Annotated in this window: 236 protein-coding genes, 1 tRNA gene and 3 pseudogenes (2 of these 240 cut by a window edge); 91 read left to right on the forward strand and 149 right to left on the reverse strand. The window is 63.9% G+C overall.

Annotated features, from left to right (window positions below; genetic code table 11):
• The 3 genes from RHO23_RS12115 to RHO23_RS12125 all read left to right on the forward strand — a co-directional run.
• A protein-coding gene (locus tag RHO23_RS12115) for a cytochrome P450 (RefSeq protein WP_423489129.1) crosses the window boundary here: on the forward strand, positions 1–435 show its 3' portion. It extends 750 nt beyond the left edge of the window; 435 of the gene's 1,185 nt are visible here — the last part of the coding sequence; its start codon lies off the left edge, out of view; the stop codon is at positions 433–435.
• A 109-nt stretch (positions 436–544) separates the two neighbouring features.
• Positions 545–1,510 carry an ArsR/SmtB family transcription factor gene (locus RHO23_RS12120; RefSeq protein ID WP_064409226.1) on the forward strand — a complete coding sequence of 322 codons (966 nt, stop codon included), beginning with the start codon at positions 545–547 and terminating at the stop codon, positions 1,508–1,510.
• A 129-nt stretch (positions 1,511–1,639) separates the two neighbouring features.
• On the forward strand, positions 1,640–2,686 hold the full coding sequence (locus RHO23_RS12125; RefSeq protein ID WP_046254262.1) for an oxygenase MpaB family protein: 1,047 nt from the start codon (positions 1,640–1,642) through the stop codon (positions 2,684–2,686).
• A 4-nt stretch (positions 2,687–2,690) separates the two neighbouring features.
• Here RHO23_RS12125 and RHO23_RS12130 read toward each other — a convergent pair whose 3' ends face one another.
• The 5 genes from RHO23_RS12130 to RHO23_RS12150 all read right to left on the reverse strand — a co-directional run bounded on the left by RHO23_RS12130 (position 2,691) and on the right by RHO23_RS12150 (position 8,624).
• The gene (locus RHO23_RS12130) at positions 2,691–3,122 is read right to left on the reverse strand and encodes a DUF2752 domain-containing protein (RefSeq protein WP_064409227.1); all 432 of its coding nucleotides are present in this window, start codon (positions 3,120–3,122) and stop codon (positions 2,691–2,693) included.
• A 1,230-nt stretch (positions 3,123–4,352) separates the two neighbouring features.
• On the reverse strand, positions 4,353–5,045 hold the full coding sequence (locus RHO23_RS12135) for a hypothetical protein (protein WP_064409228.1): 693 nt from the start codon (positions 5,043–5,045) through the stop codon (positions 4,353–4,355).
• A 180-nt stretch (positions 5,046–5,225) separates the two neighbouring features.
• Complete coding sequence (gene ilvC, locus RHO23_RS12140) at positions 5,226–6,227, reverse strand: ketol-acid reductoisomerase (RefSeq protein WP_030094117.1); 1,002 nt, start codon at positions 6,225–6,227, stop codon at positions 5,226–5,228.
• Between the two features lie 46 nt (positions 6,228–6,273).
• Complete coding sequence (gene ilvN / locus RHO23_RS12145) at positions 6,274–6,777, reverse strand: acetolactate synthase small subunit (protein ID WP_030094118.1); 504 nt, start codon at positions 6,775–6,777, stop codon at positions 6,274–6,276.
• Positions 6,774–8,624, reverse strand: coding sequence for an acetolactate synthase large subunit (locus RHO23_RS12150; RefSeq protein WP_030094119.1), 1,851 nt, complete (start codon positions 8,622–8,624; stop codon positions 6,774–6,776). The genes ilvN and RHO23_RS12150 overlap by 4 nt, the downstream gene beginning before the upstream one ends.
• A 297-nt stretch (positions 8,625–8,921) precedes the next feature.
• Between RHO23_RS12150 and RHO23_RS12155 the strand changes: the two genes are divergently transcribed.
• Positions 8,922–9,311 carry a PH domain-containing protein gene (locus RHO23_RS12155; protein WP_030094120.1) on the forward strand — a complete coding sequence of 130 codons (390 nt, stop codon included), beginning with the start codon at positions 8,922–8,924 and terminating at the stop codon, positions 9,309–9,311.
• Here the strand turns inward: RHO23_RS12155 and RHO23_RS12160 are convergent.
• The 3 genes from RHO23_RS12160 to RHO23_RS12170 are packed head-to-tail and all read right to left on the reverse strand — an operon-like array spanning position 9,308 to position 12,425.
• Positions 9,308–10,534 carry a saccharopine dehydrogenase family protein gene (locus tag RHO23_RS12160; RefSeq protein ID WP_423489130.1) on the reverse strand — a complete coding sequence of 409 codons (1,227 nt, stop codon included), beginning with the start codon at positions 10,532–10,534 and terminating at the stop codon, positions 9,308–9,310. The genes RHO23_RS12155 and RHO23_RS12160 overlap by 4 nt on opposite strands.
• Before the next feature lie 2 nt (positions 10,535–10,536).
• Positions 10,537–11,922, reverse strand: coding sequence for an aspartate aminotransferase family protein (locus RHO23_RS12165; RefSeq protein ID WP_030094122.1), 1,386 nt, complete (start codon positions 11,920–11,922; stop codon positions 10,537–10,539).
• Complete coding sequence (locus RHO23_RS12170) at positions 11,919–12,425, reverse strand: Lrp/AsnC family transcriptional regulator (protein ID WP_030094123.1); 507 nt, start codon at positions 12,423–12,425, stop codon at positions 11,919–11,921. The genes RHO23_RS12165 and RHO23_RS12170 overlap by 4 nt, the downstream gene beginning before the upstream one ends.
• A 122-nt stretch (positions 12,426–12,547) precedes the next feature.
• On the opposite strand from RHO23_RS12170, the gene RHO23_RS12175 reads away from it, so the two are divergent.
• The gene (locus tag RHO23_RS12175) at positions 12,548–14,023 is read left to right on the forward strand and encodes a gamma-aminobutyraldehyde dehydrogenase (protein WP_423489131.1); all 1,476 of its coding nucleotides are present in this window, start codon (positions 12,548–12,550) and stop codon (positions 14,021–14,023) included.
• On the opposite strand, the gene RHO23_RS12180 is transcribed toward RHO23_RS12175, so the two are convergent.
• On the reverse strand, positions 14,020–14,490 hold the full coding sequence (locus RHO23_RS12180) for a MarR family winged helix-turn-helix transcriptional regulator (RefSeq protein ID WP_064393521.1): 471 nt from the start codon (positions 14,488–14,490) through the stop codon (positions 14,020–14,022). The genes RHO23_RS12175 and RHO23_RS12180 overlap by 4 nt on opposite strands.
• A gap of 76 nt (positions 14,491–14,566) precedes the next feature.
• On the opposite strand from RHO23_RS12180, the gene RHO23_RS12185 reads away from it, so the two are divergent.
• A complete protein-coding gene (locus tag RHO23_RS12185) occupies positions 14,567–15,739 on the forward strand; it encodes an FAD-dependent monooxygenase (RefSeq protein WP_423489132.1) in 1,173 nt (390 codons plus the stop codon).
• On the opposite strand, the gene RHO23_RS12190 is transcribed toward RHO23_RS12185, so the two are convergent.
• Both RHO23_RS12190 and RHO23_RS12195 read right to left on the reverse strand, forming a co-directional pair.
• A complete protein-coding gene (locus RHO23_RS12190) occupies positions 15,736–17,430 on the reverse strand; it encodes an APC family permease (protein ID WP_070920205.1) in 1,695 nt (564 codons plus the stop codon). The genes RHO23_RS12185 and RHO23_RS12190 overlap by 4 nt on opposite strands.
• Positions 17,431–17,645: 215 nt before the next feature.
• Positions 17,646–18,452: a DoxX family protein gene (locus RHO23_RS12195; protein WP_030094128.1), complete on the reverse strand. Its 807-nt coding sequence runs from the start codon at positions 18,450–18,452 to the stop codon at positions 17,646–17,648.
• Between the two features lie 70 nt (positions 18,453–18,522).
• Between RHO23_RS12195 and RHO23_RS12200 the strand changes: the two genes are divergently transcribed.
• The gene (locus RHO23_RS12200) at positions 18,523–19,716 is read left to right on the forward strand and encodes a PQQ-dependent sugar dehydrogenase (protein ID WP_075908782.1); all 1,194 of its coding nucleotides are present in this window, start codon (positions 18,523–18,525) and stop codon (positions 19,714–19,716) included.
• 73 nt (positions 19,717–19,789) lie between these two features.
• Here the strand turns inward: RHO23_RS12200 and gatB are convergent, their stop codons facing one another.
• The 7 genes from gatB to gatC all read right to left on the reverse strand — a co-directional run bounded on the left by gatB (position 19,790) and on the right by gatC (position 26,407).
• Entirely contained in the window at positions 19,790–21,289 is a 1,500-nt protein-coding gene (gatB, locus tag RHO23_RS12205; RefSeq protein ID WP_423489133.1) for an Asp-tRNA(Asn)/Glu-tRNA(Gln) amidotransferase subunit GatB, read from the reverse strand.
• A 141-nt stretch (positions 21,290–21,430) separates the two neighbouring features.
• Complete coding sequence (locus tag RHO23_RS12210; protein ID WP_030094131.1) at positions 21,431–22,462, reverse strand: ATP-dependent 6-phosphofructokinase; 1,032 nt, start codon at positions 22,460–22,462, stop codon at positions 21,431–21,433.
• A gap of 38 nt (positions 22,463–22,500) precedes the next feature.
• Positions 22,501–23,997, reverse strand: coding sequence for a carboxylesterase/lipase family protein (locus RHO23_RS12215; RefSeq protein WP_423489134.1), 1,497 nt, complete (start codon positions 23,995–23,997; stop codon positions 22,501–22,503).
• A gap of 30 nt (positions 23,998–24,027) precedes the next feature.
• Entirely contained in the window at positions 24,028–24,291 is a 264-nt protein-coding gene (locus RHO23_RS12220) for a hypothetical protein (RefSeq protein ID WP_131822829.1), read from the reverse strand.
• A 5-nt stretch (positions 24,292–24,296) separates the two neighbouring features.
• Positions 24,297–24,524, reverse strand: a complete 228-nt coding sequence (locus tag RHO23_RS12225; protein WP_225421945.1) for a hypothetical protein — start codon at positions 24,522–24,524, stop codon at positions 24,297–24,299.
• A 96-nt stretch (positions 24,525–24,620) separates the two neighbouring features.
• The gene (gene gatA, locus RHO23_RS12230; RefSeq protein ID WP_057966959.1) at positions 24,621–26,102 is read right to left on the reverse strand and encodes an Asp-tRNA(Asn)/Glu-tRNA(Gln) amidotransferase subunit GatA; all 1,482 of its coding nucleotides are present in this window, start codon (positions 26,100–26,102) and stop codon (positions 24,621–24,623) included.
• On the reverse strand, positions 26,099–26,407 hold the full coding sequence (gene gatC / locus RHO23_RS12235; protein WP_030094135.1) for an Asp-tRNA(Asn)/Glu-tRNA(Gln) amidotransferase subunit GatC: 309 nt from the start codon (positions 26,405–26,407) through the stop codon (positions 26,099–26,101). Before gatC ends, gatA begins: the two co-directional genes overlap by 4 nt.
• A gap of 43 nt (positions 26,408–26,450) precedes the next feature.
• Between gatC and RHO23_RS12240 the strand changes: the two genes are divergently transcribed.
• Together RHO23_RS12240 and RHO23_RS12245 are read left to right on the forward strand one after the other, a co-directional pair.
• Positions 26,451–27,116 carry an amino acid-binding protein gene (locus RHO23_RS12240; RefSeq protein WP_030094136.1) on the forward strand — a complete coding sequence of 222 codons (666 nt, stop codon included), beginning with the start codon at positions 26,451–26,453 and terminating at the stop codon, positions 27,114–27,116.
• A gap of 80 nt (positions 27,117–27,196) precedes the next feature.
• Positions 27,197–29,074: an ArnT family glycosyltransferase gene (locus tag RHO23_RS12245; protein WP_423489223.1), complete on the forward strand. Its 1,878-nt coding sequence runs from the start codon at positions 27,197–27,199 to the stop codon at positions 29,072–29,074.
• Positions 29,075–29,082: 8 nt separating this feature from the next.
• Here RHO23_RS12245 and ligA read toward each other — a convergent pair whose 3' ends face one another.
• Positions 29,083–31,137 (reverse strand): NAD-dependent DNA ligase LigA, encoded by a 2,055-nt coding sequence (ligA, locus tag RHO23_RS12250; protein WP_046254273.1) that lies wholly within the window; start codon positions 31,135–31,137, stop codon positions 29,083–29,085.
• Between the two features lie 52 nt (positions 31,138–31,189).
• Here ligA and RHO23_RS12255 point away from each other — a divergent pair, with 52 nt between their 5' ends.
• From RHO23_RS12255 to RHO23_RS12275, 5 genes are all read left to right on the forward strand, one after another.
• The gene (locus RHO23_RS12255) at positions 31,190–31,615 is read left to right on the forward strand and encodes an MmcQ/YjbR family DNA-binding protein (protein ID WP_046254274.1); all 426 of its coding nucleotides are present in this window, start codon (positions 31,190–31,192) and stop codon (positions 31,613–31,615) included.
• Positions 31,616–31,788: 173 nt separating this feature from the next.
• A complete protein-coding gene (locus RHO23_RS12260) occupies positions 31,789–32,577 on the forward strand; it encodes a hypothetical protein (RefSeq protein ID WP_423489135.1) in 789 nt (262 codons plus the stop codon).
• 381 nt (positions 32,578–32,958) lie between these two features.
• Positions 32,959–33,816, forward strand: a complete 858-nt coding sequence (locus RHO23_RS12265; protein WP_064409241.1) for a hypothetical protein — start codon at positions 32,959–32,961, stop codon at positions 33,814–33,816.
• A 5-nt stretch (positions 33,817–33,821) separates the two neighbouring features.
• Positions 33,822–34,502, forward strand: coding sequence for a hypothetical protein (locus RHO23_RS12270; protein WP_057966953.1), 681 nt, complete (start codon positions 33,822–33,824; stop codon positions 34,500–34,502).
• Between the two features lie 18 nt (positions 34,503–34,520).
• A complete protein-coding gene (locus RHO23_RS12275; RefSeq protein WP_064409242.1) occupies positions 34,521–35,342 on the forward strand; it encodes a crotonase/enoyl-CoA hydratase family protein in 822 nt (273 codons plus the stop codon).
• Here the strand turns inward: RHO23_RS12275 and bluB are convergent.
• From bluB to RHO23_RS12290, 3 genes are read right to left on the reverse strand one after another with little or no spacing between them, the layout of a single operon-like run.
• Complete coding sequence (gene bluB / locus RHO23_RS12280) at positions 35,339–35,962, reverse strand: 5,6-dimethylbenzimidazole synthase (protein ID WP_046254279.1); 624 nt, start codon at positions 35,960–35,962, stop codon at positions 35,339–35,341. The genes RHO23_RS12275 and bluB overlap by 4 nt on opposite strands.
• Positions 35,962–36,966: a methionine synthase gene (locus RHO23_RS12285; RefSeq protein ID WP_423489224.1), complete on the reverse strand. Its 1,005-nt coding sequence runs from the start codon at positions 36,964–36,966 to the stop codon at positions 35,962–35,964. Before RHO23_RS12285 ends, bluB begins: the two co-directional genes overlap by 1 nt.
• A 16-nt stretch (positions 36,967–36,982) precedes the next feature.
• On the reverse strand, positions 36,983–38,431 hold the full coding sequence (locus tag RHO23_RS12290; protein WP_064409244.1) for an NCS2 family permease: 1,449 nt from the start codon (positions 38,429–38,431) through the stop codon (positions 36,983–36,985).
• Between the two features lie 234 nt (positions 38,432–38,665).
• Here RHO23_RS12290 and RHO23_RS12295 point away from each other — a divergent pair, with 234 nt between their 5' ends.
• Positions 38,666–39,652, forward strand: a complete 987-nt coding sequence (locus tag RHO23_RS12295; protein WP_423489136.1) for an acyl-ACP desaturase — start codon at positions 38,666–38,668, stop codon at positions 39,650–39,652.
• Between the two features lie 92 nt (positions 39,653–39,744).
• Positions 39,745–40,605 (forward strand): SGNH/GDSL hydrolase family protein, encoded by an 861-nt coding sequence (locus tag RHO23_RS12300; protein ID WP_064409245.1) that lies wholly within the window; start codon positions 39,745–39,747, stop codon positions 40,603–40,605.
• Here the strand turns inward: RHO23_RS12300 and mnmA are convergent.
• The 6 genes from mnmA to RHO23_RS12330 all read right to left on the reverse strand — a co-directional run bounded on the left by mnmA (position 40,602) and on the right by RHO23_RS12330 (position 45,942).
• The gene (gene mnmA, locus RHO23_RS12305) at positions 40,602–41,672 is read right to left on the reverse strand and encodes a tRNA 2-thiouridine(34) synthase MnmA (RefSeq protein WP_064409246.1); all 1,071 of its coding nucleotides are present in this window, start codon (positions 41,670–41,672) and stop codon (positions 40,602–40,604) included. The two genes, RHO23_RS12300 and mnmA, sit on opposite strands and share 4 nt — an antisense overlap.
• On the reverse strand, positions 41,669–42,880 hold the full coding sequence (locus tag RHO23_RS12310; protein WP_064409247.1) for a cysteine desulfurase family protein: 1,212 nt from the start codon (positions 42,878–42,880) through the stop codon (positions 41,669–41,671). Before RHO23_RS12310 ends, mnmA begins: the two co-directional genes overlap by 4 nt.
• A gap of 46 nt (positions 42,881–42,926) precedes the next feature.
• Entirely contained in the window at positions 42,927–43,781 is an 855-nt protein-coding gene (locus RHO23_RS12315; protein ID WP_030094151.1) for a lysophospholipid acyltransferase family protein, read from the reverse strand.
• A gap of 2 nt (positions 43,782–43,783) precedes the next feature.
• Positions 43,784–44,656 (reverse strand): GNAT family N-acetyltransferase, encoded by an 873-nt coding sequence (locus RHO23_RS12320; protein WP_046254288.1) that lies wholly within the window; start codon positions 44,654–44,656, stop codon positions 43,784–43,786.
• Between the two features lie 144 nt (positions 44,657–44,800).
• A complete protein-coding gene (locus RHO23_RS12325; RefSeq protein ID WP_227457774.1) occupies positions 44,801–45,181 on the reverse strand; it encodes a cupin domain-containing protein in 381 nt (126 codons plus the stop codon).
• A 17-nt stretch (positions 45,182–45,198) separates the two neighbouring features.
• Complete coding sequence (locus RHO23_RS12330; RefSeq protein ID WP_064409249.1) at positions 45,199–45,942, reverse strand: SDR family oxidoreductase; 744 nt, start codon at positions 45,940–45,942, stop codon at positions 45,199–45,201.
• A gap of 44 nt (positions 45,943–45,986) precedes the next feature.
• On the opposite strand from RHO23_RS12330, the gene RHO23_RS12335 reads away from it, so the two are divergent.
• Positions 45,987–48,866 carry an ATP-binding protein gene (locus RHO23_RS12335; RefSeq protein WP_423489137.1) on the forward strand — a complete coding sequence of 960 codons (2,880 nt, stop codon included), beginning with the start codon at positions 45,987–45,989 and terminating at the stop codon, positions 48,864–48,866.
• On the opposite strand, the gene RHO23_RS12340 is transcribed toward RHO23_RS12335, so the two are convergent.
• Genes RHO23_RS12340 through RHO23_RS12350 form a run of 3 tightly spaced genes read right to left on the reverse strand, consistent with a single transcriptional unit; the run spans position 48,863 to position 51,424 of the window.
• Positions 48,863–49,633: a hypothetical protein gene (locus RHO23_RS12340; RefSeq protein ID WP_155524976.1), complete on the reverse strand. Its 771-nt coding sequence runs from the start codon at positions 49,631–49,633 to the stop codon at positions 48,863–48,865. The genes RHO23_RS12335 and RHO23_RS12340 overlap by 4 nt on opposite strands.
• An 8-nt stretch (positions 49,634–49,641) precedes the next feature.
• Entirely contained in the window at positions 49,642–50,598 is a 957-nt protein-coding gene (locus RHO23_RS12345; RefSeq protein ID WP_057968170.1) for an electron transfer flavoprotein subunit alpha/FixB family protein, read from the reverse strand.
• A 34-nt stretch (positions 50,599–50,632) separates the two neighbouring features.
• A complete protein-coding gene (locus RHO23_RS12350) occupies positions 50,633–51,424 on the reverse strand; it encodes an electron transfer flavoprotein subunit beta/FixA family protein (RefSeq protein ID WP_005056735.1) in 792 nt (263 codons plus the stop codon).
• Between the two features lie 252 nt (positions 51,425–51,676).
• On the opposite strand from RHO23_RS12350, the gene RHO23_RS12355 reads away from it, so the two are divergent.
• The 4 genes from RHO23_RS12355 to car are packed head-to-tail and all read left to right on the forward strand — an operon-like array spanning position 51,677 to position 58,851.
• Positions 51,677–52,495 (forward strand): class I SAM-dependent methyltransferase, encoded by an 819-nt coding sequence (locus RHO23_RS12355; protein ID WP_046254291.1) that lies wholly within the window; start codon positions 51,677–51,679, stop codon positions 52,493–52,495.
• Positions 52,492–54,045, forward strand: coding sequence for a glycoside hydrolase family 57 protein (locus RHO23_RS12360; protein WP_057968168.1), 1,554 nt, complete (start codon positions 52,492–52,494; stop codon positions 54,043–54,045). Before RHO23_RS12355 ends, RHO23_RS12360 begins: the two co-directional genes overlap by 4 nt.
• 28 nt (positions 54,046–54,073) lie before the next feature.
• Complete coding sequence (locus RHO23_RS12365; protein ID WP_030094161.1) at positions 54,074–55,318, forward strand: glycosyltransferase family 4 protein; 1,245 nt, start codon at positions 54,074–54,076, stop codon at positions 55,316–55,318.
• Positions 55,319–55,329: 11 nt separating this feature from the next.
• A complete protein-coding gene (gene car, locus RHO23_RS12370) occupies positions 55,330–58,851 on the forward strand; it encodes a carboxylic acid reductase (protein WP_423487825.1) in 3,522 nt (1,173 codons plus the stop codon).
• A gap of 88 nt (positions 58,852–58,939) precedes the next feature.
• On the opposite strand, the gene RHO23_RS12375 is transcribed toward car, so the two are convergent.
• The gene (locus tag RHO23_RS12375) at positions 58,940–59,380 is read right to left on the reverse strand and encodes an Lrp/AsnC family transcriptional regulator (RefSeq protein WP_057969324.1); all 441 of its coding nucleotides are present in this window, start codon (positions 59,378–59,380) and stop codon (positions 58,940–58,942) included.
• Between the two features lie 79 nt (positions 59,381–59,459).
• Between RHO23_RS12375 and RHO23_RS12380 the strand changes: the two genes are divergently transcribed.
• Complete coding sequence (locus RHO23_RS12380) at positions 59,460–60,188, forward strand: AzlC family ABC transporter permease (protein ID WP_064409255.1); 729 nt, start codon at positions 59,460–59,462, stop codon at positions 60,186–60,188.
• A complete protein-coding gene (locus RHO23_RS12385; RefSeq protein ID WP_057965753.1) occupies positions 60,181–60,504 on the forward strand; it encodes a branched-chain amino acid transporter permease in 324 nt (107 codons plus the stop codon). Before RHO23_RS12380 ends, RHO23_RS12385 begins: the two co-directional genes overlap by 8 nt.
• 4 nt (positions 60,505–60,508) lie before the next feature.
• On the opposite strand, the gene RHO23_RS12390 is transcribed toward RHO23_RS12385, so the two are convergent.
• The 4 genes from RHO23_RS12390 to RHO23_RS12405 form a co-directional block, all read right to left on the reverse strand.
• On the reverse strand, positions 60,509–61,150 hold the full coding sequence (locus tag RHO23_RS12390) for a TetR/AcrR family transcriptional regulator (RefSeq protein ID WP_064409256.1): 642 nt from the start codon (positions 61,148–61,150) through the stop codon (positions 60,509–60,511).
• Positions 61,151–61,199: 49 nt separating this feature from the next.
• Positions 61,200–62,591: an NAD(P)/FAD-dependent oxidoreductase gene (locus tag RHO23_RS12395; protein ID WP_064409257.1), complete on the reverse strand. Its 1,392-nt coding sequence runs from the start codon at positions 62,589–62,591 to the stop codon at positions 61,200–61,202.
• Between the two features lie 84 nt (positions 62,592–62,675).
• The gene (locus RHO23_RS12400; protein WP_078353450.1) at positions 62,676–63,656 is read right to left on the reverse strand and encodes an esterase family protein; all 981 of its coding nucleotides are present in this window, start codon (positions 63,654–63,656) and stop codon (positions 62,676–62,678) included.
• A gap of 136 nt (positions 63,657–63,792) precedes the next feature.
• Positions 63,793–64,269 (reverse strand): hypothetical protein, encoded by a 477-nt coding sequence (locus RHO23_RS12405; RefSeq protein ID WP_423487826.1) that lies wholly within the window; start codon positions 64,267–64,269, stop codon positions 63,793–63,795.
• A gap of 89 nt (positions 64,270–64,358) precedes the next feature.
• Here RHO23_RS12405 and RHO23_RS12410 point away from each other — a divergent pair, with 89 nt between their 5' ends.
• Positions 64,359–64,970, forward strand: a complete 612-nt coding sequence (locus RHO23_RS12410; protein WP_070941193.1) for a TetR/AcrR family transcriptional regulator — start codon at positions 64,359–64,361, stop codon at positions 64,968–64,970.
• 3 nt (positions 64,971–64,973) lie between these two features.
• On the opposite strand, the gene RHO23_RS12415 is transcribed toward RHO23_RS12410, so the two are convergent.
• Together RHO23_RS12415 and RHO23_RS12420 are read right to left on the reverse strand one after the other, a co-directional pair.
• Positions 64,974–65,810 carry a metal-dependent hydrolase gene (locus RHO23_RS12415; RefSeq protein WP_070942037.1) on the reverse strand — a complete coding sequence of 279 codons (837 nt, stop codon included), beginning with the start codon at positions 65,808–65,810 and terminating at the stop codon, positions 64,974–64,976.
• A gap of 11 nt (positions 65,811–65,821) precedes the next feature.
• On the reverse strand, positions 65,822–66,658 hold the full coding sequence (locus tag RHO23_RS12420; RefSeq protein ID WP_030097129.1) for a metal-dependent hydrolase: 837 nt from the start codon (positions 66,656–66,658) through the stop codon (positions 65,822–65,824).
• Positions 66,659–66,788: 130 nt separating this feature from the next.
• Here RHO23_RS12420 and RHO23_RS12425 point away from each other — a divergent pair, with 130 nt between their 5' ends.
• The 3 genes from RHO23_RS12425 to RHO23_RS12435 are packed head-to-tail and all read left to right on the forward strand — an operon-like array spanning position 66,789 to position 68,090.
• Positions 66,789–67,124 (forward strand): ArsR/SmtB family transcription factor, encoded by a 336-nt coding sequence (locus RHO23_RS12425; protein WP_423487827.1) that lies wholly within the window; start codon positions 66,789–66,791, stop codon positions 67,122–67,124.
• On the forward strand, positions 67,121–67,615 hold the full coding sequence (locus tag RHO23_RS12430; RefSeq protein WP_070917918.1) for an SRPBCC family protein: 495 nt from the start codon (positions 67,121–67,123) through the stop codon (positions 67,613–67,615). Before RHO23_RS12425 ends, RHO23_RS12430 begins: the two co-directional genes overlap by 4 nt.
• 28 nt (positions 67,616–67,643) lie before the next feature.
• Positions 67,644–68,090, forward strand: coding sequence for a nitroreductase family deazaflavin-dependent oxidoreductase (locus RHO23_RS12435; RefSeq protein WP_423487828.1), 447 nt, complete (start codon positions 67,644–67,646; stop codon positions 68,088–68,090).
• Here the strand turns inward: RHO23_RS12435 and RHO23_RS12440 are convergent.
• Positions 68,074–68,823, reverse strand: a complete 750-nt coding sequence (locus RHO23_RS12440; protein ID WP_046254308.1) for an acyltransferase — start codon at positions 68,821–68,823, stop codon at positions 68,074–68,076. The two genes, RHO23_RS12435 and RHO23_RS12440, sit on opposite strands and share 17 nt — an antisense overlap.
• A gap of 85 nt (positions 68,824–68,908) precedes the next feature.
• Between RHO23_RS12440 and RHO23_RS12445 the strand changes: the two genes are divergently transcribed.
• Positions 68,909–70,201, forward strand: a complete 1,293-nt coding sequence (locus tag RHO23_RS12445) for a PQQ-binding-like beta-propeller repeat protein (protein WP_423487829.1) — start codon at positions 68,909–68,911, stop codon at positions 70,199–70,201.
• On the opposite strand, the gene RHO23_RS12450 is transcribed toward RHO23_RS12445, so the two are convergent.
• From RHO23_RS12450 to RHO23_RS12470, 5 genes are read right to left on the reverse strand one after another with little or no spacing between them, the layout of a single operon-like run.
• A complete protein-coding gene (locus RHO23_RS12450; RefSeq protein ID WP_064409263.1) occupies positions 70,155–71,348 on the reverse strand; it encodes a THUMP-like domain-containing protein in 1,194 nt (397 codons plus the stop codon). The genes RHO23_RS12445 and RHO23_RS12450 overlap by 47 nt on opposite strands.
• An 18-nt stretch (positions 71,349–71,366) precedes the next feature.
• On the reverse strand, positions 71,367–72,332 hold the full coding sequence (locus RHO23_RS12455; protein WP_030097122.1) for a class I SAM-dependent methyltransferase: 966 nt from the start codon (positions 72,330–72,332) through the stop codon (positions 71,367–71,369).
• Positions 72,333–72,353: 21 nt separating this feature from the next.
• Positions 72,354–73,148 carry an enoyl-CoA hydratase gene (locus RHO23_RS12460; RefSeq protein ID WP_078353455.1) on the reverse strand — a complete coding sequence of 265 codons (795 nt, stop codon included), beginning with the start codon at positions 73,146–73,148 and terminating at the stop codon, positions 72,354–72,356.
• Positions 73,145–73,978, reverse strand: coding sequence for an NUDIX hydrolase (locus tag RHO23_RS12465; protein ID WP_046254313.1), 834 nt, complete (start codon positions 73,976–73,978; stop codon positions 73,145–73,147). The genes RHO23_RS12460 and RHO23_RS12465 overlap by 4 nt, the downstream gene beginning before the upstream one ends.
• Positions 73,978–74,823 (reverse strand): ABC transporter ATP-binding protein, encoded by an 846-nt coding sequence (locus RHO23_RS12470; protein ID WP_044105339.1) that lies wholly within the window; start codon positions 74,821–74,823, stop codon positions 73,978–73,980. Before RHO23_RS12470 ends, RHO23_RS12465 begins: the two co-directional genes overlap by 1 nt.
• Positions 74,824–74,943: 120 nt before the next feature.
• Between RHO23_RS12470 and RHO23_RS12475 the strand changes: the two genes are divergently transcribed.
• On the forward strand, positions 74,944–75,690 hold the full coding sequence (locus RHO23_RS12475; protein WP_070941197.1) for a helix-turn-helix transcriptional regulator: 747 nt from the start codon (positions 74,944–74,946) through the stop codon (positions 75,688–75,690).
• Here RHO23_RS12475 and RHO23_RS12480 read toward each other — a convergent pair.
• The gene (locus RHO23_RS12480; RefSeq protein WP_217339315.1) at positions 75,672–76,361 is read right to left on the reverse strand and encodes a YczE/YyaS/YitT family protein; all 690 of its coding nucleotides are present in this window, start codon (positions 76,359–76,361) and stop codon (positions 75,672–75,674) included. The genes RHO23_RS12475 and RHO23_RS12480 overlap by 19 nt on opposite strands.
• A gap of 62 nt (positions 76,362–76,423) precedes the next feature.
• Here RHO23_RS12480 and RHO23_RS12485 point away from each other — a divergent pair, with 62 nt between their 5' ends.
• Positions 76,424–77,872 (forward strand): PLP-dependent aminotransferase family protein, encoded by a 1,449-nt coding sequence (locus RHO23_RS12485; RefSeq protein WP_046254316.1) that lies wholly within the window; start codon positions 76,424–76,426, stop codon positions 77,870–77,872.
• Positions 77,873–77,890: 18 nt separating this feature from the next.
• On the opposite strand, the gene serB is transcribed toward RHO23_RS12485, so the two are convergent.
• Together serB and ctaD are read right to left on the reverse strand one after the other, a co-directional pair.
• Positions 77,891–79,126: a phosphoserine phosphatase SerB gene (gene serB / locus RHO23_RS12490; RefSeq protein WP_030097115.1), complete on the reverse strand. Its 1,236-nt coding sequence runs from the start codon at positions 79,124–79,126 to the stop codon at positions 77,891–77,893.
• Positions 79,127–79,144: 18 nt separating this feature from the next.
• Positions 79,145–80,842: a cytochrome c oxidase subunit I gene (gene ctaD / locus RHO23_RS12495; protein WP_030097114.1), complete on the reverse strand. Its 1,698-nt coding sequence runs from the start codon at positions 80,840–80,842 to the stop codon at positions 79,145–79,147.
• A 170-nt stretch (positions 80,843–81,012) separates the two neighbouring features.
• On the opposite strand from ctaD, the gene RHO23_RS12500 reads away from it, so the two are divergent.
• The 4 genes from RHO23_RS12500 (at position 81,013) to RHO23_RS12515 (ending at position 83,550) form a co-directional block, all read left to right on the forward strand.
• Positions 81,013–82,086: an ABC transporter substrate-binding protein gene (locus RHO23_RS12500; protein ID WP_423487830.1), complete on the forward strand. Its 1,074-nt coding sequence runs from the start codon at positions 81,013–81,015 to the stop codon at positions 82,084–82,086.
• A 67-nt stretch (positions 82,087–82,153) separates the two neighbouring features.
• Positions 82,154–82,432, forward strand: coding sequence for a YciI family protein (locus tag RHO23_RS12505; protein ID WP_030097112.1), 279 nt, complete (start codon positions 82,154–82,156; stop codon positions 82,430–82,432).
• A complete protein-coding gene (locus tag RHO23_RS12510; protein WP_030097111.1) occupies positions 82,429–82,941 on the forward strand; it encodes a nitroreductase/quinone reductase family protein in 513 nt (170 codons plus the stop codon). Before RHO23_RS12505 ends, RHO23_RS12510 begins: the two co-directional genes overlap by 4 nt.
• Positions 82,942–83,076: 135 nt before the next feature.
• Positions 83,077–83,550 carry an SRPBCC family protein gene (locus RHO23_RS12515; RefSeq protein ID WP_046254318.1) on the forward strand — a complete coding sequence of 158 codons (474 nt, stop codon included), beginning with the start codon at positions 83,077–83,079 and terminating at the stop codon, positions 83,548–83,550.
• 6 nt (positions 83,551–83,556) lie between these two features.
• Here the strand turns inward: RHO23_RS12515 and RHO23_RS12520 are convergent, their stop codons facing one another.
• On the reverse strand, positions 83,557–83,973 hold the full coding sequence (locus RHO23_RS12520; protein WP_070917917.1) for a hypothetical protein: 417 nt from the start codon (positions 83,971–83,973) through the stop codon (positions 83,557–83,559).
• A 36-nt stretch (positions 83,974–84,009) separates the two neighbouring features.
• Between RHO23_RS12520 and RHO23_RS12525 the strand changes: the two genes are divergently transcribed.
• The 8 genes from RHO23_RS12525 to RHO23_RS12560 all read left to right on the forward strand — a co-directional run bounded on the left by RHO23_RS12525 (position 84,010) and on the right by RHO23_RS12560 (position 91,693).
• The gene (locus RHO23_RS12525; RefSeq protein ID WP_046254320.1) at positions 84,010–84,582 is read left to right on the forward strand and encodes a TetR/AcrR family transcriptional regulator; all 573 of its coding nucleotides are present in this window, start codon (positions 84,010–84,012) and stop codon (positions 84,580–84,582) included.
• A 38-nt stretch (positions 84,583–84,620) separates the two neighbouring features.
• Positions 84,621–85,448, forward strand: a complete 828-nt coding sequence (locus tag RHO23_RS12530) for an EamA family transporter (RefSeq protein WP_423489225.1) — start codon at positions 84,621–84,623, stop codon at positions 85,446–85,448.
• 26 nt (positions 85,449–85,474) lie between these two features.
• On the forward strand, positions 85,475–86,065 hold the full coding sequence (locus RHO23_RS12535) for a TetR/AcrR family transcriptional regulator (RefSeq protein ID WP_264921920.1): 591 nt from the start codon (positions 85,475–85,477) through the stop codon (positions 86,063–86,065).
• Positions 86,066–86,100: 35 nt separating this feature from the next.
• Positions 86,101–86,577 (forward strand): nitroreductase family deazaflavin-dependent oxidoreductase, encoded by a 477-nt coding sequence (locus RHO23_RS12540; protein ID WP_064409271.1) that lies wholly within the window; start codon positions 86,101–86,103, stop codon positions 86,575–86,577.
• 94 nt (positions 86,578–86,671) lie between these two features.
• Positions 86,672–88,567 (forward strand): ABC transporter ATP-binding protein/permease, encoded by a 1,896-nt coding sequence (locus RHO23_RS12545; protein ID WP_070917915.1) that lies wholly within the window; start codon positions 86,672–86,674, stop codon positions 88,565–88,567.
• Positions 88,568–88,612: 45 nt separating this feature from the next.
• A complete protein-coding gene (locus tag RHO23_RS12550) occupies positions 88,613–89,653 on the forward strand; it encodes an NAD(P)-dependent alcohol dehydrogenase (RefSeq protein ID WP_030097103.1) in 1,041 nt (346 codons plus the stop codon).
• 56 nt (positions 89,654–89,709) lie between these two features.
• Positions 89,710–91,161 (forward strand): LLM class flavin-dependent oxidoreductase, encoded by a 1,452-nt coding sequence (locus tag RHO23_RS12555; RefSeq protein ID WP_030097102.1) that lies wholly within the window; start codon positions 89,710–89,712, stop codon positions 91,159–91,161.
• 10 nt (positions 91,162–91,171) lie between these two features.
• A complete protein-coding gene (locus tag RHO23_RS12560) occupies positions 91,172–91,693 on the forward strand; it encodes a hypothetical protein (protein WP_264921922.1) in 522 nt (173 codons plus the stop codon).
• On the opposite strand, the gene RHO23_RS12565 is transcribed toward RHO23_RS12560, so the two are convergent.
• Both RHO23_RS12565 and nrdF read right to left on the reverse strand, forming a co-directional pair.
• On the reverse strand, positions 91,694–92,023 hold the full coding sequence (locus RHO23_RS12565; protein WP_264921923.1) for a DUF3349 domain-containing protein: 330 nt from the start codon (positions 92,021–92,023) through the stop codon (positions 91,694–91,696).
• A gap of 121 nt (positions 92,024–92,144) precedes the next feature.
• Entirely contained in the window at positions 92,145–93,107 is a 963-nt protein-coding gene (nrdF, locus tag RHO23_RS12570) for a class 1b ribonucleoside-diphosphate reductase subunit beta (RefSeq protein ID WP_064410391.1), read from the reverse strand.
• A gap of 186 nt (positions 93,108–93,293) precedes the next feature.
• Here nrdF and RHO23_RS12575 point away from each other — a divergent pair, with 186 nt between their 5' ends.
• Genes RHO23_RS12575 through RHO23_RS12585 form a run of 3 tightly spaced genes read left to right on the forward strand, consistent with a single transcriptional unit; the run spans position 93,294 to position 96,040 of the window.
• A complete protein-coding gene (locus RHO23_RS12575; RefSeq protein WP_423487831.1) occupies positions 93,294–94,148 on the forward strand; it encodes an SDR family oxidoreductase in 855 nt (284 codons plus the stop codon).
• Between the two features lie 29 nt (positions 94,149–94,177).
• Positions 94,178–95,371, forward strand: coding sequence for a geranylgeranyl reductase family protein (locus RHO23_RS12580; protein ID WP_064409275.1), 1,194 nt, complete (start codon positions 94,178–94,180; stop codon positions 95,369–95,371).
• 30 nt (positions 95,372–95,401) lie between these two features.
• Positions 95,402–96,040, forward strand: coding sequence for a YoaK family protein (locus tag RHO23_RS12585; protein ID WP_217339350.1), 639 nt, complete (start codon positions 95,402–95,404; stop codon positions 96,038–96,040).
• On the opposite strand, the gene RHO23_RS12590 is transcribed toward RHO23_RS12585, so the two are convergent.
• Positions 96,026–96,763, reverse strand: a complete 738-nt coding sequence (locus RHO23_RS12590) for a maleylpyruvate isomerase family mycothiol-dependent enzyme (protein WP_423487832.1) — start codon at positions 96,761–96,763, stop codon at positions 96,026–96,028. The two genes, RHO23_RS12585 and RHO23_RS12590, sit on opposite strands and share 15 nt — an antisense overlap.
• 220 nt (positions 96,764–96,983) lie before the next feature.
• Here RHO23_RS12590 and RHO23_RS12595 point away from each other — a divergent pair, with 220 nt between their 5' ends.
• A complete protein-coding gene (locus tag RHO23_RS12595; RefSeq protein WP_423487833.1) occupies positions 96,984–97,709 on the forward strand; it encodes an alpha/beta fold hydrolase in 726 nt (241 codons plus the stop codon).
• Between the two features lie 25 nt (positions 97,710–97,734).
• On the opposite strand, the gene RHO23_RS12600 is transcribed toward RHO23_RS12595, so the two are convergent.
• A complete protein-coding gene (locus RHO23_RS12600; protein ID WP_423487834.1) occupies positions 97,735–98,448 on the reverse strand; it encodes a LysR family transcriptional regulator substrate-binding protein in 714 nt (237 codons plus the stop codon).
• Between the two features lie 28 nt (positions 98,449–98,476).
• Between RHO23_RS12600 and RHO23_RS12605 the strand changes: the two genes are divergently transcribed.
• Positions 98,477–98,857 carry a DUF5997 family protein gene (locus tag RHO23_RS12605; protein WP_030097092.1) on the forward strand — a complete coding sequence of 127 codons (381 nt, stop codon included), beginning with the start codon at positions 98,477–98,479 and terminating at the stop codon, positions 98,855–98,857.
• A 26-nt stretch (positions 98,858–98,883) separates the two neighbouring features.
• Here RHO23_RS12605 and RHO23_RS12610 read toward each other — a convergent pair whose 3' ends face one another.
• From RHO23_RS12610 to RHO23_RS12635, 6 genes are read right to left on the reverse strand one after another with little or no spacing between them, the layout of a single operon-like run.
• Positions 98,884–99,591 (reverse strand): anti-sigma factor, encoded by a 708-nt coding sequence (locus tag RHO23_RS12610; protein WP_070917909.1) that lies wholly within the window; start codon positions 99,589–99,591, stop codon positions 98,884–98,886.
• Positions 99,588–100,169: a sigma-70 family RNA polymerase sigma factor gene (locus RHO23_RS12615; RefSeq protein WP_064409280.1), complete on the reverse strand. Its 582-nt coding sequence runs from the start codon at positions 100,167–100,169 to the stop codon at positions 99,588–99,590. The genes RHO23_RS12610 and RHO23_RS12615 overlap by 4 nt, the downstream gene beginning before the upstream one ends.
• On the reverse strand, positions 100,166–100,951 hold the full coding sequence (locus RHO23_RS12620; RefSeq protein WP_423487835.1) for a DUF1295 domain-containing protein: 786 nt from the start codon (positions 100,949–100,951) through the stop codon (positions 100,166–100,168). Before RHO23_RS12620 ends, RHO23_RS12615 begins: the two co-directional genes overlap by 4 nt.
• Entirely contained in the window at positions 100,948–102,222 is a 1,275-nt protein-coding gene (locus RHO23_RS12625) for a class I SAM-dependent methyltransferase (protein ID WP_423487836.1), read from the reverse strand. The genes RHO23_RS12620 and RHO23_RS12625 overlap by 4 nt, the downstream gene beginning before the upstream one ends.
• Entirely contained in the window at positions 102,219–102,956 is a 738-nt protein-coding gene (locus tag RHO23_RS12630) for a DUF1365 domain-containing protein (RefSeq protein WP_070917906.1), read from the reverse strand. The genes RHO23_RS12625 and RHO23_RS12630 overlap by 4 nt, the downstream gene beginning before the upstream one ends.
• Entirely contained in the window at positions 102,953–104,275 is a 1,323-nt protein-coding gene (locus RHO23_RS12635) for an NAD(P)/FAD-dependent oxidoreductase (RefSeq protein WP_070917905.1), read from the reverse strand. The genes RHO23_RS12630 and RHO23_RS12635 overlap by 4 nt, the downstream gene beginning before the upstream one ends.
• Before the next feature lie 224 nt (positions 104,276–104,499).
• Here RHO23_RS12635 and RHO23_RS12640 point away from each other — a divergent pair, with 224 nt between their 5' ends.
• Genes RHO23_RS12640 through RHO23_RS12655 form a run of 4 tightly spaced genes read left to right on the forward strand, consistent with a single transcriptional unit; the run spans position 104,500 to position 108,837 of the window.
• Positions 104,500–105,393, forward strand: a complete 894-nt coding sequence (locus tag RHO23_RS12640) for a cyclopropane mycolic acid synthase family methyltransferase (protein WP_070917904.1) — start codon at positions 104,500–104,502, stop codon at positions 105,391–105,393.
• A gap of 23 nt (positions 105,394–105,416) precedes the next feature.
• The gene (locus tag RHO23_RS12645) at positions 105,417–106,064 is read left to right on the forward strand and encodes an SOUL family heme-binding protein (RefSeq protein ID WP_423487837.1); all 648 of its coding nucleotides are present in this window, start codon (positions 105,417–105,419) and stop codon (positions 106,062–106,064) included.
• Positions 106,065–106,114: 50 nt separating this feature from the next.
• Positions 106,115–107,473: a TIGR01777 family oxidoreductase gene (locus RHO23_RS12650; RefSeq protein WP_423487838.1), complete on the forward strand. Its 1,359-nt coding sequence runs from the start codon at positions 106,115–106,117 to the stop codon at positions 107,471–107,473.
• The gene (locus RHO23_RS12655) at positions 107,470–108,837 is read left to right on the forward strand and encodes a cryptochrome/photolyase family protein (RefSeq protein ID WP_423487839.1); all 1,368 of its coding nucleotides are present in this window, start codon (positions 107,470–107,472) and stop codon (positions 108,835–108,837) included. Before RHO23_RS12650 ends, RHO23_RS12655 begins: the two co-directional genes overlap by 4 nt.
• On the opposite strand, the gene RHO23_RS12660 is transcribed toward RHO23_RS12655, so the two are convergent.
• The 6 genes from RHO23_RS12660 to RHO23_RS12685 form a co-directional block, all read right to left on the reverse strand.
• Positions 108,834–109,328 carry a TspO/MBR family protein gene (locus RHO23_RS12660; RefSeq protein WP_057968769.1) on the reverse strand — a complete coding sequence of 165 codons (495 nt, stop codon included), beginning with the start codon at positions 109,326–109,328 and terminating at the stop codon, positions 108,834–108,836. The genes RHO23_RS12655 and RHO23_RS12660 overlap by 4 nt on opposite strands.
• Positions 109,329–109,722: 394 nt before the next feature.
• Positions 109,723–110,163, reverse strand: coding sequence for a hypothetical protein (locus RHO23_RS12665; protein WP_057969865.1), 441 nt, complete (start codon positions 110,161–110,163; stop codon positions 109,723–109,725).
• A complete protein-coding gene (locus tag RHO23_RS12670; protein WP_423487840.1) occupies positions 110,163–113,072 on the reverse strand; it encodes a hypothetical protein in 2,910 nt (969 codons plus the stop codon). The genes RHO23_RS12665 and RHO23_RS12670 overlap by 1 nt, the downstream gene beginning before the upstream one ends.
• A gap of 458 nt (positions 113,073–113,530) precedes the next feature.
• Positions 113,531–115,612 carry a class 1b ribonucleoside-diphosphate reductase subunit alpha gene (gene nrdE / locus RHO23_RS12675; RefSeq protein ID WP_423489226.1) on the reverse strand — a complete coding sequence of 694 codons (2,082 nt, stop codon included), beginning with the start codon at positions 115,610–115,612 and terminating at the stop codon, positions 113,531–113,533.
• 53 nt (positions 115,613–115,665) lie between these two features.
• Positions 115,666–116,106 (reverse strand): class Ib ribonucleoside-diphosphate reductase assembly flavoprotein NrdI, encoded by a 441-nt coding sequence (nrdI, locus tag RHO23_RS12680; protein ID WP_030097076.1) that lies wholly within the window; start codon positions 116,104–116,106, stop codon positions 115,666–115,668.
• A gap of 28 nt (positions 116,107–116,134) precedes the next feature.
• The gene (locus RHO23_RS12685) at positions 116,135–116,377 is read right to left on the reverse strand and encodes a redoxin NrdH (RefSeq protein ID WP_005056596.1); all 243 of its coding nucleotides are present in this window, start codon (positions 116,375–116,377) and stop codon (positions 116,135–116,137) included.
• 605 nt (positions 116,378–116,982) lie between these two features.
• Here RHO23_RS12685 and RHO23_RS12690 point away from each other — a divergent pair.
• On the forward strand, positions 116,983–118,254 hold the full coding sequence (locus RHO23_RS12690) for an MFS transporter (protein WP_064409293.1): 1,272 nt from the start codon (positions 116,983–116,985) through the stop codon (positions 118,252–118,254).
• Between the two features lie 77 nt (positions 118,255–118,331).
• Here RHO23_RS12690 and RHO23_RS12695 read toward each other — a convergent pair whose 3' ends face one another.
• Positions 118,332–118,859 (reverse strand): NADPH-dependent FMN reductase, encoded by a 528-nt coding sequence (locus tag RHO23_RS12695; protein ID WP_423489227.1) that lies wholly within the window; start codon positions 118,857–118,859, stop codon positions 118,332–118,334.
• Positions 118,860–118,990: 131 nt separating this feature from the next.
• Between RHO23_RS12695 and RHO23_RS12700 the strand changes: the two genes are divergently transcribed.
• Positions 118,991–119,605, forward strand: coding sequence for a TetR/AcrR family transcriptional regulator (locus RHO23_RS12700; protein ID WP_030097073.1), 615 nt, complete (start codon positions 118,991–118,993; stop codon positions 119,603–119,605).
• A gap of 22 nt (positions 119,606–119,627) precedes the next feature.
• A complete protein-coding gene (gene nadE, locus RHO23_RS12705) occupies positions 119,628–120,449 on the forward strand; it encodes an ammonia-dependent NAD(+) synthetase (protein WP_030097072.1) in 822 nt (273 codons plus the stop codon).
• Here nadE and RHO23_RS12710 read toward each other — a convergent pair.
• Positions 120,446–121,330: an SDR family oxidoreductase gene (locus RHO23_RS12710; RefSeq protein ID WP_064410394.1), complete on the reverse strand. Its 885-nt coding sequence runs from the start codon at positions 121,328–121,330 to the stop codon at positions 120,446–120,448. The genes nadE and RHO23_RS12710 overlap by 4 nt on opposite strands.
• A gap of 137 nt (positions 121,331–121,467) precedes the next feature.
• On the opposite strand from RHO23_RS12710, the gene RHO23_RS12715 reads away from it, so the two are divergent.
• Positions 121,468–122,343, forward strand: a complete 876-nt coding sequence (locus RHO23_RS12715; RefSeq protein ID WP_423487841.1) for a DUF4349 domain-containing protein — start codon at positions 121,468–121,470, stop codon at positions 122,341–122,343.
• Here the strand turns inward: RHO23_RS12715 and RHO23_RS12720 are convergent.
• The gene (locus RHO23_RS12720; protein ID WP_030097069.1) at positions 122,314–122,937 is read right to left on the reverse strand and encodes a TetR/AcrR family transcriptional regulator; all 624 of its coding nucleotides are present in this window, start codon (positions 122,935–122,937) and stop codon (positions 122,314–122,316) included. The two genes, RHO23_RS12715 and RHO23_RS12720, sit on opposite strands and share 30 nt — an antisense overlap.
• A gap of 116 nt (positions 122,938–123,053) precedes the next feature.
• Between RHO23_RS12720 and RHO23_RS12725 the strand changes: the two genes are divergently transcribed.
• On the forward strand, positions 123,054–124,532 hold the full coding sequence (locus RHO23_RS12725) for a cytochrome P450 (protein WP_423487842.1): 1,479 nt from the start codon (positions 123,054–123,056) through the stop codon (positions 124,530–124,532).
• Positions 124,533–124,544: 12 nt separating this feature from the next.
• On the opposite strand, the gene RHO23_RS12730 is transcribed toward RHO23_RS12725, so the two are convergent.
• The 3 genes from RHO23_RS12730 to RHO23_RS12740 all read right to left on the reverse strand — a co-directional run bounded on the left by RHO23_RS12730 (position 124,545) and on the right by RHO23_RS12740 (position 126,963).
• Entirely contained in the window at positions 124,545–125,003 is a 459-nt protein-coding gene (locus tag RHO23_RS12730) for a hypothetical protein (RefSeq protein WP_423487843.1), read from the reverse strand.
• Positions 125,004–125,158: 155 nt separating this feature from the next.
• Positions 125,159–126,160 carry a CobW family GTP-binding protein gene (locus RHO23_RS12735; protein WP_423487844.1) on the reverse strand — a complete coding sequence of 334 codons (1,002 nt, stop codon included), beginning with the start codon at positions 126,158–126,160 and terminating at the stop codon, positions 125,159–125,161.
• Positions 126,161–126,213: 53 nt separating this feature from the next.
• Positions 126,214–126,963 carry an SDR family oxidoreductase gene (locus RHO23_RS12740; RefSeq protein WP_423487845.1) on the reverse strand — a complete coding sequence of 250 codons (750 nt, stop codon included), beginning with the start codon at positions 126,961–126,963 and terminating at the stop codon, positions 126,214–126,216.
• Positions 126,964–127,205: 242 nt separating this feature from the next.
• On the opposite strand from RHO23_RS12740, the gene RHO23_RS12745 reads away from it, so the two are divergent.
• Positions 127,206–127,868: an NAD(P)H-binding protein gene (locus tag RHO23_RS12745; protein WP_423487846.1), complete on the forward strand. Its 663-nt coding sequence runs from the start codon at positions 127,206–127,208 to the stop codon at positions 127,866–127,868.
• Here the strand turns inward: RHO23_RS12745 and RHO23_RS12750 are convergent.
• Positions 127,865–128,881, reverse strand: a complete 1,017-nt coding sequence (locus RHO23_RS12750; RefSeq protein ID WP_423487847.1) for an LLM class flavin-dependent oxidoreductase — start codon at positions 128,879–128,881, stop codon at positions 127,865–127,867. The two genes, RHO23_RS12745 and RHO23_RS12750, sit on opposite strands and share 4 nt — an antisense overlap.
• A 74-nt stretch (positions 128,882–128,955) precedes the next feature.
• Here RHO23_RS12750 and RHO23_RS12755 point away from each other — a divergent pair, with 74 nt between their 5' ends.
• Positions 128,956–129,405, forward strand: a complete 450-nt coding sequence (locus RHO23_RS12755; RefSeq protein WP_423487848.1) for an SRPBCC family protein — start codon at positions 128,956–128,958, stop codon at positions 129,403–129,405.
• On the opposite strand, the gene sigC is transcribed toward RHO23_RS12755, so the two are convergent.
• Positions 129,402–129,953, reverse strand: coding sequence for an RNA polymerase sigma factor SigC (gene sigC, locus RHO23_RS12760; protein ID WP_030097060.1), 552 nt, complete (start codon positions 129,951–129,953; stop codon positions 129,402–129,404). The genes RHO23_RS12755 and sigC overlap by 4 nt on opposite strands.
• A gap of 76 nt (positions 129,954–130,029) precedes the next feature.
• On the opposite strand from sigC, the gene RHO23_RS12765 reads away from it, so the two are divergent.
• The gene (locus RHO23_RS12765; protein ID WP_070920713.1) at positions 130,030–131,430 is read left to right on the forward strand and encodes a PepSY-associated TM helix domain-containing protein; all 1,401 of its coding nucleotides are present in this window, start codon (positions 130,030–130,032) and stop codon (positions 131,428–131,430) included.
• Here the strand turns inward: RHO23_RS12765 and RHO23_RS12770 are convergent.
• The 5 genes from RHO23_RS12770 to RHO23_RS12790 all read right to left on the reverse strand — a co-directional run bounded on the left by RHO23_RS12770 (position 131,419) and on the right by RHO23_RS12790 (position 135,578).
• Positions 131,419–132,138, reverse strand: coding sequence for a DUF2275 domain-containing protein (locus RHO23_RS12770; protein WP_030097058.1), 720 nt, complete (start codon positions 132,136–132,138; stop codon positions 131,419–131,421). The two genes, RHO23_RS12765 and RHO23_RS12770, sit on opposite strands and share 12 nt — an antisense overlap.
• Positions 132,139–132,197: 59 nt before the next feature.
• Complete coding sequence (locus tag RHO23_RS12775) at positions 132,198–132,875, reverse strand: cysteine hydrolase family protein (protein ID WP_057967718.1); 678 nt, start codon at positions 132,873–132,875, stop codon at positions 132,198–132,200.
• Entirely contained in the window at positions 132,872–134,197 is a 1,326-nt protein-coding gene (locus RHO23_RS12780; RefSeq protein WP_070914975.1) for a cytosine permease, read from the reverse strand. Before RHO23_RS12780 ends, RHO23_RS12775 begins: the two co-directional genes overlap by 4 nt.
• A 90-nt stretch (positions 134,198–134,287) precedes the next feature.
• Positions 134,288–135,418, reverse strand: coding sequence for a YeiH family protein (locus RHO23_RS12785; protein ID WP_070914978.1), 1,131 nt, complete (start codon positions 135,416–135,418; stop codon positions 134,288–134,290).
• Positions 135,419–135,422: 4 nt separating this feature from the next.
• On the reverse strand, positions 135,423–135,578 hold the full coding sequence (locus RHO23_RS12790; protein ID WP_044105233.1) for a hypothetical protein: 156 nt from the start codon (positions 135,576–135,578) through the stop codon (positions 135,423–135,425).
• Between the two features lie 143 nt (positions 135,579–135,721).
• Between RHO23_RS12790 and RHO23_RS12795 the strand changes: the two genes are divergently transcribed.
• From RHO23_RS12795 to RHO23_RS12810, 4 genes are all read left to right on the forward strand, one after another.
• Complete coding sequence (locus tag RHO23_RS12795) at positions 135,722–137,260, forward strand: acyl-CoA synthetase (RefSeq protein ID WP_423487849.1); 1,539 nt, start codon at positions 135,722–135,724, stop codon at positions 137,258–137,260.
• Positions 137,261–137,379: 119 nt separating this feature from the next.
• On the forward strand, positions 137,380–137,571 hold the full coding sequence (locus RHO23_RS12800) for a PASTA domain-containing protein (protein ID WP_064410396.1): 192 nt from the start codon (positions 137,380–137,382) through the stop codon (positions 137,569–137,571).
• A gap of 236 nt (positions 137,572–137,807) precedes the next feature.
• Positions 137,808–138,695, forward strand: coding sequence for an SDR family NAD(P)-dependent oxidoreductase (locus tag RHO23_RS12805; RefSeq protein ID WP_423487850.1), 888 nt, complete (start codon positions 137,808–137,810; stop codon positions 138,693–138,695).
• A gap of 48 nt (positions 138,696–138,743) precedes the next feature.
• Positions 138,744–139,193 (forward strand): pyrimidine dimer DNA glycosylase/endonuclease V, encoded by a 450-nt coding sequence (locus RHO23_RS12810; protein ID WP_423487851.1) that lies wholly within the window; start codon positions 138,744–138,746, stop codon positions 139,191–139,193.
• Positions 139,194–139,200: 7 nt separating this feature from the next.
• Here RHO23_RS12810 and RHO23_RS12815 read toward each other — a convergent pair whose 3' ends face one another.
• Positions 139,201–140,130 carry an SDR family NAD(P)-dependent oxidoreductase gene (locus tag RHO23_RS12815; protein ID WP_423489228.1) on the reverse strand — a complete coding sequence of 310 codons (930 nt, stop codon included), beginning with the start codon at positions 140,128–140,130 and terminating at the stop codon, positions 139,201–139,203.
• A 245-nt stretch (positions 140,131–140,375) separates the two neighbouring features.
• Positions 140,376–141,125 (reverse strand): SIR2 family NAD-dependent protein deacylase, encoded by a 750-nt coding sequence (locus tag RHO23_RS12820; protein ID WP_264921968.1) that lies wholly within the window; start codon positions 141,123–141,125, stop codon positions 140,376–140,378.
• A gap of 208 nt (positions 141,126–141,333) precedes the next feature.
• On the opposite strand from RHO23_RS12820, the gene RHO23_RS12825 reads away from it, so the two are divergent.
• Together RHO23_RS12825 and RHO23_RS12830 are read left to right on the forward strand one after the other, a co-directional pair.
• Complete coding sequence (locus RHO23_RS12825) at positions 141,334–142,377, forward strand: acyltransferase family protein (RefSeq protein ID WP_070915015.1); 1,044 nt, start codon at positions 141,334–141,336, stop codon at positions 142,375–142,377.
• 31 nt (positions 142,378–142,408) lie between these two features.
• On the forward strand, positions 142,409–142,777 hold the full coding sequence (locus RHO23_RS12830) for an STAS/SEC14 domain-containing protein (RefSeq protein ID WP_423487852.1): 369 nt from the start codon (positions 142,409–142,411) through the stop codon (positions 142,775–142,777).
• A 95-nt stretch (positions 142,778–142,872) separates the two neighbouring features.
• Here RHO23_RS12830 and RHO23_RS12835 read toward each other — a convergent pair.
• Positions 142,873–143,346: pseudogene (locus RHO23_RS12835) on the reverse strand (phosphotransferase); the annotation flags it as partial.
• Between the two features lie 4,278 nt (positions 143,347–147,624).
• On the opposite strand from RHO23_RS12835, the pseudogene RHO23_RS12840 reads away from it, so the two are divergent.
• The 7 genes and pseudogenes from RHO23_RS12840 to RHO23_RS12870 all read left to right on the forward strand — a co-directional run.
• Positions 147,625–148,239: pseudogene (locus RHO23_RS12840) on the forward strand (DUF4132 domain-containing protein); the annotation flags it as partial.
• Positions 148,240–148,308: 69 nt separating this feature from the next.
• Positions 148,309–148,524 (forward strand): annotated as a pseudogene (locus RHO23_RS12845) (hypothetical protein); the annotation flags it as partial.
• A complete protein-coding gene (locus RHO23_RS12850; protein WP_423487853.1) occupies positions 148,521–151,709 on the forward strand; it encodes a DUF4132 domain-containing protein in 3,189 nt (1,062 codons plus the stop codon). The pseudogene RHO23_RS12845 and the gene RHO23_RS12850, both read left to right, overlap by 4 nt.
• Before the next feature lie 19 nt (positions 151,710–151,728).
• Positions 151,729–152,817 carry an ATP-binding protein gene (locus RHO23_RS12855; protein WP_423487854.1) on the forward strand — a complete coding sequence of 363 codons (1,089 nt, stop codon included), beginning with the start codon at positions 151,729–151,731 and terminating at the stop codon, positions 152,815–152,817.
• A complete protein-coding gene (locus RHO23_RS12860; protein ID WP_423487855.1) occupies positions 152,814–155,090 on the forward strand; it encodes a DUF5682 family protein in 2,277 nt (758 codons plus the stop codon). The genes RHO23_RS12855 and RHO23_RS12860 overlap by 4 nt, the downstream gene beginning before the upstream one ends.
• A gap of 26 nt (positions 155,091–155,116) precedes the next feature.
• On the forward strand, positions 155,117–156,235 hold the full coding sequence (locus RHO23_RS12865) for a VWA domain-containing protein (protein WP_423489229.1): 1,119 nt from the start codon (positions 155,117–155,119) through the stop codon (positions 156,233–156,235).
• A complete protein-coding gene (locus tag RHO23_RS12870) occupies positions 156,228–158,177 on the forward strand; it encodes a hypothetical protein (RefSeq protein WP_423487856.1) in 1,950 nt (649 codons plus the stop codon). The genes RHO23_RS12865 and RHO23_RS12870 overlap by 8 nt, the downstream gene beginning before the upstream one ends.
• A 398-nt stretch (positions 158,178–158,575) precedes the next feature.
• On the opposite strand, the gene RHO23_RS12875 is transcribed toward RHO23_RS12870, so the two are convergent.
• Positions 158,576–159,388 (reverse strand): N-acetylmuramoyl-L-alanine amidase-like domain-containing protein, encoded by an 813-nt coding sequence (locus RHO23_RS12875; RefSeq protein WP_423487857.1) that lies wholly within the window; start codon positions 159,386–159,388, stop codon positions 158,576–158,578.
• A 283-nt stretch (positions 159,389–159,671) separates the two neighbouring features.
• On the opposite strand from RHO23_RS12875, the gene RHO23_RS12880 reads away from it, so the two are divergent.
• Both RHO23_RS12880 and RHO23_RS12885 read left to right on the forward strand, forming a co-directional pair.
• Positions 159,672–159,974: a WhiB family transcriptional regulator gene (locus RHO23_RS12880; protein WP_064409326.1), complete on the forward strand. Its 303-nt coding sequence runs from the start codon at positions 159,672–159,674 to the stop codon at positions 159,972–159,974.
• A gap of 150 nt (positions 159,975–160,124) precedes the next feature.
• A complete protein-coding gene (locus tag RHO23_RS12885) occupies positions 160,125–160,475 on the forward strand; it encodes a hypothetical protein (protein WP_064409327.1) in 351 nt (116 codons plus the stop codon).
• Positions 160,476–160,548: 73 nt separating this feature from the next.
• Here RHO23_RS12885 and RHO23_RS12890 read toward each other — a convergent pair whose 3' ends face one another.
• On the reverse strand, positions 160,549–161,268 hold the full coding sequence (locus RHO23_RS12890; protein ID WP_423487858.1) for an alpha/beta hydrolase family protein: 720 nt from the start codon (positions 161,266–161,268) through the stop codon (positions 160,549–160,551).
• Between the two features lie 688 nt (positions 161,269–161,956).
• Here RHO23_RS12890 and treA point away from each other — a divergent pair.
• Positions 161,957–163,597 carry an alpha,alpha-trehalase TreA gene (gene treA / locus RHO23_RS12895; protein ID WP_423489230.1) on the forward strand — a complete coding sequence of 547 codons (1,641 nt, stop codon included), beginning with the start codon at positions 161,957–161,959 and terminating at the stop codon, positions 163,595–163,597.
• A gap of 274 nt (positions 163,598–163,871) precedes the next feature.
• Here the strand turns inward: treA and RHO23_RS12900 are convergent.
• The 6 genes from RHO23_RS12900 to RHO23_RS12925 all read right to left on the reverse strand — a co-directional run bounded on the left by RHO23_RS12900 (position 163,872) and on the right by RHO23_RS12925 (position 170,366).
• A tRNA-Ala gene (locus RHO23_RS12900) sits at positions 163,872–163,947 on the reverse strand.
• Positions 163,948–164,002: 55 nt separating this feature from the next.
• Positions 164,003–165,187: an MFS transporter gene (locus RHO23_RS12905; RefSeq protein WP_423487859.1), complete on the reverse strand. Its 1,185-nt coding sequence runs from the start codon at positions 165,185–165,187 to the stop codon at positions 164,003–164,005.
• Positions 165,188–165,264: 77 nt separating this feature from the next.
• Positions 165,265–166,896, reverse strand: coding sequence for a phosphoglucomutase (alpha-D-glucose-1,6-bisphosphate-dependent) (gene pgm / locus RHO23_RS12910; RefSeq protein WP_423487860.1), 1,632 nt, complete (start codon positions 166,894–166,896; stop codon positions 165,265–165,267).
• A gap of 49 nt (positions 166,897–166,945) precedes the next feature.
• Positions 166,946–167,269, reverse strand: coding sequence for a YbjQ family protein (locus RHO23_RS12915; protein ID WP_030097012.1), 324 nt, complete (start codon positions 167,267–167,269; stop codon positions 166,946–166,948).
• A 26-nt stretch (positions 167,270–167,295) separates the two neighbouring features.
• Positions 167,296–168,801, reverse strand: coding sequence for a carboxylesterase/lipase family protein (locus tag RHO23_RS12920; RefSeq protein WP_217339262.1), 1,506 nt, complete (start codon positions 168,799–168,801; stop codon positions 167,296–167,298).
• Between the two features lie 44 nt (positions 168,802–168,845).
• Entirely contained in the window at positions 168,846–170,366 is a 1,521-nt protein-coding gene (locus tag RHO23_RS12925) for a carboxylesterase/lipase family protein (RefSeq protein ID WP_057968151.1), read from the reverse strand.
• A gap of 272 nt (positions 170,367–170,638) precedes the next feature.
• Between RHO23_RS12925 and RHO23_RS12930 the strand changes: the two genes are divergently transcribed.
• Complete coding sequence (locus RHO23_RS12930; RefSeq protein WP_423487861.1) at positions 170,639–172,105, forward strand: DUF4185 domain-containing protein; 1,467 nt, start codon at positions 170,639–170,641, stop codon at positions 172,103–172,105.
• Between the two features lie 16 nt (positions 172,106–172,121).
• Here the strand turns inward: RHO23_RS12930 and RHO23_RS12935 are convergent, their stop codons facing one another.
• Positions 172,122–173,315 (reverse strand): thiolase family protein, encoded by a 1,194-nt coding sequence (locus RHO23_RS12935; RefSeq protein ID WP_423487862.1) that lies wholly within the window; start codon positions 173,313–173,315, stop codon positions 172,122–172,124.
• Positions 173,316–173,432: 117 nt separating this feature from the next.
• Between RHO23_RS12935 and RHO23_RS12940 the strand changes: the two genes are divergently transcribed.
• Positions 173,433–173,858, forward strand: a complete 426-nt coding sequence (locus RHO23_RS12940) for a winged helix-turn-helix transcriptional regulator (RefSeq protein WP_030097007.1) — start codon at positions 173,433–173,435, stop codon at positions 173,856–173,858.
• Positions 173,855–174,370, forward strand: a complete 516-nt coding sequence (locus RHO23_RS12945) for a DUF1990 family protein (RefSeq protein ID WP_423487863.1) — start codon at positions 173,855–173,857, stop codon at positions 174,368–174,370. The genes RHO23_RS12940 and RHO23_RS12945 overlap by 4 nt, the downstream gene beginning before the upstream one ends.
• Here the strand turns inward: RHO23_RS12945 and RHO23_RS12950 are convergent.
• Positions 174,367–175,275 carry a LysR family transcriptional regulator gene (locus RHO23_RS12950; protein ID WP_030097005.1) on the reverse strand — a complete coding sequence of 303 codons (909 nt, stop codon included), beginning with the start codon at positions 175,273–175,275 and terminating at the stop codon, positions 174,367–174,369. The genes RHO23_RS12945 and RHO23_RS12950 overlap by 4 nt on opposite strands.
• Positions 175,276–175,339: 64 nt before the next feature.
• Between RHO23_RS12950 and RHO23_RS12955 the strand changes: the two genes are divergently transcribed.
• Positions 175,340–175,813: a nucleoside deaminase gene (locus tag RHO23_RS12955; RefSeq protein WP_423487864.1), complete on the forward strand. Its 474-nt coding sequence runs from the start codon at positions 175,340–175,342 to the stop codon at positions 175,811–175,813.
• A gap of 5 nt (positions 175,814–175,818) precedes the next feature.
• Here the strand turns inward: RHO23_RS12955 and RHO23_RS12960 are convergent, their stop codons facing one another.
• The 3 genes from RHO23_RS12960 to RHO23_RS12970 all read right to left on the reverse strand — a co-directional run bounded on the left by RHO23_RS12960 (position 175,819) and on the right by RHO23_RS12970 (position 178,604).
• On the reverse strand, positions 175,819–177,399 hold the full coding sequence (locus RHO23_RS12960) for an LCP family protein (RefSeq protein WP_423487865.1): 1,581 nt from the start codon (positions 177,397–177,399) through the stop codon (positions 175,819–175,821).
• Between the two features lie 121 nt (positions 177,400–177,520).
• Entirely contained in the window at positions 177,521–177,949 is a 429-nt protein-coding gene (locus tag RHO23_RS12965; protein WP_057968159.1) for a nitroreductase/quinone reductase family protein, read from the reverse strand.
• A gap of 28 nt (positions 177,950–177,977) precedes the next feature.
• Positions 177,978–178,604, reverse strand: a complete 627-nt coding sequence (locus RHO23_RS12970; protein ID WP_109421096.1) for a TetR/AcrR family transcriptional regulator — start codon at positions 178,602–178,604, stop codon at positions 177,978–177,980.
• A 48-nt stretch (positions 178,605–178,652) separates the two neighbouring features.
• On the opposite strand from RHO23_RS12970, the gene RHO23_RS12975 reads away from it, so the two are divergent.
• The 6 genes from RHO23_RS12975 (at position 178,653) to RHO23_RS13000 (ending at position 183,084) form a co-directional block, all read left to right on the forward strand.
• Positions 178,653–179,294, forward strand: a complete 642-nt coding sequence (locus RHO23_RS12975) for an O-methyltransferase (RefSeq protein WP_423487866.1) — start codon at positions 178,653–178,655, stop codon at positions 179,292–179,294.
• 91 nt (positions 179,295–179,385) lie between these two features.
• Complete coding sequence (locus RHO23_RS12980) at positions 179,386–179,742, forward strand: hypothetical protein (protein WP_044105227.1); 357 nt, start codon at positions 179,386–179,388, stop codon at positions 179,740–179,742.
• A 114-nt stretch (positions 179,743–179,856) separates the two neighbouring features.
• Entirely contained in the window at positions 179,857–180,366 is a 510-nt protein-coding gene (locus RHO23_RS12985; protein WP_423487867.1) for a GNAT family N-acetyltransferase, read from the forward strand.
• A gap of 285 nt (positions 180,367–180,651) precedes the next feature.
• Positions 180,652–182,031 (forward strand): hypothetical protein, encoded by a 1,380-nt coding sequence (locus RHO23_RS12990; RefSeq protein WP_423489231.1) that lies wholly within the window; start codon positions 180,652–180,654, stop codon positions 182,029–182,031.
• A gap of 109 nt (positions 182,032–182,140) precedes the next feature.
• Entirely contained in the window at positions 182,141–182,545 is a 405-nt protein-coding gene (locus RHO23_RS12995; protein WP_233146392.1) for a nuclear transport factor 2 family protein, read from the forward strand.
• The gene (locus tag RHO23_RS13000) at positions 182,542–183,084 is read left to right on the forward strand and encodes a hypothetical protein (RefSeq protein WP_423487868.1); all 543 of its coding nucleotides are present in this window, start codon (positions 182,542–182,544) and stop codon (positions 183,082–183,084) included. Before RHO23_RS12995 ends, RHO23_RS13000 begins: the two co-directional genes overlap by 4 nt.
• Before the next feature lie 439 nt (positions 183,085–183,523).
• Here RHO23_RS13000 and RHO23_RS13005 read toward each other — a convergent pair whose 3' ends face one another.
• Positions 183,524–184,297, reverse strand: coding sequence for a hypothetical protein (locus tag RHO23_RS13005; RefSeq protein ID WP_423487869.1), 774 nt, complete (start codon positions 184,295–184,297; stop codon positions 183,524–183,526).
• A 1-nt stretch (position 184,298) separates the two neighbouring features.
• A complete protein-coding gene (locus RHO23_RS13010) occupies positions 184,299–184,838 on the reverse strand; it encodes a hypothetical protein (protein ID WP_423487870.1) in 540 nt (179 codons plus the stop codon).
• Between the two features lie 410 nt (positions 184,839–185,248).
• On the opposite strand from RHO23_RS13010, the gene RHO23_RS13015 reads away from it, so the two are divergent.
• Positions 185,249–185,509: a hypothetical protein gene (locus RHO23_RS13015; protein ID WP_423487871.1), complete on the forward strand. Its 261-nt coding sequence runs from the start codon at positions 185,249–185,251 to the stop codon at positions 185,507–185,509.
• Positions 185,510–185,516: 7 nt separating this feature from the next.
• Here RHO23_RS13015 and RHO23_RS13020 read toward each other — a convergent pair whose 3' ends face one another.
• From RHO23_RS13020 to RHO23_RS13030, 3 genes are all read right to left on the reverse strand, one after another.
• Complete coding sequence (locus RHO23_RS13020) at positions 185,517–185,714, reverse strand: hypothetical protein (RefSeq protein ID WP_423487872.1); 198 nt, start codon at positions 185,712–185,714, stop codon at positions 185,517–185,519.
• 122 nt (positions 185,715–185,836) lie between these two features.
• The gene (locus RHO23_RS13025; RefSeq protein WP_423487873.1) at positions 185,837–186,499 is read right to left on the reverse strand and encodes a sensor domain-containing protein; all 663 of its coding nucleotides are present in this window, start codon (positions 186,497–186,499) and stop codon (positions 185,837–185,839) included.
• 42 nt (positions 186,500–186,541) lie between these two features.
• On the reverse strand, positions 186,542–188,653 hold the full coding sequence (locus tag RHO23_RS13030) for a hypothetical protein (RefSeq protein ID WP_423487874.1): 2,112 nt from the start codon (positions 188,651–188,653) through the stop codon (positions 186,542–186,544).
• 409 nt (positions 188,654–189,062) lie between these two features.
• Here RHO23_RS13030 and RHO23_RS13035 point away from each other — a divergent pair, with 409 nt between their 5' ends.
• Positions 189,063–189,314, forward strand: a complete 252-nt coding sequence (locus RHO23_RS13035; protein ID WP_423487875.1) for a helix-turn-helix domain-containing protein — start codon at positions 189,063–189,065, stop codon at positions 189,312–189,314.
• A 78-nt stretch (positions 189,315–189,392) separates the two neighbouring features.
• A complete protein-coding gene (locus tag RHO23_RS13040; protein ID WP_423487876.1) occupies positions 189,393–189,791 on the forward strand; it encodes a hypothetical protein in 399 nt (132 codons plus the stop codon).
• Positions 189,792–189,795: 4 nt separating this feature from the next.
• Here RHO23_RS13040 and RHO23_RS13045 read toward each other — a convergent pair whose 3' ends face one another.
• The 16 genes from RHO23_RS13045 to RHO23_RS13120 form a co-directional block, all read right to left on the reverse strand.
• A complete protein-coding gene (locus RHO23_RS13045) occupies positions 189,796–190,047 on the reverse strand; it encodes a hypothetical protein (RefSeq protein ID WP_423487877.1) in 252 nt (83 codons plus the stop codon).
• The gene (locus RHO23_RS13050; protein ID WP_423487878.1) at positions 190,044–190,271 is read right to left on the reverse strand and encodes a hypothetical protein; all 228 of its coding nucleotides are present in this window, start codon (positions 190,269–190,271) and stop codon (positions 190,044–190,046) included. The genes RHO23_RS13045 and RHO23_RS13050 overlap by 4 nt, the downstream gene beginning before the upstream one ends.
• Positions 190,272–190,299: 28 nt before the next feature.
• Positions 190,300–191,475 carry a hypothetical protein gene (locus tag RHO23_RS13055; RefSeq protein WP_423487879.1) on the reverse strand — a complete coding sequence of 392 codons (1,176 nt, stop codon included), beginning with the start codon at positions 191,473–191,475 and terminating at the stop codon, positions 190,300–190,302.
• On the reverse strand, positions 191,472–192,128 hold the full coding sequence (locus tag RHO23_RS13060; RefSeq protein WP_372927889.1) for a M15 family metallopeptidase: 657 nt from the start codon (positions 192,126–192,128) through the stop codon (positions 191,472–191,474). The genes RHO23_RS13055 and RHO23_RS13060 overlap by 4 nt, the downstream gene beginning before the upstream one ends.
• Complete coding sequence (locus RHO23_RS13065) at positions 192,125–192,271, reverse strand: hypothetical protein (protein ID WP_372927890.1); 147 nt, start codon at positions 192,269–192,271, stop codon at positions 192,125–192,127. Before RHO23_RS13065 ends, RHO23_RS13060 begins: the two co-directional genes overlap by 4 nt.
• A complete protein-coding gene (locus RHO23_RS13070) occupies positions 192,268–192,651 on the reverse strand; it encodes a phage tail fiber protein (protein WP_423487880.1) in 384 nt (127 codons plus the stop codon). The genes RHO23_RS13065 and RHO23_RS13070 overlap by 4 nt, the downstream gene beginning before the upstream one ends.
• Before the next feature lie 14 nt (positions 192,652–192,665).
• The gene (locus RHO23_RS13075; RefSeq protein WP_423487881.1) at positions 192,666–193,820 is read right to left on the reverse strand and encodes a hypothetical protein; all 1,155 of its coding nucleotides are present in this window, start codon (positions 193,818–193,820) and stop codon (positions 192,666–192,668) included.
• A gap of 1 nt (position 193,821) precedes the next feature.
• Positions 193,822–193,980: a hypothetical protein gene (locus tag RHO23_RS13080; RefSeq protein WP_423487882.1), complete on the reverse strand. Its 159-nt coding sequence runs from the start codon at positions 193,978–193,980 to the stop codon at positions 193,822–193,824.
• Between the two features lie 22 nt (positions 193,981–194,002).
• The gene (locus RHO23_RS13085; protein ID WP_423487883.1) at positions 194,003–196,357 is read right to left on the reverse strand and encodes a hypothetical protein; all 2,355 of its coding nucleotides are present in this window, start codon (positions 196,355–196,357) and stop codon (positions 194,003–194,005) included.
• Positions 196,341–196,622: a hypothetical protein gene (locus RHO23_RS13090; protein ID WP_423487884.1), complete on the reverse strand. Its 282-nt coding sequence runs from the start codon at positions 196,620–196,622 to the stop codon at positions 196,341–196,343. The genes RHO23_RS13085 and RHO23_RS13090 overlap by 17 nt, the downstream gene beginning before the upstream one ends.
• Positions 196,622–197,674 carry a phage tail protein gene (locus RHO23_RS13095; protein ID WP_423487885.1) on the reverse strand — a complete coding sequence of 351 codons (1,053 nt, stop codon included), beginning with the start codon at positions 197,672–197,674 and terminating at the stop codon, positions 196,622–196,624. The genes RHO23_RS13090 and RHO23_RS13095 overlap by 1 nt, the downstream gene beginning before the upstream one ends.
• Positions 197,671–198,060: a phage gene 29 protein family protein gene (locus tag RHO23_RS13100; RefSeq protein WP_423487886.1), complete on the reverse strand. Its 390-nt coding sequence runs from the start codon at positions 198,058–198,060 to the stop codon at positions 197,671–197,673. Before RHO23_RS13100 ends, RHO23_RS13095 begins: the two co-directional genes overlap by 4 nt.
• A gap of 66 nt (positions 198,061–198,126) precedes the next feature.
• Entirely contained in the window at positions 198,127–199,857 is a 1,731-nt protein-coding gene (locus RHO23_RS13105) for a hypothetical protein (RefSeq protein WP_423487887.1), read from the reverse strand.
• On the reverse strand, positions 199,857–200,948 hold the full coding sequence (locus tag RHO23_RS13110; protein ID WP_423487888.1) for a hypothetical protein: 1,092 nt from the start codon (positions 200,946–200,948) through the stop codon (positions 199,857–199,859). The genes RHO23_RS13105 and RHO23_RS13110 overlap by 1 nt, the downstream gene beginning before the upstream one ends.
• Entirely contained in the window at positions 200,945–204,067 is a 3,123-nt protein-coding gene (locus tag RHO23_RS13115) for a tape measure protein (protein WP_423487889.1), read from the reverse strand. Before RHO23_RS13115 ends, RHO23_RS13110 begins: the two co-directional genes overlap by 4 nt.
• Before the next feature lie 3 nt (positions 204,068–204,070).
• A complete protein-coding gene (locus RHO23_RS13120; RefSeq protein WP_423487890.1) occupies positions 204,071–204,298 on the reverse strand; it encodes a hypothetical protein in 228 nt (75 codons plus the stop codon).
• Positions 204,299–204,313: 15 nt separating this feature from the next.
• Between RHO23_RS13120 and RHO23_RS13125 the strand changes: the two genes are divergently transcribed.
• Positions 204,314–204,451, forward strand: coding sequence for a hypothetical protein (locus RHO23_RS13125; protein WP_423487891.1), 138 nt, complete (start codon positions 204,314–204,316; stop codon positions 204,449–204,451).
• Here the strand turns inward: RHO23_RS13125 and RHO23_RS13130 are convergent.
• From RHO23_RS13130 to RHO23_RS13195, 14 genes are all read right to left on the reverse strand, one after another.
• On the reverse strand, positions 204,448–204,936 hold the full coding sequence (locus RHO23_RS13130) for a hypothetical protein (RefSeq protein ID WP_423487892.1): 489 nt from the start codon (positions 204,934–204,936) through the stop codon (positions 204,448–204,450). The genes RHO23_RS13125 and RHO23_RS13130 overlap by 4 nt on opposite strands.
• Before the next feature lie 72 nt (positions 204,937–205,008).
• Positions 205,009–205,860: a hypothetical protein gene (locus RHO23_RS13135; protein WP_423487893.1), complete on the reverse strand. Its 852-nt coding sequence runs from the start codon at positions 205,858–205,860 to the stop codon at positions 205,009–205,011.
• 85 nt (positions 205,861–205,945) lie between these two features.
• Positions 205,946–206,374 (reverse strand): hypothetical protein, encoded by a 429-nt coding sequence (locus RHO23_RS13140; RefSeq protein WP_423487894.1) that lies wholly within the window; start codon positions 206,372–206,374, stop codon positions 205,946–205,948.
• On the reverse strand, positions 206,364–206,597 hold the full coding sequence (locus RHO23_RS13145) for a hypothetical protein (protein WP_423487895.1): 234 nt from the start codon (positions 206,595–206,597) through the stop codon (positions 206,364–206,366). Before RHO23_RS13145 ends, RHO23_RS13140 begins: the two co-directional genes overlap by 11 nt.
• A gap of 46 nt (positions 206,598–206,643) precedes the next feature.
• Positions 206,644–207,000: a hypothetical protein gene (locus RHO23_RS13150; protein ID WP_423487896.1), complete on the reverse strand. Its 357-nt coding sequence runs from the start codon at positions 206,998–207,000 to the stop codon at positions 206,644–206,646.
• Positions 206,994–207,383, reverse strand: coding sequence for a hypothetical protein (locus RHO23_RS13155; RefSeq protein WP_423487897.1), 390 nt, complete (start codon positions 207,381–207,383; stop codon positions 206,994–206,996). The genes RHO23_RS13150 and RHO23_RS13155 overlap by 7 nt, the downstream gene beginning before the upstream one ends.
• Positions 207,328–207,606, reverse strand: a complete 279-nt coding sequence (locus RHO23_RS13160; protein ID WP_423487898.1) for a hypothetical protein — start codon at positions 207,604–207,606, stop codon at positions 207,328–207,330. Before RHO23_RS13160 ends, RHO23_RS13155 begins: the two co-directional genes overlap by 56 nt.
• A 27-nt stretch (positions 207,607–207,633) precedes the next feature.
• Positions 207,634–208,656: a major capsid protein gene (locus tag RHO23_RS13165; protein WP_423487899.1), complete on the reverse strand. Its 1,023-nt coding sequence runs from the start codon at positions 208,654–208,656 to the stop codon at positions 207,634–207,636.
• Positions 208,657–208,658: 2 nt separating this feature from the next.
• The gene (locus RHO23_RS13170) at positions 208,659–209,033 is read right to left on the reverse strand and encodes a potassium transporter (RefSeq protein ID WP_423487900.1); all 375 of its coding nucleotides are present in this window, start codon (positions 209,031–209,033) and stop codon (positions 208,659–208,661) included.
• Positions 209,034–209,081: 48 nt separating this feature from the next.
• A complete protein-coding gene (locus RHO23_RS13175) occupies positions 209,082–209,666 on the reverse strand; it encodes a hypothetical protein (RefSeq protein WP_423487901.1) in 585 nt (194 codons plus the stop codon).
• Positions 209,667–209,724: 58 nt separating this feature from the next.
• Entirely contained in the window at positions 209,725–210,600 is an 876-nt protein-coding gene (locus tag RHO23_RS13180; RefSeq protein WP_423487902.1) for a hypothetical protein, read from the reverse strand.
• Positions 210,601–212,040: a phage portal protein gene (locus tag RHO23_RS13185; RefSeq protein ID WP_423487903.1), complete on the reverse strand. Its 1,440-nt coding sequence runs from the start codon at positions 212,038–212,040 to the stop codon at positions 210,601–210,603.
• A complete protein-coding gene (locus tag RHO23_RS13190) occupies positions 212,037–213,488 on the reverse strand; it encodes a terminase large subunit domain-containing protein (RefSeq protein WP_423487904.1) in 1,452 nt (483 codons plus the stop codon). Before RHO23_RS13190 ends, RHO23_RS13185 begins: the two co-directional genes overlap by 4 nt.
• The gene (locus tag RHO23_RS13195) at positions 213,457–213,744 is read right to left on the reverse strand and encodes a hypothetical protein (RefSeq protein WP_423487905.1); all 288 of its coding nucleotides are present in this window, start codon (positions 213,742–213,744) and stop codon (positions 213,457–213,459) included. The genes RHO23_RS13190 and RHO23_RS13195 overlap by 32 nt, the downstream gene beginning before the upstream one ends.
• Before the next feature lie 287 nt (positions 213,745–214,031).
• Here RHO23_RS13195 and RHO23_RS13200 point away from each other — a divergent pair, with 287 nt between their 5' ends.
• Entirely contained in the window at positions 214,032–214,253 is a 222-nt protein-coding gene (locus tag RHO23_RS13200) for a hypothetical protein (RefSeq protein WP_423487906.1), read from the forward strand.
• Here RHO23_RS13200 and RHO23_RS13205 read toward each other — a convergent pair whose 3' ends face one another.
• The 8 genes from RHO23_RS13205 to RHO23_RS13240 form a co-directional block, all read right to left on the reverse strand.
• Positions 214,254–214,559, reverse strand: a complete 306-nt coding sequence (locus RHO23_RS13205) for an HNH endonuclease (RefSeq protein ID WP_423487907.1) — start codon at positions 214,557–214,559, stop codon at positions 214,254–214,256. It lies immediately after the preceding gene.
• 29 nt (positions 214,560–214,588) lie between these two features.
• Positions 214,589–215,203: a hypothetical protein gene (locus tag RHO23_RS13210; RefSeq protein ID WP_423487908.1), complete on the reverse strand. Its 615-nt coding sequence runs from the start codon at positions 215,201–215,203 to the stop codon at positions 214,589–214,591.
• 175 nt (positions 215,204–215,378) lie between these two features.
• A complete protein-coding gene (locus RHO23_RS13215) occupies positions 215,379–215,798 on the reverse strand; it encodes a hypothetical protein (RefSeq protein WP_423487909.1) in 420 nt (139 codons plus the stop codon).
• Between the two features lie 9 nt (positions 215,799–215,807).
• The gene (locus RHO23_RS13220; RefSeq protein ID WP_423487910.1) at positions 215,808–216,839 is read right to left on the reverse strand and encodes a hypothetical protein; all 1,032 of its coding nucleotides are present in this window, start codon (positions 216,837–216,839) and stop codon (positions 215,808–215,810) included.
• Between the two features lie 91 nt (positions 216,840–216,930).
• Positions 216,931–218,139, reverse strand: a complete 1,209-nt coding sequence (locus RHO23_RS13225; protein WP_423487911.1) for a hypothetical protein — start codon at positions 218,137–218,139, stop codon at positions 216,931–216,933.
• A gap of 88 nt (positions 218,140–218,227) precedes the next feature.
• Positions 218,228–218,482, reverse strand: a complete 255-nt coding sequence (locus tag RHO23_RS13230) for a WhiB family transcriptional regulator (protein WP_423487912.1) — start codon at positions 218,480–218,482, stop codon at positions 218,228–218,230.
• On the reverse strand, positions 218,479–218,859 hold the full coding sequence (locus RHO23_RS13235; protein ID WP_423487913.1) for a hypothetical protein: 381 nt from the start codon (positions 218,857–218,859) through the stop codon (positions 218,479–218,481). The genes RHO23_RS13230 and RHO23_RS13235 overlap by 4 nt, the downstream gene beginning before the upstream one ends.
• On the reverse strand, positions 218,856–219,839 hold the full coding sequence (locus RHO23_RS13240; RefSeq protein WP_423487914.1) for a hypothetical protein: 984 nt from the start codon (positions 219,837–219,839) through the stop codon (positions 218,856–218,858). The genes RHO23_RS13235 and RHO23_RS13240 overlap by 4 nt, the downstream gene beginning before the upstream one ends.
• 176 nt (positions 219,840–220,015) lie before the next feature.
• Between RHO23_RS13240 and RHO23_RS13245 the strand changes: the two genes are divergently transcribed.
• The gene (locus tag RHO23_RS13245) at positions 220,016–220,444 is read left to right on the forward strand and encodes an HNH endonuclease (RefSeq protein WP_423487915.1); all 429 of its coding nucleotides are present in this window, start codon (positions 220,016–220,018) and stop codon (positions 220,442–220,444) included.
• Between the two features lie 127 nt (positions 220,445–220,571).
• Here the strand turns inward: RHO23_RS13245 and RHO23_RS13250 are convergent, their stop codons facing one another.
• From RHO23_RS13250 to RHO23_RS13310, 13 genes are all read right to left on the reverse strand, one after another.
• Positions 220,572–220,976, reverse strand: a complete 405-nt coding sequence (locus RHO23_RS13250) for a hypothetical protein (protein ID WP_423487916.1) — start codon at positions 220,974–220,976, stop codon at positions 220,572–220,574.
• A complete protein-coding gene (locus RHO23_RS13255) occupies positions 220,973–221,275 on the reverse strand; it encodes a hypothetical protein (RefSeq protein WP_423487917.1) in 303 nt (100 codons plus the stop codon). The genes RHO23_RS13250 and RHO23_RS13255 overlap by 4 nt, the downstream gene beginning before the upstream one ends.
• Before the next feature lie 410 nt (positions 221,276–221,685).
• On the reverse strand, positions 221,686–222,036 hold the full coding sequence (locus RHO23_RS13260; protein WP_423487918.1) for a hypothetical protein: 351 nt from the start codon (positions 222,034–222,036) through the stop codon (positions 221,686–221,688).
• Complete coding sequence (locus RHO23_RS13265) at positions 222,033–222,902, reverse strand: hypothetical protein (RefSeq protein WP_423487919.1); 870 nt, start codon at positions 222,900–222,902, stop codon at positions 222,033–222,035. Before RHO23_RS13265 ends, RHO23_RS13260 begins: the two co-directional genes overlap by 4 nt.
• Positions 222,899–224,425 (reverse strand): DNA cytosine methyltransferase, encoded by a 1,527-nt coding sequence (locus RHO23_RS13270; protein ID WP_423487920.1) that lies wholly within the window; start codon positions 224,423–224,425, stop codon positions 222,899–222,901. The genes RHO23_RS13265 and RHO23_RS13270 overlap by 4 nt, the downstream gene beginning before the upstream one ends.
• Complete coding sequence (locus RHO23_RS13275; protein ID WP_423487921.1) at positions 224,422–225,321, reverse strand: ATP-binding protein; 900 nt, start codon at positions 225,319–225,321, stop codon at positions 224,422–224,424. Before RHO23_RS13275 ends, RHO23_RS13270 begins: the two co-directional genes overlap by 4 nt.
• The gene (locus RHO23_RS13280) at positions 225,318–225,827 is read right to left on the reverse strand and encodes a hypothetical protein (protein ID WP_423487922.1); all 510 of its coding nucleotides are present in this window, start codon (positions 225,825–225,827) and stop codon (positions 225,318–225,320) included. Before RHO23_RS13280 ends, RHO23_RS13275 begins: the two co-directional genes overlap by 4 nt.
• The gene (locus RHO23_RS13285) at positions 225,824–225,979 is read right to left on the reverse strand and encodes a hypothetical protein (RefSeq protein ID WP_423487923.1); all 156 of its coding nucleotides are present in this window, start codon (positions 225,977–225,979) and stop codon (positions 225,824–225,826) included. Before RHO23_RS13285 ends, RHO23_RS13280 begins: the two co-directional genes overlap by 4 nt.
• The gene (locus RHO23_RS13290) at positions 225,976–226,203 is read right to left on the reverse strand and encodes a hypothetical protein (protein WP_423487924.1); all 228 of its coding nucleotides are present in this window, start codon (positions 226,201–226,203) and stop codon (positions 225,976–225,978) included. Before RHO23_RS13290 ends, RHO23_RS13285 begins: the two co-directional genes overlap by 4 nt.
• Entirely contained in the window at positions 226,200–226,373 is a 174-nt protein-coding gene (locus RHO23_RS13295; RefSeq protein ID WP_423487925.1) for a hypothetical protein, read from the reverse strand. The genes RHO23_RS13290 and RHO23_RS13295 overlap by 4 nt, the downstream gene beginning before the upstream one ends.
• Positions 226,370–226,783 carry a hypothetical protein gene (locus tag RHO23_RS13300; RefSeq protein WP_423487926.1) on the reverse strand — a complete coding sequence of 138 codons (414 nt, stop codon included), beginning with the start codon at positions 226,781–226,783 and terminating at the stop codon, positions 226,370–226,372. Before RHO23_RS13300 ends, RHO23_RS13295 begins: the two co-directional genes overlap by 4 nt.
• Complete coding sequence (locus tag RHO23_RS13305) at positions 226,783–227,103, reverse strand: hypothetical protein (protein WP_423487927.1); 321 nt, start codon at positions 227,101–227,103, stop codon at positions 226,783–226,785. Before RHO23_RS13305 ends, RHO23_RS13300 begins: the two co-directional genes overlap by 1 nt.
• On the reverse strand, positions 227,100–227,351 hold the 3' portion of the coding sequence (locus RHO23_RS13310; RefSeq protein ID WP_423487928.1) for a DUF732 domain-containing protein. It continues 135 nt past the right edge of the window; the window shows 252 of its 387 coding nt (coding positions 136–387); its start codon lies beyond the right edge, outside the window; it ends in the stop codon at positions 227,100–227,102. The genes RHO23_RS13305 and RHO23_RS13310 overlap by 4 nt, the downstream gene beginning before the upstream one ends.

Raw genomic sequence — 227,351 nt, forward strand, 5'->3', positions numbered from 1 at the left:
CTGCTTGCCCCACGCCCCCATGGCCTTCGGCTGGCCGACGAGATCGACCCCGACGACCCGGCGGTCGTTACCGAACTGCTCCGGCTCGACGGTCCGGTACAGGGCACCGCGCGCGTTGCGACCGAGGACCACAATCTGGCCGGGCACATGATCCGGGAGGGCCAGACGGTGCTTATCGCGATTGCCGCGGCAAACCGCGATCCGCAGGTGTTCGTCGATCCCGCGGAGTTCCGGCTGGGCCGCAAGAGCACCCCGCCGCTGGCCTTCGGATATGGCGCACACCATTGCCTGGGCTCGGCGTTGGCCAAGCTGGAGACCACGGTGGCCATCGGTGAAATCCTGGCGCGCGGACCCGAGGTGATTGGCCCCGTCAGCTGGAGGGATGCCCCCGCCATCCGGGGACCGCGCAGCATCCCCATGCGGTTTCACAGGTAGTTTGCGTTCCCGACAGTTCCACGCAGACATTTCATGGGTGTGCGGGCAGGTATGGGCATATTGTGTGGAAATGCTCGTCAAAGCGGTCCGCAGCGGGTTGTAGGCCAGCGTGTTGCGACTCATCTTCACGGCGAATGACCTTGCTTTGACGAGGTTTCTGCCCATGCCTGCGCCCTTGTTGGAGATGAAGTTCGCGACACGAGCACTACGGCAAGGTATTCGCACACCGTGGGGCGAGCGGTGGCGTTGTCGCGCACTGGCAGCATTTCCCATCGCGGCAGCACCGGGACGTACAGTGGTGAGCCACTTTTCGTGGTCACTGTCGCCCACCGTGCTGGGCGACAGCTTCGATGAGGGTATGCGGTCCATCGAAAAGCTGAATCGCCAGCAGGCGCTGGCAGAGTTGGCCGTCTTCGGGCGCGGCCCCACCGAAGGTGCCGGGGCACCACCGTATCTCCGGCATGCCATCGCCGGTGATCGCGAAGCCACTGTGGCATTGGGGCGCATGACGAAAGGCGCCTACAAAGCGGTGCTGGAACCGTACTGGCCCGACATCCAGGCGAACCATCAGATTGAACTCGTCCGGCAGGGACGCGTGATGGCGCGCCACGGTGTGCGGGCCGCCCTCGGCAAGATTGTCCCCGGCGCACGATGGAATGGCGACTGCCTTGAGATCGACAGTCCCCAACGCACCACCATCGCGCTGCGTGGCCGCGGCATCGTGTTGACGCCCAGCGTTTTCTGGGCGGGACCACCCCTGGTCGGTGAGCTCGGCGAGCAGCCGGTCGTCCTGGCGTACCCCGCCGCCATCGATTTGACCCTCAGTGTCGGCGCTGAATCCGACCCACTCGCGGCAATACTCGGATCGACCCGAGCCGCGGTACTGCGCGTGCTGACCGCGGAGCACACCACCGGTGATATCGCCCGCAACCTCGGGATCAGCCCCGCATCAGCATCCGAACACACCTCGGCGCTGCGGCAAGCACGCTTGGTACGCAGCCGCCGTGACGGTAAAGCGGTCATCCACGATGCCACCGCCCTGGGCCTTGACCTGATCGATGCAAACCGCCTGTAGCTGGCGTTTCATCGGCGGAGATCACAACACGAGAGCCACTCCGATAACAGATGCGCGCGCCACTGTTGACAACTGGCGTTGTTAACGTCTCCAATGAGGGGGAAGCGAATCGCTCCCTGGGAGGCAACGATGCCAAGCACAGCTGCACACGCCGCAACATCACGCTCGGCGGGCATGCCGCCACGCGGTGATGCCAAAGCCCGAATCTGGCGCCGCGGAGACGGTGCCACTCCCGCCGGTCAACGTACCGGCCCCGACGGACACCCGGATTACGGCTACTTCGGCCCCGGCTCGGTGACCTGGAAGGTGTTTCTGCATCCCTCGGTGGCACCGATGATCGTGCTGGTGACCGCTCTCCTGGAGGGCAGCCATGAGGGGCTGCAGGCTGTAGAGATCAACCACGATCCGGTGTTCACCAAGAGCAAGCGCAATCAGGTCGACTTCGACGACACCGTCAAGCGCATTCAGCGCACCGCTGGCGTCCCGATACCGATCATCTTCGGCGACACCGCAAGTGCCGATGCGCTCGCCGCGCACCTGCGTCACTATCACCGCAACATGAAGGGTGTCATTCCCGGCACCGACCGGCCCTACGACGCGCAGGGCCCGGCCCTGGTGCTCTTCGCGCATGTGACGATCATGCATGCGGCACTACGGATCTACGAGAACACTCCCGCGCCGGGGCGTCTTATCCCCCGGCGTCTCCCCAAAGCCGAACGCGACCAATTCTTCTTGGAAGTCAAGACATTCGCCGAACTCATGGGAGCCGACCCGGACACGGTGCCGGTGACCTCCGAGGAGGTGGAGGCCTATTACGACTCGATCGAATCCGAATACCGGATGGTGAAGGGTTTTGTGCCGGGTGGCATGCGATTCGCTCTATCGGTGATCAGAAACGCACGGGGCTTCGGTGGACTGACGGCGGCTGCGGTCGCCGCGATCACCCTCGTCACCGCCGTGCCGTCTGTTGCGGTGGTGCCCCCAAAGGTGCGGCGTCATTTGGGGATTCCCCGCATCGCCGACCCGGTGCTGGCCCTGCTGCTACGGGTGGCGCAGCCTGCCTTTGTGCCGTTCACACTCGAGCCGATGGCGCGCGAGATCTCGAGACTGTTCATCGGCGATGACGGTATTACGTTGGGAGAGAACGCCCGCGAACTTATGGAGCAGTCCGCCTAGACCCTCACACTCGGAGCGCGGTGAACGGCGCGATCGGAATCAGCCTGATGACGAACCAGGCCACGAACACCACCAGAATGATGGACGCCACCCATCCGCGCAGCCATGGCGGACTCCAATCAGTGGCTCCCCGCCAGCGGCTGCGCGTCCACGCGACGAAACAGACCGCGAGGAAACCTAATGCCACCAAGGCAACCGCGTTGTAGCGCAGTGCCGCCAGCACGTCACCGTGCATCAATGAGTAGACCATCCGCAGGCCACCGCACGCGGGACAGTCAAGGCCGGTGAGCGCCTTGAACGGACACACCGGAAGCACTCCCCCGGGCGTTGTCGGGTCTCCGAGCCAGATCGCCGCACAACCCGCGACCGCCGCCGCACCCACAGCGACGGGGGCGGCAAGTCGGGAGGCGACGGTGGACGGACGGGAGATGGTCATCGCGTTCCAGTATCCACCGTTCCGGGTATGGCCATAGTCGAGTATGCAATGAAGGAACCGGAACCCACGAACACCTTTGACGCTGAACCAGATTCGCAAACCGATCCCAGTCTGTGAACGCGAAGGATGCGAGTCACCACGTGCACGCGGAGAAGGCAGGCGCTACTGCGCCCAGCTGTGCAGGTGGTGGGTGGGGAACTGGCACGCGCACAGCGTGTGTGCCAGGTAGCCGGGAGCACCTGACCTGTGGGCCTCCGCAGTGGCCGCGTCAGACGCACTTACCGAGTACAGAGCCCTAGAGCAGGGCACGCCGCAGCGGCAGGCACCCACCGGGGACACCCCTGCCCCCGGGACGCTAGATCGGTGGTGAATGCGCCCGAGAGGTCGTGTACGGGTTTCCAAGTCGATAGAGGCCACAAGACGCGTTCAAAAATTGGTTTGCTGGGCCCCGTTCACACCACAGTATCGTCACCGACATGCAGATCGTGCATCTTCCTTTTGGCAACTCAACATTCTGACCTGCATCTTCCATCAATGTGATGGAGATCACTTTTCCTAAACGATCGACCTCGATTCCGCATAATCCCAGTAGCAAACACCGAATATGCAGGTAGAACGAGGTGTCCATGGTTGTCAGCGTCAGTTGTCAGAGTAATTCCCATGAACGCGTCGACCCTCATATGGCTACTCGCATCTGTCGCGGTGGTCGTCGCTGGAGTATTCGCGATCTGCGCCACACCGAAGCTATTCGGTCTGGAGAGCGTGGAGCTATCGGCGAGGGTTCTGTGGCTCGTGCGACTAAACCTGAACTTGCGGCGCGCTGTCGGCTCCCTCAAGGAAGTGCCCGTCAAGCGGAGTGTTACAGCGCGGAAATCCACGACGCGTGGGCGCCGAACGGGGAGTGATCCGTAACTGAAGGGGGTGGGCCAGCCGTACCTGGCCCACGCTGGCCCTCTAAAGGTCCAGCTCGATGACAATCCGCACTATTCGTGCAACCAGGTTGCAGAATTGAAGTACCAGTGTGGTTATACGGTATTTGTTACTCATCGATTTCGATCTCCTGACAATATTTAATTGTGGCCCTTGCCTTTTGGTAGGTGCCGAGACTCCGGGATTCCTAAACTTCCCTTCGCTCGATTGAGCACATTACCCACTCCCGTCTTACCAAGGTTAGGGATTGACCATGGCGGTACAACGAGACAACCGGACGGCGTCAGGACCGCCCGCTGGTCACCGCCGGAGGAATAGTGGATTTGGTGTGGCACCCCACTTGACCACGTAGATGCATGGCACCAATCCGCCTCGCATCCAGGAGCTTAGGAACCCAAACACGTCGTTATTGTTGGCGCTGATCCACTCCGGCGCTTGTGAATCGGCCAAGATGCCAGCGATGTTCCCGTGGTCGACACGGTCAAGAAGGGAGTATTGGCAGATCGGGTAAACGCGCTGAGCGTTGTCTAATTCCAAGTAGTTGCAGTCGGTTTCGATACCCATCGCGTCAGCCAAAGACTGGCCCGGCGCGGGGAGTATCAGGGAAATCACCGCCTTGGTACCGATCTCGGGCGCTGGAATCCAGTCCACATCCTTGCCCTTGCCGGTGTGGCTGTCAGTGATCTTGATGTGATCAACCTCTGGAATCCTCGGGACTGCGATGTTCGTTCCCGACACCCAGGTCTGGCCGGGTTCCGGTTGCGGGCGATACCACCTCTTGAGCCGCCGGTTGCCCGGCTGCAACTCCAACCCGGAATCAGAGGTTGCAGCCACCGTCCATACCCCGGACTCATGCAAACTCACCTTGAAGAAATGAGCCGTCGTTCGGTCACCGAGATAGACGTCATTTCGGTTGTTCCAGATTCGGTACGTAGGAGACAGCTGATTGCCAACCTCACCGACCGCTAGGCGGATCACCTTCTTGCAGGACATGACGCAGGGCTATCAGAGTCCCCGACCAACGCGCACGTCTTTGTCCCGTTTGGCCAGGATGTAATTCTTGCTAATGGAGTATTCGATTGACGCCATTCCCATTGAACGTCGACCGCGGAAAACGCAAAAGCCCCCGACACTCCGAAGAGTGCGGGGGCCTTGCGTTCAGATAAACAGAGACTAGGCGGTCTCGGTGATGGGCCGGTCAACCCAGCTCATCAGGTCGCGCAGCTTCTTGCCGGTGACCTCGATCGGGTGCTCGGCGTTCTCCTTGCGCAGACCCTCAAGCTCCTTGTTGCCGCCCTCGACGTTGGCGACGAGGCGCTTGACGAAGGTGCCGTCCTGGATGTCCGTGAGGATGTCCTTCATCCGCTGCTTGGTGCCGGCGTCGATGACGCGCGGGCCCGACAGGTACCCACCGAACTCCGCGGTGTCGGACACCGAGTAGTTCATGCGGGCGATGCCGCCCTCGTACATCAGGTCGACGATCAGCTTGAGCTCGTGCAGCACCTCGAAGTACGCCATCTCGGGGGCGTATCCGGCCTCGACCATGACGTCGAATCCGGTCTTGACCAGTTCTTCGGTGCCACCGCAGAGCACGGCCTGCTCACCGAACAGGTCGGTCTCGGTCTCTTCCTTGAAGTCGGTCTTGATGACGCCGGCGCGGGTGCCACCAATGCCCTTGGCGTAGGACAGCGCGAGGGCCTGGCCCTCACCCTTGGGGTCCTGGTGCACGGCGATGAGCGCAGGCACACCCTTGCCATCGACGAACTGACGACGCACCAGGTGGCCGGGGCCCTTGGGGGCGACCATGGCAACGGTGACGTTGGCCGGGGGCTTGATCAGACCGAAGTGAATGTTCAGGCCGTGACCGAAGAACAGCGCGTCGCCGTCCTTGAGGTGCGGCTCGATCTCCTTGGAGAAAATCTCGGCCTGCGCGGTGTCGGGCGCCAGGATCATGATGACGTCGGCCCACTTGGCGACCTCTTCGGGAGTGTCGACCTCAAGACCCTGCTCGGTGACCTTGTCGCGCGACTTCGAACCCTCGCGCAGACCGACCTTCACCTGAACGCCGGAGTCGCGCAGGCTCAGCGAGTGCGCGTGTCCCTGGCTGCCGTACCCGATAACGCCGACCTTGCGGCCCTGAATCAGGGTGAGGTCCGCATCATCGTCATAGAACATCTCAACTGCCACAGTGCTTTTCCCTTCTTACCTTCTCTTTTAAGTATTACTTGGCGGCGGCGATGGACCGCGGGCCGCGCGACAGCGCGACCACGCCGGACTGCACGATCTCCCGAATACCGTACGGGTCGAGCATCCGCAGCAGTGCATCCAGCTTGGACTGGGTGCCCGTCGCCTCGATGGTCACCGACTCCGGCGATACATCCACGACCTTGGCACGGAACAGGTTCACCACCTCGATGACCTGCGCCCGCACCGTCGCATCGGCGCGCACCTTGACGAGCATCAGCTCGCGGGCCACCGAATTCTCCTCGTCCTGTTCGACGATCTTGATCACGTTGATGAGCTTGTTGAGCTGCTTGGTGACCTGTTCGAGCGGAAAATCGTCGACGGTGACGACGATCGTCATGCGCGAAATACCTTTGAGCTCCGTCGGGCCCACCGCCAACGATGCGATGTTGAAGCCACGACGGGAAAACAGTGCGGCGACACGGGCGAGCACACCGGGACGGTCCTCGACCAGAACGCTCAGAGTGTGGGTGCTGGTCATCGTGACCCTTCCTGCTCCGCAGTTTCATCATCGTCGAACAGCGGCCGGATGCCCCGCGCCGCCTGGATCTCGTCATTGCTGGTGCCCGCCGCGACCATCGGCCACACCTGGGCGTCGGCGCCGACGATGAAGTCGATGACCACCGGACGATCGTTGATGGCCCGTGCCTCTTCGATCACCTTGGCGACGTCCTCTTCACGCTCGCAACGCAATCCGACGCAGCCAAGCGCCTCGGCCAGCTTCACGAAATCGGGGATGCGCCGCGAGTGTGTGGCCAAATCGGTCTGCGAGTAGCGCTGCTCGTAGAACAGCGTCTGCCACTGACGCACCATGCCCAGGTTGCCGTTGTTGATGAGTGCCACCTTGATGGGCACGCCCTCGATGGCGCAGGTGGCCAGCTCCTGGTTGGTCATCTGGAAGCAGCCGTCACCGTCGATGGCCCACACCTCGGCCTCGGGGCGCGCCATCTTGGCACCCATGGCCGCGGGAACCGCGAAGCCCATGGTGCCCAGGCCACCGGAGTTGAGCCAGGTACGCGGGTTCTCGTACTTGACGAACTGTGCCGCCCACATCTGGTGCTGCCCAACGCCCGCCACGTAGACCGCGTCGGGTCCGGCGATCTTGCCCAACGTCTCGATGACGAACTCCGGGCCCAGGCTGCCGTCGTGCTGTGCGTCGTATCCCAGCGGGTAGGTCGCGCGGATACCGGACAGGTACTCCCACCACTCGGACAGATCGGTGGTCGCACCGGTCGCGCGGTCGTTCCGGATGGCTTCGGTCAGCTCGGAGATGACGTTCTTCACGTCGCCGACGATCGGCACATCCGCGTGGCGGTTCTTACCGATCTCGGCGGGGTCGATATCGGCGTGAATCACCTTGGCGTCCGGCGCGAACGAGTCCAGCTGCCCGGTGACGCGGTCGTCGAAACGCGCGCCCAGGGTGATCAGCAGATCGCTGCGCTGCAGTGCTGCCACCGCGCCGACGGTGCCGTGCATCCCGGGCATACCCATGTGCAGCTCGTGGCTGTCGGGGAATGCACCGCGCGCCATAAGGGTGGTGACGACGGGGATGCCGGTCAGTTCGGCCAATTCCTTGAGTTCCGGGGATGCGTCCGCGCGGATGACACCGCCACCGACATACAGCACCGGGCGCTTGGCGGCGGCGATGAGCCGAACCGCCTCACGGACCTGCTTGCCGTGCGGCTTGGTGACGGGCTTGTAGCCGGGCAGATAGATCTGCGGCGGCCAGCTGAACGTGGTCTGCGCCTGCAGCACGTCCTTGGGGATATCGACGAGCACCGCGCCGGGACGGCCGCTCTGGGCGATGTAGAAAGCCTCGGCGATGACCCGAGGGATTTCCTCGGCGTTGTTCACCAGGAAGTTGTGCTTGGTGATCGGCATGGTGATGCCGGAGATGTCGGCTTCCTGGAAGGCGTCGGTGCCGATGAGGCCCCGCCCCACCTGCCCGGTGATCGCGACCACCGGGATGGAGTCCATCTGCGCGTCGGCCAACGGGGTGACCAGGTTGGTGGCACCCGGGCCGGAGGTGGCCATCATGACGCCGACCTTGCCGCTGGCATGGGCGTACCCGCTGGCGGCGTGCCCGCCACCCTGCTCGTGCCGCACCAGGACATGCCGGACCTTCACCGAGTCGTACAGCGGGTCGTACACGGGCAGCACCGCACCGCCGGGAATACCGAAGATGACCTCGACACCGAGCTCCTCAAGCGAGCGCACTACCGACTGCGCGCCGGTGACGCGCTGGGGTGCGACGGTGTTCGCTTCCGGAGCTGCTGCTGGGGCCGGCCCAGAAGCAGAAGCCGGCTTGGGCTTTGCAGGTGCACTCATGGTGGTCTGTCCTCTTGTTGTGTCCGTACTGAAAACCTATGGCAACAAAAAACCCCCGCCAGCGGTCTGCTGTACGAGGGTTGCGCGTCGAGTGTGCGCGAGTTGCCTTGGACTCGGGCTACGCGTCGACGCGCATACCGATTACTACGAGCAAGGCGGGGTTGTTCACACCGCGTACGGTAGTCGTTTCTGGAGGTCCGAGTCAAATCCCTGCTAGGGGCGGCTTCGCCGAGCGTGAAGCCACTGAGTTCCGGGCCGAATTCTCGCCCTCGCCTCACCGTCGGGGACAATGGATGGATGACCGAGGAGAAGCGCACAGTCATCAGGACGTCGCCGATGGCGCATTTCATGTCCGGGTTCCTGGCGCTCGGCATCCTGACGTTCGTCCTGTACCTCCCGGTCCTCGCGCCGCTGCTGCTGATCCCCGCCGCCATGTCCTATGCCATCTTCCGGTATCGGACCGCAGTCGACACCGAATCAGTGCAGGTACGAACGCTGGCAAGCACCCGGACGCTGCCGTGGACAGAGGTCAAGGGCCTCGGATTCGACAGGCACGCCTGGGCACGCGCCGAACTCGTCGACGGCACCTCGCTGCGTCTCCCGGCAGTCACCTTCTCGACGCTGCCGATCCTGTCGGCGGCCAGCAATGGCCGGGTGCCGAATCCGTACCAAGGGGTTCAGCGCTAGGCGGCCAAACGGTCCTGCATGCCCCACGGTGCACCAAAGGTATTGAGCCGGTCCAGGAACGGGAGGCTGTCGAAGGCCTCCGGCCCCAGCACACCAGTGCCGCTCCACGCACCCTCGGCGAGCAGTTCCAGGGCCACCACCGGGTTCACGGCGGTCTGCCACACGACACATTGCGCACCGTCGCGTGCCATCGTCCACTCGTTGTCGACGACGTGATGCAGGTAGACCTCGCGGGGCTTGCCGTCCTTACCGGTCCCAGTCACCCACAGACCCGCACAGGTGGCCCCGCGCATCAGATGCCCCAGCCCGGCCGGGTCCGGTAGGCACGCCGCCACCACATCACGAGGACTGACCGCGGCGGCGCGGCCGTCGGCGTGCACGCTGACCGGGTCGGTGCTGTCCAGCCCGACCAGACGCAGGGTGCGCAGCACGTTGATGAATTCGGCGCCGAGGCCGTATTTGAATGTCACCCGCCGGGCGTTCACCCAGCGCGGCATGAGCACCACTTCCTCGTGCTCGACGTTGACGCATTCGACGGGGCCGATGCCTCCGGGGAAGTCGAAAACCTCCGGTTCGCTGAACGGTTCGGTGGTGAAGAACCCCTTGTTACGTTCCCAGATCAGGGGCGGATTCAGGCATTCCTCGATGGTCGTCCAGATCGAGAAGGACGGCGCGAATCGGTATCCCTGCACTTCGAGATTGGATCCGTCGCGAGTGCCCAGCTCATCGATCTCGGAGAACAGATGGTCGGCGGCGTACCGCGCGAACACGTCGCTCAGGCCCGGCTCGACCCCGATACCTACCAGGGCCAACAGCCCTGCGGCTTCCCATTTTTCGGCCGCGGCGAACTGCTCATCGCCCAGCATCACCCCGGGCAGTTCGTACGGTCTTTCCGGATGGCGATGCGACAAACTCATCGCCATGTCGAGGTAGGTCACGCCCGTTGCGAAGCACCCGTCGAACACACTCATCACGAATCGAGGGTCGACCGCGTTGAGCGCGTGGGTGATTCGATGCTCCCGGCACAGCGCCGCGACATCGTCAGCCGAGGAGGCGTCGATGCGGGCCGCCGTGAACCGGGGATCACCGAGCCGATCCACCACCGCCTGCGCCCGGGCCATGTCATAGTCCGCGATCACCAGCGCCTCGAAGAACTCGCGACGGGCCGCGATGAACGCGGCCGCGCTGCCCACTCCCCCGGCACCCACGATGAGAATTCGCATGTCTATAACCGCGCCCACGCCTCGGTGAGCACCCCGCGCAGGATCTGCTCGATCGCATCGAACTCCTGCTTCCCCGAAATCAGCGGCGGTGCAAGCTGAATCACCGGGTCGCCGCGGTCGTCGGCGCGACAGTACAGACCCGCATCCCAGAGCGCAGCAGACAGGAAGCCGCGCAGCAGCCGCTCGCTCTCCTCGCCGCTGAACGTCTCCTTGGTCGTCTTGTCCTTGACCAATTCGATTCCGTAGAAGTACCCCTCACCGCGCACGTCACCGACGATCGGCAGGTCGTGGAGTTTCTCCAGGGTGGCCCGGAACACCGGGGCGTTCTCATGCACCCGATCGTTGAGGCCCTCCCGTTCGAAGATATCGAGGTTGGCAAGAGCCACCGCCGCCGAAACAGGATGTCCGCCAAAGGTATATCCGTGCGGGAAAGTGGTTTTACCGTCGTTGAACGGCTCGAACAGACGGTCCGTGGCGATCATCGCCCCGATCGGCGAGTAGCCAGAGGTCATGCCCTTGGCGCAGGTGATGATGTCCGGCTGGTACCCGAAATCCTCGCAGGCGAACATCGATCCGATACGGCCGAAGGCACAGATCACCTCGTCGGACACCAGCAGCACGTCGTACTCGTCGCAGATTTCCCGTACCCGCTCGAAGTAGCCCGGCGGGGGCGGGAAGCAACCGCCCGCGTTCTGCACAGGTTCGAGGAAGACCGCCGCGACCGTGTCGGGTCCCTCGAATTCGATCGCCTCGGCGATCCGGTCGGCACAGTAACGCCCGAACGCCTTGGGATCGTGGGCGTATGCCTCCGGGGCCCGATAGAAGTTGGTGTTCGGTGCGCGGAACCCGCCCGGGGTCAGCGGTTCGAAGGGTGCCTTGAACGCCGGCAGACCGGTGATGGCCAGAGCGCCCTGCGGGGTTCCGTGATACGCGATGGCGCGCGAAATCACCTTGTGCTTACCAGGTTTACCGGTCAGCTTGAAGAACTGTTTGGCCAGCTTCCACGCGCTTTCCACCGCTTCTCCCCCGCCCGTGGTGAAGAAGACGCGGTTCAGGTCGCCCGGGGCGTACCCGGCGATGCGATCGGCCAGCTCGATCGCGGTCGGGGTGGCGTAGGACCACAGCGGGAAGAACGCGAGCTTCTCGGCTTGCCGGGCGGCGGCCTCCGCCAGTTCGGTGCGGCCGTGCCCGGCCTGCACGACGAACAATCCCGAAAGACCGTCGAGATAACTCTTACCGCGGTCATCCCAGATCCGCACGCCCTCACCGCGCGTGATGATGGGCGGCGATATGCCCTCACCGTGGCGGGCGAAGTGGCCCCACAGATGGCGGGACGCCTTTTCCTGCAGGTCGCCGGAGATCTCGTGTGCTACATCGACGGTTGTCACCGTGTACCCCAATTGTATTGTTGTTTCACTAGTTTCAGATAAACCAGGGTTTCCGTGGAGGTCACCCCGGGCACGGCACGAATCTGCTTGTTCAGCAGAACCAACAGGTCGTCGTCGTCCTCGCAGACCACCTCGACGATCGCGTCGAAGGTTCCGGCAGTGAGCACCACGTAGTCGACCGCCTCCAGCTCCGCGAGCCGGTCGGCCACCTCGGTGGTGTCACCGGAGCATTTGATGCCGATCATGGCCTGGCGCGCGAACCCCAGCTGCATGGGATCGGTGACCGCCACGATCTGCATGACGCCGGCGTCGATCATGCGTTGGACCCGTTGACGCACCGCCGCCTCCGAGAGGCCCACCGACTTACCGATGGTCGCGTATGGGCGCCGCCCATCCTGCTGAAGCTCCTCGACAATCGCTTTGGAAGCCTCATCGAGCTGGAATGCTGCCGAGCCGTTACCCGGATCGGCGACCCGCAACAGACGTCGTTTCGTGTTGGTCACGAGCTCGATTGTGCACGGATTCCGTCATCTATTGCAACGTTTTACGACGAATTACCGTTAAGAGCGGACTATTGACGATGGAATCCGTGGCTTAAAGCACCGATCTTCGATACCGTGGCCAGGTGAGCGCACCAAGCAGCTGGATCAATGGCCGCCTCGTCACAACCCGCGGCGATACGCATCGCGTGATCAACCCCGCGACCGGGACAACCGTCGCCGAACTAAGCCTGGCGACCCCCGACGACGCCGATGCGGCAGTGGCGGCAGCCAGGGCCGCGGGGCCCGGCTGGGCCTGCTCAACCCCCGCCGACCGTGCCGCTGTCCTGGCCAAACTGGCCGCCGCCATGGCGGCCAACGCCGACACGCTGGTGTCCGAGGAGGTCTCCCAGACGGGTAAACCGGTGCGCCTGGCATCGGAGTTCGATGTGCCCGGCAGCATCGACAATGTCGAGTTTTTCGCGGGTGCCGCAAGACATCTGGACGGTAAGGCCACGGCCGAATACTCCCCCGACCACACCTCCAGCATCCGGCGCGAGGCCGCCGGGGTGGTCGCCACCATCACCCCGTGGAACTACCCGCTGCAGATGGCGGTGTGGAAGGTGCTGCCCGCACTGGCGGCAGGGTGCACGGTGGTGATCAAGCCCAGCGAGCTGACACCGCTGACCACACTCACGCTGGCACGCCTGGCCACCGAGGCCGGGCTGCCCGATGGCGTGCTCAACGTCGTCACCGGACGCGGCGATGACGTGGGCAGCACCCTCGCGGGCCACCCCGATGTGGATTTGGTGACCTTCACCGGATCCACCACTGTGGGCCGGAAGGTAATGGCCGCGGCCGCCGTTCATGGGCATCGAACACAGCTGGAGCTCGGCGGTAAGGCACCCTTCGTGGTGTTCGACGACGCCGACCTGGACGCCGCCATTCAGGGCGCGGTCGCCGGCGCGATCATCAACTCCGGCCAGGACTGCACGGCCGCGACCCGGGCGATCGTCGCCCGCGATCTGTACGACGACTTCGTCGCCGGAGTCGGCGAGGTGATGAACAAGATCGTCGTCGGCGATCCCTTGGATCCGAACACCGATATCGGACCGCTGATTTCGGCCCCCCATCGCGCCAGGGTGGCGAGCATCGTGGACCGCGCCCCTGCCCAGGGCGGCCGAATCGTCAGCGGTGCAAGCTCACCCGATCTGCCGGGATTCTTCTACCGGCCCACCCTGATCGCCGACGTCGCGGAGACATCCGAGGCCTACCGCGACGAGATCTTCGGTCCGGTACTCACCGTGCGCGCGTTCTCCGATGACGACGACGCACTGCGGCAGGCGAACGACACCGCCTATGGCCTTGCCGCCTCGGCGTGGACGCGCGATGTCTACCGCGCGCAGCGGGCCTCGCGGCAGATCAAGGCGGGTTGCGTATGGATCAACGACCACATCCCCATCGTCAGCGAGATGCCGCACGGCGGATTCGGCGCGTCCGGCTTCGGCAAGGACATGTCCGACTACTCCCTTGAGGAGTATCTGACCATCAAGCATGTGATGAGCGATATCACCGGTACCGCCGAAAAGGACTGGCACCGAACTATTTTCGCGAAACGTTAGGGCCGCGCGTCCAAGTTGTCGTTGATGAGCGCCGCGAGCCGGGTAAGGCTCGTGGTCATCGCACGGCGGTCGGCACCCGCCAATTCGGCGAAGACCGCGTGCTGCCGTGCCCGAAAGGCCACCTGCGCGTTGACCACCCTCGTACGCCCGGCGGTGGTCAAGCCCACCAGGACCAACCGGTCATCCGATGCCGAGCGGGTGCGTTCGACCACACCCCGTTCTTCTAACTGCTTGAGCGCGCGCGTGGCCGTCGGCACCGCCACTCCCGCCGTCCCGGCCAGCTGACTCACCGACATCGATTCCCGGTCCAGCAGCGGTGCCAGCAGCTCGAGCTGCGAGCGACTCATACCCGCCTGCGTCCCCGCGGGCGACGTTCGCCCCCGGCGCATCGCGAAGTACAGCGCGTCCGTGGCCGCCACCAGCTCTTCGATCTCACGGGCACTGTTTCCGCTCGGTTGTCCTGGCACCCCGACAGTCTAAGGGTTAGCATAACAATAGTTAGCATGCTAACGTTATTGTCGAAGCCAACGAAAGGACACGAACATGCGTGTAGCGATCATCGGCGCCGGAATCGGTGGGCTCACCGCAGCAGCGGCATTGCGCGCCAACGGTATCGACGTCATCGTCTACGAGAAGGCGCACGAACTGCGCGAGGTGGGCGCGGGCGTCGTCGTCGCGAACAACGGCCAGCACGCACTCGATGCCGTGGGCCTTGGCGATCGGGTACGGGAGGTCGGCACCCATATCGAACGCACCGTGTGGAGCACCTGGCACGGAGAAGATGTCCCGGTGCCGCCTGCGTGGCCGTCGGTCACCCCGGGACGCCCGGTGACCTCCCTGCCCGTACACCGCGGCGAACTACAGCAGGCGCTGCTGGGCGCACTACCCGCCGGGACCGTCCACCTCGGGCGCCCCTGCCAGGACGTGATCGAAACCGCCGACGGGGCCCGCATCGTCTTCGCCGACGGCTCCGAGGAGCACGCCGACATCGTCGTCGGTGCCGATGGCATCCACTCGGCGGTGCAGCAGGTGGTCGCAGGCCCCGTTGAGCTGTCCAGCGAGGGCATCATGGCCTACCGCGGTTTGATTCCCGTCGAACGCCTCGACGACTCCGTCGACCTCCAGCGGATGCAGATGTGGCTCGGCCCTGGACGCAGTTTCCTCATCTATCCGGTCTCCCGAGGACGGTTGCTGAACATCGTGGCCTTCACGGCCACCGATCTCGATGCCGAGGAATCGTGGACGGCACCGGGTGATGTGCGGGCCCTCGCGGCGGAATTCGCGGATTGGGCACACCCCGTTCCGGCCATTATCGACGCACTTCCAGAAACCTTCCGGTGGGGACTTTACGATCGAAAGTCGTTGGGCCGATGGTCAACTGACCGCATCACCCTTCTCGGCGACGCCGCGCACCCGGTGACCCCGCATCTGGGCCAGGGTGCGAACATGGCGATCGAGGACGCGGTCGTACTCGCCACCGTTCTCGCGGGCGCTTCGGTAGCCGATGTCCCCCAGCGGCTGGCCTTGTACGAGTCCCTGCGGCGCGACCGCACAAGCCGTATTCAGCAGAACGCACGCCAAGCGGGCGCGATCTACCGCGCCACCGATCTCAGCGCCCAGGAGCAAGCCGCCGGACTCACCGCGATCCTGGCCGGTGATTGGATACCCGACTACGACGCCGCCGCGGCAGCCGAGGCGGCATTGGCCTCGCTCTAATCCTTGGTGAACTCCTCACCCGTCTGCGGATTCACCGCGACCTCACCCTCGGGGAGGTTGGACAGATCGCCGGCGATGACGGTCTGTTGCGCCTCGACCGCATCGGGCACTCCGAAGTGGGCGGTGGCCCCGGCCGGAGCCAGCACCAGATCGGCGCTGCGCCGCGGCAACGTCTCCCCCAGGAAGAACGGCGGCGCGGCCACCCGCCACAGCAGCATCACAACAACGCCGAGCACCAGCGCGCCGATACCGACCACCGCCACAGCTCCGTATCCGAAGACGGTGACGTTGTTACCGGCGTCATCGATGAGCCAGTCGGGCTTGGCGTACTGAATCAGTCCGTAAGCGAAGATGACCGTCAGCGCGATTCCACCGAGCAACGGGATCGCACCTCGCATCATGAAATTGCGAGCACTCTGTGTGAGTGTCCGACGGTAAAACCACACACACGCGAAGCCGGTGAGCCCGTAGTAGAAAGCAATCATCAGGCCGACCGATCCGATCAGCGCGGTCAGCAGGTTGGTGCTGATGATCGTAAAGAGCACGTAGCACGCGATCGAGACCGCACCCATCGCCACGGTGGAGGTGGTCGGCGTCAGGTACGTGCGGTGGATCGAGGCGAACGATTCCGGTAGGGCCTTGTAGACACCCATCGACAGGGTCGTGCGGGCCGTCGGCAGGATCGTGGTCTGGGTGCAGGCCGAGGCCGACGTCAGGATGGAGGCGGAGAGCAAGAGCATCCCCACATGTCCAAGGAAGCTGTCACCGAACAGTTCGGGACCGATAGCCGCGAACACATCCGCCGCATTCTCCTGATTACCCAGGCCTATCCCCTCCGTGCCGACTCCCGCGAAGGCCACCGCGGCCACACTGACCAGCGCGTAGGTGGCCAGCAACAGGAAGGTGGACAGCACCGCGGCGCGCCCGGGCGTACGTCCGGGGTCATCGGACTCCTCATTGCAGGCCACCGCGGTATCCCAGCCCCAGTAGATGAAGATCGTCGTCAGTACTGCCGGTGCGATCACGGTGCCGAAGTCCAAGCCCCCGGGCCAGAACCAGGACAAGGACGGCAGCAGCGAGTAGGCCTCGGCGTTATGGGTGTAGACCTTGATCAACGCGATGATCGAGACGACGACCAGAACAACCATCTCGACCAGCAAGAGTCCGTACTGCAAGCGCACCGAGACTTCGATACCGCGGTAGCAGATATATGTCATGATCACGATCCACAGAACGCCCGCCACTGTGGACCACAGGGTGCTGTCAGCCAGACTGGCTGCCGCCGACCAGCCCAGGTCGCCGACGAAGGTGAACGAATAGGCGCCCGCGATCTGGGCCAGGTTGGCCATCACGATGACGTCCGCGGCGATGATCCCCCAGCCACCCAGCCATCCGACGATCGGCCCGAAGGTGCGCGACGCCCAGGTGAACGTGGTCCCGCAGTCCGGTTCGGCCTTGTTCAGTTCCTGATAGGCCACCGCGATCAGATAAATCGGGATGAACGAGATCAGCACAATGGCGGGCGCCTTGACTCCGGCGAGCAGGGCGCCGCCGCTGGCGACGATCAGCCCCAGGGTGGCGGCCAGGCTGTAGGCCGGTGCCGTGGACGCCAGCCCGACGACAACGCTGGACAGCAGCCCCATCGCGCCGCCCTTGAGCCCCTTGCTCTCGACGGGGTTATCTGAGCTCATACGCGTCTCCTCGCTTGGCGGACTGCGAGCAGAATACGTTTTCCGTTGACATTTCGCCCATCAAGAGCGGAATTCGTCATGAAATATCGGTTTTGCACCGGATTCGGCAACAATGCCGTCGCCGCATCGGCGCACCAAACCGCCGCCGAAACCAGGGTTTACGCCGCACTTCTGTCGCCGACACCAAATATCACGTGTCGGCGAGAGTGGGTGATCTAAGCGAGCGGGTTCGTTCCGTTGAGGAACACCCAGATGGCAGCCGCGGCACCCAGGCCCAGCAGCAGCGCGGCGAAGGAGCCCACAAACGGCCTGCGGGCCCAGCCCCTTCCGGCGTCAAACCCGTACCGACCAGGGCCTACGAGGATGACCGCGATGAGCGCGACGATCATCAACAGCTCGAACTCGTGCCCGTCGGGCCAAAAGATCGCGTACCGGTTCGCCTTGTCGGACACCATGTCGGACAGCAGCACATTGACCATGAAGGCCAGCCCGGCCGCCCCCGCCAGCGGCGTCAGCAGACCGAGAATCAGCAGTACCCCGGCGCCGAGCTCTGCGGTGACACCGACATAAGTAAGGATGTCGGCGTACTTGAAGCCGCGATCAGTCAGCGTCGATTCGAAACCATTGAGGCCGGTGCCGCCCCACCAGCCGAAAACCTTGCGCAATCCGTGCGCGATGAGCACCGCGCCCACGCCGACACGCAGCAACAACAGTCCAAGATCTTGGGTGCCGCGACGGTCGCCCGTCGGGTCTTGGGTGCCCCACGGCGCGGCATGTCGCGCCTGCACCGCCTCGGAAGATATCTGGGTGGTGGCAGGTTCGGCATAGGGCAGCGGCGCTGGATCGTACAACGGTCCAACCTCTTTCACGTCGTGGGAGCTCGTCAGCTTTTCCCCCTGGTAATGCGGGATTGCCGTGGTCTCGAAATCGCCGCCATAGGTGGCCGACGGCACATCGTCTTCAGGGTCGACCAGTTCGGGCGGCTTACGCCACACCTGCGGATCGTCCGAATGACCGGTCACGGCCCAAGAGTAAGTCCATTGGAGGCCTGAATGTGGCGAGCAACGCCGTAAGGTCCGTAATCTTGCGGGCATGCTCATTCGCTGCCGGAGCCGCAGGGCCGGCGACATCCGGCCAAATCCCACGACGGGACCGACCAATGAGCCATCGGGGAGAAGACTGTTTGTCGGTTCGGTGGCGGCGTTGGCCGGGACGGTGACCCTGCTCTCGGGTTGCGTGCGGTTCGATCCCACCCAGGATCAGCCGTTCACCGAGGTCCCCAGCCGCGGGATTGCCCAGACCACGACCACCCCGCCGCCACCGTTGCCGGGTAAACCGTTTCCCAAGCAGTGCGCCGCCGACGGCGTGATGCAGGGATGCCTGGAAGCCACCAGCGGCCTCATCATGGGCAGCGATGGCAAGACCGCTTTGGTCGCCGAGCGGGCGACGGGTGCCGTCAAAGAGATCGCGACGAGCGCCGAGCCGAAGGTGAAGACAACCATCCCCGTCGACCCCTCCGGGGACGGTGGACTGTCCGATATCGTGCTCTCGCCCTCATACCAGCAGGACCGGCTGATGTACGCCTACATCAGTACCCCCACCGACAACCGGGTGATCCGCATCGCCGACGGCGATGTGCCCAAGGACATTCTCACTGGAATTCCGAAGGGCCCCAACGGTAATGCCGGATCGCTGGCGTTCATCAGCCCCACCACGCTGGTGGTCCAGACCGGCACCGGCGGTAATCCGGCCGCAGCCAATGATCCGAACTCGCTGGCCGGCAAGGTGATCCGCATCGAACAGCCGACCACCATCGACCAGGCCGCACCGACCACCGCCATCAGCGGCCTCGGCGACGGCGGAGCGATGTGCGTGGACGCCGCCAACGGCGCGCTGTACGTCACCGACCGCTCCCCCGTCGGCGACCGGCTACAAAAGCTGACCAAGGACGGCAAGATCACGACAGTCTGGACCTGGCCCGACAAACCCGGGGTCGCAGGATGCGCCGCGTTGGACAGCTCGGTGATGGTCAACCTGGTCTTCAACCAGACCACCGTCGTAGTGCGCCAGAACCCGGAGACCGGCGCGGTCACCGGCGATCCCGAAGTGCTCCGCCAGAAAGAGCAGCACGGTCACGTGCGCGCGCTCAAGCTCTCGGCCGACGGGAACGTCTGGGGCGGTTCCATCAACAAGGACTTCGGTACCGCCACCCCCACCGAGGACGTGGTGTTCCCACTGTTCCCGAAGGGCGGCGGATTCCCCCGCGCCAACGACGACCTGGACTAATTCCTCGCCGACTGTCGACTTTTCGCAGTGCTCACTCGCACTTTGTCGCGAGAAGTCGACAGTCAGCGTGTGATTACGCCTGGCCGCAGGCCTTCAGCACCAGATCCTTGACCAGCGCGGCATCCGCTTGTCCCCGGGTGGCCTTCATCACCGCGCCGACGATGGCGCCCGCGGCTGCCACCTTGCCGTCGCGGATCTTCTGCGCGACATCGGGGTTGGCCGCCAGTGCCTCATCGACGGCGGCCTGGATCACCGAATCGTCGCGCACCACGGTCAACCCGCGGGCGGTCATCACCTGCTCGGGCTCGCCCTCTCCGGCCAGCACACCGTCGACCACCTGGCGCGCCAACTTGTTGGACAGCTTGCCGTCGTTGATCAACGCGGCCACAGCGGCCACCTGCTTTGGCGTGATGGGAAGCTCAGCCAGCTCGACCTCGCGCGAATTGGCTTGCTGCACGAGGTAGTTGCCCCACCACGAACGCGCCTCCTCGCTGCTGGCCCCCTCGACGACGGTGGCCTGTACGAGTTCGACGGCGCCGTTGTTCACCAGGTCGCGCATCACCTCATCGGAGACGCCCCATTCCTGCTGGATGCGCCCCAACCGCAGCCAGGGCAGCTCCGGCAGGGTGCCGCGTAGCCGCTCGATCAGCTCACTGCTGGGCGCGACGGGTTCCAGATCGGGCTCCGGGAAGTAGCGGTAGTCCTCGGCCGTCTCCTTGCGGCGCCCCGCACTGGTCGAGCCGTCCTGCTCCAGGAAGTGCCGGGTTTCCTGAATGACGTCCTCACCCGCATCCAGAACAGCTGCCTGACGGCGCATCTCGTAGCGCACCGCTACTTCGACGCTCTTGAGTGAGTTGACGTTCTTGGTCTCGGTGCGGGTGCCGAACTCGTCGGCGCCGGTGGGCATCAGCGACACATTCGCATCGCAGCGCATGGACCCGTGATCCATGCGCACATCGGAAACGTCCAACGCGCGCAACAGGTCCCGCAGCGCCGTGACGTAGGCGCGGGCGATCTCCGGAGCACGTTCCCCGGTGCCCTCGATGGGCTTGGTGACGATCTCGACAAGCGGCACGCCCGCCCGGTTGTAGTCGAGCAGGGATTCGGTGGCCCCGGAGATGCGGCCGGTCTCGCTGCCGATATGCGTCAGCTTGCCGGTGTCTTCCTCCATGTGGGCGCGCTCGATCTGCACCCGCCAGGTGGTCCCGTCTTCGAGCGGGACGTCCAGGTACCCGTTGAACGCGATCGGCTCGTCGTACTGAGAGATCTGGTAGTTCTTCGGCTGGTCCGGGTAGAAGTAGTTCTTGCGGGCGAACCGGCCCCACGGGGCGATCTCACAATTCAGCGCCAGCCCGATACGGATGGCCGATTCGACGGCCTTCTCGTTGACCACCGGCAACGAGCCCGGCAGCCCCAGACAGACGGGGCAGATCTGGGTGTTCGGCTCCGCGCCGAATGTGGTGGGGCAGCCGCAGAACATCTTGGTGGCCGTGGACAGTTCGACGTGGACCTCCATGCCGAGCACCGGCTCGTATCGGGTCAGCACATCGTCGTAGTCCAGCAGTTCTGTCATGCTGCGATCCTAATAGGTCGGCTTTGCCGCCCGAGGGCTGAGCTGGCCCTACCCAACAGGCCCCTCCGTCGAGCGCATACCGCACGGAGGTGAATCGCGTGAATCATCCACACCAGGTATGCGCTCGGCGAACCTGCCCGATCAGCCGAAGAAAGCCGCAGCGTCCTCGTAGCGGTTTTTGGGGACCAGCTTGAGATGACGGGTGGCCTCGGACAGGGGCACCCGTCCGATGTCCTGGCCCCGCAACGACACCATCACCCCGTACTCACCGGCATGGGCGGCATCCGCGGCGTTCACTCCGAATCGGGTGGCGAGCACCCTGTCGAACGGTGTCGGGGTGCCGCCGCGCTGCACATGGCCCAGCACGGTGGTGCGCACCTCCTTGTTGATGCGCTTCTCGATTTCCACACCCAGCTGCTGCGCCACTCCGGTAAACCGCTGATGCCCGAACTCGTCAATTCCGCCGTCGCGTAACTCCATTGAGCCCTCGGCCGGCTTGGCGCCCTCTGCCACCACACAGATGAAATGCGAATCCCCACGCTGGAAGCGGCCTTTGATGAGTCGACACACCTCTTCCACGTCGTACGGCACTTCGGGAATCAATGTCATGTGCGCGCCGGAAGCCAGTCCGGAGTGCAGGGCGATCCAGCCCGCGTGCCTGCCCATCACTTCCACCAGCATGACGCGCTGATGCGATTCGGCCGTGCTGTGCAACCGATCGATGGCGTCGGTGGCGATGGTCAGCGCGGTATCGAACCCGAAAGTGACATCGGTGCAATCGATGTCGTTATCGATCGTCTTGGGCACCCCGACCACGGGGACATTCTCGTCGGCGAGCCAGCTCGCGGCGGTGAGCGTGCCCTCCCCACCGATCGGGATCAGCACATCGATCCCGTTGTCGTCGAGGGTCTGCTTGATCTGGTCCAGCCCGGCACGCAGCTTGTCAGGATTGGTGCGGGCGGTGCCCAGCACCGTGCCGCCCTTGGTCAGCAGCCGGTCGTTGCGGTCGTCGTTGGCCAGCTGGATGCGCCTGTTCTCCAACAGACCCCGCCAGCCGTCCTGAAATCCCACGACCTGCGAGTCGTAGCGGTTGGCACAGGTCCGTACGACCGCCCTGATGACGGCGTTCAGCCCGGGACAGTCGCCGCCACCGGTAAGCACTCCGATACGCATAGGCCCCATCATGCCCGTGACATGGCCGGGCGGCAGCGCTACGACGCCTTCGGTGGACGCTGCGGGGCGCTCAGCGTGAACCCCGCCCACACATCACGGCGATCGACGCCGAGGTTCTTCTCGACGCATGTCACACGGTCGAAGACCATCACCGGCCAGTCCGGTCCTCGGTATGTCGGCCAGTCCTCGCTCGGAACACCGTTGCGCGCGAACGCCACCCAGCGCTCTTGCACATCGTCGACCACCCGCGAGGCATCACGATGAGTAAAGCTCCCCGCCAAGAGCGGTCCGGCCGGACCACGGTAATTGCCGAAGACCGCGAGCAGCTCGGTGGCATGCGAGCCGTTCAGGCCGGCGGCCCGCACGGGCCAGGGCGCGTAGTCGAACTGGTACACGTAAACCGGTGCGAATTGCTGATGCGCCCGGGCGATCCGCCACACCGAAGAGGTAAAGAACATGTCTCCAGCCAGCCGCAACCGGGCTTCCTTCGATGGATATCCCGGGTAGGCGTCAACAATCCGCTCGAGATACCCAGGGCCTCCGCGCGCAAGAATCTCCAGCTGTTCGGCTTCGGATAACGGCATCACCTTGATGGCCTTGGTGAAAAGCCTGGCTTCATCGGCGTTACTTCCGATGATCAGCGGAACTCGTTGCGCATCACCGCGTTCGACGGCATCGACGGGAGCGCTCGGCAAGTAGTCGCCATCGACCGAAGGCCCGAAGGGAAATCCACCCTCGGCGATCAACTTGCGCTGTGCACGCAGGAGCTGCCGGGGCGAGGCGTTCATGACCGTCTCGGCAGCGTTATCAGGGCCAGCCCCAAGCAGTTCGGCGAATCGCCGGGCCTCATGCGCGATCGTATCGGCGCCGGCGGCCAGGCCACTGGCGGTGCTTTGGATGATCGCGCGGTGGAACAACCCCGCAGCGGCGGGGGTGGCCATCAGCGTCTCGACGGCGCTGGCGCCGGCACTCTCGCCGAAGATGGTCACATTGTCCGGATCTCCGCCGAAGGCCCGGACATTGTCGCGAACCCACCGCAGGGCCAGCACGAGATCACGCAGGTACACGTTGCTTTCGATGACGTGCTCGGCGTCGGACAGCGAGGACAGGTCGAAGGCGCCCAGCGCCCCCACGCGATAGTTGGCCGATACATAGACGCATCCGCGACGCGCCAGTATCGATCCCTCGTAGGGAGGCGAGGCACTGGCACCGAGGAAATACCCACCGCCGTAGATGTAGAACATCACCGGTAACGGACCGTCGGGTAGTTCCTCCGGCGTCACCACGTTGAGTGTCAGACAGTTCTCGCTGCGACGTTTCTGCGGGGTGAACACCTTGGGCTGGTAGGGCACCGCACCGAATCTCGTGCAGCGCCGGACGCCCTCCCAGGGCTGCACGGGACGCGGCGCCTTAAGCCGCAGCGGCCCTACCGGCGGCTCGGCATAGGGGATTCCCCGGAAACGGCGCATTCCACGCCGCACAAAGCCTTCAACAATGCCGCTGTTGACTTGCACTCGCTTCGGCGCCGCTGCCACGGATGCCAACCTAGCTCCCGCCGCGGGTGGTCACCGCCCCGGGCGCACTGCCGTGGGGCCTGGCCTGGTTGTCACGATGGTGGCCTGCGGTGGCGCGTTCCCCGGATCAGGCGCCGATGACAAGTGATTGTCGCCGGGAGCGAGACAGTCGGGCTCCGTCGATCCGCTGCACGCGGCCGGTTTCACCTGCACTACCGCCTGCGGGGCCTCGATGCGGCTCGTCACCACCACTCCAGCCAGAACGGCCGCGCATGCACCGGCCGCGGCCATCCGACGTATCGACATCCTCGTCATGCCGGTCACGCTCGCGGCAAGACTGTGCTGGGGCGTGTCTTTGTCTGCGGGATGGTCGCCCGCGGCACCATGTTGCCGGGGTTCGGTCGCGCCGTCAGATGAGGATCGCCGGAGTGATCGCAGGTGGTATCGGTCTGCACTGAGCACTGGATCTTCGTCTGCGGCGTCGCGGGAACAGATTGCGAAATCACCAACGCCGCCGGCACCGCTGCCACCACGCTGACGGCGATCACTGCACCACTGCACCAGGCCATCATATGCATATATGCAAATATGACAGCTCTTGCTGCCCCGGAAGGGCCGGATCCCTACTAATTGCCTGTGAATCTCTACAGTGCGGACGGCAGCGGCCCCCGCGCCGTCTCATACGCCGCCCCGACCCGATACAGCCGGTCGTCGGCGAGGGCGGGCGCCATGATCTGCAGACCCACCGGCAGCCCGTCGTCGGCCGATAGTCCCGAGGGCACCGACATTCCGCAATGCCCGGCCAGATTCAGCGGCAGCGTGCACAGGTCGAACTGGTACATGGCCAGCGGGTCGTCGACCTTCTCCCCCAACCGGAACGCGGTCGTGGGCGTCGCCGGGGTGACCAGCACATCAACCTGTTCGTAGGCCTGCTCCAGGTCGCGTTTGATCAGGGTGCGCACCTTCTGTGCCCGGCCGTAATAGGCGTCGTAGTACCCAGCCGATAGCGCATAGGTGCCGATCATGATGCGCCGCTTGACCTCTGGGCCAAAGCCCGCGGCCCGGGTGAGCGCCATGACTTCCTCGGCGCTGTGCGTTCCGTCGTCGCCGACGCGCATCCCGTACCGCATGGCATCGAACCGAGCCAGGTTGGAGGACACCTCCGACGGCAGGATCAGGTAGTACGCCGGAAGTGCGTATTCGAAGTGCGGACAGGACACCTCCACCACGTCGGCACCCAACGCGGTGAGCTGCTCGACGGCCGCATCGAAAGACGCCATCACACCCGGCTGGTACCCGTCACCACGCAACTGTGAGACCACACCGACGCGTACGCCCTTGAGGTCGCCGGCAGCCCCGGCACGAGCAGCGGCCACCACATCGGGGACCGGTTCGTCGACCGAGGTGGAGTCGCGCGGGTCATGTCCGGCGATTACCTGGTGCAGCAGTGCGGTATCCAAAACCGTACGTGCACAAGGTCCACCCTGATCCAGCGATGACGCGCAGGCGACCAGGCCGTACCGCGACACGGTGCCATAGGTGGGCTTGACCCCGACGGTGGCGGTGAGAGCCGCGGGCTGACGGATGGAGCCGCCGGTGTCGGTACCGATGGCCAGCGGTGCCTGGAAGGCGGCCAGCGCGGCCGCGCTACCGCCGCCCGAGCCACCCGGCACGCGCTCGGTGTCCCACGGATTGCGGGTGGGGCCGTACGCGGAGTTCTCCGTGGAGGAGCCCATCGCGAACTCGTCCATGTTCGTCTTGCCCAGGATCGGGATCCCGGCCTCACGCAGCCGAGCGGTCACCGTCGCGTCGTAGGGCGGAACCCAGTTCTCCAGAATCTTCGACCCACACGTGGTCGGCATGTCCCGGGTGGTGAAGACGTCCTTGAGCGCCAGGGGAACACCGGCCAGGGCCGATGCGGGCTGATCGCCACGTGCGATGGCGTCGTCGGCATCCTTGGCGGCGGCAAGGGCCTGCTCCCCCGCCACGTGCAGGAATGCGCGGTAGGTCTCGTCGGTACTGGCGATCTGATCCAGATGCGCACGCGTCACCTCAACGGATGACACTTCGCCGGAATGAATCAGCGTCGCCAGCGATGCAGCATCCTGCCTGATCAGGTCGGTCACTCTTCTTCTCCCAGGATCTGCGGAACCGCGAAACGCCCCTCGGCCACCCGAGGAGCCTGCGCCAGCGCCTCATCAGGGGTCAGGCAGTCGGCGATCACATCCGGGCGTGTGACATTTACCGCATCAAGCGGAGAACTCGTCGCATCGACCTCGTCGAGCTCATCGGTGGACACGGCACTGATCTGGCTGACGTGGCCGAGGATCGCGTCGAGTTGCCCCGCGTATCCATCCAGCTCAGCGTCGGTCAGCGCAAGCCGGGCCAATCTGGCCAGGTGCGCGACCTCGTCACGGGATATGGCGCTCACGGCTAGATAGCCTAGAGGGCGGCCGTACCTGACCTGTGCCACAGTGTTGGACGTGCCGTCCTATCTGCTGCGCTTACAACTTGCCGACCGACCCGGAAGTCTGGGATCGGTCGCCGTCGCGCTCGGCACGGTAGGTGCGGACATCCTGTCCCTCGACGTCGTCGAGCGCGGTCCCGGGTATGCCATCGATGACCTGGTCATCGACCTGCCACCCGGTTCCATGCCCGACTCGTTGATCACCGCCGCCGAGGCCTTGAACGGGGTGCATGTGCATTCCATCCGCCCGCACACCGGGCTGCTGGAGGCACACCGCGAGCTGGAACTGATCGACAGAGTGGCCGCCGCCGCGTCATCCGCCCGCCTGGAAGTGCTCGCCCAGGAGGCCCCACACGTGCTGCGCGCGAACTGGTGCACGGTGGTGCGGCAGGAAGGCAGTGGCTTCATTCGGGTGGCGGGCAGCGCCGGTGCCCCGGAAACCCAGGCCACCGCCGCCCCGTGGCTACCGCTGAGCCGGGCCCAAGTCCTGGAAACCGCTGCCGAATGGGTGCCGCAGCTGTGGAAGGACATGGACACCACGCTTGCCGCCGCGCCACTGGGGTCCAGCGACACCGCCGTGGTCCTCGGCCGTCCCGGCGGCCCGGAGTTTCGGCCCTCGGAGGTGGCCCGCCTCGGCTATCTGGCGGGGATCGTCGCCACCTTGGTGCGATAGCGGCCCGTTCACAGGAACGGCACAGCCAATTCCCTGAGTCGCCCTGCACACTCACTGGCGTGACTGACATCGACGCGTCCATGAGCCAGACTCGTGAACGGCTCATCTTCGCTGCCATTCTGTTGACGATCACCGTGGTGTACCTCTGGGACATCAGCCACAACGGGTGGTCCAACACCTTCTATGCGGCGGCCGTGCAATCAGGCAGTGAAAGCTGGAAGGCTTGGTTCTTCGGGAGCTTCGATCCGCAGAACTACGTGACGGTCGACAAGCCCGCCGGTGGTTTGTGGTTGATGGGATTGTCCGCCAGGATCTTTGGTTTTTCCAGCGCCAGCATGCTGATCCCGCAGGCCATCCTCGCGATCGTCAGCGCCGCACTGATTCGCGCAACGGTACGGCGGCAGGCCGGACCGAGTGCCGGCCTGCTCGCGGCGGCCCTGTTCGCTCTCATCCCGGTGGTCTCGGTGATGTTCCGGCATTCCAATCCCGACGCGCCCATGGTGTTTGGCATGGTGGTGGCCGCATACTTCACCACGCGTGCAATCGATTCCGAGCGCTCACGCAGTGCTGCCGGCTGGCTGGCGCTCGCCGGAGTCGGTATCGGGTTCGCGTTCCTGTGCAAGACACTCGAAGGTCTACTCGTGGCTCCGGCCCTGCTCCTGGCCTATCTGGTGTCCGCGAAATGGCCTTGGAAGACAACGCTTATGCATCTTCTGGGTGCGGCCGGCGCCCTCTTGGCCGCATCGGGTTGGTGGATGGCCGCCGTCGCGCTGACCCCGGCAGCCAGTCGCCCCTACGTCGACAACTCCACCGACAACAGTGAATGGACGCTGGCGGTTGGTTACAACGGCCTGGACCGCCTGCTCGGTGACAACTCGAACGGGATGGGCGGCGGCCGGGGAAGTGGTCCTTCGTTCTCGGGCACCCCGGGCATCTTCCGACTGTTCCAGGACACCCAGGCCGATCACATCGCATGGCTGCTTCCCACTGCGTTCACCGCGCTGATCCTCGGACTTGTCATCGTCAGCAGGACGCCGCAGACCGCGGGCTGGTTGGGCCGCCTGCGCACCATCACCACCCATCCCGCGGGAGCAGGCCTGGTTTTGTGGGGCACCTGGATGGTGTCCAACTACGTGATCCTCAGTTACATGGCCAAACAATTCCACCCCTACTACACCTCGGCCATGGCCCCTGCCATCGCCGGTTCGCTGGCCATCGGCACGGTGCTGTTGTGGCGGCATCGGTCCGAGCGCATCGGCAAGTTCGGGCTGAGCGCGCTCACGCTCAGTGCCACCGTCATGGCCTTCGTACTACTGCGGCGCATACCGACCTGGCTGCCCTGGCTGCGCTGGCTTCTGCTGATCGGCGGGATCGTCGCGGCCGTTGCCCTCGCCCTGGGCGCACTCGAACGTAACGCGCGCCTGCGCTATGCCATTGCCGCACTGGCCCTTGCAGTTTCATTGGGAGGCTCGCTCGCGTTCACCATCGCCAATGTGACCACCCCGAAGGTCGGGGGGCTCTCGACGTCCGGCCCGGCGATCGCCAACGAGGAGAAGTTCGGCGGCCAGGCACCCACGCCGCTGGATCCGGCTCTGGCCGCGTTGATCAAGGATTCGGGCGCCAGATGGCCGGTGGCGACGACCAACACCCGCACCGCCGCTCCGATTCAGTTGGAGACCAACGCACCCGTGATGGCGATCGGCGGATTCTCCGGCCGCGACAACCCCATCACGCTGCAGCAGTTCATCGATTACACGCAGGATGGCACCGTCCAGTTCTATGCCGAATCCGTCAAGGATAAGGACAAAGACAAGGAGCAGGACAAACCGCAACCACAGAAGGACGGCGACACCAAGCGGGTGGCCGATGATGTCCAGAAGTGGGTCGAAACCCACTTCTCCTCAAAGGATTACGGCGACCTACGAGTATTCGATCTGTCGGTTCCGCCGAAACCCTAGGGGCAGTTTCACGCCGAGTCGGCGGGAGGCCCGTCGGCCAGCAATGCCCGGAAGCCGTCCTCGTCGAGGATGGTCACGCCCAGCTCAACGGCCTTGTCGTACTTGGATCCCGGCGCATCACCGACGACGACGAACGCCGTCTTCTTGGACACCGAACTCGCGGACTTGCCGCCCCGGGCGATGATGGCCTCCTTCGCCTCATCACGCGAAAACCCTGGGAGTGAACCGGTTACGACGATCGACAAGCCTTCGAGATTGCGCGGTATCGACTCATCACGTTCATCGGCCATCCGAACACCCGCGGCGCGCCACTTGTCGACGATGGCGCGATGCCAGTCGACGGTGAACCAATCCACCACCGCCGCGGCGATCGTGGCACCCACACCCTCGACGGCGGCCAGCTGTTCGACAGAGGCTCCCTCGATGGCTTCCAATTCGCCGAACTCGGTGGCCAGCGCGCGCGCCGCCGTCGGACCGACGTGGCGGATCGACAGCGCCACCAACACACGCCACAGCTGTTGCTGTTTCGCCTTGTCCAGGTTCTCCAGCAGCCGACTTCCGTTGGCGGACAATGACCCATTCTTGGTCTTGAACAGGTCGGTGCGCAGCAGGTCCTCGGCGGTGAGGCTGAACAGATCTCCCTCATCCTCGATGACCCCTGCCGAAAGCAGGGCAATCGCCGCCTCATAACCGAGTGCCTCGATATCGAAGGCACCACGCCCCGCCACGTGGAATACCCGCTCACGCAGCTGGGCCGGGCAGCTTCGCGAATTCGGGCAACGAATATCGGCGTCACCCTCCTTCTCATGAGCCAGTACGGTGCCGCATTCGGGACAGGTTGTGGGCATGACGAATTCACGTTCGGACCCGTTCCGCAGATCGGCGACCGGACCCAGAACTTCCGGGATGACGTCCCCGGCCTTACGGATCACCACCGTGTCGCCGATCAACACGCCCTTGCGTTTGACCTCGGATGCGTTGTGCAGGGTCGCCAACGACACCGTGGATCCGGCCACCTTGACGGGGGTCATGTACGCGAAGGGGGTAACCCGTCCGGTCCGGCCCACGCTCACCCGGATGTCGAGCAGTTCGGTGGTCGCCTCCTCGGGCGGGTACTTGTAGGCGATGGCCCAGCGCGGTGCGCGCGAGGTGCTGCCCAGGCGGCGTTGCAGCGCCACCGTGTCGACCTTCACGACGAGTCCGTCGATCTCGTGTTCCACATCATGGCGATGCTCGGCCCAATAGTTGACGCGTTCCTGAACCTGCGCAATGCCCCGCACCTTGGTGGTGTGGGTAGAGACAGGTAATCCCCACTGCCCCAACGCCAAATAAGCCTCATGCAGGCTCTCCGGAGCGAACCCCTCGGCGCGGCCAAGCCCATGGCAGATCATCCGCAGCCGCCGCCTGGCCGTGATGGCCGGGTTCTTCTGGCGCAGGCTGCCCGCGGCGCTGTTGCGCGGATTGGCGAACGGCGGCTTGCTCTCCTCCACCAGCGAGGCATTCAACGCCTCGAAATCCTCCAGCCGGAAGAAAACCTCACCACGCACCTCCAGGAGTGCGGGTATCGGGTATTCCTTTGAGGCCGTGAGCCTTTCCGGTACATCCTCGATGGTCCTGGCGTTCAGGGTGACATCCTCGCCGCTGCGGCCATCGCCGCGCGTCGCGCCGCGCACCAGCACGCCGTTCTCATACACCAACGAAAGTGCGACCCCGTCGATCTTCAGCTCGCACAGGTATTCCGGTTCTTCCCCGATATCGCCGCGCACGCGGGCATCCCAGGCCGTCAACTCCTCTGAACTGAATGCGTTGTCCAGACTGAGCATTCGCTCCAGGTGGTCAGCCGATCCGAATTCGGTGACAAACCCTGCTCCACCCACCAGCTGCGTGGGTGAGTCCGGGGTCTGCAACTCGGGATACTGCGCTTCCAGCGCCTCAAGCTCCTTCAAGAGGCGATCGAACTCGCCGTCGGAGACGACCGGGGCGTCCTTGACGTAGTAGCGGAACTGGTGCCCACGCACCTCGTCGGCAAGCTCACGCCACTGGCGCTGCACGTCAGGATCCACATCGGCAGGCTAACCCACCCGCCCGACAGTCCCCGAACCCTACGATGGGCCCATGGGCACGCATCCCATCATGTTCACCGAGGACGATCCCGGCCTGACGGAACTTCGCCAGTTGGCACTCGCACTACCCGAGGCTGCCGAACAGATCTCCTGGGGCCGGCCCGTCTTCAAAGCCGGCAAGATCTTTGCGATGTTCGGCGGCAACGCCAAAGGAGACGCCAAGGGCGAGATGATCGCCTACCCGTATTCCGTGCTGGTCAAGGTGGATGATTCCGAGCGCCCCGCACTCCTCCAGGACGAGCGCTTCTACTACCCGGCGTACATGGGGCCCTACGGCTGGCTGGGGCTCGACTTCAGCACCGCCGATGTGGACTGGGATGAGGTCGCCGAGCTGCTCGATGCGTCCTACCGATTGATCGCCACCAAGCGGCTGATCAAGTTGCTCGATCAACGTCCGACGGTTGGCCCTGATCGTTAGCCAGGGCTCAGCACCTCTGCAGCGGCGCCGATCTTTTGACAAAGTTGGTGATCTCATTGAGAATTTGCTAACTCACCGACAAAACCTGGTGGGTGGATGATCATAGATTACTCAGAAGAGTCAAAATTGCTTCACTGGCACTGAGGCGCTTGGCGAAACACAGGGGGTTACCAATGTTCGGTATTGCTGGCAGATTCCCACCGGCGACGGCTCCGTCGGCCCTGCTGGTGGCGGCAGCACTGATATGGACTGTGCCCACCGCCGCAACCGCGCACGCGGACGCGCCGCTGGTGTATCCCGGCATGAGAATCAACCAGGGCACACAGAGTTGCACACTGGGCTTCGTCGATCCAGGCGCTCGGATCGGGCTTACCGCGGGGCATTGCGCACTCGACTCAGACGGGCCAGTCTACGACGACAGCGGCAACCGCGTCGGCACTGCGGACATCGCACACTTCAAGCCCACCCCGCAGGACAAGAGCTTCGCCGAGCAACCCCCCATCGACTACGAGGGCATTGCCTTTTACGAGGACATACCAATCAACAACGTGCTTCCCAACGGCCTTGTCCTGGAATCCAATCCAAAAATCGTGCCGGCAATTGGCATGCCGGTGTGCCGTAGCGGTGTCACCACCGGGGAAGCGTGCGGGGTCATCCTCGAGACCACTGACAGCCTCTTGGTCATCGACGGGCTTCCCGCCGACCACGGTGACTCCGGCAGTCCGGTCTATGCCATCACCCAGCCTGGCCGCGCGGCAATCGTGGGGATTACCACCGAAGTGCTAACCAGCAAGTCAACGGGCCAGCGGGCAACGATGGCGATCTCCTGGCGGGCAATTTGGCGTCAGATCAAGAGCGATATCGACCGGGTGGGACACGCGGATATGCCACCGGACTCACCCAAGAACGCCCGCGAGCCGGCGGAAGACGTTCCCGCCGAACCGCCGACCAGCGATGTCTGACTCGATGAGCGCGCGGGACGGTGCACGCCTGGGCAGCTGTGGTCCCGCCGGACGGGATCGACGTTCGCTCGTCGACACGCGGCGCAAACTCGAGCGACCCCTCATACATCACAAGTGGCGAATTCTCATCCTGCGCGCATGACCTTCAACAGCGCATGATGTGCGAGTATTGGCAATCCTCCCGGACGCTGTCGCCCATTCGCATCGCAAAGACAGAAAAGAAGGGGCTGCCAGGGCAACCCATTACCTGAGCACGGTTCCCCCGCCAGTCCACCACCAATTCGCATAGGCTCGTAGCGACACGGAGAGTCGTGCCGCGTGCTCTCCTAACACTGGTCGGGGCTTTATTGACGGTGAACGTGGCAGACAGAGAGCTACGGCGTGACCAGTGTCGGCGACAACGGTCGACGGACCGAACCGCGGGGACGGTTCACGGTGTGGGCAGCGGCCCTCATCGTGTTGTGCGGCCTTGGCCTCGCGAACGCGGCTGCCGCACATGCGGACCCGCTGATTTATCCAGGTATGGAGATCATCCAGCGCCCACCCGGTAAGGAATCACTGAGCTGCACCCTTGGCTTCGTGGATCCTGCTGCGCGCGTGGGTGTCACCGCGGGTCACTGTGGCGGCAATGGGCCGGTGTTCACCAGTGACGGCGTGCGCATCGGTCAGCTCGCCGTGGCCCAGTCCAACATCAAGCCCGAAGGACCGTTGTCCCGCGATGACTACCGAATCGACTACGAGGGCATCGCCTTCGACGAGGGCGTGCCGATTAACAACGTGCTGCCCAACGGGCTGCGGCTCGGGGTCGACCCGGCAGTCGTTCCCCGCGATGGCCTGGCGGTGTGCCGGGTGGGAATCACCACCGGCGAGGCGTGCGGTGCCATCGCCGGTTTCGGTAATGGCTGGTTCCTCGTCGACGGCCTGCCCGCCGACCACGGCGACTCCGGTAGTGCCGTGTACACCGTCACCTCTCCCGGCAACGCCGCCATCGTCGGCATCGTGAGCGCGCGCTTCACCGCCAATCAGACCCGTCGGGAGTCCACCGTGGCGTTGTCCTGGCCCACGGTGCAACAGCAGATCCGAAATGACATTGCGGCGGCCGCGAGCCGCCCCGAGGTCGCGAGCCCCGTGGCCATTAATCCGCAGGCACCGCCCAATCCACAGGCGCCTCCGATGGTCCTGCCTCCCGCGCCCTCCGATGACCGCCCGTCCGGTCCCGCGAGAATGGTTGTCCCCTAGCCCTCATGCGCCCGTTTTTCTGGATAACGACCATCGTCGCTGTGTTGTGCGCGCTTCCCGTAGCCAACCCCGCGTCGGCTCATGCTGACCCGCCGCTGGTGTATCCCGGCATGCTCATCTATCAGGGCTCGCTGAGCTGCACGCTCGGGTTCGTCGATCCCGGGCTTCGGGTGGGCATCACGGCCGGGCACTGCGTCAACGGCGACGGGATCGTTCGCAATGGGGACTTCGCGGCGATAGGACACAAGATCCTCGCCCACGACAACCGTCCCCCTGAGGGCCCGGTCTACGAGAACGAATACACCATCGACTACGAAGCGATCTCGATCGATGACGGATTGCCCGTCAACGATGTCATGGCCAACGGTCAACGGCTCGAACGCGATGACACGGTTACTCCCGATATTGGAATGCCGGTCTGCCGCACCGGCTTCACCACAGGCGATGCATGTGGATCGGTAACCCGACTTGGCAACGGCTGGTTCAGATTTAACGGTCCGGTGATCGCCAAGGGCGATTCGGGAGGCCCGGTGTACACCCATGTTGGCGACCGCACCGTGCTCGTCGGCATCATTCGCGGTTTCATGACAAGCCAGTCCGGAGACGACGTGCAGTCCTGGGCAATGTCCTGGCAGTCGGTGATCAAGCAGCTCCGCGAGGACCGCAAGGGCCTGCTGCCCGCCTGAACCCGTAGGCTCACGCACATGAGCGACTGGAAAGCCTTCACCGTCGAGACCACGGGGCACATCGCCCAGGTCACCCTCATCGGGCCCGGCAAGGGCAACGCGATGGGACCCGATTTCTGGCGGGAACTGCCGCTGATCTTCACCGAACTCGACGCCGACCCGGAGATACGGGCAATCGTGCTCGCGGCCGCCGGCTCCCATTTCAGTTACGGGCTGGACCTGGCCGCGATGGCGGGCACCTTCATGCCGCTGCTGGCCGATAAGGCGCTGGCTAAGCCGCGCACCGAGTTCCTCGACGAGATACGGAGGCTGCAGGCCTCGGTGACCGCCGTCGCAGCCTGCCGCAAGCCCGTGATCGCCGCGGTGCAGGGCTGGTGCATCGGTGGCGGCGTCGACCTTATCGCGGCCGCCGATATCCGGTATGCAAGTGCCGAGGCGAAGTTCAGTGTGCGCGAGGCCAAGGTCGCGATTGTCGCCGATATTGGCTCGCTGCATCGTCTTCCACCGATCATCGGTGATGGCCACCTGCGTGAACTGGCGTTCACCGGCAAGGACATCGATGCCGCTCGGGCCGAGAAGATCGGTCTCGTCAACGATGTGTTCGACACCCCCGAGGCAGCGCTGGCGGCCGCGCATGCCACCGCTGCCGAGATCGCAGCCAACCCACCGCTGGTGGTGCAGGGCGTCAAGGACGTGCTGGGCCGCGAGCGCGAAAGTGTGGTTGCCGACGGCCTCAAGTACGTGTCGACCTGGAACGCCGCCTTCCTGCCGTCGGAGGACTTGCAGGAAGCCATCGGTGCGGTCTTCGAGAAGCGGGAACCCGACTTCAAGGGACGCTAGGTCTCTCGGTAGCGGCCCCAGTGCACGGCGTCTTCCAACGGACGCCCGCTGCGCCAGCCGAATCGTTCCAGATCGGGCCGCTCGGCGAACTCACGCACCGGCCCGACGCACAACCAGGCGATCGGTCTGATGTGCGTTGGCGCGCCGATTAATTCGGCCAGGAACTGTTCTTCATAGAACGACACCCAGCCGACGCCGATACCTTCGGTGACCGCGGCGAGCCACAGGTTCTGGATAGCGAGCACCGCCGAAAACAGGCCCGCATCGGCAATGGTGTGCCGCCCCAAGACATGCGGACCACCACGGCCGTGATCGTAGGTGACCACCACCCCGGTACCGCTTTCGCAGATTCCCTCAATCTTGATGGGATCGAAGGTCTTTCGCCGCTCCGAGGGGAGGCTGTCCGCGAATCGCTCACGCTGCTCGGCAACATGGGCCGCGAAGTTCTCCAGAACCTCGGAATCGCGCACCACCACGAAATCCCAGGGCTGACTGTTCCCCACGCTGGGCGCGCGATGCGCGGCCTGCAGCAGCTTCATCAACGTCGCATCGTCGATGACCTCTCCGGTGAACTCCGCGCGTACGTCCCGGCGGGTAGCGATGGCCTGGTAGACGTCCATCACAGCGCGTCCGGGTCGGCATCGATCAGATCGCTGACCTTGCGCGTCAATTCGGTTGCCCTGCGCGCCCATGGGAGATCGGCTCCGGCAAGGCCGCAGCTGGCACTGATGCCGATGCGATCCCGCAGCGCCGCGCGCCCGAAGCCCAGTTTGTCGGCGAGCGCCGCGGTACTGGTCGCCAGCACGTCCGATGAGATGGGCACGGCCGGCGAAAGGGAGGGAATCACACCGAGTAGCGCCACCTTGCCCGTGTCCAGCACCGAAGCCAGCCCATCGAGTCCCTGCGCATCCGCCAAGTACGCGGCATCCACCGCGACCCCACGAATATCGGCGCCCCGCAAGAGCTCCCAAGGAGGGTCGGCCGCACAGCAATGCACCACCAGTTCACCACCCACCGAGGCAGCGCACTGGTCCAACAGAGCCGTCGCCGTCGCCGTGTCGACGGGATGCACCGGCGAGAACATGCTGGTTCCCGACAGTCTGCCGTCCAGTGCGGCGGGCAGCGAGGGTTCGTCGACCTGCACCAGTACGGGAACGCCGAGTCGACGAGAAAGCGTGGCTTGATGCTGCGCAAGCCCTTCCGTCAGAGATGCCGCCAGGTCTCGCACCGCTCCGGGGTCGGTGATCGCGCGATGACCGTTGGCGAGTTCTAATTGTGCGGCGAGCGTCACCGGCCCCGGACCCTGCACCTTCACCGCGCGTTCGCTCCCCCGATGCCCGCCACGCTCCCACTCCTCTTCGAGTGCGTCCATGTCCTCGTCCAGGAATCCTCGTGCGCGCCGCACCACCGCGCCGGGCCGGGCGGTCGTCCGGTAACCGGTAGGTGAGACGTCGAGGGCGATATCGACCAGCAGTGCCGCGGCCCGGCCGATCAGATCGGCGCCCACTCCGCGCGCGGGCAGCTCCACGAGGTGAGGCAGCGGTAGCTCGGCCACCACAATCTCCGTCGCGGCTCGCACCTGTAACCCCGGCCACGAGCCGAGGCCAGTTCCCTTCGCCCACATGTTCACCCCGAGAACGTTAGGTGATGAGCGATTCGATCGGACCCTTGGCGAAGTAGACGACGAACAATCCCGCCACCACGTACAGCAGCGGATGCACGGCGCGAAGCCGGGACCCGCGCTCCCCTGATACGACGGCCAGCACCACCCAGCTGATGAACCCCACACCGATGCCATTGGCGATCGAATAGGTAAACGGCATGGTCACGACGGTCAGAAAACAGGGCAACGCGTACTCGAAGCGGGTGAGGTCGATGCTGCGCAGCTGGCCGATCATCATGGCGCCCACCACCACCAGGGCCGGCGCCGCAGCCTCCAGCGGCACCACCGAATACAGCGGGGTGAAGAACATCGCCGCCAGGAACAGCAGGCCGGTCACCACATTGGCAAGCCCGGTCCGGGCGCCCTCGGCGATACCGGAGGCAGACTCCACGAACACGGTGTTCGAGGACGAGGAGGAGACGCCGCCAACGACCGCACCGACACCCTCCACCGATAGCGCGCGTCCGATTCCCGGCAGGGTGCCGTGCTCGTCGGTCAGAGCGGCCTCCTTACCCAGACCGGTCATGGTTCCCATCGCGTCGAAGAAGTTCGAGAGCACCAGCGCGAACACCAGCACCGTCGCCGAGAGCACACCCACCCGGGTGAATGCGCCGAACATGTCCACCTGGCCGAGCAGACTCAGGTCCGGCATGCCGCCCACCGAGGACGGCCACGCGGGCACGGTGAGGTTCCATCCCTTGGCATCGGCGGGCTGCGCACCGCGTTCGGTCAGCGCCTGCGCGAGCATCGAGATCCCCGTCATCACGACGATGCCGATGAGCAGTCCGCCACGAACCTTGCGCACCACCAGAATTCCCATCAACAGCACGCCGGCGGCGAAGATCAGGGTCGGGATGGTGGCCACCGAGTTGTCGATTCCCAAACCAACCGGCACGGTGGTGTTCGCCGCGTCGGGGATGCGCCGCACAAACCCGGCGTCGACGAAGCCGATGAATGCGATGAAGCATCCGATTCCGGCGGCGATCGCCGCCTTCAGCTCATCGGGAATGGCATGGAACACCGCGGTGCGGAAACCTGAGATACCCAGCGCCACAATGACCAGGCCGTCGACAATCACCAACCCCATGGCCTCGGGCCAGCTCATCTGCGACGCAAAGGACACCGCGAGCAGACTGTTGATGCCCAGCCCCGCGGCAAGCGCGAACGGGTAGTTGGCGATGAACCCGAACAGTATGGACATCACCCCGGCGGCCAGGGCCGTTACCGCCGCCACCTGACCCACCGGCAGCACATGGCCCAGCACGTCAGCGTTGTGCGCGCGTCCCGGCTCGCCACCGATGATGATCGGGTTGAGCACTACGATGTACGCCATCGCGAAAAAGGTGACGATCCCACCGCGAACTTCCCGCCCCAGCGTCGACTGCCGCTCGGAGATCCGGAAGAACCGGTCGACTACGCCATTCATAGCCGTTGAAAATACAGGTCCCGGTTGCCGGTCGCCCGCCGCAATCGAACGCGGGATTTCGCGGCGATTTCCGCGTCGGGCCGCACTCGGCGTCCGGTTCGGGAACCAGTGGGAGGAGGGACTTTCCAACCCCAGGTAGAGGACCTTCGTCACTAGGACGGTGCGCGGCCATCCGGTCGAATATAAGTGTCACTTTCAGACACAGATAACTCGACCGAATCCGAGGACCGCACCGTGCCGCAGAAGGAATACACCGACCTCGAGCTCCTCCACGAGCTCGAACCCGTGGTGGAGGAGAACACTCATCGCCACCTCGGCGTGTTCAAAGAGTGGAACCCGCACAACTACATCCCGTGGTCCGAGGGCAAGAACTACAAGGCACTGGGCGGGCAGGACTGGGATCCCGAGCAATGCAAACTCTCCGAGCTCGCCAAGGTCGCCATGATCACCAACCTGCTCACCGAGGACAACCTGCCCGCATATCACCGCGAGATCGCCATGAACTTCACCATGGACGGACCATGGGGCACCTGGGTGAACCGGTGGACGGCAGAAGAACAGCGTCACAGCATCGCGATTCGTGACTATCTCGTCGTCACACGGTCCGTCGATCCGGTGGAACTGGAGAAGCTGCGTGTCGAGCAGATGACCCGCGGGTTCTCTCCCGGACAGAACCGCCAGGGCGGCGACCACATGTTCGCCGACAGCCTGTTCGACTCGGTGGCCTATGTGTCATTTCAGGAGCTGGCCACCCGTGTTTCGCACCGCAACACCGGCGTCGCCTGTGCCGAACCCATCGCGCAGGAACTCCTCAAACACATCTCCAATGACGAGAACCTGCACATGATCTTCTACCGCAACATGGTCGAGGCCGGTCTCGAGATCGCACCCAACCAGGCGGTGAAATCGATTCACAAGGTTCTCGACAACTTCACGATGCCCGGCTACACGATCCCCGGCTTCCGCCGTAACGCGGTCACCATCGCCACCGGCGGCGTGTACGACCCGCAATCACACCTTGCCGAGGTCGTCCAGCCGGTGCTGCGCAAGTGGCGCATCTTCGAGCGTGACGACATCAACGGCGAGGGCGAGTGGTACCGCGAAGACCTGCACCGCATCATCACCGGCCTCAAGAAGACCGCCAGCGATTTCGAAGAGGTCAAGACGAAGTACCTGGAGCGTCAGGCAAGGCGCGCCGAGCGGATGGCCGCCAAGGTGTAACCCTCGGTAACGTCGACATGGGCAAACGGCGATATCCCGTTCAGTACGATTGGACGGGGCCGTCTGCCGGCCGACGGGGATGAGAGGGATACATGCGCGCGGTCAAGACGCTCTCGACGGTGTTCGGCATCGCCACGATGTTCGCGGCCACTGTCACCGGCCCTGCGATCGCGTCGGCCGAACCGGTGGCGGGCGCCCAGTTGGTCGCGATCGGAGATTCGTTCATGGCGGCCGGTTCTAACGCCGCCGGTATCACCGGCCCGGTCGGCACCGCCTGCAACCAGGCGACCGACAATGTCGCGCATCTGGTCGCCACGTCGTTCCCGCAGATGACATTCGCCGACTACTCCTGTGTCGGCGCGCTCTCCACCGACGTCTACACACCCTCCACACGCGGCCCGCAGAACACGGGACTGTCCCCGGCCACCAAGGTCGCGATCGTCTCCATCGGCGGCAACGACGCCGGATTCGAGCAGATCGCCACCGACTGCCTGTTCGCGCTGAGCTGCCCGCCGGAGAAGAAGGCGCAATTCAGCGCCAACGTCGCCTCGGTGGGCCCGAAACTCACGGGCGCGTACGCCGCCATCCGTCAGGCGGCCCCGAACGCGCGTGTGTTCACGGTGGGCTACCTGCCCATCCTTCCGCCGGACGCCAAGGGATGTCTGGTCGGCCTGATCAACACGCAAGAGACCATCACCTTCCTCAATGGTCTGCAACGTCAGCTCAACGACACGATCGTCTCCGAATCCTCGAAGGCGGGGTTCACCCCGGTCATCCCGGCGACCAGTAGCGACCACAGCGTGTGTGCATCCGATTTCCAGCGCTACGTGTCGATGACGGGTACCGGCGTAGGCGATGAGGGAATTCCGATGCACCCGACCGCACCGGGACGGCAGTATGTCGCCGAACGCATCGCGATCGCCATGCGTTCGGCGGGAATTCAGGGAACCTAGCCGCGTGTGATGATGGCGCTGCCGAGCACCTCGTCGCCCTCGGCATCCGGCCGGTACAGCACCACCGTCTGCCCGGGCGCCACACCGCGCAGGGCGGTACGTAGCCGGACCTGAATCCGCTCGGCTCCCGGTTCGACAACCGCGTCGACCACCGAACCGTGCGCCCGGACCTGAACCTGGCACTCGATGGGCCCGGCCGGTACCCGTCCCGAGGTCCACACCACCGGCTCTCCCCCGAATTCCCAAATCTCGAGATCCTCAACGGTTCCCACTCGAACGGTGGCCGTGTCGGCATCGATCGATGTGACGTATCGGGGGCGGCCGTCGGCGGCTGGGCCTACCAGCCCGAGCCCCTTGCGCTGACCGATGGTGAACTCGTGTACCCCCGCATGGGTGGCCAACACGCTGCCGTCGGCGTCCACCACATTCCCGCGACGCACGCCGATGCGCGCACCGAGGAAAGCCTGGGTGTCTCCGGAAGGAATGAAGCAGATGTCATGGCTGTCGGGCTTGTTCGCGACAAGCAGTCCGCGCTGCTCGGCCTCGGCGCGGATATCGGGCTTGGGACTATCGCCCACGGGGAACAGCGCGCGGCTCAGCTGCTGCGGTGTGAGCACCCCGAGCACATAGGACTGGTCCTTGTCCGCGTCGACCGCACGGCGCAGCCTGCCGTCCTGCAACCGCGCGTAGTGACCGGTGGCCACGGCATCGAAGCCCAGCGCGATGGCGCGGTCGGCCAGCGCCGCGAACTTGATCTTCTCGTTGCACTTCACACACGGATTGGGGGTACGCCCCTCGGCGTAGGCCTCGACGAAGTCGTCGATGACGTCTTCTTTGAATCGATCGGCGAAATCCCATACATAGAAGGGGATTTCGAGCATGTCGGCAACGCGGCGGGCATCGGCGGCATCCTCTTTCGAGCAGCATCCCCGCGATCCGGTACGCAGTGTGCCGGGTGCCGCCGACAGCGCCAGATGCACACCGACAACATCGTGTCCGGCATCCACCATGCGCGCAGCCGCAACCGAGGAGTCCACTCCCCCGCTCATGGCGGCCAGCACCCTCATGACCGACCCCCCGCGCTGGCCAGGGCGGCGGCCCGGGCGCGCGGAACAGCGACCTGCAGCGCCTCGACAGCACGGGCCACATCCGAGGCCACGGAGGTGTGGCCGAAGCTGAATCGCAGCGATCCACGCGCGGCTTCGGGGTCGATGCCCATCTCGATGAGCACATGCGAGGGCCGCGCGACGCCCGCCGTGCACGCCGAGCCGGTGGAACACTCGATGCCGTTGGCGTCCAGCAACATCAGCAGCGAATCGCCCTCGCATCCGGCAAAGGTGAAATGCGCGTTCCCGGGCAATCTGCCGTTTCCGACAGCACCGTTGAGCACGGAACCCTCGATCTGGGTCAGCACCTGATCGATCAGCTGGTCCCGAAGCTTTTTCAGTGTCGCGGAACCCTCACACCGTTCGGAGACGGCCTCGACAAGCGCGGTCGACATCGCCACGATCGCCGCCGTGTCGGGCGTGCCCGAACGGACGTCGCGTTCGTGGCCGCCACCGTGAAGCAAAGGGACACAAGCGGTTTCACGCCGCAGCAGCAGTGCACCGACCCCCATCGGGCCGCCGAACTTGTGTGCGGCCACACTCATCGCCGACAGTCCGCTGAGGGCGAAATCGATATCGAGCTGGCCGACCGCACCGATGGCATCGCTATGCATCGGAATATCGAACTCGGCAGCGATGGAAGCCAACTCGCAAATGGGGTTGATGGTGCCGACCTCGTTGTTGGCCCACATCACCGTGATGAGTGCGACGTCGTCGTGGTCGGCGAGGGCCGCACGCAGTGCCGCGGCCGTGACGGTGCCGGCATCATCCACCGGCAGCCAAGTCACGTCAGCTCCCTCGTGGTCGGCGAGCCACTGCACCGCATCGAGGACCGCATGATGCTCGACGGCGCCGGCGATGACGCGAGTACGTCGCGCATCGGCATCGCGACGTGCCCAGTAGATGCCCTTGATGGCGAGATTGTCGCTTTCGGTACCGCCGGCGGTGAAGATCACCTCGGACGGTCGGGCGCCCAGGGCCGCCGCGATCGACTCCCGCGATTCCTCAACCCGGCGCCGGGCATCACGCCCGGACCCGTGCAGCGAGGCGGCGTTCCCGGTTTGGGCCATGGTGGCCGCCATCGCCTCGATGGCGGCGGGGCGCATCGGGGTGGTTGCGGCATGGTCCAGGTAGACCGCACCTTCAGCTGGGGTTCGAGCAGCAGACATAACGCATCCAGGATAGGTCCCACCCAGGTGGGCTCGTCCAATCGCGTCAGGCTGCGATCGGTTCCGGGTGCTCCGGGTGGCTGTGGAGCTGCGGGGTTCGGTCACCGGCGCGAACGGCCGCCTCGCAGCGACTGGCCAGATCACGACGGCTCTCACCGGGCAATTGCAGCCCCGCCACCTGGATATGCGCCACTGTCATCCGTGTCGCCGTGAGGCGGCGAATGGAGGCCATCAAGGTGTCTTCGCCCACATAAGCCGGAACGGTCGACAGCTCGCCACCGGGGTAGTGATACGTCAGCCGCAACGGCTGCACCGGCCGCTGCGCGTCGATGGCGGCCTGGAACATCGCGGGGCGGAACGATCCGTACGCGCGACCGCACCAGGTGGTGCCCTCGGGGAACGCCACCACGGTCTGACCGGCCTGAAGACGGGTCGCGACGGTGTCAACCACCCGCGGCAGGGTGCGCAGGTTTCCTCGCTCGATCGGGATGACCCGCATCATCCGGGCGATGACGCCTAAACCGGGCCAATCGATCAGATCTGCCCGGGCCACGAACGAGCCCGGAAGCACGGCGCCGATGGCGAAGACATCGACCCAGGACACATGGCCCGCGACCACCAAGGAACCCCGGATATCGCGGATCGGACCGCCGGATACGGAAATGCGGACGCCCAGGCAGCGCAGCATCAACCGGCAGTATCCGCGCTGCCAGCGCACCCGCCCGGGAAGTGGTATTCCCAGCAGCGGCGCAAAGGTGAGCAACGTGATCGCCATCGCGATGCGCGTCGTGGTTCGCAGGGTCCGCGTGAGCCGCCCTGGTTCGTCGATGGTGTTGGCCCGCATGCAGCTGTCGTCACAGGTTGCCTTCGGCAGCCAGGCGTGAGCGAATTCGGGTGCCATCGTTACTCCTGGCCGGCCGCCGCGCCGATTTCCGACGCCGCACCAACGGACCTCAGCCGTTTGAGATAACGGACATCGGCTTCGTCCTTGTTGAGCAATGCCATGAAGTCGGCCACACCGAAGTCGGGATCGTGGGCGGGTTCTCCGAGGACCTTCGCGCCGAGCCGCAGATATCCACGCATCAGCGCGGGAACCTGCACTTTGGCGGGCGGCTTGATGTCGTCGAGCCCCATCCCGTCGACAACGACCGGGTTGTAGGGGCGCACCGTGTGTTCCGGCGCGGCGGCGTGCCGCTTCATCACGAAGTCGCGCACGGCACGCACCTGGCTGCCGGGTGCGTGTTCGGGGTTGTCCTGCATGGGAACCGAGATGCATCCGGTGACGTAGGTGTAGTCGCAACGGTCCAGGTAGGCCAGAATTCCGGCCCACATCAGCAGCACAACCGCGCCGTTGCGGTGATCGCCCCGAACCACGGCGCGTCCCATCTCCACCAGCTGGGGACGCAACGCATCGAGCCCACTGATATCGAATTCCGTTGCGCTGTAAAGCCCTCCGGCGGCAATGGCACCGGGCGGGGGCAGCATCCGGTAGCAGCCCACCACGTCACCCGAGGTGTCCTCACGCACCAGCAGGTGATCGCAGTGCTCGTCGAAACGGTCGGCGTCGCGTCCCTCGAACGCTGCCGGGGTGCTCGCGAGCTGGAATCCGGGCTCGCTGCTGAACACGTCGTATCGAAGCCGTTGTACGGCATCGATATCGGCGGGATCGTTCGACAGCAGCAGGGTGTACCGAGGACCCGGTAGGGCACCTCCGGCACCCTCCGCTACGTCTGAGATGGATTGATCTGCGGCGATGAGAACTGAAGCGGTACTCATGACTGCGAGATTCGCCGAGTTATGCGGCGGAACGGCATCGGAAGCGTGTCGTGTCCATGCACGATCCGTTAATTGCGGCGTTCAGTACACCAAATGCGTGCTTGCGTACGTGAATCCCCAAGGCAAACAGGGGGCTAACGGACGCTACGCGGGCACTCGCGCACCGGCGCGCTGGAGCAGTTCCTCCTCATCGACCAGCACCAACATCGGCTCGCCGGGTTTGCACATCATGGTGACAACGAATCGCAGCACCGAGTCGGTGCGGTTGTTGGCGTCCGAATAGTGGATAACGTCGCCCCCGGGCTCCCAGAAAGCTTCACCGGCCCTGAGCACCCGCGGCGCGTCACCTTCGAGCTCGAACAACATCTCGCCCTCGACTACATACCCGAACGCCGGACCACCCGGATGACGGTGCGGTGGCGTACCGGCACTACCGGCCGGCCACTCTATCTCCACCGTCATCACGTGCGCGTCAGTCGGGATCACCGGCGGTGTCACGGTCTGCAGCACAGTGAGACCACTCATCAGCTCGTCGTTCGCCATCATCGACGCGCCATCCAATCCGCGAATCGTGTGTGCGCCAGCACTCCGTCGTCGCCGGTCACCAGACTGAAGTCATCCACGGGTGTTCCGAAATACGTGGCTGCCGAGTCCACCACTATCGGCTTGTCGTCACCGCGCGCGGCCAACACTGCCTGGGCCATCTCGGCGAATGAAAACTTCTCTGGCCCACCGATATTGATGATGCCGTTACGAGGCTCAGCCTCTGCGGCCCGAGTTACCTGCGCGGACACATCGTCGACGGCGATCAGCTGAATTCTGGCGTCGGGCACGCGGACTTCATCGCCGACCACGAGCGTGTCGGTGATGGCGTCGGCGAATTCCTGGAACTGAGTAGCGCGCACGATCGTGTAGGGCAGTCCGGATTCGGTGATGATGTTCTCCTGCGCCACTTTCGCCCTCATGTAGCCGCTGTCCGGCAGACCGTCGGCGCCGACAATGGAGAGCGCGACATAGTGACCGACGCCGGTCTGGTTCGCCGCGTCAACGAGATTGCGCGCCGCGGCGGTGAAGAAATCCATCACCGGTCCATCCTCGAACGACGGAGAATTGACAACGTCAATTACCACATTCGATCCGGTGAGTGCGTCTGTCAACCCCTCGCCGGTCAGCACATTCGCTCCGGATGACAATGACGCCGGCACCACCTCGTGGCTGTCGGCGGTGAGCAAAGAGACCACCCGGGAACCGATCTGGCCCGTGGCCCCAACAACTGTGATTTTCATTGTGCGATTACCTTTCTCGTCTTGCGTGCAACGTTCGCAGTTCGATGCCGGATTCGAACCCTGGAAAGTACGTAGTCGTTGGTGTGGATCAGCCGCTCGGTAAACTCCCACCGTATTCATCAGATTCGGCGGAGCACTTGGTCAACAGTTACCCGGGATCGCGATTGCGCGGTCGAGCGCACGAGTGCACGTCACTCGAGCGCCTCGTCGTGGCCGCACGGTCGGGCCCCAGCCAGATACTCGTCCTACGGGGTGAAGCCGGAATCGGCAAGACCGCGCTCCTGGGCTACGCCGTGGAACGGGCACAGGGCTTTCGTGTGGTTCGGACCGCAGGTGTCGAATCGGAAATGGAACTTGCCTTCGCCGGTTTACAGCATCTCTGCGGCCCGCTGTCACACCACGTTGAGGCGTTGCCCGCTCCACAGCGCGAGGCGCTCGACATCGCATTCGGGATCAGCACCGGACCACGGCCTGACCGCTTCCTGATCGGACTTGCCGTGCTGAGCCTGCTGGCCGCGGCTGCCGAACATCAGCCCGTGCTGTGTGTGGTCGACGACGCCCAGTGGCTCGATCGAGTCTCATTGCAGACTCTCGCCTTCGTCACCCGCCGCTTGGGCAGTGAGCCGGTCGCAGTGCTCTTCGGGGTGCGTAGCGATTCCGACGATGAGCTCAACGGACTGCCACAGCTGACAGTGGGCGGCCTGCGGGCGGCCGACGCCGGCGCCCTGCTGGACTCCGTGATTCCGGGACTCCTTGATGATCGGGTTCGGGACCGCATCGTGGCCGAGACACAGGGCAACCCGCTGGCCCTGTTGGAGCTTCCTCGAGATCTGACCAGCGAGGAACTTGCCGGTGGTTTCGGCTGGCCCGACGGGGGACGCCTGGCCAGCCATATCGAACGGGCATTTCTGCGGCGGATCAAGCAGCTTCCCACCGAAACGCGCACATTGCTTCTTACCGCGGCGACCGATCCACTGGGCGACGCCGCACTGTTGGCGCGCGCCTGTGAACAGCTCGGAATCTCAATGGATGCGATCGCGCCCGCCGAAGCCGCCGATCTGATCGAGTTAGGTACCCGTGTCCGCTTTCGTCATCCGTTGGTACGGTCCGCCATCTACAGAGGCGCAGAACCGCTGGAACGCAGAAGAATTCACGGTGTTTTGGCGGAGGCCACAGATCCGCTGACCGATCCGGATCGCCGAGCATGGCATCGAGCTCACGCTGCAGCAGGCACCAACGGGGCGATCGCCTCCGAACTGGAACAGTCAGCCGACCGCGCCCAGGCCAGGGGCGGCATCCTGGCGGCCGCCGCTTTTTTGCAACGGGCGACCGAGCTCACCTCTGATCCGGCGCTACGCGGGTTGCGGGCATTGGCCGCGGCCCAGTCCAAGCACGATGCAGCGGCCTTCGAGGCCGCCCGCGAACTTCTCGCCATCGCGGACATGGCTCCGCTGGATCCGCTGGCTCGAGCGCGTGCGACACGGCTGCGGGCCAAGATCGCTTTCGCCGAAAGCCGTGTCGGCACAGACGGCTCCACCACCGTGTCCAACGCCGCGGTCGGACTACTGGACGCCGCCAAGGGCCTGGAAAACCTGGACGACGACCTGGCCCGGGAGACGTACCTGGACGCCGTGGGTGCGGCCATGTACGGCGGCCGGCTCTGTCCACGCGGCGGCGCGGTGGAGGTGGCCGAGCCCGCGCGGCTGGCTCCGCCCGGGACACAGCCCCCACGACCGACAGATCTTCTGCTCGACGCTCTGGCGATGCGCATCACGCATGGCGCGGCGGCAAGCGCCCAAATGCTGCGTGGTGCCCTCGACCTAATTCGACGTGAGGCCGATCGTCCAGGCAACACGAGCTGGATGTGGCAGGCGTTCCCTATCGCTCTGGAATCGGCGACACATGAGCTGTGGGACGACCAGATGTGGCATCACCTCGCCACCCGCGCGGTGCAGATCGCCCGTGATGTTGGTGCGCTGTCGATACTCCCCTCGGCACTGATCTACCGCGCGGGAGTGCATGTGCATGCCGGCGAGCTGGATGCGGCGGCAGAGCTGGTCCAGGAGGCCGAGGTCATTTCCGCCGCGACGGGCCACGCGCCGATCAGGTACCACTCGTTGATCTTGGGGGCTTGGCGCGGTACGGAGCCCGACGCGTTACCCATGATCGATGCCGCCATGCGCGAGGGAGCGGCCCGAGGCGAGGGCAGGCTGCTCGGTGCCATGGGTTATGCCGCCGGTGTGCTTAACAACGGTCTCGGCCGATATGACCTCGCCTTTCGCGCGGCCCGGAGGGCGTGCGAGCACGAGGATCTCGGGCTGTACAGCTGGTGCCTGACCGAACTGATCGAGGCGGCCGTGCGCTGCGGCGAGCAGGACACTGCTGCGAAAGCACTCGATCAGCTGGAAGAGCGGGCGCTGATAGGTGATAGCGATTGGGCCGGCGGCATAGTCGCACGCTCCCGCGCACTGCTCTCGGCCGACGAAGACGCGGAGGCCCACTATCGCGAGGCCATCGAACGGCTTTCCAACACAAGGATTTCCGCCCATCTTGCCCGTGCACACCTCATCTACGGGGAGTGGTTACGGCGCTGCCATCGACGAGCCGACGCTCGCTCAGCGCTCACATCTGCCCACCAAAGTTTCGTCGGCATGGGCGCCGAGGCTTTCGCCGAAAGGGCGCAACGCGAGCTGCTCGCCACTGGCGCCAAGGTGCGGAAACGTTCCCCCGGCTCGTCTGCCGGATCAGCCCAAACACTGACGGCACAAGAGGCTCAAATTGCCCGGATGGCCGGTCAAGGTTTGACCAATCAGGAGATCGCTGCCCAGTTGTTCATCAGCTCGCACACTGTCGAGTGGCATCTACGCAAGGTGTTCGCCAAGCGCGGCATCACCTCACGCAGGCAATTGCGCACCGAGCACTAGGCCGGAACTCGTGAACGTAGTTCGTTCGCGATTTTCTGCAGGGTGTCCTCGGTCTCGGGCGGACCGGTGAGCATGGCCACCGCCAATGTGTCGCGGGATCCGCCGGAGGCCGAGGCAAAGGCGCACGTCATCGCGATCCGGACCACGCGCATGCCGTTTCCGAGGGCTCCTGTCATCCGGGCATAGGACGTGACATCGTCGATCGGCTTCCAGGCTTGAGCATCGACCGGTAGTTTCGCGCGCACCTTGTCCTGGGTCGACTTACTGCATCCGTCGGCGCACCGACTCGAGCCTATCCAGCCGGCCGCTCCACCAACGTTGGCCTCGTCCATGCACGTGATGCGCTTGTCCAGCGGTTTGTTCTCGGTGTGCAGACATCCCCACCCCTTGGGCAGGTTGAAGTCGAACGCTATGTACGAGGGCATCGAGATGGGTTGGAGTTTCTCGCCCGGCCCGTACGTCGCGCCGCCGAGTGGCCCCGTGGACCCGTTGGGAGGCGGGATCACCCCGGAGGTCGGCGCGGGAGGCACCGGAGTCCGCGTCATCGGGGACTCCCCCGGGGCCATGACGGCAAAACCCACGATGTTGCGCTGAGACCCGACGGAGACGACGCCAATCACCAACCCCAGCACAACCGTGCCCAGAAACGCCGAAAGGACTACCCAGGGCACTCGACTCAGTGGTCGAGGCTCTGGATAGTCCAGTGGCATACCGTCAGCCGCCCCCTGAGGTTGGATGTCGCCGGCGTGGCGGCTCCAGGGCTCCATGGGGTTATTTAGCCCTTGCGAGCCTTCACGGCCTCAGTGAGCTGCGGTGCGACGTTGAACAGGTCACCCACCACACCGAAGTCGGCGATCTCGAAGATCGGTGCTTCTTCGTCCTTGTTCACCGCGACGATGGTCTTCGAGGTCTGCATGCCGGCGCGGTGCTGGATGGCGCCGGAGATGCCCAGCGCGACGTACAGCTGCGGCGACACGGTCTTACCGGTCTGACCCACCTGGAACTGACCCGGGTAGTACCCGGAGTCCACCGCGGCACGCGAGGCACCGACAGCGGCACCCAGCGAATCGGCGAGCTCCTCGACGACGCTGAACTTCTCGGCGCTACCGACACCACGACCGCCGGACACGACGATGTTGGCCTCAGTGAGCTCCGGACGGTCTCCACCGACCACCGGCTGACGCGAGGTCACCTTGGTGGCGTTCTCGGCGGGCGCGGGCACCTCAACGGCAACCTGCTCGCCCGCACCGGCGGCCGGCGCGGCCTCGACGGCACCCGGACGCACGGTGATGACCGGGGCGTCGCCGTTGGCCTGAGCCTCGACGGAGAACGCGCCACCGAAGATCGAGTGCAGGGCCTTGCCGCCCTCACGCACCTCGATGACATCGGTCAGCAGGCCCGAGCCCAGGCGTGCGGCCAGGCGTCCGGCCACCTCCTTGCCCTCGGTGGTCGCGGCGATCAGGATGCCGGCGGGGCTGGCGGTCTCGGCCAGGCTGGCCAGCAGGTCGACCTTGGGGGTCACCAGGTAATTGTCGACGACGTCGGACTCGGCGACGTAGATCTTGGCGGCGCCGGCCTCCTTGAGACCGTCGATCAGCGGCGCGGCGGTACCTGCCGGACCGGCCACCACGGCCGAGGGCTCGCCCAGAACGCGGGCGGCGGTGATGAGTTCGGCGCTTACCTTCTTGAGCGCACCCTCTGAATGCTCAACGAGCACAAGTACTTCAGCCATAACTTTGCTTTCTCGTTTCTGTATTTAGGGAGTCTTAGATGATCTTTTGCGCAACCAGGAACTCGGCGACCTTGGTGCCGCCTTCGCCCTCGTCGGTGATCTTCTCGCCCGCGGTCTTGGCGGCCTTGGGAGTCGAGGACAGCACGGTCGAACCGGCGTTCGCGACACCCACCTCGTCGGCCTCCACGCCGATCTCGGCCAGGGTCAACACGGCAACTTCCTTCTTCTTGGCGGCCATGATGCCCTTGAAGGAGGGGAAGCGGGGCTCGTTGATCTTCTCGGTGACGCTGACGATGGCCGGCAGAGTGGCCTCGACCTCGAACACACCCTCGTCGGTCTCGCGCTCGCCCTTGACGACGCCGCCCTCGACGGTCAGCTTGCGCAGGTGCGTGAGCTGCGGCAGACCGAGGTACTCGGCGATGATCGCGGGAATGGCACCGGAGCGGCCGTCGGTGGCCTCGTTACCGGCGATAACCAGCTCGACACCCTCGACCTGACCCAGCGCACGGGCCAGGGCCCAGCCGGTCTGGATGGCATCGGACCCGTGCAGGCCCGGGTCGAGCAGGTGGACTGCCTTGTCGGCACCCATGGACAGCGCCTTACGGATGGCCTCGGTGGCCTTCTCCGGGCCTGCCGACACGACGGTCACGACCGAGTCGCCACCCTCGCGCTCCTTGATGAGCAGCGCTTCCTCAACGGCACGCTCGTTGATCTCGTCGAGTACCGCGTCGGCGGCTTCCCGGTCGAGCGTGAAGTCACCGTCGGTGAGCTTGCGCTCCGACCAGGTGTCTGGGACCTGCTTGATCAGGACCGCAATGTTCGTCATAAGTCTCCGATCGTCCTTCCTCTTCGCTGTCTGCCAGCGGTGTGCTGGCCATCTGCTGCGTGGTGGTTCCGCGCGCACCCGTACTACGCCAGTCGCACTGTCACGTTTCGTGACTAATCCGGCGAACAAAGTTACTCACGGGTAATATACGGAGTTCGCCCGTACACCATAGCCGGTTCACCCCTGGTTTCCGGCCTGTGATCTGGGCCACCAGTATTAAGACACGGCGTTCACCCGATAGCCTGCCAAACGATGAACTCGCACCTGACCGACCCGCACCCGGCTGACCCTCTTCGCGCAAGCGGCTCATCAGCCGATGACCCGGACGCCTTGGCGCTGACCGGGGAGCGGACCGTGCCCGGGATCGCCGAGGAGAACTACTGGTTCCGCCGCCATGAAGTGGTGTACGAGCGGCTCAGCAGCCTGTGTGCAGAACGCAGGGTGCTCGAGGCGGGCAGCGGCGAGGGCTACGGCGCCAACATGCTGGCCGGTGTGGCCGAGCACGTCATCGGGCTGGATTACGACGAGTCGGCGATTGCGCATGTGAAGGCCCGGTATCCGCGCGTGGACATGCGTGCCGGAAATCTGGCGGACCTGCCGCTCACCGATGGTGCGGTGGACGTGGTGGTGAACTTCCAGGTCATCGAGCACCTGTGGGACCAGGGACAGTTCATCCGCGAGTGCGCCCGCGTGCTCAGCCCAGGCGGCTCCCTTCTGATCAGCACACCGAATCGCATCACCTTCTCCCCCGGGCGCGATACCCCGCTGAATCCGTTCCACACTCGCGAGCTGAATGCCGCCGAACTCACCGAACTCCTTGTGGAAAACGGCTTTTCGGTGGACGGTGTTTACGGTGTCTTTCACGGACCACGGCTTCGCGAGCTCGACGCCAAATACGGCGGTTCGATCATCGATGCGCAGATCGAGCGTGCGGTCGCCGGCGCGCCGTGGCCACAGGATCTGCTCGCGGACATCACAGGTTTGACCACCGAGGATTTCGAAATCATCGACGCGGGGGAACGCGACATTGACCAGAGTCTGGATCTGGTTGCCATTGCGGTGATTCCGTGACGGAGAAGGTTCCTGGGCTGTTCACCATGGTGCTGCATACGCACCTGCCATGGCTTGCCAACCACGGGCGCTGGCCGGTTGGCGAGGAATGGCTGTATCAGTCCTGGTCGGCCTCCTACCTCCCGTTGTTCAAGGCGCTTCGGACGCTGGCGGCCGAGGGCCGGGAAAACCTGATCACTCTCGGCATCACCCCGGTAGTGGCCGCGCAGCTGGATGATCCACACTGCCTCACCGGGCTGCACAGCTGGCTGGCCAATTGGCAACTGCGCGCCTTCGAGGCCGCCACCATCACCAGTACCGACGCCGAACCCGGCACCGCCTCCAGCCCGGAGATGCTGCGCGCCTTCGGGGTCCGCGAATACCGCAGCGCCACAAACGCTCTCGATGAGTTCGATCAGTACTGGCGACATGGTGGCAGCGGGCCGCTGCGCAGCCTCATCGATGCAAGGGCGATTGAGCTGCTGGGCGGTCCCCTCGCCCATCCATTCCAGCCGCTACTGCACCCCCGGCTGCGCGAGTTCGCCCTGCGCGAGGGATTGGCCGATGCCGCACAGCGTTTCGGGCATGCACCGACCGGCATCTGGGCGCCGGAATGTGCCTACGCCCCGGGCATGGAGGAGGGTTACGCGGCCGCAGGGGTCAACCACTTCATGGTGGACGGGCCATCTCTGCAGGGAGACACCTCACTGGGCCGTCCGGTGGGCGACTCAGATGTGGTGGCGTTCGGGCGCGATCTGACGGTCAGTTACCGGGTGTGGTCACCGAAGTCCGGCTATCCCGGCCATGCCGCCTACCGCGACTTCCACACCTACGACCATGACACCGGCCTTAAGCCCGCGCGGGTTACCGGACGCAATGTGGCACCGGAAGCCAAGGCGCCGTACGACCCCGAGCGTGCCGACGGAGCCATCGACGTCCATGTCCGTGACTTCGTGGATACCGTGCGCCAGCGCCTGATCGCCGAGTCCGACCGCATCGGGCGGCCCGCGCATGTCATCGCGGCGTTCGACACCGAACTGTTCGGCCATTGGTGGTACGAGGGACCGATGTGGCTCGAACGTGTGCTTCGCGCCCTGCCCGAGGCCGGAATCCAGGTGGGCACCCTGGAGCAGGCTCGCGAAGGCGGATACGTGGGCAAGCCTTTCGACTTGCCTGCCAGCTCATGGGGTTCCGGTAAGGACTGGCATGTGTGGAACGGCGAGAAGGTGGCCGATCTGGTGCAGCTGAACACCGAAGTGGTCGACACCGCCCTCACCGCGGTGGACAAGGCACTCAACGAACAACCCGCACCGCACACCCGTAATCGGGTAGCCGATCAGATCCTGCGTGAGGCACTGCTGACCGTCTCCAGCGACTGGCCCTTCATGGTCAGCAAGGACTCGGCGGCCGACTACGCGCGCTACCGCGCGCATCTGCACGCGCACGCCACCCGCGAGATCGCCGCGGCACTGGCCAGTGGACGGCACGATGCCGCAATCCGTTTGGCCGACGGTTGGAACCGTGCGGACGGGCTGTTCGGCGCGCTTGATGCCCGGAGGCTGCCACGATGAACAAGACCGTCGCGCGAGAGGCTCATCAATGAGAATTCTGATGGTTTCGTGGGAGTACCCACCGGTGGTCATCGGCGGGCTGGGCCGGCATGTGCATCACCTGTCCACCGAGCTGGCCGCGGCCGGGCATGACGTGGTGGTACTCACCCGGCGCCCATCAGGTACCGATCCGGCGAGTCACCCGACATCCGACGAGATGTCCGAAGGCGTCCGGGTGGTGGCGGCTGCCGAGGATCCACACGATTTCGATTTCGGCACCGACATGATGGCCTGGACTCTGGCCATGGGACATGCGATGGTCCGCGCCGGATTGGCCTTGGGCCTCAAGGGTTCCGGCGATTGGCGGCCCGACGTCGTCCACGCCCACGATTGGCTGGTGGCACACCCCGCGATCACCCTCGCCGAGCATTTCGACGTGCCCCTGGTATCGACGTTGCACGCCACCGAGGCCGGCCGGCACAGCGGCTGGGTCTCGGGACGCATCAGTCGACAGGTGCATTCGGTGGAATGGTGGCTGGCCCGCGAATCGGACTCGCTGATCACGTGCTCTGCCTCGATGCTCGATGAAGTGACCGAGCTGTTCGGACCGGAGCTGCCCCAGGTTCACGTCATCCGAAATGGCATCGACGTCACCCGCTGGGTGTTCGCTCCCCGATTGCCTTCCGACGGCACGGCACCGGTGCTGCTTTTCGTCGGGCGACTTGAATACGAAAAGGGCATCCACGATGCCATCGCGGCGCTGCCCAAGATCCGGCGCGCGCACCCCGGAACCGTGTTGGCGGTCGCCGGTGATGGCACTCAACAGGATTGGCTCCTCGAGCAGGCGCGTAAGCACAAGGTCGTCAAGTCCGTGCAGTTCCTGGGCAATCTGGACCATGAGGGGCTGTTGCAGTGGCTGCACCGCGCCGACGCCATCGTGCTGCCCAGCCACTACGAGCCATTCGGCATCGTGGCGCTCGAGGCTGCCGCCGCTGGCACTCCCCTTGTCACATCCAACGTCGGCGGGCTCGGCGAGGCCGTCATCGACGGCGCGACCGGCTTGTCCTTCACGCCGCGCGATGTGGCGGGAATCGCGGATGCCGTCAAACGCACCCTCGATGACCCGGCCGGTGCCGCCGAACGTGCCGTAGCGGCGCGCGCACGTCTCACCGCGGACTTCGACTGGGCGACTGTCGCCGACGAAACCGCTCAGGTATATGTGGCGGCCAAGCGTCGCGAACGGGAACCGTTCGGACGCAGCGTAATCGTCGAGCGTCCGCTGCCGGACCGGTAGAGAGGCCCCTAATGACCGCCCATATTCAGGCCAACTACGACACCGATGCGGCGGCCCTGGCGACGAAGCTGTTCGAGTCCGACCCCCAGTTCCGGGCCGCACGGCCGGACCCGGAGGTCATGGATTCTCTGCTGGTGCCCGGCCTGCGGTTGTCACAGGTGCTTCACGCGCTGCTGACCGGCTACGCCGAACGCCCGGTGATGGGCTTCCGGTCCCGTGAATCGGTCGCCGACCCCGCCACCGGTCGCACCGTTGATCGATTGTTGCCCGCCTTCGAAACCATCACCTACGGACAGCTTCTCGACAACATCTCGGCGATTCTCGCCGAGTGGCAGCACGGCGAGAATCGCATTGGTGCCGATGACTTCGTGGCCACCATCGGCTTCTCCAGCCCCGATTACGTCACCCTGGACCTTGCCACTCTCATGAACGGGTCGGTGTCGATACCGCTGCAACACAACGCATCGGTGACCCAGCTGCGCATGATGCTGGAGGAGACCAATCCGCGGCTGCTGGCGGCGAGCGCCGACTGTCTGGACCTGGCGGTAGAGGCGGCATTGGGGCTCACCGATCTGCAGCGGGTGGTGGTGTTCGATTACCGGCCCGACACCGACGATCATCGTGAGAAGCTCGCCGCCGCAAGGGAGCGTCTACAGGCTGCCGGCATGCGGGTCGTCGTCGAGCCGCTTGCGGAGGTTATTGCGAACGGCCGGCGGCTGCCCGAGCCCGTGCTGTACACGGCCGGAGACGACCAGCGCACGGCGCTGATCATGTACACCTCCGGCAGCACCGGCGCCCCCAAGGGCGCCATGTTCACCGAGTGGACGGTGACCCGCTTCTGGTCCTCGGGCGCGGCCCCCAACCGGGATACCCCAATCATCAACGTCAACTTCCTGCCGCTCAACCACCTCGCGGGCCGAGTGGGACTACTGACCGCCTTCATCCCCGGCGGCACCTGCTATTTCGTTCCCGAAAGCGATCTATCGACGCTCTTCGAGGACTGGCAGCTGGCCCGGCCCACACACATGGGCGTGGTACCGCGGGTAGTCGACATGCTGTTCCAGCATTACCAGACACGTGTTGACGCGCTCATCGCCGAGGGCGCCGAGGCCGACTCGGCCGATCGCACAGCCAAAGCCGAACTGCGCGAGGACGTGCTGGGTGGGCGCGTGGTGGCCGGCATGCTCGCGACGGCACCGTTATCCCCTGAGATGAAGACCTTCCTGGAATCCTCTCTCAACTTCCACCTGCTCGACCTGTATGGCCTCACCGAGGTCGGCGGCGTGTTCCGGGACGGCAAGATCTCTCGTCCGCCGGTGCTCGACTACAAACTCATCGATGTCCCCGAACTCGGGTACTACACCACCGACAAGCCCCATCCGCGTGGCGAATTGCTGGTGAAGAGCGCCACCGCGACGCCCGGGTATTACAAGCGGCCCGATGTCACCGCCGAGGTCTTCGACGCCGACGGTTACTACCGGACCGGCGACGTGATGGCGGAGATCGCCCCCGATGAGCTGGTATACGTGGATAGGCGTAACAACGTCATCAAACTTGCCCAGGGTGAGTTCGTCGCGGTGGCGAATCTGGAAACGGTGTACGTCGGTGCACCGCTGGTCCGCCAGATATTTGTCTACGGGAACAGCGAACGCGCGTATCTGCTCGCGGTGATCGTGCCCACCGAGGAAGCCTTACGCGCCCACCCCGACCCCGTCGACCTGAAGAACTCGATCCGGGAATCGCTGCAGCGGACCGCACGCGCCAGTCATCTGCATTCGTATGAGCTTCCCGCCGACTTCATCATCGAGACCACGCCGTTCAGCATCGAGAGCGGCATGCTCGCGGCCGTCGGTAAACCGATACGCCCCAAGATGATCGAGTACTACGGCGATCGGCTCGAACAGCTCTATGCCGACCTCGCCGAAGCCCGCGTCCAAGAGCTACGACAGCTGCGCGATACCGCGCAGCAGCGACCGGTCATCGAGACCGTCACCGAGGCGGCCCAGGCGCTGCTCGGCATGTCTTCGGACGCGGTGCGTCCGGACCACCATTTCATCGATCTCGGTGGAGATTCCCTGTCGGCGTTGACCTTTTCAAACCTGCTGCGCGATCTATTCGACGTCGAGGTGCCGGTCGGCGTGATCACCGGACCCGCCGCTGATCTGCGCAAGCTCGCCGCCTACGTCGAGGGCGCGAGAGAACGCGGTGCCGCCACCGCGGCCAGCGTGCATGGCTCAGATGTGACTGTCATCAATGCGAACGAACTCACTCTCGACAAGTTTATTGATGCCGAAACACTCAGCAGTGCTGCTGAACTGGAGCGAAGCTCCGGCGCGGTGGGCACAGTCCTGCTCACCGGCGCCAACGGCTACCTCGGAAGATTCCTCTGCCTGGAGTGGCTGCAGCGACTGGCTCCGTCCGGTGGCCAGCTGATCTGCCTGGTCCGCGGTGATGATGACGACGACGCCCTGGCTCGCCTCGAGGCCGCGTATGGCCACACCGATCAGGTGCTGCTCGATGAATTCCGCGCGCTGGCCCGGCGGCACCTGCGAGTAATAGCCGCCGATATCACCCAGCCACGTCTGGGCATTGACGACGCGACCTGGGAGCAGTTGGCTCGCGAAGTCGACAAGATTGTCCATCCCGCCGCCCTGGTGAACCACGTACTGCCCTACAACCAGTTGTTCGGCCCCAATGTTCTTGGCACCGCTGAGGTTATTCGGCTGGCGCTGACGACGCGGATCAAGCCGGTGACCTATCTGTCGACAATGGCGGTCGCGATGGCGGTACCCGATTTCGACGAGGACGGGGACATTCGCACGGTCAGTCCCATTCGGCATATCGGCCCGGGCTACGCCAACGGCTATGCCAACAGCAAGTGGGCGGGCGAGGTGCTGCTACGGGAGGCGTACGACCTATGTGGTCTGCCGGTCAGTGTCTTCCGCTCCGACATGATCCTCACCCACCGCCAGTACAGCGGTCAGCTCAACGTCACCGATGCCTTCACCCGCATGCTCCTGAGCCTGGTACTGACCGGAATCGCACCACGCAGCTTCTATCAAGGTGACGGCGACGGCTCGCGTCCCCGGGCCCATTACGAGGGCCTGCCAGTAGATTTCGTCACGGAGGCGATCACCACCCTGGGGCTGGCAAACTCCGAGGGATTCCGTTCATATGACGTGATGAACCCGCACGATGATGGCATCTCGGTGGACACCTTCGTGGATTGGCTTGTCGAAGACGGCCACACCATCGACATCATCGACGACTACGACGAATGGCTGTCGCGTTTCGAGACGGCGCTAAGAGGTCTGCCGGACGACCAACGGCGCAGCTCGGTTCTTCCGCTCCTGGACGCCTACCGCACCCCGGGCCACCCGCGCCGCGGCGCCGATACGCCCACCGATCAGTTCCGAAAAGCGGTGCAGAACTACAAGATCGGAAGCGACGATGACAGCGCCGACATTCCACATATCGACCACGCGCTCATCACCAAATACATATCGGACCTGCGGGCACATGGGTTGCTCTGAACGCGCGCGTAGTCCCATCCCTCTCCGCCAACACCGGATGAGCACTGACAGGGGCTCAACTCATCTTCAGGGCGATTATCACGTCCACTCAGCGGCGTGATTTGAGGAGTTTCATGGTCAACCGCGAGTCGACGCGGGCGATCGCCGGGTCGCCCATGAGCTTGATGCTCAACCACTGCTCATAGGCCGCGAGGTCGGCGGTCTGCACCCGGATGAAGTAGTCGGGAATACCGAACATGCGCCTGAGTTCGGCGACTTCGTCCATCGCGACCAGGCGCTCCTCGAAGGACGCCACGGTGGCGAGGTCTTTGGCCACGAGATCCGCGTAGATGATCACCTCGAAGTCGCGCCCCAGTGCCGCCGGATTCACCAACGCGGTGTAGCCGGTGATGACGCCCTCGGCCTCCAAGCGGCGAACGCGTCGCAAGCACGGTGCCGGGGTGAGGCCGACCCGGTCAGCCAACTCCTGATTCGTCAGGCGACCGCTAACCTGCAGCTGATTGATTATTGCGCGATCAAGCCTGTCCATGCATCTATATTGCCGTAATGACGTCCCAATGAGCAATATGCACAATCATCATGCTCGCATGCCACTCTATGATTGCTGCATGAATCAGGAGGTGTTGCCGCCGCAGCCTCGACACCGGGATGAGCTGGTCAAAGCAGTCAGCCATGCTGGCGTTGTCTGGGCGGGATTGTTTGCCCTCGGTATCGGATTGGGCGTCGTGATCACCTCTCATGGGCTCCCCTGGTGGCTGGCACCGATCATCTCCGGGGTCCTGTTCGCAGGCTCGGTCGAGTTCATCTTGATCGGCATGCTGTCCGCGGGCGCATCAGTGCCGGCCATAGCGCTGACGACATTCCTCGTCAATTCCCGCCATCTCTTCTACGGGATGTCATTCCCCCTTGACCGAGTCGCCAGCCGACTGGGCAAGTCGTACAGCATGTTCGCGCTATGCGACGAGGCCTACGCATTGATCACCACGCTGGACCATCGGGCGTTGAGCTCGCGCCGGATTCTGTGGACCCAATGCGGTCTACACCTTTCATGGGTTGTGGGGGCGACCACCGGTGGTCTCGCTGGGGCCTCCTTCCTCAGCGGACTGAAGGGGCTGGATTTCGTGCTCATCGCCATGTTCTTGGTGCTCGTTCTTGACACCTACCGTTTGCGGCCGGATATCCCGGGTATCGCGCTCGCGGTGGTGGCGGCACTCGCGGCACTGGCGATCGCCCCTGGCGCGATGATTCTCGTGGCCATGTGCTGCTACACCGTCACTCTTGTTGTCCGGCACCACCTCACCCACTCCGGCACGGAAGAGCGGGCAGGCCATGCCTGAACCCGCTTACATCGCAGTGGCGTTGGTCTCCGCCGTGGTGATCACCTTCGCCTTGCGGGCTCTACCCTTCGCCGCACGAAACGCCATCAAGAACAGCGAGCTGGCTGCCGACCTGGGACGCTGGATTCCACTGGGCGCCACCGCCATTCTCGCCGTGTATTGCCTTTCGACGATCAACCTGACGGGACCGTCACACGGCGCCGGGCCCATCGTCGGCGTGGTGACGACAGTGGGCATACATCTCTGGCGACGCAACGCGGTGCTCAGCATCGTGGTCGGCACCCTCGCCTGCCTGATCATCACCAACGTGAACTAGCGTCCTACATCTCAGATTCCGGCAACGGTCGCAACTCCGTCGGTGCGGCCAGCGCGTGGGAGAAGAAGCTGACTATGTCGTCGATGAGATCCTGCTCCCCGTCGCCTTGCGCCAGGCCATATTTGGCGGCGAGATGGGTCCTGCCCAACACATGCATGAGGGACATCCCCAGCATGGTCTCGACACGAAAGGCGACTACCGGCAAAGGCAGCCCCGGGAGTAGTGGGATCAGCGCGGTGACCATCTGGCCAATTCCCGACTGGACGATGTCTTCCCTGGTTGCTTCGAACCGCTCGTCACCCCCGAGCCTGGGTTTGATCCCGAGTTCGACGAACAGCGCGATCTGCTGAGGGCTGGCACGCACCTGCGGCCCCAGGAAGGCCTCGACAAGATCCTCGATCGTGTGCCCCGGAGTTCCGGCCACCTCGGTAAGACGACGGCTGCGCTCAACCAAAGCCGGCTCCATGATTCGCATCATGAGCGCGCGTAAGAGCGCGTCCTTGCTCCCGAAGGTGTAATTGACGGCATTGACATTCATTCCGGCCAGGCCCGTCACCCGGCGTATGGACAGGCCCGCGACTCCGTCTTCGAGCAGCACTTGTTCGGTCGCCTCTAGCAGCCTGGTGCGGGCATCCGGTTGTTCCACCCGCCCATTCAAACATCGTCAGGGGTAGCGACAGATCGAGCTGCACGTCTTATCCCGCTTCGGGCACCGAGAACTCGGGCTCGAAACCATCCGGCACACCCCCTCGCGGTGGTAACACGGGCAATTCCCGGTATCGCCGCGCACCGAGCCAATGCCCAGGATGGGCAAGTGCAAGTCGCGTTATCTGACGTACCTGCCACCTCGCCGCCTTGATGGTCGGCGCAAGCTGACTCGGATGTCTGACAACCGCTGCGGCGACGTACGCAGCCAGCCGCGACGCGTCCCGTAGACGAACGGCGCTGTGCGGCTTGACGGTACGCGGCAGGATCGCCTGCAGCATCCGCTCCAAAGCCACATCGCTCTTGCCCAGAGTCCGGAAGGCCGCATCTGTGACGGCCGCAGGGTTAGTCAGATCACCTAGAGTTGATGCGGCCCAATACATTTCCACTGCATCCAGATCGCGCCATCGCCACCAGTCCAACAATTCTTTGTCGATGGTGTCGCCGCCCAGTCCTGCCACGATGCGAGCCGCCAAGGACTCGCTCTGGCGGAACGCATCGGCCATTCCCTGTCCAGGCGCCGGGTCTTTGAAATGGCCGGCATCGCCCACCAGCACCCAGCCGGGGCCTGCAGCCGTTCGGAAGTAGCCGTGCCAGCGCCGCAGGATGCGCAACGGCCCCCGGCGCGTCGCTCCCGCGACCGCCTCGGCCATCTCGGGCCAACGTGCCAGCGCGGCATCGAAGTTCGCGTAACGGTCCGCTAGAAAGGCATCGGCCTTGGCCATCGGTGTACCCATCATGACGATGTAGATGCCGTTATCCAACGGAAGCGCGATACCGTTCCCCTCCCCGACCCGACCCATCACCAGGTCATACGGAGGGGTCGCACCCTCGTAGAAAGACCACGTCGGCATGTACGAGCCAGGGATGGTCAAATACTCCCGCGCTCCAACACGTTCGGCGATTCGCGAATGCTGTCCGTCTGCGCCGACTACGAGTTCGGCGTGGATGGGTCCACTCTGTGTTTCCAGTCCGACGACTCGCCCTTTGTCGGTCAAGACACCGTCGACGCGACAGCCGGTACGGATCTCAGCGCCCGCACGGGCGACGTGCTCCAGGAGAATCGGGTCGAAGGTCTCGCGCCGAATACCAAGCATTACTCCGATGACACCGGGGTCGGGTCGGGTGGTGACGCTCACGTCGTTACTACGCAACCGCATGGTCCGCAGTGGCGTCGCCCCTGCATCCACGACGTCGTCGAGCACACCCAAACGCTCCAAAACTGCTGTGCCACTAGGCGTGAAAAGGTGCGTCGAAGCCTTGTCCGTGGGGAATCGAGCCTTATCGAGCAAGCACACCGAGAGCCCCTGCCGCGCCAGCTGAATGGCGAGCGAGGCGCCAGCGCATCGTGCGCCAACGATCGCCACGTCGAACGTGTCCATCGACAACCCTCCACCGACTAGACCGAATGGTTTAGTGGGCTACGTTAACGAAACTGGGTCAAATGTCAATATGGGCGCTCGCCCCTACGACCCGGTCAGGTAACCCACGAGGTCGGTCTTCATGGCGCGCAACTGCTGACCCCAATAGGTCCAGTTGTGGATACCGCCATCGGGGAAACTGAAGTGAGCGTTCTTGCCACCCGCCGCAGCATAGGCATCGGCGAATTGCTTGTTGGCGTCGATGACCTGCCCCTCGATGACCCCGCCCGCGAGGTTTTCAAAGCCGTTGCGGTCCTTATCAAGATCGGTGGCCTGCGCGTTGCCGCAGTAGATCCACAGTCGGGTGTTGTTGGCAATCAGCTTGTCGATGTTGAGGTACGGGTCGTTGCGAACCCAGGCGGGGTCGCTCTCGGGCCCCCACATGTCTTCCGAGCTGAACCCGCCGGCGTCGGACATAGAGATGGAGATCTGCCATTTATTGGCCGACGGGTGCAGCGGCGCCGAGAGAGCCCCCGCGTAGATGAACTGCTGCGGGTGGTAAATCGACAGGGTCAGTGCGGACGGACCCGCCATCGATAGCCCGACGATGGCGTTCCCCGTGGCCGAGACCCCCCGGTTGGCGGCCAGCCATTGCGGCAGCTCACCGGTGAGGAAGGTCTCCCATTTGTAGGTCCAGACACCGTCTTTGCCTTTAGCGGGGCGGTACCAGTCCGTGTAGTTGCTGGATTGTCCACCGACTGGCATGACCATCGAGATACCTGATTGGTAGTAGTCCTCGAAAGCCGTGGTTTCGATATCCCATCCGCTGAAATCTTCGCGAGCGCGCTGCCCGTCAAGAAGATAGACAGCCTTAGGGCCACCTCCCTGAAACTGAACCTTGATGTCGCGCCCCATCGAGGCTGACGGCACCTCCAGGTACTCGACCGGAAGCCCCGGGCGCGAAAAGGCATTCGCCATCGCCGAGCCGCCAGCGATACCGACGAGCGTCGGCAGAACCACGGCCCCAACGGCCACGGCGCTGACAAAACGGATGGTGGCGCCACGCATCAAAGAAACGCGCCTCATCGGCTGGACTTCCTTTCCAGGGGAGCAAGAACAGTGATTTAAACAGCGTTTAAAACGCTAACACGTTGCGGGCGTACCGTGAATGGGCAGCAAGGCCGTGACGTTTGCCACATCACACGGTCGGCGGCTGTTGCCGTCACACCCGGGTATAGGCCGGCCCCTCCGGCAGCAGGTGCTTGTCGACGAGCTTGTGCCAGCGCCGCTGTCGATAGCGGAAGATGGCCGTCGCTCCCCTGGTTGCCAGCCCGGTGAGCGGCCCGGCATCGATGTCTATGGAATCGCTGTACCGGCAGCGACCGTCCCCGAGGGATTGCACATGAAGGGTGTGGTTCCAGGTGCGCAGAATGCCGCCACGCTCGTTGGTGCGCACGGTACGGGTCTTCTCGTCGACCTCGATCACGTGAATGGTGTGTCGGTACAACGGAATCAGATGCAACCCCCACAGCCATGCAGTGCCGATCTCGCCCACCCGCATGGGGTCGGTGCGCCCCGTCAGCGCGGGAATGCCGAACAATCCACGGCACAGATACAGGAAGGTGCCCGCATATCGCATGGCACTCCACACCCGGTCGGCATCGGTGGGAAGTTCAGTTTCCAGATAGACCGTCCTCATCTCATTTCCTTCCATATATGCTGGTCAATGACTATTATGAGTAATTACTCACATAAGCGGTACTCGCTTTTGGGGAAGGTGCCAGCACCATGCTCAACACCCGGCTACAGCCACGCAAGCAGCCACGACAGGACCGCGCAGGGGCCACCCGGCGGCGCATCCTCGATGCGGCTGCTCACGTTTTCGCCGACTTCGGTTACGCCGCCGGGACCACCAATCGCATCGCCGAGCGGGCCGATATCTCGATCGGCTCGCTGTATCAGTACTTCCCCAACAAGGACTCCATCCTCGTCGAGCTGATGACCGCGCACACCGAGGAAGGGTTCGCCCTTATCCAGCGGCATCTGTCTGCGGGACTGCCCAATTCGATCGAAGACACCCTGCGAGTCTTTGTCAGGGCAGCCATCGACAACCATCGCGACAACCCACGGTTGCACCGGGTGCTCTTCGAAGAGGCGCCGCGCCCACCCGAGTTCCTGGCCTTGTTGCATCGGTCGGAAGATGCCGTCGTCGCTGCGGCCGAGACGCTCCTGTCAACACACCCCGAGGTCCGGATAGCCGAAACAGCCATGGCGGCAAGGATGGTGGTGGCGACCATCGAGTCACTGGTACACCGCCTGGTGGCCGGTCCACGACCGGTCGATACGCAACTGTTCGAGGACGAGCTGGTCAACATGTTGACGCGGTACCTGACGCACTGAGGGTCAGTGCAAATGATCGGCGATCTGCCCCTGCTCGCCAAACAACACGGCATTCCACTTCGCGATGAGTTCGGTGTTGTCTACCTCATCGGGGTGAAAATCCTTGCGACTGTAGGACATCAATCGACGGAACACCTCACGTGAGAAGAACGGCGAACGGAACATCCGGCTGACACTCGGAAAGAAGATCCTGGGGTTGTAGAAGTCCCGATCCCGAAACAGCGAGATGAACGACGCACATGCGGCAAGGGTGAAGAACCCAAATGTGGTGAACCACATGACCGATACTCGCATGCGATGGGTTCCGCCGATGGCCTGATAAACGTCGAACGCCACCGTGCGATGCTCAGATTCCTCCAGCGCGTGCCACAGCAGCATGGAACGCACCTCTCCCTCACCCAGCATGTCCAAGGCCCGCTGATCGGTCAGCAAGGTCTCGGCGAGAATCGCGGTGTAATGCTCCAGCGCGGCTGTCATCGCAAGGCAGTACCGGGGAGACGAGAAGCGTGAGCGCGTTTCCAGAACCCTGCGGGTCGCCCGGTCGACAAACGCGGTCGGATAACCCATCTGCTGCAGCCGCTCGTTGAGGTCGCGGTGCTCGCGGCTATGCGTGGCTTCCTGCCCGATGAAGCCTGCCACCTGCTTCTTGAGCACAGGATCGGTCAGCTGGTCGGCAACCGCGCGCACAGAACGAATCATGAACGCCTCCCCCTCGGGGAAGGCCGCCGAAAGCACCGACACCACATGACTCATGCCCAGGTCGTCCTGCACATAGTGACGGCGCAGGGAACCGGCCGGATAACGAAACCTGATCCGTCTGGTCTTGATCTCCCGCTCCACCATCACCTCGGCTAGTGCAGATGGCCGGTCAGCTGTCCGTTCTCCCCGAAGAGCTCGGCATGCCATTTCTCGATCAGTTCGGAATTGTCGGAGTCGTTGGGATGGAATCCCGGACGGTTGTACTCGCCGATGCGGCGACGTACCTCACGACTCAGGAACGGCAAGTGCCGCAACGCCGCAATGCTTTTCACCAAGCGAACCGGGTTGTAGGCGGCCTTATCACGCAGCAGCGAGATCACCGTCTCGAAGAATGTGGTGTAGATGAACGCGATGGTGGTGCGGCGCATCACCCAGATGCGTAGCCGCTCGCTACCACCGACAGCGCGGTACACATCGAAGGTCACGCACCGGTGCTCGGCTTCCTCGAAGGCATGCCACAGCAGCATGGAACGCACCTCGCCCTCACCCAGCATGTCCAAGGCCCGCTGATCGGTCAGCAAGGTCTCGGCAAGGACCGCGGTGTAATGCTCCAGCGCGGCGGTGACGGCCAAGGTGTAGATCGGCGGGTAATTCCGGGTCTGGAAGTTGAAAATCCGCCGAGCCAGCCGCTCCACGAACGCGGTGGGATAGCCCATCTCCTGCAGGCGCTCGTTGAGTTCGCGATGTTCACGCCCGTGTGTCATCTCCTGGCCGATGAACCCGGCCACCTGCTTTTTGAGCTCAGGATCGGTGATCTGGTCCGAGTAACGCCGGACCGACCGGATGAAGAACTCCTCACCCTCCGGAAACACCGCCGACAGCATCGCCATCATGTGGCTAGACACCAGGTCACCTTGTACAAAATGACGATCCAGCGAACCAGGTTGGTAGCGAAACTTGATACGGCGGGTCTTGATCGGCCTGTCCATACTCAGCTTCCCACTACCCCGCAATGACTGATTTCGGTCGGCATCGCCGACGCGCTCAGGGTACCGCAATCCGCCGATATTCCGAGGATTCCGGGCTTGACATATACCTATATCGGTATATGTTTCCTTCATGGCCCGCACCCCCACCACCGCCGATGCGTTCAACGCGATCGCCGAGGCCGGCCGTCGCGACCTTCTCAGTGCCATCGGCACCGGCGAGGTCACGGTGAACGATCTGGTGGCGCGGACCAGGATGGGTCAGCCGCAGGTGTCGAAGCATCTGGGCGTGCTCCGCGCCGTCGATCTGGTGCGGGTGCGCTCACATGGACGGCACCGCTTCTATCGGGTCAACGGTGCGGCTCTGCGGCCCGTCCACGACTGGGTGACCGCGTTTGAACGCACCTGGAACGAGCGTCTCGACCGGCTCGACGACCTACTCACCGAACTACAGGAGGAAACCCCATGAGCAGTCGGTATGGCAGCGCCACCGTCGAACTTCCCTCGGATACAACGATTCTCATCACCCGATCCTTTGACGCGCCCGCTGCACTGGTCTTTCGAACGCTCACCGAGCCCGATCTGGTCAAGCGCTGGTGGGGATTCGAGACCGCGCACTGGCAGGTCTGCGATATCGATCTGCGAGTCGGCGGCACATGGCGGTATGTAGTCAGCCAACCGTGCGAATCCGCGCCGGACATGGAGGTCGGGTTCCACGGCGAGTACCACGAGATCGACAGACCCCACCGATTGGTCAATACCGAGGTCTACGAGGGGATGCCCGATGCCTCGGCCCTGGTATCCACCACCCTGGACGAGGTCGACGGGGTCACCACCATGCGGGTCTTGGTACAGCACAGCTGCAAGGAGCACCGGGACGGACACATCGAGTCCGGCATGGAGGTGGGCATGCAGATCAGCTACAACCGCATCGAGGATCTGCTGGCTGATCTGAAATAGCACGCCCACGGCAGGTGTTGCAGCCACGGTGACCAACGAATTCACCTTCGAATACATCGCCACCAACCCGCAGTGGGTCGACGAGCAGATCGAGATCTACGAATCCAGCGGCGGCGTCGAGGGCACCACGTTAGAGGGCATACCCGTCGTGATCTTGTACACCGTCGGCGCGAAATCGGGACAGATCCGCAAGGCGCCGCTCATGCGTGTGGAACACGAGGGCGTGTACCTCGCGGTCGGCTCGATCGGCGGCGCACCAAAGAACCCCGCCTGGGTCGCGAATCTGCGTGCCAATCCGGTCTTCGAGCTGCGCGACGGCGAAGACGTGCAGACCGTCCGTGCCGAAGAAATCTCGGACGACGCCGAGCGTGCGACCTGGTGGGAACGTGCCGTGGCGGCCTTCCCGCCCTACGCCGAGTACACGAAGCGCACCACGCGGGTGTTCCCGCTGTTCACCCTCACTCCGGTGAGTTAGCGGCCGCCTTCTTACGTTCGATATCGGCCAGCGCCTCGGCCAGCTGAGCTCGTTGCGCGGCCGAGGCGTCCCACGCCACCTTGCGGTTCTTGACGACCCTGGCCGGGGCACCGACCGCAATCGAGTAGTCCGGAATGACACCCTTGACCACGGCGTGAGCGCCGAGCACGCAGCCCCGGCCGACGATCGTGTCCCGCAGGATCGTCACCTTGGTGGCGATCCAGGTATCCGGCCCGATGCGCACCGGGGACTTGATGATGCCCTGGTCCTTGATCGGATAGGTGATGTCTTCCATCCGATGGTCGAAATCGCACACATAGCACCAGTCGGCCATCAGGGCGGAGTCACCGAACTCGATATCGATGTAGGCGTTGACGACGTTGTCCTTACCGAACACCACCTTGTCGCCCAGCCGCAGTGACCCCTCGTGGGCGCGCAACGAGTTTCCATCGCCGATGTGCACCCACCGGCCGATCTCCATCCGGGCCAGCTCTGGTGTGCAGTGGATCTCGACGTTCTTGCCCAGGAACAGCATGCCGCGCGTGACGATGTGCGGATTGGAGAGCTTGAACTTGAGCAGCCGCCAGTACCGCACCAGGTACCACGGTGTGTATGCCTTGTTCGCGATCACCCATCGCAGTGAGGCCTTGGTCAGGAATTTGGCCTGTGCCGGGTCGCGCAGGCGCTGTCCGCGCCACCGCTTGTGCAGGGGAGCGCCCCACATCGTCGTCATGGCCGCACAGCCTACGGGACGCGGCAGAGCGCGCACGCTACCCTGCGATGGGCCGGACCGCCCCCTAAGGAAGGAGTGTCTCACCGTGCTTTCCCGGGCACGAGTACTCGCGAGCATGGTCTTCGCGACACTCCTCACCATCACCGGATGCTCCGGCAATGATTCCTGGATCAACATCAAAGCGGCGCCAGGCTGGTCCGCAAGCTACGCCGACGCGCACAACAGCAGCTACACGCCCACCGAGGGCGCTCGCGAACTGACCCTGGAGTGGAGCCGGAACACCAAGGGCCAGATAGGCAGTGCCGCGGCCATCGGCATCGACAACTTCATCGCGGTCAGTGCCGACACCCCTGCCGGTTGCACGCTCATGGAGTGGGAGAACAACAAGGCCGCGCGCCAGCGCTGGTGCACCCGGATGATCACCGGCAGCCCATGGTCAGGACCGCTCGCCGACGGCTACAACAACATCTACATGGGTCAGCCCGGCGCCGTGGTGTCGTTTCCCCCCACCCAGTGGATCCGGTGGCGTAAGCCAGTAATCGGCGCACCCACCACACCCAAGATCGTCGAGCCCGGACGGCTCCTCATCGTCACGCACCTCGGTCAGATACTGATCTTCAACGCGCAGCGCGGTGAGGTCGTGGGCACCCCCATGGATCTGCTCGAAGGTGTCGATCCGACCGATCCGCGGCGCGGCCTGGGTGACTGCGAAGCGGCGGGACCGCAATGTCCGGTATCCGCCTCCCCCGCCTACGACCCGGAAACCGGCACTATCGTCACCACGCTGTGGCAGCCAGGAAAACCCGTACCCGTGCTGCTGGGAATCACGTACGACGCCGACGGCCACATCACCCTGAAACACAAGTGGGCCAACAAGATCATTGACGAAGGCGTGATCGGCTCCCCGGTGATGTCTCAGGATGGCGAAACGGTCTACATCAATGACCGCAAGGGTTCGCTCCACGCGATGCATACCTTCGATGGCAGCCAGAAATGGTCGCTGCCCTTGGGATTCAACGCCGTCACACCGCCCTCCGTCGCACCGGACGGAACCATCATCGCCGGAACCGGCGACAAGGCCACCCTGGTGGCCATCAAAGACTCCGGCAGCAAGGGTGAAATCGCCTGGCGTCGCGACGACCTCGTTCCGCTCTCGACATCCAGCCAGGCCGCCGGAAACGTCGGCTATGCCGTGGTCAAGGACGGAGACAAGGGCCTGGCGCTGGTGGTGTTCAACACCCCGGACGGAGCCACCATCAACCGCTATCCGCTACCCGATGCCGCTGGAGTCCCGGTCGGCATCTCGATTGGACCGGATCAGCGCGTGATCGTCACGCTGAGCGAGGGCCAGGTGTACGGGTTCCGCCCGGGGACCTAGCAGCACAGACGAATGCTCTTGCGTCACTACCTATCCGGGTGATGACGACCGAGAGCGCCACACCGCCTCGCAACTTCATCCTGGTGCGCAGCACCGCGGGGTCAACGTCTACCCCGCGCACGGTGATCTCGACAGAACCGCAGTCTCGTGCGGCGAGCGCCTGGCGCAGCCGTTTCTCGCTATACGCCAGCGCGTCGAGCACCCGGTAGCCCTGCACACCGGCGGGCACCGAATCCCCCGACAGGTACGCGATGCGGGGATCCAACTGCCACAACCCATGCCGCGCAGCGTATTGCCGCACCAGGCCCGCACGCACCACCGCACCATCGGGGTCGATGATCCACTCGCCCGCCTCGGCGAGTGCACAGTCATCGGGATCGGCATCTGTCAGCTGGAAGCCGTCGCCGGCCGTCGAGAGCACCGTGGCGCGCCTGCGCGCCCGTGCCAACCCCGCCGACCACAGACACGCCTCCCGAACGCCGCCATCAAGGGAAACAACCTCGATCTCGCCATCGAATCCGGTCTGTTCCCGTAGATCGGTGAAGTCCAGTCCCGGCGCACATTTGACGACCAGGTCGCGATCCGCGTATGTCCGCAGCACCAGATCCAGAGGCGGCGAGTATGCCGAGGGGTCGAACCGCCGGCGGCCGCCGGAGCGGCGCCCCGGATCGGCAATCACCACGTCGGCGCGACTGGAAGGTGCCAGCGCATCTGCCTGACAGATCAGAACTCGCCTGCCGATGTTGTGACGTGCCATCGCCGTTCGCACCGGATCGATATCGCTGCCGATAACGGTCGCGGCGACACCGTCGAGGGCGGCCAGCTCGGCCCCGACCGAACAGGTGACATCGTGAACCACCCGATCGGCGAGCCGCTCGGCGCGATGCCGCGCCACTGCCGCAGGTGTCGCCTGCTGTAGCGCGTCATCGGTAAACAGCCAATCCTGTACGTCGCCCAGCTTGGCCGCCGCCTTACGGCGCAGCTGCACCGTCTGCGCCAAAACCGCGGCGCGGTCACCGAATTCGGTACGCAGAGCCGCCGTATCGGCCACCAGGGTGCCCGCAGAAAACGTGTACGCCGATGCCCGTGCGAGGTCCGCACTGCCTGCCTCCGACGACAGATATGCAACGTCGGAAGGCTCGAACACCGGCGGGAATTCGAGGGATTAGGAGGACTTGAGCCCTGTGATCATCACGTTGTAATACCAGCCCTTCGGCACCACGTGACGCCACACGTTCTCGTCGACCCAGCTGAGCGCCTTCCAACCGCCGAACGCGAACTTCGCCCAGCCCCAGCCCAACTTGCCGGGCGGCACCGTCGACTCGAACGTACGCACAGGCCAGCCCAGCATGGCGGCCGTGAATTCCTCGCTGGCGGTCCGCACCGCGACAGCCCCGGCGTTGGTGGCCATCTTCTCCAGGTCGGCAGGATCAAAGGTGTGCAGGTCAACCACCCATTCGAGGGCGGCAGCGCGCGAGTTCTCGTCGAGCTCCTCCTGCGGACGCCGCCAACTCTCCAGTCCGGGCAGCTTCATCGCCTGGACCGTGGCCTTCCAGGTCAGATTCGCCAGCGCGCGGGCGTAGAGGTTGCCGACCGTGGTGGGCTCCCCGGCGAAGATGAACCGTCCACCCGGCTTGAGCACCCGCAGCACCTCACGCAGCGACAGCTCGACATCGGGAATGTGGTGCAGCACGGCATGGCCCACCACCAAATCGAAGGTGTTGTCGTCATAAGGGATCCGCTCGGCGTCGGCGACCCGGCCGTCGACGTCCAGACCCAGCTCCTTGCCGGTGCGCGTGGCGACCTTGACCATGCCCGGCGACAGGTCGGTGACCGAGCCACGGCGCGCGACACCCGACTGCATCAGGTTCAGCAGGAAGAAGCCGGTGCCACACCCCAGCTCCAGGGCACGTTCGTAGGGCAGCTCGCGCTGGTCCTCGACGGGCACGATGGCGTCGAACCGGCCGCGCGCGTAGTCGATGCAGCGCTGGTCATAGGAGATGGACCACTTCTCGTCGTAGGTCTCTGCCTCCCAGTCGTGGTACAGGATCTGGGCGAGTTTGTTGTCCTCAAAAGCAGCAGCGACCTGCTCCGCAGTGGCCTTGGTCGTCGGCTCCGAAATCTCCGTCATGGCCGTCAGCCTAACGCCTGGTTAGGCTCCCCTGAACCGGGCCGTCCCTGGGCCGATCTCCAGCTGAGCAGCCACCCCGTCCACGCGGTCCTGTGTCGCGAACACCTGGCAAAACAGCTCGCGTTCCCTGTCCAGTCCCCCGGCCAACGGACTGTCGAAGCCGTGGTCGATGGCCTGTTTGGCGGCGGCGAGTGCCAGGGGCGGCCCGTCGACAAAGCGCCGGGCCCACGCTGCCGCCTCGGTGTAGACGTCGTCGGGTGCCACCATCTGGTCCAGGAGCCCCATCCGCAGGGCCTCCTTGGCGCCAACCAGGCGGCCACTGAACACCATTTCCTTGGCCCGGCTCAGCCCCACAACGCGCGCCAACCGCACCGTGCCGCCGCCACCCGGGATCATGCCCGCCAGGATCTCGGGCGAACCGACCTTGGCGTTGTCCCCGGCGATCCGCCAGTCGGCTGCCAGTGCCAGCTCCAGGCCGCTGCCCAAGGCGTACCCCGTGATGGCGGCGATTGTCGGTTTGGCCAGCTCCGCCACCGCGGTGAGCGCGGCCTGCCGGTCACCGGCGCTGCGCGACATCTCCTCGGCGGTCAACTCCGATAGTTCATCCAAATCATCGCCAGTGCAAAAGATTTCGTGCCCGCCGTAGACAATGACGACCCGGATGTCCTCGCGTGCGTTCGCCTCGGCCGCAGCCAGCGCTAGTTCGCGGTACATCTGGCGGGTAAGAGCATTGGTGGGCGGACGCGACAGCGCGATGGTGCCGATGCCGGGGTACTCGGGCGCGGTGCGCACCGACACGAACTCGGGTTCGGTCACGTCAGCTCCGTCCCGGTCACCTCGGGGATCTCCACGGCGCCCTGCCGGGCCGCCTCGTAGCGGTCCACATCGGCGAATTGGACGAACCATCGGCCGTCCTGCTCGGTCAAGATCGGCATGATCGGCGCGATCTCCCGCACGGAAGCCAGCACGTCCGCGACCGTCGCACCGGACGAGGACACGGCGTCGAGCTGGGACCAGGTCGGCGGAAGCAAGAAACTGCGCCGCTCGGTAAAGGCCGAGATCGCGGCCCCGGGGGTCTGCCATCCCGAGGCGACCGCCTCGGTGTTGTCGCCGTCGGCATCCTGTCCCGAGGGCAATGCCGCGACGAAGAAGAAGGTGTCGTAGCGACGCGGTTCTGCCTCCGGAGTGATCCAGTTGGCCCACGGCCGCAGCAAGTCTGCCCGCAGAAGCAAGCCCTCGCGCTGCAGGAACTCCGCAAAGGACAGGGACTTGTCCGACAAATCCTTGCGCGCCTGGTGATAGACCGCCGCATCCTCGACGATCGAGGTATCCGAGGTACCCGCGAACAACACACCGCATTCCTCGAAGGTCTCGCGCGCGGCCGCGCACACCAGTGCCGATGCCAGCTCGGGTGTCACGCCGAATTGTTCGGCCCACCACGTGACATCCGGGCCCACCCACGGCACATCCGCACGCAGATCCCGCGAGTCCACCCCGCCGCCCGGGAAGACCGTCATTCCCCCGGCGAAAGCCATGGCGTTATCGCGACGCATCAGAAAGGCTTCGACACCGACGGCGCCGTCACGTATGAGTACGACGGTCGCCGCGGGCTTCGGCGGCGCTGGATCGTTGGGGGTAGATGTCACTACTGCCTCCTGGAATGTGCGGCGCGGGGCCGGGCGCGTCGCGCGAAGTAACGCCCATCGATCATCTCAACCACGATCGACTGCCCAAACGCGCGGGACAAATTCTCACTGGTCATCACATCCGCCAACAGACCGTGAGCGACAATCCCTCCCTCGGACAGCAACAACGCGTGACTGAAACCCGGTGGGATCTCCTCCACGTGGTGAGTCACCAAAACCATCGCGGGCGCATCCGGATCAGCCGCGAGCTCACCCAGCCGCGCCACAAGTTCCTCACGCCCACCCAGGTCCAGCCCGGCCGCCGGCTCGTCGAGGAGTAGCAATTCGGGATCGGTCATGAGCGCACGCGCGATGAGCACCCTCTTGCGCTCTCCCTCGGAGAGCGTGCCGTACGTGCGTTCTGCCAGATGCTCGGCGCCCAGCGTCTCGAGCATGTCGATGGCGCGCGCCGTATCGATCTCCTCGTACTCCTCGCGCCAGCGCCCCAGCACCGCATAGCCGGCCGATACCACCAGGTCACGCACTACTTCGTCATCCGGTATCCGCTGCGCAAGCGCGGCTGAGCTCAGTCCGATTCGCGCCTTGAGCTCGGAAACATCGACACGGCCCAACCGCTCGCCGAGAATCACGGCCTCCCCCGATGACGGGTGCTCCATGGCCGCCGCGATCCGCAGCAACGATGTCTTCCCGGCACCGTTGGGGCCGAGAACCACCCACCGCTCGTCAAGCTCGACCGACCAGGTAACCGGGCCTACCAACACCTTGCGATTGCGGCGCAGCAGCACATCGCGGAAATCGAGCAGAAGGTCCGGATCAATTTCGGCCACGGGGCCATCGTGCCGCATCGAGCCCGGCAAGCGGCGAGCGGGAGCCATCTCGCGGGCCGTCCTGACCATGCGCCCAGACCTCTATCGCGTATCCTCATCCATACGTCAGCAAGCTCGGAAGGAATTCTAGGCAACCATATGACAAACGATCTTGATCCGGATCCCTACCTGGACACGGTGCACAACATCGGGCTTGCTAACCATCGACTGATCGCACAGCTCGATGCCGAGGCATGCCGCATTCAGCAACGTGCAGCTCATGGCGAGGATCGATCATGGGTATGGGATGACCTCAAGGCATGGCGTCGCCGAGTGGACGCCTTCCAGTCTCAGCTGCGTCGCGATACGACGGCTCTCGGCCGCCTGATCGATGCCAACCGGCGAATTCAAGGATCGGACAGTGCGGAAGATAGTCGCACATCAAAACTCGATTCGTCGGCTGAGAGCAACCGCAATGCCCTCTATCCGTTCAAGGACTCCCGAGCGCAAGAGGAATTCGTCGCCAGACTTAACCGGGTCTTCGCGGTGCTGCATACACCGGGCCGCGGCCCCTACTCCAACAGCGAATTCCTTGTGTTCATGCGCACTGGCGGCACCGTGGTCTCGGCGCCTTATCTGTCACAGCTGCGCAATGGGCAGCGAGGACGCCCTTCCCTGCAGGCACTGGAGAGCATCGCGCACGCTTTCCGCATCGATGTCCGTTACTTCACAGATAGTGGCTACGCAGACGAGCTGGATGCCGATCTGACCACCCTTGAACTCGCCCAGAACCCAGTGGTGTCCGAGTTGACATCCAAACTGCTCGACCTCCCGGAAGCGGTTCGCAATCAGTTGTTTGCCGATGCCGAGTCACTCGACCGGCACAGTCAAGCCGCCACATCCTGAGGTGATTTCGACGGCGCCGCGCACGCGGCGTTCTCACGCTGCGTGCTCAACACCATGCCCCAGCCGCTGACGGCCAGCAGCCGCCGTGGCAGCAGCCGCAACACCACCTGAATGAGGGGGCCGATACCTAGCGCGTAGAGCACGGTCCCCACCCCGACGTTGCCGCCGAGCAGCCAGCCCGTCCCCACCACGATGACCTCGATGGTGGTTCTGATCAGCCGTACAGACCGACCGGTGCGATGAACCAGTCCAGTTGTCAGTCCATCACGAGGCCCCGGGCCCAGCCCAGCGCCGACATAAAGCACCGTGGCAATCGCGTTCAGCAATACACCGCCGACCAGGAACGCCACCCGCACAGCCATCGCCGAGGGCGCGGACAACCAGGCCAATGTGGAATCAACGGCGACGGCGATGACAACAATATTGGCGATCGTCCCCACACCAGGCTTGTTGCGCAACGGAATCCACGCGAGAAGCACCACAACACCGGTCACCGCCGAGGCCAGCCCAATGCTCATTCCGGTCCGCAGGGAGAGCCCCTGATGGAACACGTCCCACGGGTCCAGCCCGAGACCCGCCCGCACCATCAGTGCCATCGAGACCCCGTACAGGTACAGACCCACCAACAGCGCGGTACCGCGCGCACTCCATCCAATCCATTTCCCGGTCACCACACGATTTTCTGGGCCAACTGGCTTGTCTTTCAATAGCCAGTTGAGTCACACTGGCTTTTATGTCCGATCGTGTGGTCGTTGCAGACACCCTGGCCCGTCACCTCGGCCAATGGCGCACGGCAGGGTCTGCCGGACCCGCCTACGGAGCGTTGGCGGATGCGATCAGGCTTCTCGTCATCGACGGACGCCTGCCCCTGGGGGCCCGCATCCCCAGCGAACGAGCATTGGCAAGTGCCCTGCACGTCAGCCGCACCACCGTCACCGCCGCGTACGCAGAACTGCGCGAGAGCGGATATCTGCGCGGCCGCCAGGGCGCGCGCAGCACTACCGCCCTGCCCGGCCCCGACCGATCACCCTCGGCCACAACGGGATTGGCAACCCCGATGATCGACCTGCAAAACGCGGCGACCGCAGCGCCGGCGGCCGCAGTACTGGACGCCTACCAGGTGGCCCTGACCAAGCTGCCGACCCATCTTCGGGGAATCGGCCATGAGCTGGTGGGCATTCCAGAACTGCGCCCTCGTATCGCCGAGCACTTCTCACGACGCGGGCTGCCTACTACCGAGGATCAGATCATGGTGACCTGCGGCGCCCAGCAGGCCATCGCCTTGCTCCTCGGCGCCTTCGTGGAGCCCGGCGACCGGGTCCTGGTGGAGCAGCCGACGTACCACGGCGCACTCGATGCGATCACCCAGCGTGGCGGGCGCCCGGTTCCAGTACCGATGCACACCCACGAGCGCGAATCCGGCTGGGATATGACCGGCATGGAGACCACCATCCGCCAAACGGCCCCCAACCTGGCCTACCTGGTGCTGGACAACCACAATCCCACCGGTCTCACGATGCCGCTTGCGCAGCGAAAGACGTTGGCGGACATAATATCCCAGACTCGAACCCGCACCGTTGTCGATGAGTCACTTGTCGGTGCCTGGCACGAGGCCTCGACCCCCGCGCCCATGGCTTCGCTGGTGGCCCGGCCCGATCTGGTGGTCACCATCGGGTCGATGTCGAAGTCGTTCTGGGGCGGCATGCGCGTCGGCTGGGTCCGTGCCGACCGCACCACGGTCGCCCGGCTCGCGGCAGTGCGCTCCGCCATGGACACGGGCACGCCGATCCTGGAGCAGTTGGCCGCCGCTGAGCTTCTGGAACACGCGGACGAGGTGGAGGCCGTGCAGCGGGCGACCCTGCGCGCACGGCGCGCCCTGGTATTGGCCGAGCTGCGTCGTCGGCTCCCCGATTGGGAGCTACAGGAAGCCGAAGGCGGACTGTGCATCTGGGCCCGGTTGCCCGCCCCGATGAGTACCGCACTCGCCGCCGCTGCCGCGCGCCTCGGGGTTCGTATCGCCGCCGGCCCGCGGTTCGGTGTCGGCGGCTCGCTGGAACGATTCGTGCGGGTGCCCTTCACCCAGCATGACGATCAGTTGATACGCGGTGTGGAGCTGCTGGCCCAGGCCTGGCACACCGTGACCGGTGCACTGCCGCTTTCCGACTCGGCGATGGTGGGCTGAGGCCCGATCCGGCAGCGGCTAGTCGTCCGGGATATCGACGCGACGCACGCCACCGTCGACGGCATCGGCCGCCTCGATCTCGGCGCGGGTGATACCGAGGATGAAGAGCACCACATCCAGATACGGCTGGCTCACCGACGCGTCGGCCACCTTCCGCAGCGCGGGTTTGGCGTTGAAGGCCACGCCGAGCCCGGCCGCCGAAAGCATGTCGATATCGTTCGCACCGTCTCCGACGGCCACCGTTTGCGCCAGCGGAACACCTGCCTCATAGGCGAATTGGCGCAATGCCTTGGCCTTGCCGGGGCGGTCAACCACCTCCCCTATCACCCGGCCGGTGAGCTTGCCGTCGACGATCTCCAAGACATTGGCCGCCACGAAGTCCAGGGCCAGTTCATGGGCCAGCGGCTCGATCACCTGACGGAATCCACCCGACACCACACCGCAGGAGTAGCCCAGCCGACGCAGAGTCCGGATGGTGGTACGCGCGCCCGGCGTGAGCACCAATTCGTCGGCGACATCGTCGAGTACCGATTCGGGAAGCCCGGCGAGTGTGGCGACCCGCTGGTGCAGCGACTCGGCGAAGTCGAGTTCCCCACGCATGGCGGCCTCGGTGATCGCGGCGACCTGCTCGCGCGCGCCGGCCCGATCGGCCAGCATCTCGATGACCTCGCCCTGGACAAGGGTCGAATCCACGTCAAAAACGATGAGCCGCTTGGCCCGCCGGTCCAGACTGCTGTGCTCGACGGCGATATCCACCGGCTCGTCGGCGGCCACCTGGGCCATCGCGGTGTGCAGGTCGACATCGGTCAGCTGAGCTTGCGGGACGGTGACGCGCAGTTCCAGGCCGGTCACCGGGTAGTCGGCGATACCCCGGATGAGGTCGATGTTGATGCCAAGACCGGCCAGCCCGCGGGCGACCGCGCCGAAAGCGCGCGCGGTAACCGGCCTCCCGAGCACCACGATGGTGTGCGTCGACGGATCTTTGATCACCGAACTGTCCCCACCGAATTCGACGTCGACATCGAATCCAAGGGTATGCATGGCCTCTTCGAGCTCGTCCTGCAGCGCCTCAACAGCTTCGCTGCGACCCTGTGCCTTGACGAGGACACCGAGCGTGAGCTTGCCGCGAATGACAACCTGTTCGACATTCAGCAGCTCGACACCGTGGCGGGACAGCACCCCCATCAGCACCGAGGTGACGCCGGGTTTATCGGCCCCGGTGACGGTGATCAGAACCGTGACGCGGTCACTCACAGCTGCGTATCGCGGCCGTTATTTATGGCCGCCACCCACATGTGCCTCAGCGCGCATGCGCTCGGACATGTGCGGGTAGTGCAGCTCGAATGCCGGGCGCTCCGAACGGATTCGGGGCAGCTCGGAGAAGTTGTGCCGCGGCGGCGGGCAGCTGGTGGCCCACTCCAGGGAGTTGCCGTAGCCCCACGGGTCGTCGACCGTGACAACCTCGCCGTACCGGTAGCTCTTGAACACGTTCCACAGGAACGGCAGGGTCGAGGCACCCAGGATGAAGGCACCGACCGTCGAGAACGAGTTCAGGAAGGTGAAGCCGTCGGTGGGCAGGTAGTCGGCGTAACGACGCGGCATGCCCTGGTTACCCAGCCAGTGCTGCACCAGGAACGTGGAGTGGAATCCGATGAAGGTCAGCCAGAAGTGGAACTTACCGAGGCGCTCGTCGAGCAGGCGGCCGGTCATCTTCGGGAACCAAAAGTAGATACCGGCGTACGTCGCGAACACGATGGTGCCGAAGAGCACGTAGTGGAAGTGCGCGATCACGAAGTACGAGTCGGTGACGTGGAAGTCCACAGGGGGCATGGCCAGCAGCACGCCGGTCAGACCACCGAAGAGGAAGGTGACCAAGAAGCCCACCGAGAAGATCATCGGGGTTTCGAAGGTCAGCTGGCCCTTCCACATGGTGCCGATCCAGTTGAAGAACTTGATACCCGTCGGGACGGCGATCAGGAACGTCATGAAGGAGAAGAACGGCAGCAGCACGGCGCCGGTGGCGTACATGTGGTGCGCCCACACCGCGATGGACAGCGCCGCGATACCGAGCGTCGCGTAGATCAGCGTGGTGTAACCGAAGATCGGCTTGCGGCTGAACACCGGGAAGATCTCCGAGACGATGCCGAAGAACGGCAGCGCGATGATGTACACCTCGGGGTGTCCGAAGAACCAGAACAGGTGCTGCCACAGCAGGACACCGCCGTTGGCGGGATCGAAGACGTGTGCGCCGAGGTGGCGGTCGGCCGCCAGACCGAACAGCGCCGCGGTCAGCAGCGGGAAGGCCAGCAGCACTAGCACGCTGGTCACCAGGATGTTCCAGGTGAAGATCGGCATCCGGAACATGGTCATACCGGGGGCGCGCATACACACGACCGTGGTGATCATGTTGACCGCACCGAGGATGGTGCCCAGACCACCGACGGCCAGACCCATGATCCACAGATCAGCACCGGCACCCGGCGAGTGGATGGCGTCGGTCAACGGGGTGTAGGCGGTCCAGCCGAAGTCGGCAGCGCCGCCGGGGGTGATGAAGCCGGCGATACCGATCATGGCGCCGAACAGGAAGAGCCAGAAGGAGAAGGCGTTCAACCGCGGGAAGGCGACGTCGGGGGCGCCGATCTGCAACGGCAGCACCACGTTCGCGAAGCCGAACACGATGGGCGTCGCGTAGAACAGCAGCATCACGGTGCCGTGCATGGTGAACAGCTGGTTGAACTGCTCGTTGGACAGGAACTGCAGACCCGGCACGGCCAGCTCGGCGCGCATGAACAGCGCCATCAAGCCTCCGATGAGGAAGAACGCGAAGCACGCGACCAGGTACATGATGCCGATCAGCTTGTGATCGGTGGTCGTGATCAAGCGATAGATCAGAGTGCCCCGCGCGCCCGTGCGGGGCGGGAACGGGCGGCTGGCCTGCAATCCACCAATGGGGGGTGCTTCGGCGGTCACGGCTCCTCCGATTCCTCGTAGCGCGCAGTCGTTCCAGTGACTGCATGTCTGGGGTGAATCCTAGCCCGCGCCACCCCCGATCGCGGAGCGGGTCCTACAGAGAGTCGTACTTAGGGTTGATTACCATCCGCGCGGACGTGGTCACCGGGCCCTGCCGTGGTCCTACCCGCGTGTTCACGACCCCGCGCGGTAAGTTCAACCGGGTGCAGACAGTGAGGTTCTGGGGCGCTGCCGTGATATTGGCGGCACTGGCGGCGGCGACGGTGGCCGGCTGTACCGAGAAACCCACCAACGAGACCGCGAGCACCGTGGTCACCAGCACGACGAGGATTGCCGGCGCGGGCGTGTTGGGTAATGAGCGCAAGCCCGACGAGTCCTGCGCCAAGGATCCGGCGGCCCTCGACCCCGCCGCGCCACGCGAGGTGAGGCACGCACAGGGCGAGACCGAGGTACCCGAAGACCCCAAGCGGATCGTGGTTCTTGACGGCGGCGCCATCGACACCCTGTGTGCGCTCGGGCTGCAGGATCGCATCGTCGGGGTCGGGCTGGCTGACCGCGCGACCTCTCCCCCGTCATACCTGGGCACGACGGTCCACGACCTGCCGTCGATCGGCCCGATGGCATCTCCGGACCTGGCCAAGATCGGCGCCGCCAAGCCGGATCTCATCCTGAGCTCCAATGGCGAGCAGAATTCCTACCTCGACCTGAGCGCCATCGCTCCCACCGTGATCGTGTCGGGACACGATCTGGCCGAGCACGTCCGGCTGGTAGGTAAGGCGACCCGCCGGACCGCGGAGACCGACAAACTGTGGTCGGATTTCGTCGACGCCGCCAAGAAGGTGGGCCGCGAGAACGACACCGCACACTTCCAGGCCTCGATCGTCCAGTTCACCGATCAGACGGTGCGGGTATACGGGGCCAACAACTTCCCGGCATCGGTGCTCGCCACAGCGGGATTGGATCGTCCTGCCACCCAACGGTTTAGCGATACCCCCTTCATCGAGATCGACACCGACGACTTCTCGGCCGCAGAGGGCGACATCGTCTATGTCTCGTTCACCAGCCCGTCGGCCAAGGATCGCGCCGCCCGGATTTTCAGCACCAAGCCCTGGATGGCGCTCGGCGCCACCCGCGACCACCGGGTGTTCGCGGTCAACAACGAGATCTGGCAGACCGGGGACGGAATTGTCGCGGCGCGCGGGATTCTCGATGACTTGCAGTTCGTCAACCGACCCATCAACTAGATCCCCGGTCGCCTAGATCCCCGGTCGCCCGGCCCGCGCCCGCCGCTGCACGCGTTACGCTCCCGGCATGTACCACGTACTGCAGCTGACCTATACCCAACCGCTCGATGTCGTGGACGCTGTCCGCCCCGCGCACCTGGAGTGGCTCGATGGTGAGATCGCGGCAGGCAACCTGCTGATCAGTGGCCGCAACGAGGCCGGCACCGGGGGCGTGCTGGTCACCGGCGATATCAGCGCGCAGGACGCCGAAGCCCTGATCGCCGCCGACCCCTACACCACGGCCGGGGTCGCCGAATACACCCGAATCGGGTTCAACGCGGGCCGCAAGGCGGAGATAATCCCATGAGCGATAAGGGTTTTCCTGAGAATCGCTGGGGCAATCCGGACAGTGCGCTGTCGCGGGTCGCGGCCAAGTTCGCCGCCACCAAACCGGGTTCGTGGACCATCCGGAAACTGACGCCACTGGACCGGGCCGTTATGGAGCGCACCGGCAGCAGATACACCGTGCTGGGCCCGCTGGGCTTGTCGACGCTGCTGCTGACCACGACGGGTCGCAAGTCTGGCCAGCCTCGGGTCTCTCCGCTGCTTTATCTGCACGATGGTGACCGAATCGCGCTGGTGGGCAGTAATTTCGGCCAAGAGAAGCACCCCGCTTGGACCACGAACCTGCTCGCCGACCCGCGGGCCAAGGTGACACTGGCCGGCCAGACCTTCGACGTGATCGCGACCCTTGTCCAGGGCCCCGAGCGCGACGACTACTACCGGCGCTTCGAGGCGATGCTCGAGGTGTACTCCGCGTACAAGGGCCGCACCGGACGCGAGATCAGGGTTTTCACCCTTGAGCGCACCCCGTAAAGCTATCCGTTACAGGTAGTATCCGTACCTTAAGTACCGGTTCTGAACTGGTAATTTATAATCAACTTGCCACAAAGGCCCCCATTTGGGCCCATATTGGGCTAACGTTCCCCGCAGTCCGCGGAAGGATGGAACGTGATCCAGGAACGCTTAGACATCACCGTCGCAGCCCGGCCGGAAACCGTCCTTGAGGTACTCAAGGACGTTGAGTCCGTCGACAGTTGGCTACGGCCACATCTGCCGACGTGGCCACCGGTCACCAGCACCATGACCGTCGTCGAATCGTTTGACGACGGCTCACCACGGCTGGTGCGAACGGTGAGCTCCACGCTCGGAATCTCCGACGATTCCCTGACCGAGTACGAGTGGTATCCCGACGGCTGCCAGCTCACGCTGCTGGAGAGCAGAACCCTGCGCCACAACATCAGCCGGTTCACCGTCATCCCCGACGAGCCCGAATCCCGGCTGACCGCCGACATCTCCCTGGATCTCAAGATCCGGTTGCCGGGCCTGCTGGAACGCCAGCTCAAGAAGACTCAGGTCGGATTCGTCCGGAGCTTCCAGCGGGCGCTTGCCGAGGAATCGGCACGACGAGAACTGAATTCGTAGCTGAGTTCAACGCGAACCCGCATCGACGACGCGGCGTTTCACGGAGCGCAGCACGTGATTGGTCGCCAGCACGTGTCCGCGGGTGCCGATCACCAGCGCGCGGTAGATCCGGCCGCGCACCCCGGGAAAGTCCGCGTACGTCTGCGCGCGCAGACGGGTGGTGCCACTGCAGTCGTCATCGAGCTCAAACACTAGTTTGTACCGCGAAAAACGATGCCGCCCAGTTAAACTCAGACGTCGTTCGGGGTCGATGCGCTCTACCGCGAAGCCCGCACGCGGGCGGGTACCCAACACAGCACCGAGCGGATTGCGCTCGGCGGATCGTAGGACCGCGTCCACGTAGCGCCGCAAACTCTCCCACACCTGCCCCCGCGGCGCGTCGATACGAATCGTACGCTCGTCAATATAGGATAGATGTTCCATATTCCAGATTTACCAGAATTAGGACGAATATTCCAGATGGCTCCTGAACGCAAACACACCAGCGATGCCATCCTTGACGCGGTGCGATCACTGCTGCTCGACGGCGGCCCCCGCGCCGCGACCATTGCGGCGATAGCGGAAGCCTCGGGTGCACCACCGGGGACGCTCAATCACCGCTTCGGCAACCGCGAGGCCATCATGTCGGCAACGTGGCTACGTGCGGTTGAGCGCTTTCACCAGCACGCTCTCCATGCGTTACGCACCTCCGCCGATCCTGTTGAAATTGCCGTGGCACTAGCCCTTTCGGTGCCCGCCTTCGCGCGTGCATACCCCGAGGACGCCCGGTTGCTGCTTTCCCTGCGCAGTGCCGACGTCCTGGGTACCGACGCGGGCTCCACGCTCGACGAGATGAACGAGCCACTGTTCACCTCAGTGCGGGATCTGACGCGGGCCATCTACGGCCGCACCGATGCGCGCTCACGCGACCGGCTCACGCGGGCCGTGGTGGACTTGCCGTATGCCGCAGTACGCCGCCACATGCCCGCCCTGCCCGCGTGGCTCGAAGAAGATCTGGCGGACGCGGTCCGCACGCTCTTGGCAGCGCGGTGACTGAACCCGGGCACCACCGGCTCACCGCGCCGGCACTCATGCTCGTCAGCGGCACCTCCCTGTACATCGGGGCGGCGGCCGGAGTCAGCCTGTTCCGCTGGCTCGATCCGGTGAGCGTGGCCTGGCTGCGGATATGTGGTGCGGCGCTCGTGTTCCTCGCGATCGCCCGGCCCGCGGGCTCGGCCTGGCGGGGCCGGGCGTTGTGGTGGGCGGGGGGCTTTGGCGTGGTCACCGCGCTGATGAATATGTCGTTCTATCTGGCCATCGACCGGTTGCCGTTGGGCACCGCGGTGGCGATCGAATTTCTGGGGCCGATCGGCGTGGCCGCCGCCGGATCACGGTCCCTTCGAGACGGATTCTCGGTACTGGCCGCGCTCGTCGGCGTGGTCCTGATCGCCGATGTACAGCTTTCCGCCGAGCCGGTGGGAATGGCCTTCGCACTACTGGCCGCGTTGTTCTGGGCCGGATACATAGTGCTTGGAAAACGTGTTGCGCTGCAGGGCAACCCGGCAGACTCACTTGCGGTGGGCTTCACGGTCGCCATGATCGTGACCGCCCCGGCCCTGGCTGTGGGCATCGCCGGCATCCACGGTCAGGTTCCCGTCGTTCACATCCTCGTCCTGGGACTCCTGATGGGTGTGCTCTCCAACGTCATCCCCTACGGGCTAGATCAGGTGATCCTGCGGCGGGCGGGGCGAAGCCACTTCGCGGTACTCCTGGCACTTCTCCCGCTCTCCGCGACCGCGATCGGTGTACTTGTCATGCACCAGATTCCCAGCACACCAGAACTTTTCGGCATCCTGGCAATCGTGGTGGCGGTGGCTGCACGCCGAGACTCCCCGCCAAGCGAGCTCCCCGGCGCATAACCTCCGGCGCGTGGTAATTTGGCCATATGACCAACTTGGTCGATCGGCCTAGTTTGGGGCGCGGTGACCGGCGACGTGCCCAACTCGTGCAAGCCGGGGTCGAGCTGTTGTGCGAAGGCGGATGGCCCGCGGTAACCACCCGAGCGGTGGCCGCCCGCGCGAATACCAACCCCGGGGTCATCCATTACCACTTCGGCGGACTGCCGGGCCTGCATTGCGCCGTCGCGCGCCAGACTTGTGAACTGGTGATCAGCCCATTGGTGACGATGTTTCTCGATGCTCCCGATACACGCACCGCCCTGCGCACGATGCGGGATGCGCTCCCCCAGACTGCGAATGACGACCACGCGATGCATCTTGCCGTTGAACTCATCGCGGGGGCGACCCGCGATTCCACGTTGGGGTCGGCGCTGGGCGCCAAACTCAAAGAGGTACGCGCGGAGATCGCCGATCATGTACGGATCCGTCATCCCGACTGGACCCGGCGCCGCGCCGCCGGGATGGCGACGTTGATCATCGCTTTCATGGACGGCCTGGTGCTGCACCACTCAGTCGATCCCAATATCGAAACGGCCGAGGCATTTTCACTACTCGAAAGCCTGCTGGACGAGCAGTGAGCCGAATCGACCGCACCATCTGAAGGGAGAGTGTCGTGAGGAAGATCCAAAGACCCAATCCGCCAACCGGTTTCCAGCGCCTGCTGTGGCGCCTGCCTATTACGTTGTTCCGGGCCCACCTCGGATTCCTGGTGAGCAAGAGACTGATGTTGGTCACTCATGTGGGCCGGTCTTCCGGTCAGCCCCGACAGGCCGCGCTGGAGGTGGTCGAGCTCAGGGACGACGGCAGCATCATCACGGCGTCCGGATTTGGCACGGCCGCGGACTGGTACAAGAACATCCGCAAGACACCCGAGGTGACCATTCAGGTGGGTAACCGCGTTCACGGTGCGCGGGCGACCACGCTGTCCGCCGAGGACGGCGGCGACATCATGGCGAACTACGCGATGAAGCGTCCGCGGTTGGCGAAGCGACTGAGCCGTGTGATGGGTTTTGAGGTCGATGGTTCCGTCGATGACTATCGCGCGGTGGGATGCGCCATCCCGTTCGTGAGGTTCATACCCATCGTCTAGTAGTTCACTCTTGGCGCTTGTCAGGACGTGCTCAGCATGTGCCCGTACACTCCGCGGTCAACTGGATAGTGACTGATTCGGAGGACATTGATCGATGAAGACGGCGACCGACTGGGGCACGGAGGTATGGCGATCGCTGATATGGATCGGCTGGGTGTGGCCGGTAACCATGGCCGTTTTCCTCACCGTCGCGTTCTTGATCATTCGGTTCACCCAATGGGGTCGGCAATTCTGGCGCATTACCGGCCTGTACTTCACCAGCCGCGACGGCCGGGGCGGCTTGGCCCTCCTGGCCCTCGTGCTGCTCTCGGTAGTGGTGAATGTCCGTCTGTCAGTGGTATTCACGTATTACTACAACGACATGTCGGCATCGATTCAATACATCGTCCAGGCATTGGCTCGCGATGGCAGCGGAATGCCGGATGCCAAGGCATTCTTCTGGCTCAACATCCGCCGGTTCTGCCTTTTGGCGGGGATCAACATCGCGCTGGTGGTCACTGATTTGTATCTGTTGCAGGCATTCATCATTCGGTGGCGTGTATGGCTTACCGAGCGCATCACCGCCGACTGGCTCTCCAAGCGCGCCTTCTACCGGTCACGCTTCATCGACAACACCATCGACAACCCGGATCAACGAATCCAGGCCGATATCAACAACTTTGTCGCCATGTCGGCCGCGCCGGAGCAGCTTCAAAGCTCTTCGACACATCTGGCCTTCGGCGCCGTGAACGCATGCATCTCGCTACCGTCGTTCACCATCATCCTGTGGGGTCTATCGGGTCCGCTGAATGTCTTCGGATACGAAATGCCCAGAGCCCTTGTTTTTCTCACCTATATCTACGTGATCGTGACGACCTTGATCGCCTTCCGGATCGGGCGTCCGCTGATCCGCAGATACTTCCTCAACGAACGCCTCAACGCCATGTTCCGCTATGCGCTGGTGCGCCTGCGCGACACCTCAGAAAGCGTGGCCTTCTATCGCGGCGAGAAGGCCGAGGCCAAGCAGCTCAAGGGCCGCTTCGACGGAATCATCGATAACTTCTGGCAGCTGGTGTATCGGAGCATGGGCTTCACCGGCTGGAACTTCGCGGTGTCGCAGACCGCGGCGGTCTTCAACTCGGTGCTCCAGGTTCCGCGACTGATCGCCGGACAGATTACCTACGGCGACGTAAGTCAGAGCGCCAGCGCCGCGGGCCAGCTGCAGACTTCCCTGTCGTTCTTCCGAAACGCCTACGACAACTTCGCCGCCTACCGCGCCACCGTCATGCGCCTGGATGGCCTGTTACACGCGGACGCACAGTCGCGCGAGCTGCCCATGCTCGAGCCGGGCGATCAGGAGGACGGCGTCACGCTGCACAACATCTACGTCCGTAAACCCAATGGCGACAGTCTGATCGACGACCTCAACCTGAGTCTTGACGCGGGCGACGCGCTACTCATCAAGGGGCCCTCGGGCGGAGGCAAGACCACGCTGCTGCGCTCGCTGGCCGGGCTGTGGCCCTACACCGATGGCGATTGGACTCGCCCCGGCGGCGAACACGAGACGTTGTTCCTCTCGCAGCTGCCGTACCTCCCGCTCGGCGATCTGCGCGAGGCGGTGAGTTACCCGGCACCAGCCGGCACCTTCACCGACGAGGAACTGCGCACAACGCTCGACAAGGTGGCACTTGGTCATCTGTCCGACCGGCTCGACGAAGAATCCGATTGGATCAAGGTGCTCTCCCCCGGTGAGCAGCAACGTGTCGCATTCGCCCGGGTGCTGCTTCTCAAGCCCAAGGCCGTGTTCATGGACGAGTCCACGTCCTCGCTCGACGAAGGGCTGGAATTCGCGCTCTATCGGCTCCTTCGCACCGAGGTGCCCAACTGCACACTCGTCAGCGTCGGCCATCGCAGCACCATCGATCAGCATCACGATCAGAAATTGCAGCTGGTGGGCGAGGGCCGCTGGGCGCTCTCTCCAATTGGGACAGGAATAAGCGGGGCCGAGTAGGCTTTTAATCGGTAGCAATGTTAACTATCGCAAAAGGATGCATATATGGTCACCGTGTCGGCTTATGCCGCCGTTTCCGGTAAGGACCCTCTGGTTCCCACCACTATCGAACGGCGCGAAGTAGGGCCCCACGATGTCTTCATCGACATCAAGTTCGCCGGTATCTGTCACTCCGATATCCACACCGTCCGCGACGAGTGGGGCCGCGCCAACTACCCCATCGTCCCCGGTCACGAGATTGCCGGTGTCATCACCGAGGTCGGCTCCGAAGTAACCAAGTTCAAGCCGGGCGACCATGCCGGCGTCGGCTGTTTCGTCAACTCGTGCCGTGAGTGTTCGAGCTGCCTCGCCGGACTGGAGCAGTTCTGCGAGCGCGGCATGGTGGGCACCTACGGCGCCAAGGATCGTGACGGCACCCAGACCCAGGGTGGGTACAGCCAGGCCATCGTCGTCGACGAGAACTATGTGCTGCGCATCCCGGACAGCCTGCCGCTGGACGCGGCCGCGCCACTGCTGTGCGCAGGCATCACCACCTTCTCTCCGTTGCGGCACTGGAACGCGGGCCCCGGCAAGCGCGTTGCTGTCGTCGGACTCGGCGGCCTCGGCCATATGGCCGTCAAGCTCGGCAAGGCGATGGGCGCCGAGGTGACGGTCCTGAGCCAGTCACTCAAGAAGATGGAAGACGGCCTGCGTTTGGGCGCCAGCCACTACTACGCCACCGCCGACCCGGACACCTTCAAGTCGCTGCGCAGCAGCTTCGACCTGATTCTCAACACCGTGTCCTCGAACCTGGACATGGGCAAGTACCTGGGCCTGCTGGGTGTCGACGGCACCCTGGTGGAATTGGGTCTGCCGGAGCACCCGATCGAGGTCCCCGGCTTCCCGCTGCTGACCAACCGGCGCAGCATTTCCGGTTCGTTGATCGGCGGCATCCCGGAAACCCAAGAGATGCTTGATTTCTGCGCCAAGCACGGCATCGGCTCGGAGATCGAAGTCATTGACGCCAACTACATCAACGAGGCCTACGAGCGCGTCGTGGCCAGCGATGTGCGGTACCGGTTCGTCATCGACACCGCCACTTTGTAAGTTTCATCCCGAGTACAACCGGTGACTGATGTCGTCGGGGTGTCGATGCTGAGGGGATGACCCGCGTCATCCGTTTCAACGCGTTCGATATGAATTGTGTTGCGCACCAATCCCCCGGCCTATGGCGGCACCCCGACGACCAGTCCTGGCGGTACAAGGATCTGTCCTATTGGACGAATCTGGCCAAGCTCCTCGAACGCGGTCGCTTCGACGGACTGTTTATCGCCGATGTACTCGGCACCTACGACATCTACGACGCGAGCGATGAGGCCGCCATCCGCCAGGCGGCGCAGATACCGGTCGCCGATCCCCTGCTCCTGGTCTCGGCGATGGCCCTTGTCACCGAACATCTTGGCTTCGGAGTCACCACGGGCACCGGATTCGAACACCCATATCCGTTCGCGCGCAGGCTATCCACCCTCGATCACCTCACCGGAGGCAGGGTCGGATGGAACGTGGTCACGGGGTATCTGCCCGCCGCGGCACGCAACATGGGACAGACCGACCAGCCCGCGCACGATGCCCGCTATGACCACGCCGACGAGTACCTGGAGGTGCTCTACAAACTCTGGGAGGGCTCCTGGGAGGATGATGCCGTCGTCCGCGATGCCGCACGTGGCGTCTTCACCGATCCCGACAAGGTGCACCACATCGGCCATGAGGGAACGCATTTCACCGTCCCCGGTGTGCACCTGGTGGAACCATCTCCGCAGCGGACCCCGGTGATCTACCAGGCGGGATCCTCACCGCGCGGGGTGCGCTTCGCCGCCGAGAACGCCGAAGCCGTGTTCACCGCGGCCCCCACCAAAGAGCTGCTACGCCAAACGGTCACCACCATCCGCCGCGAGCTGGAGCTCGCCGGGCGAGACCCATACTCCGCCAAGATCTTCAACCTCACCACCGTGGTCACCGGCGAGAACTCCGAAGCAGCGCACGCCAAGCACCGCGAGCTGCTGAGCTACGGCAGTGCCGAGGGCGCGCTGGTGTTCATGTCCGGCTGGATGGGCGTGGATCTGGCCCGCTACGGCCTGGACGAACCCATCGGAAACGTGGACTCCAACGCGATCCTGTCGGCGGTCGCAGCGTTCCAGTCCGCCACCGATGATGGCAGGGAGTGGAAGGTGCGCGATATCGCCGAGTGGGGCGAAATCGGTGGCATGGGACCGCGTGTGGTCGGCTCGGGCGCCGAAGTCGCCGACACCCTGCAGGAATGGGTGGAGGAAACCGATGTCGACGGCTTCAATCTGGCCTACGCGATCACCCCCGGCACTTTCGAGGACTTCATCGAGTACGTCGTTCCGGTGCTGACCGAACGTGGTGCCTACCAAACCGAGTACGCATCAGGGACATTGCGCCACAAGCTGCTGGGCAAGGGTGATCGCCTCCCCGACGAGCACCGAGGGGCCAAGTACCGAATCGGCGGGCCGCTCTCGACGATCATCGACCGTCCCTCGACCGTTCCCTCGTCGTCGGGTTCCACCGCACCGGCTCCGACACGCGGGCGGTAGATTTCTGTGTATGAAGAGCAGCGTCAGGCTGGGCGTGTGCGCATCGGTCGCGCTGCTGTGCGCGACAACCGTTAGCGCTGGTTCCGCTGCCGCCGACCCGCCCTCGGGCTTCCCCGACATCAGCGGGCTCCCCGCCGTCGAGTCCCGGCAGTACTTCAGCGTCAAGGTCTATCGGTTCGCGACACCCGATGGGGTTTTGTGTGAGAGCGCCGGATGGAACCCGTACTTTCAGTGGACCTGCATCGGGCCTAAAGGCTCCGGGTCTGCGCAACTGGATCTGGGTAGCTATGCACGGAACAACGGCACCCCTGCGACCGTGGGCGAATCGCAGGGCAACCCCGATTTGTCCCGTGTCCCAGCGCTGCCCGGCAATCACCAGGTACGGATAGCCGCCCCAGTGCACAACGACGACGGCAGCCAGACCACGTTGACATGTGCCACCCCGGCACCCAAGACCACGGCGTGTTTGGTGGACGATCTCCGCGGTACACACGGATTCGTACTCAGCCCAGAACGCAACTGGGCGTTCTAGTTACGCGTTGAGCGCGGTGGAGTCCACGCCGGCAAGCGGCCAGCCACCTGCGGCCAAGCGCGAGGCCACCCGCGAAATGTCTTGAGCGGTGGGCTCATCCTTCGTCACGTCCGTGATGAACTTCTCGATCTCGTCCTGACTCACCACACCGTCGATCTGCGCGGACGACTGGGGAGCGGTCAGCTTGGCGACGACTTCCTTGACCTGCTCTTCGGTCAGCGTGCGGCGCAGCAGCGCCAGCAGTGGAAACCGATCCGTGGGGGGTACTCCCTCGGGGTATCCCGCAGACAGCCAAGACAGGATCGAACCGATAATCGATGTGCTCGTCACGCTAATAGTGTCCCTGCAGCAGGTTCACAGCGCGAGGTGACATCAGTACAGTTCACCGGCCGTTCATTTGTTCTCGGCGAACAGTCCCCCGGCGCCGAGGGACTGTTCAGCAGGAGAAGATCTAGAAGTCCCAGTCCTCGTCTTCGGTGTTCACTGCCTTGCCAATGACGTACGAGGAACCGGACCCGGAGAAGAAGTCGTGGTTCTCGTCGGCGTTCGGTGACAGCGCCGAAAGGATCGCCGGGTTCACGTCGGTCTCCTCGCGCGGGAAGAGCGCCTCATAGCCCAGGTTCATCAGGGCCTTGTTGGCGTTGTAGCGCAGGAACTTCTTGACGTCCTCGGTGAGCCCGACCTCGTCGTAAAGGTCTTCGGTGTAATCGGTTTCGTTCTCGTACAGCTCGTAGAGCAGGTCGTAGGTGTACTCCTTGATCTCGGAGCGGGTGGCCTCATCGACGCGCTCCAGACCCTTCTGGAACTTGTAGCCGATGTAGTACCCGTGCACTGCCTCGTCGCGAATGATGAGGCGGATCATGTCGGCGGTGTTGGTGAGCTTGGCGCGACTCGACCAGTACATCGGAAGGTAGAAGCCGGAGTAGAACAGGAAGCTCTCCAGCAAGGTCGAGGCAACCTTGCGCTTGAGCGGCTCGTCGCCCCGGTAGTACTCCATGACGATCTCGGCCTTGCGTTGCAGGTTCGGGTTCTCCTCCGACCAGCGGAACGCGTCATCGATCTCGCGCGTGGAGCACAGTGTCGAGAAGATCGAGCTGTAGCTCTTGGCGTGCACCGACTCCATGAACGCGATGTTGGTGTACACCGCCTCCTCATGCGGAGTGATCGCATCGGGGATCAGGCTGACCGCACCCACAGTGCCCTGAATGGTGTCCAGCAGCGTCAGGCCCGTGAAAACCCGCATGGTCAACTGCTTTTCGAAATCTGTGAGGGTGTTCCACGACGGAATGTCGTTAGATACCGGCACCTTTTCGGGAAGCCAGAAGTTACCGGTGAGCCGGTCCCAGACCTCGGCATCCTTCTCATCGGGAACCCGGTTCCAGTTGATCGCCGAGACGCGGCTGACCAGCTTCAGTTTTTCACTCACGAGACCACTCCTGGAGAACGTCAAACAGATTCGCGGGATTCGCTGACTGTGGAACAGACACTACCCCTGGGGGCCGACATCGCGGCGCAACACAACGTGTTGTGGTTAAGCGTGTCGAACTCATTCGGCAGAATTCCTAGTGACACAAACTTGACACGTGTAAAGTCCGTGGTCATGGACAAAATCACGGGCAAGAACATCGCCATCACCGGTGCCGCGCGCGGTATCGGTTACGCCACCGCCACTGCCCTGCTGCGGCGCGGCGCCCGAGTGGTGATCGGCGACCGTGATGTTGAGGCACTCGGCGCGGCCGTCGAGGGCCTCAAAGAAGAAGGCAACGTCGACGCCCACCCCGTGGACGTGACCGACCCCACCTCGTTCAAGCGTTTTCTAGAGGCAGCCGGTGCCGGCGGACCGGTCGATGTGCTCATCAACAACGCGGGTGTCATGCCGATCGGACCGTTCCTGTCCACGAGCGACGGCGCGATTCGGTCGATACTGGAGGTGAATCTGTACGGCGTCATCAACGGCTGTCGCCTGGCACTTCCCGAGATGGTGGCACGTCGCGGCGGTCAGATCGTCAACATCGCCTCGGTCGCCGGTTTGATGGCGGCCCCCGGCATGGCCGTCTACAACGCGTCCAAGTTCGGTGTTGTCGGGCTGTCCCGCGCGCTGAGCGACGAGTTCGAGCCACAAGGGGTCCAGGTCAGCGCCGTACTGCCGACGTTTACCAACACCGAGTTGATCGCAGGTACCGATTCGACCGGCGCACAGAAACCCGTCGAACCCGAAGACATCGCCGAGGCCGTGGTGCGGATTATCGAGAAACCGCGTGTCCAGGTCACCGTCCCCAAGCCACTCGGTGCCGTGACCACGATCGTCAATTCACTGCCCACCAAGGTCCGCCGGTTCATGAGCAAAAAGACCGGAACCGATCGCGTCTTCCTCGATATCGACACCAATGCACGCAGCGCGTACGAGAACCGTGCCGGTTCGAGCCTGGGTGTGACCAAGCCCGACGGCGAATAGCCGCACTATCGGCCCTTACTATTTAGTACGTGAGCGAGAACCACTACGACATCGCGGTAGTCGGCGGGGGCCCGGCCGGGTCTTCCGCGGCCTGGCAAGCCGCCCGTACGGGCGCCCGCGTGGTTCTCGTCGACAAGGCCGAATTCCCACGAGACAAGCCGTGCGGCGACGGGCTGACCGCCCGCGCGGTGAGCTACCTGCAGAAGATGGGCCTGGCCCACGAGGTCGCCCAGTTCCACCGCGTCGACGGTGTGCGCGTGGACAGCGGCAGTGTCTGGGAGCTCACCTTCCCCAAGCGTCCCGGTATGCCCGATCACGGGCATGTGGTGCGCCGCCCCGAGCTGGACACTCTGCTGCTCAAGCACGCTGAGTCCGCGGGCGTGGAAGTGCGCCAGTCCACCGAGGCGGTCGCGCCCGTCGGCGATGGCACCACGGTCAAGGGCATCGAAGTCAAGACCGCCAACGGCGCTCGGGAAACCATCTCGGCCGACGCGGTGATTGTCGCCGACGGCGCCTACTCCCCCATCAAACGCGCGATGAACCTCGACTCGGAGGTCAAGGGGTACACCGCGATCGCGATCCGGGCCGAGATGGAGGCCAATCGCGAAGACTCCAACATGCTCGATATCGATCTTCGGCTGCACCACAACAACGACGCGCTGATCGGATACGGCTGGGTGTTCCCGCTCGGCGCCGGACGCATCAACATCGGCATCGGGTACGTCAACAGCTACAAGAAGTGGCAGGACGTCAACGCCGCGCAGGTGCTCGACACCTACATGAAGAAGCTGCCCAGGGAGTGGGAGCTGCCCGACCTGGCAGAGCTGCGCAAGAACAAGGGTGTGCGCGCCTGGCGCCTGCCCATGGGATTTACCGCGTGGCCGCCCTGGCGCCCCGGCGTGCTGTTCGCCGGCGACGCGCTGGGCGCAGGTAAGCCGGTCAGCGGCGCCGGCATCTCCAAGGCGCTCGAATCCGGTTTGGCGGCAGGCGAATGTGCGGTGGCGGCGTTGCAGAACGCCGGTCCACACGACTTCACCAACTACCAGCAGCGGATGAACGATGCCTGGGGCCGGGAGTACCGCCGCGGCCGGATCATGCACCGTGCGTTGGGCAACCCGTGGCTGTGCGATAAGGGCATCAAGCTGATGGACAACGCGACCTTCCGCGACAACATGCTCAAAGTCTTGTACAAGCGGGCCCAGGGCCCCGGTCACAAGCACTGATTCGCCGTGTGGTCGATCCGGCGGCGTGAGATGGTGCTCGCCACCGGACTATCCAGTGTCGCAGGGTTTCTCGACGCGATAGGGTTCGTGCATCTGGGCGGGTACTTCCTGTCCTTCATGAGCGGGAACACCACCAGGATGGCGGCGTCAACCGCCACCCAGCACTGGGAGTCCGCGTACAAGGCAGCCGGTTTGATCGGCATGTTCTTCATCGGAGTGATGGTCGGCGCGATCGCGTCACGCATCAGCGGCCAACATGAACGGGTCGCCGTGCTGGCGGTTGCCTCAAGCACCGTGGCTGCGGCGGCGATCACCCAAGAACTAGGCGCGGGCGTCGCGGCGCTGCTCCTGACGGCACTCGCGATGGGCTCCATGAACTCGGTTTTCCAGCGCTCCGGCGAAGTCCAGGTGGGCCTCACCTACATCACCGGCACAGTGGTCAAGGCTGGGCAGCGACTCGTCGATGCGTTCTTCGGCGGCCCCCGGTGGGTGTGGCTGCGCTACATCACACTGTGGGCGGGCCTGACCGTCGGCGCCGTCCTGGGTGCGGCGACCTACCACCGCATCGGACTCAACGCACTGTGGATCGGCTTGGCGCTGCTGCTCATCGCCACCATCACCACGTGGCTGGTGCGCCGTTCGAGCCCTGCGGTTCTAGATCCGGACTAGATCCAGTACCCGCTCGACACGGCCCGCATCGCCATCGACCGTCAAGTGTGACAACGGAACCCGGTGCCAAACCGCCAGCAGTAGGTCTGATGTGGATGCCGTAATGGTGGCATCTGGTTCCGCGTCGTCCTCCACGATGCCGATTGCTTCGGCGTCCGCGCGCAACAGCCACGAGCCACCGCCGTCGTTGGCGTGCAGGAGTATTCGTGCTCCCCGCAGGTCCTGCGGAGTTCCGCCGTCACGCCCGATACGCCTGGGCGTGAAAAGCTCCGACCACTCGCTGATGCCGTCGGCCGCGAGAGTCGCATCGATAGGGTCGGCGTCCCACCCCAGGTACGCGTGCTGAATATCCCAACGGTGTACCGCCACTTCATTTGCCTGCCGGCGATACCAGAACTGCACCGGCCGCTCACCGAACGGCGATTTCGTCGGCGCATCAAGGTCGTTCGACGTCAACGCGGCGACCAGGCTATCTGCGCGGTCGGTATACCACCCGATGACGGCCTCCCCCGTCGGAGCCTCCGGGTCGACATCCGCGTACGGAATCTTTTGACCGGTAACGACTCCCACGGCCCAGCGGTGCACTCCGCCGAGATGGGCCACCACGTCGCGCGCTGTCCAGCCCGGGCAGGACGGTGCTTCCCGGTCTAGATGCTCGGGCGGGGTCGCGGCGACCGCCGCAATCCCGGTGCGTAGCGCTTCTAGCCACTGATCGGGTGTCATACGGCAGTCATACCAGCATCCGGCAAGTGCCGAGACCCGAGTCCGCTCAATTGACCGAACAGATGCGGTGCGGCGAGTTTCGCGCGACATGATCGTCATCGCCTGCCGCCGCCGTGTATGCCACTACGCATGCACGTTCGCGTGCTCGACAAACAACCCACGCGGCGGGGCCACCTCGTTACCGCAATCGCCGAACAGACACGATCAGTAGAGTCGTGACGTGCCTTTTTTCGATGCAGAGAACACCAGCCTGTACTACGAGGAACAGGGCTCCGGACACCCCATCCTGTTGCTTGCGCCCGGCGGCCTGCGCTCATCGATTCCGTACTGGGAACGCGTCGCATGGAACCCCATCCAGGAGCTCTCCGCCCACTATCGCGTCATCACGATGGATCAGCGCAACGCAGGCCAGTCCGCGGCCAGGGTCACCGGCCAAGAGACCTGGGCGACCTATGCGTCCGATCAGTTGAGCCTGCTCGATCACCTGGGCATCGACCGCTTCCACGTCCTGGGCATGTGCATCGGTGGCTCCTTCATCGCCAAACTCACCACCACCGCACCGGAACGGATCACCGCCGCGGTGGTGGCGCAGTCCATCGGCCAGGACGACAATCTCGCCACATTTCGGGAGATCTTCGACGAGTGGTCGACAGCCTTGGTGTCAACTCACCCCGAAGCCGATGGCACCGCATGGCAGAAATATTGGAATGCGTTGTTCATCAACGACAATCGAGTCTTCAGTGTGCCCGACGCGGAATTGAAGAATATCCGGGTTCCGCTGCTCGTCCTCAACGGTGACGACAGGTTCCATCCCGCGACCGCCAGTCGCGCACTTGTGGACGCGGTACCGGATGCGCAATTCATCGAACGGTGGAAAGAGCCCGAGGAGCTTTCCGCCGCACGAGAAACGGTGTCCGAGTTCCTGAAACGACATACCCCGGTCTAGCCGGCGCACACCACTTCACTCGGTGTCAGCGCCGACCGCGCTCGGTTCGTCCCGGCTTACGGGCGACCTTGCCCGCGGTGGCGCGGGCGGCCTGCTTGGCCAGGGTCTTCTCCCGGGCGGTACGTTTTGGCGCCGCCTCGGCCTGCCCCCGCGATGAACCGGGTTTGCGGCCTCGCACGATGCCGATGAACTCCTCGACCAGTGCCGACTGCGTGCCCTCCGGAAAGGCAAGCGCCACCGGGCACGTGGGCGCGTCGGCGATCGGGCGATAGGTGAGGTCCTTACGGTGATAGAGCCGCGCCAAGGACTGCGGGACAATGAGCGCACCTAACCCTGCCGCGACGAGTTCTATGGCGTCCTCGGTGGTTTCGGGCCGATGCTCCACCGGAGCCCCGGGAACGTCATCCCAGTCGAGGACATCGTCGAGCGGCACCAGCGTCGGCTCGCCATCGAGGTCCGCCGCGGTGATCGCGTCGGCAGCGCTGAGATGGTGATCAACCGGAACCACGGCCACCGTTGTCTCGTCGTAGAGAGGGATCACCGCCAACCCGGCCGAATCGGATAGCGGCCGCAGCAAGGCCACATCGACGGTGCCGGCCCGCACCGCGTCCGCCGCGTCGGCTGCGGCGACCGCTCGCAACTTCAGCGGGACCCCGGGATGACGCTCCGCCCAGGTACGGGCCCACTTCGCGGGCGTCCCGCCGGGGACGTACCCGAGAGTGAGCGATGGCGGGGTCACCGCATCAGGCTACCGATAGGCTGATGCCATGAGCAGGCCGAACGCGCAGTCCATGAAACCCGCCACCGCGGCGAAGAAGTTGGACGTGTACTTACAGGCGACCCCTGCGGAGTTCCAGGAGAACCCGATCACCCGCGCCGAGCTGGCCGCCCTGCAGGCAGACCCGCCCGAGTGGCTCAAAGACCTCCGCAAGCATGGACCGCACCCGAAGAACCTGGTGGCAGCCAAGCTGGGCGTATCGATTTCCGGCCTCACACGCGGGGGTGTCGAGGGCGCGCTGACCACCGAGCAGATCGATCAGCTGCTCGAGGAGAAGCCGCCCTGGCTGATCGCCGAACGCGAGAGCTACCAAGAGGTGCTACGCGAACAGCGGCGCGTGAAGGCGCTGCGCGCAGACAAGGCCCGCTGATCCGTTAGAGATCAACGGGCCGTCGGCTACTGGTTCAGCGGCAGTTGCGCGATGATCGGGCCCATTGGCGAGGTCGAGCCGCGGCCCTTCTCGACAGAGAATGCCAGTGCGGTGGAGTTGTTGAGGTGGGGTATGACGGCTGTGGTCGACGGTGCGACGGCCTGAGTATCCATGGTTCCTGCCGACTCCGGCCCGCGGTCGCCGATCAGCCACATTTGGTACACAGTGCCGGGTTGTGGTGGTGCGACATTGTTCATCACCAACACCGCCGTGTTCTTCTGCCGCGAGTAGACGACCGTCGCGGTACCACCGGTCGGGATAGAACCGCTGACCGTTCGCACATCGGTTGCGGTGAAGACCTGCTGCGCGGATGGTGGCGGAGGCCGCAGGATAGTGCCGATCCCAGCCGCCGCCAGCCCGATTGCGGTAGCGGCCGCAACAGCCACCAGAGGTGCTCTCCAGCGGTTGATATCTTTTGCCCCGGAATCTCTTTGGATATCCCGGGCCACAATCTTGAGCAGGCGCGGGCGAAGCCGGGCCGGGGGTTCGACTGCGGTGCTTGCCGCCAGGGCCGCCATGGTTTCGCGTGTGGCACGCACTTCCTGCGTAAAGGAGAGCGTGTTTTCAGGCGCGCCGGATGACAACCACCGGTCGATGTCGTCTCGTTCATCGTCGGGCAACGCATGCAGTGCGTACGGAGTCGCGGCGGTGATGAGGTCGTTGGGTTCGGTCATGGTGTCCCCAGGCATCGGCGCAGCGCCTTGATTGCGTCACGCATACGAGACTTGATAGTTGCCAGATTAGCGGCAAGCCGTTGTGAGACTTGGTTATAAGTCAAACCGTCGTAGTAAGCCAGATGTAGGCACTGGCGCTGTGTATCCGTGAGTGTGTCGAGGCATTCAGTGACTTGCCGCTGCTCTTCGCTACGGATCACCGATTCAGTGACCTCGTCGGCGGCACGCTCGATAGTGGCGGCGCCGTAGCGCGACTCGCGGTCGGCGGCGGATTGCTCCGAGCGCACGCGGTCGATGGCGCGGCGATGAGCCAAGGTCATGATCCAGGCCAGAGGCGATCCGGCGGTCGGGTCATAGCTTTGGGCTGAACGCCAGATCTGTAGGTAGATCTCTTGCGTTGTCTCCTCGCTATAGCCGGGGTCCCGTAATACCCGCAGCACTAGACCGTACACACGCGAGCGGGTGTGATCGTAGAGAGCGGCGAATGCCGCGGAATCACGGTCGGCGACATTGCGCAAGAGGGTATCCAGGTCGCCAGTCACGCCCGTGAGCCTAAACGCATCGCGGAGAATGTTCATGGCGATTCGCGTTTCGGGGGGCGCGGCAAGATAAATGAGACCCGGCGTTGGTAGTCAGCGAATCCGGGCCGCCCGGCCATTGCCTTCTCGGTGCGGCGACCTCCGGTGGCGTAGACCAGGAAGTAGGTCATCAGCACCGGGTACGGCACCGTTGCCAACGATTGCCAGCCGGTGATGGTGATCAACCACAGCCCCCACCACACGCAGGCATCGCCAAAGTAGTTCGGGTGCCGAGTCCAAGCCCATAGGCCCTGCTCCATGATCTTGCCCTTGTTGGCCGGGTCCTGTTTGAAACGGCGCAGCTGAAAGTCACCCACCGCTTCGAAAAGCATTCCAAACAGCCATAACCCGATGCCGACGACTACTACGGGACGCAGCGATTCAGGGGTTGGCCCTTCAACGGCTGAGCGTTGGATGGGTAGGGATACCAACCAGGTGGCAGCGGCCTGGATGACGAAGATCTTGCGCAGCACATGCGGCACAGAGAAGTCGCCACCAAGCAGGTCGTGGTACCGCGGATCTTCCCCTTTCCCAGCCGACTTCACCCACATGTGCCACGAGAGCCGGGCACCCCATATACCGACGAGCGCGAGCAGCAGAACCTGGCGCTGCCGATCACCATCACCGAACGCGGTACACACCACGGCAATTGCGATGAACCCTAGGCCCCACGCGACGTCGACCACGTTGTAGCGGCCTATGCGGTAGCCGATCAGGAAAGTGACACTGTGCACGGCCACCACAGCGCACAGCGAGCACACCATCACGATGAAGAAGTTCATTGTTGACCTCGCTGGAAAATCCATTGGTGGACATCGAGATATCCGGATCGGAACCCGGCCTCCGAATACGCCAGATACAGCTGCCACATACGGTAGAAGGCATCGTCGAACCCAAGCGCCAGTACGCTCTCGCGCCGGGCCGCGAGTTGCTGACTCCATAGCCGCAGTGTTTCGGCGTAGTGCGGCCGCAGGGACATTGTCTCGATGGTCCGCAAATGCGTGGTATCCGTGGTTGTTTCGGTGATTGCCCGCACCGAGGGAAGCAGACCGCCGGGGAAAATGTACTTCTGTATCCAGGTATGGGTGTTGCGGCTGGCCAGCATCCGCTCATGTGGCATGGTGATGGCCTGAAGGGCCAGCCGGCCGCCTGGTTTGAGCAAGCGGTCGATGGTTTGGAAATACGTTGTCCAGAAATCGAATCCGACTGCTTCGAGCATCTCCACCGACACGATGGCGTCGTATTGGCCCTGAACGTCTCGATAGTCGCGCAGCTCTATCTGCACTCGGTCAGACAGACCAGCAGCCCGTACCCGTTGCAGAGCCAGTTCCCGTTGCTCGCTCGACAAGGTGACCGACCGCACGTGCGCTCCGCGAGCGGCGGCCGATAAGCACAATTGCCCCCACCCTGTACCGATCTCCAGAACCCTGGTGCCGGGGCCTACCTGTGCGTGGTCCAGCAAGCGATCGATCTTGCGGTGTTGGGCATCCGCCAGCATCGCTGCTGAGCCCGGGATGTGGTCGAACAGCGCACTCGAGTAGGTCAGCGTCTCGTCCAGGAACAGCGAGAAGAAGTCGTTCGACAGGTCATAGTGATGCGCAACATTGCGATGGGCCTGTGGCGGCTCGTTGCGCTGAGTCCGTGGAGCGCGCGGCACGGTGAGATGCCGGAAGCGTTGCAAGCTAGGGGGAATCAACTCCCCCATTGATGCTGCCCATGGGGTGAGAAAGCCGGGCAGATCGTCGCAGTCCCAGTCTCCAGCCATGTACGCCTCGCCGAATCCGATCAAGCCGGATCGACCCAGACGTCGTGCCAGTGCCGTCGGCTGCCGAACTCTCATGGTGGGCAGAGACGTATCTGCTGCTCCCACAACGGACCCGTCCGGGTACACGACCCGTACCGGGAGCCGTGCGGCCGCACGGCGCAGCAGCTTGTCGGCTACCACCGCCCGTCCCGCTGCCAGCGGCCCGGAAGGAACCGGCGCGATATCCAGCCGGCGATGCGCCCCGATATCACGCGCATCGGTAGTGGTGCTGTCGAGATGACCGTTCACGCTATCCTTTCCCTCTCGCGTGTAGGTGTGCGCTCTACTACCGGTAGCCCTTTCAGCCACAGCCTGATCCCTTCTTTACGGATGGCCAGCGCACCCATCAGTGGGGCCAGGGGCGCGACGGCCTGCAACCACAACAGTTCACCGACCCGGGCCCGGCGCCGGGTGCCGCGCACCGCGGCGAAGAACGGCAGATGTCCGCCTCGCTGCAACCAGATACTGATGTTCAATGTCTCGGCGGGGCGAGTGGCTCGAACTCGGTATTGTCCGTCGACACCGTTGAATGGCGACACGTAAAGCTGTTTGTCCACTGTGGAATCGGCGGTCGGGGGCAGCAGGTATGCGTGCCGTCCGCCATAGGTGTTGTGGACCTCGGCAATGATGTGGACGAGATTGCCGTGGCGATCATGGCACCAGTACAGGCTGAGTGGGTTGAAGACGTGACCCAACACCCGTGCCTGCAGCAGCGCGGTGACCGTACCGCCGCCCAGTTCTACCCCGTGCGCGGCCAAGAATCGATCCACGCGTTGGCGCAGCGTATCGTCAGCGGCCCCCCGGAAATGGTCCCGTGCTTGGAAATTGGCGAAGGCGCGCAGACCGAACGGCAGGCGCGGCGGCTTGTCGATATCGATGTACCAGCAGTAGCCGCGATAGGCGAACCGGTGTGTCACCGGCGAACGCCGCACATGGATGATCCGGGTGCGGTACAGGCAAGGAACCGCCGTCGCCGAACTCATCGTGCTCCCACGCGATGCTCGCGCTTGGTGGCCACGCCGACCGGCCAGTCCCGACCCAATGCTTGTGCGGCACGTAGGCCCGAGGCGGCACCGTCCTCATGGAAACCCCATCCGTGGTACGCACCGGCGAACGCGATACGGCCATCGTTGAGACTTGACAATCTGCGTTGAGCAGCAACAGATTGCGGCGTATAAACCGGGTGCTGGTATGTCATTTCGGCAAGCACCGCCCCGGGGTCTACCAGATGCTCGCCGCCGAGGGTGACCAGAAACCTGCACGGACCGGGCAGTCTCATCAACCGGGTGATGTCATACGTCACCACGACGCCCTGGCTGCCTCCGCCGCACAGGTAGTTCCACGACGCACGGGCACGGGGATGTCGCGGCAACAGTGACTCGTCGGTATGTAGTTGCGCCGAATTGCTCACGTAACCAATGGCTCTCAGCACCTCGCGCTCGGCGGCGGTCGGCTGCGCCAGCAGTGCCAGCGCCTGATCGGGATGCGTCGCGATCACGGCGGCATCGAACACCTTCGGCGGGTGCCCCGCAGCTGTCACCACAACGCCCTCCGGAATCCGTCTGACCTGGGTGACAGGGGAATCGGTGAATGCCTCGTGTAGGCCGCGCACCACAGCATCGACGTACGTGCGCGAGCCCCCTACCACTGTTTTCCACTGCGGCGACCCGAATACCGACAGCATGCCGTGATGGTCCAGGAACCTGAACAAGTACTGCGCCGGGTACGCCATGGCCTGCCCGGGCGGGCACGACCACACGGCGGCCACCAGTGGTGTCAGGAAGCGGCCAAGGAAGAACTGTGAGAAACCCCGCTGCCGAACAAAATCCCCGAGACTCAGGGCATTGTCGTCTGCATCGGGGGCAGCGAGCAATCGGCGGGCGTGGTGATGAAACCGCTTGATCTCTGCCAGCATCCACAGATAGCGAGGGTTCGCTGTCGCGGGCGAAGCAAAGAGGCCGCGCACGCCCCTTGCGCCCGCGTATTCCAGCCCAGTGCTGTCATCACGCACCGACATTGACATATCCGTGGCAGAGGTGGCGATACCGAGTTCGTCGAACAATCGGCACAGTGTGGGGTAGGTGCGGTCGTTGTGCACCAAAAACGCGGTGTCGACCGCGGTCGGGGCGCCTTGGCCGGCATCGACGAACTGAGTGTGGGCATGTCCCCCGAAACGCCCATCGGCCTCGTACAACGAGACCTGGTCGTAGGCAGAAAGCACGTGAGCTGCGGTTAGTCCGGCCACACCACTACCGATGACGGCAACGGACCGTGACCTGTCGGGGCCAGATATTGCACTCACACCCCGTATTCGGAGTAAACCTGCCCGCGGATGGGTATTGCGTCTATGAGCGGCGCCACAGACCAAGCTCAAATTTTTAGGTAACCGACCCATCCGGATGGCGTTCAGCACCGAATGACCACAGAGCTGCACATACATGCCCGGTGCAGCAGCGCCCTTACACCCGCAGAAGAAAGACCGGCAGGTAGACGTTCCCCGCACCGCCTAGGAAAGGTTTTGCCCAGATGTCAGACTCACCGCGGCTTCGCCCACACTTCGCCGATGTTCAGGCCCATTACGACCTGTCGGATGACTTTTTCCGTCTTTTTCTCGACCCCACCCAGACATATAGCTGTGCTTACTTCGAGCGCGACGATATGACTCTCCAGGAGGCTCAGATCGCCAAGATCGACCTGGCGTTGGGCAAGCTGCACCTAGAGCCCGGCATGACGCTGCTGGACGTGGGGTGCGGTTGGGGCGCAACCCTCAATCGCGCATTGGAAAAGTATGACGTCAACGTCATCGGGTTGACGCTGAGTAAGAATCAGAAGGCGCACGTCGAGAAGCTTTTGGCGGCAACGTCGAGCACCCGGTCAAAGAGCGTCCAGTTGCACGGGTGGGAGGAGTTCGACGGCAAGGTCGACCGCATCGTGTCGATCGGCGCGTTCGAACATTTCGGCTTTGACCGCTACGACGACTTCTTCAGGTTCGCCTACAACGCGCTGCCTGATGACGGCGTGATGCTGCTGCACACCATCACCGGACTGCACCCCAACGAGATCATCGCCAAGGGGCTGCCGCTGAGCTTCGAGCTGGCGCGCTTCATCAAATTCATGGTCACCGAGATTTTCCCCGGTGGCCGACTGCCATCCATCGATATGGTGCGAGAACATGCCGAGCGGGCGGGCTTCAGCTGTACGCGAGTACACCAACTGCAGCCGCACTACGCCAAGACCCTGGACCTGTGGGCGGCAGCACTCGAGGAACACAAGGATGAAGCCATCGCCATCCAGGACGAGGTTGTGTACGAGCGTTATATGAAGTACCTCACCGGATGCGCGAACTACTTCCGCATCGGCTACATCGACGTCGCCCAATTCACCCTCCCCAAGCTGCACCTCCCGTATCTCGAGAAGTAGCGCTTGTCGAAAGGAGCAAGAAAATGAGTGCCATCGTGCCGCTGTGGACTGTTGGGGTCGAATTACTCAAAGCGGCGGGCAATGTCTTCGGAGTCCGTTCGGGAACCGAAGAACCGCAATACTCGTCACGGCCACTGACCGCTTCGGTGCAGATCAGGCAGTACAGCAGCCGAGTCGCGGCAGAAACCACCGTCTTGGCCGATGACGACCGGGCACGCAGCGAGGGTTTTCGGCGCCTTGCGGGTTACATATTCGGCAAGAACCAACGGCAGGCCAAGATCGCCATGACCGCACCGGTAGCCCAACAAAACGACACCATCGCCATGACGGCCCCGGTGGGCCAATTGTCAAGTCCTACTGGTGGTTCAATAATCCGGTTCTACATGCCAGCGAAATGGACACTGGCAAGCCTGCCCACTCCCGGCGACGAGAGCATTCGGCTCACCGAAGTGCCGGCCCAGACGCTCGCGGTGCTGCGCTTCAGCGGCGACCGATCGGCCGCCACCGTAGCCAAACGAACCGACGAGTTGCTTAATACCCTGCGCGACAGCAACATAAAGACCTCGGGCGATCCGCAAGCCTGGTTCTACGACCCGCCGTGGACACTCTCGTGCGCTCGACGCAACGAGATCGCAGTTCCCATCGACGCGCGGGGTGACGACGCCTTCTGAGGGACAACGCAGAGGACGGTGGAACTAGACTTCCCGATGATCGGAGACTTATGGGTATCAGTGGTTCGGTGATTGTCGACGCGCCCGTCGAAGACGTATTCGCCTGGCATTCCAGGCCGGGCGCCTTCAATCGCTTGGCGGCGCCGTGGGCGCCGGTTGAGTTGCGTACCGAGGCGGCCTCGCTGCGCGACGGGACTGCGGTACTGGATTTACCGGGAGGCTTGCGCTGGGTCGCCCAGCACGATCAGGAAGCGTTCCTGCCCGGCCGGCGATTCGTCGACGAGGCGGTCGCGACGGGACTGCGCTCGGCGGTCAGTGGTGCATTGCCCTGGCGGCACATTCACGAGTTCGAGCCCGTCGGCGACAGCAGGACCCGGGTACGCGACACAATCGAAACTCCCATTCCGGGAAGGCTTCTCGCCGAACTCATCGCATACCGGCACCGGCAACTCACCGGAGATCTGGCCGCGCACCGCAGAGCAGCCGACCACGGAATGAACGCCTCGACAGTGGCCATCACCGGGGCATCAGGCTTGGTCGGCACCGCTCTTACCGCGTTCCTCAGCACAGGTGGGCACCGCGTGATCCGCCTAGTCCGCGGAGAGCCGAAGAGTCCTACGGAGCGAAATTGGGAGCCAGACAATCCCGACCCGGCCGCGCTCGAGGGCATTGATGCCGTTATCCATCTGGCGGGTGCCACCATCGCGGGACGCTTCACCCCGCGGCATAAGGAACTGATCGCCTCGAGCCGAATCGAGCCCACTCGCCTACTTTCCCGAGCCGCCGCATCCGCAGGTGTCGGTACCTTCGTCAGCGCCTCAGCAGTCGGGTACTACGGGAAGAACCGAGACGATGAAACGCTCACCGAGACAAGTCCTCCCCCGCCGACAGCAGACTTTCTTTCCAACGTGGTCGATCGTTGGGAGCAGGCAGCGTTAACAGGCGAGAGCACCGGGACCCGTGTTGTCACCGTCCGCACCGGCATCGTTCAGTCACCACGTGGCGGAACGCTCAAGCTCCTGCTTCCGCTTTTCCGGGCCGGTCTGGGCGGGCGTCTGGGCTCCGGCGCCCAGTGGTTGCCCTGGATCGGTATCGACGACTTGGTGGACATCTATCACCGGTGTCTGTGGGACCTTTCACTATCAGGTCCCGTTAACGCCGTGGCCCCCGGCGTGGTTCGCAACGTCGACTACACACGCGCACTGGCCCAGGCAGTCCACCGCCCCGCACTTCTACCCGTGCCCGCCTTCGGCCCTGCACTGCTGCTCGGACGCGAGGGTGCCGACGAGCTCGCGATGGCAAGTCAGCGTGTTTCTCCCGCAACGCTATTGGACCGTCAGCATGTTTTCCGAACTCCCAGTATCGGTCCCGCCCTGGGGCATCTCTTGGGAAGTCACACCGGCTCGTGACCGTTATCTGGTGGGCTCGCCGCGATTTGCGGTTGGCCGACAATCCCGCGCTCCAAGCTGCCGCCGCGAGCGGTGACGTACTTGCCGTCTTTGTGCTGGATCCGCAGTTGCTTCGCAGCACAGCACGCCCGCGGGATGCGTGGCTTGCCGCCAACGTTCTTGGCCTTGATCAACAACTCGATGGGCGGCTCTGCGTCTGTTCCGGTGCGCCGGAACAGGCCCTGGTAGAGCTGGCGGAACGTTGCGGTGCGACTGAAGTGCACGTGGCCCGGGAGACGACCCCCTTCGGCAGGCGCCGGGATACGTCGGTATCGGCCGCGCTGGCCAAGATCGGTGTGGACTGGATCGAGACGGGCTCGCCCTACGCAGTGACGCCGGGCCGAATCACCAAATCAGACGGGTCTGCGTATCGGGTGTTCACCGCATTCGAGCGCGCCTGGCGCGAACACCACTGGCCGCGCCCCGCCCAGCTGAAGACCAGCCCTTTCTGGGCGAAGCCTCCCAAGCCTGCACAATCAGGTCCCGCCAGGTCGTTACTCACCGAACTCAGCCAAAGCTGCAGCATCACTTTGCCTCCCGCGGGTGAGGGTGCGGCCCGCGCGCAGTGGGAACACTTCCTCACACGCGAGCTGACGGGCTACGCCGTAGGGCGTGACCGCGCCGACATGGACGCCACATCCAGGATCTCGACCTACCTCAAAGTCGGGGCAATACACCCCCGCACGCTGCTTGCCGACCTGGCAGCCATCGCGGGCCAAGACGCCACCAAGTTCATGTCGGAGCTAGCCTGGCGAGACTTCTATGCCGACGTGCTCTACCACCAGCCGCACTCCGCGCACGCCGACTTGACCGATGCGCTAGCGCATTTGACCTATACCGAACCCGGCGAGGGCTTCACGGCCTGGCAACGCGGAGAAACCGGATACCCATTGGTGGATGCCGGCATGCGGCAACTACTTACCGAAGGGTGGATGCATAACCGAGTACGGATGGTCACCGCAAGCTTCCTTACCAAGGATCTCCACATCTGGTGGCCACACGGAGCCAAGCACTTCATGAACCATCTCATCGATGCCGACAGCGCATCCAACACGCACGGCTGGCAATGGGTCGCAGGAACGGGCACCGATGCGGCGCCGTACTTCCGAGTCTTCAACCCCACGGCTCAGGCGCAAAAGTTCGACCCGAACGGCGAATACATCCGCAAGTACATCCCGGAGCTACGGCACCTGCCCGGGGCATCGGCGATCACACCCTGGAAACACCCCGACGGTCATACGCGCGGGTACCCGACACCCATCCTCGATCACGCAGAAGAAAGAAACATCGCTCTGCACCGTTACCGGTCCAGGCAAGACCACTAGCTATTCAGCTGCCACACCGAGAAATTCAGCACCGCCGCGAACGTCGTCCATGCCACGTAGGGAAGCAACAAGATTGCGGCCCAACGGCTTCTGTTCCAGAAGAGCACCACCGTCGCGGCAACAAATCCCCACAGCACGAGGATCTCGATGAATGCCACTCCCCGCCAGCCAAGTCCAAAGAACAACGGTGTCCACGCCATGTTCAGGACGAGCTGCACGCCGTACACGATGAGCGGCACACGGTTTTCCTGTGATGGCTCTGACCGCCATACCAGCCAGGCCGATATCGCCATCAAGACATACAGCGCCGTCCATACAGGACCAAAAAGGTAAGCCGGTGGCGCCCAGCCAGGTTGTTGCAGACGCCCGTAGGTGTCCGCAGCGCGCGTAGCGGCTGCGCCGCCAACTCCCGCGGCGATAGTCACCGCAATGACAGACACGGCGAGCCCAGCCCACTCCCTGGGCCAGCGGCGCGAAATCCCTTGAGTCATATCGACATAGTAGACAGAATTCGCACGTCGGTAATGCTCTGCTCCGATCTCGGTTCACATCGCCGGGACGTCCTCGCTCGGCTACGTGCCCGAGCACAGGCGACCCCTACAGATCGATCAGCTATTCGAAGAGAAGCCATCTATCCGCACTGACGTCGGTTCCATCTACTTAGACGGTTGTAGATCGCCTACCCCGCTGCTCGAGGTCCGGACACAACTACTCGCAGGCGCTGGGCTCGCGCTGTTGCCTGAATCCGACCAACATCGCGGCGGCATGGGAATCACCCATGAGCCCGCGGATCGCCGAAGAGGTAATCGCAGCCGCGCCGGCGAACTAAGTCCGCTTATTGTGCGGCAACAGGCTGACGGCCGATTACCAGCGCGTGATCAAGCCTTACTCACTAGATTGCGCGTCCCACTCACGCCTGTATGCCTCCATAAAAGGCTGGGCCATCTGCTCGCCCTTAGGAGTGATATTAAGCAACCATTTACGCTCCCACTCGCCGTCGGCAAAGTGGTTAACGTATGCGTCTGCAATCTGGCCCAGTGCGCCTTCCGTGTCAGAGGCCCGAACAAATCCTGACGCGCTCGGAGGATACGAGCCTAGTTCGAAAAGCCCATCATCCGTAAGTGAACGGATCAGTGTGAGAGTGTTGCGCTGGACTGTGCTAAGGGGCGCTTTGGGATCTGATTGCTGCACATGCCAGTGGACAAGGGCAAGTTCCACCCAATCGCCCATACCTTCGATTAGGACCTTTTGACCCGGCGTGAAACTCTCATAGGCCATCTCTACCTCCGTTGATTCCCTTGCAGTCAGCGGCGTTTCGATCCTCATTACGGGTCCTCCTCTTCGAAGTTACCCGACCCACCGATGATGTCATTGGCAATTTCATGGTCATTGGGAACTATTTGGTGCGGAATCGTCTCGAGAATTCCCGGCGCCGGGCCAACTGGAAAGCCCCCGGACCGAGGTGCCGGAGGGGCAACTGGTGCTGAACCGGCCCTTGGAGCGGCGGCTGGCGTGGGAGAACCGGCTCTTGGAGCCGCAGGCGCCACAGCCCCCTCTCTCGGTACACCGCCACCTCCCTCCGCAATTGGGGCCCTGTGGACCTTGTCTGTCGGGCGCCCCTCGCTGTTCTTTGGATAGACAACATCGACCGCCGGCCCCTCAGACCTTCCGCTCGTGTCTCTCCAATTCACCTTCGTGCCGTCCGGCAACTGCACCCAGTCGCCCTTGTAATTGGGATCCTGGATCGGATTTCCACCCCGCGACCATTTGTCATACCAACCACGAAGGTCCGCATCTGTAGGCACCTGTCTGATCGGCGGATTCTTTCCACGAGGAAGCCCAGCGATTTCCTGTCGAATCTGGTCACCCGTCATCGGCGGCGGGTCAGGCGGCACCGGCGGGGCAGGCAGCCGGGGTTGCGGCCCGCCGAAGGTGGCGGGCCCGGTGCCCGCGGGGCCACTTGCTGAAGTCGCCCACCCCACCATCTCAGTTGGTGCTTCACCCGCCGCGTCCGTGGGCAGACCACCCGATCCCATACTGCTCACCGAATTCACCACGCCGGATACCTGGGATACGCCGCTGGCGACCTGCCCGACACCCTCAGTGCCCTTCGACACAGTGTCGTTGAGTTGGGTGAATTGCTCGGTTTGCGGTTTCAGCTGTGGGTTGGCGTCGCCGACCGCTTGGGCGACTTGATCGGCTTCTCCCTGAGCGGTTTTCACAATCTGACTGCCCGCATTGATCGCGTCCGCGGTGCCCTGAATGCCTTGCGAAACCCCCTGAACCACCGTGATCGCATCCTGCGGATTCACCGCACCAGACTGCGCCGACGACGCGAGTGAGGCACCGGCCTGCGCGGCCGACCCGAAGCCTTGCGCGGCCTGCCCCGACGACTGCCCGATCTGCTGACCGGACTGCACATAGGTCTGCACATCACCCGGAAGACCCTGCACCGCTTGGGACGCATCCTGACCAAGCGCCTGAGTATCCGGCCCTTGCTCCTGCTCGTCCTGCTTACGACGCCGCGTCGACGCCGCACCGAGTAGCAACGAGGCCAGGTCGGTGTTCTGCGACTGATCGTCGCGGTCGTCCTGCTCGTCCTTGTCGTCCTTCTTCTTGTCCTTCGACGGGAACTTCGTCGACTGCTGCTGTTTCTGGTTCTGCTTGTTCTGCTGCAGCTGCTTAGTCAGATCATCAATGCGCTGCCGATCCTGACCAGACTGCTGCTGCTTCTCCTGCAGCTGCTTGGTCAGGTCATCGATCTTCTGCTGATCAGGCTGATCCGGTGACTGGTTCGGCTGCTGCCCCGCATCTTGTTGCGGCGGCTGCTGCTGAGGTGCCCGCTGCGCGCCCTGCTGCGGTTGTTGCGCTGGCTGCTGCCCGCCCTGATTCGATTGACCACCTTGCGATCCCGCATTGCTACCGGGGTTAGTTTGTCCGCCGTTGAAATCCGGATTCGGCTTACCCGGTCCTTGGGTATACGGCGTCGCGTTCTGATAATCCGGAATCTGAGTACCGTGCGCAGGCTGATCCCACCCCTGCTGAGAGCCCTGCTGCCCACTAGACCCGTTCACACCGTTATTGCTGACCGAAGGCGCCTGAGTGTTATAGATACTGATGCCATTGTTCTGATCCAGCGGCGCCTGATTGATGCCACCTTGATAATCCGGCATCTGCGGCCCACCCTGACTGGGCGGCTGAAACATCTGCCCACCCCCAGGCGGACCATCACTACCACCAGGACCACCACAATCCGGCGGACACGCCGCCCGCGCCTGCGGCACCGTCCCCGGACTAAACCACCCCAAACCCAAACCACTTGCCGAAAACATCAACACCGCAACAACACCCGCAGTCGCGGCAGCCTTCTGCGAAGCATCCGTGGCCCACTTCCACAGACCCACAAGACCTTTCCACCATCCCAAATTGGAGACGATTGCCCACAGGAGGACCAGAGTGATCGCCGCCACCGCAGGAAACACATCCGGACCCGTGATCCACACATACAACCGCGGAGTAATCCCAGCAGTCAGCAGCACCAACCCCAAACCACCACCGATCAACGCCGCCACCAAACCGGGATGCCACAACCCTTCCGGTGCGCGGCGCTTGCCGGTTGCCTGGTCACGCTCAATGAGCAGACCCGAGCCAGCGAGAGCCTCCTTAGCCAGGCCGGTCATATACCTGCCGCCGGTGAACAATGCAGCGCCGGCCAGAACCGCCACCAGCATCTGGCCAACCCCCAGCAAGAGCGACCACTGACTCTCCCCAGTGAGGTGCTGCCACCAGATCGCATACCCACCGCGGAACGTCCACCACATACCCAACGCACCAACGATTACCGCAGCGGCCGCCATGACAGCGAGCAGCGGCTCGGACAGGCGCCCTTTCACTGCGTCAGATAGCGCGGCCGTTACCGGCCTGACGCCCCACATCGCAAGCTTGACCCCACCACCAAGCGCGGTCATAGCCAGCAGCAGCAGCCCGGCCCAGCCAATCAACTCGGTGGCACTATCACCGCTCCGGTACAGGTGGTGCAACGCAGCCACCGCACCAACCACCAGAACACCCCCAACAGCGAAAGCCGCCAGCCGGTGCCCGAGGTCAGATCCAGCAGTGCGCCCGGGTTCAAGATCACGCACCGGCAACTTCTGTGTGGTTTCATCGGAACGAGCCTTGTCGCGGGCTACTGCCACCGCTGTCAGCTGTTCAGTTGACTCACCATTCCCCGCCACATCGCCTCCGTCGAATCAGCGCAAACCCCTCGAGGACACGACACTACGCCCGTTCGCTCGCCACTGTCCACGCGGGTAGCAAACATCACGCTTCACGCAGAGACATGCCGATGCGCGAGAAGGACTCAGCAGCGGCAAACGCGTAGGCGAAGACGAGAGCACCTGGCTCCGCAGTCTCAACTGACGTTGGGATCCAGTTGCCCCCAAGCTTCATCGAAGGCATCCGTCTGCGGTCAATATTTCGTCGCCACCCCATAGCTCACAGACGTGGCGAAGGGGCCTACTCATCACTGCCCCACGCCGGTTCGGAGGCGCTGAGATCGCGTCATGTTCGCGAGGCCTTTGTCCGACCTGGCACCCAAATCTTCCTGTCCAGCGCAAACGAGGCTAGACCTCCCCTGAATAAAGAAGCGGGCCAGGGAGTATTTTCCCTGGCCCGCTTCTTTACCAAAAGTGCTTCACAGCATGCAGGAGACGCAGCCCTCGACCTCGGTGCCTTCCAGCGCCATCTGCCGTAGCCGGATGTAGTACAGCGTCTTAATTCCCTTGCGCCAGGCGTAGATCTGCGCCTTGTTCACATCGCGCGTGCTGGCGGTGTCCTTGAAGAACAACGTCAACGACAGACCTTGGTCCACATGCTGGGTGGCCGCGGCATAGGTGTCGATGATCTTCTCGTAACCGATCTCGTACGCGTCCTGGTAGTACTCCAGGTTGTCGTTGGTCAGGTACGGCGCCGGATAGTACGCGCGGCCGATCTTGCCTTCCTTGCGGATCTCGATCTTCGAGGCCACCGGGTGAATCGACGACGTCGAGTGGTTGATGTACGAGATCGATCCGGTCGGCGGGACCGCCTGCAGGTTCTGGTTGTAGATGCCGTGCTGCTGCACCGACTCCTTCAACCGCCGCCAATCATCCTGTGTCGGAATGCGAATGCCGGCATCGGCGAAGAGCTGGCGCACCTTCTCGGTGGCCGGTTCCCACACCTGATCGGTGTACTTGTCGAAGAACTCGCCGCTGGCGTACTTCGACTTCTCGAAGCCACCGAAGCTTCTGCCCCGCTCGACGGCAATGCGATTCGATGCCTTCAGCGCGTGGTACAGCACCGTGTAGAAGTAGATGTTGGTGAAGTCCACACCCTCTTCGGAGCCGTAGAAGATGCGCTCGCGCGCCAGGTAGCCGTGCAGGTTCATCTGTCCCAGACCAATGGCGTGAGAATCATTGTTGCCCTGCTCGATTGAGGGCACCGACCAGATGTGCGTCTGATCCGATACCGCAGTCAGCGCCCGGATCGACACCTCGATGGTCTGCGCGAAGTCCGGCGAGTCCATCGTCTTGGCGATGTTCAGCGAGCCCAGGTTGCACGAAATGTCCTTGCCCACCTTGGCGTAGGACAGATCGTCGTTGAACAGAGAGGGCGTCGACACCTGCAGGATTTCCGAGCACAGGTTCGAGTGGGTGATCTTGCCTTCGATCGGGTTCGCCCGGTTCACGGTGTCCTCGTACATGATGTACGGGTAACCCGACTCGAACTGCAACTCGGCGAGGGTCTGGAAGAATTCGCGCGCCTTGATCTTCGTCTTGCGGATCTGGCCGTTATCGACCATCTCGTAATACTTTTCGGTGACGTTGATGTCGGCGAACGGCACCCCGTAGGTGCGCTCGACGTCGTAGGGCGAGAACAGGTACATGTCCTCGTTCTTCTTGGCCAGCTCGAAGGTGATGTCCGGGATCACCACACCCAGCGAGAGCGTCTTGATGCGGATCTTCTCGTCGGCGTTCTCGCGCTTGGTGTCCAGGAAACGGTAGATGTCCGGGTGGTGCGCGTGCAGGTACACCGCACCGGCACCCTGGCGTGCACCGAGCTGATTGGCGTAGGAGAACGAATCCTCCAGCAGCTTCATGATCGGGATGACGCCCGAACTCTGGTTCTCGATGTTCTTGATCGGTGCGCCGTGCTCACGAATGTTGGTGAGCAGCAAGGCCACACCGCCACCGCGCTTGGACAGCTGCAGTGCCGAGTTGATGGAACGCCCGATGGACTCCATGTTGTCCTCGATGCGCAGCAGGAAGCAGGACACCGGCTCGCCGCGCTGCTTCTTGCCCGAGTTGAGGAACGTCGGCGTGGCCGGCTGGAAGCGTCCGTCGATGATCTCGTCGACGAGCTTCTCGGCCAGTTGCAGATCACCGGAGGCCAGCGTCAGCGCGACCATGACCACGCGATCCTCAAAGCGCTCCAGGTAGCGCTTTCCATCAAAGGTCTTCAGCGTGTAGGAGGTGTAGTACTTGAACGCGCCGAGGAAGGTCGGGAACCGGAACTTCTTGGCGTAGGCCCGATCCAGGAGCGACTTCACAAAGTTGCGTGAGTACTGGTCGAGCACCTCGCGCTCGTAGTACTCCTTCTCGATCAGGTAGTCGAGCTTTTCGTCGTGATTGTGAAAGAAGACCGTGTTCTGGTTGACGTGCTGCAGGAAGTACTGCCGAGCCGCGGCGGCGTCCTTGTCGAACTGGATCTTGCCGTCGGCGTCATACAGATTGAGCATGGCGTTGAGGGCGTGATAGTCCAGCTCGCCGTGAGCCGAGCCGTGCGCAGAGGTCACAGGTTCTGCAGTTGTCGCGGTTGGCGCCACGGTGTGTCCTTCCAGAATTCGTCGAGTCCAGCCAGCACCTGCTGCACGTCTTCAGCGGTGCCCATGAGTTCAAAGCGGTACAGATATGGCACGTCACACTTGGCTGAGATGACCTTGCCCGCGTAGCAGTACTCCGCGCCGAAATTGGTGTTGCCGGCCGCGATGACCCCGCGGATCAAAGACCGGTTGTGTTCGTTGTTGAGGAACTTGATGACTTGCTTGGGGACATATCCCGCGGCCTGACCGGGCACCGGGTGCCCGCCGCCATAGGTCGGCAGGATCAGGACATAGGGGTCGTCAACCTGGATATCGCCACGCAGCGGGATCCGGGTGGCGGGAACACCCAGCTTCTGGACGAAGCGGTGAGTGTTCTCCGACACGCTGGAGAAATAGACCAGATGGGCCATGCCCGGCTCCCGTACTACTTACTACTTATTAGGCAGAGACTGCGACTGCGCCCGCGAGCGCCTTGATGCGGTCCGGGCGGAAACCCGACCAGTGATCGTCACCGGCCACCACCACGGGCGCCTGCAGGTAGCCGAGTGCCATCACGTAATCGCGCGCCTCGGGGACCTCGGTGATGTCCACGACGTTGTACTCGATGCCCTGCTTGTCGAGGGCCTTGTACGTCGCATTGCACTGTACGCAGGCGGGCTTGGTGTAGACGGTGATGCTCATGCGTAGCTCCTCAGCGAATCGATCGTAGACATCTCAACAAAGTTTTCAGCAGTCCAGCACCCGGGAAAATTCCACGCCGCCCGTGGTGGCTGAGCGCCGGGATCGGCCAGAAGATCTGGCGAAAATCCGGGCCGGGCGGCCCGGAGTGGTTCCCGGCCTTTCGGTGTTCCAGACACTACACCTAGTGTCCGACAATCGGAACCCATACAAGATGTTCTGAACAACATTCGTGAAATTCCCTGGTCGTGAGACCTGACACCCCTGAAATTCCGGCGTGTCGTAACCAGGGCGTGTCCGGGCCCTCCGAGATGGCTGGAACATATGTGGTGTCTACCACCGGGCACCGACACCGGCTAGCAGATCGCCCACCGCCGGGCAAACCTTTTCGCCTGGCGAGTCTGTGGAAACTGTGAAGTTCTGTGGACGAATCTGGGGACAGATCGCGATCTAGCGCAAGAGTCCCACGTCGGCGGCGGCCCCGCCCGCAGAAGTGGTACCCCGGTACCCGGTCTGATCGGACACCGATATGTTCGCCGGACCGGAGCGTCCTCGGCCACGTTCCGCAGCTTCAGGACCTGGCGGGCACGCACCCTAAGCTGCCACGCATGGAACCGAGCCCCCGCAGAGTGTTCATGGCCAGCGCAGTCGGGTCGGCTATCGAGTTCTACGACTTCTATATCTACGGAACGGCGGCCGCGCTCGTCTTCCCCGCGGTCTTCTTCCCGAATCTCAGCCATTCTCTGGCGCTCTTCGCCTCCATCGCCACCTTCAGCACCGCGTTTCTGGCACGCCCCCTCGGTGCCGCGCTGTTCGGTCACTACGGAGACCGCTTCAGCCGCAAGGGCACCCTGGTGGTCACCCTGATCACCATGGGACTCGCCACCATGGCGGTAGGCCTGGTTCCCGGCGCCGCCTCGATAGGGGCCGCCGCACCCACGGCCATCGTTTTACTGCGCCTCGTGCAGGGCCTCGCGGTCGGCGGCGAATGGAGCGGGGCGGCACTGCTGTCCTCCGAATACTCGCCAAGCCGCGATCGTGGCCGCGCCGCGACCGCTGTGCCGATTGGCAGCTCAACAGGGCTATTGCTCAGCAGCCTGGTGTTCCTCGTCGTCAGTGTCACTGTCGGGGAAGACAGCCCCGCATTCCTGTCGTGGGGATGGCGCATACCCTTCATCGCCAGCGGGCTCCTGGTAGCGGTCGGCCTGTACATCCGGCTCCACGTCGCCGAGACACCCGAATTCGTGAACGCGAAGGCTCAAAACAAGCTGGTCAAATCACCTCTGCGGCATGTGCTTACGGAGAGCCCTCGCACGCTGGCGCTCACCTGCGGGACGATGCTGATCATTTTCACGCTGTCCTTCATGACCAACACCTACTTCCCTGGATTCGCCCGATCCGAGTTGCATTTCTCCCGCGCGGCCATCCTGACCGCGGGCGCGCTCGGGGCGGTGGTGCTCATGGTGTCCGCTGCGGTCGGCGGAATCCTCAGCGACCGATTTGGCCGGCGGCGGGTGATATTGACCGGCATGGGGCTGATACTTCCGTGGACGTTACTGGTCACTCCCCTGTTGAGCAGCGGACCGTTCTGGGCCTACCTCGCCGCGATGGCGATCACCTACGTGCTGTTCGGCCTCGCGTTCGGGCCGATGGCGAGCTTCCTTCCGGAGTCCTATCCCGTGGGCACCCGCTACAGCGGCACCGGGGTGGCGTTCAACGTGGCCGGCGTCTTCGGAGGCGCCATCCCGCCGTTGATCGCGGGCCCGCTGCAGAACGCTCTGGGCAACTGGGCTGTCGGGCTGATGCTGCTGGTGATTTGTGCGATCAGCGTCGCGTCCGTCTCCGCGATGAAAGAAACCTGGGCCGGATCCAGAAGCTAAATCGTCTACGGGCCGAAGACAAAGGCGGTCATGCCCGGCGCGGCGCCGGGCATGACCGCCAGTGATGCCTTTGCGAATTAATCGTTGACGGACGTCAATGCGTCCAGGGCCTTGGCCAGCTCGGCGACCGTCTCGGCGTGCTCCCGCGGATGCTTGCCGTCGAAGGCCGAGGACGGCACGGCCACCTTGATGTCGTCAAGGACATTGGCAGTCGCGATGGACGCCACCTTCCGGGTGTCGTCAATCGCCCAGATACCGCCGTACCTTCCGGCCGACGTTCCGATCACCACGGTGGGCTTGCCCTTGAACACGCTGCTGCCGAACGGACGGGACAGCCAGTCGAGCGCGTTCTTCAGCGCACTGGAGACGGTGCCGTTGTTCTCGGGGCTGACCAGCAGGACCGCATCGGCATCGGCCACGGCGGTGCGCAACGACTCCACGGATGCGGGCGGGTTGTCGCCGTCGATGTCCTCGTTGTAATGCGGCAGGTCGGCCAGGCCCTCGAAGATATTGACGCTCACACCGGCCGGCGCACTCTCAGCGGCGGCCTCGGCGAGCTGCCGATTGAGCGATGCCTTACGCAGGCTTCCGACGATTGCCAGCACGTTCTTCTCTGCCATGTTGCTCACCTTTCATCAGAGCGGCGCGTTTGTCGCACCTACATCCTGCTTCTCTGTCACCTTTTACAATACGGACCGTGGTCCGTTTGATTCCCAGCGGCTAGTATTAAGGCGTTATGCCTGGTCAAGAAATACCCCTGCTTTCTGTCGACCTTGCGCAGAATCCCACCCGGGAGCGTGCTGTCGCCACTCGCAACCGGGTTCGCCTGCTGGAAGCCGCACGTCAGATCCTGGACGAGGTCGGCCCGGAGAGCATGTCCATGGATGCCGTCGCCAACGCGGCGGGCGTCGGCAAGGGAACCCTCTTTCGCCGATTCGGCAGCCGCACCGGGCTGCTGCTGGCCCTGCTGGACCACGAAGAACACATCGAGCAGCAGGCTTTCATGTTCGGGCCGCCGCCGCTGGGACCGGATGCGCCCCCACTGACCCGGCTCATCGCATTCGGGCGCGCCCGACTCGCCTTCCTGGAACGGCACCTCGACCTCGCGCGCGCCACCACCGCCGACGCCGACGCCTGGCACAAAGCACCGCCGACCATGCTCGTCCGCACACATATCCGGTCACTGCTGGCCCAGCTCGAATGCACCGGCGATCTCGACGCACAGACCCACGCCCTGATGTCGATCATCGATCCCGGCTACGTGCACTTCGCCACCGTCTCCAACGGCCAGTCATTAGCTCAGCTCGGCGACGCGTGGCAGGACCTGGTGTGCAAGGTGTGCGCACGCTGATCCGGCGTTCTACAGTCGGGCAATGAGCACCCTTCGCGAAGAGATCCGGTCCGCCCTCGACGTCTCCCCCACGATCGATCCGGCTGCCGAGGTGTCGCGACGGGTTGGATTCCTCAAGGACTATCTAAGGGCCAGCGGGACAGCGGGATTCGTGCTCGGCATCTCCGGTGGACAGGACAGCGCCCTGACCGGGCGGCTGTGCCAGCTGGCGGCGCAGGAGTCACGACTGGAAGGGGTCCAGGCAGAGTTCATCGCCGTGCGCCTGCCCTACGGGGTGCAGGCCGACGAGCACGATGCCCAAGTGGCCCTGAGGTTTATCGACCCCGACCGCTCCATCGTCATCAACGTCAAGGACGCCTCCGACGCGGTTTCCAGTGCGGTCGCCGATGCTCTGGGCGAGACGCCCTCTGACTTCGTCCGCGGCAACATCAAGGCCCGCGAACGCATGGTCGCCCAGTACGCCGTCGCCGGTCAGCATCGGCACCTCGTGGTCGGTACCGATCACGCCGCCGAGGCGGTCACGGGGTTCTTCACCAAGTTCGGCGATGGCGGCGTCGATGTCACCCCGCTCACCGGACTCACCAAACGCCAAGGTGCGCAGATTCTTTCCCACCTCGGCGCGCCGGAAAGCATCTCCCACAAGGTGCCCACCGCCGATCTGGAAGATGACCGGCCCGCACTGCCCGACGAGGTCGCGCTCGGCGTCACCTACGCGCAGATCGACGACTACCTGGAAGGCAAGGCGGTCACCGTCGAGGCCGCCGACCGCATCGAGCGCTGGTACCTGCAGACCCGGCACAAGCGCACCGTCCCGGTCACCCCGTTCGACGGCTGGTGGCGTTAGGAATCTGACGGCGGCTGATTCGATCCCGCCTTCTGCAGTCCGGGCCGCAGCGCGTTCGTGAAGGCGAGATTCACGAGCCGCATCGCAACGCTGTAGGGCCACCACAACGTGCGCTTGAACAGATACAGCGCCCGGATATCGATCCCGGTGTAGACGAGATAGCGGTTGCGGCGGACACCCTGCAGAATCCGTTCGGCCACCTTCTCCGGGGAGGTCGCATGCCCCACAAATCGGTTCACCCATTTACTGACGTCGGGGTTGTCACGGTCCACTCCCGCGATGTCGACGGTGCGCACCAACGGGGTGTTGACCGCCCCAGGGACAACCACCGTGACGCCGATCTTGTACCGAGCCAGATCGAAGCGCAGCACCTCCGAGACGCCCCGCAGTCCGTACTTGCTGGCGCTGTAGGCGGCATGCCATGGCAGGGCCACCAGCCCGGCCGCCGACGACACATTCACAATCTGGCCGCCGTTACGGGCCTTGATCATCGCGGGAACGAAGCTTTCGATGACGTGGATGGGCCCCATCAGGTTGATATCGACCACCGAACGCCACTGCTGATGCGACAGCCGGTCCACCGATCCCCACACCGAAATGCCCGCGATGTTGAGTAGGACATCCATGCTCGGGTGGGTCGCCAGGATGTCGGCGGCGAAGGCGGACACCGCGTCGTAGTCGGAGATATCGAGCGCCCGGTAGGCGCTGACCTTCCCTCCGGCGGCCTTGATCTCCGCGACGACGGACTCCAGCCCGTCGGCGGCGCGATCGGTCAAAAACAGCTCGGCGCCCTCGCGCCCCAGACGCAGCGCAGTGGCCCGTCCGATCCCGCTGGCGGCCCCGGTGACGAAGCATCGCTTACCGGTGAATTCGTATGCCATCACTGAACCGTACCGGCCATCGATCTTGAATTTCTGCGCGGTCCAATAGCAAACGGTACCTTCGGAATATGACGATTGATGACACGCAATCTCGCCGTAGTTGGTTACCTTGGGCAACTACAATTGCAGTAGTGCTGATGGCTACGACGGCCTGTGCGGGAGGCTCGCACCCCCGGTCTGAGGCGCCCCAGGAAGGCGGTTACCCCGCCACCGCAGCTCCCACCTACACACAGCTTCCGGCGGCCCCGCTTCGCGACTCGATGCAACAGGCCCCGCAGCACGGACCGCCGATCGAGGCCAAGCGCGACATCGTCAAGACCGGGACGATGACCATCACCGTCTCCAGCCCGTCCGAGGCCGCCGACAAAGCGGCCGGCCTCGCCGAATCGGCCAACGGCCGGGTGGAGAGCCGTTCGGAAGACGCAGGATCAGGATCGGCTCGCGCGCACACCTCGATCGTCCTGCGAATCCCCGCCGCCAAGCTCGACGGCGTTCTTCGTGAACTCAAGGAGCTGGGCAAGGTCAAGTCCGCCGACACCAAGAGCGATGACGTGACCGCCCAGCGAGTGGACCTGGATGCCAGAATCGCCGCCCTGCAGACCTCCGTCGACAGGCTGCTGGTCATCATGCGGGACTCCAAGGACACCGAGGCTCTGATCCAGGCCGAGACCGAGTTGTCCAAGCGTCAGGCGGACCTCGACAGCCTGCGCGCGCAGCGCAATCAACTCGGGGAACAGGTCGCCTACAGCTCGGTCACCGTGACATTCCTGGCCGAAGAAGTCGGCCTCCCGCCCACCCCACCCAAGTACCAGGGATTCTTCGGGCAGATCGAGCGCGGCTGGGACGGACTCGTGTCGGCGGGCAACAGCGTGCTGCTGCTCTTCGGACTGCTCCTGCCCTGGCTCGGTGCGCTTACCGTTCTGGGCGCGATCGGCTACGGCGTTCGCCGCACGGTACTGCAGCGCCGATCAGAGACGGCGCAGTCAGCGCCCCAAAAGGCTGACACGCCATAGGGTCTCGATGACCCCGAGCGCCCGTGCGGGGTCCACGTTGCGGCCGACAAACGAACTGTCACCCGACACGGTCGACGCGGTCAGCGCTACCAGTGATCGCACCAACGCGGGCAGGTCATCCGAGATTGGCTGGGCACCACGCTCATTCACCTCGATCTCGGCGATCTTGATGATCTTCTCGATGACGACATCGGTGAGGTCGTCGAGCAGACCCGCGATCGTCGGATCGGTGATCCGTGCCTCCTGGCACGCCTTCATCAACGGGTCGTTGTGCGCGAAAGACGCGGCGGCACTGCCCACCATGCGGTTGGCGAACTGTTCGGGCGTCTCTTTCTCACCACGCGGCGCGAAGTAGTCGGTGAGCTCGTCAAGTTCGGCGAACGCGTCGCCCACCATCTGCGCCAGCACCGAGTACTTGCTGTCGAAGTAGAAATAGAACCCCGACCTGCCGACGCCCGCCCGCTCGCTGATGGCGCTGACCGAGAGGTCGGCAAAGCTGTGGTTTTCCGCGATGAGCTCGGCGACAGCCGTCATGATCGCGTCCCGCTGGCGATCGCCACGGGTCTGCGTGCCACTGCGCGCTGGACTGACCACCTGCACAGTTTGCACTGAAATACCGTATGAACAGAACTTGACACCCGTCAAGTCCTGTGGCGAAGATGATCTAGAGCACACCGATGTGCTCGTCGCGAGCGAAGGAGCCACGCCCCATGGCGACGATCAGCAGCACCGATTACCTCATCGACCAGGCCAAACGACGTCTTCCCACCATGAACACCCTTCCGGGGATGGCATACGTCGAGAATTACCTCAACAATCGCGACTGGCCACTGAGCGAGCTGGCTCCGCCGCCACCCGGAAGCGGTCTGAAGCCGGTGATGGGCGACCAGGGCTTGCCGATGCTCGGGCACATGATCGAGATGTTCCGCGGCGGCATCGACTGGGTACTCAACATGTACCAGGAGCGTGGCCCCGTCAGCTGGTCACAGACACCCATCGGCAAGATCGTCGCAGCGCTGGGACCCGACGCCACCCAGGCGGTGTTCAGCAACGCGAACAAAGACTTCTCCCAACAGGGCTGGGTTCCGGTCATCGGACCGTTCTTCAGCCGCGGGCTGATGCTGCTGGACTTCCAGGAGCATCGCGAACACCGGCTGATCATGCAGCAGGCATTCCTGCGCAGCCGCCTGGCCGGCTATGTGGAACAGATCGACTCGGTCGCGAACGAGATCGTCGCCCAATGGCCAACCAACGACAGCAGATTCCTGTTCTACCCGGCCATCAAGGAACTCACCCTCGACGTCGCGTCGGTGGTATTCATGGGCAACGAGCCACATTCACAACACGAGCGGCTCGAGAAGGTCAACAAGGCGTTCGTGGCGACCACCCGCGCCGGCGGCGCCATCTTCCGCTTCGGTCTGCCCCCGTTCAAATGGTGGCAGGGCTTGCAGGGGCGAAAGCTGCTCGAGGAGTACTTTGCCGAGCGGGTCAGCATTGCGCGCCAAAAAGACTCGGGCGCAGACATGTTGACGGCGCTGTGCCACGCCGAGACCGACGAGGGCGATGCCTTCACGGACACCGACATCGTCAACCACATGATCTTCCTGATGATGGCCGCGCACGACACCACGACGTCGACCACCACCACCATGGCTTATTACCTGGCCGCGAATCCCGAATGGCAAGAACGGGTTCGGGAAGAGTCGGACCGTCTCGGCGACGGACCGCTGGACATCGACTCGCTGGAGAAGCTAGAAAGCCTCGACCTGGTGATGAACGAGGCGCTGCGCCTTGTGACACCGCTGCCGTTCAACATCCGCTCGGCAGTGCGCGATACCGACCTACTCGGGTTCCACATCCCGGCCGGAACCATGATCAACATCTGGCCAGGCATGAACCACCGGCTCCCCGAGCTGTGGACCGATCCGGACACGTTCGACCCCGACCGTTTCGCCGAACCGCGCAACGAGCACAAACGGCACCGGTACGCGTTCTCACCGTTCGGCGGGGGTGCGCACAAGTGCATCGGCATGGTGTTCGGTCAGCTGGAGATCAAGGCCGTCATGCACCGGCTGTTGCGCCGGTACCGGTTTGAGCTGGCCCACCCCAACTACGAGGCCAAATGGGACTACGCCGGTATGCCGCTGCCAATCGACGGCATGCCCATCGTCCTGCGGCCCTTGCACTGACCCGAAGGGGCGTCAGCAGGCCAGACGATTGGCACATGCGGTGACCGCCCTGAGCGATGACGCGATGGCATCATGCGCGCGTCCCATCGCCCAGGCGGTGCTAGCGCCGTTGGTGCCGTGCACAAAGGTGAAGGTCTGATCGCCGCCCCGCAGCTGGTGAAAGCTGAGCGTCTCCATCTGTATCCCGCGTTCGGACAGCATGGCGGTCAGCGCCGCCATGGGCCCGCACGCGGCGGCCGTCGACGATTCGATGCGCTCGCCTATCGCGAGTGTCGCCTGATAGATGCCGTCGGCTTCCGACCACTGGCCGAGCCGCAGTGAGCCGCCGCTGCGCTCATAGGTCTGACAGAACAAGGCCCAGGACATCTCACCGGCCTCTTCACGCAGACCGCGCGGGAGTGGGACGCCGAAGCGATCCGTGAACGGATCACGAGCCGTTGACGGATCGGAAATTGTTGTTGAGGAGTGCATGTGTCCGGTCTTTCATCCGAAAGGGAAAGTGACCGACAGGTAGTAGCTTCGACCCACAGCGAGGGGTCGGTCTGGATCAGACCCCGCTGCGGGTTACTACTACGAGTTGACCGGAGAAGTACAGCACGAGAAGCAACAGTAGACGCGGCGTCTGATTAGCGCAAATACTTTCCCAGGACCAGCATCGACCGTTCCGGATCGGGATCGGGCGGATCGTCGACGAGGGCGTGCAGGCGTTCGGTGATGGTGTCACCGTCGAGGTGCGTGCCGATGAGCACCAGACTCGCTCCCGACGAAAAATCCGTGCGTTTGGGCGCCTTCGTCATTTTCTCGATGCTGATGTGATCCCCCACGGTGTGCACGGCGAGCGTCCTGTCACCGAGCCGCACCACCCCTTTGATGCGGTACACACCGGCGGGCTGACTGTCGAGAAACTCGATGAGCCGCCGCGGATGCAAAGACTGCTCGGTGGCGAACTCCACCGTCTCGTAGTGATGGTGGGCGTGCTCGTCATGGCAGTGGTCCTCGCGAATGAGGTCCTCTAGCGAGAGCTGACCGATCGGCTCCGGGCGGTCCTTCTTGTCGAACAGCAGCCGGGGATCGACGTCCGCGCCGGTGGTCTCCACGATCGACGCGCGCAGGTTACGTTCCTTGACGACGGCACGCAGGTGGGTGCGCTCTGCGGCGTCGGCCAGGTCAATCTTGTTGAGGACCACCAGATCCGCCAGCGACAGGTGCTGCACGATCTCCGGGTGCCGGGCCGCGACATCCTCGTATTGAGCAGTGTCGACGACGGTGACGAGTCCCCCATAGCCGATCCGGTGGTCGTCGGCCGCCGCCGCGAGCACCATGCGCACCAGGGGCAACGGTTCGGCCAGTCCGCTCGCCTCGATGACGATGGCGTCAATATCGCGGCCGGCGAGAGTGGTCAACATGCCGCCCAACTCGTCATCGTCAGCGGCACAGCACAGACATCCGTTGGACATCGTCATGGTGGAGTCGACCTGACCAGCGACCAGCATGGCGTCGATGTTGATGGCACCGAAGTCGTTGACCACCACACCGATTCGCACACCCAACGTGTTGCGCAACAGGTTGTTCAGCAGCGTGGTCTTACCGGCACCCAGAAATCCGGAGACGATGGTGACCGGGATCAAGCTGCGTTCTCGACACTTCTCCGCACGCCATCAGTGTAGGCAAGGCAGGGCGGCTAGTTAATGGTGGAGATGATGCCGCCGTTGACGAATATGGTCTGGGCGGTCGTCCATCCCGATTCCGGAAGAACCAGCAGCCTGGCCACGGGCAGAATGTCATCGCCCTTCCCGATCTGCCCGTTGATGCTCATCGACTCCAGCCAGGCGATGTTGTCGTCGGATTCGGCCGGATAGAAGAAGCTCGTCTGCAGCGGTCCGGGCGCTATGCAGTTGACCGTTATCCCCCGCCCACCGACCTCCTTCGCCAGCGCCTTGGTGAAGTGCTCGACAGGGGCCTTGGATCCGGCGTAGGCGCTGTACGTTGGCGCAAGTGCCCCGACCATGGTGGTGACAAAGCTCAGAATCCGGCCATCATCGGCCAGCCGGCGCGCCGCCTCTCGCATCATGAAGAACACCGTCTTGGCGTTGGCGTTGAAAACGCCGTCATATTCGTCTTCGGTGATATCCGCCAAGGGTTTCCGCACGATCATCCCGGCGGTGTTAATCAGAATGTCCCACCGGCCGAATGCCTCAAACGCAGTGTCGGCAAGCTTGGTGCAGTTCTCTGGAATCGCGAGGTCGGCCTGGAAGCTGACGGCCTCGCCTCCGGTCTCCCGGATCTGCCGCACGACCTGCGCGGCCTGCTCCGCCTTGTGGTCGCTGCGATAGTGCACCACGATCCGGGCTCCGTCATGCGCCAGCGTCTGCGCAAGTGCCGCACCCATATTCGCTGACGCGCCGGTGATCACCGCGACCTTTCCAGCCAACGGCCGCTACTGCGGCCGATACGGCTGAACCGGATCGATTGTCCCCGGGGTGTCGACCATATCCGCTCCTCGATAGAAGTCAGCCGGTGCTGTTCGGCAAGCCCCAACGCTACGAGGTCGGCCCAGCTACGGCCAACAAAAGATTATTGACAGCTAACAAGCACACCTTGTGAAACACCCGTGCCCGGGAATGCTCCCACTACCGTCGGGGTTATCGGTCAGGGACTTAGGAGAGGAACATCATGCCGCAGAAGGTCGTCATCGCCGGTGGCCACGGACAGATCGCCGCGCACCTGATCCGTTTGCTCGCGGAGCGCGGTGACACCGCTGTCGCACTGATCCGCAATCCCGACCATGCCGCCGATATCCGGGCCTGGGGTGGGGATCCGCTGCTCCTCGACCTGGAATCGGCCGATGTGAGTACAGTCGCCGATGCGCTGGCAGGAGCGGACGCCGCCGTCTTCGCCGCCGGAGCCGGACCGGGCAGCGGGGCGGCACGCAAGGACACCGTGGACCGTGCCGCCGCCGTGCTGCTCGCCGATGCCGCGGAGCGCGCGCAGGTACGCCGCTTCATTCAGATCAGCGCTTTCGGCGCTGGCGGACCCGCCCCCACCGAGGGTGACGAGTCATGGATCGCCTACGTGATCGCGAAGACGGCCGCCGAGAAGGACCTGCGCGCTCGCAACGCCCTGGACTGGACCATCCTGCGCCCCGGTCTGCTCACCGATGAGAGGCCCACCGGCTCAGTTACGTTGTCGACCAGCACGATCGAGCGCGGATCCGTTCCCCGTGCCGATGTCGCGGCCGTGGTCGCCGAACTGCTTACCGCGCCGAACACGGTGCACGACATCCTCTTCCTCACCGGGGGTGCTTCCCCGATCACCAGCGCGATAGCGGCGCTCTAGAGCAGAGCCAAGAGGCGATCGAGCGCCCGCAGCTGCTCGTCGAATGGCGTGTCGAGCTTGACCAGCAGAGTCGAGATGCCCGCGGCACGATAGCGTTCCAGCCGCTCACGGATCATCTCGTCGGTGCCCACGAGATTGGTGAGGCGACCCAGATCGTCGGGGACGGCGTCGCGGGCTGCATCGCGATCGCCCGCGCGCCACAGTGCTTCGACCGCGCGAACTCCCTCTCCGTATCCGAGCCGGGTGAATGCCTCGTTGTAGAAGTTTCGGCCGGAGGCCCCCATGGCGCCGATGGTGAATGCGTATCCGGCGGCGTGACGCCTGACCGCTGCGGCAGCATCGGTTGCGTTATCAGCGAATTCAAGAGCGACCGGCGCCACCAGATCGATATCGCCCAGCAGCCGCCCAGCAGACACCGCCGCGTCACGAATGGGGCCGAGAAACACCTCGGCGAGTTCCGGGATGAAGGAGTTACCGAGCCAGCCGTCGGCAAGTTCACCGGTGAGCGCCAGGTTGGCCGGACCCATGGCCGCGACATACACGGGCACATTCTGCGGTGCCACCAAGGGCCGCAAGGGTTTTCCAGCGCTCCCCGGCAACGGCAGCGTGTACACCTGTCCCTCGTACTGAAGGCGCTCCCCCCGTGCCACCATCCGGACGATGTCGATGGTCTCCCGGGTGGTCTGGACCGGCTTGGCGAAGCGCACACCGTGCCAGCCCTCCATCACCTGCGGTCCGGAGGCTCCCACGCCCAGAAGGAAGCGCCCACCGGAAAGCTGTTGAATGCTCAGCGCCGAGGTCGCCAGCATCGCCGGTGAGCGCGACCCGAGCTGAACCACGAAGGTGCCCAGCCCAATGGTCTCGGTGCGGGCCGCCAGGTAGGCAAGCCCCGTCAGGGCGTCATATCCCCACACCTCGGGCACCCACAGCGAGGCGACACCCAACCGCTCCGCACTCCGGGCAAAGTCGGCGGCGCCCGGCAGTCGCGGCTCGATCGTCACACCAATACGCATCCGGTCCTCCATCACATAAGTAAGATCAGCCTATGCGATACCGGGACTGCCCCACTATCGAAGTGTCACAACGGATGTCGGGGACCGTAGCGGAGGCATGGGCCCTCGTCACCGATATCGCCTTCCCCACCTACTGCACGGGCGAGCTCATCAATGTCCAGTGGCTCGACGATGCCGACGGGGTTGCGGTCGGTGCACGGTTCAAGGGCACCAACGGCGGAGACGGCAGCCAATGGGAAACCATTTCGGTGATCACCGAAGTCGAGCCCGAGTCCCGCTGGGTGTGGAACGTGCTCTCCGAGGGTGGCACGTATGCGGCGAGTTGGGGTTTCGAGGTCGAGCCGGCAAGCGACGGAATCATCGTCCGGCAGTGGGGACGCCTCGGCCCAGGCCCTTCGGGACTGACGCCCGCCATCGAGGCGATGCCCAACAAGGAGGCACGCATCGTGTCACGCCGCCTGCAGGACTGGCGGGTGGGAATGGAGGCCAACCTCCAGGAGATCGCCAAACGCTTGTCGCGTTAGCCCGTCATATCGTCGGGCTCTGCCCAGCCGATCAGCTCATCACGGGCACGGGCCACACGGGAGCGGATGGTGCCGATCGCACAGCCGCACACGTCGGCGGTTTCGGCATAGGACAGACCGACGACCTGAGTCAGCACCAATGCTTCGCGTCGGTCATCGTCGAGCGCGGCCAGAAGTGCCTTGAGCTCCACCAACTCCTCGAACCGGTGCGTCGGGCGGCGCAGCGAGGCCTCTTCCAGATCAGCTCCATGCGCAATGCGCGGCCGTGACTTCAGGTGGCGAATATGGTCGGCGACCACCCGGCGTGCGATCGACAGCAGCCAGGTGCGCACTGTCGAGCGTCCGGCGAAGCGCGGGAGGGCGCCGAGTGCCCTCAGGTACGTCTCCTGCGTCAGATCGTCCGCGACACCGGTATCGGCCAGGTAAGCGACGAATCGCCATACATCGGCCTGAGTCGCTTTGACCAGAGATTCGAGCGCGGATTGGTCGCCACGACCGGCGGACAGCGCAAGTTCAAGCAGCTGATCGTCGTCGGTGCCGGTGGCCACGAGTCCTACTCTATGTCGTAGACGTTCCGAGGTGAACAGCGGGAACTCTTTAACCGGTTCATCCGACCAATATCCCGTGACATATACCGAGGATCGGCCCGAGGCCCGCGAGTCCCAGCCCGACACCGCGTGGGGACGATTCGCACCGATCGTACTGCGTCTGCACTTCTATGCGGGGCTCCTCGTTGGGCCATTCCTTCTGGTCGCAGCGCTCACCGGGCTCGCCTATGCGCTGGTGGGGCAGGTCGACGCCGCCGTGTACCGCCATGAACTCACAGTCGATTCGGTGGGATCCCAGCAGCTGCCACTATCACAACAGGTGGCGGCGGCCACCGCGACACAACCGGCAGGGACGGTGACGTCCATCCGCCCGCCCGCACGCCCCGATGACTCCACGCGGATCGTTTTCGCCACCGAGGACGTGCCTGCCGACTATTCACGCACCGTGTTCGTCGACCCGTACAACGGCGAGATCCGGGGAACGTTGACCACCTATGGCGAGTGGCTGCCGGTGCGTGCCTGGTTCGACGAACTTCACCGGAATCTGCACCTGGGCGCGTTCGGACGCAACTACAGCGAGCTCGCCGCCAGCTGGTTGTGGGTGGTGGCTCTCGGCGGCCTGTTCCTGTGGATCGGCTACCGCCGCCGCACCGCACGGCTGAGCAGGATCGCACTCCCCGACCGCGATGCGACCCCACGCCGACGCAGATTGACCTGGCACGGCGCCGTGGGAGTCTGGATAATCGTTGGGCTGCTGGCGCTTTCGGTAACGGGGCTCACCTGGTCGCGGTATGCCGGCACCAATATCGGCAACATCACCCAGGCCATCCGGCCGGCGCTGTCCACCGAACTCGATCCGGCGGCCGCCAAGCCCATGACCGGGCATGAACATCATGGCGCCGCCCCGATGCCGACAGGAGAGCCGCTGGCGGGCATAGACAAGGTGCTGCAGACGGTGCACGAGGCCGGGCTGCGTGGCCCGCTGTGGATGACACCACCGCCGGAGCCCAATACGGCCTGGCTGGTGGCCGAGCGCAAGCGAGATCTCCCCACGCAGCTGGACACCATCACGGTGAACCCATCGAACGGACAGATCACCGGGCGCAGTAACTTCGCCGACTGGTCACTGCTGCAGAAATCGACCGAATGGGCGATCGACGGCCATATGGGCATCCTGTTCGGCATCCCGAATCAGATCCTCGTGGCGCTCATCGTCATTGGGCTGATCACCGTCATAACCCGCGGCTACCTGATGTGGTGGCGCCGACGCCCGACCAGGAGCGGGCGCCTGCCGGTGCCGCCGAAGCGGGGAGGCCTGCTCGCGCTCAAGCCCCTGGAGCTGGTGGCCCTTGCCCTACTGGTCATCGCGATCGGTTGGTTCACACCGCTGCTGGGAATCTCGCTGGCGGCATTCCTCGCCATCGACCTAGTGTGGGGATTTGTGGCCGGCCGTCGCGCCGGAGCCTCAGGCAGCTGAGTTGTCGGCGGAGCGCAGATGCCGCTCCCCGGCTGCCACTTCATCCAGGAACACCGCACGATGCTGGTTGGGCGGTGTACGCCCCGCGCGGTAGTCGCGCAGGACCAGCAGCGCGAAGATCAATCCGAGTAGCACCGGCGAGTGACTGATGATGCGGGCCAGGGTGACCTGGTCGTTGACGGCGTCATTGATGACGTATCCGGTAAGTACGAGCGCGAATGCTCCCAGCACCGTTGCCATTCCGGCCGCGGCGGCCGGACGGACACCGGCGATCACCATGGCCACACCGAGCGCCACCACCCAGGCGGTGGATTCGTTCATGAGGTGTGCTCCGGTCATCGCACCGTGGTGATGCGAAGACACCATCCCGAAGTCGATTCCGGCGACCTGCATACCGGCCACTCCCAGTTGGAGCAGCCCGATGAGCACCAAAGCGCACCGGTTGATGTTGTGACGGGCCCAGTGCGCGTAACGGGCCGTGCGGGTCAGGGGTTCGACAGCAGCGGCAGCCAGGATCTGCCCGGTCAGGTCGTGGGTCGGAGCCGAACGCGCGTAGGCGAACTGACGTTCCAGCCCGCGCGCCAGCCCTAGCCATTCCCGGCAGGACGCGCAGGAGAGCACATGCTCATCCAGACGCTTGCGCGCAACGCTTGCCTGCTCACCGTCGACCCACGCCGACAGCTGCTCGCGCACTTCCTGACAGTTCACCCCTCCATCGTCGCCTATCGCGTGACGTTGGGTGTAAAGACCCCCTGATCTGCCGGTGCCTAAAACGCCGCGAGCAGCTGATTCGAATCGGCAACCGCGCCGAACACTCCGCCCTGCATGGTCACCATCTTGAGCGCGGCCACGTGATTTCCGGGATCGGTCGCGCCCGTGCAGTCCGACAGGATGAGGCATTCGAAACCGCGATCGTTGGCTTCACGCATGGTGGTGTGCACGCAGACGTCTGTCGTGATGCCCGTCAGCACGATGTATCGAATGCCGCGGGTGCGTAACACCAAATCGAGGTCGGTCGCATAGAACGCCCCCTTGCCGGGTTTGTCGATCACAGGCTCGCCCGGTAGCGGGGCGACCTCCGGCACGATCTGCCACCCCGGCTCCCCCTGCACCAGGATTCGTCCGCAGGGTCCCGCCACACCGATCTCCGCGCCGATCCTGGCCGAGCGCCACCGCTTGTTGGCCGGAAGGTCGGACAGGTCCGGCCGATGGCCCTCACGGGTATGGATAACGGTCATGCCGGCCGCGCGCGCCGCCGCGAGTACACGGGCCGTCGGTGCCAGCCCCGCCCGCGTCAGCGACAGGTCATACCCCATGGTGTCGACATATCCGCCGGGGCCGCAGAAGTCGACCTGCCAGTCGATGCACAGCACCGCGGTGTGTTCGGGGTCCACGGGACCGTCGAACGGCCACGAATACGGTTGCGCATCGACCTGTCGCGTCATACCACCACTCCCTGCTGAACGGTGCGTCGCGCCGCGATGTAGACCAGCGCAGCGGTGCCGATTCCCACGAGAGCATCCGAAAGCTGCGGCGCCCACAGGTGCGCGGCCAACGCCGACACCGCACCCGCCGCCCATGCCCCGAAGGATTCCCACCGAACGGCCGATTCGCGCACACCCATTCCGTATCTCGGCAGCACCAACTGATCGAGGATCAGCACAGTCCCGATGGGCGGGACCACAACACCCAACAGGGTCAGCCACTGCTCAAAATGCGACCACACCCCAAGCACCGCCAACAACACCCCCACTGCGCCCAGCAGCACCGCAAGCAATCGCATCTTGTGGCCTGTGAGCTGGCTCCACCCGACCGCGCCGTTGTACAGGCAATGCGTGCACACCGATCCCAGGTTGACGAAGACGAATGCGATGGATACCGGCACCAGCCAGCCACCCGCATCGATCAGCGCACCGAGGAAGTTCCCACCGTCTGTCGCGGGGGCACGGGCAGCACCCAGGGCGACGATCATGCCGCCGATCACCATCGCGATGCTGTTACCCAGCGGGAAGGCCGCGAACGACGCCCAAAAGCCTTGTCGCCCATCGCGTGACCATCGCGTGAAGTCCGCGGTCATGGTCCCCGAATCGATGAAGCAGGCGACCACCAACGTCACCGCGGCTCCCATGCTCATCGCGGCCGAGCCCGCTGCCCCGCCGTACCCAAAGGCATCTGACAGCGTCGAATTCCGCAGGGCCAGAACAATTGCCACCCCGCCAAGCAGCAGATACAACGGAGCGGCGACGAGACCGATCAGCGATAGCGCCCGGATGCCGACCAGCGTCACCGCCACATAGCCGATACCCGCGGCAAGAGCAGTCCACCGCGCGTCCCATCCGGCGCTGCCTGCCAACACCGAGCCGGTGAGACCCGTCTGAAACGCGAACCAGCCGATCACCACCGTCGCCAGGAACGCGCAGACCACGCGGTATCCGCGTCGCCCGAACGTCCCGATCGCGGTGAGCGCGAAGTTCTTTCCGGTCTTACCTGCCAGGTAGCTCAAGGCGCCCACATAGCCGGTCAGCACCGCATTCCCCAATGCGATCGCCAACATGCCGCGCCAGAATCCCACCGAGTAGACGATGAGACCGCCGAACACCGCGCAGGTCAGGATCATCGGGAATCCGAGCCACACCGCGCCGACCGAGGTCAGACTTCGGCGCGAATGGGGCGGAACCGGCTCGTTCTCATATTCGGCGGTCCCGGATTCGGGCGCATCTACGGGGATTGCGCCGGCATCTGTTGAGGCAGCGACTTCTGTGGACATCGACGCACAGGATCGTGGCGCGATGTTGCGTCCGCAGTCCGTGCCGGTTACGTGTGCGTGACGACACCCTGCCGTTCCCTGAGACCGGGCCTAGATGTGCGCGCCCCAGCCAAAGACCCGTGATGTCAACAGAACGAGGCCCAGCGACACCGCCGCCACCACAACCAAACCGATCACCGCGACCACCAGGGGACGCCAGCCGCTGCGGGCGATCTCCCGGAAGTTGGTGTTCAGTCCGACTCCGGCGAAGGTCAGCAGAAACGCCCATTTGGACACATTGACCAGATTGTTGACCTGCCCCTTGGTCAGCCATCCGAGGGTCACGACGGTGGACACCGCCAGGAACCCGAGAACGAACTTGGGAAACTTGTCCCATACGAAGGCCGCCTTGGCCTTGATCCCAGGCGCGAGGGTCTCGGCCTCACCGCGGGCCGCCCAGTACAACGCGAACCCGAGCACCACGAAGCCGATGAGTGCGTTGCGTGTGGACTTGACGACCGTCGCGATGTCACCGGCGTGCTCGGAGTACAAGCGCCCGGTGGCCACCGTCTCTGCGGTGTTGTCGACGGCCAGGCCCGCCCATAGGCCGAACTCATAGTCAGTCAGTCCGAGCCCGTGGCCGATCGCCGGAAGGGTGAACAGCGCCACCGCACCCAGCGCGAGGATGGACGCGATGGCATAGCTGACATCCGAATTGCGCGCACGGATGGCGCCCTTGGCCGCGATGATGGCCGACACCCCGCAGATCGAGGTACCGATCGCCAGTAGCGAACCCAGCTTTCCGCTCAGGCCAAACCACTTGGCCGCCAACAGAATAATGGCGCCCGCCACCGTCATGTCGATCAGGATCTGCACCAGGCTGGTGCCGCCCAGTTTGAGGACATCACCCAGCACGAAGCGCGCACCCAGCGCGACGATGCCGATCTTGAGCCAGAACTCGTATGTCTGCACACCCGGGCGGAAGATGCGGTGCAACCCGATGGTGTTGGTGATCAACAGACCGATCACAATGGCCCACAACACATATTCGATATCGGGGACGGTCCAGTGCTGCGCCTTGGCGAGGTCCTTCCACCAAATCTGCGCGTACTTGCCCAGCAAGCCCACACCGATGAGCAGCAAGATGCCTGGAATGTAGTCCAGTGGCCGCGTGGAGGTGAAGCTTGCTTCGGGGTTTTCGTACGCCTCGTCGGCGTTCTGCGTCTCGGTCTTTGAAGTCATCGAGTCACCACGGAATCTTGGGCAGCACATTGGCCACCGCGAGTAGGGCGATCACACCGGCGATGATGGTTGCCCACCAGTCGACGCCGATGCGCGCGATGAGGGAGGTTGTGGGCTGGCCCTCGGTAGGTGCCGGGGCGCCGGACTGTTCGTCGGTCACGGACCAGAATCTTCGTGGCGTGCCACCAGGCTCACAACACATCCGCTCGTATTGAATCGAGGCGGGGCCCGGGATCGAACTTGACACCCGTCAAGTACAGTCGACGGGCGCCCGCAGACAATGCCGTCGGAAGGTCTTCGCCCGTGTACCCAGGTACCCACGCCGCCCAGTTCCCCGACAAGCCCGCCGTCGTCATGGCAGGCTCCGGAGCCACCCTCACCTACGGACAATTGGACGAGCAATCCCGGCGGCTGGCCCGGTACTGGTATGACACCGGACTGCGCAAGGGCGATCATGTGGCATTGCTCAGCGATAACGTCCCCGAGGTGTTCGTTGTGTACTGGGCCGCATTGCGTTCGGGCCTCTACATCACGTCGGTCAATCACCATCTGGCGCCCGCAGAGGTCAGCTACATCGTCAACGACTCAGGTTCAACAGCACTCGTGGTCGCCGCCGGTGTGCGCGAACAGGCCGTGGCAATTCTCGACGATATTCCGGCGGTCACGCAGCGTCTCGCGTTCGGCGGCGAGGTACCCGGTTACGGGTCATACGAGGACGCCCTGGCCGGCGCCGCCGACGAACCACTGCCCTCGCAGCCCGCGGGATCGGACATGCTGTATTCCTCGGGAACCACCGGACGCCCCAAAGGCATCAAGGTTCCCCTTATGGATCGGCAGGTCGACGAACCAAATCCGTTCGCGATGCTCTTCGCTCATCTCTACGGATTCAACGCCGACACCGTGTACCTGTCACCGGCACCGATCTATCACGCCGCACCCTTGCGGTTCTGCGGCTTTGTGCAGTCGATGGGCGGCACCGCCGTGGTGATGGAACGCTTCGACGCCGATGACGCCTTGGCGGCTATCGAGAAGTACCGGATCACCCACAGCCAATGGGTACCCACAATGTTCGTGCGAATGCTCAAGCTACCCAAGGAAACCCGGCTGCGGCACGACACGTCGTCTTTGAAGGTCGCGATCCATGCCGCCGCGCCATGCCCGGTCGAGGTGAAGCATTCGATGATCGACTGGTGGGGGCCGATCCTCTACGAGTACTACTCCTCGACCGAAGGCAACGGCGTCACATTCATCGACTGCGAGAACTGGCTCAAGCGACCGGGCTCTGTCGGCAGCCCGGCACTGGGCGTGCTGCACATCTGCGATGAGGAAGGTACAGAGCTGCCAGCCAGCGAGGCCGGGCTGGTGTACTTCGAACGCGAGGAACGACCCTTCACCTATCACAATGACGACGAAAAAACCCGCAGCGCTTGCCATCCCGAGCATGACACCTGGACGACGACGGGCGATATCGGATACGTCGACGACGACGGATTCCTCTTTCTGACCGACCGCAAGGCATTCATGATCATCTCCGGCGGCGTCAACATCTACCCTCAGGAGATCGAGAACTCCCTGGCACTACACCCCCAGGTGCTGGACGTCGCGGTGATCGGAGTGCCCGATGCCGAGATGGGCGAGGCGGTCAAGGCCGTGGTGCAGCCGGCCGACCCGTCGGCCGACCAGGACACGCTGGCCGCCGAGCTGACGGAATTCCTGCGCGAACGCATCGCCCGATACAAAGTTCCCCGCAGCTTTGACTTCACCGACACCCTTCCGCGCACCCCCACCGGTAAGCTCGCCAAAGGACTTTTGCGCCAGAAGTATTGGGAAGGGGCTCGATGAGAACGGTGGCCGCGATCTGCATTGCCGGGGGGCTGCTCGCAGGGTGTTCGACACCCGCCACCCAAGAAGGGCTATCAAGCCCATCGAGTGCAACCGTTCCCGTGATTCAACCGGGCGTCATGCCCCAGCTCGTCGGCTTGCAGTGGACCGACGTGAAGCCGGTGCTGCGCAAGCTGGGCCGGGTGAGCGTAGCGACCAAAGAGGTCCCCGTGGATGATTCCCATCAGAAATCCCGGATCATCGCGCAAGATCCCGCCGCCGGAACACATCTTGAACCGGGCGCGAAGATCACCCTGACTTTCGGGATCTAAAGCCCAGCAACACTATTCAAATACTCCCGGGGTCGACCCCGTCGGAGTGAATCTGCGGTCCAACACACGCGCCAAGAGGGTGCCGTGCTGACCTCGTCCCACATCGTGAGGCCGAGTTCGCGCCGCCCTCTTCTGACGTCTGTGTCCTTGACACCACCGCGCATCCATTGCAATGCTCATAGCATTCACATACTGTCAGCATTTGAATGCATCGAGTTCACTCATCGAGGAGGATCATGGCCACCTATCCAGATCGCCCCATCGCCGGTTCCCGGATCATCATCACCGGTGCCACCAATGGGATCGGCAAGGAAATTGCCCGTGCGCTGGTGCGGCGCGGGGCGCTGCTCACGCTGGTGGCACGCGACCCCGTCAAGGCAGCCGACACAATCCGGGAGCTGGCGGCCGAGAACGGGGCGATCACCGCGCCGGAGTACATCCAGGCCGACCTCGCCGACCTGGACTCGGTGCGGGCAGCGGCCCGCGAGATCGCCGCGACGCACCCCCGGATCAACACCCTGGTGAACAACGCCGGCATCCATTCCCTGTCGAGCAAGCCCAGCGTGGACGGCTTTGACCTGATGACGGCGACCAACCACCTCGGACCGTTTCTGCTGACCAACCTGTTGCTGGAGCCGATCATCGCCGCGGATCACGCGCGCATCGTCATCACCGCGTCCGAGGCGCACCGATCATGGCCGCGCATCAACTTGGACCGTTTCGCAGAACCACGCTCCTACAACGCCATTGGCTCCGAGGTCCGGTACGGACAGTCCAAATTGATGAATATCTTGTTCACCCAGGAACTCGCGCGGCGGCTGGAGGGCACCGGGGTGACGGTCAACTGCTTCTGCCCGGGCATGGTCTCGACCGGGCTGGTTCGGGACAGCCGCATCCTCACCGCCGCGGCGGGCCTGGCCTCACGCACACCGTTCGTGCGGCGCCCCGATCAGGGAGCCCGGATGGGCATTCGGCTGGTGCTCGATGATGACCTCGCGACAATCAGCGGGCAGTTCTTCACGTCGACCCCGGGCCTGGGCGTACTGCCCGCCGTCCGGATCCGCTCCAACCAGCAGGCACAAGAGGAACTCTGGCAGCGGTCGCGCGAGTTGGTGAACCTGTAGCACCGTGTCTGCGCGGCCACCATCGCTGCCGTCCGGTACAGAGAAGGCATGCGACTGTGGTCTCTACATCCGTGCAACCTCGATGCCAAGGGGCTGGTCGCGTGTTGGCGGGAGAGTCTCCTGGCGCAGAAGGTGCTGCAAGGAGGCACCCGCGGATACCGCAACCACCCGCAGCTGGAACGGTTCACATCGCTGGCAGAGCCAGTTGCCGCCATCGGCGCCTACCTGGTCGGCCTCGCCGATGAGGCCGACCAGCGCGGCTATCGGTTCAACCGTGAGCTCATCGGTTTTCCCGCGGCCGCGTTCGAACCGTTGATCGACGTGCATCGCGGGCAACTCGCCTACGAACGCTGGCTACTGGACACCAAACTGGCCCAACGCAATCCGGAGCTTCTCGCGACTAACAGTTCCACGCGGCTGCGCCCGCACCCCATCTTTCGCCCGGTACACGGCGACATCGAAAACTGGGAGAAGGTGCTGCCCGCCTACTCCGTGTGAGTTCTCGCTACCCGGCCAGCGCGGCCGCATAGAGCGCGAGTTCATCACCCACGTTGGCGATAGGGACGGCGCCGGCAGTTTCCATCGCCGCGTCGAATCTCTCGCGCACCTCCTCGATGGTGAGATCCGTCGAGGTCACCCCGTGCGTCTCGCTGAGGAGAACCCGTGCGAAACGTCCACCACCGGCGCTGAAGCTGATACCGGAACATGGCACATCTTCGGACACCAGGAAGGCCGCGACCGGCGCCACGGCTGCCGCCGGGAAGGTTTCACGAAGCCAACCGAGCGCAGGCTCGGGCATGTTTTCCACCATCCGCGTGAACCCGACCGGGAGTAGCGCGTTCACCTTGATGCCGTACGCCGGTCCGGCGAGACCCAGATTGGTTGTCATGCCGATCATTGCGGCCTTGGCGGTCGGATAGGTGCACGCCTCCCCCTGGCCGAACATGCTGCTGGAGGAGATGTTGAGTATCCGCCCGTATCCCTGGTCCACCATCGCCTTCCACGCCGGACGCAATACATTGAACGGGCCGCGCAACTGAACACCGAGCACGGTATCGACGTCCTCGTCAGTGAGGTCGGCGAATGTCTTGATCGGGCCGACGATTCCAGCGTTGTTGATGACGACATCGACTCGCCCCCATGCGTCCAAGGCGGCGGCGACAATGGCCCGTCCGCCATCCCCGGTGGCGACGGTATTCGTGTCGGCGACGGCCTCACCACCCAGTGCGCGAATTTCGGCGACCACTGAATTGGCCGGGGTATCGGAGCTCCCGGTGCCCAACAGTTCGTCGGGTGATCCGATGTCGTTGACGAGGACCTTGGCGCCGCGACTGGCGAGCAGCAGAGCGTATTCGCGCCCAAGCCCACCACCGGCGCCGGTGACGATCGCCACCCGTCCGTCGAATCCGATGTCATTGCCCGGCTGCTCAAACATGTCATTGCCCGGCTGCTCAAACACGCATGCCTCCATCCACATTCACCTCGACGTTGAGGTGAATACTCGTCTCGATAGATACGTTATCTAAAATAACGTAACCGACACAAGGGTGGGCGGCACGAACGGACGTCTGAGCCGGGTGCCGTGAGGTGAAACGTTTAGCCCGAACGAATCGCGCGCGCCACAGGGATACCGATACTTCGTGTGTTTCCCATACGGGCCAACGGTACTCAGCCCGCCCGCTAGAGCGAAAGTGCCTCTACCAGAGCCGGCAGTGCAGTGGCAGCGGTGGCCCGCCACACGAGATCCGCGCGGTCCGAGAGATCGGTCTCCTGCGGGTTGATCTCGACAACCGTCGCCCCACGACTCAGTGCCAGCTGCGGCAGTCCCGCCGCCGGATACACGATGCCGGAGGTCCCGATGAGCAACATCAATTCACAGTTCTGCGCATGCGCGACGGCGTGACCGAACTCGACCTCGGGAAGCATCTCGCCGAACCACACTATGCTCGGCCGGACTTTTCCGCCGCAGTCGCACTCGGGCGGTGCGACCCGCTCGGACTCGGGCACGGCGACACTCACGTCAAATCCTGTCCGGCAGGTGTCGCAATGCGATTTGAGCAGGCTGCCGTGAACATGGGTGACCTCTGCACTGCCTGCACGTTCATGGAGGTCATCCACGTTCTGGGTGACAATCTTGACGTCACGGCGCGATCCCCACTGCGCCAACGCGCGGTGGCCGTCGTTGGGCTGCACCGCCATCAGCTGGATGCGCCGATTCTGATACCACGCCCACACCAGCCCAGGGTCTTCGTTCCAGGCTTCCGGTGTCGCCAATGTCATCGGGTCGTACTTCGACCACAGTCCGGTCTGCGCATCGCGAAAGGTGGGCAGCCCGCTTTCGGCGGACATGCCGGCGCCGGTGAGCACCGCGACGGTCCGCGCCTTCGCCGCGGCGGCGACCAGCTCTTCGGGTACCTCCACCTGTTTCATCAATCAAATTCTCGCCTACACCGACCAGCCAGGTCGAAAATGGGCGTTTTCCAATTATCTGGCCGAGAAATCGTCATCCATGATCTTGATTGGGCGTATGGTGCGCTCATCCCGATCACAAGGGGCCGCGCAACGGGCGCAAGCATTCGCCGCATAGTTCGATAACGCCACCTAGTGGGTGCGCACCTAGCTCTACGCAGGGGGTCAGATGACTCTCGGACAAGTATTCGATCCTCGGCAGAACGCGCTGAACGCGTGGCGGCTCGGGTTGGCGACGACCGTCATTTTGTGGCATTCCTGGCCTCTCACCGGACACCGCCTGCCGTTCCCCGCATACGAAGGGCTACTGGCACAAGTAGGTGTCGACGGCTTCTTCGCATTGTCAGGGTTCCTGATCACCGCAAGCTGGATGCGCCACCCCAGTCCGCGCGACTTCTTCATCGCCCGTGCTTTGCGCATCTTCCCCGGCTTATGGATATGCCTGGCGATCACGGCGTTCGTCATCGCCCCCGTCAGCGTCGCCATCCAAGGCGGCTCGGCAGCGAGCTTGTTGGGCTCTTCCAAACCGTTCGAGTACTTCCTCAACAACGCCATGCTCAACGTGTTCTACGCCGGTATCGACGGAACACCGCGCAACATTCCGTGGCCCGGCATCTGGAACGGGTCGATCTGGACGCTCATCTTCGAATTCGTCTGCTACATCGCGGTGGCGGCTCTGGGAATAACGGGAGCACTGAAGCGGCAATGGGTTGTTCCCGCCGCTTTCGTGTTATTCCTCTGTGCCGCAGCATATCTGTCGTATCCGGTCTTCGCGATGGAGACCATTCCGCAGATGGTGGCGCGCTTTGCGCTGATGTTCGCGGCCGGGGCGGTGCTGCACCAGTATCGAGACGCCCTGCCCGCACGATGGTCCCTTGTCGCGATATGCCTTGGCATTCTTGCGCTCTCGGGACTGACCTCCAACTATCGAGTAATCGGCGCCCTGCCATTGGCGTATGTGGTCATCGTATCCGGTGCCCTCATCCATGACACAAGACTCAACCTACGCAACGACTTGTCGTATGGCGTCTACATCTACGCATTCCCCATCCAGCAGCTGTTGGCCGTCGCGGGACTCGCCGTCCTGCCACCATTCCTGTTCTTCCTGGTTGCGACTGCACTCACCCTGCCTCTTGCGGCACTGAGCTGGTTCGTGGTGGAAAAACATGCGATGTCGCTCAAAGCTCGATTCCGGCGTGCACCCGTGCCTTGATAGGCAAACGGGTCTGCAGCACGATGGAACGATGATCGAAAAATTGACTGATATGCCGAAGGGCGTCATTGGATTCCGGGTGTCCGGCAGGCTGGCCGGCGACGAGCTACGCGAGTTCACACCGGTCATCGAACAATCACTGGCGTCAGATGAACTGCGGATCGTTGAGGTCATCGCCAGCGACTACGAGGGTTTTGGCCCAGGCGGGCTGGCCGAAGACCTGAAACTGGGCTTCGGGATGCTTTTCCAGCGCCATTCGGCCTTCAAAAAGATCGCCGTGGTGACTGACAAGGAATGGGTGGCGCACACCTTGCACGCGCTCTCGTGGATGGTTCCCGGGGAGATCGCGTTGTTCGGCCTGGACGAGCTGGATCGCGCCAAAGCATGGGCCGCACACTGAAGCTCATCGGGTTGCAGCCGCTCACGAGACACCTTGCGGGCCGCAGTATCGAGAAGGTGCCAGCCACTCACTGGATCCAGTGCGGGATCTGCCGGACCAACGCCGCCCACATCGGGGACACCCACTAAGCTTCCGCAATCGGAGACGAGCAGGTTTCCCGGAATCAGATCGCCATGACGGGTCACATCGGCGTCAGCACCGCGCGGCAATTCACGCATCTGTTCCCACATCTGCCGCAAGCGCGGCACATCCAGCAGCCCGACGCTGCGCCCGAAACAGGTTTGCATCCACTTATCGTGAGCAGTGAGCGCACCTCCGCGACCAGAGCCCTCGAGCCTCTGGCCGGCAGCCGCAATCAAGCGCACTTCGGCGACGAACTCAGCCAGATCCTGGGCAAACTGCTCCGAGTCGCTTGGATCGCGATCGGTGGCGACGGCACCGGGCAGCCAAGTTTGCACCATCCACGGCAATCCATAATCCGGCCCGGAAGCGCCGATCACTACCAGCGGCGGTGTTGGAAATCGAGCCTGCCCAAGCAGTTTCGCCGCAGCATCGGACTCGGCCTGCATCTGCTGCAACACCGCGTCAGGATCTTCACCCTGCAACGGAAGGCGCGCCGCAAGCTACTCACCGATACGAAAAATCGTGTTGACTGTTCCAGCGCCCGGCACACCCGATTGGCAGACCCCGCCACTGAGGCAACTGGGCATCGATCAAAGCCCGCACGACTGACGAGGTGACTCACCTCGCCAGCATGCATATCCACAGCCCGCAGCATTCGCCCCATAACTCCTAACCGCAACCCAATAACCAAGCCAGGTGGGTCAGTTTTCCGGATGCGCTGAGGGTCAGTTTTCACAAACCGTTGACAGTCCTGATCATTTCCGTCAATCCGACTCTCGCAATATGTCAGACGCAGACTCTGGCGGCACCGGCGAGATTTCGGGCGCTACCGGAACACCCCGACTGACGAGCTCCTCGAACGCACGCCTGCGGATAGCTCGTTCGAGCTCCTGCTGTCTGACACTCTCAACCCACGCGCGATCCTCGTCGCTCAGCCCGGAAATATCGCTGTACTCAACTGGGATATCGTCGGAGTTTCCTCGACAATGACCGGAAGGCATTTTTAGGCAACCTCTTTCGACGCCATGCTAGTTGCACCCGTCTTCACTCTCGAATGCGGCGCGGCCGATTTGGCGTAACACCGCCCCAGAGCGGTTCGCATCGCCCACCTTCGGGGACGACCCGCGACCGAAGACTCAACCTCAATCCCCTTTGCCATTGCCAGCCGTAGCTCGATTGACTGAACTGCGAGCAAGCCCCGGTGGCTACAGCGGTATCCAGCTCGGCCACCAAGGCGGGATGCAGTCGTAGCTATCGGTGTATGGATGGTGACGCACCGACACTGTTATCCAAACGGCCACAACAGCTGTGACGAGAGCCCCGAAGGCAGCGAGCGCGACGGACCATCTGACTGGTATTCGGCGCAACACCGCGTACACGACACCAGATGCCAGGGCAACTATGAAGAAGGTCCGGGTAACCTCACCGAATATGAGCTCAAATCCCCGCGAGCTTGCGTTAACACCAAAGCGGCAGTTGCCCCAGATTTCCCTCAACAGTACGTAGACTGAGTAGGCGCCGATTCCCCCCAACAGCGGACCTAACCACCAGCTGGCCCAGCGCATCACCGGACATATCTGATCTACGGAATCGACTGTTTCGCCCCTCGCGAATGCTCTGACAACCGAACAATCGACGCTATTCGCTCTACTCATTTTCAACGCATTGGTTCCCGGCGCGACTGACGGTCGGCGTGATAGCTGATCGAGCTGTGGCCACCAGCAGCACGCGCCTCCCGATCGCCGAAGAGACCGGACGTCCTTCCGGGCAGGCTCCGCGCACTGACAAATCAGCATCCGGTTTGATAGGCAACCCATCAAACCTCGTACGGATCCCCACAACCACGAACTATAGCGAATGTGAGCAACCTGTCGAGGAATGGGCGCACTTGTGCTCGAAGACTCGGCACGGCATTGGTCGTCGTCGAACTCAGCAGTGAGTGAGCGTGTCTATCTGTCACTCCGTCTCGTAGTAAATCAGCACCCCTACGGGTACCGTCAACGCTGACGCGATAACTAGCCCCAATGGGCAAACAGCAGGGCTGACCGCGCAGCCGCCACAACGTTTAGATAGCTGTGGCTTGGCCAGTCTGTCGTTGGGTCGCATAATCGGTTCGCTTTACCTGGCTGGCCTGCCTGCCAATCTATTCGTGACAGATATGGAATCCGGGTGACTGAACGCACCGCGCAATGACCGCGTTAACAGTCCAGACCCGGGGCGATGGAGCCTCGACACTATCCTCGGGCGGAAACTTCAGTCGCTGTATAGCCCGACACAAACCTGCCGGCGGTGGTGCCGAGCCGGTCATCCAGCTACCTGTTCATAACGACCACAAGAGCCCCCACAGCTATCCTCAAGAATGCGAGCAATCGGACTAGGGGGGCACTGCCGTGGAAGACATCGGCTCGGCAACTGATGAGTCGTCGGTGACAATGGCGCCGTCCTGGCGCAAACTCATCCTGCCGCGGCGCGGCGATCCGCCGATTTCGATACGTCCCGTCGACGAGGACGCCATAGCCCGGATAAGGAACACGACCTTCGAGACCAGGCGTGCGGATATCGAGGCGATGCTCGGGTACCACCGGACGTTTCCCGAGCCCGCCGAGGCCGGACGCCGCTACCTCGCCGGGCAGCCGGATCCACTCGGCGCCGCTGCGGTGGCACGCCTGAACCTGGTAGATGGCATCAAGCCTGCCGACTACGCGGACCTGTGGATCTCCGAGCACGGTCTTGCCTTGGCATTACGGACGGCCGTCCAGCTGGCCGGCGGCCCCCCTTTGTTCAGCATGTGGAGTTCAGCGGATTCGCCTGTTCCCGACGTATGGAGCCACGTGCGGATCGAATGTTTCGATGTGGCGCAGCGACTACGCGAGCGCCTAACCCTCGTAGGCGACGACGAATACCGGCGGGCGGTGCATGCTATCTCCCCTGCCCGCATCTCGGATAAGACGAAATGCGTGGCGGCATTTATGTTCCCGACGGAGACACAATGGGTTTCCGAGGCCTGCAAGGAGCCAATCGGGCTAGTTGAGAATCGCTCTCGGCTAGAGCTGCTGACAAGTGTCTCCTCGATTGACATGGTCTGCGAGCTGCTTTTCCACGACACCGGCTGGGACTCGTATTACCAGGATTATCGGCGGATTCTGCCCACACTGGTGGACCGGTTCGGGCCGGCCCTAGTTCCCGTTCTCGATCGTATTCTCGACGGGTACCTGTCGAAGGGGCGCGCCAGGGTGGTTTCCGAGGCGCTGGCCTGCCTTCCCGGTGACGACGCCTTCGCGGCATTGCTGCGGCATGCCAACAAACCTGGGGTGCGACAGTCGGTGGAGCTGGCGATGGCCCGCTTCCCGATGCGCGCCGCGGACCAGCTGGCAGGGCGCCACGACCCCGCATCGGCCGAGCTGCTCGCCATGCATCTGGCGTTACGCCCACATCTGGGTGCCCGACTGCCGCAGGGTTCTGTTCCCGCGCCAGACGCCGGCGCGACCACAGACGCCGCGGAACTGCCCGAGCTGCTGGTCTCCCCGCCTTGGAGCAGAAAACAGCCGAAGGTCAAACCTGTCGTGCTCGGTGAGCTACCCACACCTCCGGATGCCGAACTATGCTGGAACCCAGATGAATTAGAGAAGCTGCGGAATTTTCCCGAACATGAACCGCGGTTGGGCACGCGGACTTGGGGCGATCTGGAAGCCGACGGCGAACAGGGCAAGCTGTCCGGCACCGACTTCCAATCGATTCTGCTCAACGGTCCAGTGGAACTGGCCCACAAGCTCGTCGAGGACCGCTGGGTGCCCCTTTGGTGTTTTTCGCCGGGCTATTGGTTTCCTGCGGCCCTGCACCGACACGGACCGGCACTCGGCGCTCTGGCCACCCAGATGGCCGAGAAGGAACCGGAGGCCGCGTCGGCGCTCTTGGGACCGATCATTACTCGCGAGGTTGCCGAGAACCAAGCTCTCTGGCTCGCCGGAAGACGTCGACTCCTAGCCATCGCCGCGCGAACCTACTTCCGCAGGCACGGAGCCGCCGTAGCCCCGATGTTGGTGCCCGCGGCGTTGGGCCCGCTGGGCGCCCTTCGCGAGAGCGCCCAGCTCGCACTGCGGTACTTGGCTCGCACCGACAGCTCGACTGCGGTCATCGAGTCGAGCCGCCATTACGGCGATGCCGCCGCCACCGCTATCGGCGCAATCATCGAACTCGACCCCATGCTAGTCCTGCCGAAACGGATTCCTTCCGTGCCGGATTGGGCCGCAGGGGCACTGTTGACGCCCGTCACGCTCACCGATGGAACGCCACTGCCGACCGCGAGCGTGAACGCCATCGTCGTCATGCTGATGATGTCGAGCCCCGATCATCCCTACGCCGGGCTCACCGCCATCGCCGAAATCTGCGACACCGTGACACTGCGCGCGCTGACATGGTCGCTACACGAGGCATGGGACCGCATTGGCGCACCCGTACGCCATTCCTGGGCGCTCGACGCACTGGCCTGGTTTGCCGACGACGAGACGGTCGATCGGCTCAACGACATCATCCGGCGCTGGCCCGCACTGGGACGCAGCGCCAGAGTCCCCCACGGACTGGACGTGCTGGCCAACATCGGCTCTGACCACGCTCTGCTCACCATCTATCGCATCTCTCAGCGCGAGCGCTCAAAGCCACTGAAAGAAAGGGCAAAAGGCAAGATACGGGAGATCGCGTTGAGCCGGTCACTGTCGGCGGAGCAGATGGCGGACCGCCTGGTACCCGACCTTGGCCTCAGCGACGCCTCAGCCCTGGCACTGGACTACGGCAGCCGGGTATTCACGGTCCGATTCGACGAACGGCTGCAGCCCGTGGTGACCAACGAATCAGGTACCGCGTTGAAGGCCCTACCCAAACCAGGTAAGGGCGATGACGCCGTCCGCGCCGAAGACTCCTACCGTCACTTCTCGGCGCTGCGCCGACAGGTGCGCACCGTGGCGAAGGAACAACTGCGCCGATTCGAAGACGCCATGGTTCACGAACGACGTTGGAGCGTTGAGGAATTCGAATCACTGTTCGTGTCGCATCCGCTGCTGATCCATGTCGTCAGACGCCTGCTGTGGGCCGCATTTTCACCAACCGGGGAAGTCAGTCTCTTCCGGGTGGCCGAGGACCGGACCCTTGCCGACGACAATGACGCCCTGATATCCCTCGCGCCGTCCCACGCCGTGGGCATCGCGCATCCACTCCACGCCCCTGAGCATATGGCCACCTGGGGCAGGATGTTCGCCGATTACGAGCTGCTGCAGCCCTTCCCGCAGATCAACCGGCCGGTGGTCAAAGCTACCGAGCAGGATCTGCGGGAGCAGGAGCTCTCCAGATTTGCGCAGGCCACGGCAAAGACGTTCTCACTCACTGCGCTCAGCAGCCGGGGATGGGAGATCGGCGAGATGATCGACGGTCCATTCCGCCGCCAGATCTCGCGGTCTGCGCCCAGTGGCCGCATCGTCGATATCTGGCTCGACCCAGGCATTCCTGCCGATCCACGGGAGATCGAAACCCAAGAAATATCGGTGCGACTGGATCGAGGCACGTTCGCCGACACAGGTCTGGTGTTCGCTTCGGAAATCATTATCGACGTGACGGGAGCAACTGCACAATGACCCCATTTTCCTTGCCGGACAAGTGGCTCAACCGGGTGATCCCGTGGCGCGGGTGGGACCGGCCGCAGGCCCTCAAACCGATCGAGAGGGTCAGCGCGCGAGATTGCTTTGAAGCCCAATCGGTGGAGATCGACAAGGAGCTGGCCCGGTCGTCCACCACCGATCAGGTCCGCGACAGTATCAGCGAATGTGATTGGGATAGACCCGATCTCAAGCTCGCACTACCGGCATTGCTAGGGTTTTCCGGGTCGGTCGGCCTGCTCGCCTGGACCTTGGACACCTACGGAACCACCCCGGCGATTCAGGCCTGGGCGCAGTCCACGCATTTCGGTTCCTGGTACCGGGGGCTGACGTACCAGCCGGACCCCGCGGTGTCCTGGCGAACCGCGCAGCCCGAGTTGCTGCGGCGGACCCTCGCCACACTGCCCGAATCGGAATACCGCCTCGCGGTCACCGAGCTTCGCGATCCTGCGATTCATCCCGTGCACGCGGCCTATATCGCCCCCACCGAACCGGACCTGATCGACGCCGCGCTAGCCCTAACACCAATAGACCATCTGAGCTTCAACCTGCTGCTGTGCACCGTGAAGACACAATCGCAAGTACATGAGCTCGTGGTAAACACGCCTACCATCTACACCCGACTGAGCAGCATGCCCAGCTTCGCGACTGCTGCGGTGCGCGCCGGCACCGCGGTAACCGAGGCGATCGCAGCCGCCTTCAAAAACGAGGCGGACACCGACGGGCGTGTCGAGCTAATGGACCTCCTCGCCCACTGCCCGACACCCGAAGCATTCCGGCAGCTTCTCGGATACGCCGGCGCCCGAGGCGGCTACGGCGCCATCCGATCCGCTCTCGAGCGCCACCCGAGTATCGGTCTACCTGCGCTGGCTCACTCAGGAACCGAAGCCGCGGCAGTCGAGCTGCAGGCCTACGTGCTCACCCAGCCCGAGCAGATAGCCACGGCGTTGCCCGCGCTGGACGATGCGACCAGGGCAACCATCGAGAAGATCACGGCAATGCAAGATGCCCTGCCCGAATCCGACTCGCCACCAACGATTCTCCTGAATCCACCGTGGATCGGCCGGAAGAAGGCCGCCAAACCGCCGGTATTCGAGCTGCAAGCTGAGCTGGCCGTAGCCTTTCATTGGCCGCCGGGAGAACGCGAGCGTCTTTTGGCCAGGCAGCCCACCTTCCGGTTCACACCGCAGTACATGCCGTCCTGGCAGCGCCTCGCCGAAGGCGGTTACTCGGATTGGCAGATGGAAGGGGCACTGGTCGAGCTTTCTGGCGATGATGCGTTGGCGTTGGTGCGTCACTGGGCACCAACTGCCCGTTACTGGGATGCGGGATGGCTGCCCTATGCGCTGGCGCGCTTCGGCACGGATGCCTACGCCGCCGCCGTACGTGCGCTCGACAAGAGCGCGGTGGCGGCCGCCTACACGCTGATTCCGGTGCGCAGTCACGAGGTGGCGCACCGGATGGCCGAATTCCTGCTGCGCCGCGGCAAACTCCGCACCGTTGCCCTGGATTGGCTTCGCTGTCACGGGCTGGACGCCGTGGCGTATCTGGTACCTGCTGCGCTGGGCAAGGCGGGAGCCCGTCGCCGGGGTGCCGAGGCGGCATTGCGCCGTCTGGCGGCGGATCACTCGCGGGTGGAGATCGTCGACCGTGCGCGCAGCTATGGCGAGGAGCCCGCCGCCGCCATCGCGGTGCTGCTGGACACGGACCCCCTCACCATCTTGCCCGCCAGGATCCCCGCTCTTCCCCCTTGGCTTGCACCGCAGCTACTTCCGCAGGTCAGGCTGTCCGGACGGCAATCGGCGTTGCCGCGGGAGCTGGTTCCGGCCCTGATCACCATGTGTCAGCTCGGCGATGCCGACGCGCGCTACCCCGGGTTGGAAACCGTGGCCGCACTATGCGATCCGGGATCGCTGGCGCAGTGGGCGTGGGCACTCTTCCAGCAGTACCGCCGGATGGACTATTCCAGCAAGGATGTGTGGGTTCTGCGCCTGCAGGGTTGGCTGGGCGATGACGACACGGTGCGTTCCCTCTCACCACTGATCCAGGCCTGGCCGGGAGAAAGCGCACACCAGCGCGCGGTTGCCGGTCTGGACGTCCTCTCCGACATCGGGACCGATGTCGCGCTCATGCACCTCTACCGCATTTCGCAGAAGGTACCGTTCAAGGCCCTGCGGGCCAAGGCCGCCGACAAGATCGAGCAGATCGCCGACGAACTGGAGCTGACCCCCGAGCAACTGGGCGACCGGCTCGTCCCGGATTTCGGTTTGTCCCCGCAAGGTACGGCCACGCTCGACTTCGGGCCCCGACAGTTCATCGTCGGATTCGACGAGAGCCTCAAGCCCTACCTCACCGACGCCGACGACAAGCCGCGCAAGGCTCTGCCCAAGCCCGCGGCCACCGACGACCCGGACCTAGCGGCCGCAGCCACCAAACAGTTCTCGGCCCTGAAGAAGGACGTGCGGGGCGCGGCCTCCGATCAGATCGCCCGGCTGCAGCGCGCCATGCGGTATCAGCGCCGCTTCGACGCCGCGGACTTCCGCGCCTACTTCGTGTCCCATCCCCTGGTCGGCGTGCTGGTACGTCGGCTGGTCTGGGGTACCTACGAGACCGCAGAGCCCAATTCGCCACTGCTGCAGAGCTTCCGGGTCGCCGAGGACAACTCCTTCGCCGACGCCGAAGACAATCCGTTCGAATTGGACGAAAACGCTGTCGTCGGCGTGGTGCATCCCGCCCAGCTGTCCGCCGAGCTGCTGGCCGCCTGGTCCGAGTTGTTCGCGGACTACGAACTGCTGCAACCATTTCCGCAACTGAGCCGTCCGGCATACCGACTCACCGACTCCGAGAAGTCCACCAACGTCCTATCCCGGTTCGACAAGCTGACGGTGCCGTCGCGCGTGCTGCTCGGCCTAGCCAAACAGGGCTGGAACCGTGACACCCCCGCCGATGCGGGGGTGCAGAACAGCGTCATCCAGACCCTGCCCTCGGGTGCCGAGGTGAGCATCGACCTCGATCCGGGAATTCCGGTGGGCGAACCCGACATGCTGGGAGACCAGACCATCCAGCGGGTCTGGCTGTCGTCCGGGACTTACGGTGATATCGACCCCGTACTCATTTCCGAAATCCTGGCGGACCTGACGGAACTGGAGCGGCACCGACCATGACTGACGCGAGAGGACCACTGTGACAAGTGATATGCAGAGGCCACCGGCCGAGATCCGGTACGCCGAGGAACTGCGGCGGCTGCGCGACAACGACCCCGACGACCGGCCGCCCGGCTGGGCGCTGAGCATGCGAACGGCCAGAGCCTTCATTCTCGGCGACCGCAAGCTCGGTATCGAGCGCAAATTCGTCGGCGATCCCTCCCTGATTGATCGAGCGCTGGTCACCCTGGCCACCAACCGCGGTCTCATGTTGGTGGGCGATCCGGGAACCGCAAAATCCTGGCTGTCCGAACTGATCGCAGCCGCCGTCACCGGCGAGTCCACCTTTGTCATCCAGGGTGGCGCCGCCACCACCGAGGATCAGATCAAGTACTCGTGGAACTACGCGATGCTACTGGCACAGGGGCCCAGCCCGGATTCGGTGGTACCGGCTCCTCTGCTATCAGCCATGCGCACCGGCAAGGTGGTGCGCTTCGAGGAAATCACGCGCTGTCCCTTGGAAGTTCAGGACAGTCTGCTCTCGGTACTCTCCGAGCGCGTGTTGGCCATACCGGAACTGCACGGCGCCGACGGGCTGGTTTTCGCACGGGCCGGCTTCAACGTGATCGCCACCGCGAACACCCGGGACCGTGGCGTCAACGAGATGAGTGCCGCGCTCAAGCGACGCTTCAACTTCGAGACGGTGTTTCCGATCAGGGATATGGAGACCGAGCTGGCCCTGGTCACCACCGAGTCTGCCCGGATGCTCGCGGAGTCCGGCGTCACGATCGCTCAGAGCCCCGACGTGCTGGAGATCCTGGTGACGATATTCCGCGAATTGCGGACGGGCCGAACCGCTGACGGCACCCCCATCGAATCGCTCAGCTCCGTGATGAGCACCGCCGAGGCCGTGTCGGTGGCGCACGCCGTCGGTATCCGAGGCTGGTTCCTGCGCCGCGAGGCCGGGTCTGCCGCCGATATCGTGGAGGCTATCTCCGGCACCGCCGTCAAGGACAACGCCGATGACCTCACCAAGGTGCGCACCTACATCGACCATCACACCGCCCGGCGAAACGGAAAGGCCTGGAAGGACTTCTATCAGGCCCGACACCTACTGAGCGCCGATTGACCGTCCACTTCATCGGGGTTCGCCACCACAGCCCGGCATGTGCCCGGCTGGTGCGCGACGTGATCCACAACGTCTCTCCGGCTTACGTTCTCGTCGAAGGCAGCGCCGACTTCAACGATCGAATCGACGAGTTGCTGCTGGGACACCGATTGCCGATCGCCCTGTTCAGCTTCCTTACCGGCCCTAACGTCCACCGGATGATCTGGGCACCGTTTTGCGACTACTCCCCGGAATGGGTGGCACTGACCACGGCCAAGGCCGTCGGCGCCGAGTTCCGGTTCATCGACCTTCCGGCCTGGCATAACGCCTTCGAGGAAAGAACCAACCGCTACTCCGATGCCGATGCCCGGCATATTGCCGTCACCTCCCGGCTGTGTGCGGAGTTCGGGATGGACAACAACGACGTGCTGTGGGATCACCTCGTCGAGGTGCCCGGAGCCGAGTACCACACCCTGGCCCGGTATTTCGACACCCTGCGCGGGGACGCGCGGGGTGGGGACTCAGATGCGGCCCGCGAGGAGTACATGGCCCAGTGGATTTGCGCCGCAAAATACTTCGCTCGTGGACGCCCCATCGTGGTGGTGACCGGAGGGTTTCACCGACCGGCGCTCGTTTCACTCACCGCCGAACGCGATGATCTGGCGCAATGGCCCGCGGTACCCCCGCCCCCGGAGGGCCACCGCGTCGGCAACTACCTCATCCCTTATTCCTACCGGCGCCTCGACGCGTTCTCGGGCTATCAGTCTGGTATGCCCTCGCCGGGCTACTACCACCACGTATGGCACGACAGTGCCGAAGCGGCCGGCCAGCGGCTCATCGCGGATGTCGCCGGCCGGCTGCGCGAACGTCATGTCCCCGTCTCCACCGCGGATCTGATTGCGGCCCAGTCCCTCTCCGAGGGCCTAGCCCGGCTGCGCGGACATCCCGTACGCGCCCGCACCGACATCCTCGACGGGTTGGCAGCCGCCCTGATCACCGAAGACTTACCGGCTCCGCTGCCGTGGGCCGCCCGCGGTGTGCTGCAGACCGGAACCCATCCCGCCGTCCTGGAAATGCTCGCAGTCCTCACCGGCACCGCCCACGGCGAGCTTCATCCCGACACCCCGTTGCCGCCACTGGTACCCGATGTCGAGCGACTGCTCGCCGAACATGATCTGACGCCGCCTCGTGAGCTCCGGCTGACCCTGACCGTCGAGGCGGACCTGGACCGCAGCCACATTCTGAATTGTCTTCGGGTGCTGGGTATCCCGGGATTCGAGCGCATTTCGGGGCCCACCGCGGGCACCGACCCGGCGACCACGGAACGCTGGGCATTGCAGATGCGGGATACCCAACTTCCCAAACTCCTGGAGGCCGGCGCCCATGGCGCTACCCTCGGCGCTGCCGTGGCACATGTGTTGCGTGAATCGGTGGCCGATGGCGGCACGACACCGGCCACGCTCGGCCCGGCACTGTTCGATGCCGTGCTCTGCGGCAGCGACGAGGTGCTCGGCGAGCTCGTGCCCCCCGCCGCCCAGGCCATCGCCGACAGTTACGACCTGGGCGGGCTCGGTACCTTCCTGTCCGCGCTGCTGGCCTTGTGGCGCCACGACTGGATCTACCAGGTCCGCCACCACGACCGGTTTCCGCCGCTGGTCGCGGCCGCAGCACGCAGGATCGAATGGCTGGCCGAGTCGGCCCGCGCACGCACACGCGACGCCGATCGCAGCGAAGTCGCCGCCCTCGCGGCCGTCTGCGATGCACTGACGCACGCCGGTGAGGCGGCCGCCCTCGACAGACCCACCTTCCTGGGCACCATGGAACGCATCAGCCGAGACCCACAGGCCCCACCCGATCTGCGCGGTGCGGCCCTGGGTGCCCGCTGGCGGCTGGACGACGAGGCTGCCGTCGATCCGGTGGACATGGTGCGGGCCATGAGCATGCCCGAGACCCTCGGAGACTTTCTCGTCGGCATGTTCGGTCTTGCGCGAGAACAGGTTCTGCACACTCAGGACGGTTCGGGATTCGACGTACTCAGCGCCGTGGACCACATCGTCGAGGATATGGCCGAACGCGATTTCCTTTCGGCCCTGCCCGCCGTGCGCCAGGCCTTCGAGTACTTTCCGCCGCGCGAGCGCGCCCGCATCGCCGACCGGATACTGGTGGCGCGTGGCCGGACGGCCGGAGGCCGGGCATTCGTGCGCACAGAGTCCGATCCCGCGTTGCTGGCCTATGCCGCGAGGATCGAGGAGCGCGTCGACAACCTGCTATCGGAAGTGGGGCTGAACCCGTGAACCAGCAGGAAGACCCGAACGAGCTTATGCTGCAACGCTGGCGCCTAATCCTGGGTGAGCCGGGCGGCAACTGCGCCCGGCTCACCGGCGACATGGCCGGTCAGGATGCCGCGCTGTCGTGGCTGTACGGACGCGACGACGAGCTGGCGGCCCGCGGCACCCGGCCGTCCGGTGAACGCGGCGGAGGCGACGGTGAGTCGCTCGTCGGCACCGTCGAGTGGATCAACGAAGTGCACCGGCTCTTTCCCCGCGACACGGTCGAACGTCTGGAACGAGACGCCTTGGAGCGCTATCAGATCCAAGAGATCGTGACCAATCCCGACGTGCTTGTCCGCGCCCGCCCCAACCAGACCCTGCTGCGCGCCGTGCTGCGGACGAAACATCTGATGAACCAGGACGTGCTCGACATGGCCCGCAAGCTCGTAGCGGCCGTCGTGCAGGATCTCGTCGACAAGCTGTCCGTTGAAGTGCGGGAAGCATTTTCGGGTCCGCGACTGCGCCGGCGTAGCATCCGCGGCAGCTCGCGGGATCTGGATGTGCGTGCCACCATCTGGCGCAACCTGCGTCACTACGACACCGAGCACCGGCGCATCGTGATCGAACGGCCGCTATTCACCTCTCGCAGTCGGCGCCATCTGGAGAAGTGGCAGATCATTATGCTGGTCGATCAGTCCGGTTCGATGCTCGGATCTGTCATCCACTCCGCGGTCACTGCGAGCTGCCTGTGGAACCTGCCTGGGGTGAAGACTCATCTCGTCGCCTTCGACACCTCGATCATCGACCTCACCAGGGATCTCACCGACCCGGTGGAGCTGCTGATGAAGGTGCAGCTGGGCGGCGGCACCGATATCGCCAAGGCGGTGACCTACGGTGCGGGGCTTATCGAAAACCCGCAGCGCACCATCTTCGTGCTCATCAGCGACCTGTTCGAAGGCGGGGACCCTCGAAACTTCACCGGACAACTGCGTGCCCTGGTCGAGCAGGGCAGCAAGGTGTTCGCACTGGCCGCGCTCGATGAGAACGCCGAGCCGTCCTATGACCGCGCGGTCGGCCAGCTGCTGGCCTCCTTCGGAGTCGAGGTTGGCGCCCTCACGCCCGGGCATCTGGTCGACTTCCTCGCCGAATGTTTGGCCGCGCATGGCTGAAAAACCGTGCCGTTCAGACCTGGACATCATCACCGAGGCGGCGCTCATCGGGCTGACGAATAAGGGCCTGGTGAAACGTGCTCAGCGCGAACTGGATTCGGAGACACCACCGGTGGTATCACAGGCACCTGACGGCACCGTCACCGCCCGCTGGCACGACGGAAACGTCTCAGCGCTAGCGGCCGATCAAGCCGTCACGCAGGCCGACTGCACCTGCGGGGCAACCACACTGTGCCGGCACCGCATCGGCCTGGTGCTCGGATACCAGCGGGCCGCTCAGGACACAGAAGATGCCACGGCGGGTTCCGACTGGTCACCCGCGATGTTCACCGACGCCGAACTGGCCGCGACGTTCGGTGCGGCCACCATGAAGGCCGCCGAGCGCCGCCGAGCCGCTGGCTATCCGGCAACGGTTCGGCGCGGTCAACCACCCACGGTAGAATTAACCTCCAGCACAGTTCGTTTCATGATTCCCGAACATCTCGACTTCGCCCTCACGGATGCGGACAAGCAGGCGTCCGCGGTGACCGTTGTGCTGGCGGTATGGGCGTTCCGCCTCGCGGACGCGATCGATCCCGGCACAACGCGCCTAGAGATCGAGGTCGCATCGACCGCCGACCGGGACGAAAAGCCCACCGCGGAAGCCTGCGATCTCGCCACGGAGCTGTTGCGCTCCGGAACCGTCAACGTCACCGACGTGCTGTCGGGGAAGCTCGATCGAGCCGCAGCGGACCTCGACCGCGACAACATCCGATGGCTTGCCGACACATTGCAGGACCTGCATACCCAATTTAGCGCGTATCGCACCCGCCACGCCGCATTCTCTGATCTGCGGGTGGCCGAGCTGTTGGCCGAGGTGCATGCTCGCGGTCTGGCATCCAGCAGCCCACGCCTGACCCGGGCACAGATCCTGGGCACCGGTGAAAAGGCCTCCACCCGAATCCGGTTGACCCGTCTCACCGCGCTCGGCGCGCGACTCACCCGAACGGACGACGCGGTGTCGGCGACGGTCTATCTGGTGAGCGACTCGATCCCGATGGTCATCCACCGCAGCTGGCCCGTCGACGACGATCCGGGCTTCGCCGGCGAGGTGGTGGGGGGGAGGCGCATCGCGGGCACCACCCTGGAACGGCTCGCCAGTTCTTCGGTGGTGACCGAGTCCGCAGTGCGGCACGCCAATCGCGGACTGGAACTCACCCGCTCGGCCGTGGCCAAGACGTCCGTGCTCCCGCTAGGACGGGCCTGGGAATCGCTGCCCAATCATCTAGCACACCACGAATTTTCCCTCGTAGAACGCGAAATCACCTCACAACCACCTCGATTCGTCAGGCCGCGGATCGAGGCCGAGTTCGTCAGGGTGTTCGCGGTGCACCGGGTGGTGTCCATGTCCTACTCCCCCGGCGCCCAGCGCTTGGTGGCCGAGGTTGCCGACGCTCACGACGGCCGGGCACTCATCGCCGACGAATATCGCTCGGTGGCACCCGGAGCGCTCGATGCCCTGCACCGCGCCTTGAGCGTGATCAGAGAGCAAGCCCAACCGGTATTTCTCAGCGGGATCGCGCGGCGCTCACACGGGCGCCTGATCGTGGAACCACTGGCCGCCATGTTGGACACCGAGGTGTCCGTGTTCGATTTCGCACCGGCCACAACCGGTGCACTGCCGGAGCATCACGATGTCCCCCCCGATCCGCTAGACCGCTCGGTACTGGCAGCACAGTCGCTATTGTCCCAAATCGCGCACACCGGGCTGGACCACTGCGCTGGTGGCATACAGCAGCAAATACATTCCTGTGCAAACGATCTCGCTGCTGTGGGATTTCATAGAACTGCCTCGGCGCTGCACCAGTTTGGCAAGTCCCTAGGCTCCGGAGACAGCATTAAGGCGCCGGATCACTGGTTCGCCGCGACAATCCGAGTCCTGGCAATAGTGGAACAGCTCTAATCAATCTGCCTAGCTCACCGAGCAATGTGTCTGGCCGAGCGCGGCCGACGAAGCTGAGCCTGGCGCGCCTTAGCCATCGAGGGGGTCAGGCGCGGACAGCACACTGGTGCTATTCGCGAGTACCGGTGTCGCATACGCCGACCCCGGCCCGGCAGCGCCCCCACCCCCACCGGTGATCGGGGCGCTGCAGTACGGACCTCCGGGATACCCTGCGGCCACAGGGGTTCCACTGCTACCCCCAGGACGCTCGGGGGTATCGGTATCGGCAGACACCCTGAGTCCCGCGGCATCAACCCTGGTTCCGCCCAACGCTTCCCGTGGCATCTCAGGAGTAAGCACTTCGGCGGATACGCTGAGCCCCGCCCCCTAGTCAGAAGCAGGCGCCACTGTGGGCTTCATCAAATCGGTCGCAGTACGACAATTCCCGGAACCGTGCCCAGATATTCCCCCAGCGGCGTGTCGACGACTTGGTTGTTCGCCCGCAATGACGAGGCGTTGCGCAGCACCGGCCCGTTCGGCGTGTGCAGGAAGACTCCTACATGGGTGACATCGAGCCCGCCAGCCGTCGCGTAGGCGCCGAGGTAGTCACCGTCGTGGAGATTGGCGATGACGCCATCGGAAACACGGGCGCTCGGTATGTAGGTAACCGTGCGCGGCCGCGTCGGCAGTCCGGGCAGGTAGTTTCCGCCGGAATCCTTCAGATTCAGTATCTTGGCGACCTGTTCTGCGGATGCCCCCAGGCTGGCCGTCACATCGGTGGCATTGATGGGAGCGTCTGCGGCCCAATCGGTAAAGAAGTGGCGGCGTTGCGTGAAGCTGATTTCACCCCCGCGGTACCGGATCTGTGTCAGCTGAGCGATGAAATCGGCGCGATTACTGGACCGCTTCAACGCTTCGACATAGTCGGCGTACGTGAAGCAGTCCACGCGCGTGAGTTCAACGACCAACTGCTCGGGGACCGAAGCGGATCCGATCAAGGTGTTGGCACTGTAGGGCACGTGCAGAAAGAGTGCCGACACCGCGGCACTCAGCTGCCCCGGGTTCTCGGCTCCGATACGGTTTCGCTCGGCCAGTAGCTCTTGGAGCCGACGTTCATTCGCCGGGCTGATCTGCACAGTGTCAGCCGCGGCCACAGGCGGGGCGCACAACGCACAGATCAGTGCGAGCAACGCGAACATGCGGTAACCGCGTCGTTCTGAAATTCGTCGCATTCTCGGGGTCACGGTCTGACGCCTTCCTCTCCAAGTCCCGGGATGGCCCAGCTAACACATCACAGCGCAGAGCGGAACCAGGCTGGTCACCGGCCTCGCCCGACGCCCACTCTGCCGCACTTTACGCAATGCGCGTGCACTTTTGGGCTCCTACGAGACGAATAGACACCGACTGGCGGTTGATTTCATTGGTGCAACGTCTAATTCACATCAAGGCAACCAATTCGTGTGAGGTTTCTGTCAACAACGCTGAAGGTAGCGGACATGCGCGGGAAGGATTTGCGTGGAAGATGTTCGGGTAGCCGAGACGACGGCTCTTAGCGCGGGGTTCGCATGGCAGCTACTGGGCGCGTGCCGAAACGCCAACCACGACCTGTTCTACTCCGATGACGACGAACGCCCCATTGAACGAAGACTCCGGGAACAGCACGCCAGAGCAGTGTGTCGACGCTGCCCCGTGACAACGCTCTGCCTTACCTACGCTCTGGAGATCGAAGAACCTCATGGGATGTGGGGTGGCATGTCCGAAGCCGAACGCCAAAAGATCCGGCTACGTATCGCCGCACGGAAGTCTGCGATCGGCTGACCGACGTGCGATCCGCACACCGTCGACTGCCCGCGAAACGCAGGTAGTCGATTACTCGTGTCGGTGGTCGTCGTGAGGCCGAAAATTAAAGGGCCCATTGGGAATTGTGTGCATCACAATTCCCGCCGACGTCATCAACATGGAGGAACAATGACAACTAGCGAGAAAGTTTCCGAGACGACATTCACTGACACCGTGGCCGAGCCGTTGGATGCCGTAGGAGAAGACGACAGCCAAGAGGCCGATGTTCAGGCAATCGTGAAGCGGTTTGTTGTTACATCCCACGGCGGATATCGAACGCGTCTGGCCATCCCGGGCGTGGGCCCGTTCAGTGTGGTCATGGTGTCCACCTCGGAAGTCAACGCCCAGGATGTGCCCTTCCAAGGCAACGCCGTCTGCCAGGTCCACAATGTGGTGCCTGACAATGGCGGCGTCCGAGTCCGCGGATTCATCGACTTCGGAGTCGATATCAGGGTGCAACTCGCCGTCTTCGTGGCCTAAGCGATCACGGGGGCCACACGCTCGGCCCGCCGTACCGGTAATCCGTGCGGCGGGCCTGCGGGCGGAGACCGGCCTACCTTGCCTTCAGCTGATACCAAATCCACTGTTTGGCCGCATACCAAGCCGACGAGGACGGGTCGATCAGATCGAAGTGATCCAGTTCGGAGAATTCGAAATAGTCAGCGGGAGTCTCCAGTGCTCTAGCAGCGGAGACGTAGTGCTGGGAGTGTTCGACGGGGATATTGATGTCACGCACGCCATGTACGAGGACATGATGCCGCCGGTGCCCAAGCTTGCGAACCGGCGATGCCGACGCAACCTCATTCGGCGAAATTCCCACGGCGCCAAGAAATTCTGCCGCAGCACCATCACCGAGGTTCTCCCGCAGTGCGCGGTCGATGTCGCTAACCGGAGCCAACGCGACGGCGAAGTCGGCCGATCCGGCAGCAAGGGCAAGAAGAGCGAGATGTCCACCGGCGGAGTGTCCCACCACTAATGATTGCGTGAGATCTGGATTGGCGCGTCTGGCCGCTTCGGCCGCCGCCGTGACATCGTCAAATGTTTGTGGCCACCCTCCGCCACCGCCGACCCTGCGGTACTCGATATTCGCGACGAGAAAGCCCTCGGCGCACAGGTCTTCGGCTATCGGCGCGGTGAGTTCAGCGCCCAGCGCTTCTCGCCAGAAACCGCCATGGATAACAAGAAGCAGGCCCAGAGCAGGCGCGGCCGGCTCAAGAATGTCGACGTATTGACTCGGGTGATCTCCGTAGGCCAGTCGCCTCTTTTGTGGCATAGCTTCCCTTCCGAATCAGGTTCACACATACAAGCATTGACCAGAGTGACGGGGCCTAAATCAAGCGTGCACCACCAAAGTGATAGTAGACCAATTGGTATAGCCCGCTTCAGGTGGGACCGCGTATCTCCGATCAACCCAACGCGGCGAGATGAGTAACAGATGCCTTCTGTATTGGTTACCGGTGCGGACGTGGGATCGGACTAGCGATCACTGAGCACATGAGCAGCCCGGGCTGGGATGTCTGTGCCACCGCCGGCGCCTTCGCAAGCTTCTGCCCAGCACCCACAGCGGTCCGCAGCTTGTTCAAGAACGGCTTGTCGCAATGGACTAGCCACTGTCGCGTCGAAAACGTCACGCGCAGAGCGTGCAAGCTCCCCATAGTGTTTGGGGTTCGCGGCGAATCGCGGTCAGCCACTTCCATCTTCGTGCGGCTTCAATTTGAGGACCGCCACCATCATTCCCGACCTACGTATAAACTCCCATCCACGCCACCGCAGAGGCATCCACGGCACGAGACCTGGACACCGGATGGCGCAGTCACTGCGCCACCTAGGAAGGCGCCTGCACCCCGCAGGCGTCTGGTTTCTGGCGGTTGGCCCGCCGTAAGGTCACCTCTGCGGCTAAACCCCAAGAACCACAATAGGAGACACGCACGTTGAATCGACTGCAGGCCGCACCAGCCAGGTTGACTAACCCGAAATCTGCACCACTGCTTCGCAAAACCCTCGCGATAGTCACCGCCTGCATGACCATCACGAGCTGTGTCTCGCTGACAGAAAGCGACCACCGGGCCGATACACAGTCGGCGCGGCCGACCGCGAATACGGCGCTGCCGCAGCCGCCAAACCAACTCTATGGCGATCTCTTCGTCGCGGTGCAGAGCGCACGGCTTTACCCCGATCAAAAGACTTTTGTCGATTCAACGTTAGATACGGACCCGGCCTCAATCGTTCAGCTATACCGGCAACAAAGAGCAGAACCGGGTTTTTCCCTCAAGGCGTTCACCGAACAGCACTTCACACCACCTGCCGCTGAGCACATCACGCCACCGCCAAACCAGACACTGCGCGAACACATCGACTGGCTGTGGCCCAGGCTCACACGAGCGAGCGTCACTGTGCCGCCGAACAGTTCGTTGATCGCGCTACCCAAACCGTATGTAGTGCCGGGCGGACGGTTCCAGGAGGGCTATTACTGGGACACGTACTCCACCATGCTCGGCCTGCAGGTGTCCGAACGGGAGGACCTCGTCGATGACATGCTCGACAACTTCGCGTACCTCATCAACACGATAGGTCATGTGCCAAACGGCAATCGCACGTATTACGCGAGCCGCTCCCAACCGCCCTTCTTCGCGAACATGGTGGACCTCGCCGCGCAGGCGGAAGGCGATGGCATTTATCGAAAGTACCTGCCAGCGCTGCGCAAAGAGCATGAGTACTGGATGCAGGGCGAGCACGAAACTCCGCCAGGCACCGCGGCACGCCATGTGGTCACCATGCCCGACGGCACGGTCCTCAACCGCTACTGGGACGCCAGCGACACCAGACGTGATGAGTCATATCTCGAAGACACCAAGACCGCCGAGGAAGCACCTGGCCGTCCTGCAAACGAAGTATGGCGCGACCTACGGGCCGGCGCCGAGAGCGGCTGGGACTACAGCTCACGCTGGCTCGGCGATGGCAAGACGCTCGCGAGCATCCGAACTACCGCGATCGTGCCAATCGACCTGAACAGCTTGATGTTCCAACTTGAGACAACAATCGCCAAAGGCTGCACCATCACGGGCGATGCCTCGTGCACTGCCGACTTCTCGACTCGCGCCCAGCAGCGCGCCAGTGCAGTCAACCGCTACCTTTGGAACGAACACGGTTACTACGGCGACTACGACTGGCAGCTGCGTCAGCCGCGTGATGCGATCACCGCGGCCACCCTGTATCCATTGTTCACCGGCGTTGCGTCACCCGAGCGCGCCAAGATGACAGCCATCGCAACGCGCAACACGCTGCTGCAACCCGGCGGTCTGGTAACGACCACCACGACCACCGGCCAACAGTGGGACGCACCCAACGGTTGGGCGCCGCTGCAATGGATCGCGGTCAATGGCTTGCGCCGTTATGGAGAGCCCACACTTGCCAAAGAAATCGGCGTCCGCTTCCTTAACACTGTGAAACACGTCTATTCAAAGGAAGACAAGCTGGTCGAGAAGTACGTGGTCGAGGGAGACAGCGCGCGGGTCGGAGGTGGCGGTGAGTACCCGCTGCAAGACGGCTTCGGCTGGACCAATGGCGTCACACTGAAACTGCTTGACCTCTACGGCATGTGAGACCCGTAGTTCGTACCGCTGCCCACGACTTGAGTCGAGTGGTCAGAATCTGTCATACCTGGCCGCTGAACAAGTCGACGCTGCCATCACCGACCACTGCACCACACATTTGCCGAGATCCGACGCCGGACCAGCAACAACCGCGTTACCAGTCCCTACAAACAACGCTAAGAGCCCCGGCACTGCCGAGGCTCTTAGCGTTGTTTCTCTCCGAGCGGACTGACTCGCCCTGACCGCCATGTCGTGACGGTCACGGGTTCGTGTAAGCCCGTTATGGTGGAGCTAAGGGGACTCGAACCCCTGACCCCCACACTGCCAGTGTGGTGCGCTACCAGCTGCGCCATAGCCCCATGTTTAGTTGTGTGCTCGGACGAAGTTACACCACGGCGACGGGCTCTCAAAATCTCAGCGCTCAGGACCGCCGACATCCTCTGCTACTTCCTGCATACTCCTAACCTGCGGTGACGCAAGTCTCCCCAGCGTCTCCGGTGCGAACACCCACGCCACAGCCGCGATCAGTGGCATCGCACCACCCACCACGAACGCCCATCCGTACGACGTGTGCTCGGCGATGACCCCCGCGACGACGGGTCCTATCACCAGCCCGATATCGGAGGTCATCTGGAAGGTCGCCAGTGCCGTCCCTGCCCGGCCCCGGCTGCCCACCACATCGGCCACCGCGGCCTGTTGCGGCGACGCATACAAACCGGCGCCTATCCCACCGATAAGCGACAGCACGATGAGCGCCGGCAGCGACGACGTGAAACCCATCGCCACCACGGTCGAACCGCAGACCACCAGCCCGGCCACCACCAGCGGCTTACGCCCGATGTCATCGGACCACGATCCCGCGAGAAAAGCCGTGGACACGTCCCCCGCCGCGAATGCGGCGAACACCAGTCCAGCGGCGCCCGGTCGCTGATGCAGCGCCTCAATCACAAACAGCGGCAGCAAGGCCCCACGGATTCCGAAGATGGCCCACCCCGCACTGAAATTCGACATCAGCGCGGCCAGGAAGGTTCGGTGATGCAGCGCGGATTTCAGTGTCACCGGAGCGCCGTGATGCTCTTCGGCGACCTCCAGCAGCGTGGAGCGCCGCAGCCCGAAGTGGACCAGCACGGCGACGGCCACCAGCGCCGCCGCGTAGATGATGAACGGCGCCGAAAGACTCAGGCCCACCACGGCACTACCCAAGACCGGACCGGCCACCATCCCGAGCAGGAAGCTCGACCCGTACAGCCCCTGTGCACGCCCGCGAATCTCTTCGGGCGCGATGCGCACCAGCAGCGCGGCCGCCGACACGGTGAACATGGTGGAGCCGACACCGCCGAGCGACCGGAACACCAGCAGCTGCCAGTAGTCATGCACGAAGGCGCAGCACCCGGTGGATAACGCGACGATCAGCAACCCGGACATGTAGACCCAGCGCTCCCCCAGCCGCTGCACCAGCGCGCCGGCGGCCGGTGCGAACACCAGCCGGAATGCGGCGAACGAGCTCACCACCGCGGTCGCCGCCGTGACACTGACCCCGAAGCTACGCGCGTACTGCGGCAATGCGGGTGCCACCACGCCAAACCCCAGCGCGATCACCAGGCACGCGACAACCAGGACCCAGATCTCCCAAGGCAGGCGTGGTTTAGTGTCCGCCTCGTTACCGGGACAGCCGCTTACCCGATCACCGATGAGACCACCTCGCGGGCAGCGTCCTGCACCTGCCGCAAGTGTTCTGCCCCCAGAAACGATTCTGCATAGATCTTGTATACATCCTCGGTACCCGACGGCCGTGCCGCGAACCAGGCGTTTTCGGTGACAACCTTGAGCCCGCCGATCGGGGCACCGTTGCCGGGCGCATTGGTCAGCTTGGCCACGATGGGCTCACCGGCCAGTTCGGTGGCGCTTACCTGCTCGGGCGATAGCTTGCCCAACACAGCCTTCTGCTCACGGCTCGCGGGCGCATCGACACGAGCATATGTTGGGGCGCCGTACTTCTCGGTCAGCTGCGCGTAGCGCTGCGAGGGCGTAGCCCCGGTGACCGCGAGGATCTCCGAGGCCAGCAGGGCGGCGATGATGCCGTCCTTGTCGGTAGTCCACACCGAGCCGTCACGACGCAGGAAGGACGCCCCGGCGCTCTCCTCGCCACCGAAACCGATTGTCCCGCCGATCAACCCGTCCACAAACCACTTGAATCCAACCGGCACCTCGAGCAGCGTTCGGTTCAGCCCGGCCACCACCCGGTCGATGATCGACGAACTCACCAGCGTCTTGCCTACGGCGGTCTCGGCGGCCCAACCGTCCCGGTGGCTGAATAGGTAGTCGATGGCCACCGCCAGGTAGTGGTTGGGATTCATCAGTCCCGCATCGGGAGTCACGATGCCGTGTCGATCCGAGTCGGCGTCGTTCCCGGTCGCGATCTGGTACTTGTCCCGCGACGCCACCAACGAGGCCATCGCATCGGGCGAGGAGCAGTCCATCCGGATCTTGCCGTCATGATCCAGAGTCATGAACCGCCAGGTGGCATCCACAAGCGGGTTCACCACGGTCAGGTCCAGCGACCAGCGATCGGCGATGGCCGCCCAGTAGTCGACGCTGGCCCCGCCCAGCGGGTCGGCGCCGATCCGGATGCCTGCGCCCTTGATGACATCGAGGTCGATGACGTTGATCAGATCGTCCACATATGTCTGCTGAAAGTCATACCGCTGCACGGATTTCAGCGCCTCTGCCAGCGGGACCCGTTTCACCGAGCGCCAGCCCGAGCGCAGAATCTCGTTGGCGCGCGCGGCGATCGCCCCGGTGGCATCGGTATCGGCAGGGCCGCCATGCGGTGGGTTGTATTTGAACCCGCCGTCGCGGGGCGGGTTATGCGACGGGGTAACGACTATCCCGTCGGCCAGCCCCGTGGTCTTGCCCTGGTTGCGCCGCAGGATGGCGTGGCTCACCGCCGGAGTCGGGGTGTATCGGTCCCGTGAATCCACTGCCACCACAACACCATTGGCGGCCAACACTTCCAGAGCGCTGGTCCACGCGGGTTCGGAGAGCGCGTGGGTGTCACGGCCGATGAACAGTGGCCCGGTGGTGCCCTGCGAGGCCCGGTATTCGACGATGGCCTGGGTGGTAGCGACGATGTGCGCCTCGTTGAAGGCGCCGTCGAGACTCGACCCCCGGTGCCCGGAGGTCCCGAAGACGACCTGCTGTGCCACGTCCCCCGGGTCGGGGTCAATCGCGTAGTAGGCCGTCACCACGTGGGCGATGTCGATGAGGTCTTCCGGCTGGGCCGGCTGTCCGGCGCGCGCGTTGCTCACCCGCCTGATTCTGCCCGGATCAAGTGAACCGTGTCTTACCGAACGGTCGCTATTGGAGTGGCTGAATGCCGACGGCGGTGCCGTAGGCACACACCTCGACGCCCGTGTTGGCGTACTCGGTGGTCTCGAATCGGAACGCGACCACCGCATTCGCGCCGCGCGACTCGGCTTCTGCCGCCAATCGGGACAGTGCTTCGCGACGACTCTCGTGCAACAGCTGAGTGATGCCCTTGAGCTCACCGCCCGCGATCGACTTGAACGAAGCGGCAAGGTTGGAGCCGATGTGCCGCGATCGCACGGTCAAACCGAAGACCTCGCCGAACACCGCGGCGATCTTGTACCCGGGGATGTCGTTGCTCGTCACAATAATCATGGGCCCAAGGTACCGCCGCCACGTGATCAGACGATCGACGTGGCGTCCTGCCACAGCGGGCGCCGATCCCCGTCAGGATCGGCCTCTAGCCTGGACGGATTATCGATGATCAACACCTGACGCTCCGGCACCGTGTGGGCGGGCCAGCCGTCACCGGGGCTCCCGGTGCGCGCGAATGACAGCCAGCGCCTCTGCATCTCGTCGCTGACGGCCCGTGCGGCGGCGCGATCTTTGCGTCCCGCCAGGATGGGCCCGGCGATGGTCCGGTAGGTACCGAAGACCGCGAGGAGTTCGATCGCGTGGGTGGGTCCCAGCCCGTAACGGCGTAATGCGCGCGTCGCGTAGTCGTACCGGTAGAAGTACGTCGGCGCGTATTGGCCGTGCGCCTCTGCCACGCGCCATGCCGCCGAGCCGAATGCCAAGTCGCCGGCCAGCTGTAGGAGCGCCTTCTCCGACGGATACCCGTGGTAACTATCGACAATGCGCTGAACAAACTCCGGCCCGTCCTTGGACAACGCGTGCTCAAGCGCCTCCGGGGTGATCGGAAGGATCTTGAGGATCTTGGTGAACAGAGTCGCCTCTTCGGCGTTGTACCCAATGATGAGTGGAACACGATGCGCCTCACCGCGTTCCATGGCCTCGACGGGATCGAGAGGCAGTACGTCACCGTCGACGCTCGGCCCGATCCGCAGCGACAGACCTGGTATGTGTTTGGCCGATCCGATCAGCCGGAACAGGGCCTTCACCAGATTCTTCGGCTTCGCGGAGAGAACTGTTTCGGCCGCGTTCGAGTCGGTCGCACCCAGATACTTCGCGAACTGGCGCGCGTTCACCACGGCGTCTTGGGCGCTGACCACCAGCCCGCTGGCGGTGCTCTGGCAGATTGCCCGGTGGAACAGTCCTGCGGCCGAGGGCACCGCAAGCAGCGTGTTCACGGCGTGCGACCCGGCGCTCTCTCCGAAGATCGTCACGTTGTGGGGATCACCCCCGAAGGCACCGATGTTGTCGCGCACCCACTGCAGCGCCAGCACCAAGTCGCGTAGGTACAGGTTGCTGTCGATGGTGTGCTTCTCGTCCGACAGCGACGAGAGGTCCACACAGCCGAGCCCACCCAAGCGGTAGTTGACCGACACATATACACATCCACGGCGTGCAAGACTCGCGCCGTCATACAGCGGGGTCGCTGAGCTACCCAGGAAGTAGCCCCCGCCATGGATGAAGAACATCACCGGCAATGGCCCACTGACCGGCCCCTCGGGCGCGACCACGTTGAGGGTCAGGCAGTCCTCGCTGAGCTTCTGCGGCTTGCCGGGCAGGATGATCGCGAAGCGATGCTGCTGAATGGACGCCGCACCCCAGGTGCGGCACTTGCGCACTCCCGTCCACGGCTGGGCCGGGCGTGGCGCGCGCAGGCGCAGCGGACCCACCGGCGGCTCAGCGTAGGGAATCCCACGGAAGCGATGCACGCCGCCCCGGGTGAATCCTTCGACGGTGCCGTTGACGGTGTTGATGCGGATGGGCTTCTTTGCCATCGGCACATCCTAGGTAACCAACCGGTTGGGCCACAATGGTCAAATCAGAGGGTGAGGCTGAAGCCTTCCCACGCCGCACGACGTGTCGCCTCCGGGTCCAGCTCCACGCGCGTGGCGTGGTCGAACACCATCACTGCGCGATCCGGCGGCTCGTAGACCGGCCAACCGTCACCGGGAATTCCACTGCGCGCGAACGCAAGCCAGCGCCGTTGCACATCATTGCTGACTCGCACCGCATCACGCTGGCCAAGAGCTCCCGCCATCACAGTGCCCATCGCGCCGCGGTAACTATCGAACACCGCGAGCAATTCGGTGGCATGTGTGGCGCCCATTCCGGCCATGCGCAGCGCCCCGGGCGCATAGTCGTACCGGTAGAAATACACCGGTGCATACCGATGGTGCGCCTCCGCCATTTGCCAGGCGGCCGTCGAGAAGTTCATATCTCCGGCGAGTTTGACCCGCGCGGATCGCCCCGGATATCCCGGATATGCCGCCACGATGCGGTCACGATGCACGGGCCCGCCCCGCATCAGCATCCCCTCCAGCGCCTCCTCGGACAGCGGCATCATCTTGAGCACCCGCGTGAACAGCTTGGCCTCGTCGGCGTTGTGCCCGACGATCAACGGAACGCGATGTGCCTCACCGTGTTCCATGGCCTCGACGGGGTGACGCGGCAGATAGTGACCATCGATGCATGGACCGATCGCAAACGATCCGCCGGGCATGTTCGTCACGATGTCGGCAATCAGTGCGTCGAGGGCGGCCCCCAGTTCGGCGGGGGTCGCACGCAGCACCGCCTGTGCGGCCGCTTCCGGTGCTGCCCCGAGGATATGGGCGAATTTCTGGGCATAAAGCGCAGCCGAATCGGCGGGCACGGCCATTCCACTGGCGGTGCTCTGACAGATCGCACGGTGAAACAGGCCGCCGGCTGCGGGGGTGGCCATCAGCGTCTCCACGCAGTGCGCTCCGGCGCTCTCGCCGAAAATCGTCACATTCTGCGGGTCACCGCCGAAGGTGGCGATGTTGTCATGCACCCACTGCAGGGCCAGCACTACATCGCGCAGAAACAGGTTGCCGTCAATGGTGTGTTCGCGATTGGACAGCGATGACAGATCGAGCGCACCCAGTGCTCCCACCCGGTAGTTCACCGAGACGTACACACATCCGCGCCGGGCCAGCGAGCCGCCGTCGTACAGCGGGGTGGCCGAGCTACCCAGGAGGTAACCGCCGCCGTAGATGAAGAACATCACCGGTAGCGGTTCGTTGGATGGGCGGTCAGGAGTGACGACGTTGACCGTCAGGCAGTCCTCGCTGGCCCGCTGCACGCGCCCGGGCCCCAGCACCCGGTAGCGGCGCCGCTGCGGTGCCGCCGCGCCGAACTCGGTGCAGTCACGCACCCCGTCCCACGGCAGAGCCGGTTGCGGCGCCCGCAGACGCAGTAATCCGATCGGCGGGCGGGCGTAGGGAATGGACCGGAAGCGCCGCACGCCTCCCCGCACGAAGCCTTCGACGATTCCGTTGGGAGTGCTCACGCGGACAGTGGGCGTCTTCGACCCTGATGCCATGGCAGTCAAGATAGCTGTCCGCGGCGTCGAGCGCCGTGCTGGTTGCCGGAAAACTGAGCAAATCGGGGTAATTCGAGCGCAGCAACGCCCTCCTCCACAGATAACTGATCACGGTCTCCAGAAATCAGTGCGCGGCACCTCGGCTGATTTCAGCCCGGTCACGGGAACATACCTATCGATGCACCAATAGCCACATTGGCCCCACAGGCCACTATCGTCACGGGAGTCAATTGCTGACGTCGAGATGGCGTCCTGCCCCGGGAAGGTCTGACATGTCGAGGCGTCGCCGAATCTCCGTGGTTTTGATGACCTCGGCCGTTATCGGATCAAGCGTCGCCATCGATGTTGCGCCCATGGCGTACGCCGACCCATGCACCGGCCCGGCCGCGGGCCTGCAGCCACCGACCCCGGTTCCCGACGACGGCATGCCCGGCCAGGCTCCCCCGATCGGCCGCAGGCCCGCGGGCGCCAATGACAAGGCCCCACTGCCGGAGCTGGGCAAGCTGCCGCTGGCCATCCTCAAGCAGGTCCTGCCTCAACAGAGCGCCAAGAAGAAGCCCGGATGGGCTCAGGAGCTGGCGCATCCGGGCCTGCCCAACCCCCCAGAACCCGGCTCACCGAACAATCTGCAAGATCAGCAGGCCGCTGCCGTCGCTCCCGCTCCTCCGGCTCCTGCCGTCGGCCCGGCCGCCGAGGCCGCCGTCTCCCCGAGCACGTCGGTCGTCGGCTGGGTGACCGGGGTGGACACCGGCGCCAACACCCTTCAGAAGTTCAGCATCTCCGGTACCGACCTCGGAATCATGTGGGACAACGGCGATTCCGCCGGCCGCCAGGTGCTGATGGCCTTTGGCGATACCTACGGATACTGCGGAATGAGAAGCCAGCAGTGGCGGTACAACACCCTGCTGCGCACCCAGGACAAGTCGCTTTCACGCGGCCTGGCCGTGGCGGAGGGATCGACCTCCAACCCGTACGCCGGATCTCCACAGTCACGCCCCGGCTACTCCAAGCAGATCATCCCGCCCATCAAGTGGGCCGCCCAGGAACGGGGCATCATTCCCACGGCCGCCATCTCCGTCGGACGTACGCAGTACATGAACTACATGTCCATCAAGAGCTGGGACAGCGCCGGGGAATGGACCACCAACTACTCGGCCACCGCGGTGTCCAACGACAACGGTCAGAACTGGAAGACCTTCCCGCAGAGCATTCGTCCGGCCTCCCCCGACGCCATCAGCCAGGTTCCCTTCACGCCGGGCAATGAGAACTTTCAGCAGGCCGCCTACGTCAAAGGCAACGACGGCTACATCTACATCTTCGGAACCCCTTCCGGGCGAAGCGGATCCGGCTTCGTGTCGCGCGCGTTGCCCGGCAACCTGCCCGACGCCACCAAGCATGAGTTCTGGAACACCGACCGGGGTTCCTGGGTGCCGGGTGACCCCAATGCGGCGACCCCGATCCTCTCGGGCCCGGTGGGTGAGATGTCGGCGCAATACAACACCTACCTCAAGAAGTATCTGGTGATGTACGGCGACAAGCAGGGAGACGTCCTGCTCTCGACCTCCCCGGCGCCGCAGGGCCCGTGGAGTCCACCACAGGTCATCGTCACCGAGTCACAGATGCCGGGTGGCCCCTACGCGCCGTACCTGCATCCGTGGACAACCGGCAAGGAGTTGTACTTCAACTTGTCGCTGTGGTCGGCCTACAACGTGATGTTGATGCGAACAACCCTTCCGTAACTTGCCGCGTCAGCCCCTAAATCCGCTCAATGATGGTCGCGTTCGCCAAACCGCCTGCCTCGCACATGGTTTGCAAACCGTAGCGTCCGCCGGTCTGCTCCAACACCGATACCAGTGTGGTCATCAACCGCCCACCGCTGGCCCCCAGCGGGTGCCCGATGGCGGTGGCGCCGCCGTTGATGTTGACCTTGGACAAATCGGCACCGGTCTCCGCCTGCCAGGCCAGAACCACCGAGGCAAAGGCCTCGTTGACTTCGAAGGCGTCGATATCCGCCAACGATAGACCCGCGCGGTCAAGGACTTTCGCAGTCGCGGGGATGACTCCGGTAAGCATGTACAACGGATCATCACCCACCACCGCCACCGAATGCACGCGGGCCCGCGGAGTCAGTCCAAGACGCTTGGCGGCCTCACTGGAGGTGATGAGCACAGCCGATGCGCCATCGTTGATCGGCGACGAATTCCCCGCCGTCACCTTCCAATCAATCTGCGGGAAGCGTTCCTCCCACAACTCATTACGGAAGGCGGGTTTGAGCCCCGCCAAGACATCCACCGTGGTCGATGACCTCACGGATTCGTCGGTGAGTACCTCAACCAGCTCACCATCGACGTTGGGGGCCTTGATCGGCACCACATCGCGCGCGAATCTCCCCTCGGCCCAGGCCTGCGCGGCGCGCCGGTGACTTTCGGCCGCGAAGGCATCCAGATCCCGGCGCGACAGGTTCCATTTCTGCGCGATCAGCTCCGCACTGATGCCCTGCGGAACGAGACCTTCCGGATAGCGACCGGCAACCCCCGAGCCGAAAAAGTCCTTGCCCAGGCTCTGGCTGCCCATGGGTACCCGACTCATCGACTCGATACCCGAGGCGATCACGACGTCATATGCGCCTGCGATGACCCCTTGCGCGGCAAAGTGAATGGCCTGCTGACTGCTGCCACATTGCCGATCCACGGTGACCGCCGGGACCGTCTCGGGCAATCCGGCTGCCAGCGCCGCCCACCTCGCGGTGTTGGAACTCTGCTCCCCTACCTGCCCGACCGCCCCACTGATGACGTCATCCACGAGAGCCGGATCTATCCCGGTGCGTTCGACGAGTGCGCGAATGGCGTGTGCGTGTAGATCGACCGGGTGCACACCCGAGAGCGATCCCCCGGGCTTTCCCTTTCCGACGGGTGTACGCACCGCGTCGACGATGACTGCATCTCTCATTGCCCTGCCTCCTGAATTCGCCGTCGAACTCCTCTTCTGCCGGTATACGCCCGGTCAGTTGGAATTCACAACTAAGTGTGACCAAATGCATAACGTGCTAAGTTGGATTTCACGACTATGAGAAATTGCTCGATAGCCAATGCCCTCGATGTGATCGGGGAACGCTGGACCCTGCTGGCCCTGCGCGAGATCATGCTGGGCAATCGACGCTTCGACGAGATTGTTCGCAACACCGGCGCCAGCCGCGACATCCTGGCCACCCGGCTGCGCAAGCTCGTGGACGCCGGCGTGCTGGAGAAGCGCCAGTACGAACAGCGTCCTCCCCGTTATGAATACCTGCTGACCGAATCGGGGCGTGCGCTGCGGCCGGTGCTGTTCGCCTTGATGGACTGGGGCGACAAATTCGTCACGCAGGGTCCTCCGCCGAGCGTCTGGGAACACGAATGCGGGTCGGTGCTGCATATCCATCCGGCCTGCGAAAGTTGCGGAGAGACAGTGACCTTCGACGACATCACCGCGCGACGAATCGGCACGGTGCGATGAGCTCAAAGCCTTTGACGTATCAGCCCGCAGGAGCCACATACCTGGCCGAAAGTGGCTGGCCCGCCACCCCGCCCGCCTTACGGCGATACGAGCGGACCGTCACCATCGGGCACGGAGAGCACGCATGGCAAGAGGCTTCGCAAGCAGTGCTGAACTGGGGTGTAAAGCGCCGCAGCGGGTTCCGGGTGAATCCGGAGGCGACAGCGCGTGAGGGTACCGAGTTTCAGATCAGCCTCGGATGGGGGCCATTCAGCGTTCACGAGCCGGTACGCGTTGTCACCGTGACCAACACCGACGACCGGTGCGGTTTCGCGTACGGCACGTTGCCGGGTCATCCCGTATCCGGCGAGGAAGCATTCATCGTGCACCGGAACGACGGCGGGACGGTGTTCCTCACGCTGCGCTCGCTAACGAAGCCCGCACCATCCGGATTCTGGCGGCTGGTCTTTCCGGCGCTCCTGGTGGCGCAGCGGGTATTCCGCCGCCGATACCTACGGGCGCTGTCCTCCTAGGCGTCGGAGGCCGCGAGGTCCACCAACGCGCGTGCCGGTCCAGTCGGCGCAGCACCCGGTCGCCACACCGCCCGGAACTGGCGCGTGAAGTCGGTGCCATCGGCGAGCGTCACCTCGACCAACGTCCCGGCCGACAGTTCGGGCGCCGCGATGAGACGGCTGATCACCGCGGGGGCTAATCCCGTTGCCGCAGCCGCTTTGATCGCGGCCGCTGAACCCAGCTCCGCCGCCGGTGCCGCCGGCTGGCACACCTGACTCAGCACCTCCCAGACGGTGTCGCGGGTTCCCGAACCCGGCTCGCGCATCAGCAGCGGGGTGGTGGCGAGCTCACGCAGCGTCACCGGCTTGCGGCGCCGCGCCCACTTGTGCCCCTGCCCCACCACGATGACCAGCTCGTCAGCGCCCAGCACCTCCCCGGCCAAGCCTGCGGGTGCGTGCGGTCCCTCAATGAATCCCAGGGTCGCGCTTCCGGCCCGCACCAGCTCGCACACCTGCTGCGTGTTGCCGACCTCAAGTGACACCGGGACGTCGGCATGTCGTGCACGAAGTGCCGTGAGCCACAGCGGCATCCGGTGATCAGCGATGGTACGCGAGGCAGCGACCACCAGACGCGGCGTATGACCGGAATGCAGAGCCGCCACACCCGCAACGAACTCTCGCGCCGCCGCCAGGACCGGGGCGGCGTGGCCGACCACCGCAAGTCCGGCGTCGGTCAACCGAGACCCGGTGGGACCTCGCTCCAGCAGCACCAGGCGCAGACGGCGTTCCAAAGCCCGCATTCGCATGCTGGCCGCGGGCTGGGAGATGCCGTGCCTGCGGGCCGCCGCCCCGAGGCTGCCCGTCTCGGCAACGGACACCAGCAGGTCCAGCACATCGAGATCGGGCGTGCCCGGAGGTAGAGGCATAAGTACAGTTTATGAGGTTCCGCCAAAATGCCTGGTCATTGCCCCTGATTACGATGAGAAGGCTATGGACGACAACGATATCCACCACCTGCGGCGCTGTGTCGAGCTGGCATCCGAAGCCCTTGACGCGGGCGACGAGCCCTTTGGATCACTACTCACCGGACCCGATGGCACCGTGCTGACCGAGGATCGCAACCGCGTCGGCGGAGGCGATTCGACCCGTCATCCCGAGTTCGAGCTCGCACGGTGGTCTGCCGAACATCTTTCACCGGGCGAGCGCGCGGCATCCACCGTCTACACCTCTGGTGAGCATTGCCCAATGTGTTCGGCGGCCCATGCCTGGGTCGGTCTAGGGCGGATCGTGTACGCCAGCTCCTCGGCCCAGCTGACGCAGTGGCTCACCGCGCTTGGTGCGCCCCCGAGTCCTGTCGCGGCGCTGTCGATCAATGCAGTGGCCCCCGGTATCGAGACCGACGGTCCGGCGCCGGATCTCGCAGAAGAGGTACACGCCTTGCATGTCCGTTTCCGCAACGGCTGATCAGCTCACTTGACGCACGCGACGCCGTCGGCACCCATCTGGCTCAAGTCGGTCGGCGCCGGCGCCTGAACACCGGTTCCCGTTGCCGCCACTGCGGTCATCACGTCGCTGGAATTGGCCTCCGCCGACGAATCGGCCTTCTTACCGGCACTGTGGTGCGCGATGTAGTCGTCCGCAGGAAACTGCGAGCCCACCGTCAACTGGACCGTCCCGGGTGCAATCGCACCGGATTCCGTCATCGGCAGGTGCAGTTGATCGGCGAGCGCCTGCGCGCCCTCCTGGGCATCCGAGCCGTACATGATCGAGCTCTCGGTCGACATGGACTCTGCCGTCGTCGCCCGACCACGCGTGAATCCCCGGGCGGTAAAGGCATCTTCGATCGCTGCACCCAGCCCATCCCGGTCCGTCGCATTGACAACGTTGAGCACTACGGGCGCCGACAGAGAAACTGCCGTCGGCGGCGCGGCCGCAGCGGGCGGCGCGGGAGGGATATCGGCGGAGAAGCGGTCATGCACGATCTGCCGGATCGTGGGCAGATCGACGATGTTGACGTCCGAACCGTTGGCATCGTGGCCGAAGTCAGAGATGGGCAGCGTGTAGAAAGACATCGGCCTCTTGGTCAGTTGAGAGGCGCGCGCTGCGAAGTCGACGAGGTTGAGCCCGGAGTCGATCGCGACGTTCTCGTGTGCGACGTTCAGAATGTTGCGTATCGCAGCGGGATTGGACATCACCCCGCCCTTGCGAACCGCGGTCAACAGCGACACGAGGAAGGCCTGCTGGCGCCTGGTGCGGTCCATGTCCGTAAACGAGCCGTCGTTTTCGTCCCGTCGTTGCCTGACGAAGGCCATCGCCTGGGATGCGTCGATCTGCTGAACGCCCTCGTGGAAGTTGGCCCCGGAGAACTCGTCGATCGTGTCGTGGTTCAGGCACACGGTGATGGGCTGCACCGCCTTGGCGATCTGGAAGAACGCGGCAAGGGTCACCTCCACGAAATGATCGATCGGCACACCCAGAAAGTTGCTCACCGTGTCGATCTGGGCCTTGCGCCCTGCCTCGCGGGCGGCCTGCTCGCGCGCGGTCAGATCGTTGGCGCCCGCCACATCGGAGCCGCCGCTGGCCTGCCGGTCCAGCGCCTGCTGGTAGGCGAATCCGTACGCCTGCTTGACCTTGCCCTTACACACCGACCCGGGGCAGCCCGCCAAATCCACGTAGTCGTCACGCGGGATCGACACCGCCGTCATGGGGCCACCATCGCCCGGGATGTGAACCACAATCAGCACATTGGCGTTGTATCCACCGGACGTCTCGTCACCGGCGTGCAGCGCGTCGTACATCTCCTGCGGCAGCGGCTGGCCATTTTGGTCGAGCCGACTATCCAGGCCCATAAGCAAGATGTTCTGATCCTGCCCGGCAGGTGTCAGCACTCCGGGCAACACGTGCGAGGTGATGATCTGCCCGACCGTCGTGTTGTACCCGGCCCAGCCAAAACCCGTGATGGCCATGACAAATGCCGCAGCGATACCGGCGACCAGCCGGCCCTTCTGCAGCACCCAGCGCTGCGCCTGCCCAGTTTGTAGATCGCCCATAACGATTGACCATTGTTCTGGACAATCCGGCCAAAACGGGGCAAGCGCGCACCGACCTCTTCGGCGAGTCCTCCCTCAACGTTCGACTGTGAGGTAGGTGTGAATTTGCCAGGGCCGCTCGCTAATCCGCGCGCGTGAGCCCCAAGACCGGGATGACGCGGGTGGTCTTGCGTTCATACTCGGCGAAGTTCTCAAAGCGCTCAGCCTGGAGCCCGTAAATCCGGTCGCGCTCCTCACCCACCACGTCACGCACCGCCACCGGGTAGTGGTCGTCGCCGATCTCCACCGATACCTGATCCGGGTGAGCCAGCGCGTTGTAGTACCAACCGGAGCTGTTCTCCCGCCCATTGTTGGAGGCGAATACGTAGATCTCGCCACCCTCGCCGCCCGGCTGATAGGCCATCGGGTTCTGACGGGGCTCGCCCGACTTGGCACCCACGGTATGCAGGATCAACATGTCGAATTGCGCAAAGAAGCCACCGGCACCGCCGGTTTCGCGGATCTCGGTCATGACATTGGCGTGGAAATCATTGGGGGTTGTCTCGGTCATGACAGGTTCAATGTCAACTGGACTGACACTATTCCGATTGTCGCAAGAAATCTTTGACAATTCTGTCGACGAACCCGCCGTCGACGGACTCACCCGTCACGATGACGCGGTAGTACAACGGCGCCACCAACCGTTCGGCCAGACCAGCAACATCCGCATCGGCCGGCAGCTCCCCTCGGCGCACGGCGCGCGCGATCGGAATCTGGTCGCGCGCCTGCTGCTCGCGTAGATAGCGGGCGCGGAACGCATCGGCGAGTTGCGGGTCATGCTGCGACTGGCCAATCAAGGCCCGGAACACCGCACCGGCGTCGTCGGTGGTGAGAAATTGTGCGGTGGTGGCCAAGTGGTGCCGCAGGTCGGCTTCGAGGCCGCCGAGGTCTGGTGGATCGAGCTGGAAAGCGGCATCTTCCAGAAAGACGTCCATCAACACGTCCGCCTTCGAGTTCCACCATCGATAGACGGTCTGCTTGGCCACTCCGGCAGCCTTGGCGATGCCCTCCATGGTGACTCCGGCATAGCCCTTGGCGACCAGCAGATCATCGGCAGCGTGGATGACGGCTTCGCGTGCGGTCTCGCTGCGGCCATGCCGGTTTCCGTAATGACGGCGCGCCTCGTCGGACTCGCGGGCCTTCGCCGTCTCATTCACAGCATTCATCGAATCATCACCCTAGACTAGACGAGACGTTGCGTCTATTCTAAAGCCATGACAACAACACTTCATGAACCCGAATTCGCCACGATCGTGGACCGGCTCTTCGAGAACGCGTCGCATGATGCGCCCCCCGTCGACCGGGACACCTTCCATAGAAAGTCTGTCGAGGAGCGCGTCGAGCTGTTCCAGAACACCTACGTCCCCATCGCGCCCGATGCCGGACGGCTGCTCTACAGCCTGGTCCGCGCGGCCAAGCCGAAGACGATCGTCAAGTACGGCCTGTCGTACGGCATCTCCACCCTGCATTCGGCCGCCGCTGTTCGCGATAACGGTTTTGGACGCATCATCACCACCGAGATGAACACCACGAAGATCGCGGCTTCCCGCGCGACCTTCGCCGAGGCTGGGGTGTCCGATCTGATCACCATCCTGGAGGGCGACGCCCGCGAGACGCTGAAGACGGTTGAGGGGCCCATCGAATTTCTGCTGCTTGACGGCTGGCCGGACCTCGACCTGCCGATTCTCAAGCTCCTCGAGGACAAGCTGGCACCCGGCGCGCTCGTCATCGCCGACAACGTCGGATTTGAAAGCAGCAAGCCATATTTGGAGTACATCCGTACCCCAGAGAACGGCTATGTGAGTGTGGCCTCACCCATCGGGGAATGCATGGAGCTCAGCTGCCGTTGTGCGTAACGGTGCAATCTCACCCAAAGCGTTGGCGGCGGTCGTCTCGCCAAAGTCTCCCGCCGCCAACGCCTTCAGAACCACTCCAGGAAGGTGTGGCATGTTCAAATCTACCCTCGGCCTGTCGGCAGTGGCATGTACTTCGCTCGCATTGCTGTCTGCGGCGCCCGCTTCCGCGGGACCCAAATCCCCACAGACACCCAGCGAACTCGGTGCCCAGCTGCAATCGCAGGGCTATAAAGTTCAGTACGAACGAATCGGCAACTGCGCCTTGGACGCCGGCTCGGTGGTCGGCACCCGGATTGGCCCGGCGGTGTGGGCCGATACCACCACCCAGACCAAGGCCGGTGGCGGCGTTGGAGACGGAGCCGGAACCCGCGGAGGCGTCACGTGGAGCCACGATGTTGACCACCAGATCGCGTACATCACGGTGGCGTGCAAACGCGCCGCGAAATGAACTAGTGGCGATTGGCAAATAATGGGATGCGTCATCCGTCCCGGAGACGTAGCATGCCTGAAATCATCAGTGCCGCAAGGTAGCTGACTAGTCTCCGGATAGAGGATTTCTGTCGTGACGACGTGGACCACCCGCGCCGAGCTTCCCGAGGATGTTTCGGCGATACGTGCGGTCAATATCGCGGCCTTCCCTGCCCATGACGAGGCCGACTTGGTTGATGCGTTGCGCGCGGATCCGGCGGCATGGATCGACGGTCTGTCCACCGTGAGTGTCGACGCCGAGGGTGAAATCGTGGCCCATTCACTGCTCACCCGGTGCACCGTGGGCGCAGGACCCGCACTGGCCCTGGGGCCGTGCGCGGTGCTGCCACGGTGTCAGCGCACCGGGGCAGGTTCGGCGGCCATTCGCGCCGGCCTCGAGCGCGCACGCAGTCTCGGCGAGAACCTGATCGTGGTGCTCGGGCATGCCCTCTACTACCCGCGATTCGGATTCACACCGGCATCGGCCTTCGGTGTCAGCGCGGACTTCGACGTCACCGATGACACGTTCCTCGCGCTGGCGTTAGACCCGCAGCGCGAAACGCCGCGCGGCCAGATCGTCTACCCGGCGGCGTTCGGCGTCTGACAGGTCAACCCCAGCGTGTGCGGGTCGGCCCGTAGCTAGTGGAATGACGAGGCCGATGGTGAACGACAGCTGGGGTGGCGGGGCCCGTAGGCGATGGGCTCACCCCAGTAGAAACACGTCGGCCGCTAGTTACCTTTCAACAGGTGGCGGTCCACCTATCCGCAAAGTTTTAATGAAGTTTCCCATTCCATGTTCTATCCCAGTTCAAAGTGATCTAGGGTGTTCCCTGTGGGTGGAGATAAGCAAGATCAAGGCAATCATCATCGAGCGAGCTGGCGCCGAATTCTGCAACAACAGAAAGCACAGCCTGGGGTTAAGCTCGCACACCAGCGGGTGCGCACCGCGCTGGTTGCGGTAGCAGCCTTAGCGGTGGGTGCCGCCGGCACACAGGTGGCGACCAATCACACGACACCTGGCAGCGGGTTCTCGACCATCGCCACAGTCGGCGCCGACCCCACTGGACCAACCGGGGGCCCCGGCGGTCCCGGCGGAATGGATGGCAGCCAGTTCCAACCGCCTGGACTGCCGCCTCAGATGCCCGATTACCAGGGCAGTATTAACCAACCGCCCCTGGATCAGAACTCTGGCATCTCCATCTACAACTCAGGTAATCCACAAGCGCCACAACAAGTTCCAGGTCAGCAGGGGCAGCTGCCGCAGCAAGGCTCTGATCAGCCCGCGCACGGCACCCAGCCCCCCAACTACTCCACGGCACCTGGCTACACTCAGGGGCCCGGTAAGCCGAATCCTGATTTCCAAGCCCCGCAACAGGGTTCACCTCAGCAGGGTCAGCAGTCTCCCCAGCAGGGTCAGCAACAGCAGCAGCCGAACCAGTCCGAGCAGCAACAGCCTGAGCAACAACAACAGGAGCAGCAGGATCAGGGTGACCAGCAGCGCCAGCAGCGCTGCCAGGCAATGTCGCAGCAGATGGACCAGATCTCCCAGACTGTCGGGCAGATCGCCGACGTCGCCCAGCAGGTCGGGGATGCGGCCAAAATCGTGCTCCCCAAGGGTGGCGGTGGATCTCTAGCGCCAGATGGCGAGCGCTCACCGGGTCGTTTACCGGTCCAGCCTCTTGAATGTGGTGATTGCCTTCCCGAGCAGCGCCCGCAGAACCCGATCTGCAAGCTTTTCCCTAACCCCGGCGCGAAATTTGCTTGTGACGAGCTCTTCGATCCCTGGATGGAGAACTTCAGGGACTCCTGCGATCCAGGAGCGGCAAACTGCAAGGGGCAGGTCCCGATCTGCTACCCGCGCGGAGTTACCAATCCATCTCCCGAGATGCAAAAGAGCATGAAGGATTACCTTGATGGCGGCAACAAGCTAATCTCCGATAATCAGCGTCTGGGCGGTAAAGTCACCAAACGTTCAACCAAAAACATGGGGAGCCGACGCGACGCCGATAAGAAACGTGCGGATGAAAAATACGGCAAGCAAGCGTTTGAAGGTAAAGCGTATGGACACATACCGGACCTGACTTGGGGAGGTTCCGCCGAGGACGAGCGAGATGTTATTCCGTTCGACAAGGATCTCAATTCGTCGATAGGTGGACAGTCGAATCGCTTTAAAACGAACTTCGAGGCGACGGCATTCGTGGAAGGGTACTGGGGCGAAGTGTGGGGCGCCAAAGATACGCAGTGCCTGGCCCCAGTGGGGTATGCGTAAAATGTCACATGTTTGGGAAAAACTCACAGGGCGTACGCGACTCGCAGCTGCCGCGTTGGCCTGGGTTGCGACGATTGCGATTGCTTCGGTGGTGACCTACGTTTTGTGTATGCAGCATCCCAGCGCCACGTCCGATAAATACGATGCCGAAGTCCGGACAGTGATTGAGCAGTACATTGACGCGCTGAACAAGAGCGATCTCTCACGGATCGAGGCCCTTTCGACTGGAACAGCCGAAGAACAGCTGAACCCGCAATTCGTGGGCGGGTACGTCCGTACGATGGCCATCAGGATCGAAGACCACGGTCCTATGCATATTGCCGATTTCGGCATTCTGGCCCGGGGCGATCTTGTTTACGACGCATTCGTATACACCGAATTCGAAGACCAGAAAAACGCGAAACCAGAGGACGTCTACTACTACACCGGGGCACGAGTGCGTTACAGCATGTATCGGCTCAAGGGGCAGTGGAAAGTCATGAGCGTCGAGACGTTCAGGGCCGATGAAAAATGAGCAAGCTGCATACCGCAGCCATGAGAGCGATCCTGTCCGTGATCGTCCTATCTGGCTGTCAAAGTCCCGAACCGGCTGAAGCAGGCCCGAACTTCGCAAAGATTCCCGGGCAGTTCCCCGACCCTGCAACCACCACGGCCGCAGGCGCAGAAGACGCTCCCGTGGGCTCGTGCGCAAGGATCACTGGCAAGCGCACCAACGCGGTCATGGTGCTTACGAAATGTGACTCCACCAACACCACGCATCGCATCGTGCAGCGGGTTGTAGAGCCCAAGGACTGCGTAGGTGACGTTGACCGGCGCTACTATCGCAATACTGCCGCCGGGGAATGGACCGCCTGCCTTGACATTTACTGGGCCAACCCCGGCTGCCTGAGTATCGCCGACGAGGCAACAAGAGCGGTCGCGTGCGACGACACGACGGCACCCCGCCGATACCGAGCGACCAAACTCATCCTCGGCGTCTCAAACGCCGACATGTGCGTCGGCTACGCGCATCCGGTGCGCCGGTTCACCGTCTGCACCGAGTCCGTCCGATAGCCAGGCGTACCAGCTCGTCTTCCGGAGCGACGACTTCTCGGCTACGTCGGTGACATATTTGCGGGCAATTGATCGGCCTTAGCCGAGCGCCTTCCCCATCGCCTCAGAGGCAGCAATCGGTGTCTAACACGCTCGCTACCGCAGGTCTCAAACTCGCTACCGCAGGTCTCAAAGCAGAAGACCCCCCGAACATTTCGGGGGGTCTTCTTTTGTGGAGCTGCCGGGAATTTGAACCGCGCCACCTTCCACAGGCTGACCAGCACAAATGGCTCAGATCTCCCCGCCAAAGTTCGCGAAAACACATGAGAAGCTGCAGCTCGACGGAGGGTGTGTGGATGCCATCCACACCGCAGCAGCACTAGCATGTCGTTTGCTGACTGTGTGAGACGGAGATGACCCTAACGCCACCAAAAAGCAGCAGAGCGTGGGCAGAAGTCCATCATGATTCCGCCGCGACAAGCCCCTCGGCGGCAGTCACGCCTGGCGGCAGCAGACGCACAGTGCGCTCTTCCAAGTCGTAGTCGACCAGCCGGTCCTTATGGAGCTGCTTCAACACGTCCTTCCGGAACGACGCCAAGCCAGGGTGCTCCAACCACCGGAACAGATCTGACTCTGCGACGTCGCCCGCCTCGGTCAAGAGCAGTACGAGGGTTTGTTGCTTCCAAGTCAGCCCCTTACGCAGGACACGCTTTTTGCCGCCGTGTGTCCACACCCAGGTAACCTCGCGCTCAATAAGGCCATCAACGATCGCGGTAGCTTCTTCGGTCGTGAGTGTGTGTAGTAGACGAACCAACTCGGCCATGAGCCACTTGGACGTGTAAAGCACTGCAGTGGCGTCCATGTGGTTCGGGTCAACATCAGAGCCAGCGTGCCCAACGCCGCGGTTGTTCCGGATGTCATAAAGGCCCATCATCATCCGAGGGATGAGGATGCGGGCTGTCCGGCTATTTGGCACGTGCTGGTAGGCGCTCTCCATATCCCAGCATTTGTTCGGGAACCGGGTTGGTTTCTGCGCACGTTTCGGATATGCGCCGCCGTCCAGCCAGCCCTTGCAAACTGTATAGACGGCCTCGCACAGCTTGCCGCCATTCAACTCGGAGGGCTCCCAACGGCGCTCACGGTAGTTCTTGACGATTTCGTTGAATGCGTTCAACAGGTCGTCGCGCAGGGTCGCCGGCAAGACGGAGAAAGCGTCCTCGGGCGCGAGACTCATATCAAGAGACCTCGCCGCGCAGCATGCCTTGCACGTACACCAGCCCCTCATGCGTCACCTTGTAGGTCTTACGCCCCTGCCGGGAATTGCCCGATTTCTGCAATTGGACGACTCGCTGCGGCTTCTTCCGCATGTTGCTCGTCAGCGATTCGGTGATGTTGCCAACAGCGTGGCCCAGGTTCTTGAGTTCCGCCTGGAGTACTGCCGACTGCCAGGTGCCCTGCCCCTGGATTGCCTGCAGCCAGTACGCAGCGACGAGCGCCTTATCAGGGTCGGTCTTCGGCTGGGCCTTGGCGAACAGGTCCGCGAAGTGCTCGTATGCCGGAGCTTCCTCGGCGATCTCTTCGTCAGTAATGTCCTCGGTCCCCCCGCCGCCTTTATCGTCAGCAACGCCGCCTTCGCGACGTCTATCAGTGGACGTACTTAGAACCACGCCGTATCGCTCGGCCGCCCAACGAAGTACCCGCCCCTGCACGTCGTCCTCGAGGTTCGCCAGCGCCGTAGCCACCGCAGACATGGCGTCGATCTCAGGGTCACCCATGAAGCCTCCTATTGGCCAATAGACCTCAAGACTACACCCAATAGATCGTCACATAGGGTTCATAGCGCAGCCTAATAACTTGGCGCGACGCGACGAGTTATTTCGACTCAACGCCTCGCCTGCAAGCGGGCCCGTTGGCGGGGTCGACCACTGCAACGTTTGATGCCCTCCCTGGGAGATGTCCCGGTCTGCGCAAGTGCCAGGCGTGTAGCTCTGGTTAGCTGTGGCGATCTAGTTGCTATCCAAATAACGACGGACGGAGGTCGTCTTATGGATGGAGTGTGGATGCAAAAAGCGCCCTGGTCAGAATTTTCTAGTTCTGACCAGGGCGTTTCCTGGTGGAGCTGCCGGGAATTGAACCCGTTGGATGCCATCCATTTTCGCAGTTCAGCGGGTATATCCTGCCTCCCATGCAACGTGATCTCACGCGAGCTGACGTGGGAAAACGTGGCGGCATGTTGCATCATGCAACAGCGCCCATGTCGAGCCGTCGCGGCGACAATGGCGAGCTCGGCTATCGCCGACCCGGCACGCCGTCATGGGTGAGCATCATGCACGCGCACACTGGCGCAATCCTTTGGGCTGACGGTCAAGACTGCCGACGCGTGCCCCGGCACTTCGCGGGGATCGGCAAGGTGGACCGATTGGTCGCGTTCCTGGCCGGAAGCTGAATGGCAGCTACCTGCGGTCGAGAGGCTCGTCGAGCGCGACCGTGACCGTGAGGCCGAGCACCAGTGCTGCCAGAACCGCGCCGACCCATGGCCTCCAGTCAAGAATCATCTGGAGGCCGTGAAACCCGAGGGTCAGTCCGGCGAAAACGGCCAACGTCAGCAGTGTGAATCCGATGATGCTGGCGCGGAAGTTGAACGTGCTCATGTGGGAGACCGTAGTCCATCTATCAAATGGATCGGCTGGTGTCGCTCCCCTGGCCGGGAGTTAAGCCGACCGCAGTACAAACTGCGCGGCAAACAGGGTCGGCTACTATCACAACGCAACTCTCACTGAACCCGCTCTGTGATGGCATCTAATACGTTTCGCGTGACCAAATCGGTATGCGGCAGACCGATCACCACGACGTTGGTCAGCACAGACGACTTTAGTCGATATGCAATGCCGACTTTGTAGTTAGATGTTAGGACGATTGTAGACGGGTTCGGTTGCGTCACTTCAAAATCGTAATTCTTGATATGCAGGGCTGAGCATCGTTGTAATGCAGGCGCCAGGCGTTCGAAAGCTGAACGTGCGGACTCCGCGTCGCTATATACACCAACGTTCTGGATAACTTCTGCGACACCTTTTATCTGACTTCCCGTCGTACCTCCGTACGCCACCGACTGGAATTCTTTCAGCCGGTCCCCGAAGATAACCTTTTGGTCGTACACGGCTTTACACTCCTGCGCGGCACGGGGATCTGGTTGCGGATCATCGGTCCTCGTACTCTGATCTGGCGTGAACCCCTGGAATTCAGCGATCTGAGACACCTCATCCACATTCACAATCAACGCATCAGCTGAGATATCCGTTTGCGGCTTTGCGGTTGGCCCTGAACATGCCGAAACGAAAATGCTTATGCCCACAACCAGCGCTGAAGTTAATTTATTCTGTATTCCGATGCTCTCAACGCTGCTACGCGATCTACACAACAAGGCAATCTCCTCCACGACTGTTTCCCGACACACTCCACCTGACCTGCTGTTTCCGAGCTATCCGCCAGGGCGTTGTAGGTCCTTGATCGGGATATCGGGAAGCTGCATGTGCCAGACATTCGTTTTAAGCGCTAACAACTCCGTACTCAGCTCCTCGTACTCGGCCTGGTAGGCAGCCTTCTCAGGGCCATCGCCGGGATACGTGGCCGGCTGCCTCGCGTTGTGGTCAAGAATTCTCTCTTGCAGCTTGTTCCAGTCTGTCAGCCATTTAGTTTTGTCTGCCATGTCGGGGATGTCTTTTTCCGCCTGGGTGGGACCCTGGGTTGGGCTGGTGTTTTGTGTCGGCGGAGATGTTTGCGGGGCGTTCGCAGGGCTTGGCTGAAATGATGGAGGATGTGATATCAGCTGGCCTGTTTGCGGATCGACCCATGTACCGGTTTGAGGAGCGGGAGCGTTCTGTGGACTCGGTTGCCATAAAGGGCCCGGGTTTGGGGATGGTGTTGGCTCCATGGGTGCTGGACCGCTCATGCTGGTGGCAGTCCCGGACATCTGGGTGGCGACCTGGGAGGTCTTGGACACTGCTTGGGCAGTGCCTTGCTGCGCGGCCTGTTGTCCGGCTTGCTGGGAGCCGCGCCGGGTAGCGGCCACCGCGAGATCTGTGGGATCGATGGGACTCTTTTTCGGGGCATCGGGCTGTTGCGGTGGCGCCGGTTCGGGCTGCTTCTGAACCTGCTGCGGTTGTGGCTGCTGGCCCGATTGAGGCTGTTGTGGAGCGGGTTGTTGCGGCGCCTGTTGCACGGGTTGCTGGGGCGCCTGTTGCACTGGTTGCTGTGCGGGCGCCTGCTGCGCCGGTTGCGCCGGCGGATTCTGTTGCGGTACTTGACTTCCCGGCCACTCGGGGTTGGGCTGCCCGGGGCCTTGAGTCAGCCCTGGTGTGGCGGTCTGATAGTTAGGCGGGGACCATTCACCATTGCGGGCCTGCCAGGAACCATCCGGGTTGGCCTGAAAAGGCGGCTCCTGTATGGACTGCTGACCACCGGATTGGGAGGGGGCCTGCCCACTGGACGGGTTGTAGATGCTGACGCCGCCGTTTTGGTCTAGCGGAGGCTGGTTGATACCGCCTTGATAGTCGGGCATCTGGTTCGGCATCTGCGGGGGCCTGAACTGAGCGCCGCCGTCCTGCGGCCCGCCGTCGTTACCACCACCACCGCAGTCTGGCGGACACGGCGCTGCCGACGCGACGGCAGCGGTTTGGGGAAGATACGAGGACAAAGTGGCCATTCCGAAAGCGGTAGCCGAGAACACGATCAGCGCCAGGACTCCGGCACCGGCATAGATCTGTCCCATCGGGGTGGACCCGCCGGGACCACCCGGAGTGTGTGCCCATCTCCACCACCCCGATAGCGCACGCCACCACCAGGTGTTGGCTAGGAACGCGACGGTCAAGACGGCAACGATGGCGGCCAGTGCGGCCATCGGGTCTTCGCCGGTCAGCCACCCCGACACCCGTGGCACCACATACCCCGAGAGCAGCACCAGGGCGCCAGCACCGGCCAGTAGCGTCAAACCCAGGCCCGCGTGGCTCGACCACCACAGGCTCCACCGATCCGGAGTGCTTTCCTGCTTATGTTGGCGGGTACCGGAATTGGCGAAAAGCAGGGTGGCCAGGGTTTTACCGCCGCCAAATAGCAGTGCGCCGGCGACGGCGATGATCGCCACTTGCACCAGCCCCGAGGTCAGTGTCCACCCCGTGCTGGTGCCGGTGATCTGCGTCCACCATGTGTTGGCGTGCCCACGCATCACCCACCAGATGCCTGCGGCGCCAAGGGTAATTCCGGTTAGGGCGCGCACCGGTTCGGGGATGCCCGCCACCGACGCGGACACCACCGCGGACAACGGGGCCAAGGCGCGGCGCAGCAAGGTGATGCCCTTACCCAAGGCGGTGAACGCAAGAACGAGCAAGATCGCCCACCCCACCGATGCGGCCACACCATCGCCGCGGGTGAGTACATGCAAGCCCCACACCCCGACAGCGGTCAACGCCGCCCCGACAATTCCGGCCGCAACGCCCGCCAACTCCGGCGCAGGCGGTGTCGCGGTGGATAAGGTCTGCGTGTCCGCATCTTTGCCGTGGTGGCGGGCCGAACTCGCCCTATCGGTATCAGCCATCGGCTAGCGTTTCCTCTCCGGAAGCGTGTGGAAGATGTTGCGACAGGCCGACATGCCAGCAAGTGTTGCTGAGGTTGCCGAAGCGGTGCTCGTGTGGCGTCGGGCCCAGTATGTGTGGCGACAACCTATCGCTGCAGTCATCCTGGTATCGCCCCCGGTCACACTATTGAGCCTGTACCACGGTCTCATTCATGTGAGGAAACGCTGAATCCGCGAAAAAGGCTGCCTAATGGCACCGTAGAAGTTGACAGCTACCTTGTCAACCAACAGTCGATTTCATCGTCCTAGTTCCCCGTACGCCACAGAGCCCGCCATACCAGCGAAGCTGATGAGGAGCCGCCCCGCGCTACAGAATCCTCAGCTCATGGTTAGCATCCATCAGGTCGGCAACTTGGGGTGAGGTTATCTGATGAAACTGCACGGGGCTCAACGTGCATTCGAACGTGCGGCCATGAAAGCCGAGTACGAGGCGGGCGCCAGCATCCGCACGATCGCGGCCTCTCATGGCCACTCGTACGGATACGTCCACGACGCGCTCGCCGCTACGGGCACACAGCTACGCAGTCGGGGCGGACCCAACAACCTCAACCCGGTGCCGATCCCACCCGAGAAGGCATACCGGCGGCCGAGTTCGCAGGCGGCGCCTGACCCGGGAGACTGAAACGAAGAAGAGGCCCCCCACCCGGTGAGGCGGGGGGCGCTAGTGCGATATCGATGAACTTCGCTGAATACTGCGGGCGTGGGCAAGCACGATTGGGATCGTAAACAGCACGGGCCGCTCCCCAAGGATGCGCAAGCGAGCAGACGACGCATGTTGGTCGCAATCCCGATTTGCATGACGTTCGTGTTCGTCAGCGTGGGCATGCTTGAGCATCCAGGGACCTGTGACAGCAAACCGATGACGCAATGGGACCGATGCCAGCATTACGGCAGGGCGCACGAACGGTTGCTAACCGGTTCTGAGACCAGCGTTCCAGCCGTCGGCTATGACCGTGATTCTCAAATCATCTACCGGCGAATCCTGGCTGGCGGGGACATGGTCCTTGGTGTGGCGGCCTGGGTAATGGCCGCGATCTGGCTCAGAGGCAAGGCGCTCGATTGGTGGGCAAGACGGGGCGGTCTCCAACCTCACCCGTAGGCGGCTACACCTCGTCGCGCAGCTCCGCTGGGACAGCCGGCGTCGCCTTGCCGGGTGCGTGGGCCATGGCCCATGCCATCCATGCGCGGATGTGACGGACCGCGGCGCGCAGTTTGGTGCGGTATTGGTCGCGTTGGGTTTCGACGCTGGCTAGTCGTGCTTCCAGGTCGCGGACCTTGCGTGAGGTGCGGGCTTGCCAGGCGCCGAGGATCGCGACGATGACGCCGCCGACGGCTTGGATCTGGTCGGGGCTCACTCGGCCTGCCCGTCCGGTCCGCTACCGCGCATGTCCTGGGCGAGTTTGAGACCCGGCATACCGGTGCCGATGAGGCCGGCGCCTGAGATGAGCCATTGCAGCGCGTCGCCAGCTTCCATCTTGCCGATCGCTACCAGGGTGACGGTGCCGGCGAAGATCGTGACGAACAGGACCGCGTAAACGATCAGGCGTGTGGTGTCGTTCTGGGGCACGGGATTGGGCATAGCTTCGTCCTTTCGAGGGGGGTTGTGGTTACGCGGCTACCGCTGGGGTGCGGCCGCACCAGTCGCGGACGTGCTGAATGGCCAGCCCGAGATAGGTTTGGCCGGGCCACACTTCACGGAATTCGTACTGGATGTGCGGGGCCGTTGGCGGATTGGCGGTGACGAATCGCAGTGCGATGATCGCGGCCTGTGCCGCGGCCGCGGGCCCGGTCAGCTTGTTGACATCTCCCCAGCCCAGTAGGCCCTGTAGCCCGCCCATCACCAACGGAAGCCCGAGGGCTGCAATGCCGGCCGGCCCGCCAGAGAGCGCGCCGAACACGGCGGGCAGTTCGATACCCAAGGCCTTGGTGGCAATCTCGGGGATCTTCGGCAGGATCGCGCCAGCGGCCCCGAGTGGATCGGAGAGCTGAAACGCCGTCACGATGTCGAAACAGTCGTCCATGATGTCCCCGACGACACCGAGCGGGATGTTGCCGTACATATCGCCGGGCTCGGTGAGCCAGCAGTGCCGGTAGTCCTTGACATCGCCGAACCGCCACGACGAAATGCCTTGCCCGGCAAGGATCGGGCCACCGTAGTAGCTGCCACCGTACGGGCGGGTGGGGTCACCGATACTGAATGAGCACAGGTAGTTGTCCGGGTAGTGCTCGAGCAGCCAGGCGCGGAACTTGGCCGCCGCGACCGCGCCGGCTGAGTAGCCGCCGATGACGACCTTGATGTTCGGGTTGGCGCGGTAGCGCTCGGTGAAGATGCGTTTGGCGTCGGCGACCGCGATGTCGACGGCTTTGGCCATCGAGATGTCACCGGGACCACCCGCGGCACCGACTGGTAGACCGCCCATGGTGGCGGCGAATTCAGGGTGCACTTCCTCGACCAAGTTGGCGACCGCCTGCATGACGCGGCTGACGTAGTCCTGGCCGATGATGCCCCCGGTGCCCCGGAACATCAGGCCGAGGTGACGGTTGACGGGCGGGGCCGGGGGTGCAATCCCCAACGTGCGCAGGTCATCGTCGGAGACTTCGCCGGTGGGGATCTGGCCGGTACGCCGTTGGTACTCGCTGGCCCATGCGGCAGCCCGTGGTCCGAATTCGTCGGTGTCGCGCGGCAGCGGACCCAGTAGTCGGGTGTAGAGCGGGCCGAACCAGTCGTTCATCACGGCTCGCCATTGACGCACCGCCTCGTTGCGGTCGCCGAGGCGGATCACTTGGACCACACCTTGTCGCGCAGCGTCATGCCCTTCGATGCCCAGTCAGGGTGTCCCGGTCCGAGTTGTTCGGCGATGTACTCCAGCAGCTCGCGGTCGGTGAGATCTTGCGGGAAACGCTTCTGCACGGGCGCTGGGGGTTGTGCGGGGGCGTAGATGCCGAGGTATCCGGCGCGCAGCTTGGCCGCGAATGCCTCATTGCGCTCGTCGCCCTCGGGCCATGCCATCTGGTAGTGCATTTCGTCGGGCCGCGACCAGTCGCGGCCCCAGAACACCGAGCCCTCGAATAGCGCCAGACCCTTGCGGACCTTGGCGATAGTTGCGGCGTCCATCGTGTATCGCTGCCATGGGTATTTGGGGGCCATCACGTCAACAGCGGTGGCCGACAGGTGATTTGACCCGTCGTTGCGCCCCGGTGTTCCCAGTACGTCGTTGGTGGCCGACCAGCCCCAGACCGGGGAGGTGATCTCTTCGACGTTGCGGTCGTACCAGTACAGCCAGGCCCCGAGGATGGTCAACGGGGCGCCCTTGCGCAACGGTGCGGTGTCCACGAGGTACAGCTCGGGAATGCGCACGATGTCGCATTCATCCCGATTGCAGCACCGCCAGCCGTCCTCTGTATGGGTATTGCCGTTCACAGTGCGAAAACTCATCGCGTGTAATCCCTTTCGATTCGTGGGTCGATTTCCTGTGCGTAGGACGAGAGCTGGTCGGATGCCCACCAGCCGAGACGGAATCCGCCCGCGAACACGGCGAGGTAGAACGCGCCATAGCGGGCGAGTTGGGCGAGCGTCATGTCGCCAAGGGGCCGAGCGTGAGGGTGTCGGTGTTGATGCGGATGATGTCGCCGCTGGCACCGGACTTGGAGACGGCGGCCTGCGAGGACCACAGGAAGTTCCCGGCCGTGGGGTGGTCCCAGAACGACACCCCGGCAATGCTTTCCGTGCCGCCGAGGGTGTGCTCGGGGGTGTTCGATTGACTGATCGATCCGGCCGCCGCTGCGGCGAAGGCGCAAGCGTAGCGGGTGGCCACCGAGGACGCGTTGGCCGTGCCCGCCGCACCGGGGTCGCCTGTGTGCATCTTGGCGTACACGGTCGCCGGTGGTGTGTAGGCCACGTTGCGGCAGATGTGATCGAGAATCTTGTTTGTCAGATATGTCGACATACCCCAGGCCATAATGGGTTTCCCTTCTATTGGTAGGACCGGATGTGTGCGCGGCCGATGCCGCCGATACGTCCCGGGTTGGCGATTCCGAAGGCGCCGCCCGAGCCAGGTCCACCGCCGCCGCCGGGCGCGTTGCCGTTGGTGTTGGTGCCTGCCTGCGCGCCGCCGCTGTAGGTCTGGCCATTGACGGTGGTGTTGCCTGCGGCTTCGCCGGGTTGGTTCAGGCCGTTGCCTGCGTAGGCGCCTTTACCGCCCGCCCCGCCGGCACACGTTGTGGTGACACCGTTGATCAGGAATGTGGTGTCACCACCGGGGCCGCCGTCTTTCTCCTTGGCGCCCGCGGTTCCGGCCGCCCCTACGACGCCGGTCAGGGTCAGCGCGGATCCGGGGATGTCGATGTTGCGGGCCACGGTGCGCGCGTTCCATGAGCCTTTGCGCCCGCCCTGGCCGGTGGTGCCCAGGCCGCCGTCGCCACCGCCCCCGCCTCCCCCGGCGCCGCACCCCACAGCGTCCATGTAGTCGCAGTTGCGCACGATGTTGTGGGTGAACCCGCCCGCGTTCGTGTAGTTGGCCAAGACGGGCAACCCGCCCGGCGGATAACCGAGGGTGCAGGCGCGTGCCATGGTCACCGACAGTGCGGCGTCGATCTTGGCCACCCGTTCGATCACCAGGACTGAGGACATGTTGACGGTGCGCGTCAGATTGACCGGCAGTAGCTTGTCGAAGCTGATCGATCGCGGCGCCGTCAGGTTGCGGGTCAAGTCGACGGGCGCGACCCGGGCCAGTGAGATGGTGCCGGTCATGCTCACGGCCTGCGCGAGTTCGCACCCGATGACCCTGGCCAGGAACAGCGCCCGCTCCATCGTTACGGCCAGAGCCAGATCCTGTTGGAATGTGGCCTGCAACTGAAGGTTCCGGGTGACCAGGATCGAACGCTGCGCGGCCAGCTGGTAGACCGCCGCCAATGCGAGGTTGCGTTCGAGGTGTACCGACAGCACCACGCCCATGGCCTGCATGGCAGTCAGTTCGACTTCGCCGACACACATGATCGCCAGCGAGGCGTCGATGCCTATTACGGCGTGCCACCGGCCGCCCGGCGCGACGGACGGGACGGTCGGATTGGTCGACCATGCACCGCCCGATCGCGGGGCGGGGGCGATCGGGTTGGGCGTCCAGGGCATGTTAAGGCCCGGCGAAACCTACCGAGCAGACCACTTTTTCGCCTTGGTCAGTGCCGGTGACCTGGATCCAGGACGGGTTGAGTTTTCCGTCGGGGTCCAGGCCGCCGCGCTCGGCGGTGAAGGTGATGCCGGGTAGTTCGGGCATGGTGAACGTGGTCATCGTGGACGCCTCTCTGGGGTGGTTATGCGACTCGGCGGCCATCGAAGGTTGCGATGCCCGATAGTGCGGTGATGCTGCGTGCCACCACGGTTTCCGATCCCGTTGAGCCGTTGGACCGCAAGTCGTAATCGACCGCGATAAATCCCGGCTGCACAACATCTCCAGCCACAAGCGGGATCTCAAACGGGCAACCTGACGGAATGGCCCCGGTGATGCGGGTGCCGTTCTTGTACACCACCCAATAGGGCACGGACGTGCCCTTGGCGGTGACCGATCGGTAGGTGGTGTTGATGCGGTAGAGGCCGGTGGTGGCGATCTCGATGCGTGCCGTTCCCAAGTCGTCGAGAGTGACGTCGGTTGTGTAGTCGTTGAACGTGAAGAACCCGGACGGGAACGCACCGGACGAATAGGGTCCGTAGGTGACGTCGGCGGTGCTGTCGCGTCTGATGCTCCACGAGTTTGACATCGAGAATCCCGCTCCCGCTGAGGTGTAGTCGGACATCGCGAACGCGGCGATGCGGTAGGAGTCGTAGGTGAAGAACGGGCTCGCCCGCTGCACGCTGAACATCGAATACCGGTACGCCGCACCGATACTGATGGTGTTACCCGCATCGGTGGCGGAGAGCACCTGTCGGCCGTTGACGCGCACGAAGTAGTTGGTGCCCGAGCAGCGGATCTCGATACGCGCGCCCTGCTTGACTGCCGACAGCCCGGTCTGCAACGTCAGGGGCGAGCTGAACGACCAGCTAGAACCCGAGCGAGTGAACTTGCCGATACGGATCTCGCCCTCGCGGGCCAGGCAGTAGGCGCCCTGTGTGCGGCCCGAGTCGCAGCGGATGTAGCCACCGGAGTAGTAGTTGCCGTTTTGGGTGTCGCCCAACACAAATGAGGCCGACTGCCCATCGGTGGCGTAGGTGTAGTTCGGGCTGGCGAAGAAATACCCGTCAGGGTTGCCGTTCTTAACGCCCGCATACCCCGAGTCCCCGCGAATGGTGATATCGCCAGGGTTGGGGCCGGTGGTCCAGTCCGTCGAGTTCAGCGCCGCACCATCAGCGCCGGAGAACACGAAGCTGTAGCTGTTTCCGCCGCCGGTGTTCTGCTCGGTTTCCTGCTCCTGCAGGGTGGTCTGCGCCGCGATAGCCGCCTTAAGGGCATCGCGCCCCAGCCCGAAGATCAACCCAATGGCATCTTCGACAGTGCCGATAGCCTGACCTACTGCTTGCTGTGCGCCCGCGTTGATCGCATCAGTGATCTGCTGCAACCCCGGAACCGCACCATTGGCGACCGCGCCAGTGATCGCCGAACCGGCGAGCTGCCCCGAGCTGTTCAGCCCTTGAGTCTTGTTCTTGTTGCCCTGAAACCAGGACGCGATAGCGGCGACAAACCCGTTGATCGGCGTCACCACCAGGCCGTCGTAGATGTCACCGAGCTGATTGAAAGTCGTTTGTAGGTCTTCGACTTTGATCTGCGGCAAGGTCGGGATGTTCCCCAAACCGATCACACCCAGCAGTTCCGAAACCGTAATCTTGCCGTCCGCGGTGATGGCCGCGAACCGCTGCTCAAACTGAGCAATATCTGAATTGGCTTGCCCGCCAATGGTGTCAAAGAATGACCGGAACTTGCCCAGCACCGGCCCCAGGTTGGACATCGCCGAGGTCACGTTGGAGAAGTGCACCCGCCCAGCCGTGGCGCCCTCGGTGACCACCAAGGTCACCGTCGCCCACTTGACCGAGCCGTCGTTCGGGACGGTCCACGAGCCGGTCAGGCTGGTGCGCACCCACGCCGAATCCGCGGCCACCGGTTGTATCTGTTTGACGACGACATCGGGGAGTTTGGTGCCGTCCGGGGCGAATGGTGTGATGCACAGTCGGATCGGGGTGGACCCGGCCGCTGCCGTGAGGCTCTGCCACATCGCCGAGCCCGCCATGTCCACGATCTGGCCGGGTGCCACCTCGAACGGGTCTTTGACGCTGATCGCGTAGGCGTTCCCATTGGCGTTGACGTATATCGATTTACCCGATAGGTGCCCGTTCTGGCCTGCGTCGTAATGCCAGTGGGGGTTATCTTCGACCGCCGTCGGATCGGTGAAACCGCCGGCGCCATCGATCAAATCCTTGGCGACATCGGCAATCCATGCGGCCGGTAGCACGCCGTTGAACAGCTTTCCCACGGCGCTCTGCAGCAGACCGCCCAGGCTGGCGATGAACGCCACCGGGCCCGCCAAGTCAAGGCCGGTGGCATCTTTGATGCCTTGTATCCACTGCTGAAAGATCTGCAGCGGACTGAACTTGGGCAGCCGCGCCAGTGTCGGGTCGAGACGCTGAGCCGGGTTGTGCGAGATCGCCGGCGGCGGCCCGAAGTCAAACGACGCCGGCACTTACCGACCTCGTTGCCGTGCCGGTGAATAGACGCCAGCGGTAGTCGGTGGCCGGGCGCTTGAGCACCTTGCGTTCGGTCTGCGGAGATACCTCAGAGGGGTCGATGTTCCCGCAGTCGCGCCAGTCGGTCAGTGTCAGATGTTCGGCGGCCGCTTCGCGTTCGAAGCTCTCCCTCACCAGCCATAAGAGCAGCTCGTCGTCGGCCGGTGTGTGCTCGGCAATGAGCACGGGCACCACTGTTTTCAGCTCGCGGGTGTAGGCCATCAGACTTCCCACCACTGCACGAAAAGCTGCGCGTCCTGGCGGTTGAACGCGTACATGCCGATCAGGCCGTCGTTGACCAGGTTGGCGGTCAGGGTGCCCTGTTGGCCGGCGTTGATCATTGCGATCTCGTTGTCCATCGTCATGGCTACGGTGGGCTCACCAGGGGTCGAGTAGTGGGGGGTGACGGTGGTTTCTTGGGCGACATTGCCCTTGCCGCGGCCGATGATCTGCCCGTTCATCGGGTCGCCGATGCGGACCTCGGCGCCAATCTTGAAGGGGTCCAAGATGTTCAGGTCTATTCCGAACGCCTTAAACTTGCCTGTGGCGGCGAGTTTGACCGGGAAGTCCCACACCGGGAGCTGGTACGACAGGATCGGTATGCGGCCGTTGATGATGTTGGTGACGTTGGTGAACGCCGCCTCGGGGATGGAGAATGCGCCGCTGCGCTTGCCGATGAAGCTCTCCGGCCTCCACTTCCCTTGCTGTTCATCCCAGGTGGGGACCTGACCGTCCGTGGGCGGCAGGGTGTTGTTGTAGTCCGTGGCCTGGCGGATCGCGGCGGCCGGTCCTTGGATTCCTCGGGGTGCGGCGATCTTGAAATGGATGTGGGGGTTCTGGGCGGTGCCAGTGATCTGCGCACTCGAGGTCTCACTCGGTGCGATCAGTTCCATGGAGATGGAGATCTGCGGCGTCGGGCCGGGGCGGCCGGGGTAGCCCGCGGGGTGCGTGACGTATTCGATGCCGGTCCAGTAGTAGAGCAGATCGCCGATCCACCAGGTCTTGCCTTTGTCGTCTAACCCCAGGTTGGTGGGCAGCTGCGTCGGATCGGTGATGGTGGGGTCGATCTGCATGTCGACGGCCGGCGCCGCCATGCCGGGTTCGCCGGGGTCGCCCTTGAGTACTGGGACTGTGGCCACGATGTCGTTCGCGACGCCCTCGAAGGTGGCGGTGCGCAGGCCGGGGACTTCGCCGTCGGAGACGACGCCGAACACGTGCATGGTGTTCAGCCAGTCCATGAGGTGCACGGGCGCGCCGGGCAGTGGGGTCGTCACGACCAGTCTCCTTCGATCCGCGGCTGGGTGTGCCAGGCGTTCATGGCGTCAAAATCGGGAAGCTCGGGCGGGACGGGGACGGCCCCTACAGCTGAGATCGGTTCGGGGGCATTGGGATCGTCGGCCCAGCCCACGGGTACCCAGTCGATGACGCCGGGCAGTTGGCCGATCCGGTCCGGGATCGCGCGGCGTTTGATGATGGCCTTGTCCGGGCGTACGTCGGCGCCGGCGCGGGCTAGGTGGAACGCGAAGCACACCCGCTGGTCGTCGGTCAGGTAGAGCACTTCCCCGCGGGGTCCGCGGGCGAAGGCCAGGGCGTCGGTGATGCGCGCCGCGGCGTCGAGAAGTTCCTGTGTCTTCGGGTCGCGCTGCTTGCCAGGTTCCACTGCGCCTCCTTGAGATGACGAACAGACCGCGACGCCAGCTGGCGAAGCGGTTGAGAGTGGTGTGGGCTAGGCGGCTATCGCCGCGCCGCCAATGAGTGAGCCGATGGCGTTCCAGCCGTCGGCCAGGGCCTTCATGCCGGCTTCGAAGGGGTCGTGGTCGCGGGCTTTGCCGATGGTCAAGTCCTGTGCCATGGGCGAGTTTTCGCTGACCGACCACTTCATGCCACGGATGTTGTCGACGTAGTAGATGGCATCGACTTCCCAGAGGCCGCGATCCCCCACGAGGTAGTCGAAGCCGTACACCCAGGGATGCCCGTCGCGGGTGGTCATCGTGAACGACACCTTGGGCATGGTCTTGCTCATGCCCTGGCGGATCGTCAACGCGCTCGAGACAACCCAGGCGATGCCGTTGCCCGACTCGACGTGATCGATCAGGGCGTAGTCGTTGAGCCAGATCGCAACCTTGGGATTGGACATCTTCTGCCACGCGAAGAAGATGTCGTCAAACTGCCCCTGGTAGATGTTGTCCAAGCCTGAGCTGCCCGGCTGCTGATACGCCGACCCTGGATACGGGATCACCTGCTCCAATTGCGCTAATCCATAGCGGATTCCGAAGGTGATGGCCTGGTTCAAAATCGTCGGGCTGTGACCGCCCGTCCAGATGGTGCGGGCGGTGCCGCGCTGCATGCGGTGCGCGCTGGTGATGATGCCCGAGTGCTTGCAGTCCCTCCACACCAACGATGGTTTCTCCGGCGCGACCCCGAGCAGGCGGCGGAAGAACGGGTCGGTGAGGCCGTCGCCATCGGAGTCCAGCGGCAAGATGACCTCGGTGATCGTGTCGTCCAAGATGGCGCCGATAGCGTTGAGTGCGCCGTCGAAAGCCGTGCCGGTGGGGCCGGTGATGCCCGACTTGTCTTCGAAGGCCAGCACGATGCAGTTGCGTGTGGGGCGGGCCAGCTTCTCCCCCACGATCGCCGCGAGTTCGGGGTGCGGGCTGGTCTCGTCTTCCTCGAGCCAGAGATAGTCGACCAGTACGACACCCGTGTCGTCGCCCAGTGGTGCGTGAATGTCGTGCAGCATCTGCGCTTTCGCTGCGATGGGCACGATTCTCGACTGATCCAGCACGGGGTTGACGAACTGGACCTGAATCGGCCAGTGCAGCGGCGAGAGGTTACCGGCGCGTGTGGTCAGCCAGTGCACCGGATCCGCCCACGACGAGATCAGCGCCAGGAACGGCCAGTACGTGCGAAGCAGGTTCAGGAACGTGGTGAACGCGAAGCCTGATCGAATGTTCTGCAGCCAGACCCATGCCTTGAGTGGCTGGAACTCCGGGGCCGAGACGGGTGTCGGGATCAGCGCGATGTGCTTGGCGTGCTCGCGCAGCGACATCAGTTCCAGGTCAACCCAATGGGTGCCGTCCTCGTCCTTGACCGCGACCACCGACTGAATCCGGTACCCAATACGCGTTTTCCAGGACCGGATGTTTGGGTTGGGGTCGATCGCCAGGTGCAGGTCCTCGGTGTAGCGGGTACCGCGGGCCATGAGGTCAGCCAGCCAATCGGCACGGCGTACACGGATCTTGCCGACGCCGGTGTCGTCGACCAGGCGCTCCCAGTCCCCGCTGCGCACCTGCCCATGAAGCGTGCCCAGGTACTTGAGCTGTTTGTCGAGAACACGCAGCAGAGGTGTCTGCTTGCCTGCGCGCCGCCACATTTCACGGCGACCATCCAGCAACCGGTACTTGGTGATCGGATCGGTCGGCGCCGTGATGACGCGCCGCCCGCCAGGGGTCCACATCAGGCGACCCCGCGGCGATACCACTGCGACATGACCATGGTGATCTTGCCGGCGGGGTTGGTGTGGGTGACCTTGATGTTGGCCATCGACTCCGAGGGGATCGGCGACATGAACCCCACCCCGCCGGGAACGCGGCGCCCGATTGGGATACCGGCGTCGGCGTTGGTGATGTCACCGAGAATGAAGTCGAGGATCTCGCTGTTGCGGATCAGTTTCCACAGTGCGTTGTCGATCGGATCATGCTCAGAAGTGAGCGTTCTGGCCGACGGGTCGGTATCCACCAGCACCATGCCGTCTTGCGGAAGGATCTCCAACGGCACGATCCGATCCGTGATGCCGTCTTGGATGGTGACGTCGCCGTGGCCCTCGACGATGAACTTGGGCCACTGCTCATAGTCGCCCTTGTTGGGCAGGTGCAGGATGCCGTGGTTGCGCCCGTTGACGGTCGCGTTCGCGGCGTCGTTGACCCACTCGCGGGTCAGGGCGCGCTTGGCGTAGAACGGGAATGGCGAGTGAATCGTCATCGCCGCCGAGGCGTAGTTGTTCCCGTACGCGTGGGGGTCGATCTCGACCTCGTCGAGGTTGGGCTCGCCGTTGCGCACCCGGGTCCAGCGCCACCCGCCGTAGCGGGTGAACTCGCCCCAGAACCCCATCGGCAGATCGGAATCCTCGGGCCAGTCGCGCCACCACTGCTGCTCAATCTGCCGAAGCGCCACGGCGGTATCGACATACCGCAGCCGCGACACGGCGTTGAGGTGTGGGCCGAAATGCAGACCCATGTGGATCACGCGCTTGCCGTAGTCGGTGCGCTCGGGTTCCTCGCCGAGCATCCAGGGCCCCGACGAGTACCGCTGATCGAACGCGACACCGGTGTGGCCCTTGAGCTTCGGTGCGAGTATCACGCCGCGATTGCCCTTGAATCCGCCGGCGAGGTTGTAGATCCGCTCACCGTCGGGTGAGACGTAAACGATCTTGGTCTGATTCGATTGCAGCTGAGACCACCATTTGCCCATGTCCTTCTCGGACCACGTCCGAAATGAGGGTTCGGCCGTACGGTCCAGGATCGGGTCGTACTTGAGCCACTTGCTCACTTCTGCACCGTCCCGAAGTTGCGGCGCTGCGCGGACATCTGGCGCGCGTCTACCTTGTTCAACATGTCGGTCGGATTGACGCCAGAGATGTTGAACGTGTCGCCCCCGCGCGCCGGCGCCTGCGTCGCCGTGGGTGCCACGTTGGGGATGTTGACGCCGAGGCCGGACATCGCGCCGCTGGCGACCTCGGTGCCGAAGTTCAGCTCGCCGCCACCCCCAGGCAGGCCTGCACCATCGGCGCCCGCCCACTTTTGGGCGTAGTTCAGGCCCCAGTTCAGCGCGGCCATACCGGATTTGACGTTGGGCCATTCCATGGGGTTCGAGAACACCGAGCCGTCGATACCGAGGCCTTGGAACAGTCCGGAGATGATGCCCTGCCCGAGGCCTTGGCCCATGCCACTGCCTGCGTCGCCCGCGCCAGCCTCCTTGTCGGTGCCTTGGGCCTTCTTGTCGAGCACCTCGGAGAGTTTCTGCTCGGCCACAGCCTGGCGGTCCTTGGCCGAATCCAGGCGCCGCTGGGCGTTGTCGCGCTTCTTCTCGGCCGCGGCGCGCTTCTTGTCATCGGGCGCCGAGTTCAGTTCGGCGTTCGCGTCGTCGAGATCCTGTTGCGCCGCTGCGGTGGCGGCCTTGGTCCGGCGTACCGAGCCTTGCGCGGACATGACCTGCGACGTGGACGCACCTCCGCCGGTGGTCTTACCGTTGTCTCCGCCGGCGAGCGCGATCCATGCACGGCTCGGGAAGTCGCTCGCACCCGCTGCGCCGCCGCCGAACTGGCCGTTACCGCGCTTGCCGCCCATCTCGACGTTGACGTTGCCGCCTTCGGGATCGACGATCGTGCCCGCGGTGTGCCCGCCTCCCGGGCCGCCGTTCTTCCAGCCGACCCAGTAGGCCGCGATACCCGGAGGGGGATCGCCCATTTGGAATCCGCGCGCCGCCAGTGCGCCCGATTCGCCTGCGGTGGCGAATCGTCCGGTACCGCCGCTGATCATGTTGGCGATCCACGATTGGGCGCCTGAACAGTCCGAGTTGGGTCCGGCGGGGGCTCCCCAACCGTAGGTCTGCCCCTCGATGCCGCTGGCCATGGCCTTGAGTTCGTTGACGGTGATGCCACCCTCAGCGAAGCTGGTGATGCCGAATCGGCGGGCGACCTCGCGCAGGATCGCGGTGCTGCGGTCGCGCTTTGACGGCGCCAGCGGGATATACGCCTCACCGCCCGTTTCCTGCTCGGCGAAGATGGTGCCCGCGCCCCGACCGGCGTAGATGTCCGCGGACTGAGGCTTAGCGATCTGACGCAGTCCACCGGAAGCCATCGCGATGGCGCCAAACATCCGAGGAACCAGCGAGCCGAGTCCGCCCAATGGCGCGTTGGGCTGGTTGGCCGTCGGGGTCTGCGGCTGCGCGGTGGCTGCGCCACTGACGATCGCCTCGACCTTGACCGTGCGGGCCTGGGCCGCGAAATCGTCGAGTCGCTTCTTGAGGGCTTCGATCTGCGCCTGGGCCGCGCTGTCGTCGATCCTGACAACCAGGTTCTTTCCGTCTGGCATCTGCTGGACGGTGTAACCGATCTTCTCGAGCTTGGCGATCTGCTCGGGCGCATTGTCGGTCAGCACGATCTCGTGGGTGTCGGGAACTTCCTGCACCGCTGAGCCAAGGGCGTTGACGATCTTGGTGGTTTCGGCGGTGTCCTCACCCCACTTGGCGATCCGGTCGGAGGTGTTCGTCAAGTTGTCGCCGAATGCGCCGACAGAATCAGCGCTCTTGCGCAAACCCTCGGTGAAACTACGGTCAGAACCCCAGCGTTGCATGGCATCGCCGACGTCTTCTAATCCCGGGATGACGGAGAGAAACTTGCCAATACCTTTTGACGCGTCTTTGAATCCGTCGATCAGCGAGGCGAGTGCCCGGATGCTGGACGCCACCCCACGGGCTGCGGCCCCCGCCAGTGAGGTGAACGCGGTTCCCACCGCTGCGGCAAATCGGATGATCTCGGGCTGGTGCTCCTTGACGAATCCGGCCACCTTGTCGATGCCCTCGGTGATCTTGCCGAGAGCGTCGGTGCCACTTCCCATGAACGGGGCGATAATCGCCTCGCCGAGCCGGCCGAGCGCGGCACCCATGTTCTTCATCGAGCCCTCGAAGGTGCCGCCCATCTTCTTGGCTGCGCCACCGACGTTCTCGGAGATGACGCGCTGGAATGTAGCCGAGTCGACCTGACCCTTCTCGACCATCTTGGACAGCTCGGCACCGGTGACCTTGTATTCCTTTTGCAGCCAGGCGAATATCGGCAATCCCCGATCGCCCAACATGTTCAGGTCATCGGTCATCGCCTTACCTGATGTCTGCACCTTGTTGAAAATGTGCCCCATGTCGCCCAAGTCGGCGCCCGCGATCGCCGCCGCGTCTGCGACGGTGTTGAGGTACTTGGCCAGATCCGCACCAGGCTTGACCCCCGCGGCAACGGCGGTCGCCGCCGTCGTGGCGGCTTCGTCCATGGAGAACGCGGTGCCCTTCACCGACGCCTGGGCGGCCTGCATGATCTGCGCAACCGCGGCGGTGTCATTGCCGAGCGCCTGTAGCTTGAATCGGGTGGCGTCCAGGCTCTTGGCGCGGTCGAATCCTGCCGAAAGCGTCTTGTACGCAAGGCCCGCGGCCCCTAAGGCGATTGCCGTCGGACCGGCGACACGCGCAATGGTGCCGAGCACGCCCGCCGCGGCCAGTCCGCCTCCTCCGCCCCCGGAGGACTTTGGAAGATCGACGCTGATCGGTTCATTGACCTTGGGGGCATTGACTTTTGCGTTGGCGAGCTGCTGGGAGAACTTCTGCACCCACTGGCGGCCAGCCTCGCCGCCGAGCCGCTGCACGGTTCCAACGACTGGACGCAAGCCCACGCCGAGCGCGGTGCCCAGCGCGGCGCCGGTCCTCTCGCCCAGGCTTCGGCCCAGGTTCCGATCGATCTGCTGCGCAGCTCGTTTGGCACCCCTGCCGGTGGCGTCCTCCATCTCCTTGGCGATCTTGTTGCCGGCCTGCGTGCCGGCCCCGGTGACTTCGCGCTCCATGTCGCGCTTGAGGTTTTTCCCTGATACCGCAAGGGCTATCCACAAGGTTTCGATCTCAGACAACGATCAGCCTCCTTGTAGCATCGCGCGGAATTCGGGGGATGTGAGCATGTCGATAGCCGGTTCCCAATCGACCGGCTCGACTTCCTCGACGCCGTGGATCAGCTCTCGCAGCGTCATGCGTTCGGGCATTGGGGTCTCTGCGCCGCCCACGAAATGGACTACGGCGTAACGCCAATGCAATTCGGCGATCTCATTGAGCAGCTCCGCGTTGATCTGGGCCTCGATCGACATGCCCTCGGTGCGGTCGTGGTGAATCGCGGTCCCGGGAGGTGCTTTGGTGACGTACGCCCACAGTCCACGCCAGCCGAGGTCATCGAAGACCAGATGATCGGTGAGCAGATCGCGCTCGATGGCGTCGATATGCTCAAAGACGATCTCGGCTAGCTGGCGGATTTTCCCAGTGAAAGACCGTCATCAGCGTCGTCGGTGGTGCTGGTGCCCGCCTTCATCCACGACTCAAACAGGTCTTCGATCGGGTCGTACTCGTAGTCGTCGGAGTCCAGAACCGCCGCCGCGACGCGGTTGAGCACTGCCTCGGCAGCCGGGCAGCCGGCGCGCATGATCGCCTTGAACTCCACCTCGGAAGTGGTGTCGGCATTTTTCAGGTTCCACAGCAGCGTCTTGGAGAACACCACGGCGAATGTGCGCAGCGCCACCACGGTTCCGTCGCGGAACGTGTGCCGGTACAGTTCGACGTCGCCGTAGTGCGCCGACCAGTCGTAATCCACCGCACCCGGCAGGGGCTTGGCGTCCTCTGTCGGCTCGCCGTCGGGTTGGCTATCGGAAGGCGTTTCAGGGTCGGCATCGGGGTCGAGGGTGATGCTCGGGTCGTCGATCGTGGGCTTCTTGGCCATATTCTCGTCTTTCACCTTGTGTCACCTTGGGTTTGGAGACCACCCCGCGCCGCCCAAGGTGTAAACGGCGCGGGGTGGGGTACGGGGTTAGGCGACAGCCACGGAACCGCCGACCAGATCGGTGCCGTCGACGGAGACGGGCGGCACACCAGCGGTGGTGATCTTGACGGTGTAGGGCCCACCGGCGGTCCCGGTGACCGTGGCCGACTTGACGTTCGCCAGCGCGGCCACCGCCGACTGGAATGCCGCCTGTGTCGAGTTGTAGGCGATCTCGGCGGCCAGGTCCGCGACCTTGAAATCGAAGGTGCCGGCGGTCGGCGGGCCCGACAGGGTCACCGTGTACGTCGACTCGATGAGCTTGTCGTCGCGCTCGGTGTAGTCGTAGAACGTGTTTCCGGCCAGATCGGGGAACAGGTCGTAGGTGAGCTGGTGGATGGTCCAGTCCTTCGACTGCCAGGTCTCGTCGCCAACCTCGCTCACCTGTGCATCCGGTAGGCACCGGCGCTTACGGTCGGCACCATCGAATGTGTCGATGATGTAAGCGAAGTGCGGCAGGACATCCGAGTTCGAGACCGCGGAGATCAGGGTGCCGTGCAGTGCGGTGGCGTCGGTGACGGTGACGTTGGCCTTACCGAAGTACTCCTCCATCACGCGCGGATTCTTCGGCTCGATGAACGTCAGCTTGAGCGTGTCATCCTTGCCGGTCTGGACCGAGCGCACCTTGTCGCCGTTCCAATCCTTCTTCTTCTCCGTGTCACGCTTGGTGGTGCTGGTCACGCCCTCATCCGAGACACCACCCAGGCGGGGATCCCAGTTCGGGATGACAGGCCGGGGGCTCCACGGGTTGGTGGGCAAAACGGTGCCCAGCGGGTACCGGAAGATGCCGCCAGTTGCCTTCGGAACCCAGACGCCGGTGTTCTTGACATTGGTGTGCGCCACTGTGTTTCCTCCTTCGGAGTGCGCCCGAGTGGGCACGACAAATGCCCCCAGCCGCGGCGCGGGAGGGGGTTACCTTGGACTGTGATTACTGAGTCACGCTGGACTGAACCGTCCAGGAGACATTGACCTGATACCGCGAATACGTCGGCAGATCAGGGTCTTGCGATGGATAGGGCCCGTGCAGCTCACACGGCTCGGTGATCGGATTGTCCTTGGCGAGAATGATGTTGGGCGCAGCGCGCAGGATCGCCCCGAGCTTGCCCGCCGTTTCGGCACAACGGATCTCGTCGGTCTCGTCGTACACCTGACCGACCACAGTGGCGGTCATTACGCGCAGGCACCGTTCCGTTCCGGGTAGTGCGAACAGGCGGATGTAGCGCTTCGGCAAGGGATTACCGCTGATCTGGTGCGATCCGATCGGGATTCCCGAAATACCATGGGCGGCCAGCTCTTGCAGCGCCATCGCCCTTGCGAGCGCTGTCAGGTCGACGAACTCGACCAGATCAACCGCCACTGGACGCCGCCCTGAGTAACGCCTGCGTCCGCGCCTCGTGATTGACCGCGCGCGGGCCGGTCGTCTTCACCCGGGAGCGAGCACGCTTCTCGTCGGATGCCTCGACGGCCTCGTAGTACAGGCCATCGAACTCGGGAGACGTGGTCGACGGCACCTCATTAGCCTTGGCCGCCAACCGCAGAGCCCGCTCATGGACTTCGGCCTTCACGTCCGGTGATGTCATCAACTTGCGAATCGTGGCCGAGCTAACGCTGAACTTCACGGCCATATCAACCCACCCATTTCAGTGCGACGACAAGGCGATCAGGTGAGAATCCCCAGGGCCCATGGTTGTAGTCCTCAGGGATTCCGATCACTTCGAAACGACGGCCCTCGATGGTGAACTTGTCCCGATGATCAACCGGGCCAGCCACATCGACCACCAGCACCAGATCGGCGATGACCCGCTCGCCACCAGTGGGTGGCTGGGCGGGATCGTGCGACGCGGGGCTCCACCAGACACACGACCGCGGGACGGGTTCTGCCCATCCCGGTGTCGCGTTGCCATGTGCGTTCTCGTCACCAGCGGTGTACCGCTCTTGCAGGCATGTGAACGGAAGCGGGAAATACCGTGCCAGGCTCACCATTTCGACGTCGGCACGTTCCCCGCCTTGCGGCGGCAGCGGAAGGGGCCTAGTTTCAGCCGGTCCTTCTTGGACAGCCACGGCTCGCCGTCGCTTTTGTCGGTGTCGTACTGCCGGTTCACCTGAAACGGGCCCATGAGGGCATTGACTGCCGAAATCGCCTGTTCTGGTGCGTCATCCGGGCCGTACTTGAGTCCGAAGATGCGTGCCACCATGCGTGAGACCACACGCACCACCGGCCCGGTAATCGGGTCGGTGGGCGTGCAGCCAAGAAACCCCACAACTAGGTCAGAGGCCTCTTCGAGCAGACCGTCAACACGGCCCTGCTCGTCATCCGTCAGCGGGCGGCCGAGTCGCGCTACGACGTCTGCGGCGGCTGCCAGCATTCTCGGTCTCCTCCGGCTCGGGAGCCTCTGCAGGCTCATCGATCTCAGCCTCAGCCTCGGTTTCGGTCTTCTCGGCTTCGCTCTCCTCCGGCTCGAGACCCTGTGCGGGCGCCTCGGTCTCGGAGGCTTCGCCAACGAGATGCTCGCCGACCACTGCCCCTTCCGGGACGACGTCGCCGGCCGCGAGGCAGACAACGTCGCCGCCGGCGTGGACGTAAACCACGCCCTCCAGGTCGTGACGGATCCTCATCTACAGGACCGTCGCGACCATTGAGGCGACCGGGTTGACCAGGACCGGGTTCGCGATGGCGTTGGAGTGCACCCACACCGCGATCGGGTCCTTGGTCTTCCAGGCGCCGACCACCAGGCCGGGCTGTTCATCGGCCGCGATGGCGTACTCGGGCTCGTCTGCCTCCAAGGTCGGGCCGTAGAAGGTGGCACCGAGCTCGGACTCGCCGGTGTTCGGGTCCACCGCCGCGGGCAGCAGGAACACCTTGTTGTCCGGCAGGACGTTGTTGCCGCGGATCTTGCGGTCGTAGATCACGATCGGAGGCAGGCCGTAGGAGGCCAGAACCGCCGAGAGCGCTTCGATCGACACGATGCCCGGAGTTCCGCCGATGGTGGCCACCAGACCGCGAATGTCGGCGTTGCGCTGTAGCGCCGCCACAACCCGCTTGGAGGTGACGAACGCTCCCGGCTGGTTGCCCTGATTGCCTGCGGCGTACACATCGCCCCACGCAATCAGATCATCGAGCGGCTTGGCCGCGCCCGACCACAGGGTCGCCGCGGTGACCGTGTTTCCGGCCGGACGGCCGAACGTAACGGTCTGCACCACACCGTTTTCGTTGATCGTCTGCGCGCCGGTATCGAGGGCCTGGCCACGCGCGAGCTCCAAGCGGTCGATGACCGCATTGACGACACGCTTGGCGGCCTTCTCTGCGCCACCGACGATGATCGCGTGGCCTGCATCGCCGCGAGCGCGCAGCTGGTCGTACTCCGAGACCCGTTCCTTGAGGCCCAGGGGCAGCAGCTCGAACACCTTGCGCTCGCCCTTGCCGCCGCTACCGATCGGGGTTTCGGCGTCGAACGCGCGGTACTGCGCCAGTGCGCCAGTGCCATCGGCGCTGACGACGGTACGCACCACCACATCGTCGGTGGCGGTGTTGGGCAGCCAGCGCGCCAGCGACGGCTTGGTACGCTCGATGTCTTCCTGTGCCGCGCGGGCGAACCCGGTGAGCTCGGCGGGATTGATGAGGTCAGTCCACAGTGCCATGATTAGGCCTCCAGAACGAACAGGCCGCTGGTCGTCGCATCAGCGGCGACCGTAGACGGCAACTTGGACAGGATGATCCGGCCGTGCCAGATGCCGGGGAAGGTCAGATACCCGCCACCGGTACGGACAGACTGGTCGGTGAACACGAACCCGGCCAGAACGTTGGTGCCGCCCGATCCGGCGCCGTTGTAAGGCACCGCCAGGCCTGCGACGACCGCGAACGGCTCACCGGACTTGATGACGCCGGCAGTGGTCTTGGCAGTCCATGCGGACGGATCCAAGGTTGCCGACTTGGGGGTTTCGGTGCCGTGTCGCGAACCGAGCCAGGACTGGTCGCCTGCACCGACAGACTCAGTGCGCGGGGCGAGCTGGGTCATGGTGTCACTCCTTTCAGAGTGGTTAGTGCAGGCGGCCCGCCTGCGGGGTTACTTTTTGGATTCCGCGTATCGCTCGCGGCCGGACGCCAGCGACCCGCCGCGTCCCTTGGAGGGGTTTCCTTGCTGCGGATTCGGCTGGGGCCCGGGAGAGCCGAGAAGCGGTAGCAGCTCCTCGATTTCGGCATCCAGCTCCTCGTCGGTCGTGCCGACGAGCTTGGTCGCCAGAGCCTTCGGCAGGCCCTTGTCGATGCCATACGACACGCGCTGGGCAGCGGCCTTGTCCTTCTCAGCCGTTGTGCGCGCCTCGATCTCGGCGTCCAGCTTGCCCTGGAGGTCCTCGAGCTTCTGCTGCCATTCGGGCTGATCCGCACTATTGGCAGCGGCGAGTTTCTGATTGGCAGCATCGAGCTGCTTTTGCAGATCCTTGGCGAGAGTTTCGGCAGTGCTACGGGCATCGCGCTCAGCGGCCAACGCCTTCTTTCCGCCCTCGCCCAACGGCTCGTCGGGATCGGGTGTGGGGTCTTCGGGATTCGGCGGGTCTTCCGACGCACCGACCACCGGCCAGATTGGGCCGCGCTTGCCGAAGTCGAGAGCCTGCAATCCGGTCGCCGGATGAACAGGCAAGGTAGACATGGACATAGGGTTCCTCCATCGCAGAGGTAATCCGGTTGGCCTCGCGCCTTCCGGGGGTCTAGGCGTGCATCAGGTCCATACGGCGCACGATCTCGTTGACGTCGATCGCGCCGTACTTGCCCAATGTCTTTCCGTCGCGGCGGGCTTCGCTCACCGCGCGTATGTAGTCCTGCTCCCACTGCTCGGTGTAGGGAGCAGGTTCGTAGGACTGGCCAGGGCGAACCATCACAGGCACGCAATGGCAGTGGTCGTGGAATCTGTCGCCGAGCGCCTGCGTCCCGCGCTGTTGGCCGCCGCGTTTGTCGCCGACGGTCTTGCCGTGCTTGGTTGCCTGTCGCTGTGATCGGTACACCGAGCGGCGCTCCAGTGCTTCATCGCGGGTCATCTGTCCGAGCGCAATTGCGCGTCTGTCGCTGATCTCGAGGTCGACACTGCGCCCGACGACGCGCCGCGCTGATTCCTCGGACCTGTAGACCGCGCCGCGGGTGGCGAGCATTCTGCAGAAGCCGCACGCGTTCGCCGAGGCGTGCCGTGCCCAACGCGCGCCGGGCTCGGCGATCACGTTCTCGAAGATCGTTTCTCGCAAGCCGTCCATCAGCCCTCGCTGGCCCGCGCCGGATAGCAGGGAGACTGCCTTCTCCCCTGCCCCTACATTCAGCGCCCATATGGCCGATTCGGTGAGGCGAGCTTCCGGGGGTAGCTCGCCCACGGTGGCTTGATAGTTGGACGTCGACGGCAGCGAGTCGTACCACTGCGCCCCGATTTCGGCCGCCGCCGAGGAGTAGGGCAGCACCAGCTCGGGAAAGGCGTCTATGACGAAGGCCCGGAACTGATCCGAGGGAAGATCGGCGGCTGCGTTCCATGCCGCCAAAAGGTCCGAGTCGAACGCCTTGCCCAGCTCGGCAAGGATCTCTTGGACGTCGGCTGGCGTCACTTACTCGCCCTGCTGGGGCTGCTGGCGGGCGCGGAGAATGGCTGTTAGATCGGTCACCGAGGCGCGACGGTTGTCGCGTTCCATCTGGCGCTGATCCTGTTGAGAGAATCCCGCGCGGTCCCAGGCCACCGGCGAATCTGGTTTCAGGACACCGGAGCTTATGTACTTCATCACCTCGTCGGAAGCCGCTGCGCGCGTCGGCGTGGCAGCGTCGCGCCATTTCGGACTCACCTCACGGAAGACGACGGGGTCCACTGATCCGTCGCGCAGCAGCAGGGCCAGGTAGGCGATTTCACGCCACGCCAAGCTGAAAGAGGTCTGCCGGCGCTCGGCGCGCTTCACGAGCCGGTATTCCTGCTGACGAATCGAGTCGGCACTGTTCGGGTTGTCGGTGACGAACCCCAGGTACGGCGCGGGGATGCCCGCCTCGGCAGCGAGAAGCTGCGAGTAGCACCGAATCTGATCGATGTACGGCGTGGGCGGCGCGGGCCGGAACTCGTGCAGCCTGGGCTCGACGATGTCGCCCTCTTCATTGACCTGCGGCGGAATCGCATTCATACGCCCTGCGGTGGAAGACCATCCGGCGCGGCGGTTCTCTTGCGGCGTCTTGCCCTCGCCCATCCCGAACACCTCGGGGTCGGTGTTGAGCGCCGTCCACTTCGGGGAAGTGTAGAACTCGCGGTTGATCTCCATCCCCAGCAGGGTTCGGATACAGGCGTCGGTGTAGTACGCGACCGCTCGGCTGATCTCCGAACGTCCGTGAATGTCAGAGGCGCGTTCCCGGTTGACCAGCTGAGCCAGCGGCACGCGATTCAGCTTGTGAGGATCTCGGCGCGTGGCGACGAGCTCACCGCGGACGCGCTCGAAATTGATGGTCTCGTTTGGCAGATACAGCGTCTCCATGATCGGCACGCCGTTTTCGTCGCGGGTCTGCGAGTAGCCGGACCTGGCCCGGCGTAGCCGGTAATCCCATTCCACGGTGCACGATTCGGACGACTCAACGGTCACCAGGATCTCGGGCTCACCCGCGGACTCATCACCCTTGCCGGCGGCGACGAATCCAGCACCGCAGATCAGGGTGTCCAGATGCCCACGCCCCGACTCGACTTCGAGGTCGTTGTCGACCATCACATCCTGCAAGGCCAATTGGTCGGCGCCAGTCCAGCCAAGGAAGTCGAGCCGTTCCTCCAGGACGTCGACCACGGTGCCCGGCCAGCCCGCCACGGCGCGCACCAAGTCCGAGAGGCCCTCCGGTGCGGCGATTCCCAGATCCTCCGCGGCATGCTTAGCCTCGTAGAGAGCAGACTTCTGACGATTCTTGACGTTGACCCGGTTGAGCTTCGCGCGCAGTGCCCGCGCGGCGTCGCGCTCGGACTCACCCAGTTTCAGGCTCGGCAGCGCGATAGCGACGACGGGAGAGTCTGGTGTTGCCAACGTCATCCGGTCACCGCCTTTCTAGGCTGTCGTTTGCCCCGCTTGGGGTTGTGCTTCTCGGAGGCGGCGAACAGCGCGAGGCTGGCGGCGACTGCCTGGTGGATGACCGAGGTGGAATCCTTGCGGTCCCAGCCCCATCCACCGGCTTCGCCGATCGATCGCTTTCGCCCGTTCTTGACCGCGTCAGTGAGCGTCTTCTGCCCGGTGTGCGTGAGCGTGTTGGAATTCGCGCGGGTCTCGAACAACATGCAGCCCTTGGCCATATCCCGCGCCGTCCCGCGCCGCACCTTGCACCCACGAGCCTTGAGCTCGGGAATCATCTGCGCGGCCGGCGACAGGTCATCGATCACAATCTCGATGCGCTTACCGGCCGCGGTAGCTACCCAATCGATCGCCGCGGCGACGTCGCGGCCTGCCCACACTTCCTCGATGTGAGCGGACTCGCCTTCGATCCAACAGCCGTTCGTCGACATGTCACCGCCATGCGACATGTCGACGCCGATGCCGTTGGGCGCCAAGTTCTCGACGGGCCCGACGTCGACCAGGTCTCGCCACTGACTTGACGTGACGATGGGCTTGTGGCGGTTGATCTCGTCCCAGATGCCCAGCGCCTCACGGTTCCAGGAGTCATCTGATTTGAGCTTCTTGCGCAAGCGCAGCATCGCGCGCTCACTCGTACGGTGCGGAAACGAGCCATTGGCCTTGCGCCACTGCGCACGGTCCATCGGATCGCACCCACGATCCGCACTCATCTCGATATAGAGCGTTCCCTCGGACTCGCCGTCCAAGGCTTCCTGGCGGAGCAGAGAGAAGAACTCCCCGTCGTCCTTCGGGCGCGGCGGGGTGCCCATGACGAACGTCAGCGGATCCTTCGCCACATTCTGCGTGGCGCCCATGTCCTCGAGCGTGGACTCGGGCAGGATCTGACCCTCGTCAAACACCAGCACGTCCACGTCCGTGCGACCACGTCCGAACCCGGACTCGCGCGCACCGAACTCGATCGACGACCCGTTGTTGAACCAGATCGACTCATCACCCTTGCCGCGCAACACCTGCCGGATATGCGGGGCGACCTTGGGCCGCTGAGACATTCCGTCGAACTGGCGGAATGTCTCAGCCGACGTGGACTTGCGGTGCGCAGTCCAGATCACCTTGAGCCCAGGGTTGATCAGGCACAGTGCGAAGATGATGCACGCGATGAGGTAGGTCTTGCCGACCTGCCGCGGGATAGACAGGACGATGGTGTCCGACGCGTACGTGCCGTCAGCACGTCGCGCCAGGATCAGGCGTCCGGACCCGTCCTGCCAGCCGTCGAATCCCCAGCCGAGACGCCGGCACGTGTCGCGTACCTTCGGCCAACTCGTCGAGACGATCCCGCTCGGCGCGATGACATGCCGGGCGACCTCAGACAGTGGCCGATTGTCAGTAGCCGGTGCCGTCCCAGGTTTCGTCATCAGTCTGCGCGATCACCGATTTGTCCTCGTCCTCGGCGACCTCGATAGCCTCGATCTCCCTGCCGATTTCGAGCTGGCGCCGCGACAGCGCAGCCAGATCCCGGGCCGGCGTGTTCGGGTCATCCATGGCCTTGGCCAGTCGCCGGCGCATGGCCTTGAGTTCATCGATACGCGAGCCGTTCTCGGCAGACTCAAGGATCGTCTTAGGCCGCTTAGGCTCAGGCGGCACCGGTGTCGCATCGCCAACGTCAGGCACCGCCCGCAACTTAGTGGCGGTCTTACGGGGCGCCGCCTTGCGAGCGGGTGATTTCCGGGGCGCCGCGGGTTTACGAGGCGGCATATTCGACGCAGCCTCCTTTTGGAAAAAACGAATGGGGGGTATGCGCCTATGCCAGGAGGTGCGACCGGGCACCCGGGTGGGAGGGGCAGTGCCCCAGGCCTTCTCCCTATCCGAATTTGCATGTGGCGGTCGCGCCCACGTCCTACGCTGCAACCACCCTGACGCGGAATCGCGCCGGTTCCCGCAACGCAAGGAGTTCTGTCATGTCACAACCCCAGGGGATGCCATCAGATTTTGTGGAACGGATGCAGTCCATCAAGGTTCCGGGCGAGTTGTCGGCGGCTAAAGGACTGATAAATCGCATGATTAGCGCGGTCCAAGCCGGGCAGACGATCAAGTCCGATGACCCAGTTGCCGGGCTCGTGCTGGACCTTGCCGCCACGGTCGTCCAGATGGTTGAGGTCTGGGATAAGCGGGCCGAGTAACTATTTCGCCCACCAGTTCCTCTCGGTCACGAACGCGACGCCTGGTTGGTAGACCAGCTTGTCCGACTTCTCGCGGTTGTGGACCCGGTGAGCCGGGACGATATTGTCGAGTGTGTCCGGCCCGCCCTTGGCCAGCGGGATGACGTGGTCGATGGTGAACGACAGCGGGTGGAGGTAGTGAGCGTCGTAGTCGATGGGCTCACCGCACCAGTAGCAAGGCGGCTTGGGGCCGAAAGGGCTGGGCTCTAGCCCCTCGGCGATGATGCGGCGGTGCTTGTCACGAGTGGTGGTGTTGCGCTGGACCATCTGACCACCCCTAGGTTTTCCAACGGCTCCTAGTCGTCGAGCCAGACCTCGAAGCCTTTGCCCCAGACTCCTGCGTTTTCGCGGATGAGTGTGCGAAGGGACCAGATAGGTTGCGCTTGGCTGCCCTTGCTGTCGCCGCCGCCGCGTTCGTAGTGTCCGCTGGCGCTGATGCCCAGCAGTTTGCGCCCCGAGGTGTACCAGGGGCCGCCGGAATCGCCGGGGAGCACCACAACGTCGCCGATGATTGTGGACATCCATGGGCTGTCGTTGTCGTAGTGGGTGTCAGTGATGTTGCCGTAGGTGTCGCCGTGTAGGCCGGCCTTGGTCACCGCATCCCCAATATCCGCTGAGCCGGTAGAGCGAAAGAACGGCTGAATGTTCCACGAGTCGTCAATCGCGATGATGGTGTAGCCGCGGCCTCGGATGGCCCTCAGCGAGTCGTTTTCTGCCATGTGGGCCACAACTTCGCCGACTCGGTTGCCCCACTTGTTGTAGACGATGGCACCGTATCCATCTGCACAATGCCCCGAGGTCACCGCGAGGCGATCCTTGCGGCTGTCGTAGGCGAAAAATCCCAACGAGCATCTGCCGTCGCCGAGCGAGATCTCCATACCAACGGCAAGAAGACCGTCGGCGCGCGCCATAGGCGTACCGGGCGCGAGCACAACCGTTGCTGACAACACAACCGCCGCACACCAGGCGGCCACCCTGCGAAACAACTCGATTCCCCCGCGAGAAAGCCCAGTTAAGCTGGGGTTTTATGCGGTGGACATAGTTATCCCACCGACATGTTGAGCGTCATTTTGCCATACGCGCAGCTCAAGCGGGGGATCTAGGCTTGTGCGTGTCGCGGCGCCAAGCGGTGTGCGCGGCCATGAGTGCCGAGGCCAGAGCGGGAACGTCCTGGATGGGCAGGATGGGCGGGATGTTGGCTATGGCCACCTCGTCTCCGCGCGGTGAGATCCGAATTTCCCCCGGGGCCCATGGTCGCGCGGTGATCGGCACTTCGACGTAGCGGCGGCCAGCTTCATCTGTCTGGATTACGGGCAGCTCGATCACCAGGCACCCCTTGGCCTTGAGACCATCGGGAAGCATCGAGGCGATGAGGCCGGCTACCTGCGCCTGTGTATAGACGACGGTCTCGGTCTCACCCTCGGCGCCGATGCTCACCTTGCGCGTGAGACCAAGCAGGTTCGGCATACCCACGATAATCTCGCGAATAGCCTTGCGGGCGTCCATTGGCCAGTTCTACGCCAGGGGTCTGACATTGTTCGGTCGATCTCGCCGGATGAGTGGCGACGCTGACGGAAGTGGCCCGTTGATGACACGTACGCCGGTTGGGCGCACCACAGGGGACTCCTCCTTTTTCTCGAGATACTTCTCGTACTCCTTCCGCAGGTCTTCGTACCGAGTCGCTCGCCGTTGGAGTTGGAGAGGGAGGAAGAAGAATCCCATAATGGCGAACAGGGCAAATGTGACTCCAATCGCAAGAAATGCACTACCGTCATTTTTCGCTATCTGAACCCATGCATTAACTGTGCGCCTAAATAGTTCTCCGACGGCAAATGTGATCAAAAGGGCTATTATCGCATTGATCAATTGAATTCTCGAATGTATACTCCTTGCGCGCCTGATGAAACAATCGATCTCAGCGTCGCGCTCCACATCCGCGGGAAATTTCCAGTGCTTGTTCGGGTACTTTTCGCGAAAACGAGCTCTATCGTCGGTATCGAAGAGCGACCAGTCGAAACCACGGAACAGATCCTTTCCGCCTTTCTTCACTTCCCTGTCCATTTGCCGCCAAACACGCCTAAAAAAGCGGACGTGCATCGCACCAATCAATCCTGCAGCGATGATGATAAAGGCGTTCAATATGAGTGCCGGAGAATGATTTGGGTCCAGTCCTCTCGCGGCGAACAGTGGACCAATTAGCGCGAGGGCTGGCATTAGGACGGTGGCGAACATCAGGTTCTGTGGCGAGGGAGCTTTAATCATCCCCCAAGTGGTCGAGGGGGCCTCCGTCAGGGGCTGCTTCTCCGCGCTTTCAAGAACCACCGAGAGTGTCCCAGTTATACACAGAGAGCCAAGTATCAGGCCTAGGTAGCCCAGCGCGCCATAAGCGGCGACGCTGTACCCCATGCTGCCCTCGTCTACTAGGGCGAGCAAAATGAATGATCCCACCAGCACCGCGTATTCTGCGGCGGCAAGCCAGCACGCAATTCTCATCGCTCTTGCGACGTTCTTGCCTGCGGCGTAGCGAGTCCCCCATATCTCAATCACGCCATCAATCTTTGCATATCAATGCAGGCGCGGAGCATTTGCCAGCAACCCCGATCCACTGCGATCCCCGCATTACAGCGAAGCTGCGGCACTAACCCCGGGTCTTAGCGTTCCGCGGGCGCTCGCCCCGCACCGCCCGCACATCGCCGATGCGCACCATCTGGTGACCATGTGTGTCCTGGCCGCGTACCGGCACCCATCCACGCTGAATCCAGCGCTCGATCGTCCTCTGCGGTACGCGCTCGTCGAGGCGTGGGAGCACCACGTCGACGAGCTCACGCACGGTGGCGTTGCGGTCGTCGAGCTGACTGAGGTTGTGCTCCAGCACGTCGGCCACCATGTGCGCGTTCTCGCACTGAGGGCACGTAATCGAGCCGCTGTGACTTGGCGCCGTGAGCGCGTAGCCGCACCGAGTCGTGTTGTCACCCTTAGCCGCCCGCTCCTTGAGCACCGCATCCGGGGCGGGGTCGGTGATACATGGCCCGATGGTCATCGGTTCAGGCGGCCGGTTGACTACCCGCATGGCAGCTCGATACACGTGCTCGATCTCGTCGCAGATCTCGGCGCCATTCTCTTGCAGGGCGATATCGGCGGCGTGGTTGTGCAGCCACTTGGCCATTCGCGCAGTCGTCGCGATCGACATCGTGTCCTCACCGCGCCGGCCGGCGTAGGTCACGCGCAGGTCGTCCGCGGGGGCTTCTTCGGACGCCCGCAGCTCCGGGGCACCGTCGCATTCTTCACACAGAGGCCCGGCCGCCGCGGTCGGCAGCGTGACAAAGCAGCGCCTGCATGCGTTCTGTCGGGCCGGTGGCACGGAGTCGATGTCGAACCGTTGCGCCGGCGGCGCGACCTCCGGTTGGGTAACCGGCTGCAGCGGCCTTGGCCGCGTGCGGAACTCAGGCACCTCAATTCCCCGGGTCTCGCACATGTCGCGGATGGTCGTCGACAGTGCGTTGTGGATGCGGTCGAGCTCGTCGCTGGCACGTCCGTTGACGCGTCCGAGCGCCAGGGCATGCCACAGCGCCGCCTGGTGCCGGTCTCGGCGGTCCCTGGCCGTCGGGGTGGTGTCTTTGTCGCGCGGGAATGGCTCGATGTGACTATCCAGCGTGTCGTCACCGTGGAGCACGTCGCGACGCTCGCCCCGGCGTGCACCCTCGCCCAGATGCGCCTGTCCGACAGCGGTTTCCGTGAGCCGATCGAGCCACCAGGGCAGGTCGGCCAGGCGCTTGCGTAGCTCTGTGATGCATGCCTTGCAGACGAACAGATCGGTCGCACGTTCACACCGCTTGCACTTGGTCACACAGTCCTCCGATACTCGATGACGTCAAACTCGTTGTCGCCCTGGGCTTCCAGATCGGCTATCGCCTGCAGCACTCGGGAATCCGCGCTCACCGCTCCCCCGCCGTTCGCTTGATTCGGCGGCGTTCCTTGGGGGTTGTGGCGCCCCATACGCCGAACTGCTCGTCGTTTTCCAACGCCCACTGCAGGCACTCGTCTCGCACAGGGCATCGCCGGCATGCCCATTTCGCGGCGCTCGCCGTTATGTAATCCTGTTCATCTGGGTAGAAGAATTCCGAAGTAGATTCAGCACAAACAGCATTAACCGCCCACTTCGGCGGGCTTCCGAGCGCTTGGATGCTCATTGAGTCCACCTCGCCGCGAATGTGGCGATGGCCTCAGCGCCGGTCTCAAGTCGGCAGTGTGGCTCGTAGTGGTCGGTGTGGCGCTTCTCGATCCACCAGGCGCCGTCCCGGTGTGTGATCTGCCAGGGGGCTGGCGGTCGCGGGGGCCTCGCCCGTGTATCGAAGTGCCGCAGCACGGTCTGGGGCGTGATCCCCATCGCGTCATCTCGACTCGCGGGCATGGCGACGAACGCTCCCGGTGAATTCACCTTGGCCACTCGCATCAGCTGCCGGTTCCCGCTCGGCATCACGAGGATGAACAGCTCGCCCTCGACAGCATCAGTCAGGGCTGGGCCCTGAGATCGCTTCTGCGCCTCGGATTCGTATTCTGCGCTCATCCGGCCGCCCTCCCGTGGTTCGCGTCGCTGTGGACGAGCTGAAGGGCTGTGGCGGCACCGTGGGTGCATTTCACGGCAGCGTCATCCGGGGAGTCCAGACGCCAACCCGCGCTGTCGCATTCGGAGCACTCCTGCCGATGAGCCAGGGCATCACGACGCTCGGCCCTGACGCGTCGGTACTCGGCCTCCGCCGCCGCGTCGTGAGCGCGCCGCGCGACCGCGCAGGCGCCACAGGGCAAGTCCGTTCCGTTCGGATGGCGATTGCAATATGGGGGCGGAACCGGCTCGGCGCTCTGGTGAGGTACCCCACTTACGTAATCACTCTGGGAGAGGGAGTTAGGAGTTGGAGAAGTAGAGGTAGTAGGGCTGGGGTTACACGAAGGGTTAGACGAACCCTCTCGGTAGCCGTTTCCTGAAGGGTTGAGCGAAGGTTTACCGGAAGGGTTGAGCAAGCGATCAGGCCGGGGGTTGGCGCCACCGTTGGGCCCGCGATTGAAGGGCGGAATATCGGCGGGATCTACGGCTTTCTGCACCAGCATCTTCTGGACCACATCACGGGTCCATGACGATAGATCGGGCTGGGCAGCGGCGAGCTTCTTGACCTCGTGTACGACCACGCCGCGCAGAGTCCGCGAGCCAAGACCCGCGCGGGCATTGGCCATTGCCACCGCCATGTTGGGGCTCTTCCACAGTCCGTCGTGCTTGATCCACGATCGCAGAAGGCACTCCTCGGTGTCGATATCCACGATCAGGAACAGGCCCGCCGCCAACGTGGCGGCGGCGGCTTCAATGCGCGCCGCGGTCCAGTCGCCGGCACTCTGTGCGAGCTTCCCCGAGTGCCACACGTGCGCGCCGCAATAGGACAGGCCCGGACTAGTCCAAAGCATCCAGTACAGCGCCTGAGCATCCACGGGGAGCTCCCGGAAGTCGTCGTCTCCCCAGATGTTCAGATTCACCCGGGCGTGGTCTCTAGCACCCATCAGACTCTCGGCTCTCTCGAGACAGGTGCAGCGATGACGCTCCGACCAGATTGTCGGTCCCGAGGGCTAGCGTTCACACGGTGCGCGACCGAACTGGAAGCAAGAACCCGAACTGGCGAGGCGGTCGCGTCATGTCCACTGGCGGATACTGGATGCTGAGAGTCCCAGGACACCCCATGGCGGATGCGCGGGGATATGTCTACGAGCACCGTCTCGTGGCGTCCCAGACGCTTGGACGACCACTTCGCAGGGGCGAAGTAGTACACCATGTCAACGAGGACAAACTCGACAATCGACCGGAAAATCTTGAGGTGCTGCAATCCATGGAGGCCCATAACGCCCAGCACCGGACCCGAATTGATCTGCGCGTTCCGGGGACCCCCAATCCCTATGTCGACTGCGAATGCGGTTGCGGGGACAAGATGCCCAGGTTCGACAGTGAGGGTCGGCCCCGGCGTTTCATGACTGGGCACTACATGCCACCGCGAAATAGTCTCGGGCAGTTTGAAGCCCTCCCCCGGACTACGCCCCCGTCGGACAAATATGTTGTCCCTCATTCAGTTCCCACTTTCAGGCCGACTCCAAATCCAGGGCAGTCGCATTGAACGAACTCATGCGCCGTGTGGTTCCACCCGCATTCGGTGCAGGCGAGGCATCTCGGCTTAGGTTTATCCTCAGACGCGTCGTAATCGTCGAGAGTGTTGGTGCAGATGCAGATCTGGTTGCCGGGCATCAGCACTCGCCCTTGAAGTCGGTCTCCGTGACCCGGTTGTACCAGTCGTTGGAATTGCCGAGGAATGATGTCGGGTATATCCGGGCCCATTCCCTAATATCCGATGGTTCGCCCTTGGGGTTCAGCACATTCCAGTAGAGCGTTCCATCGTCTCGCTGGGCGCGGATGGCGATCCGGCCGTCCTTATGGCGCCGTACAACCTCTGGAGGCTCGCCGAACCGGGACTGGTTCACCTTGGCCACGATCGTGCGGACAGCAGGCTCGCCAAGTGCGATTCCTCCTGGGGCCACAACGGCAACAAGCATCGCTAACTCATCAGCCGATAGCACCCACTGGCCGGGCACCTTCTGCTTCACCAAGACTGGCGAGTCATCTGCCTTGCTCTCCGAATCTTGCTGAGTCATGCCGCCTCTCCTTTCCGGTCCAGCTGGCGCTTCACCGATGCCAGCTGGATGTTCATGGCCGCCGCGATCTCCGCGTCGTCTTCACAGACCCACCGGTGGTCTTCGTATTCCTGCATCCACGTCGACTTGCCGCCGAGATCCGGTGCTGCAGCGGGGTCATCGATGGAGTCTTCGTCCCAGGCGAACGGAGGGTGCCAGGCCTTCTGGCTCGCGAGGGTTCGCAGGCGCTTCGAGGGACCAGGGGTCATCTGCAGTCGGCTGAACAACTGCGCGATCTCGCGAGCGCGACTAGTGGACACGGTGCTCCGATGGAGATGGTTCTCGAGAGTGGAAGGTGTTATCCCAATCTCTTTGGCAAGAAGAGGGATTGACCATCCAATGGCCGTCAGGGCCCGGAGGCGCCGCACTGTCCCCGTAGCGTCGATGGTCGCGGTGTGGCCAACTCGCATGGGAACAGCGAGGATCCGGGCGGCCGTGACCTTGAGCACGGCGGAATAGGAAGCATCGCGGATTCGATCCAGACCGCTGCGGCTGATGCCGGCTTGCTTGGCAATCTCTGCCCACGAATGCCCGACAGCGTGAAGCTGCGTGATGTGGTCCCTGACCGGCCCGGCGTCGACATACCCGCGGTCTGCGAGTTCATAGTGCGGATTGCAGAACCCTTGCCGGCGCCGGATCCCCGCTCGATGACAGTTGGGCCTTTTGCACTTCATGCCGCCTCCAGGTTTCCGTCGTTATCCAGCAGCACCCTCTGCGCGTGGCGGTAGAACACCGCGACGTCTGCGGGTTCGGCGTTCTGGTCCACGATGAAACCGAGCGCGCGGGCCTCCCCTCGTTCTCCCGTCTCCAGGAAGGTGTGGCACCAGGTGCACGCCATGAGTCCGTTGGCGGCCAGGCGCGACGAGTGGCGTTTCGTGCCGCCGTTGCCCCGCGGCCGCCGATGATGGCCGACCAGCTGACTCCCGCTGCCCTGACACACGTTGGGCCACTGGACCTCACACAGTCCTCCGCAGCGCTCGCGCATGAGCCGGAGTGCTTCGGGGGTGAACTCAGCGGTCATGCAACCTCACCACCGCTCCGGCATCCGTATGGCGAGCAGCCATCTGGGTCGCCGTCCTCGAACAAGTCCAGCTGCATGTCGGCGTACTCGGCGCGCGTCACGCGGTCGATCGGCGCCAGGTCCAACGGAACTCGTGAGCGGTGCAGGAATGCCTCGCCGTCCAGCGGACTCGCCGAAGCACCACCCTTGCGAATGCGCCGATCGAAGTCGACGGCGTCGGCCCATTGCTCGGGATGGTTGTCGCGCAGCTCGCGCCACTGGGCGTTGCCATGGAACGGGCAGCCGATGCATGCGCTCTTGGCGGTGTGGCCCCATCCGGCGCGTTCTAGCCAGCGCTGGCAGTCCTTGCGGGACATGCCTAGTTCCAGCAGGGGATAACGCGGCCAGGAGTAGTTCACGTCCAGCCGGTCGCGTACGCGGTGGATCTCGTCTGTGGAGAATCCGATCCACTGCTCGGCGTACACATCTCGCGGCACCGGTGTTGGGTGCGGGTAGCGCAGCAGCTCGCGAACCTTGACCTTGATCGGCTTGAGCTTGTACTCGCTGGTGCACTGGCGCCGCCCCATCCCATCACCGCCATCGGCGTTGCGGGTGAAGTACGGCACCGACACGAACCGGTGCGCCGGGTTGAGCGTGTCGGCCCGCAGGTTCCCCGACGACACCCGGTGCAGCGGGATGCCGACGCGGGCAAGCTCGACGGCGAGTCGGTCCACCTGTTCGTAGACCGCGGGCGGTTCCCAGCCGGTATCGGCGAACACCGCCGCGTCCAGGCCGGGCAACGTGCCGTCGCACGCCATGAGTGCCAGCACTGTCGACTGGACGCCAGCGCCGAGGGACAGCACGCGGATTGTGGGCCCGGTGTTCATGCCAGGCTCTCCACTCCCACTGTGATCAGGTCACGCGATGACGGCGGGGTGACCGCGTTTCCTGCCTGGCGGGCCTGCTCGCGCCGGTTGCCCTTGATCACGTAGTCGGCAGGGAAGTCCATAGAGCGCTTGAGTTCCCGTGGCTCCAGCATGCGGAACCAAACGTCATCGAGATTGAACGTCGGGCGCTCGGCCGCGAGTAGCGATTGGTGCCCTTCTGTGGTCAGGGTCCGCATTGGCTCGGCCACTGGGGTGACCATCTGCGCTGGGTTGCCGCGCGGCGTGTTGTTCCGCATCAGGAGCGCATGCCGCTCGATCGCGGTCACCGTTGACAACGGATCACCCGCTGGACGGGTGGCGCCGTTCCCGTAGTAGGTGGTCACCAAGCCGTGGTGGAATCCCGACGCGGTGACGGTCGACAGCGGCTCGGAAATAGCGCGAACATCGCTACTGCCTCCACGCAACTCGGCCATGAACGCCAACCCGGTCTCGTTGCGAGTCGTCATAGTGCGCATCGGACCTGACACCGGTTGCGCCTGCTTGCCCTCGCGCCCCTCTACCGGGATCGCCAGCGCCTTGGTGGTCTCATTGGCGGTGACGGTCGACAGCGGCTCGTCCAAACCGCGCACCCGGTAGTCGTGCCGACGCTCGACAATGAACGGTGCCCAGTAGCGCTCGATGCCGGCGCGAATGCGGTCCATGGTCTTCTCGGCCAGCGGCTTCTCCCGATCGCCGAGGCGCGTGCCGAGCATCGTCCAGTCGATGATCTCGGCCGCCGCGCGTACAGCCGGTTCGACGACCTGGTTGCGGCACTTGACGTTAGGGCACCGGTAGACGTACTGCTGGCGGTAGCGGCCGACGGTATTGCCGGGCTTCTTGAATACCTGCATGGCGTTGATGGGACCGCAGTCGGGGCAGATCGCCCGGGGCCGGACGACCCGCTCAAGATCGGGGGCCCGGTTGGCGCGTCGCCAGAACACGACGTACAGACGGTCGCGGGACTGCGGTGCACCGGACCCGCCGAGCTGGGCGTGCATCGAGTTGAGCATCACGAGCCGGTGGTTGTAGCCGAGGCTCTCCATCGCCGCTAGCCACGCGTGGAACGGCGCCCACTTCGCAGCTTCCACGACGTTCTCGACGAACACGACCTCGTAGTGGTGATACTCCGAGAACCGGACGACGTCCCACATGGTTGCACGGGAGCGCTCTGCGGCCTCGTCGGGCAGCGTGTCCCCGAACAGATCGGGCTGCATGTCGATCCGCTTGATTCCCTTGGCCTGTGAGTGGTTTGTGCATTCAGGTGAGAACCACCCGAATGTCGTCTTGGGGAAGTACTTGGGGTGGATCTGCGACAGGTCCGCGCAATAGTGGTCTGCGTCGGGATGGTTCTCGTTGTGCGTGTCTACTGCCAGCTGCCAGTGGTTGGCGGCTGCCCGGACTAACACACCTGGAACCTGAATGGCCCCGGTGCTGGAACCGCCCGCGCCGCAAAAGAAGTCCGTCATTGAGATGTGTGTGCTCACGAGGCGGTCACCTCAGCTTCGATGGCCTTCTTGATCCGCGTGGCGTGGGTCTTGATCAGATCGCCCAGCACGGTGGGATTGCCATCAGCATCGACCGTGGGGGCCACCGCAAGCCGGTTCCCGACAACCTCGTCGTAGAGGGCCTTGAGTTCGTCCATTGAGTCCATGGCCAGTGCGCGCTGGCGGTACTCGCGGGCCGTCGGGATCTTCTCTCCGTCGGATAACCACTCGCGTATGGCAATGGCCAGATCGTCTCCGGGCATGGGAATCACAGCCTTGGCCAGCGTGTGGATCCGCGACTTCACCACAGTGAGGGTGTTGTCCAGATCCATGTCGCCGACAAGGTCGAACTCGTACTCGATACCCTCGCGCTGCTCAGGCTTCATCCCCACCTTGCGGGGAACCTTCTTGCCGCGCTCGTTCTCCTCGATGACGTACTCGGTCTTAGAGCGCATCGTGACGATCAGATGACCCGGGAAAGCCACCAACGCGTCGACCATCCGGCGCTCCTCGGGGCGAACTTCCTTCCATCCCGAGAACGTGTTGCTTCCATGGGCCCTGCTGTCGACCTGCTCCAGCATCCCGTCGACCCCCATCCAGTAGTGCGACAGAGAATCGATAACGACACAGCCGAACTCAGCCCCGGCCGCGATCCCCAGCAGCTCGACCAGGGACAACGGCGCGTAGCTGTCGGGCTGCACGGTCTCGAAGTGCCAGCCGTTAAGGCCCACGTACTTCGACGCGCTACCCCGCTCGGTGTCGATGAACCCGACACTGTCGGACAGTGCCGTCGCCAACGCCAGCGCGGTGTACGTCTTGCCCGCCCCGGACGGCCCCGTGAGCGCGATGCGCGCGAACGCCGCCTCGCGGGTGGCGGGCTTGAAGGTGAGAGTCATTCGCTCACCGCATCCAGGTCCGTCGCGTCGTCCTCGATGAACCGCACCAGATCGGCCAGCGTCTTGTCCTCGAGCAGAGGCGCCAGGTGCTCGTCGGCGTCCTTCAACAGCCGAGTAGTGGTGTACGCAGTGGCCCGCTCCAACCCCACCCACGGGCAGACTTCGCCGTCATCGTCAATAAGCAAGCCGTCGGCCGCGGCCATCTTTGGCGTGATCTGGGCCAGGAATGATGGCCGCACAGCGGGAACGATCTCGGTAGGCCAACGCTGTTGGACCCACACAGCCAGCCGGTCAGGGTCCTCCACCTTGAGCTTGGCGCTGGGCTGCACTCGGGTGGTCGAGGAGAATTCGACTTTCTCGCCATCGATGACGACGTGACCCTTGACCCTCTCGTCTCCGAATTCGATATCGGCGCGCTCGTTGGCTTCCGCTTCGATCCTCTTGAGCTGCTTACGTACCCAGGAGATCAATCCGAGTGTCTGTGCAGCGTCTCTGCGCCTACTCATTCTTTGTCTCCCACCATTCCCATGACAGCTACCGCCATCTCTTCGGGCGGAAGCGAAATGCCTGTGCGCTCGAACACCACCTCCGGAGTTCCGGGGTAGATGCCCACACGCATTCCCTTGAACTTGTCGACTTCTGCTGTGTATACGGTCATGCCACTACCTCCTGATACATCACGCATGAGCACGGAACTGGTTGGGACCAAACCCCAGTGGCCATCCGGTACTGAATGACCCCATGGCCTTCGCACAGCAGGCACACGTCGCCATCGGCCTTCGCGTAGATGGCGCGCGCGCAGGCCACAGTCTCGATATCTGCCAGCGCTGCGTTGTCACGGATCAGCTCGGCCAACGAATCGTCAAAGTTCTGCAGGCTCATCGGCCACCGCACTCAAACCACAAGACCGCGGTCAAAAACGCGGTGAACAGCAGCATCCAGCCGATCGCGGTCCAGTTCTGGATCCGCAGCCGCGCAGCCTGTTTCGTACATGGAGCGCACGGCTTGAACGTCTGATGCACGGTGCACACCGGCACGGTCAGCTCGATCATTTGCCCTCCCCAGGCTGCGGATAGCCGGGGTGCTGTCCCGCCATGTGGCGCCCGAGGTTCACGAAAGATCGTTTGCAGCACGGGCATACGCCGTTGGCGATCCGCTTCTTGGTCTTGGTCAGCGTGCCCTTGGTAGCGGCGTGCGCGCGCCGCTCGGACTCCAGGCGCCGCTGCTCGAAACGGATGTCAGCCTCGCGGGCCTCAACCTGCCGCTGGAGCCGCTCGGCACGTTCACGTTGCTTCTCGGCCTCGGTCTTGCCGTAGTAGTGCTGACCGTGGCCAGCCGGGCAGTGGTAGGTCTTGTGGTCTTCCTTGCGGCGCCGCTGGAAATCAGACGGGACAGCGAAAGCCATGCTGCAGTTGCAGCAGTACTCGACCACCAGCTGCTCGGTGTACTGAACAGTGGTCATCACGCACCCGCCTTGAGTACGGCGCTGGCCTCATCGCGGCTATCGCGGTCGCAGAAAAACGTTTCAAGCGCGTCCTCGGCGTCACCATCGACACTCCAGGCGCATCGCGGGTCCGTGCCCGAGACCTGGACCGACTCACGCCAAGCCTTCTGATCGGCGACCAGCACCGCAATGCCGCGATTTCCCAATCTCTCGAACAAGTCGGCGATTTCCAGATCCAGGACGATGTTGACGACGTTCGGGGAGCATGCGCGCTCGGCTTTGTCGAACGCGGCCATTGCGTCGGCGAATGCCGGCGCCGGGTCGAATGTGATGGTCATGCCGCACGCCCCTGGCTCTGCTGCGGCGCCGAAGTGTAGGTATCGATGTACGACTTGAGCAGTGGCGCATGACGTTTGCACCACACCGACACCGAGCCCACGATGATCTGCGAGGACTGATCAAGGCTGTAGCCGCGCGTTGCCAGCGCCCGGTAGGAGTACCGGATACCCCCGAAAGTGGGCTGCGCGTCCAACTCGTTGCACACCCGCCAACCGCTGGTGGCCACGAAGTCGTCAGTCACCGGATC

Source organism: Mycobacteroides sp. PCS013, from assembly GCF_049532645.1.
Classification (GTDB): domain Bacteria; phylum Actinomycetota; class Actinomycetes; order Mycobacteriales; family Mycobacteriaceae; genus Mycobacterium; species Mycobacterium gwanakae.

Excerpts from the sequence above, each read along its gene's own strand:
- RHO23_RS12125 (WP_046254262.1), top strand. The coding sequence starts at position 1,640 with ATGCCAAGCACAGCTGCACACGCCGCAACATCACGCTCGGCGGGCATG.
- RHO23_RS12130 (WP_064409227.1), bottom strand. The coding sequence starts at position 3,122 with ATGACCATCTCCCGTCCGTCCACCGTCGCCTCCCGACTTGCCGCCCCC.
- RHO23_RS12135 (WP_064409228.1), bottom strand. The coding sequence starts at position 5,045 with ATGTCCTGCAAGAAGGTGATCCGCCTAGCGGTCGGTGAGGTTGGCAAT.
- ilvC (WP_030094117.1), bottom strand. The coding sequence starts at position 6,227 with ATGTTCTATGACGATGATGCGGACCTCACCCTGATTCAGGGCCGCAAG.
- ilvN (WP_030094118.1), bottom strand. The coding sequence starts at position 6,777 with ATGACCAGCACCCACACTCTGAGCGTTCTGGTCGAGGACCGTCCCGGT.
- RHO23_RS12150 (WP_030094119.1), bottom strand. The coding sequence starts at position 8,624 with ATGAGTGCACCTGCAAAGCCCAAGCCGGCTTCTGCTTCTGGGCCGGCC.
- RHO23_RS12155 (WP_030094120.1), top strand. The coding sequence starts at position 8,922 with ATGACCGAGGAGAAGCGCACAGTCATCAGGACGTCGCCGATGGCGCAT.
- RHO23_RS12160 (WP_423489130.1), bottom strand. The coding sequence starts at position 10,534 with ATGCGAATTCTCATCGTGGGTGCCGGGGGAGTGGGCAGCGCGGCCGCG.
- RHO23_RS12185 (WP_423489132.1), top strand. The coding sequence starts at position 14,567 with ATGCGTGTAGCGATCATCGGCGCCGGAATCGGTGGGCTCACCGCAGCA.
- RHO23_RS12190 (WP_070920205.1), bottom strand. The coding sequence starts at position 17,430 with ATGAGCTCAGATAACCCCGTCGAGAGCAAGGGGCTCAAGGGCGGCGCG.
- RHO23_RS12200 (WP_075908782.1), top strand. The coding sequence starts at position 18,523 with ATGCTCATTCGCTGCCGGAGCCGCAGGGCCGGCGACATCCGGCCAAAT.
- gatB (WP_423489133.1), bottom strand. The coding sequence starts at position 21,289 with ATGACAGAACTGCTGGACTACGACGATGTGCTGACCCGATACGAGCCG.
- RHO23_RS12210 (WP_030094131.1), bottom strand. The coding sequence starts at position 22,462 with ATGCGTATCGGAGTGCTTACCGGTGGCGGCGACTGTCCCGGGCTGAAC.
- RHO23_RS12220 (WP_131822829.1), bottom strand. The coding sequence starts at position 24,291 with ATGACGAGGATGTCGATACGTCGGATGGCCGCGGCCGGTGCATGCGCG.
- RHO23_RS12245 (WP_423489223.1), top strand. The coding sequence starts at position 27,197 with ATGAGCCAGACTCGTGAACGGCTCATCTTCGCTGCCATTCTGTTGACG.
- RHO23_RS12255 (WP_046254274.1), top strand. The coding sequence starts at position 31,190 with ATGGGCACGCATCCCATCATGTTCACCGAGGACGATCCCGGCCTGACG.
- RHO23_RS12260 (WP_423489135.1), top strand. The coding sequence starts at position 31,789 with ATGTTCGGTATTGCTGGCAGATTCCCACCGGCGACGGCTCCGTCGGCC.
- RHO23_RS12270 (WP_057966953.1), top strand. The coding sequence starts at position 33,822 with ATGCGCCCGTTTTTCTGGATAACGACCATCGTCGCTGTGTTGTGCGCG.
- RHO23_RS12275 (WP_064409242.1), top strand. The coding sequence starts at position 34,521 with ATGAGCGACTGGAAAGCCTTCACCGTCGAGACCACGGGGCACATCGCC.
- bluB (WP_046254279.1), bottom strand. The coding sequence starts at position 35,962 with ATGGACGTCTACCAGGCCATCGCTACCCGCCGGGACGTACGCGCGGAG.
- RHO23_RS12285 (WP_423489224.1), bottom strand. The coding sequence starts at position 36,966 with ATGTGGGCGAAGGGAACTGGCCTCGGCTCGTGGCCGGGGTTACAGGTG.
- RHO23_RS12290 (WP_064409244.1), bottom strand. The coding sequence starts at position 38,431 with ATGAATGGCGTAGTCGACCGGTTCTTCCGGATCTCCGAGCGGCAGTCG.
- RHO23_RS12300 (WP_064409245.1), top strand. The coding sequence starts at position 39,745 with ATGCGCGCGGTCAAGACGCTCTCGACGGTGTTCGGCATCGCCACGATG.
- mnmA (WP_064409246.1), bottom strand. The coding sequence starts at position 41,672 with ATGAGGGTGCTGGCCGCCATGAGCGGGGGAGTGGACTCCTCGGTTGCG.
- RHO23_RS12310 (WP_064409247.1), bottom strand. The coding sequence starts at position 42,880 with ATGTCTGCTGCTCGAACCCCAGCTGAAGGTGCGGTCTACCTGGACCAT.
- RHO23_RS12315 (WP_030094151.1), bottom strand. The coding sequence starts at position 43,781 with ATGGCACCCGAATTCGCTCACGCCTGGCTGCCGAAGGCAACCTGTGAC.
- RHO23_RS12320 (WP_046254288.1), bottom strand. The coding sequence starts at position 44,656 with ATGAGTACCGCTTCAGTTCTCATCGCCGCAGATCAATCCATCTCAGAC.
- RHO23_RS12325 (WP_227457774.1), bottom strand. The coding sequence starts at position 45,181 with ATGAGTGGTCTCACTGTGCTGCAGACCGTGACACCGCCGGTGATCCCG.
- RHO23_RS12330 (WP_064409249.1), bottom strand. The coding sequence starts at position 45,942 with ATGAAAATCACAGTTGTTGGGGCCACGGGCCAGATCGGTTCCCGGGTG.
- RHO23_RS12335 (WP_423489137.1), top strand. The coding sequence starts at position 45,987 with ATGCCGGATTCGAACCCTGGAAAGTACGTAGTCGTTGGTGTGGATCAG.
- RHO23_RS12340 (WP_155524976.1), bottom strand. The coding sequence starts at position 49,633 with ATGGAGCCCTGGAGCCGCCACGCCGGCGACATCCAACCTCAGGGGGCG.
- RHO23_RS12345 (WP_057968170.1), bottom strand. The coding sequence starts at position 50,598 with ATGGCTGAAGTACTTGTGCTCGTTGAGCATTCAGAGGGTGCGCTCAAG.
- RHO23_RS12350 (WP_005056735.1), bottom strand. The coding sequence starts at position 51,424 with ATGACGAACATTGCGGTCCTGATCAAGCAGGTCCCAGACACCTGGTCG.
- RHO23_RS12355 (WP_046254291.1), top strand. The coding sequence starts at position 51,677 with ATGAACTCGCACCTGACCGACCCGCACCCGGCTGACCCTCTTCGCGCA.
- RHO23_RS12365 (WP_030094161.1), top strand. The coding sequence starts at position 54,074 with ATGAGAATTCTGATGGTTTCGTGGGAGTACCCACCGGTGGTCATCGGC.
- car (WP_423487825.1), top strand. The coding sequence starts at position 55,330 with ATGACCGCCCATATTCAGGCCAACTACGACACCGATGCGGCGGCCCTG.
- RHO23_RS12375 (WP_057969324.1), bottom strand. The coding sequence starts at position 59,380 with ATGGACAGGCTTGATCGCGCAATAATCAATCAGCTGCAGGTTAGCGGT.
- RHO23_RS12380 (WP_064409255.1), top strand. The coding sequence starts at position 59,460 with ATGAATCAGGAGGTGTTGCCGCCGCAGCCTCGACACCGGGATGAGCTG.
- RHO23_RS12385 (WP_057965753.1), top strand. The coding sequence starts at position 60,181 with ATGCCTGAACCCGCTTACATCGCAGTGGCGTTGGTCTCCGCCGTGGTG.
- RHO23_RS12395 (WP_064409257.1), bottom strand. The coding sequence starts at position 62,591 with ATGGACACGTTCGACGTGGCGATCGTTGGCGCACGATGCGCTGGCGCC.
- RHO23_RS12400 (WP_078353450.1), bottom strand. The coding sequence starts at position 63,656 with ATGAGGCGCGTTTCTTTGATGCGTGGCGCCACCATCCGTTTTGTCAGC.
- RHO23_RS12405 (WP_423487826.1), bottom strand. The coding sequence starts at position 64,269 with ATGAGGACGGTCTATCTGGAAACTGAACTTCCCACCGATGCCGACCGG.
- RHO23_RS12410 (WP_070941193.1), top strand. The coding sequence starts at position 64,359 with ATGCTCAACACCCGGCTACAGCCACGCAAGCAGCCACGACAGGACCGC.
- RHO23_RS12420 (WP_030097129.1), bottom strand. The coding sequence starts at position 66,658 with ATGGACAGGCCGATCAAGACCCGCCGTATCAAGTTTCGCTACCAACCT.
- RHO23_RS12425 (WP_423487827.1), top strand. The coding sequence starts at position 66,789 with ATGGCCCGCACCCCCACCACCGCCGATGCGTTCAACGCGATCGCCGAG.
- RHO23_RS12430 (WP_070917918.1), top strand. The coding sequence starts at position 67,121 with ATGAGCAGTCGGTATGGCAGCGCCACCGTCGAACTTCCCTCGGATACA.
- RHO23_RS12440 (WP_046254308.1), bottom strand. The coding sequence starts at position 68,823 with ATGACGACGATGTGGGGCGCTCCCCTGCACAAGCGGTGGCGCGGACAG.
- RHO23_RS12455 (WP_030097122.1), bottom strand. The coding sequence starts at position 72,332 with ATGACGGAGATTTCGGAGCCGACGACCAAGGCCACTGCGGAGCAGGTC.
- RHO23_RS12470 (WP_044105339.1), bottom strand. The coding sequence starts at position 74,823 with ATGCGGCACGATGGCCCCGTGGCCGAAATTGATCCGGACCTTCTGCTC.
- RHO23_RS12475 (WP_070941197.1), top strand. The coding sequence starts at position 74,944 with ATGACAAACGATCTTGATCCGGATCCCTACCTGGACACGGTGCACAAC.
- RHO23_RS12485 (WP_046254316.1), top strand. The coding sequence starts at position 76,424 with ATGTCCGATCGTGTGGTCGTTGCAGACACCCTGGCCCGTCACCTCGGC.
- RHO23_RS12505 (WP_030097112.1), top strand. The coding sequence starts at position 82,154 with ATGTACCACGTACTGCAGCTGACCTATACCCAACCGCTCGATGTCGTG.
- RHO23_RS12510 (WP_030097111.1), top strand. The coding sequence starts at position 82,429 with ATGAGCGATAAGGGTTTTCCTGAGAATCGCTGGGGCAATCCGGACAGT.
- RHO23_RS12520 (WP_070917917.1), bottom strand. The coding sequence starts at position 83,973 with ATGGAACATCTATCCTATATTGACGAGCGTACGATTCGTATCGACGCG.
- RHO23_RS12525 (WP_046254320.1), top strand. The coding sequence starts at position 84,010 with ATGGCTCCTGAACGCAAACACACCAGCGATGCCATCCTTGACGCGGTG.
- RHO23_RS12530 (WP_423489225.1), top strand. The coding sequence starts at position 84,621 with ATGCTCGTCAGCGGCACCTCCCTGTACATCGGGGCGGCGGCCGGAGTC.
- RHO23_RS12535 (WP_264921920.1), top strand. The coding sequence starts at position 85,475 with ATGACCAACTTGGTCGATCGGCCTAGTTTGGGGCGCGGTGACCGGCGA.
- RHO23_RS12545 (WP_070917915.1), top strand. The coding sequence starts at position 86,672 with ATGAAGACGGCGACCGACTGGGGCACGGAGGTATGGCGATCGCTGATA.
- RHO23_RS12550 (WP_030097103.1), top strand. The coding sequence starts at position 88,613 with ATGGTCACCGTGTCGGCTTATGCCGCCGTTTCCGGTAAGGACCCTCTG.
- RHO23_RS12555 (WP_030097102.1), top strand. The coding sequence starts at position 89,710 with ATGACCCGCGTCATCCGTTTCAACGCGTTCGATATGAATTGTGTTGCG.
- RHO23_RS12560 (WP_264921922.1), top strand. The coding sequence starts at position 91,172 with ATGAAGAGCAGCGTCAGGCTGGGCGTGTGCGCATCGGTCGCGCTGCTG.
- RHO23_RS12575 (WP_423487831.1), top strand. The coding sequence starts at position 93,294 with ATGGACAAAATCACGGGCAAGAACATCGCCATCACCGGTGCCGCGCGC.
- RHO23_RS12585 (WP_217339350.1), top strand. The coding sequence starts at position 95,402 with ATGGTGCTCGCCACCGGACTATCCAGTGTCGCAGGGTTTCTCGACGCG.
- RHO23_RS12590 (WP_423487832.1), bottom strand. The coding sequence starts at position 96,763 with ATGACACCCGATCAGTGGCTAGAAGCGCTACGCACCGGGATTGCGGCG.
- RHO23_RS12605 (WP_030097092.1), top strand. The coding sequence starts at position 98,477 with ATGAGCAGGCCGAACGCGCAGTCCATGAAACCCGCCACCGCGGCGAAG.
- RHO23_RS12610 (WP_070917909.1), bottom strand. The coding sequence starts at position 99,591 with ATGACCGAACCCAACGACCTCATCACCGCCGCGACTCCGTACGCACTG.
- RHO23_RS12615 (WP_064409280.1), bottom strand. The coding sequence starts at position 100,169 with ATGAACATTCTCCGCGATGCGTTTAGGCTCACGGGCGTGACTGGCGAC.
- RHO23_RS12620 (WP_423487835.1), bottom strand. The coding sequence starts at position 100,951 with ATGAACTTCTTCATCGTGATGGTGTGCTCGCTGTGCGCTGTGGTGGCC.
- RHO23_RS12630 (WP_070917906.1), bottom strand. The coding sequence starts at position 102,956 with ATGAGTTCGGCGACGGCGGTTCCTTGCCTGTACCGCACCCGGATCATC.
- RHO23_RS12640 (WP_070917904.1), top strand. The coding sequence starts at position 104,500 with ATGTCAGACTCACCGCGGCTTCGCCCACACTTCGCCGATGTTCAGGCC.
- RHO23_RS12645 (WP_423487837.1), top strand. The coding sequence starts at position 105,417 with ATGAGTGCCATCGTGCCGCTGTGGACTGTTGGGGTCGAATTACTCAAA.
- RHO23_RS12650 (WP_423487838.1), top strand. The coding sequence starts at position 106,115 with ATGGGTATCAGTGGTTCGGTGATTGTCGACGCGCCCGTCGAAGACGTA.
- RHO23_RS12660 (WP_057968769.1), bottom strand. The coding sequence starts at position 109,328 with ATGACTCAAGGGATTTCGCGCCGCTGGCCCAGGGAGTGGGCTGGGCTC.
- RHO23_RS12665 (WP_057969865.1), bottom strand. The coding sequence starts at position 110,163 with ATGAGGATCGAAACGCCGCTGACTGCAAGGGAATCAACGGAGGTAGAG.
- nrdE (WP_423489226.1), bottom strand. The coding sequence starts at position 115,612 with ATGCTCAATCTGTATGACGCCGACGGCAAGATCCAGTTCGACAAGGAC.
- nrdI (WP_030097076.1), bottom strand. The coding sequence starts at position 116,106 with ATGGCCCATCTGGTCTATTTCTCCAGCGTGTCGGAGAACACTCACCGC.
- RHO23_RS12685 (WP_005056596.1), bottom strand. The coding sequence starts at position 116,377 with ATGAGCATCACCGTCTACACCAAGCCCGCCTGCGTACAGTGCAATGCG.
- RHO23_RS12690 (WP_064409293.1), top strand. The coding sequence starts at position 116,983 with ATGGAACCGAGCCCCCGCAGAGTGTTCATGGCCAGCGCAGTCGGGTCG.
- RHO23_RS12700 (WP_030097073.1), top strand. The coding sequence starts at position 118,991 with ATGCCTGGTCAAGAAATACCCCTGCTTTCTGTCGACCTTGCGCAGAAT.
- nadE (WP_030097072.1), top strand. The coding sequence starts at position 119,628 with ATGAGCACCCTTCGCGAAGAGATCCGGTCCGCCCTCGACGTCTCCCCC.
- RHO23_RS12710 (WP_064410394.1), bottom strand. The coding sequence starts at position 121,330 with ATGGCATACGAATTCACCGGTAAGCGATGCTTCGTCACCGGGGCCGCC.
- RHO23_RS12715 (WP_423487841.1), top strand. The coding sequence starts at position 121,468 with ATGGCTACGACGGCCTGTGCGGGAGGCTCGCACCCCCGGTCTGAGGCG.
- RHO23_RS12725 (WP_423487842.1), top strand. The coding sequence starts at position 123,054 with ATGGCGACGATCAGCAGCACCGATTACCTCATCGACCAGGCCAAACGA.
- RHO23_RS12730 (WP_423487843.1), bottom strand. The coding sequence starts at position 125,003 with ATGCACTCCTCAACAACAATTTCCGATCCGTCAACGGCTCGTGATCCG.
- RHO23_RS12745 (WP_423487846.1), top strand. The coding sequence starts at position 127,206 with ATGCCGCAGAAGGTCGTCATCGCCGGTGGCCACGGACAGATCGCCGCG.
- RHO23_RS12750 (WP_423487847.1), bottom strand. The coding sequence starts at position 128,881 with ATGCGTATTGGTGTGACGATCGAGCCGCGACTGCCGGGCGCCGCCGAC.
- RHO23_RS12755 (WP_423487848.1), top strand. The coding sequence starts at position 128,956 with ATGTCGGGGACCGTAGCGGAGGCATGGGCCCTCGTCACCGATATCGCC.
- RHO23_RS12775 (WP_057967718.1), bottom strand. The coding sequence starts at position 132,875 with ATGACGCGACAGGTCGATGCGCAACCGTATTCGTGGCCGTTCGACGGT.
- RHO23_RS12780 (WP_070914975.1), bottom strand. The coding sequence starts at position 134,197 with ATGTCCACAGAAGTCGCTGCCTCAACAGATGCCGGCGCAATCCCCGTA.
- RHO23_RS12785 (WP_070914978.1), bottom strand. The coding sequence starts at position 135,418 with ATGACTTCAAAGACCGAGACGCAGAACGCCGACGAGGCGTACGAAAAC.
- RHO23_RS12800 (WP_064410396.1), top strand. The coding sequence starts at position 137,380 with ATGCCCCAGCTCGTCGGCTTGCAGTGGACCGACGTGAAGCCGGTGCTG.
- RHO23_RS12805 (WP_423487850.1), top strand. The coding sequence starts at position 137,808 with ATGGCCACCTATCCAGATCGCCCCATCGCCGGTTCCCGGATCATCATC.
- RHO23_RS12810 (WP_423487851.1), top strand. The coding sequence starts at position 138,744 with ATGCGACTGTGGTCTCTACATCCGTGCAACCTCGATGCCAAGGGGCTG.
- RHO23_RS12815 (WP_423489228.1), bottom strand. The coding sequence starts at position 140,130 with ATGTTTGAGCAGCCGGGCAATGACATCGGATTCGACGGACGGGTGGCG.
- RHO23_RS12820 (WP_264921968.1), bottom strand. The coding sequence starts at position 141,125 with ATGAAACAGGTGGAGGTACCCGAAGAGCTGGTCGCCGCCGCGGCGAAG.
- RHO23_RS12825 (WP_070915015.1), top strand. The coding sequence starts at position 141,334 with ATGACTCTCGGACAAGTATTCGATCCTCGGCAGAACGCGCTGAACGCG.
- RHO23_RS12830 (WP_423487852.1), top strand. The coding sequence starts at position 142,409 with ATGATCGAAAAATTGACTGATATGCCGAAGGGCGTCATTGGATTCCGG.
- RHO23_RS12850 (WP_423487853.1), top strand. The coding sequence starts at position 148,521 with ATGACCCCATTTTCCTTGCCGGACAAGTGGCTCAACCGGGTGATCCCG.
- RHO23_RS12865 (WP_423489229.1), top strand. The coding sequence starts at position 155,117 with ATGCTGCAACGCTGGCGCCTAATCCTGGGTGAGCCGGGCGGCAACTGC.
- RHO23_RS12870 (WP_423487856.1), top strand. The coding sequence starts at position 156,228 with ATGGCTGAAAAACCGTGCCGTTCAGACCTGGACATCATCACCGAGGCG.
- RHO23_RS12875 (WP_423487857.1), bottom strand. The coding sequence starts at position 159,388 with ATGCGACGAATTTCAGAACGACGCGGTTACCGCATGTTCGCGTTGCTC.
- RHO23_RS12885 (WP_064409327.1), top strand. The coding sequence starts at position 160,125 with ATGACAACTAGCGAGAAAGTTTCCGAGACGACATTCACTGACACCGTG.
- RHO23_RS12890 (WP_423487858.1), bottom strand. The coding sequence starts at position 161,268 with ATGCCACAAAAGAGGCGACTGGCCTACGGAGATCACCCGAGTCAATAC.
- RHO23_RS12915 (WP_030097012.1), bottom strand. The coding sequence starts at position 167,269 with ATGATTATTGTGACGAGCAACGACATCCCCGGGTACAAGATCGCCGCG.
- RHO23_RS12920 (WP_217339262.1), bottom strand. The coding sequence starts at position 168,801 with ATGGCAAAGAAGCCCATCCGCATCAACACCGTCAACGGCACCGTCGAA.
- RHO23_RS12925 (WP_057968151.1), bottom strand. The coding sequence starts at position 170,366 with ATGGCATCAGGGTCGAAGACGCCCACTGTCCGCGTGAGCACTCCCAAC.
- RHO23_RS12930 (WP_423487861.1), top strand. The coding sequence starts at position 170,639 with ATGTCGAGGCGTCGCCGAATCTCCGTGGTTTTGATGACCTCGGCCGTT.
- RHO23_RS12935 (WP_423487862.1), bottom strand. The coding sequence starts at position 173,315 with ATGAGAGATGCAGTCATCGTCGACGCGGTGCGTACACCCGTCGGAAAG.
- RHO23_RS12940 (WP_030097007.1), top strand. The coding sequence starts at position 173,433 with ATGAGAAATTGCTCGATAGCCAATGCCCTCGATGTGATCGGGGAACGC.
- RHO23_RS12945 (WP_423487863.1), top strand. The coding sequence starts at position 173,855 with ATGAGCTCAAAGCCTTTGACGTATCAGCCCGCAGGAGCCACATACCTG.
- RHO23_RS12950 (WP_030097005.1), bottom strand. The coding sequence starts at position 175,275 with ATGCCTCTACCTCCGGGCACGCCCGATCTCGATGTGCTGGACCTGCTG.
- RHO23_RS12955 (WP_423487864.1), top strand. The coding sequence starts at position 175,340 with ATGGACGACAACGATATCCACCACCTGCGGCGCTGTGTCGAGCTGGCA.
- RHO23_RS12960 (WP_423487865.1), bottom strand. The coding sequence starts at position 177,399 with ATGGGCGATCTACAAACTGGGCAGGCGCAGCGCTGGGTGCTGCAGAAG.
- RHO23_RS12965 (WP_057968159.1), bottom strand. The coding sequence starts at position 177,949 with ATGACCGAGACAACCCCCAATGATTTCCACGCCAATGTCATGACCGAG.
- RHO23_RS12970 (WP_109421096.1), bottom strand. The coding sequence starts at position 178,604 with ATGAATGCTGTGAATGAGACGGCGAAGGCCCGCGAGTCCGACGAGGCG.
- RHO23_RS12975 (WP_423487866.1), top strand. The coding sequence starts at position 178,653 with ATGACAACAACACTTCATGAACCCGAATTCGCCACGATCGTGGACCGG.
- RHO23_RS12980 (WP_044105227.1), top strand. The coding sequence starts at position 179,386 with ATGTTCAAATCTACCCTCGGCCTGTCGGCAGTGGCATGTACTTCGCTC.
- RHO23_RS12995 (WP_233146392.1), top strand. The coding sequence starts at position 182,141 with ATGCAGCATCCCAGCGCCACGTCCGATAAATACGATGCCGAAGTCCGG.
- RHO23_RS13000 (WP_423487868.1), top strand. The coding sequence starts at position 182,542 with ATGAGCAAGCTGCATACCGCAGCCATGAGAGCGATCCTGTCCGTGATC.
- RHO23_RS13005 (WP_423487869.1), bottom strand. The coding sequence starts at position 184,297 with ATGAGTCTCGCGCCCGAGGACGCTTTCTCCGTCTTGCCGGCGACCCTG.
- RHO23_RS13010 (WP_423487870.1), bottom strand. The coding sequence starts at position 184,838 with ATGGGTGACCCTGAGATCGACGCCATGTCTGCGGTGGCTACGGCGCTG.
- RHO23_RS13015 (WP_423487871.1), top strand. The coding sequence starts at position 185,249 with ATGCAACGTGATCTCACGCGAGCTGACGTGGGAAAACGTGGCGGCATG.
- RHO23_RS13020 (WP_423487872.1), bottom strand. The coding sequence starts at position 185,714 with ATGAGCACGTTCAACTTCCGCGCCAGCATCATCGGATTCACACTGCTG.
- RHO23_RS13030 (WP_423487874.1), bottom strand. The coding sequence starts at position 188,653 with ATGGCTGATACCGATAGGGCGAGTTCGGCCCGCCACCACGGCAAAGAT.
- RHO23_RS13035 (WP_423487875.1), top strand. The coding sequence starts at position 189,063 with ATGAAACTGCACGGGGCTCAACGTGCATTCGAACGTGCGGCCATGAAA.
- RHO23_RS13050 (WP_423487878.1), bottom strand. The coding sequence starts at position 190,271 with ATGCCCAATCCCGTGCCCCAGAACGACACCACACGCCTGATCGTTTAC.
- RHO23_RS13060 (WP_372927889.1), bottom strand. The coding sequence starts at position 192,128 with ATGAGTTTTCGCACTGTGAACGGCAATACCCATACAGAGGACGGCTGG.
- RHO23_RS13065 (WP_372927890.1), bottom strand. The coding sequence starts at position 192,271 with ATGACGCTCGCCCAACTCGCCCGCTATGGCGCGTTCTACCTCGCCGTG.
- RHO23_RS13070 (WP_423487880.1), bottom strand. The coding sequence starts at position 192,651 with ATGGCCTGGGGTATGTCGACATATCTGACAAACAAGATTCTCGATCAC.
- RHO23_RS13075 (WP_423487881.1), bottom strand. The coding sequence starts at position 193,820 with ATGCCCTGGACGCCCAACCCGATCGCCCCCGCCCCGCGATCGGGCGGT.
- RHO23_RS13080 (WP_423487882.1), bottom strand. The coding sequence starts at position 193,980 with ATGACCACGTTCACCATGCCCGAACTACCCGGCATCACCTTCACCGCC.
- RHO23_RS13090 (WP_423487884.1), bottom strand. The coding sequence starts at position 196,622 with ATGGCCTACACCCGCGAGCTGAAAACAGTGGTGCCCGTGCTCATTGCC.
- RHO23_RS13105 (WP_423487887.1), bottom strand. The coding sequence starts at position 199,857 with ATGTGGACCCCTGGCGGGCGGCGCGTCATCACGGCGCCGACCGATCCG.
- RHO23_RS13120 (WP_423487890.1), bottom strand. The coding sequence starts at position 204,298 with ATGTCGATCGAGGCCCAGATCAACGCGGAGCTGCTCAATGAGATCGCC.
- RHO23_RS13145 (WP_423487895.1), bottom strand. The coding sequence starts at position 206,597 with ATGACATCACCGGACGTGAAGGCCGAAGTCCATGAGCGGGCTCTGCGG.
- RHO23_RS13150 (WP_423487896.1), bottom strand. The coding sequence starts at position 207,000 with ATGGTGAGCCTGGCACGGTATTTCCCGCTTCCGTTCACATGCCTGCAA.
- RHO23_RS13155 (WP_423487897.1), bottom strand. The coding sequence starts at position 207,383 with ATGCTGGCAGCCGCCGCAGACGTCGTAGCGCGACTCGGCCGCCCGCTG.
- RHO23_RS13165 (WP_423487899.1), bottom strand. The coding sequence starts at position 208,656 with ATGGCACTGTGGACTGACCTCATCAATCCCGCCGAGCTCACCGGGTTC.
- RHO23_RS13170 (WP_423487900.1), bottom strand. The coding sequence starts at position 209,033 with ATGACCCAGCTCGCCCCGCGCACTGAGTCTGTCGGTGCAGGCGACCAG.
- RHO23_RS13175 (WP_423487901.1), bottom strand. The coding sequence starts at position 209,666 with ATGTCTACCTTGCCTGTTCATCCGGCGACCGGATTGCAGGCTCTCGAC.
- RHO23_RS13185 (WP_423487903.1), bottom strand. The coding sequence starts at position 212,040 with ATGACGTTGGCAACACCAGACTCTCCCGTCGTCGCTATCGCGCTGCCG.
- RHO23_RS13190 (WP_423487904.1), bottom strand. The coding sequence starts at position 213,488 with ATGACGAAACCTGGGACGGCACCGGCTACTGACAATCGGCCACTGTCT.
- RHO23_RS13200 (WP_423487906.1), top strand. The coding sequence starts at position 214,032 with ATGTCACAACCCCAGGGGATGCCATCAGATTTTGTGGAACGGATGCAG.
- RHO23_RS13205 (WP_423487907.1), bottom strand. The coding sequence starts at position 214,559 with ATGGTCCAGCGCAACACCACCACTCGTGACAAGCACCGCCGCATCATC.
- RHO23_RS13210 (WP_423487908.1), bottom strand. The coding sequence starts at position 215,203 with ATGGCGCGCGCCGACGGTCTTCTTGCCGTTGGTATGGAGATCTCGCTC.
- RHO23_RS13215 (WP_423487909.1), bottom strand. The coding sequence starts at position 215,798 with ATGGACGCCCGCAAGGCTATTCGCGAGATTATCGTGGGTATGCCGAAC.
- RHO23_RS13230 (WP_423487912.1), bottom strand. The coding sequence starts at position 218,482 with ATGAGCATCCAAGCGCTCGGAAGCCCGCCGAAGTGGGCGGTTAATGCT.
- RHO23_RS13235 (WP_423487913.1), bottom strand. The coding sequence starts at position 218,859 with ATGAGCGCAGAATACGAATCCGAGGCGCAGAAGCGATCTCAGGGCCCA.
- RHO23_RS13240 (WP_423487914.1), bottom strand. The coding sequence starts at position 219,839 with ATGGGTGCTAGAGACCACGCCCGGGTGAATCTGAACATCTGGGGAGAC.
- RHO23_RS13245 (WP_423487915.1), top strand. The coding sequence starts at position 220,016 with ATGGCGGATGCGCGGGGATATGTCTACGAGCACCGTCTCGTGGCGTCC.
- RHO23_RS13250 (WP_423487916.1), bottom strand. The coding sequence starts at position 220,976 with ATGACTCAGCAAGATTCGGAGAGCAAGGCAGATGACTCGCCAGTCTTG.
- RHO23_RS13260 (WP_423487918.1), bottom strand. The coding sequence starts at position 222,036 with ATGACCGCTGAGTTCACCCCCGAAGCACTCCGGCTCATGCGCGAGCGC.
- RHO23_RS13265 (WP_423487919.1), bottom strand. The coding sequence starts at position 222,902 with ATGAACACCGGGCCCACAATCCGCGTGCTGTCCCTCGGCGCTGGCGTC.
- RHO23_RS13275 (WP_423487921.1), bottom strand. The coding sequence starts at position 225,321 with ATGACTCTCACCTTCAAGCCCGCCACCCGCGAGGCGGCGTTCGCGCGC.
- RHO23_RS13280 (WP_423487922.1), bottom strand. The coding sequence starts at position 225,827 with ATGAGTAGGCGCAGAGACGCTGCACAGACACTCGGATTGATCTCCTGG.
- RHO23_RS13285 (WP_423487923.1), bottom strand. The coding sequence starts at position 225,979 with ATGACCGTATACACAGCAGAAGTCGACAAGTTCAAGGGAATGCGTGTG.
- RHO23_RS13290 (WP_423487924.1), bottom strand. The coding sequence starts at position 226,203 with ATGAGCCTGCAGAACTTTGACGATTCGTTGGCCGAGCTGATCCGTGAC.
- RHO23_RS13295 (WP_423487925.1), bottom strand. The coding sequence starts at position 226,373 with ATGATCGAGCTGACCGTGCCGGTGTGCACCGTGCATCAGACGTTCAAG.
- RHO23_RS13300 (WP_423487926.1), bottom strand. The coding sequence starts at position 226,783 with ATGACCACTGTTCAGTACACCGAGCAGCTGGTGGTCGAGTACTGCTGC.
- RHO23_RS13305 (WP_423487927.1), bottom strand. The coding sequence starts at position 227,103 with ATGACCATCACATTCGACCCGGCGCCGGCATTCGCCGACGCAATGGCC.